This window comes from Rhizobium sp. CFBP 8752 (assembly GCF_014842035.1).
GTDB lineage: Bacteria > Pseudomonadota > Alphaproteobacteria > Rhizobiales > Rhizobiaceae > Neorhizobium > Neorhizobium soli.
Window position 1 is genome coordinate 1,468,730 of the sequence record NZ_JACYUZ010000001.1, and the last position, 225,373, is coordinate 1,694,102.

At 58.5% G+C, this 225,373-nt stretch carries 228 protein-coding genes, 3 tRNA genes and 2 riboswitches (2 of these 233 cut by a window edge); of the genes, 136 read left to right on the top strand and 95 right to left on the bottom strand.

Features of this window, described 5'->3' with window-relative positions; genetic code table 11:
* From IFT59_RS06970 to bcp, 3 genes are all read right to left on the bottom strand, one after another.
* Positions 1-471, bottom strand: partial view of a DEAD/DEAH box helicase gene (locus tag IFT59_RS06970; RefSeq protein WP_062456700.1) — the beginning only. Its footprint begins 1,083 nt before the window's first position; 471 of the gene's 1,554 nt are visible here — the first part of the coding sequence; its start codon is at positions 469-471; the stop codon falls past the left edge of the window.
* A gap of 228 nt (positions 472-699) precedes the next feature.
* A complete protein-coding gene (locus IFT59_RS06975; protein ID WP_192086438.1) occupies positions 700-2,007 on the bottom strand; it encodes a M23 family metallopeptidase in 1,308 nt (435 codons plus the stop codon).
* A gap of 158 nt (positions 2,008-2,165) precedes the next feature.
* The gene (gene bcp / locus IFT59_RS06980) at positions 2,166-2,633 is read right to left on the bottom strand and encodes a thioredoxin-dependent thiol peroxidase (RefSeq protein WP_192086439.1); all 468 of its coding nucleotides are present in this window, start codon (positions 2,631-2,633) and stop codon (positions 2,166-2,168) included.
* Positions 2,634-2,747: 114 nt separating this feature from the next.
* On the opposite strand from bcp, the gene IFT59_RS06985 reads away from it, so the two are divergent.
* The gene (locus tag IFT59_RS06985; RefSeq protein WP_192086440.1) at positions 2,748-6,155 is read left to right on the top strand and encodes a YhdP family protein; all 3,408 of its coding nucleotides are present in this window, start codon (positions 2,748-2,750) and stop codon (positions 6,153-6,155) included.
* Between the two features lie 51 nt (positions 6,156-6,206).
* On the opposite strand, the gene tyrS is transcribed toward IFT59_RS06985, so the two are convergent.
* On the bottom strand, positions 6,207-7,460 hold the full coding sequence (tyrS, locus tag IFT59_RS06990; protein WP_192086441.1) for a tyrosine--tRNA ligase: 1,254 nt from the start codon (positions 7,458-7,460) through the stop codon (positions 6,207-6,209).
* Between the two features lie 207 nt (positions 7,461-7,667).
* Between tyrS and IFT59_RS06995 the strand changes: the two genes are divergently transcribed.
* Entirely contained in the window at positions 7,668-8,870 is a 1,203-nt protein-coding gene (locus IFT59_RS06995; RefSeq protein ID WP_192086442.1) for a GGDEF domain-containing protein, read from the top strand.
* Between the two features lie 56 nt (positions 8,871-8,926).
* Here IFT59_RS06995 and IFT59_RS07000 read toward each other — a convergent pair whose 3' ends face one another.
* The gene (locus IFT59_RS07000; protein ID WP_062456717.1) at positions 8,927-9,604 is read right to left on the bottom strand and encodes an alpha/beta hydrolase; all 678 of its coding nucleotides are present in this window, start codon (positions 9,602-9,604) and stop codon (positions 8,927-8,929) included.
* A 255-nt stretch (positions 9,605-9,859) separates the two neighbouring features.
* Between IFT59_RS07000 and IFT59_RS07005 the strand changes: the two genes are divergently transcribed.
* From IFT59_RS07005 to sufA, 7 genes are all read left to right on the top strand, one after another.
* The gene (locus IFT59_RS07005) at positions 9,860-11,026 is read left to right on the top strand and encodes a cysteine desulfurase family protein (protein ID WP_192086443.1); all 1,167 of its coding nucleotides are present in this window, start codon (positions 9,860-9,862) and stop codon (positions 11,024-11,026) included.
* Positions 11,027-11,173: 147 nt separating this feature from the next.
* Complete coding sequence (gene sufB / locus IFT59_RS07010) at positions 11,174-12,643, top strand: Fe-S cluster assembly protein SufB (RefSeq protein WP_192086444.1); 1,470 nt, start codon at positions 11,174-11,176, stop codon at positions 12,641-12,643.
* 63 nt (positions 12,644-12,706) lie between these two features.
* Positions 12,707-13,462, top strand: coding sequence for a Fe-S cluster assembly ATPase SufC (sufC, locus tag IFT59_RS07015; protein WP_192086445.1), 756 nt, complete (start codon positions 12,707-12,709; stop codon positions 13,460-13,462).
* A 20-nt stretch (positions 13,463-13,482) separates the two neighbouring features.
* Positions 13,483-14,766, top strand: a complete 1,284-nt coding sequence (gene sufD / locus IFT59_RS07020; protein WP_192086446.1) for a Fe-S cluster assembly protein SufD — start codon at positions 13,483-13,485, stop codon at positions 14,764-14,766.
* Between the two features lie 34 nt (positions 14,767-14,800).
* A complete protein-coding gene (locus tag IFT59_RS07025; protein WP_192086447.1) occupies positions 14,801-16,045 on the top strand; it encodes a cysteine desulfurase in 1,245 nt (414 codons plus the stop codon).
* Positions 16,046-16,061: 16 nt separating this feature from the next.
* Positions 16,062-16,436, top strand: a complete 375-nt coding sequence (locus IFT59_RS07030; RefSeq protein WP_062456735.1) for an SUF system Fe-S cluster assembly protein — start codon at positions 16,062-16,064, stop codon at positions 16,434-16,436.
* A 104-nt stretch (positions 16,437-16,540) separates the two neighbouring features.
* Positions 16,541-16,933, top strand: coding sequence for a Fe-S cluster assembly scaffold SufA (sufA, locus tag IFT59_RS07035; protein WP_192086448.1), 393 nt, complete (start codon positions 16,541-16,543; stop codon positions 16,931-16,933).
* 57 nt (positions 16,934-16,990) lie between these two features.
* Here the strand turns inward: sufA and IFT59_RS07040 are convergent, their stop codons facing one another.
* From IFT59_RS07040 to IFT59_RS07050, 3 genes are read right to left on the bottom strand one after another with little or no spacing between them, the layout of a single operon-like run.
* Positions 16,991-18,196 carry an ABC transporter permease gene (locus IFT59_RS07040; protein ID WP_192086449.1) on the bottom strand — a complete coding sequence of 402 codons (1,206 nt, stop codon included), beginning with the start codon at positions 18,194-18,196 and terminating at the stop codon, positions 16,991-16,993.
* Entirely contained in the window at positions 18,177-18,914 is a 738-nt protein-coding gene (locus tag IFT59_RS07045; protein WP_192086450.1) for an ABC transporter ATP-binding protein, read from the bottom strand. The genes IFT59_RS07040 and IFT59_RS07045 overlap by 20 nt, the downstream gene beginning before the upstream one ends.
* Positions 18,914-20,200: an efflux RND transporter periplasmic adaptor subunit gene (locus IFT59_RS07050; RefSeq protein WP_192086451.1), complete on the bottom strand. Its 1,287-nt coding sequence runs from the start codon at positions 20,198-20,200 to the stop codon at positions 18,914-18,916. Before IFT59_RS07050 ends, IFT59_RS07045 begins: the two co-directional genes overlap by 1 nt.
* Positions 20,201-20,403: 203 nt before the next feature.
* Here IFT59_RS07050 and IFT59_RS07055 point away from each other — a divergent pair, with 203 nt between their 5' ends.
* On the top strand, positions 20,404-20,664 hold the full coding sequence (locus IFT59_RS07055; RefSeq protein WP_062456750.1) for a DUF2171 domain-containing protein: 261 nt from the start codon (positions 20,404-20,406) through the stop codon (positions 20,662-20,664).
* A 67-nt stretch (positions 20,665-20,731) separates the two neighbouring features.
* Here IFT59_RS07055 and IFT59_RS07060 read toward each other — a convergent pair whose 3' ends face one another.
* Together IFT59_RS07060 and IFT59_RS23270 are read right to left on the bottom strand one after the other, a co-directional pair.
* On the bottom strand, positions 20,732-20,911 hold the full coding sequence (locus IFT59_RS07060) for a hypothetical protein (protein WP_156461849.1): 180 nt from the start codon (positions 20,909-20,911) through the stop codon (positions 20,732-20,734).
* 77 nt (positions 20,912-20,988) lie between these two features.
* Positions 20,989-21,114, bottom strand: coding sequence for a hypothetical protein (locus tag IFT59_RS23270; RefSeq protein WP_256413796.1), 126 nt, complete (start codon positions 21,112-21,114; stop codon positions 20,989-20,991).
* 237 nt (positions 21,115-21,351) lie between these two features.
* On the opposite strand from IFT59_RS23270, the gene IFT59_RS07065 reads away from it, so the two are divergent.
* Complete coding sequence (locus IFT59_RS07065; RefSeq protein ID WP_192086452.1) at positions 21,352-23,127, top strand: type I secretion system permease/ATPase; 1,776 nt, start codon at positions 21,352-21,354, stop codon at positions 23,125-23,127.
* Between the two features lie 8 nt (positions 23,128-23,135).
* Complete coding sequence (locus IFT59_RS07070; protein ID WP_062580782.1) at positions 23,136-24,431, top strand: HlyD family type I secretion periplasmic adaptor subunit; 1,296 nt, start codon at positions 23,136-23,138, stop codon at positions 24,429-24,431.
* A 31-nt stretch (positions 24,432-24,462) separates the two neighbouring features.
* Here the strand turns inward: IFT59_RS07070 and IFT59_RS07075 are convergent, their stop codons facing one another.
* Positions 24,463-24,708, bottom strand: coding sequence for a DUF982 domain-containing protein (locus IFT59_RS07075; RefSeq protein WP_062458038.1), 246 nt, complete (start codon positions 24,706-24,708; stop codon positions 24,463-24,465).
* A 355-nt stretch (positions 24,709-25,063) separates the two neighbouring features.
* Between IFT59_RS07075 and IFT59_RS07080 the strand changes: the two genes are divergently transcribed.
* The 7 genes from IFT59_RS07080 to IFT59_RS07115 all read left to right on the top strand — a co-directional run bounded on the left by IFT59_RS07080 (position 25,064) and on the right by IFT59_RS07115 (position 32,361).
* A complete protein-coding gene (locus tag IFT59_RS07080; RefSeq protein WP_192086453.1) occupies positions 25,064-26,608 on the top strand; it encodes a hypothetical protein in 1,545 nt (514 codons plus the stop codon).
* A 360-nt stretch (positions 26,609-26,968) separates the two neighbouring features.
* Entirely contained in the window at positions 26,969-27,664 is a 696-nt protein-coding gene (locus IFT59_RS07085) for a hypothetical protein (protein WP_192086454.1), read from the top strand.
* Between the two features lie 553 nt (positions 27,665-28,217).
* Positions 28,218-29,384, top strand: a complete 1,167-nt coding sequence (locus IFT59_RS07095) for a DNA cytosine methyltransferase (protein WP_192086456.1) — start codon at positions 28,218-28,220, stop codon at positions 29,382-29,384.
* Positions 29,381-30,247: a hypothetical protein gene (locus IFT59_RS07100; protein WP_192086457.1), complete on the top strand. Its 867-nt coding sequence runs from the start codon at positions 29,381-29,383 to the stop codon at positions 30,245-30,247. Before IFT59_RS07095 ends, IFT59_RS07100 begins: the two co-directional genes overlap by 4 nt.
* A gap of 18 nt (positions 30,248-30,265) precedes the next feature.
* Complete coding sequence (locus IFT59_RS07105; RefSeq protein WP_192086458.1) at positions 30,266-31,054, top strand: hypothetical protein; 789 nt, start codon at positions 30,266-30,268, stop codon at positions 31,052-31,054.
* 74 nt (positions 31,055-31,128) lie between these two features.
* Entirely contained in the window at positions 31,129-31,362 is a 234-nt protein-coding gene (locus tag IFT59_RS07110) for a hypothetical protein (RefSeq protein WP_192086459.1), read from the top strand.
* A gap of 741 nt (positions 31,363-32,103) precedes the next feature.
* On the top strand, positions 32,104-32,361 hold the full coding sequence (locus IFT59_RS07115; RefSeq protein WP_249407511.1) for a hypothetical protein: 258 nt from the start codon (positions 32,104-32,106) through the stop codon (positions 32,359-32,361).
* 14 nt (positions 32,362-32,375) lie between these two features.
* Here IFT59_RS07115 and IFT59_RS07120 read toward each other — a convergent pair whose 3' ends face one another.
* Together IFT59_RS07120 and IFT59_RS07125 are read right to left on the bottom strand one after the other, a co-directional pair.
* Positions 32,376-32,531, bottom strand: coding sequence for a hypothetical protein (locus tag IFT59_RS07120; RefSeq protein ID WP_192086461.1), 156 nt, complete (start codon positions 32,529-32,531; stop codon positions 32,376-32,378).
* Positions 32,531-33,112 carry a hypothetical protein gene (locus IFT59_RS07125; RefSeq protein ID WP_192086462.1) on the bottom strand — a complete coding sequence of 194 codons (582 nt, stop codon included), beginning with the start codon at positions 33,110-33,112 and terminating at the stop codon, positions 32,531-32,533. Before IFT59_RS07125 ends, IFT59_RS07120 begins: the two co-directional genes overlap by 1 nt.
* A gap of 1,497 nt (positions 33,113-34,609) precedes the next feature.
* Here IFT59_RS07125 and IFT59_RS07130 point away from each other — a divergent pair.
* The 4 genes from IFT59_RS07130 (at position 34,610) to IFT59_RS07145 (ending at position 38,012) form a co-directional block, all read left to right on the top strand.
* Positions 34,610-36,148 carry an AAA family ATPase gene (locus tag IFT59_RS07130; RefSeq protein WP_197978032.1) on the top strand — a complete coding sequence of 513 codons (1,539 nt, stop codon included), beginning with the start codon at positions 34,610-34,612 and terminating at the stop codon, positions 36,146-36,148.
* A gap of 4 nt (positions 36,149-36,152) precedes the next feature.
* Positions 36,153-37,016, top strand: a complete 864-nt coding sequence (locus IFT59_RS07135; protein ID WP_192086463.1) for an HNH endonuclease — start codon at positions 36,153-36,155, stop codon at positions 37,014-37,016.
* A gap of 49 nt (positions 37,017-37,065) precedes the next feature.
* Positions 37,066-37,623 carry a hypothetical protein gene (locus IFT59_RS07140; RefSeq protein ID WP_192086464.1) on the top strand — a complete coding sequence of 186 codons (558 nt, stop codon included), beginning with the start codon at positions 37,066-37,068 and terminating at the stop codon, positions 37,621-37,623.
* A 128-nt stretch (positions 37,624-37,751) separates the two neighbouring features.
* Entirely contained in the window at positions 37,752-38,012 is a 261-nt protein-coding gene (locus IFT59_RS07145; RefSeq protein ID WP_192086465.1) for a DUF4113 domain-containing protein, read from the top strand.
* Here IFT59_RS07145 and IFT59_RS07150 read toward each other — a convergent pair.
* Positions 37,973-38,527: a hypothetical protein gene (locus IFT59_RS07150; RefSeq protein WP_192086466.1), complete on the bottom strand. Its 555-nt coding sequence runs from the start codon at positions 38,525-38,527 to the stop codon at positions 37,973-37,975. The genes IFT59_RS07145 and IFT59_RS07150 overlap by 40 nt on opposite strands.
* 710 nt (positions 38,528-39,237) lie before the next feature.
* Here IFT59_RS07150 and IFT59_RS07155 point away from each other — a divergent pair.
* The 4 genes from IFT59_RS07155 to lhpI all read left to right on the top strand — a co-directional run bounded on the left by IFT59_RS07155 (position 39,238) and on the right by lhpI (position 45,570).
* A complete protein-coding gene (locus IFT59_RS07155) occupies positions 39,238-40,551 on the top strand; it encodes an SIR2 family protein (protein ID WP_192086467.1) in 1,314 nt (437 codons plus the stop codon).
* Positions 40,509-41,087, top strand: a complete 579-nt coding sequence (locus IFT59_RS07160; RefSeq protein WP_192086468.1) for a hypothetical protein — start codon at positions 40,509-40,511, stop codon at positions 41,085-41,087. The genes IFT59_RS07155 and IFT59_RS07160 overlap by 43 nt, the downstream gene beginning before the upstream one ends.
* Complete coding sequence (locus IFT59_RS07165; protein ID WP_192086469.1) at positions 41,084-43,129, top strand: ATP-binding protein; 2,046 nt, start codon at positions 41,084-41,086, stop codon at positions 43,127-43,129. The genes IFT59_RS07160 and IFT59_RS07165 overlap by 4 nt, the downstream gene beginning before the upstream one ends.
* A 725-nt stretch (positions 43,130-43,854) precedes the next feature.
* Positions 43,855-45,570: a cis-3-hydroxy-L-proline dehydratase gene (gene lhpI / locus IFT59_RS07170; RefSeq protein ID WP_192086470.1), complete on the top strand. Its 1,716-nt coding sequence runs from the start codon at positions 43,855-43,857 to the stop codon at positions 45,568-45,570.
* Between the two features lie 124 nt (positions 45,571-45,694).
* On the opposite strand, the gene IFT59_RS07175 is transcribed toward lhpI, so the two are convergent.
* The 3 genes from IFT59_RS07175 to ku (IFT59_RS07185) are packed head-to-tail and all read right to left on the bottom strand — an operon-like array spanning position 45,695 to position 47,748.
* Entirely contained in the window at positions 45,695-46,018 is a 324-nt protein-coding gene (locus tag IFT59_RS07175; protein ID WP_192086471.1) for a hypothetical protein, read from the bottom strand.
* A gap of 1 nt (position 46,019) precedes the next feature.
* Positions 46,020-46,832 (bottom strand): non-homologous end joining protein Ku, encoded by an 813-nt coding sequence (gene ku / locus IFT59_RS07180; protein ID WP_192086472.1) that lies wholly within the window; start codon positions 46,830-46,832, stop codon positions 46,020-46,022.
* Between the two features lie 10 nt (positions 46,833-46,842).
* Positions 46,843-47,748, bottom strand: coding sequence for a non-homologous end joining protein Ku (gene ku / locus IFT59_RS07185; protein WP_192086473.1), 906 nt, complete (start codon positions 47,746-47,748; stop codon positions 46,843-46,845).
* Between the two features lie 23 nt (positions 47,749-47,771).
* Between ku (IFT59_RS07185) and IFT59_RS07190 the strand changes: the two genes are divergently transcribed.
* Entirely contained in the window at positions 47,772-48,155 is a 384-nt protein-coding gene (locus IFT59_RS07190; RefSeq protein WP_206758573.1) for a hypothetical protein, read from the top strand.
* Positions 48,156-48,887: 732 nt separating this feature from the next.
* Here the strand turns inward: IFT59_RS07190 and IFT59_RS07195 are convergent.
* The gene (locus IFT59_RS07195) at positions 48,888-49,592 is read right to left on the bottom strand and encodes an SOS response-associated peptidase (RefSeq protein ID WP_192086475.1); all 705 of its coding nucleotides are present in this window, start codon (positions 49,590-49,592) and stop codon (positions 48,888-48,890) included.
* A gap of 300 nt (positions 49,593-49,892) precedes the next feature.
* Between IFT59_RS07195 and IFT59_RS07200 the strand changes: the two genes are divergently transcribed.
* From IFT59_RS07200 to IFT59_RS07215, 4 genes are all read left to right on the top strand, one after another.
* Entirely contained in the window at positions 49,893-50,606 is a 714-nt protein-coding gene (locus IFT59_RS07200; RefSeq protein WP_192086476.1) for a GAF domain-containing protein, read from the top strand.
* Entirely contained in the window at positions 50,534-50,941 is a 408-nt protein-coding gene (locus tag IFT59_RS07205) for a PAS domain-containing protein (RefSeq protein ID WP_206758574.1), read from the top strand. Before IFT59_RS07200 ends, IFT59_RS07205 begins: the two co-directional genes overlap by 73 nt.
* Before the next feature lie 853 nt (positions 50,942-51,794).
* Positions 51,795-52,466 (top strand): hypothetical protein, encoded by a 672-nt coding sequence (locus IFT59_RS07210; RefSeq protein WP_192086478.1) that lies wholly within the window; start codon positions 51,795-51,797, stop codon positions 52,464-52,466.
* Between the two features lie 2 nt (positions 52,467-52,468).
* Complete coding sequence (locus IFT59_RS07215) at positions 52,469-52,738, top strand: hypothetical protein (protein WP_192086479.1); 270 nt, start codon at positions 52,469-52,471, stop codon at positions 52,736-52,738.
* 24 nt (positions 52,739-52,762) lie between these two features.
* Here the strand turns inward: IFT59_RS07215 and IFT59_RS07220 are convergent, their stop codons facing one another.
* The gene (locus tag IFT59_RS07220; protein WP_192086480.1) at positions 52,763-53,029 is read right to left on the bottom strand and encodes a hypothetical protein; all 267 of its coding nucleotides are present in this window, start codon (positions 53,027-53,029) and stop codon (positions 52,763-52,765) included.
* A gap of 59 nt (positions 53,030-53,088) precedes the next feature.
* A complete protein-coding gene (locus IFT59_RS07225) occupies positions 53,089-53,370 on the bottom strand; it encodes a hypothetical protein (RefSeq protein ID WP_192086481.1) in 282 nt (93 codons plus the stop codon).
* A gap of 284 nt (positions 53,371-53,654) precedes the next feature.
* Between IFT59_RS07225 and IFT59_RS07230 the strand changes: the two genes are divergently transcribed.
* Positions 53,655-54,308: a hypothetical protein gene (locus IFT59_RS07230; protein WP_192086482.1), complete on the top strand. Its 654-nt coding sequence runs from the start codon at positions 53,655-53,657 to the stop codon at positions 54,306-54,308.
* On the opposite strand, the gene IFT59_RS07235 is transcribed toward IFT59_RS07230, so the two are convergent.
* The 8 genes from IFT59_RS07235 to IFT59_RS07270 form a co-directional block, all read right to left on the bottom strand.
* On the bottom strand, positions 54,305-54,478 hold the full coding sequence (locus IFT59_RS07235) for a hypothetical protein (RefSeq protein WP_192086483.1): 174 nt from the start codon (positions 54,476-54,478) through the stop codon (positions 54,305-54,307). The two genes, IFT59_RS07230 and IFT59_RS07235, sit on opposite strands and share 4 nt — an antisense overlap.
* Entirely contained in the window at positions 54,459-54,788 is a 330-nt protein-coding gene (locus IFT59_RS07240; protein WP_192086484.1) for a hypothetical protein, read from the bottom strand. Before IFT59_RS07240 ends, IFT59_RS07235 begins: the two co-directional genes overlap by 20 nt.
* A gap of 59 nt (positions 54,789-54,847) precedes the next feature.
* Positions 54,848-55,711 (bottom strand): hypothetical protein, encoded by an 864-nt coding sequence (locus IFT59_RS07245; protein ID WP_192086485.1) that lies wholly within the window; start codon positions 55,709-55,711, stop codon positions 54,848-54,850.
* A 114-nt stretch (positions 55,712-55,825) separates the two neighbouring features.
* Positions 55,826-56,362 carry a DNA N-6-adenine-methyltransferase gene (locus IFT59_RS07250; RefSeq protein ID WP_197978033.1) on the bottom strand — a complete coding sequence of 179 codons (537 nt, stop codon included), beginning with the start codon at positions 56,360-56,362 and terminating at the stop codon, positions 55,826-55,828.
* Positions 56,359-56,748 carry a hypothetical protein gene (locus IFT59_RS07255; RefSeq protein WP_192086486.1) on the bottom strand — a complete coding sequence of 130 codons (390 nt, stop codon included), beginning with the start codon at positions 56,746-56,748 and terminating at the stop codon, positions 56,359-56,361. The genes IFT59_RS07250 and IFT59_RS07255 overlap by 4 nt, the downstream gene beginning before the upstream one ends.
* 125 nt (positions 56,749-56,873) lie before the next feature.
* Positions 56,874-57,836 (bottom strand): nucleotidyl transferase AbiEii/AbiGii toxin family protein, encoded by a 963-nt coding sequence (locus IFT59_RS07260; protein WP_192086487.1) that lies wholly within the window; start codon positions 57,834-57,836, stop codon positions 56,874-56,876.
* 163 nt (positions 57,837-57,999) lie between these two features.
* Positions 58,000-58,281 carry a hypothetical protein gene (locus IFT59_RS07265; protein WP_192086488.1) on the bottom strand — a complete coding sequence of 94 codons (282 nt, stop codon included), beginning with the start codon at positions 58,279-58,281 and terminating at the stop codon, positions 58,000-58,002.
* Between the two features lie 242 nt (positions 58,282-58,523).
* Positions 58,524-58,958, bottom strand: coding sequence for a hypothetical protein (locus IFT59_RS07270; RefSeq protein WP_192086489.1), 435 nt, complete (start codon positions 58,956-58,958; stop codon positions 58,524-58,526).
* A 646-nt stretch (positions 58,959-59,604) separates the two neighbouring features.
* Between IFT59_RS07270 and IFT59_RS07275 the strand changes: the two genes are divergently transcribed.
* From IFT59_RS07275 to IFT59_RS07305, 7 genes are all read left to right on the top strand, one after another.
* Complete coding sequence (locus tag IFT59_RS07275) at positions 59,605-61,167, top strand: RepB family plasmid replication initiator protein (RefSeq protein WP_192086490.1); 1,563 nt, start codon at positions 59,605-59,607, stop codon at positions 61,165-61,167.
* A 190-nt stretch (positions 61,168-61,357) separates the two neighbouring features.
* Entirely contained in the window at positions 61,358-61,912 is a 555-nt protein-coding gene (locus tag IFT59_RS07280) for a metallophosphoesterase (protein WP_192086491.1), read from the top strand.
* The gene (locus IFT59_RS07285; protein WP_192086492.1) at positions 61,909-62,202 is read left to right on the top strand and encodes a hypothetical protein; all 294 of its coding nucleotides are present in this window, start codon (positions 61,909-61,911) and stop codon (positions 62,200-62,202) included. Before IFT59_RS07280 ends, IFT59_RS07285 begins: the two co-directional genes overlap by 4 nt.
* Before the next feature lie 11 nt (positions 62,203-62,213).
* Positions 62,214-62,591 carry a hypothetical protein gene (locus IFT59_RS07290; protein WP_192086493.1) on the top strand — a complete coding sequence of 126 codons (378 nt, stop codon included), beginning with the start codon at positions 62,214-62,216 and terminating at the stop codon, positions 62,589-62,591.
* Positions 62,581-63,165 (top strand): hypothetical protein, encoded by a 585-nt coding sequence (locus IFT59_RS07295; RefSeq protein WP_192086494.1) that lies wholly within the window; start codon positions 62,581-62,583, stop codon positions 63,163-63,165. Before IFT59_RS07290 ends, IFT59_RS07295 begins: the two co-directional genes overlap by 11 nt.
* A 2-nt stretch (positions 63,166-63,167) precedes the next feature.
* On the top strand, positions 63,168-63,665 hold the full coding sequence (locus IFT59_RS07300; protein ID WP_192086495.1) for a hypothetical protein: 498 nt from the start codon (positions 63,168-63,170) through the stop codon (positions 63,663-63,665).
* 62 nt (positions 63,666-63,727) lie between these two features.
* A complete protein-coding gene (locus IFT59_RS07305; RefSeq protein WP_192086496.1) occupies positions 63,728-64,159 on the top strand; it encodes a hypothetical protein in 432 nt (143 codons plus the stop codon).
* Between the two features lie 209 nt (positions 64,160-64,368).
* On the opposite strand, the gene IFT59_RS07310 is transcribed toward IFT59_RS07305, so the two are convergent.
* Positions 64,369-64,444, bottom strand: a tRNA-Lys gene (locus IFT59_RS07310).
* A gap of 218 nt (positions 64,445-64,662) precedes the next feature.
* On the opposite strand from IFT59_RS07310, the gene IFT59_RS07315 reads away from it, so the two are divergent.
* Together IFT59_RS07315 and IFT59_RS07320 are read left to right on the top strand one after the other, a co-directional pair.
* Positions 64,663-65,415, top strand: coding sequence for a cytochrome c biogenesis CcdA family protein (locus IFT59_RS07315; protein WP_062456760.1), 753 nt, complete (start codon positions 64,663-64,665; stop codon positions 65,413-65,415).
* A gap of 43 nt (positions 65,416-65,458) precedes the next feature.
* Positions 65,459-66,421: an AEC family transporter gene (locus tag IFT59_RS07320; RefSeq protein ID WP_062456763.1), complete on the top strand. Its 963-nt coding sequence runs from the start codon at positions 65,459-65,461 to the stop codon at positions 66,419-66,421.
* Here IFT59_RS07320 and IFT59_RS07325 read toward each other — a convergent pair.
* Positions 66,398-67,600 (bottom strand): UbiH/UbiF family hydroxylase, encoded by a 1,203-nt coding sequence (locus IFT59_RS07325; RefSeq protein ID WP_192086497.1) that lies wholly within the window; start codon positions 67,598-67,600, stop codon positions 66,398-66,400. The genes IFT59_RS07320 and IFT59_RS07325 overlap by 24 nt on opposite strands.
* Positions 67,601-67,815: 215 nt before the next feature.
* Between IFT59_RS07325 and pcsA the strand changes: the two genes are divergently transcribed.
* The 8 genes from pcsA (at position 67,816) to IFT59_RS07365 (ending at position 77,748) form a co-directional block, all read left to right on the top strand.
* Positions 67,816-68,544, top strand: coding sequence for a phosphatidylcholine synthase (gene pcsA, locus IFT59_RS07330; RefSeq protein WP_062456769.1), 729 nt, complete (start codon positions 67,816-67,818; stop codon positions 68,542-68,544).
* Positions 68,545-68,710: 166 nt separating this feature from the next.
* Positions 68,711-70,306: an ATP-binding cassette domain-containing protein gene (locus IFT59_RS07335; RefSeq protein ID WP_192086498.1), complete on the top strand. Its 1,596-nt coding sequence runs from the start codon at positions 68,711-68,713 to the stop codon at positions 70,304-70,306.
* Complete coding sequence (locus IFT59_RS07340) at positions 70,296-71,381, top strand: ABC transporter permease (RefSeq protein WP_192086499.1); 1,086 nt, start codon at positions 70,296-70,298, stop codon at positions 71,379-71,381. Before IFT59_RS07335 ends, IFT59_RS07340 begins: the two co-directional genes overlap by 11 nt.
* The gene (locus tag IFT59_RS07345; protein WP_192086500.1) at positions 71,381-72,295 is read left to right on the top strand and encodes an ABC transporter permease; all 915 of its coding nucleotides are present in this window, start codon (positions 71,381-71,383) and stop codon (positions 72,293-72,295) included. Before IFT59_RS07340 ends, IFT59_RS07345 begins: the two co-directional genes overlap by 1 nt.
* 45 nt (positions 72,296-72,340) lie before the next feature.
* On the top strand, positions 72,341-73,414 hold the full coding sequence (locus IFT59_RS07350; RefSeq protein ID WP_092660893.1) for a BMP family ABC transporter substrate-binding protein: 1,074 nt from the start codon (positions 72,341-72,343) through the stop codon (positions 73,412-73,414).
* A gap of 132 nt (positions 73,415-73,546) precedes the next feature.
* Complete coding sequence (gene glmU / locus IFT59_RS07355; RefSeq protein WP_192086501.1) at positions 73,547-74,902, top strand: bifunctional UDP-N-acetylglucosamine diphosphorylase/glucosamine-1-phosphate N-acetyltransferase GlmU; 1,356 nt, start codon at positions 73,547-73,549, stop codon at positions 74,900-74,902.
* Between the two features lie 203 nt (positions 74,903-75,105).
* Positions 75,106-76,932, top strand: coding sequence for a glutamine--fructose-6-phosphate transaminase (isomerizing) (glmS, locus tag IFT59_RS07360; RefSeq protein ID WP_192086502.1), 1,827 nt, complete (start codon positions 75,106-75,108; stop codon positions 76,930-76,932).
* A gap of 96 nt (positions 76,933-77,028) precedes the next feature.
* Positions 77,029-77,748 (top strand): DUF502 domain-containing protein, encoded by a 720-nt coding sequence (locus IFT59_RS07365; RefSeq protein ID WP_092662398.1) that lies wholly within the window; start codon positions 77,029-77,031, stop codon positions 77,746-77,748.
* Here IFT59_RS07365 and recG read toward each other — a convergent pair.
* Positions 77,745-79,850, bottom strand: a complete 2,106-nt coding sequence (gene recG / locus IFT59_RS07370) for an ATP-dependent DNA helicase RecG (protein ID WP_192086503.1) — start codon at positions 79,848-79,850, stop codon at positions 77,745-77,747. The genes IFT59_RS07365 and recG overlap by 4 nt on opposite strands.
* Positions 79,851-79,941: 91 nt before the next feature.
* Here recG and IFT59_RS07375 point away from each other — a divergent pair, with 91 nt between their 5' ends.
* Positions 79,942-80,265, top strand: a complete 324-nt coding sequence (locus IFT59_RS07375) for an FAD assembly factor SdhE (protein ID WP_062456798.1) — start codon at positions 79,942-79,944, stop codon at positions 80,263-80,265.
* Positions 80,262-83,792 carry a transcription-repair coupling factor gene (gene mfd, locus IFT59_RS07380; protein WP_192086504.1) on the top strand — a complete coding sequence of 1,177 codons (3,531 nt, stop codon included), beginning with the start codon at positions 80,262-80,264 and terminating at the stop codon, positions 83,790-83,792. Before IFT59_RS07375 ends, mfd begins: the two co-directional genes overlap by 4 nt.
* Positions 83,793-83,874: 82 nt before the next feature.
* Here the strand turns inward: mfd and IFT59_RS07385 are convergent, their stop codons facing one another.
* From IFT59_RS07385 to IFT59_RS07395, 3 genes are read right to left on the bottom strand one after another with little or no spacing between them, the layout of a single operon-like run.
* Complete coding sequence (locus IFT59_RS07385; protein ID WP_062456805.1) at positions 83,875-84,816, bottom strand: DMT family transporter; 942 nt, start codon at positions 84,814-84,816, stop codon at positions 83,875-83,877.
* A 19-nt stretch (positions 84,817-84,835) separates the two neighbouring features.
* Complete coding sequence (locus IFT59_RS07390) at positions 84,836-85,507, bottom strand: DsbA family oxidoreductase (RefSeq protein WP_192086505.1); 672 nt, start codon at positions 85,505-85,507, stop codon at positions 84,836-84,838.
* A 53-nt stretch (positions 85,508-85,560) separates the two neighbouring features.
* Positions 85,561-87,330 (bottom strand): extracellular solute-binding protein, encoded by a 1,770-nt coding sequence (locus IFT59_RS07395; RefSeq protein ID WP_249407563.1) that lies wholly within the window; start codon positions 87,328-87,330, stop codon positions 85,561-85,563.
* Positions 87,331-87,663: 333 nt separating this feature from the next.
* Between IFT59_RS07395 and IFT59_RS07400 the strand changes: the two genes are divergently transcribed.
* Positions 87,664-88,320: an invasion associated locus B family protein gene (locus tag IFT59_RS07400; protein ID WP_192086507.1), complete on the top strand. Its 657-nt coding sequence runs from the start codon at positions 87,664-87,666 to the stop codon at positions 88,318-88,320.
* Between the two features lie 87 nt (positions 88,321-88,407).
* Here IFT59_RS07400 and hspQ read toward each other — a convergent pair whose 3' ends face one another.
* The 4 genes from hspQ to IFT59_RS07420 all read right to left on the bottom strand — a co-directional run bounded on the left by hspQ (position 88,408) and on the right by IFT59_RS07420 (position 91,705).
* Entirely contained in the window at positions 88,408-88,737 is a 330-nt protein-coding gene (hspQ, locus tag IFT59_RS07405; RefSeq protein ID WP_062456814.1) for a heat shock protein HspQ, read from the bottom strand.
* 92 nt (positions 88,738-88,829) lie between these two features.
* Positions 88,830-89,753: a DMT family transporter gene (locus IFT59_RS07410; RefSeq protein WP_192086508.1), complete on the bottom strand. Its 924-nt coding sequence runs from the start codon at positions 89,751-89,753 to the stop codon at positions 88,830-88,832.
* A 132-nt stretch (positions 89,754-89,885) separates the two neighbouring features.
* Entirely contained in the window at positions 89,886-91,295 is a 1,410-nt protein-coding gene (glnA, locus tag IFT59_RS07415) for a type I glutamate--ammonia ligase (protein ID WP_062456819.1), read from the bottom strand.
* 71 nt (positions 91,296-91,366) lie between these two features.
* Positions 91,367-91,705 carry a P-II family nitrogen regulator gene (locus tag IFT59_RS07420; RefSeq protein ID WP_007753933.1) on the bottom strand — a complete coding sequence of 113 codons (339 nt, stop codon included), beginning with the start codon at positions 91,703-91,705 and terminating at the stop codon, positions 91,367-91,369.
* A 331-nt stretch (positions 91,706-92,036) separates the two neighbouring features.
* Between IFT59_RS07420 and IFT59_RS07425 the strand changes: the two genes are divergently transcribed.
* Positions 92,037-93,524 carry an NAD(P)H-hydrate dehydratase gene (locus IFT59_RS07425; RefSeq protein ID WP_192086509.1) on the top strand — a complete coding sequence of 496 codons (1,488 nt, stop codon included), beginning with the start codon at positions 92,037-92,039 and terminating at the stop codon, positions 93,522-93,524.
* Here the strand turns inward: IFT59_RS07425 and IFT59_RS07430 are convergent.
* Together IFT59_RS07430 and uvrA are read right to left on the bottom strand one after the other, a co-directional pair.
* A complete protein-coding gene (locus IFT59_RS07430) occupies positions 93,521-94,330 on the bottom strand; it encodes a DUF72 domain-containing protein (protein ID WP_197978034.1) in 810 nt (269 codons plus the stop codon). The genes IFT59_RS07425 and IFT59_RS07430 overlap by 4 nt on opposite strands.
* Positions 94,331-94,369: 39 nt before the next feature.
* Positions 94,370-97,291: an excinuclease ABC subunit UvrA gene (gene uvrA / locus IFT59_RS07435; RefSeq protein WP_192086511.1), complete on the bottom strand. Its 2,922-nt coding sequence runs from the start codon at positions 97,289-97,291 to the stop codon at positions 94,370-94,372.
* Positions 97,292-97,536: 245 nt separating this feature from the next.
* On the opposite strand from uvrA, the gene IFT59_RS07440 reads away from it, so the two are divergent.
* On the top strand, positions 97,537-98,121 hold the full coding sequence (locus IFT59_RS07440; RefSeq protein WP_062456831.1) for a single-stranded DNA-binding protein: 585 nt from the start codon (positions 97,537-97,539) through the stop codon (positions 98,119-98,121).
* Between the two features lie 18 nt (positions 98,122-98,139).
* On the opposite strand, the gene IFT59_RS07445 is transcribed toward IFT59_RS07440, so the two are convergent.
* Together IFT59_RS07445 and IFT59_RS07450 are read right to left on the bottom strand one after the other, a co-directional pair.
* Positions 98,140-99,315 carry an HPP family protein gene (locus tag IFT59_RS07445; protein WP_192086512.1) on the bottom strand — a complete coding sequence of 392 codons (1,176 nt, stop codon included), beginning with the start codon at positions 99,313-99,315 and terminating at the stop codon, positions 98,140-98,142.
* A gap of 34 nt (positions 99,316-99,349) precedes the next feature.
* On the bottom strand, positions 99,350-99,982 hold the full coding sequence (locus IFT59_RS07450; protein WP_062456837.1) for a MarC family protein: 633 nt from the start codon (positions 99,980-99,982) through the stop codon (positions 99,350-99,352).
* A 228-nt stretch (positions 99,983-100,210) separates the two neighbouring features.
* On the opposite strand from IFT59_RS07450, the gene gyrA reads away from it, so the two are divergent.
* Positions 100,211-103,072 (top strand): DNA gyrase subunit A, encoded by a 2,862-nt coding sequence (gene gyrA / locus IFT59_RS07455; RefSeq protein ID WP_192086513.1) that lies wholly within the window; start codon positions 100,211-100,213, stop codon positions 103,070-103,072.
* Positions 103,073-103,523: 451 nt separating this feature from the next.
* Here the strand turns inward: gyrA and IFT59_RS07460 are convergent, their stop codons facing one another.
* Complete coding sequence (locus IFT59_RS07460; protein ID WP_062456843.1) at positions 103,524-103,706, bottom strand: hypothetical protein; 183 nt, start codon at positions 103,704-103,706, stop codon at positions 103,524-103,526.
* Positions 103,707-104,126: 420 nt separating this feature from the next.
* Between IFT59_RS07460 and coaD the strand changes: the two genes are divergently transcribed.
* The 5 genes from coaD (at position 104,127) to tgt (ending at position 108,084) form a co-directional block, all read left to right on the top strand.
* Positions 104,127-104,621 (top strand): pantetheine-phosphate adenylyltransferase, encoded by a 495-nt coding sequence (gene coaD / locus IFT59_RS07465; protein ID WP_062580735.1) that lies wholly within the window; start codon positions 104,127-104,129, stop codon positions 104,619-104,621.
* A 31-nt stretch (positions 104,622-104,652) separates the two neighbouring features.
* Positions 104,653-105,225, top strand: coding sequence for a peptidylprolyl isomerase (locus tag IFT59_RS07470; protein ID WP_062456848.1), 573 nt, complete (start codon positions 104,653-104,655; stop codon positions 105,223-105,225).
* Between the two features lie 77 nt (positions 105,226-105,302).
* On the top strand, positions 105,303-105,812 hold the full coding sequence (locus IFT59_RS07475) for a peptidylprolyl isomerase (protein WP_062456851.1): 510 nt from the start codon (positions 105,303-105,305) through the stop codon (positions 105,810-105,812).
* A gap of 74 nt (positions 105,813-105,886) precedes the next feature.
* Positions 105,887-106,954 carry a tRNA preQ1(34) S-adenosylmethionine ribosyltransferase-isomerase QueA gene (gene queA, locus IFT59_RS07480; RefSeq protein WP_192086514.1) on the top strand — a complete coding sequence of 356 codons (1,068 nt, stop codon included), beginning with the start codon at positions 105,887-105,889 and terminating at the stop codon, positions 106,952-106,954.
* Positions 106,951-108,084: a tRNA guanosine(34) transglycosylase Tgt gene (gene tgt / locus IFT59_RS07485; RefSeq protein WP_192086515.1), complete on the top strand. Its 1,134-nt coding sequence runs from the start codon at positions 106,951-106,953 to the stop codon at positions 108,082-108,084. Before queA ends, tgt begins: the two co-directional genes overlap by 4 nt.
* Before the next feature lie 47 nt (positions 108,085-108,131).
* On the opposite strand, the gene IFT59_RS07490 is transcribed toward tgt, so the two are convergent.
* Positions 108,132-108,557: a DUF4864 domain-containing protein gene (locus tag IFT59_RS07490; protein WP_192086516.1), complete on the bottom strand. Its 426-nt coding sequence runs from the start codon at positions 108,555-108,557 to the stop codon at positions 108,132-108,134.
* A 206-nt stretch (positions 108,558-108,763) separates the two neighbouring features.
* On the opposite strand from IFT59_RS07490, the gene IFT59_RS07495 reads away from it, so the two are divergent.
* The 3 genes from IFT59_RS07495 (at position 108,764) to IFT59_RS07505 (ending at position 111,207) form a co-directional block, all read left to right on the top strand.
* Entirely contained in the window at positions 108,764-109,909 is a 1,146-nt protein-coding gene (locus IFT59_RS07495; protein ID WP_174196646.1) for an MFS transporter, read from the top strand.
* 165 nt (positions 109,910-110,074) lie between these two features.
* Positions 110,075-110,659, top strand: coding sequence for a DnaJ domain-containing protein (locus IFT59_RS07500; RefSeq protein ID WP_192086517.1), 585 nt, complete (start codon positions 110,075-110,077; stop codon positions 110,657-110,659).
* A gap of 68 nt (positions 110,660-110,727) precedes the next feature.
* A complete protein-coding gene (locus IFT59_RS07505; protein ID WP_192086518.1) occupies positions 110,728-111,207 on the top strand; it encodes a GNAT family N-acetyltransferase in 480 nt (159 codons plus the stop codon).
* Between the two features lie 14 nt (positions 111,208-111,221).
* On the opposite strand, the gene IFT59_RS07510 is transcribed toward IFT59_RS07505, so the two are convergent.
* Positions 111,222-112,385, bottom strand: coding sequence for an MFS transporter (locus IFT59_RS07510; RefSeq protein ID WP_192086519.1), 1,164 nt, complete (start codon positions 112,383-112,385; stop codon positions 111,222-111,224).
* Positions 112,386-112,512: 127 nt separating this feature from the next.
* Here IFT59_RS07510 and IFT59_RS07515 point away from each other — a divergent pair, with 127 nt between their 5' ends.
* Together IFT59_RS07515 and IFT59_RS07520 are read left to right on the top strand one after the other, a co-directional pair.
* Positions 112,513-113,286, top strand: coding sequence for a DeoR family transcriptional regulator (locus IFT59_RS07515; RefSeq protein WP_192086520.1), 774 nt, complete (start codon positions 112,513-112,515; stop codon positions 113,284-113,286).
* Positions 113,287-113,355: 69 nt separating this feature from the next.
* Positions 113,356-113,736, top strand: a complete 381-nt coding sequence (locus IFT59_RS07520; protein ID WP_062580723.1) for a glyoxalase/bleomycin resistance/extradiol dioxygenase family protein — start codon at positions 113,356-113,358, stop codon at positions 113,734-113,736.
* Positions 113,737-114,040: 304 nt separating this feature from the next.
* Here IFT59_RS07520 and IFT59_RS07525 read toward each other — a convergent pair whose 3' ends face one another.
* From IFT59_RS07525 to IFT59_RS07555, 7 genes are all read right to left on the bottom strand, one after another.
* Positions 114,041-114,898 carry an MBL fold metallo-hydrolase gene (locus IFT59_RS07525; protein WP_062580721.1) on the bottom strand — a complete coding sequence of 286 codons (858 nt, stop codon included), beginning with the start codon at positions 114,896-114,898 and terminating at the stop codon, positions 114,041-114,043.
* 4 nt (positions 114,899-114,902) lie between these two features.
* On the bottom strand, positions 114,903-115,685 hold the full coding sequence (locus tag IFT59_RS07530) for a TatD family hydrolase (RefSeq protein WP_192086521.1): 783 nt from the start codon (positions 115,683-115,685) through the stop codon (positions 114,903-114,905).
* Positions 115,686-115,693: 8 nt separating this feature from the next.
* Entirely contained in the window at positions 115,694-117,250 is a 1,557-nt protein-coding gene (gene metG, locus IFT59_RS07535; RefSeq protein ID WP_192086522.1) for a methionine--tRNA ligase, read from the bottom strand.
* A gap of 94 nt (positions 117,251-117,344) precedes the next feature.
* A complete protein-coding gene (locus IFT59_RS07540) occupies positions 117,345-118,376 on the bottom strand; it encodes a DNA polymerase III subunit delta' (RefSeq protein WP_192086523.1) in 1,032 nt (343 codons plus the stop codon).
* Complete coding sequence (gene tmk / locus IFT59_RS07545; protein ID WP_192086524.1) at positions 118,373-119,053, bottom strand: dTMP kinase; 681 nt, start codon at positions 119,051-119,053, stop codon at positions 118,373-118,375. Before tmk ends, IFT59_RS07540 begins: the two co-directional genes overlap by 4 nt.
* A gap of 63 nt (positions 119,054-119,116) precedes the next feature.
* Positions 119,117-120,283 (bottom strand): D-alanyl-D-alanine carboxypeptidase family protein, encoded by a 1,167-nt coding sequence (locus IFT59_RS07550; RefSeq protein WP_192086525.1) that lies wholly within the window; start codon positions 120,281-120,283, stop codon positions 119,117-119,119.
* 158 nt (positions 120,284-120,441) lie between these two features.
* Complete coding sequence (locus tag IFT59_RS07555) at positions 120,442-121,530, bottom strand: septal ring lytic transglycosylase RlpA family protein (RefSeq protein ID WP_192086526.1); 1,089 nt, start codon at positions 121,528-121,530, stop codon at positions 120,442-120,444.
* 372 nt (positions 121,531-121,902) lie between these two features.
* Between IFT59_RS07555 and IFT59_RS07560 the strand changes: the two genes are divergently transcribed.
* A tRNA-Ser gene (locus IFT59_RS07560) sits at positions 121,903-121,989 on the top strand.
* Between the two features lie 376 nt (positions 121,990-122,365).
* Complete coding sequence (locus tag IFT59_RS07565) at positions 122,366-123,676, top strand: DUF6538 domain-containing protein (protein ID WP_192086527.1); 1,311 nt, start codon at positions 122,366-122,368, stop codon at positions 123,674-123,676.
* Positions 123,677-124,279: 603 nt separating this feature from the next.
* Here IFT59_RS07565 and IFT59_RS07570 read toward each other — a convergent pair.
* Positions 124,280-124,504 (bottom strand): hypothetical protein, encoded by a 225-nt coding sequence (locus IFT59_RS07570; RefSeq protein WP_192086528.1) that lies wholly within the window; start codon positions 124,502-124,504, stop codon positions 124,280-124,282.
* Between the two features lie 479 nt (positions 124,505-124,983).
* Here IFT59_RS07570 and IFT59_RS07575 point away from each other — a divergent pair, with 479 nt between their 5' ends.
* Complete coding sequence (locus IFT59_RS07575; protein WP_192086529.1) at positions 124,984-125,508, top strand: hypothetical protein; 525 nt, start codon at positions 124,984-124,986, stop codon at positions 125,506-125,508.
* A gap of 60 nt (positions 125,509-125,568) precedes the next feature.
* Positions 125,569-125,958, top strand: a complete 390-nt coding sequence (locus IFT59_RS07580; RefSeq protein ID WP_192086530.1) for a hypothetical protein — start codon at positions 125,569-125,571, stop codon at positions 125,956-125,958.
* 34 nt (positions 125,959-125,992) lie between these two features.
* On the opposite strand, the gene IFT59_RS07585 is transcribed toward IFT59_RS07580, so the two are convergent.
* The 4 genes from IFT59_RS07585 to IFT59_RS07600 all read right to left on the bottom strand — a co-directional run bounded on the left by IFT59_RS07585 (position 125,993) and on the right by IFT59_RS07600 (position 129,775).
* Positions 125,993-126,232: a hypothetical protein gene (locus IFT59_RS07585; protein ID WP_192086531.1), complete on the bottom strand. Its 240-nt coding sequence runs from the start codon at positions 126,230-126,232 to the stop codon at positions 125,993-125,995.
* Entirely contained in the window at positions 126,229-127,050 is an 822-nt protein-coding gene (locus tag IFT59_RS07590; protein ID WP_192086532.1) for a hypothetical protein, read from the bottom strand. The genes IFT59_RS07585 and IFT59_RS07590 overlap by 4 nt, the downstream gene beginning before the upstream one ends.
* 331 nt (positions 127,051-127,381) lie before the next feature.
* The gene (locus IFT59_RS07595) at positions 127,382-128,059 is read right to left on the bottom strand and encodes a GIY-YIG nuclease family protein (protein WP_192086533.1); all 678 of its coding nucleotides are present in this window, start codon (positions 128,057-128,059) and stop codon (positions 127,382-127,384) included.
* Positions 128,060-128,350: 291 nt separating this feature from the next.
* Positions 128,351-129,775 carry a hypothetical protein gene (locus IFT59_RS07600; RefSeq protein WP_192086534.1) on the bottom strand — a complete coding sequence of 475 codons (1,425 nt, stop codon included), beginning with the start codon at positions 129,773-129,775 and terminating at the stop codon, positions 128,351-128,353.
* Between the two features lie 1,226 nt (positions 129,776-131,001).
* Between IFT59_RS07600 and IFT59_RS07605 the strand changes: the two genes are divergently transcribed.
* A complete protein-coding gene (locus IFT59_RS07605) occupies positions 131,002-131,598 on the top strand; it encodes a GIY-YIG nuclease family protein (RefSeq protein ID WP_192086535.1) in 597 nt (198 codons plus the stop codon).
* Between the two features lie 471 nt (positions 131,599-132,069).
* Here IFT59_RS07605 and IFT59_RS07610 read toward each other — a convergent pair whose 3' ends face one another.
* A complete protein-coding gene (locus tag IFT59_RS07610) occupies positions 132,070-132,510 on the bottom strand; it encodes a hypothetical protein (protein WP_192086536.1) in 441 nt (146 codons plus the stop codon).
* 404 nt (positions 132,511-132,914) lie between these two features.
* Between IFT59_RS07610 and IFT59_RS07615 the strand changes: the two genes are divergently transcribed.
* Entirely contained in the window at positions 132,915-133,538 is a 624-nt protein-coding gene (locus IFT59_RS07615; protein WP_192086537.1) for a recombinase family protein, read from the top strand.
* Positions 133,539-133,643: 105 nt separating this feature from the next.
* Here the strand turns inward: IFT59_RS07615 and IFT59_RS07620 are convergent, their stop codons facing one another.
* Positions 133,644-134,015: a hypothetical protein gene (locus tag IFT59_RS07620; RefSeq protein ID WP_192086538.1), complete on the bottom strand. Its 372-nt coding sequence runs from the start codon at positions 134,013-134,015 to the stop codon at positions 133,644-133,646.
* A 605-nt stretch (positions 134,016-134,620) separates the two neighbouring features.
* On the bottom strand, positions 134,621-134,968 hold the full coding sequence (locus IFT59_RS07625; protein WP_192086539.1) for a hypothetical protein: 348 nt from the start codon (positions 134,966-134,968) through the stop codon (positions 134,621-134,623).
* Positions 134,969-135,032: 64 nt separating this feature from the next.
* Between IFT59_RS07625 and IFT59_RS07630 the strand changes: the two genes are divergently transcribed.
* The 11 genes from IFT59_RS07630 to IFT59_RS07680 all read left to right on the top strand — a co-directional run bounded on the left by IFT59_RS07630 (position 135,033) and on the right by IFT59_RS07680 (position 144,396).
* Entirely contained in the window at positions 135,033-135,266 is a 234-nt protein-coding gene (locus IFT59_RS07630; protein ID WP_192086540.1) for a hypothetical protein, read from the top strand.
* Positions 135,259-135,729, top strand: a complete 471-nt coding sequence (locus tag IFT59_RS07635) for a hypothetical protein (protein ID WP_192086541.1) — start codon at positions 135,259-135,261, stop codon at positions 135,727-135,729. Before IFT59_RS07630 ends, IFT59_RS07635 begins: the two co-directional genes overlap by 8 nt.
* Positions 135,729-136,091, top strand: a complete 363-nt coding sequence (locus tag IFT59_RS07640) for a hypothetical protein (protein ID WP_192086542.1) — start codon at positions 135,729-135,731, stop codon at positions 136,089-136,091. The genes IFT59_RS07635 and IFT59_RS07640 overlap by 1 nt, the downstream gene beginning before the upstream one ends.
* Before the next feature lie 28 nt (positions 136,092-136,119).
* Positions 136,120-137,541, top strand: coding sequence for a hypothetical protein (locus IFT59_RS07645; RefSeq protein ID WP_192086543.1), 1,422 nt, complete (start codon positions 136,120-136,122; stop codon positions 137,539-137,541).
* Between the two features lie 60 nt (positions 137,542-137,601).
* Positions 137,602-139,644 (top strand): portal protein, encoded by a 2,043-nt coding sequence (locus IFT59_RS07650; protein ID WP_192086544.1) that lies wholly within the window; start codon positions 137,602-137,604, stop codon positions 139,642-139,644.
* The gene (locus tag IFT59_RS07655) at positions 139,641-139,892 is read left to right on the top strand and encodes a hypothetical protein (RefSeq protein WP_192086545.1); all 252 of its coding nucleotides are present in this window, start codon (positions 139,641-139,643) and stop codon (positions 139,890-139,892) included. The genes IFT59_RS07650 and IFT59_RS07655 overlap by 4 nt, the downstream gene beginning before the upstream one ends.
* 68 nt (positions 139,893-139,960) lie before the next feature.
* Positions 139,961-140,872 carry a hypothetical protein gene (locus tag IFT59_RS07660; RefSeq protein WP_192086546.1) on the top strand — a complete coding sequence of 304 codons (912 nt, stop codon included), beginning with the start codon at positions 139,961-139,963 and terminating at the stop codon, positions 140,870-140,872.
* Positions 140,873-140,926: 54 nt separating this feature from the next.
* Entirely contained in the window at positions 140,927-141,856 is a 930-nt protein-coding gene (locus tag IFT59_RS07665; protein ID WP_192086547.1) for an SU10 major capsid protein, read from the top strand.
* A gap of 128 nt (positions 141,857-141,984) precedes the next feature.
* Complete coding sequence (locus IFT59_RS07670; protein ID WP_192086548.1) at positions 141,985-142,332, top strand: hypothetical protein; 348 nt, start codon at positions 141,985-141,987, stop codon at positions 142,330-142,332.
* Positions 142,286-142,897 carry a phage adaptor protein gene (locus IFT59_RS07675; protein ID WP_192086549.1) on the top strand — a complete coding sequence of 204 codons (612 nt, stop codon included), beginning with the start codon at positions 142,286-142,288 and terminating at the stop codon, positions 142,895-142,897. Before IFT59_RS07670 ends, IFT59_RS07675 begins: the two co-directional genes overlap by 47 nt.
* The gene (locus IFT59_RS07680) at positions 142,888-144,396 is read left to right on the top strand and encodes a hypothetical protein (RefSeq protein WP_192086550.1); all 1,509 of its coding nucleotides are present in this window, start codon (positions 142,888-142,890) and stop codon (positions 144,394-144,396) included. Before IFT59_RS07675 ends, IFT59_RS07680 begins: the two co-directional genes overlap by 10 nt.
* Before the next feature lie 66 nt (positions 144,397-144,462).
* Here the strand turns inward: IFT59_RS07680 and IFT59_RS07685 are convergent, their stop codons facing one another.
* Positions 144,463-144,636 (bottom strand): hypothetical protein, encoded by a 174-nt coding sequence (locus tag IFT59_RS07685; RefSeq protein WP_192086551.1) that lies wholly within the window; start codon positions 144,634-144,636, stop codon positions 144,463-144,465.
* Positions 144,637-144,786: 150 nt separating this feature from the next.
* Between IFT59_RS07685 and IFT59_RS07690 the strand changes: the two genes are divergently transcribed.
* The 8 genes from IFT59_RS07690 (at position 144,787) to IFT59_RS23275 (ending at position 155,432) form a co-directional block, all read left to right on the top strand.
* Positions 144,787-145,083: a hypothetical protein gene (locus IFT59_RS07690; protein ID WP_192086552.1), complete on the top strand. Its 297-nt coding sequence runs from the start codon at positions 144,787-144,789 to the stop codon at positions 145,081-145,083.
* Positions 145,084-147,156 (top strand): hypothetical protein, encoded by a 2,073-nt coding sequence (locus tag IFT59_RS07695; protein WP_192086553.1) that lies wholly within the window; start codon positions 145,084-145,086, stop codon positions 147,154-147,156.
* A gap of 2 nt (positions 147,157-147,158) precedes the next feature.
* Entirely contained in the window at positions 147,159-148,559 is a 1,401-nt protein-coding gene (locus IFT59_RS07700) for a hypothetical protein (RefSeq protein WP_192086554.1), read from the top strand.
* Positions 148,559-149,407 (top strand): hypothetical protein, encoded by an 849-nt coding sequence (locus IFT59_RS07705; protein WP_192086555.1) that lies wholly within the window; start codon positions 148,559-148,561, stop codon positions 149,405-149,407. Before IFT59_RS07700 ends, IFT59_RS07705 begins: the two co-directional genes overlap by 1 nt.
* A complete protein-coding gene (locus tag IFT59_RS07710) occupies positions 149,407-151,488 on the top strand; it encodes a hypothetical protein (RefSeq protein WP_192086556.1) in 2,082 nt (693 codons plus the stop codon). The genes IFT59_RS07705 and IFT59_RS07710 overlap by 1 nt, the downstream gene beginning before the upstream one ends.
* 20 nt (positions 151,489-151,508) lie before the next feature.
* The gene (locus IFT59_RS07715) at positions 151,509-153,566 is read left to right on the top strand and encodes a hypothetical protein (RefSeq protein WP_192086557.1); all 2,058 of its coding nucleotides are present in this window, start codon (positions 151,509-151,511) and stop codon (positions 153,564-153,566) included.
* Positions 153,567-153,577: 11 nt separating this feature from the next.
* Positions 153,578-154,054 carry a hypothetical protein gene (locus tag IFT59_RS07720; protein WP_192086558.1) on the top strand — a complete coding sequence of 159 codons (477 nt, stop codon included), beginning with the start codon at positions 153,578-153,580 and terminating at the stop codon, positions 154,052-154,054.
* A gap of 118 nt (positions 154,055-154,172) precedes the next feature.
* Positions 154,173-155,432 carry a calcium-binding protein gene (locus IFT59_RS23275; RefSeq protein WP_192086559.1) on the top strand — a complete coding sequence of 420 codons (1,260 nt, stop codon included), beginning with the start codon at positions 154,173-154,175 and terminating at the stop codon, positions 155,430-155,432.
* Between the two features lie 120 nt (positions 155,433-155,552).
* Here the strand turns inward: IFT59_RS23275 and IFT59_RS07730 are convergent, their stop codons facing one another.
* Positions 155,553-155,783: a hypothetical protein gene (locus IFT59_RS07730; protein WP_206758575.1), complete on the bottom strand. Its 231-nt coding sequence runs from the start codon at positions 155,781-155,783 to the stop codon at positions 155,553-155,555.
* Positions 155,784-156,081: 298 nt separating this feature from the next.
* Between IFT59_RS07730 and IFT59_RS07735 the strand changes: the two genes are divergently transcribed.
* Positions 156,082-156,546: a hypothetical protein gene (locus tag IFT59_RS07735; protein WP_192086561.1), complete on the top strand. Its 465-nt coding sequence runs from the start codon at positions 156,082-156,084 to the stop codon at positions 156,544-156,546.
* A gap of 45 nt (positions 156,547-156,591) precedes the next feature.
* On the opposite strand, the gene IFT59_RS07740 is transcribed toward IFT59_RS07735, so the two are convergent.
* On the bottom strand, positions 156,592-157,131 hold the full coding sequence (locus tag IFT59_RS07740) for a hypothetical protein (RefSeq protein WP_192087173.1): 540 nt from the start codon (positions 157,129-157,131) through the stop codon (positions 156,592-156,594).
* A 180-nt stretch (positions 157,132-157,311) separates the two neighbouring features.
* On the opposite strand from IFT59_RS07740, the gene IFT59_RS07745 reads away from it, so the two are divergent.
* Together IFT59_RS07745 and IFT59_RS07750 are read left to right on the top strand one after the other, a co-directional pair.
* The gene (locus IFT59_RS07745; RefSeq protein ID WP_192086562.1) at positions 157,312-157,638 is read left to right on the top strand and encodes a hypothetical protein; all 327 of its coding nucleotides are present in this window, start codon (positions 157,312-157,314) and stop codon (positions 157,636-157,638) included.
* A 242-nt stretch (positions 157,639-157,880) separates the two neighbouring features.
* Positions 157,881-158,300: a response regulator gene (locus IFT59_RS07750; protein WP_082476293.1), complete on the top strand. Its 420-nt coding sequence runs from the start codon at positions 157,881-157,883 to the stop codon at positions 158,298-158,300.
* Positions 158,301-158,382: 82 nt separating this feature from the next.
* Here the strand turns inward: IFT59_RS07750 and IFT59_RS07755 are convergent, their stop codons facing one another.
* From IFT59_RS07755 to IFT59_RS07765, 3 genes are read right to left on the bottom strand one after another with little or no spacing between them, the layout of a single operon-like run.
* Positions 158,383-159,390 (bottom strand): sensor histidine kinase, encoded by a 1,008-nt coding sequence (locus IFT59_RS07755; RefSeq protein ID WP_342366078.1) that lies wholly within the window; start codon positions 159,388-159,390, stop codon positions 158,383-158,385.
* A 4-nt stretch (positions 159,391-159,394) separates the two neighbouring features.
* Entirely contained in the window at positions 159,395-159,853 is a 459-nt protein-coding gene (locus tag IFT59_RS07760; RefSeq protein ID WP_062456905.1) for a response regulator, read from the bottom strand.
* Positions 159,846-162,041, bottom strand: a complete 2,196-nt coding sequence (locus IFT59_RS07765) for an ATP-binding protein (protein ID WP_192086563.1) — start codon at positions 162,039-162,041, stop codon at positions 159,846-159,848. Before IFT59_RS07765 ends, IFT59_RS07760 begins: the two co-directional genes overlap by 8 nt.
* Positions 162,042-162,392: 351 nt before the next feature.
* Here IFT59_RS07765 and IFT59_RS07770 point away from each other — a divergent pair, with 351 nt between their 5' ends.
* From IFT59_RS07770 to IFT59_RS07800, 7 genes are all read left to right on the top strand, one after another.
* Positions 162,393-162,554 carry a hypothetical protein gene (locus IFT59_RS07770; protein ID WP_092662350.1) on the top strand — a complete coding sequence of 54 codons (162 nt, stop codon included), beginning with the start codon at positions 162,393-162,395 and terminating at the stop codon, positions 162,552-162,554.
* Between the two features lie 326 nt (positions 162,555-162,880).
* The gene (locus IFT59_RS07775; protein WP_062456911.1) at positions 162,881-164,773 is read left to right on the top strand and encodes a peptidylprolyl isomerase; all 1,893 of its coding nucleotides are present in this window, start codon (positions 162,881-162,883) and stop codon (positions 164,771-164,773) included.
* A gap of 19 nt (positions 164,774-164,792) precedes the next feature.
* Positions 164,793-165,809 (top strand): anthranilate phosphoribosyltransferase, encoded by a 1,017-nt coding sequence (gene trpD, locus IFT59_RS07780; RefSeq protein WP_113110505.1) that lies wholly within the window; start codon positions 164,793-164,795, stop codon positions 165,807-165,809.
* A 4-nt stretch (positions 165,810-165,813) separates the two neighbouring features.
* Positions 165,814-166,629, top strand: coding sequence for an indole-3-glycerol phosphate synthase TrpC (gene trpC, locus IFT59_RS07785; protein WP_192086564.1), 816 nt, complete (start codon positions 165,814-165,816; stop codon positions 166,627-166,629).
* Positions 166,629-167,108 (top strand): cyclic pyranopterin monophosphate synthase MoaC, encoded by a 480-nt coding sequence (moaC, locus tag IFT59_RS07790; protein ID WP_192086565.1) that lies wholly within the window; start codon positions 166,629-166,631, stop codon positions 167,106-167,108. Before trpC ends, moaC begins: the two co-directional genes overlap by 1 nt.
* On the top strand, positions 167,108-168,325 hold the full coding sequence (locus tag IFT59_RS07795; protein WP_192076900.1) for a molybdopterin molybdotransferase MoeA: 1,218 nt from the start codon (positions 167,108-167,110) through the stop codon (positions 168,323-168,325). Before moaC ends, IFT59_RS07795 begins: the two co-directional genes overlap by 1 nt.
* Before the next feature lie 24 nt (positions 168,326-168,349).
* A complete protein-coding gene (locus tag IFT59_RS07800; RefSeq protein ID WP_192086566.1) occupies positions 168,350-169,816 on the top strand; it encodes a cryptochrome/photolyase family protein in 1,467 nt (488 codons plus the stop codon).
* Positions 169,817-169,862: 46 nt separating this feature from the next.
* Here IFT59_RS07800 and IFT59_RS07805 read toward each other — a convergent pair whose 3' ends face one another.
* From IFT59_RS07805 to IFT59_RS07820, 4 genes are all read right to left on the bottom strand, one after another.
* On the bottom strand, positions 169,863-171,491 hold the full coding sequence (locus IFT59_RS07805) for a CTP synthase (protein ID WP_062456928.1): 1,629 nt from the start codon (positions 171,489-171,491) through the stop codon (positions 169,863-169,865).
* A gap of 135 nt (positions 171,492-171,626) precedes the next feature.
* Entirely contained in the window at positions 171,627-172,100 is a 474-nt protein-coding gene (secG, locus tag IFT59_RS07810) for a preprotein translocase subunit SecG (protein WP_092662341.1), read from the bottom strand.
* Between the two features lie 94 nt (positions 172,101-172,194).
* The gene (gene tpiA, locus IFT59_RS07815) at positions 172,195-172,965 is read right to left on the bottom strand and encodes a triose-phosphate isomerase (protein WP_192086567.1); all 771 of its coding nucleotides are present in this window, start codon (positions 172,963-172,965) and stop codon (positions 172,195-172,197) included.
* 244 nt (positions 172,966-173,209) lie between these two features.
* The gene (locus tag IFT59_RS07820; protein WP_192086568.1) at positions 173,210-174,097 is read right to left on the bottom strand and encodes an alpha/beta hydrolase; all 888 of its coding nucleotides are present in this window, start codon (positions 174,095-174,097) and stop codon (positions 173,210-173,212) included.
* Positions 174,098-174,292: 195 nt separating this feature from the next.
* On the opposite strand from IFT59_RS07820, the gene parE reads away from it, so the two are divergent.
* Positions 174,293-176,344, top strand: a complete 2,052-nt coding sequence (gene parE / locus IFT59_RS07825; RefSeq protein ID WP_082471923.1) for a DNA topoisomerase IV subunit B — start codon at positions 174,293-174,295, stop codon at positions 176,342-176,344.
* A gap of 37 nt (positions 176,345-176,381) precedes the next feature.
* Here parE and IFT59_RS07830 read toward each other — a convergent pair whose 3' ends face one another.
* On the bottom strand, positions 176,382-178,928 hold the full coding sequence (locus tag IFT59_RS07830) for an HWE histidine kinase domain-containing protein (protein ID WP_430243510.1): 2,547 nt from the start codon (positions 178,926-178,928) through the stop codon (positions 176,382-176,384).
* Between the two features lie 265 nt (positions 178,929-179,193).
* Here IFT59_RS07830 and IFT59_RS07835 point away from each other — a divergent pair, with 265 nt between their 5' ends.
* Both IFT59_RS07835 and IFT59_RS07840 read left to right on the top strand, forming a co-directional pair.
* On the top strand, positions 179,194-180,402 hold the full coding sequence (locus IFT59_RS07835; protein ID WP_113110498.1) for an AI-2E family transporter: 1,209 nt from the start codon (positions 179,194-179,196) through the stop codon (positions 180,400-180,402).
* Positions 180,403-180,485: 83 nt separating this feature from the next.
* Positions 180,486-180,923 (top strand): hypothetical protein, encoded by a 438-nt coding sequence (locus IFT59_RS07840; protein ID WP_062456943.1) that lies wholly within the window; start codon positions 180,486-180,488, stop codon positions 180,921-180,923.
* A 2-nt stretch (positions 180,924-180,925) separates the two neighbouring features.
* Here IFT59_RS07840 and IFT59_RS07845 read toward each other — a convergent pair whose 3' ends face one another.
* The 3 genes from IFT59_RS07845 to IFT59_RS07855 form a co-directional block, all read right to left on the bottom strand.
* Entirely contained in the window at positions 180,926-182,053 is a 1,128-nt protein-coding gene (locus tag IFT59_RS07845; protein WP_062458049.1) for a DUF2336 domain-containing protein, read from the bottom strand.
* Between the two features lie 149 nt (positions 182,054-182,202).
* Complete coding sequence (locus tag IFT59_RS07850; RefSeq protein ID WP_192086569.1) at positions 182,203-182,805, bottom strand: flavin reductase family protein; 603 nt, start codon at positions 182,803-182,805, stop codon at positions 182,203-182,205.
* A gap of 4 nt (positions 182,806-182,809) precedes the next feature.
* Positions 182,810-183,385, bottom strand: coding sequence for a nitroreductase family protein (locus tag IFT59_RS07855; protein ID WP_192086570.1), 576 nt, complete (start codon positions 183,383-183,385; stop codon positions 182,810-182,812).
* A 108-nt stretch (positions 183,386-183,493) separates the two neighbouring features.
* Here IFT59_RS07855 and IFT59_RS07860 point away from each other — a divergent pair, with 108 nt between their 5' ends.
* Positions 183,494-184,483: a hypothetical protein gene (locus IFT59_RS07860; RefSeq protein WP_174196665.1), complete on the top strand. Its 990-nt coding sequence runs from the start codon at positions 183,494-183,496 to the stop codon at positions 184,481-184,483.
* Between the two features lie 15 nt (positions 184,484-184,498).
* On the opposite strand, the gene IFT59_RS07865 is transcribed toward IFT59_RS07860, so the two are convergent.
* The 4 genes from IFT59_RS07865 to IFT59_RS07880 form a co-directional block, all read right to left on the bottom strand.
* Positions 184,499-185,341 carry a lysophospholipid acyltransferase family protein gene (locus IFT59_RS07865; RefSeq protein WP_062580687.1) on the bottom strand — a complete coding sequence of 281 codons (843 nt, stop codon included), beginning with the start codon at positions 185,339-185,341 and terminating at the stop codon, positions 184,499-184,501.
* Between the two features lie 106 nt (positions 185,342-185,447).
* Entirely contained in the window at positions 185,448-187,448 is a 2,001-nt protein-coding gene (gene thrS / locus IFT59_RS07870) for a threonine--tRNA ligase (protein ID WP_092662330.1), read from the bottom strand.
* Positions 187,449-187,658: 210 nt separating this feature from the next.
* Positions 187,659-188,015, bottom strand: a complete 357-nt coding sequence (gene yidD, locus IFT59_RS07875; RefSeq protein ID WP_092662328.1) for a membrane protein insertion efficiency factor YidD — start codon at positions 188,013-188,015, stop codon at positions 187,659-187,661.
* Positions 188,015-188,464: an iron-sulfur cluster assembly scaffold protein gene (locus IFT59_RS07880; protein ID WP_062456964.1), complete on the bottom strand. Its 450-nt coding sequence runs from the start codon at positions 188,462-188,464 to the stop codon at positions 188,015-188,017. Before IFT59_RS07880 ends, yidD begins: the two co-directional genes overlap by 1 nt.
* Positions 188,465-188,753: 289 nt before the next feature.
* Between IFT59_RS07880 and folE the strand changes: the two genes are divergently transcribed.
* The 3 genes from folE (at position 188,754) to IFT59_RS07895 (ending at position 190,914) form a co-directional block, all read left to right on the top strand.
* On the top strand, positions 188,754-189,368 hold the full coding sequence (gene folE, locus IFT59_RS07885) for a GTP cyclohydrolase I FolE (protein WP_062458053.1): 615 nt from the start codon (positions 188,754-188,756) through the stop codon (positions 189,366-189,368).
* A gap of 8 nt (positions 189,369-189,376) precedes the next feature.
* The gene (gene hisI, locus IFT59_RS07890) at positions 189,377-189,847 is read left to right on the top strand and encodes a phosphoribosyl-AMP cyclohydrolase (RefSeq protein ID WP_192086571.1); all 471 of its coding nucleotides are present in this window, start codon (positions 189,377-189,379) and stop codon (positions 189,845-189,847) included.
* A 104-nt stretch (positions 189,848-189,951) separates the two neighbouring features.
* Complete coding sequence (locus tag IFT59_RS07895; protein ID WP_062458055.1) at positions 189,952-190,914, top strand: patatin-like phospholipase family protein; 963 nt, start codon at positions 189,952-189,954, stop codon at positions 190,912-190,914.
* A 33-nt stretch (positions 190,915-190,947) separates the two neighbouring features.
* Here IFT59_RS07895 and IFT59_RS07900 read toward each other — a convergent pair whose 3' ends face one another.
* Complete coding sequence (locus tag IFT59_RS07900) at positions 190,948-191,382, bottom strand: CBS domain-containing protein (protein ID WP_062456971.1); 435 nt, start codon at positions 191,380-191,382, stop codon at positions 190,948-190,950.
* Positions 191,383-191,482: 100 nt separating this feature from the next.
* Positions 191,483-192,256 carry a rhomboid family intramembrane serine protease gene (locus IFT59_RS07905; RefSeq protein WP_192086572.1) on the bottom strand — a complete coding sequence of 258 codons (774 nt, stop codon included), beginning with the start codon at positions 192,254-192,256 and terminating at the stop codon, positions 191,483-191,485.
* A 226-nt stretch (positions 192,257-192,482) separates the two neighbouring features.
* Between IFT59_RS07905 and IFT59_RS07910 the strand changes: the two genes are divergently transcribed.
* A complete protein-coding gene (locus IFT59_RS07910; protein ID WP_062456974.1) occupies positions 192,483-193,070 on the top strand; it encodes a PAS domain-containing protein in 588 nt (195 codons plus the stop codon).
* Between the two features lie 73 nt (positions 193,071-193,143).
* Positions 193,144-193,755 carry a PilZ domain-containing protein gene (locus IFT59_RS07915; RefSeq protein ID WP_192086573.1) on the top strand — a complete coding sequence of 204 codons (612 nt, stop codon included), beginning with the start codon at positions 193,144-193,146 and terminating at the stop codon, positions 193,753-193,755.
* Between the two features lie 90 nt (positions 193,756-193,845).
* Here IFT59_RS07915 and IFT59_RS07920 read toward each other — a convergent pair whose 3' ends face one another.
* On the bottom strand, positions 193,846-194,037 hold the full coding sequence (locus IFT59_RS07920; RefSeq protein WP_156461844.1) for a hypothetical protein: 192 nt from the start codon (positions 194,035-194,037) through the stop codon (positions 193,846-193,848).
* Positions 194,038-194,330: 293 nt separating this feature from the next.
* Between IFT59_RS07920 and IFT59_RS07925 the strand changes: the two genes are divergently transcribed.
* From IFT59_RS07925 to IFT59_RS07940, 4 genes are all read left to right on the top strand, one after another.
* On the top strand, positions 194,331-194,897 hold the full coding sequence (locus IFT59_RS07925) for a transglutaminase-like cysteine peptidase (RefSeq protein WP_092662577.1): 567 nt from the start codon (positions 194,331-194,333) through the stop codon (positions 194,895-194,897).
* Between the two features lie 226 nt (positions 194,898-195,123).
* Positions 195,124-195,879 (top strand): hypothetical protein, encoded by a 756-nt coding sequence (locus IFT59_RS07930; RefSeq protein WP_062456985.1) that lies wholly within the window; start codon positions 195,124-195,126, stop codon positions 195,877-195,879.
* A 118-nt stretch (positions 195,880-195,997) separates the two neighbouring features.
* Complete coding sequence (locus IFT59_RS07935) at positions 195,998-197,515, top strand: D-alanyl-D-alanine carboxypeptidase (RefSeq protein WP_062456988.1); 1,518 nt, start codon at positions 195,998-196,000, stop codon at positions 197,513-197,515.
* A 102-nt stretch (positions 197,516-197,617) separates the two neighbouring features.
* A complete protein-coding gene (locus tag IFT59_RS07940; RefSeq protein WP_062456991.1) occupies positions 197,618-197,902 on the top strand; it encodes a hypothetical protein in 285 nt (94 codons plus the stop codon).
* A gap of 19 nt (positions 197,903-197,921) precedes the next feature.
* Here IFT59_RS07940 and IFT59_RS07945 read toward each other — a convergent pair whose 3' ends face one another.
* A complete protein-coding gene (locus IFT59_RS07945) occupies positions 197,922-198,359 on the bottom strand; it encodes a DUF1489 family protein (protein ID WP_192086574.1) in 438 nt (145 codons plus the stop codon).
* Positions 198,360-198,434: 75 nt separating this feature from the next.
* Complete coding sequence (locus tag IFT59_RS07950; RefSeq protein WP_192086575.1) at positions 198,435-199,835, bottom strand: L-serine ammonia-lyase; 1,401 nt, start codon at positions 199,833-199,835, stop codon at positions 198,435-198,437.
* Between the two features lie 218 nt (positions 199,836-200,053).
* On the opposite strand from IFT59_RS07950, the gene IFT59_RS07955 reads away from it, so the two are divergent.
* Both IFT59_RS07955 and IFT59_RS07960 read left to right on the top strand, forming a co-directional pair.
* A complete protein-coding gene (locus IFT59_RS07955; protein ID WP_062457000.1) occupies positions 200,054-200,785 on the top strand; it encodes a DUF599 domain-containing protein in 732 nt (243 codons plus the stop codon).
* Complete coding sequence (locus tag IFT59_RS07960; protein WP_192086576.1) at positions 200,782-201,771, top strand: heparan-alpha-glucosaminide N-acetyltransferase domain-containing protein; 990 nt, start codon at positions 200,782-200,784, stop codon at positions 201,769-201,771. Before IFT59_RS07955 ends, IFT59_RS07960 begins: the two co-directional genes overlap by 4 nt.
* Positions 201,772-201,775: 4 nt before the next feature.
* Here the strand turns inward: IFT59_RS07960 and IFT59_RS07965 are convergent, their stop codons facing one another.
* Both IFT59_RS07965 and mgtE read right to left on the bottom strand, forming a co-directional pair.
* Positions 201,776-202,162 carry a MerR family transcriptional regulator gene (locus IFT59_RS07965; RefSeq protein WP_092662576.1) on the bottom strand — a complete coding sequence of 129 codons (387 nt, stop codon included), beginning with the start codon at positions 202,160-202,162 and terminating at the stop codon, positions 201,776-201,778.
* Positions 202,163-202,239: 77 nt separating this feature from the next.
* Positions 202,240-203,658 (bottom strand): magnesium transporter, encoded by a 1,419-nt coding sequence (gene mgtE / locus IFT59_RS07970; protein ID WP_192086577.1) that lies wholly within the window; start codon positions 203,656-203,658, stop codon positions 202,240-202,242.
* A gap of 214 nt (positions 203,659-203,872) precedes the next feature.
* Here mgtE and IFT59_RS07975 point away from each other — a divergent pair, with 214 nt between their 5' ends.
* Both IFT59_RS07975 and IFT59_RS07980 read left to right on the top strand, forming a co-directional pair.
* Complete coding sequence (locus IFT59_RS07975) at positions 203,873-204,364, top strand: peptide deformylase (RefSeq protein WP_192086578.1); 492 nt, start codon at positions 203,873-203,875, stop codon at positions 204,362-204,364.
* Between the two features lie 74 nt (positions 204,365-204,438).
* Entirely contained in the window at positions 204,439-204,936 is a 498-nt protein-coding gene (locus tag IFT59_RS07980; RefSeq protein ID WP_192086579.1) for a BON domain-containing protein, read from the top strand.
* A gap of 56 nt (positions 204,937-204,992) precedes the next feature.
* Here IFT59_RS07980 and lipB read toward each other — a convergent pair whose 3' ends face one another.
* Positions 204,993-205,730: a lipoyl(octanoyl) transferase LipB gene (gene lipB, locus IFT59_RS07985; protein WP_092662575.1), complete on the bottom strand. Its 738-nt coding sequence runs from the start codon at positions 205,728-205,730 to the stop codon at positions 204,993-204,995.
* A 175-nt stretch (positions 205,731-205,905) separates the two neighbouring features.
* Between lipB and IFT59_RS07990 the strand changes: the two genes are divergently transcribed.
* The 9 genes from IFT59_RS07990 to fghA all read left to right on the top strand — a co-directional run bounded on the left by IFT59_RS07990 (position 205,906) and on the right by fghA (position 211,802).
* Positions 205,906-205,990, top strand: a tRNA-Leu gene (locus tag IFT59_RS07990).
* A 145-nt stretch (positions 205,991-206,135) separates the two neighbouring features.
* Positions 206,136-206,372 (top strand): hypothetical protein, encoded by a 237-nt coding sequence (locus tag IFT59_RS07995; RefSeq protein WP_062457020.1) that lies wholly within the window; start codon positions 206,136-206,138, stop codon positions 206,370-206,372.
* Positions 206,373-206,513: 141 nt separating this feature from the next.
* A complete protein-coding gene (locus IFT59_RS08000) occupies positions 206,514-207,434 on the top strand; it encodes a DMT family transporter (RefSeq protein ID WP_062457023.1) in 921 nt (306 codons plus the stop codon).
* Between the two features lie 41 nt (positions 207,435-207,475).
* Entirely contained in the window at positions 207,476-208,105 is a 630-nt protein-coding gene (locus IFT59_RS08005; RefSeq protein ID WP_249407512.1) for a GNAT family N-acetyltransferase, read from the top strand.
* Between the two features lie 105 nt (positions 208,106-208,210).
* Positions 208,211-209,338, top strand: a complete 1,128-nt coding sequence (locus IFT59_RS08010) for an S-(hydroxymethyl)glutathione dehydrogenase/class III alcohol dehydrogenase (RefSeq protein ID WP_062580660.1) — start codon at positions 208,211-208,213, stop codon at positions 209,336-209,338.
* Positions 209,335-209,796: a GNAT family N-acetyltransferase gene (locus IFT59_RS08015; RefSeq protein WP_249407513.1), complete on the top strand. Its 462-nt coding sequence runs from the start codon at positions 209,335-209,337 to the stop codon at positions 209,794-209,796. Before IFT59_RS08010 ends, IFT59_RS08015 begins: the two co-directional genes overlap by 4 nt.
* Positions 209,793-210,239, top strand: a complete 447-nt coding sequence (locus tag IFT59_RS08020) for a YaiI/YqxD family protein (RefSeq protein WP_192086580.1) — start codon at positions 209,793-209,795, stop codon at positions 210,237-210,239. The genes IFT59_RS08015 and IFT59_RS08020 overlap by 4 nt, the downstream gene beginning before the upstream one ends.
* A 31-nt stretch (positions 210,240-210,270) precedes the next feature.
* Positions 210,271-210,942, top strand: coding sequence for a DUF1345 domain-containing protein (locus IFT59_RS08025; protein ID WP_113110483.1), 672 nt, complete (start codon positions 210,271-210,273; stop codon positions 210,940-210,942).
* A 26-nt stretch (positions 210,943-210,968) separates the two neighbouring features.
* On the top strand, positions 210,969-211,802 hold the full coding sequence (gene fghA / locus IFT59_RS08030; RefSeq protein WP_192086581.1) for an S-formylglutathione hydrolase: 834 nt from the start codon (positions 210,969-210,971) through the stop codon (positions 211,800-211,802).
* Between the two features lie 54 nt (positions 211,803-211,856).
* On the opposite strand, the gene IFT59_RS08035 is transcribed toward fghA, so the two are convergent.
* The 6 genes from IFT59_RS08035 to crcB form a co-directional block, all read right to left on the bottom strand.
* Complete coding sequence (locus IFT59_RS08035; RefSeq protein WP_192086582.1) at positions 211,857-212,240, bottom strand: DoxX family protein; 384 nt, start codon at positions 212,238-212,240, stop codon at positions 211,857-211,859.
* Positions 212,241-212,333: 93 nt separating this feature from the next.
* The gene (locus IFT59_RS08040; RefSeq protein ID WP_062457054.1) at positions 212,334-212,825 is read right to left on the bottom strand and encodes a hypothetical protein; all 492 of its coding nucleotides are present in this window, start codon (positions 212,823-212,825) and stop codon (positions 212,334-212,336) included.
* 56 nt (positions 212,826-212,881) lie between these two features.
* Positions 212,882-213,673 carry an ATP12 family chaperone protein gene (locus IFT59_RS08045; RefSeq protein WP_192086583.1) on the bottom strand — a complete coding sequence of 264 codons (792 nt, stop codon included), beginning with the start codon at positions 213,671-213,673 and terminating at the stop codon, positions 212,882-212,884.
* 9 nt (positions 213,674-213,682) lie between these two features.
* Entirely contained in the window at positions 213,683-214,336 is a 654-nt protein-coding gene (locus IFT59_RS08050) for an HAD-IA family hydrolase (RefSeq protein ID WP_062457059.1), read from the bottom strand.
* Entirely contained in the window at positions 214,333-215,325 is a 993-nt protein-coding gene (locus IFT59_RS08055; protein ID WP_062457061.1) for an RluA family pseudouridine synthase, read from the bottom strand. The genes IFT59_RS08050 and IFT59_RS08055 overlap by 4 nt, the downstream gene beginning before the upstream one ends.
* 38 nt (positions 215,326-215,363) lie before the next feature.
* Positions 215,364-215,741, bottom strand: a complete 378-nt coding sequence (gene crcB / locus IFT59_RS08060) for a fluoride efflux transporter CrcB (RefSeq protein ID WP_062457064.1) — start codon at positions 215,739-215,741, stop codon at positions 215,364-215,366.
* Between the two features lie 117 nt (positions 215,742-215,858).
* On the opposite strand from crcB, the gene IFT59_RS08065 reads away from it, so the two are divergent.
* Positions 215,859-216,140 carry a hypothetical protein gene (locus IFT59_RS08065; RefSeq protein WP_062580651.1) on the top strand — a complete coding sequence of 94 codons (282 nt, stop codon included), beginning with the start codon at positions 215,859-215,861 and terminating at the stop codon, positions 216,138-216,140.
* A 3-nt stretch (positions 216,141-216,143) separates the two neighbouring features.
* Here IFT59_RS08065 and IFT59_RS23080 read toward each other — a convergent pair whose 3' ends face one another.
* Positions 216,144-217,331 carry a GNAT family N-acetyltransferase gene (locus IFT59_RS23080; RefSeq protein ID WP_192086584.1) on the bottom strand — a complete coding sequence of 396 codons (1,188 nt, stop codon included), beginning with the start codon at positions 217,329-217,331 and terminating at the stop codon, positions 216,144-216,146.
* A gap of 87 nt (positions 217,332-217,418) precedes the next feature.
* Positions 217,419-217,964, bottom strand: coding sequence for a copper chaperone PCu(A)C (locus IFT59_RS08075; protein WP_113167436.1), 546 nt, complete (start codon positions 217,962-217,964; stop codon positions 217,419-217,421).
* 173 nt (positions 217,965-218,137) lie between these two features.
* Positions 218,138-218,224: riboswitch (glycine riboswitch) on the top strand.
* Positions 218,225-218,309: riboswitch (glycine riboswitch) on the top strand.
* A gap of 84 nt (positions 218,310-218,393) precedes the next feature.
* On the opposite strand from IFT59_RS08075, the gene gcvT reads away from it, so the two are divergent.
* The 7 genes from gcvT (at position 218,394) to IFT59_RS08110 (ending at position 224,556) form a co-directional block, all read left to right on the top strand.
* Positions 218,394-219,530, top strand: coding sequence for a glycine cleavage system aminomethyltransferase GcvT (gene gcvT, locus IFT59_RS08080; RefSeq protein WP_192086585.1), 1,137 nt, complete (start codon positions 218,394-218,396; stop codon positions 219,528-219,530).
* Positions 219,531-219,611: 81 nt separating this feature from the next.
* The gene (gene gcvH / locus IFT59_RS08085) at positions 219,612-219,974 is read left to right on the top strand and encodes a glycine cleavage system protein GcvH (protein WP_062580646.1); all 363 of its coding nucleotides are present in this window, start codon (positions 219,612-219,614) and stop codon (positions 219,972-219,974) included.
* Positions 219,971-222,844, top strand: coding sequence for an aminomethyl-transferring glycine dehydrogenase (gene gcvP / locus IFT59_RS08090; RefSeq protein WP_192086586.1), 2,874 nt, complete (start codon positions 219,971-219,973; stop codon positions 222,842-222,844). Before gcvH ends, gcvP begins: the two co-directional genes overlap by 4 nt.
* 227 nt (positions 222,845-223,071) lie before the next feature.
* Positions 223,072-223,281 (top strand): cold-shock protein, encoded by a 210-nt coding sequence (locus IFT59_RS08095; RefSeq protein ID WP_062457081.1) that lies wholly within the window; start codon positions 223,072-223,074, stop codon positions 223,279-223,281.
* Positions 223,282-223,514: 233 nt separating this feature from the next.
* A complete protein-coding gene (gene rpsU / locus IFT59_RS08100; protein WP_062457083.1) occupies positions 223,515-223,760 on the top strand; it encodes a 30S ribosomal protein S21 in 246 nt (81 codons plus the stop codon).
* A gap of 117 nt (positions 223,761-223,877) precedes the next feature.
* Positions 223,878-224,102 carry a hypothetical protein gene (locus IFT59_RS08105; RefSeq protein ID WP_062458069.1) on the top strand — a complete coding sequence of 75 codons (225 nt, stop codon included), beginning with the start codon at positions 223,878-223,880 and terminating at the stop codon, positions 224,100-224,102.
* Between the two features lie 196 nt (positions 224,103-224,298).
* Complete coding sequence (locus tag IFT59_RS08110) at positions 224,299-224,556, top strand: hypothetical protein (protein WP_062457086.1); 258 nt, start codon at positions 224,299-224,301, stop codon at positions 224,554-224,556.
* A gap of 41 nt (positions 224,557-224,597) precedes the next feature.
* Here IFT59_RS08110 and IFT59_RS08115 read toward each other — a convergent pair whose 3' ends face one another.
* Positions 224,598-224,987 (bottom strand): RidA family protein, encoded by a 390-nt coding sequence (locus IFT59_RS08115; protein WP_192086587.1) that lies wholly within the window; start codon positions 224,985-224,987, stop codon positions 224,598-224,600.
* 147 nt (positions 224,988-225,134) lie between these two features.
* On the opposite strand from IFT59_RS08115, the gene IFT59_RS08120 reads away from it, so the two are divergent.
* On the top strand, positions 225,135-225,373 hold the 5' end (the start) of the coding sequence (locus tag IFT59_RS08120; RefSeq protein WP_113112177.1) for a TetR/AcrR family transcriptional regulator. 364 nt of this gene lie beyond the right edge of the window; 239 of the gene's 603 nt are visible here — the first part of the coding sequence; it begins with the start codon at positions 225,135-225,137; its stop codon lies beyond the right edge, outside the window.

Below are 225,373 nucleotides of genomic sequence, written 5' to 3' on the forward strand. Positions count from 1 at the left end.
GTCGGCTTCGTCGATCACCAGGATCTCGACGCCGGTCATCAGCAACTTGCCGCGCTCGCAGTGGTCGAGCAGGCGGCCTGGCGTGCAGATCAGCACATCGGCGCCGCGCTCAAGCTTGCGATCCTGTTCGTCGAACGACACGCCGCCGATCAGGAGAGCGACGTTCAGCTTGTGATTCTTGCCGTATTTTTCGAAGTTCTCGGCGACCTGTGCCGCGAGTTCGCGGGTCGGCTCGAGGATCAGCGTCCGTGGCATGCGGGCGCGGGCACGGCCTTTTTCCAGAAGTGTCAGCATCGGCAGCACGAAGGATGCCGTCTTGCCTGTTCCCGTCTGCGCGATGCCGCAAATATCGCGGCGCTGCAGGGCAAAGGGGATGGCACCAGCCTGGATCGGTGTCGGGATGGTGTAGCCCGAGTCGGTGACTGCAGAGAGTACTTTCTGGCTAAGGCCAAGATCAGCGAATGTGGTCAAAGGGAAATCTGTTTCCGTTGCAATTCGGGGAAGTGATCCGGTGCCGACGGTAACTGGCGTACGACAACTGGCCCGCGACATAGGACCAAAATGCCGGAAAGTCAAGAAATCCCGGAATATTGCTGCCGGATGTGGTGAATAGAGGCGGCAAGGCTTCCAATGTGTTGTCGAACGCGCTCAGTTTCGCAACGCATGACCCATTCCGGACCTCTCGCGCATCTTTGCGGCCTAATTGAGATAATTGTCGAGCTTCATACCGGCGTTCAGGAAATGCACGGGGTCGACCGGCGAACCGTCGCGTCGCACTTCGTAATGAACATGCGGTCCCGTGGACCGTCCGGTGGAGCCTGCACGTCCGATCACCTCGCCGGGAGCCACGGTTTCTCCGGCTCTGACAAGGATGCGCGACATGTGGCCATAGCGCGTGGTGATGCCTTGGCCATGATCGATCTCGACCAGATTGCCATAGCCTGCTGAGGGACCGGCGACAACGACTTTGCCGGCGCCCGTACTCTTCACGTCGTCACCGGTCTCGGCTTGAAAATCGATGCCTGCATGCAGCGCGAGGCGTCCGACAAACGGGTCCATCCGGTTACCAAACCGGCTGGTGACGGAACGGCCGGGGGCCGGGTTTCCGAACGGCAGCTCGCGCGCCACGTCGCGGACGCTTTCGAGCCGGTTAAGCGCGGAATCGAGATCATCGAGCGATGTGTCGAACGTGTCCGAGAACAGCTGAGGCTGGACGTAGGGGCCACCAATACCCGGGTCCGGTTCGGTCGGAGGAGCGGCCGCGACCTGCACGCCCGTACGCCGGAGGATGGACGTGATGGCGTCTGCCGTCTGCGATGCGCCAGTGGTGAGATCGGCGATCTTGACGATCTGGCGCTTCTCGATGTCCTTCAAGGACAGAGTCACCTTGGAAAAGATGCGGTCGGCTCGATCCGCGAGATTTTCGCGAAGCGGGGTGTAGGCCAATGGGTTGGCGACGCCGAGATCCGCCGGAGCGGAATGGTTCGACAACAGGCCTTCGATCGCGTCCAGTCCATGACTGACGGATGCCTGCTTGTCCTTGCCTTCTGCCTGATAGGCTGAAGCTGGTGACGACGAGGTGCCGGCGGACGGGACGATGCCCGATTCTTCCGCGCGGTCTAGAAGCGAACCAAGCTTGCCGTGCCGCGAAAAGAGGGCGTTTTGCTGTTCAAGCAGTTTCTCGACCTTTTGCTCCACGACCTGCTGATCGAGCAACTGGCGGGATGTGATGCGGTCGAGCTGGGCGCGCAGGGCAGAGATCCGGTCTTCGTAATCATGCTGCATGCGCGCCTGGCGCGCCATCGTTGCGCCGATCAGATCGTCGCGGATCACGAGATAGCTGGTGGCGCCGAGATATCCGATCGCCAACGCGCCGACGACGCAGACGGAGACTGCCGCCATCCAGGGGCGGATCGTCATGTGGCGGATCTTTTCGCCGCTTGCGAGAATGAGAACGTGCTCGGGAGCACGATTTCCAAAAACGCGGCTTTGAGTTCCGTTTGCCACCTTCTGCTCCTGAAGATGCGCATGAGACGAGTCGTGCGCGGTGATCCTTCCTCCGCACTAGACCGCTTTATAGTTAACAAACCGTTGTTTTCCGTGCCGCAGAGCAGGAGGCGTGACACCTCCCTGTCGCATCAACATGCGACAGGGAGGTGTCTGGCTTACAGGGCCTGTACGGCTTTCAGCACCTCTTCGGCGTGACCGGCAACCTTTACCTTCGGCCAGACATTTGCGATCCGGCCATGGGCATCGATCAGGAACGTGGTGCGGTCGATTCCCATGTACTTGCGCCCGTACATGCTCTTTTCCTTCCAGACGCTGTAGAGGTTTGCGACGGCGGTATCCTCGTCCGATCCGAGGATCACTGCGAGCGCATGCTTCTCGACGAACTTGTCGTGCTTCTTCACCGTGTCCGGGGACACGCCGATGACGGCGGCGCCGGCTTTTTCGAACTCGGGGAGGAGGGCGGTGAACGCCAGCGCTTCGGTGGTGCAGCCGCTCGTATCGTCCTTTGGATAGAAGTAGAGAACGACCGGCTTGCCGGCGAACGTCTGCAGCGAGACGGCACCACCGCCGTCGCGGGGAATATCGAACTGTGGGGCGATGTCGCCAATGGCCAATTCAGACATGAATTTCCTTTCTTTCGCCGGGATCTTGAGCAATTGTCGGCCCATCGGTAGTCTATTGGTGCCCGTTGCGTCTAGTCAGGCTGCAGCGGGTCTTGAGAAGGTAATGTCAGCCTGATGGCGGAAATTCGCGGCGAAAAGGTCAGCTTCAACCGCAAGGATATGGTTCCGCTGCACGAACTTCCCTCTGCACAGGCGGAAGATCCCATAATCGTACACTGCCCACCGCGCCGATCGCGCATGCGCCGCGTGGGCAAGACCTTTTTGTTGTTTACAATGCTGATTCTGGCTGCTGCCGGAACTGCGATTGTCGCCATCGAGAGCGGCGTCGTCGACGGCGCGCTGACGGCGCGGGCCCAGTCGGCCCTCAACAACGCGATCGGGCCCCGTTATGTCGCTTCGGTCGGTTCGACGGCGATCCGGTTTGATTCGGTGATGCGGATCGCGATCGAGGCGCGCGACGTGGATATCGTCGAGCAAGCGAGCGGTCAGCGGCTGAGCCGTGCCGAAGCGCTGCGGATGGCGATCGATCCGATGAAGCTTCTCGGTGGTCGCGTTTCCATCAACAACATTTCCGCGCAAGGCATTCGGCTGGAGACGGCGCAGTTGCCGGCAGGCGATCCTATGGCGCTGTCGCAGGTTCGCGTCGATGCGATGCCGAAGCTGCTCGAGCAGGCGTTCCAGCGCCTTGATGAAGTGCGCGGCCTGATCGAGCGTACCGGCACCGCTTTCGTCCGGATTGCCGGCATCGAAATCGTGCTGCCGTCTGCCCCTGGCCAGAAGCCGCTGATGTTCGTCGTCAACGAACTGAACATGCAGCGCAACATCGAGGGCGAGATCGATATCAGGGGGATCGTCAGCCTTAACGACCGCCAGGCAACGCTGGTGGCAGGATCCCAGACTATCGAAGGCGTGACGACCGGACTTTCCGCAAAGCTCATGGGGCTGGACGTGACGTCCTTCCTGTTGCATCGGGATGCAGCCGGGATGCCGCGCGAAGGGCTGGACAGTGCCGTCGATCTTGAACTTGCTGCAACCCGTTCGCGCGAGACCACTGTTCCGGTCATCACCGCAAAGCTCAAGCAGTCGCCCGGACGGTTCTATTTCGACAGTATCGAGCAGCCCTTCAGCGGCGCGGATATCGATGTCGCCTATGATTTCACCAAGGACGCGATCGAAATCCAGAGATCGGAAGCGCGTTTTGGCCCGACTGTCCTTCCATTCACCGGCGCGGTCGTCGATCTCAACAGGGTCGATCCGGCAGACCACCGGCCGGGGTTCGGCCTCGATCTCCTTGTCAGCGGAGGAACAGCAGCCGGCGCGTCGAACGCCGAAGAACCGGCACAGTTCGATCTGAAAGCCGTTGGACGCTATCTCTCGGCCGATCGCGAGTTGCAGTTCGACGAGATGGCGATGTCCAGTCCGCTTGGGCGGATGGCCGCTGCGCTGAAAGTGCGCTTCGGCACGCAGTCTCCGGAAATCAGCTTCGGCGGTCAGTTGCCACAGATGCAGGTGACTGCAATCAAGCAGCTCTGGCCCTTCTGGATGGCCCGCAAGGCACGCGACTGGGTGATGGGAAACATGTTCGGGGGAACGCTGAGCAACGGCTCCATCGCCGTCTTCATTCCGGCAGGACGGATGAAGGGACCGGGCGTTCCGCTCGATCTCAACCGCAACGAACTGCAGATCAGTTTCGACCTTGCCGACGGGCGCGTCAACCTGCCCGCCGACATCCCGCCGCTTCGCGACATCTACGGCCGTTTCGACCTGAAGGGTGAAGCGATGCAGGTCGACATCACGCAGGCGGGTTCGTTTTTTCCGTCGGGGCGCGCGGTCAAGGTTGAGGGAGGGCGTTTCTCGATCCCATCGACCTACGCGAAGCCGCTGATGGCCGATATCGCGCTGAAACTGAGCGGGCCGGCGGATGCCATCGCGGAACTCACGAGTTTTAAGCCCATCAACGGTCTCAAAAACACAGAGTTCAAGCCATCGGATTTTTCCGGCACTGCCAAGGTGGATGTGAAGGCGCAGTTTGGTCTGGTCAATGACCAGAACCCGCCGAAGCCGGTCTGGAATGCGCATGCGGACCTGCGCGACGTTGCGCTGGCGACGCCGGTGTCCGGTCGCAAGATTTCCAATATCGACGGCACGCTCGAGATCGATCCGCAGGCCGCCAGACTGAGCGCGAAGGCTGCGATCGACGAGGTGCCTGCAGACGTCACCCTCGTGCAGCCGATCGACAGCGCGTCGACTGTCAAGCGTGAACAGGTCATCAAGGCAGTCCTCAGCGACAGCCAGCGGGACAAACTGGTGCCCGGTCTCTCGGAGATCGTCCAGGGTACGATCAGCGTGGAACTGACCAGGCTCGATGATACCAGGCAAGGCGTCAGCCTCGATCTGACGCGCTCTGCGCTCTCCATCCCGGGCATCGGCTGGACGAAGGGCAACGGCGTCGGTGCCAAGGCGCAGTTCGAGATTGCCGGGGAGGGCCTCCAGCGGACAGAGCTCAAGAACTTCGAACTGGTGGGCGACGGGTTTGGCGCGCAGGGCAATATCGTCCTCACAAATGGTAGCCTCGCGTCGGCGGAGTTTTCGAGCGCCCGCCTGTCGCCGTCCGATAATTTCAGCGTTGCGGTGAAGCAGTCGAAGGGTGTCTTCGATGTGTCGATCGGCGGATCCTCTGCCGATATAAGGCCTATCATCACCAAACTTCGCTCGGCTACGCCTAGTGCAAGTGGGTCGGGTTCCTCTGCCAAAAGCAGCGGTGGCGCGACGATCCGTGCCAAGCTCGATCGCATGGTCGGCTTCAACGACGAGGCCCTGTCAAACGTCACTCTGTTGTTTGCGATACGCGATGGCGACATCGCCTCGGCCGACCTTTCCGCCGTAACGGAAAGCGGGCAGGCCGTTGTCAGCGACATAACGAAGGGCAACACGATCTCGATGACCAGCGGAGACGCCGGCGCCATCGTGCGGTTTGCCAATATCTACAACAACATGCGGGGCGGTCTTCTCAATTTGCGGCTGCGATCGCAAGGGTCCGACTGGGCCGGCAATGTCGACATCCGAAGCTTCGCTTTGGTAGACGAGCAGCGCCTGCAATCGCTGGTATCGACCCCTGTGGGCCGGGATGGGGAAAGCCTCAGCAAGGCGGTCAAGAAGGAAATCGATCTCAACGCCGCGCGCTTCCAGCGCGGTTTTGCCTCGCTCGTTTACCGGAACGGTGCGCTCTCTGTTGCCAACGGCATCGTTCGCGGCGAGCAGATCGGCGCGACATTCCAGGGCATGCTGCGCGACGCCCGCGGCAGCATGGACATGACCGGCACCTTCATGCCGGCCTATGGAATCAACCGGCTTTTCGGCGAGCTTCCGCTGATCGGTGCCATTCTCGGCAACGGACGAGACCGCGGACTGATCGGCATCACCTTCAAGCTCGAAGGCGTCTTCGACAAGCCGAAGCTGACGATCAATCCGCTGTCGATCATCGCGCCCGGGGTGTTCCGACAGATCTTCGAGTTCCAATAAAAAAAGGCCTCGCGAACGAGGCCTTTTCATTGTTCTGCAGACCGCTGGCACTCAGGCCGGGCGGACGAGGATATGCTTCTTCTTGCCGAGAGACAGCTTGATCACGCCATCGGCCGTGACGTCGCCGGTGCCGATGACGGCGCGTTCGTCCGAGACTGCCGTATCGTTGATGCGCACGGCGCCACCCTGGATATGCCGGCGAGCTTCGCCGTTGGAGGCTGCAAGGCCTGCCTTGACGATCAGTGCCAGGAGGCCAAGACCAGCCTCCAGTTCCGACGATGCGACGTCGATCGACGGCAGGTTGTCGGCGAGCGCACCTTCCTCGAACGTCTTGCGGGCGGTTTCAGCCGCTTGCTCGGCATTGTCGCGGCCGTGCAGCATGGCGGTGACTTCCGTCGCGAGGATCTTCTTGACCTCGTTGATCTCCGAACCAGCAAGTGCTGAGAGGCGGGCAATCTCGTCCATCGGCAGCGTGGTGTAGAGCTTCAGGAAGCGCGAGACGTCCGCGTCCTCGGTGTTGCGCCAGTACTGCCAGAAGTCATAGGCCGACAGCATGTCCGGGTTGAGCCAGACCGCGCCGTTCATGGACTTGCCCATCTTGGCACCCGACGATGTCGTCAGAAGCGGCGAGGTGAGGGCGTAGAGCTGCGGTGTCCCCATGCGGTGACCAAGGTCGATCCCGTTGACGATATTGCCCCACTGGTCGGAGCCGCCCATCTGCAGGCGGCAACCGTATCGCTGGTTGAGCTCCACGAAATCATAGGCCTGAAGGATCATGTAGTTGAATTCGAGGAAGGACAGCGACTGCTCGCGGTCGAGGCGCGTCTTGACGCTGTCGAAGGACAGCATGCGGTTGACCGAGAAATGACGGCCGACATCGCGCAGGAATTCGAGGTAGTTGAGATCACGCAGCCAGTCGCCGTTGTTGATCATCAGCGCATCCTTCAGACCTTCGCCGTAGCTCAGGTAGTTGGAAAAGACGCGCTTGATGGAGGCTATATTGCTTTCGATCGTGTCGATCGTCATCAACTGGCGCGCGTCATCCTTGAAGGATGGATCGCCGACCATGCCGGTGCCGCCGCCCATCAGGGAGATCGGCCGGTGGCCGGTCTGCTGCATCCAGTGCAGCATCATGATCTGGATGAGGCCGCCCGCATGAAGGCTCGGGGCCGTCGGATCAAAGCCGATATAGGCCGTCACGGTTTCCTTGGCGAACAGTTCGTCGAGACCCGATTCGTCGGAAATCTGGTGAATGAAGCCACGCTCATCGAGCGTGTGGAGGAAATCGGACTTGAACCTGGACATCTTACTTCTCTGTGGATGCGTTTTTTGTCTTGAGAGCCGGCGTCTAGCACTGTTTTGGTGGTTTATCACTCCAAAAATGCAGCGAAATGCGCTTGCACTTATCTGTGACTCGCCGTCATGGTTCATTAATCTTTTGTTTTCTGCCAAGCCACTAAGGTGAAGGCAGGACTGCGGCATTCCTTATTTTCTAAATGCATTGTTGGGTTGATGAACGGGGCAGTTTTTTTCCTGGGGGTGAATTTCGTCGTCGCGATATGTTTCTGTATCGTGTTTGCGGTTGTTTCCACCCGCAGTCGGTCGCGCGTTGCCGCGCTTTGGTTCGGGGCCGGTTTCGGCGTCGCTTCACTGGCCGCTGTTTGCGAGATTGCCGTCGCCTATCTGCCCTGGCCGCGTCCCTGGGCGATCGGAGCTTTTGCAACCGTTCTCGGTGGCATGATTTTCCTGCTTTTCGGTATTGGCAGTCTCTATGACGTTCGCATCAACCGTCGACTTGCCGGATTGATGTTCGCCGTCAGCTCGTTCGGAAACGTCTTCGTCTATGATCTGCGGCCCGGCACGCCGCTTCACGCATTTTCCTACCAGACTCCATTTGCCCTGGTTATCCTCGCAAGCGCCGGCGTGGTTCTGCAGGCTTTGTTGCGCTCGAACCGGCAACTGCTGATCGATAAGGTCGTGTGCGCGCTTCTTGCGGTCACAGGGGTTCATTTCATTGCGAAGGCCGCACTTGCGATCGCCGTTGGTGCCGGGTCCGTCGCGACAGATTATATCCGCACCGACTATGCGCTGATCTCCCAGAGCCTGACGGCTGTTCTGATGGTCGCGGTCGGCCTGACCCTGCTGTCGGTGCTGGTGCTCGAAATCATGGCCGATGAACGCAGCGTGTCGGAAAGCGACGCTCTGTCGGGTCTTGCAAACCGGCGCGGCTTCGAGCGCCGGGTAAGATCCGCAATCGCGACGTTTCCAAACGGACCGCATGCGGTGGTTTTATGCGATCTCGACAGGTTCAAGACCATCAATGACACCTATGGGCATCATGCCGGGGATATGGTGATCCAGAGTTTCGGGACCTTGCTTTCCTCGTGCGCGCCAAAAGAAGCAATCGTCGGCCGGATGGGCGGCGAAGAGTTCTCCGTGTTCCTTCCCAACACGCCGATGGACGTTGCGCTGATGGTGGCTCAGGCTCTGAGGGGCGGCACGATGGCGATGTCGGTGGCGGGTCTGCCACCCACCTCAAGGATCACGGCGAGTTTCGGCGTCGCCAATCTCACCAGCCCCGACGCGCTCGACGAAATGTTCCGGCAGGCGGATGTGGCGCTCTATGCCGCGAAGCGGGCTGGCCGTAACCGGGTTCATGAAGCGACGTCAGACGATGGGCGTCCGCGTGCGGCACATGTGCGACCGGTCAACTGAAGATACGAAAATGGCCGCAAACGCGGCCATTTTTGTTTCTTCGATGCACAGTAGCCTTAGCGGATGCGCTTGGCAGCCGGCTCGGGGACGAGTTCGCCATTGAGGCGGCGATCGAGGTAATCCTCGCATTCGCCCATCAGCGTTTCGGTCTGACCGTTGAAGAAGTGGTTCGCGCCCTCGATGATCTTGTGCGTGATGAGGATGCCCTTCTGGGTCTTCAGCTTTTCGACGAGGCCGTTGACGTCCTTTTCAGGCGCAACCCTATCCGCATCGCCGTTGATGATCAGGCCGGAGGAGGGGCAGGGCGCCAGGAACGAGAAGTCGTAGATGTTCGGCTGCGGCGCAACGGAGATGAAGCCTTCGATTTCCGGGCGGCGCATCAGAAGCTGCATGCCGATCCAGGCGCCGAAGGAATATCCGCCGACCCAACAGCTCTTGGAATCCGGATGCAGGCTCTGGACCCAGTCGAGTGCCGAGGCTGCGTCGGACAATTCACCGGCGCCGTGGTCGAACTCGCCCTGGCTGCGTCCGATCGAACGGAAGTTGAAGCGGAGCGTCGTGAAACCGCGCTTCTGGAACATATAGAAGAGCTGGTATACGATCTGGTTGTTCATCGTGCCGCCGAACTGCGGGTGCGGATGCAGGATGATGGCGATCGGCGCGCTCTTTTCCTTGGAAGGCTGATAGCGGCCCTCCAGGCGGCCTGCAGGGCCGTTGAAAATCACTTCGGGCATCGGTACTCCGGTCGGTCAAACGTGATCTGATGCCAGACTGGGTTGCTATCCACGGTTCATCCGTCGAGTTTGACTTGACGAAGCCGCTCAGCTTTTCTAAAACCCAGTTTAGAACCATTCGAAATTGGGGCCGCCTTGGCAGCGCCCGATGCGATGTCTCTTAAGGCAAGCGTGGCCGGAATTTCAAGAAAAATGCGGCCTGCGGCAACCCTAGATGAGACCCAACGGTAATTAGGGACGGAATCTGATCAGGCAATGGCGTTGAACCGCACCTATCTCGACTGGAACGCGACCGCGCCTTTGAGCGCGCCGGCGCGTGCCGCGATGCTGGAGGCCCTTCAGCTTCCCGGCAACGCATCGTCGGTGCATGGTGAGGGCCGGTTGTCGCGCGCGGCCGTCGACAAGGCGCGGCGCCAGGTTGCGGCCTTGGTCGGTGCAGATCCAGCGCTTGTGACCTTTACCAGCGGTGCGACGGAGGCCTCGAACCACGTTCTGACCCCTGACTACCGGATGGGCCGTTCGCCCCTCGCGATCGGCGCTCTCTACGTTTCGGCGATCGAGCATCCCGCGATCCGGGAAGGTGGCAGGTTTGATCCTGTCCAGGTGATCGAGATACCGGTGATGCCCACAGGCATCGCGGATCTTTCGGCGCTGGAAACCCTGATGGCGGCGCATGACCATTCTCTTGGCCTTCCGATGGTTGGGCTGATGCTGGTCAATAACGAGACCGGCGTGATCCAGCCGGTGGCGGAGGCTGCGGAGATCGTCCACAGGCATCGCGGGCTTCTGGTCGTCGATGCGGTGCAGGCCGTCGGTCGTATCCCGGTCGATATCACCAGGCTTGATGCCGACTTCATGGTGATCTCGTCGCACAAGATCGGCGGACCGAAGGGCGTCGGCGCCCTGATTTCGCGCGGCGAAGTTCTGATGCCGAAGCCGCTGATCCGGGGTGGCGGGCAGGAGAAGGGTCACCGTTCGGGGACCGAGAATTTTCACGCGATCGTCGGCTTCGGCGCGGCGGCTGCGGCGATGAGCGAAGACCTCGATGATCGCAATGCCGGTATCGGCGCTTTGCGGGATCGGCTTGAGGGCGAGATGCGCAAGGCTGCTGCCGATGTGATGATCCATGGCGCGGACGTTCCCCGCGTTGGCAATACCTGCTTCTTCACCCTGCCGGGGCTGAAAGCGGAAACGGGTCAGATCGCTTTCGATATCGAGGGGATCGCGCTGTCGGCCGGTTCGGCCTGCTCTTCGGGCAAGGTCGGCGAGAGCCATGTGCTGACGGCGATGGGCCGGGATCCGCAGCTGGGTGCCCTGCGTATCTCGCTCGGTCCCGACACGACAGACGAAGACATTACGCGAGCGGTCGCGGCTTTTGCCAAAATCGCAGCCCGTCGCAAGGCCCAAGGCGTTGCGGCGTGACAGCGCTCTAATTTGTGCGAGCGCAACTTTCTACTTGCCTAAAGGTGTGAAAACCGCCTTTTGGCGCCTACATACGGGAGGAACAGAACCTCCCGGAGACATGACAGAATTGCCGGAATTTGAGCCGGCAAGATTTGGAGAATGAACATGCCAGCTGTCCAGGAAACAATCGATCAGGTCCGTGGGATCGATATCGATCAGTACAAATACGGCTTCGAAACCATCATCGAAGTGGACAAGGCGCCCAAGGGCCTTTCGGAAGACATCATCCGCTTCATTTCAGACAAGAAGCAGGAGCCCGAATGGATGCTGGAATGGCGTCTCGACGCCTACAAGCGCTGGCTTACGATGGAAGAGCCGACCTGGGCGCGCGTCGATTACCCCAAGATCGACTTCAACGATCTCTATTACTATGCCGCACCGAAGACTACGTCCGGTCCGAAGTCGCTCGAGGAAGTTGATCCCGAGCTGCTGCGCGTTTATGAAAAGCTTGGCATTCCGCTGCGCGAGCAGGAAATCCTTGCGGGCGTCGACAAGCCGCGGGTTGCCGTCGATGCGGTGTTCGATTCCGTGTCTGTTGTCACGACCTTCAAGAAGGAACTTCAGAAGGCCGGCGTGATCTTCATGTCGATCTCGGAAGCCATTCGCGAGCATCCGGACCTGATCAAGCAGTATCTGGGCACCGTCGTTTCGGCCACCGACAACTATTACGCCACGCTGAATGCTGCGGTGTTTACCGATGGCTCGTTCGTGTTCGTGCCGAAGGGCGTTCGCTGCCCGATGGAGCTGTCGACCTACTTCCGTATCAACGAGAAGAACACCGGCCAGTTCGAACGCACGCTGATCATTGCCGAGGAAGGCGCTTACGTGTCCTATCTCGAAGGCTGCACGGCGCCGCAGCGCGACGAGAACCAGCTGCATGCCGCAGTGGTTGAGCTCGTTGCTCTCGACGATGCCGAGATCAAGTACTCGACGGTTCAGAACTGGTACCCGGGCGATGCCCAGGGCAAGGGCGGCATTTACAACTTCGTCACCAAGCGTGGCGATTGCCGCGGCCACCGTTCGAAGATTTCCTGGACCCAGGTCGAGACCGGTTCGGCGATCACCTGGAAATATCCGTCCTGCATCCTGCGTGGCGACGACAGCCGCGGCGAGTTCTACTCGATCGCCGTTTCGAACGGTCACCAGCAGATCGACAGTGGCACCAAGATGATCCACCTCGGCAAGAACACGTCGAGCCGCATCATCTCGAAGGGTATTTCTGCCGGCGTCTCGCAGAACACCTATCGCGGTCAGGTCTCCATCCACCGCAAGGCTGAAAACGCCCGCAACTTTACCAACTGCGATTCGCTTCTGATCGGCGACAAGTGCGGTGCGCATACCGTGCCCTACATCGACGTGAAGAATGCATCGGGCCAGATCGAGCACGAAGCGACGACCTCGAAGATTTCCGACGACCAGAAGTTCTACGTCATGCAGCGCGGCATTCCCGAAGAAGAAGCGATCGCCCTGATCGTCAACGGCTTCGTCAAGGATGTCATCCAGCAGCTGCCGATGGAATTTGCGGTCGAAGCGCAGAAGCTGATCGGGATTTCGCTCGAAGGCTCCGTCGGCTGATCGGCCTGTCATTTGAATAGCGCGCCTTGCGCGTCACTAAAGAGTATCCGGAAAGATAGACCTATGCTTGAAATCAGAAACCTGCATGCACGCATTGCCGAAGACGGCACCGAAATCATCCGTGGCCTGAACCTGACCGTGAAGGCTGGCGAAGTTGCCGCCATCATGGGGCCGAACGGTTCCGGCAAGTCGACGCTGTCCTACATCCTGTCCGGACGTCCGGACTATGAAGTCACCGAGGGCGAAGTCCTTCTGAACGGTGAGAGCATTCTGGAGCTCGATCCGGCGGAGCGTGCCTCCAAGGGCATCTTCCTCGCCTTCCAGTATCCGGTCGAAATCCCGGGCGTCGCTACCATGCAGTTTCTCAAGGTGGCCATGAACGAGCAGCGCAAGGCGCGCGGCGAAGCCGAACTGACGACGCCGGACTTTATCCGACGCGTCAAGGAAGCAGCTGCCGAGCTGAAGATCGACATGGACATGCTGAAGCGTCCGCTCAATGTCGGTTTTTCCGGTGGCGAGAAGAAGCGTGCGGAAATCCTGCAGATGGCGCTGCTCGAGCCTTTGCTCTGCGTGCTCGACGAGACCGACTCCGGCCTCGACATCGATGCGCTCAAGATCGTGGCGGATGGCGTCAACGCGCTGAAGTCGCCGGATCGTGCGACGATCGTCATTACCCACTACCAGCGCCTGCTCGACTATATCGTGCCGGATACGGTTCACGTCCTCTACAAGGGCCAGATCATCCGCACTGGTGACAAGGCGCTGGCGCTCGAACTCGAGGCAAATGGCTACGCGGACATCATCGGCAAAGCAGCCTGAGACGCGGGAAGGAATTTGGCATGAACATGCAAATTAATCAGCCCGTCCGGCTGACGGCCGCCGAAACCGCGCTCGTCGAGGCTTTTGCGGCCCAGGTTGGCGAACTGCCGGGCAACGGCGCCGTCACGGGAACCCGCGACCGTCTTCTCGACGATTTGAAGCGGTCGGGCCTGCCGACGCGACGTATCGAGTCATGGCATTATACGGATCTGAAGAACCTGCTGCGCTCGGTTCCTGAGCGTGTCGTCGGCGGCGTATCGGTTCAACCGGTCGCGCCGCTGGTCGAAGGGGCTAAGGTCCTGTCGATCGTTCAGGGCGTGGCGGACAGCCGCGTGACGATCGAGGGCGTCGAGCTTTCGGTCTTCAGGGACCAGCTCGCCGATGGTTCGGCCGTGGCGGGCCTTGCGGCTTTCGACAAGGACGACGCGATCGGCCGCATCAACGGCAGCTTCGTGCGTGACGGCTTTGCGCTTTCCGTACCGGCGGATGTCTCGGTCGAGCAGCCCATCGAGCTTCAGGCAGTTCACGGTGCCGGTCAGGTCCATACGCGGTTTCCGGCGGTGTTCGGAGCCCGGTCCAAGGCAATGATCATCGAGCGTCACTGCGCGGTGACTGATGATGCGGCACTCGTATCGTCGATCAGCGACCTGACGCTGCAGGACGGCGCTGAGATCACCTGGATCATCCTCCAGACTCAAGGGGCTGACGACACCCATCTCGGTCAGATCCGCATATCGCTCGGTACAGATACCAAGCTGCGACTGTTTATCGTCAACGCCGGCGGCAAGCTGGTGCGCCAGGAGCTTCGCGTCGACGTTCAGGGCGAGGGGTCGGAGTTCACGCTGCGCGCCGTCAACCTGCTCGGTGGCGATACCCATACGGACGTGACGATGGTACTCGGCCACAACGTTCCACATACGAGCTCCACGGAAATCATCCGCAACGTCCTGTTCGACAAGGCAAGCGGTGTGTTTCAGGGCATGATCAAGGTTGCCCCGGACGCGCAGAAGACCGATGCGAAGATGGCGTGCAATACGCTTCTGATGTCCGACGACGCCGATTTCTCGGTGAAGCCGGAGCTGGAAATCTTTGCCGACGACGTGATCTGCGGCCATGGCGCCACGGTTTCCGATATCGACCGCAACCATCTCTTCTACCTGATGGCGCGCGGCGTTCCGGAAAACAGGGCCCGTGCCATGCTGGTCAACGCCTTCGTGGCGGAGATTGTCGAGGAACTGGAAGAAGAAAAGCTCGTCGAAGCGCTGGAAGGCGTCATCTCCGACTGGCTCGAAAAGCACGCCTGATTTTAAAGGCGCGCGTCCGCAAATGAGGCATGACATGGACCAGATCACACCTGCGACAGCTTACGACGTCGAAGCGATCCGAAAGGATTTCCCGATCCTTTCGACCATGGTGCATGGCAACAAGCCGCTGGTCTATCTGGACAACGGGGCGTCTGCCCAGAAGCCGCAGGCCGTGATCGACGCGATCGCGCATTCCTATTCGAACGAGTATGCGAATGTGCATCGCGGCCTTCACTACCTCTCCAATGCGGCAACGGATGCCTATGAGGCGGCGCGCGAAAAGGTGCGCCGTTTCCTGAACGCCGGTTCCGTCGACGAAATCATCTTCACCAGCAACTCGACGGCGGCGATCAACACCGTCGCCTACGGTTACGGAATGCCGCATATCGGTGACGGCGACGAGATCGTCATCACCATCATGGAGCACCATTCCAACATCGTGCCATGGCACTTCATTCGCGAACGCCAGGGTGCGAAGATCGTCTGGATCCCCGTCGATGACGACGGCGCCTTTCATCTCGACGACTTCGAAAAGGCGCTGACGGACAAGACCAAGCTGGTCGCCATCACGCATATGTCGAATGCGCTCGGAACGGTGGTTCCGGTCAAGGAAGTCTGCCGCATCGCCCACGAGCGCGGCATTCCCGTTCTCGTCGATGGCAGCCAGAGCGCCGTCCACATGCCGATTGATGTCCGCGATATCGACTGCGACTGGTTCGTGATGACCGGTCACAAGCTATACGGCCCCTCGGGCATCGGCGTGCTCTATGGCAAGGCGGACCGTCTGAAAGAGATGCGGCCGTTCATGGGCGGTGGCGAAATGATCATCGACGTTGCCGAAGATTTCGTCACCTACAATGATCCACCGCACCGGTTTGAGGCCGGCACGCCGCCGATCGTTCAGGCGATCGGCCTCGGTCATGCGCTCGACTATATGGACAAGGTTGGTCGCGATGCGATTGCAAAGCACGAGGCCGATCTGACTGCCTATGCCACCCAGCGGCTGAGCGCGATCAATTCGCTGAGGATCATTGGCAACGCGCCGGGCAAGGGCGGGATCTTCTCGTTCGAGCTTGCCGGCATTCATGCGCATGACATCTCGATGGTCATCGACCGGCGCGGTGTGGCAGTCAGAGCCGGAACCCATTGCGCCATGCCGCTCTTGAAACGCTTCGGCGTTACCTCCACATGCCGTGCATCCTTCGGCATGTACAATACCCGGGCCGAAGTGGATGCGTTGGCAGATGTACTCGACTACGCCCGCGATTTCTTTTCCTGAAGGACTTTTGAAGGCCATGGACGACCAGATACCGAAATGGGATGCCCGCGAGGGGATCATCCAGTCCGCCATTCCCGAGGACGAGGTGGCGCGGCTTTCCGACGACATCGTCGCGGCTTTGAAAACCGTCTATGACCCGGAAATTCCGGCCGACATCTTCGAACTCGGATTGATCTACAAGGTCGATATCGAGGATGACCGGATGGTGAAGATCATGATGACGCTGACAGCGCCCGGTTGCCCGGTTGCCGGCGAAATGCCGGGCTGGGTGGAAAATGCCGTCGGCGCCGTCGAAGGTGTGTCCGGCGTCGAGGTCGAGATGACGTTCGATCCGCCGTGGACGCCGGAGCGGATGTCCGAAGAGGCGCAGGTTGCTGTCGGGTGGTATTGATCGGTTAAGGCACCGGTACTAAGTTGGAATCACGAGACGTACTCTCGAAACACCAGATCTAGAAACACCGGGCCTTGAACCCGGTCGTGGAAGGAAAGAATGCCATGGGCTTTGCTGTCATGACGATCACCGACGCTGCTGCACAGCGCGTCAACCAGATCACCTCGAACTCCGGTCCTGATGCGCTTGGCTTGCGCGTCGGTATCAAGAAGGGCGGTTGCGCCGGCATGGAGTACACGATCGATATCGTGACTGTGCCGAATGCAAAGGACGACCTGATCGAGCGGGACGGCGCCAAGGTGTGGATCGAGCCCTCGGCCGTTCTTTACCTGCTCGGCACCCAGATGGATTTCGAGACGACCAAGATGCGATCCGGCTTCACCTTCGTGAACCCGAACCAGACATCGGCCTGCGGTTGCGGCGAATCGGTCGAACTGAAACCTGCGGATCTGGCGGCGCTTGCCCAGCAGCGCACCGCGCAATCTCCGGCTGCCTGACGTCAACTTTTTAGACTTCAAGAAGAAGGGCCGCGAGGCCCTTTTTTATTGCGTGGATTATTCGTGGCGTAGCGCCTCGATGGGGTTGAGCTGGGCTGCCCGTCGGGCCGGGAAGTAGCCGAAGATCATGCCGATCGCGGCCGAAAAGGCGAAGGCCATAAGGATGATCGTCGGGCTGGCAACGAACGGCACCTGAAGAAAGCTGACGACGCCGTAGGCGAGTGCAAGGCCTGTTATGATGCCCGTCACGCCGCCGAAGACCGACAGCATCACGGCCTCCACTAGGAACTGCCGGAGAACCTGGCTTTCGAGCGCGCCGATCGCCAGCCGGATGCCGATCTCGCGGGTGCGCTCGGTGACCGAGACCAGCATGATATTCATGATGCCGATACCGCCGACCAAGAGGCTGACGGCAGCAACGGCGCCGAGAAGGCCTGTCAGGAGAACCGTCGTTCCCGTCATCGCCGCCGCGATTTGCGACATGTCGTTGACGGAGAAGTCGTCATCGCGTCCGATCGCGATGCGCCGCCGCTCGCGCAAGAGGCCTTCGACGTCCGACTGGACCTTGGCGGTCGAGACGCCGTCCTGGGCAGAGATAACGATGCTGGAGATCGTCGTCGTTCCCCCGATCCGCCGCTGGTGCAGTTGCAGCGGCATGATGACGGTATCGTCCTGGTCGTCGCCCATGCCGGACTGACCCTTGACGGCGAGAACGCCGACGACGGGACAAGCGATGTTGCTGACCCGGATCAACTGTCCAACCGGGTTGGCAGCGCCGAACAGCTGCTTGCGGACGGTCTCGCCGATGATGCAGGCGGCATGGCTGCCGCGATCCTCGTTCGGATTGAAATTGCGACCGAGCGCCATATCCCAATCCTGCACGATGAAATAGTCGTTGGTGGTGCCGACCGCGCTCGACGAATGGTTGGCGCCGCCGGCGATGACCGTGGCTGTCCCGCGATTGATCGGTGCGACGCCCCGAAGGCCGGAGATCTGTTCCTTGATCGCCAGCACATCCTTGTCGGAGAAGCGCTTGGCTTCCGTGCTCGCGCGTCCCGGTCCCCACTGACCGGGGCGGATGAACAGCGTGTTGGTGCCGAGACGCGAGAGTTCGTCGCGGACCTTCGCAGTCGTACCGTTGCCGATCGTCACCATGGCGATGACGGCGGCGACGCCGATCACGACGCCGAGGACCGTGAGGAAGGAGCGCAGCAGATTGCGGCTGATTGCCCGCCAGGCGAGCTTAGCGGCTTCCAGCAGCATGGCTTGCCCTTTCGAGATTGGGTTCGTCGGAGACGAGGTGACCATCGGTAAAGCGCAAGAGACGCGACCCGTAGGCTGCGATGTCTTCCTCATGGGTGACCATGATGACGGTAATGCCGTTGTCGCGGTTGAGCCGGGTGATCAGATCCATGATCTCGGTGCTGGTCTTGGTGTCGAGATTGCCGGTCGGCTCGTCGGCGAGAAGCACGGCCGGATCGGTGACAATGGCTCTGGCGATCGCGACGCGCTGCTGCTGACCACCTGACAGTTCCTGGGTGGTATGGCCTTCGCGTCCGGCGAGGCCGACCTGCGCCAGTGCTGCGGTTGCGCGCTCACGTCGCTCCTTATGGGCCATGCCACGATAGACGAGCGGCAGTTCCACATTCTCAACGGCCGATGTGCGGGCGAGAAGATTGAACCCCTGGAACACGAAGCCCAGCATGTGACGTCTTAGAAGTGTGCGCTGCTCGCGGCTGAAATCTGATGTCGGAACGCCCTGAAACAGAAACTCGCCGGATGAGGGGATATCTAGCCCCCCGATGATGTTCATAGCAGTCGATTTGCCGGAACCGGAGGGTCCCATGATCGACACGAATTCCCCGGCGGATATGGCAAGGTCGATCTGGTCCAGCGCCCGGATCGTCGCTTCGCCGCGCCCGTAGAACTTCGAGACCTTGTCGAATGCGATGAGGGGGGCAGGCGTGACGGCGAGGTCCATCACTGCGCCCTTGCGACGGCATCCGTCACCAGTTCATCGCCGTCGCGGATTTCGCCTGATTTCAGCACCGTGAACTGGCCATCGGTCGGCCCGGTTTCGACCGGCACGCGCTGGGCTTCACCGTTTCGAAGTACCCAGACAGTGCGCGTGTTGTTTGCTGCCTGTTCGCCACGATTGCGATTGCGCGAGGGGCGCGGCGGCGAGAACAGCCGGGAGAGGACGTTGCCGCGCTGCCGTGCGGTGGCGGCCGGCGAGTAGCGAAGCGCAGCGTTCGGGACAAGCAGCGCATCCTTGACCGACTGGACCGTGATGTCTGACGTGGCGGTCATGCCCGGCCGCAGCAGCAGATCGGCATTGTCTACGGTCAGGATCGCCTTGTAGGTGACGACGTTGGACACTGTCTCGGACGCGAACCGGACGGTCTCGATTGTGGCCGGAAAGCTCCGCTCTGGATAGGCGTCGACAGAGAAGCGCGCCGGCTGCCCATCCTTGACCTGACCGACATCCGCCTCGTCGACGGAGACCTGGAGTTCCATGCGCTTGAGGTCGCCGGCGATTGTGAAGAGGACCGGTGCATTGAGCGAAGAGGCGACCGTTGCGCCCGGATCGACTTCGCGGGTCAGCACGATCCCGTCGATCGGGGACACGATCGTCAGTTTCCCGAGATTGACCTCGGCGAGCCTCAGGCTTGCTTCGGCAGACAGGATCGCGGCCTGATTGATGTCCTTCGTCGCAACCGCCGATTCGTAGGCATAGCGCGCCGCATCCAGATCCTGCTGGCTGGAAATGCGATTGGCGACGAGTGCCGTCAGGCGGTCGAATGAAATCTTCGCGGAAGCCGCTTCTGCCTCGGCCTTCAGGACATTGGCCTTCGCCGATGCAAGTTGAGCGCGCGCGCTCTGCACGTCCGCTTCCTGCTTGCTTGTGTCGAGTTCGAGCAGAACATCGCCGGCCTTGACCGCGCTGTTATAGGTCACGTTGACTTTCCTGACCGTGCCGGAAAGCTCGCTCGATATGTCCACCTGATCGGTCGGCTGGACGGAGCCGGTGGCCGTGACAACCACTGCGAGATCGCCGCGCTTTGCTGCCTGCGTTGTGTAATCGTATCGCGGGGAGCTGCTGCCGAAATAGGAGTAAGCCAGCAGGGCTGCGGCGGCGATGAGGATGAGGAGAGGCCAGACAAACCAACGTCCACGCTTTTTCCGCTTGCCCGAAGACGCAAGGATTGCGGCGAGATCAGGCGCATCCTGTTTACGGCTGGCTGGGGGAGTGGACTGGACGTTCAATGGCTATCCTCGATGCGGTGGAAATAGCGCGAGCCGTTCCGGTCTAGCGAGGGATCGCGTCGAAACCGCGGCTTTGCAACTCTGGAACGAGGCATTCGCATGAAAGCAGCCGGTGGCCAACTTAAATGTCGGTAATGTATCGGAGGCACTGCATCGAACTTCGCGGTTGTGCGTTATGGCTGAACACACAAAGGAGAACTCAGATGATCGATGTCGCCCTTATCAAGGAACATGCGGAAGTGATCGGTGCGGACGGCGTCCACATCGGAACGGTTGACCGCGTTGAAGGAAACCGTATCAAGCTGACCAAGAAGGATAGCGGTGAGGGGAGCCATAAAGGCCATCACCATTTCATTTCGCTTGAACTCGTTGCCGATGTAGAAGGCGACAAGGTTCGTCTCTCTGCAGATGGTGACGTCGCAGTGACGTTCGAAGAAGAAGACGGCGGCAAGCCGATCCACTGAAGCAATTCAGCATGCAAAAAGGCCGGCGTTTCTGACGCCGGCCTTTTTTGTTTACGCATCAAAAATTTTAACGGGTTGGATGGGGGACCCCGAAGCGCTCGGGAAGAAAAGCCGTTTCAGTCGCGGCGCCACTCAAGCGAGCGGATTTCTCGTGCGCAACAGGCGTGCTTGGAATGCCAACAAGAATTACAAAGACGGCACCAACAGCAGCTGAACAACACACCAGCAAAATATTACGAATGGTCATGCTTGCACTTCCTCTCGTGATGCGATCGCTTGAGATCGCGATGAAGTAAGCCGGTCCTTGTCCTCCTTGGGATGATCCTAGTTGGCAGCCGACAGCTGGGTCGGAGACGCGAGTATTTCCGTATCGCCAAGCGAGTGATCAGAATACTTGAACACCAAAATACTGAGGACTGAACCGATAAGAGCGACGAAGACTATTCTCATGCTGAGACTCCTTTGCCGTCAGAACGGCGGTCCTGAAGTAAGGTTCCGTAAACCAATTCGTGATAGCCGCCGATTTAAGAACTTTGCGAATTGTTGATTGACAAATGGTTTGCCCCGGCACGTCCTTGGACGAGAGCGGGGCACTTGTGCCGGATAGATCTGTCTGCCGCGCGGCTTTATTGAACTTTAAACCCGTTACGGGTAATAGGTGTGATCCCTGCATCAGGATTGCGCATTATGGCCGAAACCGCTTCGGGATCCCCACGGCAAGCCTCCAAAGATCCGATGAGCGAAGCCATTGCGCGGAGCAGAACCGGTCTCGTTGCGGTCGCGGTCGCGAGCGGACTGGTCAACGTGCTCTATCTCACCAGCTCATTCTTCATGCTGCAGGTCTATGATCGCGTCATCCCAAGCCGCAGCATCCCGTCGCTGATCGCGCTCAGCTTGCTGGCATTGATGCTGTATCTATTTCAAGGCGCATTCGAGCTTACCCGCAGCCGCATGCTGACAAGGATTGCCGGCATCATCGATGATACGATGGGGTCGCGGGTTTTCAAGATGATGCTCAAGGCGCCGGTCAAGACGAAGGCGTCGATCGACGGTCTTTCGATCATGAAGGATTTCGACCAGGTCCGTTCGTTTGTCTCGAGCGCGGGGCCGCCGGCCTTTTTCGACCTGCCGTGGCTGCCGTTCTATGTCGCCATCTGTTTTCTGTTTCATCCGGTCATCGGCTATATGGCAGTCGGTGGGGCGCTCATCCTGATGGTGCTCACCTACCTCACCAACCGCAGCACGCAGGTTTCCGCCAAGAAAGTGCACGAACTGACCGGCCAGCGCAGCGCCTTTCTTTCGGCGGCACAACGCAATGCCGAAGTCATTGAGGCCATGGGCATGGCAAACGACTTCTCACGGCAATGGACTGCGACAAACGCCAACTATCGCAGCAGCTATCAGACCAATTCCGATACCTCGAACGGATACCTGTCCGTTACCAAGATTTTTCGCATAGCGCTGCAATCGGCAGTCCTTGCCGTCGGCGCGGTGCTCGTCATCGAAAACCAGGCATCCGGCGGCATCATCATCGCGTCGTCCATCCTTACCTCCCGCGCGCTTGCCCCGGTCGAGCAGGCGATTGCAAACTGGCGCGGCTTCGTTTCGGCCCAGCAGGCCTGGAAACGGTTGCGGCATATGCTGAACGCGCTGCCGGAGGCCGATATGCCTCTGTCGCTGCCCGCACCGAAGCAAAGTCTGGCGGTGGAGAGCCTTTCGAGCGGCCCGGCTGGGCTGCAGAAACTGGTGATTTCCAATGTATCGTTTACGCTTCAGGCCGGCAGCGCTCTCGGCGTGATCGGACCGAGTGCATCCGGCAAATCATCGCTCGTGCGGGCTCTGACGGCCGTCTGGCCAATCTATCGCGGCAGTGTCAGGCTGGATGGCGCAGCGCTCGACCAGTGGAGCGACGAGGACCGTGGTCGCCATCTCGGATATCTTCCGCAGGAGATCGAACTTTTTGCGGGCAGCGTTTCGGACAACATTTCGCGGTTTCGTGAAAACCCTGATGCGGCCGATGTCATTGAGGCGGCAAAGGCTGCGGGCGTCCACGACCTCATCCTGCGCCTGCCGAACGGCTATGATACCGATATTGGCTTGAGTGGTTCCATGCTTTCGGCCGGCCAACGCCAACGCATCGGGCTTGCGCGTGCGTTGTTCGGCAAGCCGCTTCTGGTTGTTCTGGACGAGCCCAATTCCAATCTCGATTCGGAAGGCGAGGTCGCGCTGACGGACGCGATCATCGGCATCCGCAAACGCGGGGGCATCGTGATTGTGGTCGCGCACCGCCCGAGTGCGCTCGCGGCCGTGGATTTCGTGCTGATGATGAAGGACGGTGGTCTTGCGGCCTTTGGTCCCAAGGACGAGGTGCTCTCGAAGGTGCTTCGGCGCGAGAACCAGCCGAACGAGAGAAGTTCGCCGCTCAAGGTCGTCGGGGAAAGCCCGGAACAGGGAAGGCAATAGGTCTCAACATGACAACAGCCGAGCGATCGCTGAAGCGCCATATCCTGCTCGTATCGACGTTGAGCGTGTTGCTTGTCGGCGGCATCGGCGGCTGGGCGCTCAGCACGACATTGTCGAATGCGGTGGTCGCCGAAGGCAGTGTCGTGATCGAGGACAATGCCAAGAAGGTGCAGCACCTGACCGGCGGTATTGTCTCCGAGCTGCTCGTCAAGGAAGGCGCGCATGTCAAAGCGGGGGACGTCCTGCTGCGGCTGGATGGTACGTCGCTCAAATCCAATCTCGGCATTACCAACAGCACGCTGGCACAGCTTTACGCGCGGCGCGCGCGGTTGCAGGCGGAACGCCGCGGTGAGGAGAACTTCACGGTCAAGGAAGCCGAGGCCGCAGGTATCAATTCCCAGACGAACCGCATCCTGATCGAAGGCGAACAGCAGTTCTTCCTCAGCCGTCGCGCCTCGCTCGAGGGTATGAAGAAGCAGCTCGCCGAGCGGAAGAGCCAGCTGGCCGAAGAAATTGAGGGCGCCACACTGCAGATCAAGTCGATCGACGATTCGATCGTGCTGATCGATGAGGAACACACGGCTATCAGCTCGCTCTACGAAAAGCAGCTCGTGACGATGCAGCGTGTCAACACGCTGAAGCGCCAGCGCGCCGAGCTTGACGGCAATCGCGGACGGATGATCGCGACGCGGGCGCAGGCGCATGGCCGCATCAACGAGATCAACCTGCAGATCCTGCAGCTCGACGAAGACAGACAGACGGAAAACGCGCGTGACCTGACCGATGTCGAGGCAAAGATCGCCGAATCAGAAGAACGCCGTATCGCCATACAGGACCAGCTCGACCGTCTCGACGTTCGCGCACCGCTTGACGGTTACATTTATCAGCTGGCGCTGCACACGGTGGGCGGCGTTGCCAATCCGGGCGAGGCGCTGATGCTTCTGTCGCCGGAGACGCGCAGCCTGACGGTCGAGGCGAAGGTCGCTTTGCGCAGCATCGACCAGTTGAGCGTGGGACAAAGTGTCGACATCCGCTTCAGCGCGTTCGACCAGAAGACCACGCCTGAAGTCCAAGGCAAGATTTCGTCGATCTCGCCCGATTCGGTTGTCGATCAGCGTAGCGGCGCTGCCTCCTATATCGTGCGGATTGCGCCTGATGCAGGCGATATCGCGCGGTTACAGGGCCTGTCGCTCTATCCAGGAATGCCCGCGGAGGTGTTTATCAAGGTCGCCGACCGGTCGGTCATCTCCTATCTGACCAAGCCGATGATGGATCAGATCAACCACACGTTCCGTGACGAGTGAGCGGAAAGCGACCAATAGGAAGCTATTGGTCTCAGGCGCTGACGAGAACGCCGGCTTCCTCGGCAGCAGCGACGAAGGCCGCACGGGCGTCTTCCGGCTTGCGTTTTCCACCATCCACTTCGGCGCACACGATCAGCGCACGGTCGATCAGCGGACCGTCTTCGACAGGCCAGTCCTCGATCATCGCCCAGGCCGCAGCCTGGGTCGTTTCGACTGTCGTTTCGACAGGCGGCTCGCCAATCAGGACGACGACAGGTTTTGACCAGGGGTTGTTCATCATCGGGGGAATTTCACATGATTTGATGCAGGTCGAAGACTACGGAACATCTGAAGTCCATCTTCGCCAGCGTCGAGTTTCACCACATTATCTGGATAAATGGTGAGAGCGCAGGGGTTCGAACCCTGGACCTACTGATTAAAAGTTAGTCGTTTCACCATTTCTCGCAACATAATCGAAGACTCCGGCCGCGTCAATCCGGAAACGAAGTCTTGTAAGCTGCTGATTTCCTTATTTGTTATACAATTGTTGACCAAAACGGGTGTCCTTGCAAGACCCAAAGTCAATGGGTTTGGCTTTCCCGTCGCCTGACCCTATGCTGACCCTCCGTTTCAAACGGGGTCAGGAGGGTCAATTGGTAGCGGTCAAGATCGACGGAAACACGATGCAGAGCGCCCAGAAGGCCGCCAAGCGCGGAGAGGCGATCGAGTACCGCGACAAGGAGGCTCCCGGCCTCGCGATCAGGGTGAAGTCGGGGACGGCCTATTTCTGGTGCGTGACCTCTACATTCAAAGTGTCTATCGCCCCCGTCGGGTATTTTCAGCCCGATCAACTCGACGGCATCCGTGCGCTCATCCCGCGCCTGAAGCATATCAAAAAGGAAGGCGGCGAACCCAAGCACCTTGTAGCCGAGTTCGTCGGCGGCGAGCGTGACGTGGAGAAGGCCGAGAACAAGGCAGGGCTTCGCGCTGGTGAATGGACATGGGAAGCCATGCGCGATGCGTTCCTCGAACACCTGAAGGACACAGGCGCGTCTAAGTCGTATTCCAACAACCTGTCGGCGCTCGGTACCGATCCGAACGGCGCGCTGCACGACGATTTCAAAACGCTGCATGGCATGCCCGTCAAATCGATCACACCGAACGAACTGGCGGCTGTCACCCGAAGCATCATTCAACGCGGGAAGCTGAAGGAAAAGGCCACCAAGCGGACGAACTACCCGCAAGCCAGGTTGACCCATGCCGCGATCCAGGCCGTGTTCGCGTGGGCGACGAACCCGGAGAATCAGGACGCATCGGGGCTGAAGCTGAACATCGCCCGTCTAGTGCGTATGCCGAAGGCGCCGAAAATGGAGGCCAAGGACCTTCGCCCTGAGGACATAGTCAAAGCACCTCTCGCGTCGCCGAAGCTCATCGCCAAGTTTGCGTTCCAGTGGTCCGTCCATGACCCGATCACGAAAGACTGCACACGGGCCGCGCTGGTCCTCCAACTGCTGACCGGTCAGCGGATTGCCACGGTCCTTAGAAGTTTCAAGGGCCAGTTCATCCGAACACCGGGTAAGCCGTGGGCTTTCGTCTGGGCGCTAGGACCGGACAAAACCGGATCATACCGCGCGCTGCCTTTGCCTGAGGTCGCTTCCTCGATCGTCTTCGACCAACTCAAACGCGCCCGGGACGACAACCGTTACCTTTTTCCACAGCTCAGAAAAGGCAAGGGCAGGCCCGACCGCGACGGCCACCTGTCGGACTCGACGACTGCCGACGTCACGGATCGCGCCCGTGCCGTAGGCGGCTCTCTGCCGCGGACATTCAAAGGTAGCCACGACTTCCGCCGGGCCTTCACGAGCCACCTCGGCGATTGGAAAGCGTTAGGGTTTGACGACAAGGAGTCCGTGGAATTGGTCACCCACCGCAACGAGGGAGCGGAGTCGGTCAGTCAAGCGGTCTATAACCTTAATCCGCTGCTCCGCGAAAAATATAAGGTGTTGCGGACGTATCAGGACCTTCTGATCAAGGCGGCCGATCCGAAGTTCGACGGCGACTATTCGATGTACGCGCTGGAAGACGCATTCGAATACGAACAGCTCATCGACCAGCATAATGAGGAATACTTCGACGACATCCGCGCCGAGATGGAGAGGAACTATGATCCGTCGGCGGACAAAGACCCCGACGACTGAAATGAAAAAGGCCCTCCGAAGAGAGCCTGCTCGCCTTGATCAGGGAACTTGATCTTGCGTGCGGGAGGTTCAACCTCCTCTTGCCCCACCCGCAGGTGGAGAAACGTTAGGGCCGAAGCCCGCCGCGACCGCAGCCGCATCGTGGTGGCAAGAAGGATTCGAACCATCGACATGCCGCACATCTGACCGTCTCACGCCTGCAGGTCGGGATCGGATCGTTTGGCGCTCTACCTCTCAGCTACTGCTACCACATGACGACTGTGCCGGACATCTACGCGCGATGAAATAGCCGACGGAAACTGGATTGCCGATACGTATGTCATGGTGCAAATGTACGCTGGGTGAACCGGGGGAATACTGATGACTGCCACTGACAAAGCGCAGAAAGCTTCGGCGGCGTTCGCGCTTCTGATCATCGCCGGGTTTGTCGTTCTTGTGATATACGGCAGCATCAAAAGCTTCAGCGACGCTCGCGCGAAGAGTGCCGAGGAAGCCAGCGTCATGTCCGAAATCGAACGCGTTGAAGCGTCGTCGGACGCCCCCGCGCTCAAGAGCAGGAAGGTCCTCGAGCTGGCATGGTCGTCATGGGATGTTGTGAGCGCGGTTGATGCCAAGTATTCCGAGAATTATTCTCTCAACCGAGTAGGGCTGCACGTGCAAGCCGGGTACAATCTCACCGAACCGCTGTCGCCGCCGATCTTCGACAAGGCAGCGGAACTGACTTGCATCATCCGCGTCCGTCAGCTGGACACGAAAAGTTCGACGTTCATCATCGACAACGACCGTGCCTATCGATCCGCGAAGAACGATATCGAGGTGTGGAGGCCATACCTTGCCGACTACGGCAGGACTTGGGGAAACTGCGCGTACCGTTTCAGGGTAATGCTTGAGCGTCACATGGCTCGTCTCGAGAATGAGAAGAGCGTCTCAGTCAAGGAGATTGGAGCCAAGGTCGGGCAAGCCACCAACGAGGTTGGCAAATGGTGGGACAGTGCCACCAAGCCGTTGTCAGATGCGGTGGATGAGTTCAAGTCCGGCTACAACTCCGGAAAATAAGAGTCTCAGGCTACACGTCGAGGCTTAACTTCGACCAACGTCGTTTCGGCGGACGGACTCTGCGTAGGCCTAATTTTGAGGAGATTCGGTGTCAGCCGATAACAAATTCTGGTTCCAGCTAGTCGTCCCGGAGGGAATCGATCTTTCGAAGCCCGGTATCTACCAGTGGACGCTCGCTGGTGTCGGGACATACATCGGACAGTCGCGAAACCTGCGGTCGAGGCTGCGGGAATACGACAACAACGTCAGGAAACAGACGTTAGGTTTGCCATACCGCAAAAGCAGGCCCGATGCCTTTCGCGCAGTTCATCGGCAGCTACACGCGGCCAAACTGGCGGGTATCGAAGTCACGGTGACTGTCCTAGAGAACTGCGCACTCGAAGATCTCAATGCGAGGGAGCGTTACTGGATAGCAAGCAGAGCCACATTGAACGGTCGACTTTTGAATACCATGGTTTGAAAAATTCCATGGAAATAGAACGCACAGTGAACAAAACTGGTTCACTTTTACCCAGGCTGTTGATAACCTGTGGACAAGCATACGGAGCGCCTGATGTCGAATCCCACATTTTACGAGTTTTTCGCGGGTGCCGGGATGGCGCGGGCCGGGCTCGGCAAGGACTGGACGTGCGCGTTCGCCAACGACTTCGATAAGAAGAAGTCAATGACCTATCAGCTGAATTGGGGTTTGGGCGGAGAGCTGGAAGTCGGCGACATCCGAAAGGTTACCATCGACAAGCTCCCAGGCATCGCGGATCTGGTATGGGGGTCGTTCCCCTGTCAAGACCTTTCCCTCGCAGGAGGCGGAGCAGGCCTCAGGGGCGAGCGTAGCGGCACCTTCTATCCGTTCTGGGACATCATCGCCGATCTCAAAAAGGACAACCGTGCGCCGCGTGTGATCGCTCTTGAGAACGTCAACGGCGCTCTGACGTCGCACGGCGGCAAGGACTTCGCGGCGATCTGCGAGACTTTCACCAAGCACGGCTATCGTTATGGCGCCCTTGTTATCGATGCAGCGGTCTTCGTGCCGCAGTCCCGTCCGCGTCTGTTCGTCGTCGGAGTTCGCGAGGACATCAAGATCGACGAGGCGTTGGTTGCTCCGGGGCCGACAATACCGTTCCACACGCGCGGGCTGCGCAACGCTGTAGAGCGTGTTCCGGCGATGGCGATGAAAAACTGGATTTGGTGGAACCTGTCGATGCCCGCAATGCGTACGACGACTTTCGCCGATATCATTGAAGAGAATCCTGTCTCGGTGCAGTGGCACACGCAGGACGAGACTACGAAGCTTCTGGATTCTATGTCGCCGCTTAACCGCGCCAAGGTGGAAGCCGCCAAGCGTGCGGGCCGTCGGATGGTCGGCGGGATCTACAAGCGTACGCGTGTGGACGCAGAGGGCCGTGGTGTGCGTGCGGAAGTTCGTTTCGACGACGTCGCAGGATGTCTTCGCACGCCTGCAGGTGGCTCGTCGCGCCAAACCATCATTGTGATCGACGGCAACACCGTGCGCAGCCGTCTTATCTCTTCTCGAGAGACCGCGCGTCTTATGGGCATGCCGGAGACCTATAAGCTTCCCAAGGCCTATAACGAGTCTTACCATCTCATGGGTGACGGCGTTGCCGTCCCGGTTGTGCGCTTCCTGGCTCGTCATTTGCTCGAGCCCCTCGCAGGTGTACTACTCTCATCGGAAGAATCATCCGATGAGATACACGCCGCATGACCGCCGAATCTCCGATACCCTGTGTTGCCAACGCCGAACTCCGTCGGCGCATCGAAGAGTACGCCGAGGTCCTGAAGACGGAAGCCCACAAGCTTGGCGATCATGGTCTCGATGAGAAGGAGTTTTATAACTCCGGCCTCTTCCGCGGCGCTGTGGAGCGAGTGCGAGGCCAGTATTCCGCCACCATGTCCGAGAAGCGCGAGTTCGTTCGGCACGTCCTCAATTACATGCAGGATCAGGGTGCCATCAACGAATGGACATCTGCGGGCGAGAACAACCGTCATGACTATGTGGTGGAACTGCTCGACGGCAAAAAGGCGGCTATCGAACTCAAGGGCTGCCTCGACGGTAACAACACCAATATTTTCGAGCGTCCTCCGCACGTCCAGGAATTCATCATCTGGTCGGTCTGCTCAAACCCTGGCGCATCGCCACCACATAACGCGTGGTCAGGCATCCATACGAGGCTTTCGGCGGAAATCATCTCACGCAGTCAGCGTGTCGATGGTCTGATAATCTGGGACTGGGCATGCGGTACCATCGGTCGCCCGTGTCCCAAGGTCAACGTGGGTGGTGCTCCGGTCACGACTATCGGTCCATACGAGTTGCCCCCGCCGTGCATCTACCTGTTCCCTGGAACCATTCCTGCTCCGCGGAACAACCCGGCGCCGCCACCGCAGGCCATTGAACAGGTGGGCATCCTCGAGGCATTCCATAGGTGCTTCGGCGGAAACGATCACCACTTGCATCAGGTCGGGTTCTCCGTCGAGTATCAGGGTGTAGAGACCGTCCGGACGACCACCATCACCCGTAATGGAAGCGTCGTGAAGCAGTCGGCGCCGTCGCCCATCAAGCGCACGTAGTAGAGGCGAGGGGCCATCGTGAAAGATCACCTTGTCAGAGTAACGTTCACAACTGATGAGCTTCGGAAGATGCCGAAGGTCCATTCGGGGTTCTTCGTTACCTCATGCCTTGCGATCAACGAGATCGGTCTCTCATTGCGGCTGTTTCTGATGTCCATGAACGCTCGATCAAAGGAACGGCCGATCAGCGATCCTGCGCTTGAGGAGTACGCCTTTGCTCAATATCAGATGGTCGAGCGTGGTCTGGGCTCGAAGATCGTCGAGTATCTGAACTTGCTCGGAGACTACCAGACCAGGTGCGACAGAGCCAATGACAAGACAATGTCGGAAATGGTCGATCCTGTGTTGGAGCATGTGCGCGACTTCATGAGGGTCGGTCCGGCGTACGATCTCGCCGTGTGGTACCGCAACCACGCGTCTTCGCACTACAACATCAGCAAGATCACAGACCTGGTGATGACGGGTGACATAGGCGACGAACACAACATCTATCTTCATGAGCAGGCGGGCAACGCCAACTATTTGCTCGGCGAGCAGATACTCCTGGCCAAGCTCTCCGAGGGTGGAAAGTCGCCAGAGGATACCGCCGCTACTTTGGCGGCTTACGGGAAGTGGGTCGAAGAAGCTGCTCGCTACGTTATTGACGTTCATCACAGCTTCAGCGTCGCGTTGTTTCGAAGCTTCTTCTCAGAGAAGATAGGTCAACGATTCGAGATAAGCCCCGAACCTCACCTCGTCGCCAAACCGACAGAGGCTATACTCCCAATCCTCTGGGACTTGTCAGATCTTCCGAAAAAGCGGCCTTGACTCTTCCAGCATTGAGAACAAAATAGGAACAAATTCGTTGACTCGGATTCTTTTCCTAACTCTTGAGATCGCCAATGCCAGTCCAGCTTTCTCTCGATGTCATCGCCGAAGAGGCGGTTGCGGCGCCACAGGACGTCGACCTCGCGCAATCGGTCCTGAATGCTTGTGGCGGCGATCCGCTGGTTGCAATCCGCGAACTTCTGGCTGACGCCGATTTCCTTCGCGATCAGCTCTACATAGCGGCCCGGGTCGTGTCGTCGGCCATGGCGAGGGGATGGAAGCCCAAATACGAGCGGCCGACGCTGTAAGTGCTATGAGGAGCAATCGCTTGATAGACCTTTCGCGAGGAGGTCGAGGTCAGCCCGTTTATCTCGGCGAGCTCGACGATGTCATGCGCGATATGCGGGACATGATGGACTGGGAATGCATAGGAGGACGGTGCGGCCAGTGCGAGCGTGAGGCGTGGCTTAATAGATGGGATCTACAACGAGGGAGGTCTTCGATCATCCTCAGCGAGGTCGCCAGGCGCCTTCGCTGCCGCGCGTGCGGAAATACCACGGGCAACCGAATCATTCTCGGCAGGCTGCCAAGAGATTGACTGACCGCAGCACTCGTATCTAGAACACGTCTGTTTTGGGAAGGACAAGCATGAAGACTCGACGGAAGCCGACGCAAGAGGAAATCGGGGCGATTTTCGGTTCCGACAAGATGAATTCATTAGCTCTCGTTGTGTACCCGATCTATTTTTGGTGGATGTCCTCCGAGGTCGAGAAAGCGAAGACCCCTCAGGACCTAGCACTCATCAACGCGACTCCGAGAGCTGAGGCGTTCTGGTTCTACTGCGGACTCGTCTTGAGCATACCCGTAGTACTTGTCATCATGTTCTTCATGTCGGGCTTCCGAGGCTCTTAACCCTCCGATCGCTATATCTCGATGGGCACCTTGCCGGAGTCGTGCGAGCCCGGCATAGCTGTCGGCCGAAACGACTGGAGGCTCGCATGTCTTATGGATCACCTGCACACACAGCAGCCTTGGGAAACTTGGGTGGAATGATGCTCATCGCGGGCGGCGCGATGTCGCTCGCACAGGGAATCTCCGCTGGCTTGGAGGCTGCGCGCGAGGCTCGCCGCGAACGGGCGTATTACGACGCTCTCAGTGCTGCGCGCCACCACGCCGCTGAGGTCGAGCAGATGGCGCTGACGGCAGTGCGACTGGTCGCGGAACTCGAAGAAGAAATCGCTCAACTGCGCGCAGCCTGCGGTCAGAGCCAGGATGTCATCGACGTCTTGATGAGCCGCCGTGCATGAAAATTCCAGACATCTCAGATAAAGAATGGCAACTGCTCCGCCGAGAGTACGGCGACTACGCATACGAGCATCCCGAGCGCCATCTTGAGATGCTGGCGCTTATCCGGCGCCCGAGGCTCGTCGTAGACAACACCAAGAAATAAGGCCGCCTCGTGGGCGGCCTTCGTCATCAGCGCTTGCGGATCGCGAAGGGCTCATATTCGTGCGCCTTCTCGAGCCTCGCCTTAACTTTCCACATGATGCGCTCGTGTTCGGTCATGCCTGCGGGCGCCTTTGGAAGTGACTGGGGCTTCACTTTAGCGAGCGAGGGAACCCCGTATATGTCATGCTCCCGGCCGTCGATGAACTTCCGGATCTTCGAGACCCCCGATGTCGCAAGCGCCCTCAGGGCGGCGTCGTCCATGGTGCGCAGCGCGACAAGCACGTCGCGGTCGAGGGTCTTCGGGAGGACGAACCTGGGGCGGTCTTCTCGGTGCGTGTTGCAGTATTGAATGACGGTGTCGATGCCTTCGCGATCAAGCGTGTGAACGGCCGCCGAGCGCTTCCGGGCCTCGAGGAATTCATCTAGGATATCCGCTTGCTTGACCTCAGGTTCGTAGGGAGCAGGAATGGGCTGACCGCCGCCGAGTAAGTCGAACGGCAGGCGGACGATGCCGCGAGCCATCTGAAATCCCCATTTCGTTACAGCAGCCATACCCGAGAACACCGCTGCAATACCTGCCGCCAAGGCGTTTACGATTGTCTTCAACACTGATCTTCTCCCTCTATCGTAAGTGAACACTGCGGCAACTCGAAGAAAGAACAAAATAATAATGTCTATTTTGGTGTCTATTTGCTTGTCTATTTCTTCGTCTAATCACACCATATTTAAACGAACACGGTGTCCGTCAGAGGGATATACGATGAAACATAAGACACGTCCTTCGTGTTTTTCACAAACTCTACGGGGAGATGCGAATAACATGTGAGAAGTGCGACATGCCGGGCCTGATCGCTTCTCAAGTCGGCAAATCGCGCCAGACTATCAGACAGTACGCATGCGACCCGGACAGCAAACAACACCGGGTCCCGCCGCTCGCGGTCCTCGACAAAATGCGGCAGCGCGTGATTCACGAAGACGTCCATCGCCCTGCAATACTGAAGAGCCTCTCTACAACGGACGTCTATAAGGTCGCCCAGATAACGCTTGCCGACTACGAAGCGGCTCTGGACCTAGCTGGTGCGATCCGTTTTGCAGTTGTCCGCAGGGCGCGGCGGTCATTCCGGCGCTCTCGGACGACGCGAGGCTGCGGCATCAGTGGCGACAGGTGTATTTCGGCGGGGATGTAGAGCGTGCCGACCTGGCGATCATAGCAAACGTGGATATCCATGACGTCGCGTGGGGAGATCGTGAGCACCCTACATTCGCGATCCAGCCGACCCAAGTTATGGTGGCTCAGGCGACTAAAGCGCTGTCCGGACGCGAAAGGACCGCGGCATGAACAGGGGGAATGCATTTTTCGAAACGAAGCTCACCGAGGGTAAGGAAGTTGAAGCAAACGTAGCGGTCACGCCGAAAGTTCCTGTCCCGCTCACTCGACCTGCGGTTACCAAAATCGCGTCGTCATCCTGCGCCCGAGGGACGACGGGACGATCGGGCAGAGGACCGCGGTGGCTGCGTTCCTTCGGCAGGACCCAAATGTCCTCGTCGAGCGGATCAACCTGCTTCAGGATTACTACTGGAGAGGCTCTCCATAGCATCTCGCACGGCGGGTTGAACTGGAAAAGGAAGAGTGCCGCTAGTAGGACAAGGCATAAAAAAGACCGGGGAAGGAAGGTGCTTAGCGCGGTCTTCTTGGCTGCGGTCCAGGTGTTTTCGGGCGTCCTGCAGTAGGCTGCGGACCGCCGATATACGAAACACCGATCGAGATCGCGCTATGTCCAACTACGGGAGCACCCGCCTTTTCGACGGGGCGGTCGAGGGAGACATGGCCGTCGCGATGATTGATGAAGAAATAGCCGATTTCGCCCCAGCGCAGAGCATAATGCCAGCCGCGGTTCGTAGCACGCTGAAGTCTTTTCCGTCGGACGCAGGCCCTCCGGTCCTTCGCAGGGTAACGAAAGTGAATTCAGAATGAACGCATCATTCATTTATTTTCTCGACGTTAGATCGGATGAAAGAGCGTGCGCTCGCCTGGCGCGAAGACTGTGTTTCCAACAACCGTCTTTACGAACTTCGTATCTAGCGGCATATCATCCGGAAAAGAGGATGAAATTCGTGATTCGATTTTTACCCGTTCCGCGAGGAGTGAGTTTGCCCTCAGAGGGAAGTAATACTGTATATCTACAGGTAGATCATTGGAATGACTTCGCGTTTGTCACCTTGATGTATGTGAGGATTTTCGACGAGCACGGCAGTATGCACGATCTTGGGACCGTGAAAATCGGCTTTCAGGGGCAGACTGAAGAGACCGATACATATACCACTCTCGCACCATCGTTCAACGACTTGGGAAGCACGTACTTCTCTGTCGGGACAGATCTAGAATACTATCAGAAGTTGATGAGTGACGTATCCGAGGCCTTTCGACAAGATTACCTATCGGCCTTGCGTGATGTTGCTTACAACGATGGGTCGCTAAAGATAGCTCGTGATGAAAAAGTATTTCGGACGTCTCTTCTGCGCACCTTGAGTATAAATACAATCACGGACCAGTTCCGACGTATTCTCGAGGGTGGCGTACCTCTGACCGACTACAGCTTTCGCTTCACGCAAGACGCAATGGAGCGCCTAGCGGGCTACCAACTAGACTTCAAGGTCAATGCTGGTTCAACTCCTCCGACTAACATACATGCTATCATTGGAAGAAACGGTGTTGGAAAGACCACTCTACTCAATAATATGACCCGTGCCGTAATGGACAAAGACTATAACGCGGGACGTTTCGAGGTGTTCGAACTTTGGGCACATCAGCCGATACGGAATGGCTACTTCAGCGGTATTGTTACGGTCTCGTTCAGCGCATTCGATCCTTTCAATCCACCGGAAGAGCAACCGGATCGTTCTAAAGGAACCTGCTATTTTTATGTCGGGCTCAAAAGTTTCGCGGACGAAAGCGGCGCTCTACTCAAGTCCCAGAATGATCTTGCAGATGAATTGGTCACGGCGTTGGGCATCTGCTTGAGTGAACGTTCCCGCGCAGCCCGGTGGTTAGAGGCGATTAAGCTTCTCGAGTCGGACGACAATTTCGCCGAGATGAACCTGAGTGTACTAGCAGATTTCCGCGATGTTGCTCTTGAGCAGCAGACGCGGGGCAAGTTGCGTCAAATGAGTTCGGGGCACACCATTGTGCTTTTGATAATCACAAAGCTAGTAGCCACAGTGGACGAGAAGACGCTCGTCTTGTTCGACGAGCCAGAAAGCCATCTCCATCCTCCACTTCTATCTGCATTGATCAGATGTCTGAGCATGCTCCTGTCTAGTCGCAACGCAGTCGCGATTATCGCCACACACTCTCCCGTGGTTTTGCAAGAAGTACCTAAATCTTGCGTATGGAAGATTACTCGAGCCGGACTATCATCGTCGTGTATCCGCCCTGAAAGTGAGACTTTCGCAGAGAACGTCGGAGTTCTGACCAAGGCCGTGTTCGGTCTTGAGGTATCCAAATCGGGGTTCAATGCACTTCTATCTGATGAAGCGGCGCGAGCACTTACATACGAGGATGTAGTCGAGGTCTTCGGCGGACAATTGGGATTAGAAGGTCGCGCAATCCTGCGCTCTATCATGCATCGGTCGCAGCAGCAGTAATCAGATGAAGAAACTTTTTGCCCCGACCGTTTCGTTTCGTACCGCAATAGATACCGCGGCATCCGGAATTGGTAGCGGTGCAGTAAGAAAGACATTTACCGATGCTTTATTGGGTGCAGTGCATATTGAACTCGCATATCGAGCCTCTGCTCAAGCGGCAACTCTTTTCAACGAACCTCGAATATCAGGCACAGGCGATCCCCAAGTCCACAACGGTCTACGTAAATCAGACTTAATGAAGTTGTATACTCAATACTTTGTTCCTGAAGACAAACCCGCACGACGACTCTACGACGCGATAAAGGTCACAGCGAACGGGAAATGTCCATTATGTGGTGGGATCGGTCATGTCAGAACACTCGACCACTATCTTCCGAAGGCGAATTTTCCCTTGTATTCAGTCATGCCCGGCAATCTTGTTCCGTGCTGTCGAGATTGCAATTCTGAAAAACTTAACTCTTTTGCGAGCGAGCACTGCCAGCAAACCTTGCATCCGTATTTTGACCACGACAGATTTTTCGCTGAAAAATGGGTTCATGCAAGAGTGGTTCCCACAATGCCACCTGTGCTGGAGTATTTCGTTAGTCCTCCTGACGGCTGGAGCGATGGTGATAAAGCGAGAGTGTTGCATCATTTTGCGGACTACGATCTTGCTGACAAATTCTCCGTCGAGGCAGGTGCTGATCTGCCGGAAACCATTTTGACAAGGCGGACGACAATGTCCGATAACAGTCCAGAAGAGTTCTCGGTTTATCTTGCAGAAAAAGGTGGAAATCCTGAGCTGCCTATAAACAATTGGCGGCGAGTCATGTTCGCAGCACTGTCGGTGGATGTTTGGTTTTGCAGTCAGACGTTCGCTGTCATTTGATATACGCTATTTCGCAAAACGATACCCATTGAGAGAAGGGCGTGACAATATGGAGACAGCAAAACGGGAGTCGGCGTTAGCTCGGTTGGACTTTGAGCGGCTAAGCTTTGACTACGAAGAGCTTCACGAAAGGCTCACCGCTTCAGAAGACTGGGGAAAATTGGTCGTTTGTCACATCTACCTCGATCATATTCTGACAACTTCTTTAAAAGACCACATGCCGAAAGCGGGCCTGTATCTCGATAATGGATACAAAACATTTGCGGACAAGGTTTCGCTTTGTCAGGCTCTGAACATCCTCGATGACGAACTGGCTAGAACGCTCAAGTCGATAAATTCGCAACGAAATAAATTCGCACATCGCCTAGTGTTTGATGTCCCGAACGAGACCAAACTAGCGCTCTTCAAAGAATTTTCTCCTACGCGCCCCGCCCAGGATGTTTTAGCTGAAAATGGCTTTTCGAGCTTTTTGATTACGGTCGTGATGCTTGTTGAAGCTGAGCGGATCTACACCCAGATCATCGCTGAGAAATCCAAGGAAATAGCGGTGCACCGTGAAAAGATGCTCGAGCTTGCGATAGACATGTTCAAAAAACGCAACGACTGACTGCCAGTCGCTTGGTTATGTCAATGCGTACTCTCCGATCTACTGATACGAACCGCGCCGGGTTTTTCGGAGACCTCAATTTTTTGAGGAGTAGTGTCTATGACACCCGAAGCGACCAGCCCGCTTGAATGGCGCGGTCGATTAGATCGCGGGCGGGAAGGTCTAAGACGTCCTCGCATGTCAGGCGGCTTTCAGCGGCCCGTGAGGCCGTTAATGATCGCTGGGGCAAGGAGGCCCTTATCCTCGCGTCAGAGGGTTTTAAACATCCCTTTGCGACTAAGGCTGACATGAGATCGCCGCGCTACACAACGAGGATGCGGACTTGCCCGTTGTTCGAGCGTGATCCGGTTCAGGGATCATCGCCTGTTTCATCGGTGACCGTCGGCTGACCAAAAAGCATTTCCCAACCCGAACGACTGATGCGTATGCCATCGTCGGCCAGTTCATCAGCGCGATCTTGCTCGCTCGGGTATCGGATCAAATAGCGGATTTCCCCTATACGTGCGTCCATTTCAATCAGATCGTTAATTGTGAAAGTCGCTCGTATTAGTTCTTTTTTTTTGGCCCGCACAGCAACAACTTCGTCAGGCTTGTTGGCATTCCATTCCCAACGAGAATGAACTACGGCTTGGCGAAAGTCGGTGAGCAACTGGATCATGTCGTATTGTGCCTTTAGGACGGCTCGCCTTTCATCGTCTTTCGGCTCGGCAACCCGCTCTAGCCATAAGTCTAGCACTAGACCGAAATTCGTATTGCTCATGGCTTTTGGCAGTGGGTCTAAGTCGGACATGGCAACAAGTGTCTGCTCGAAAATATCGGCTTCCAAATATCCCCACTGCGATACGATAGAGCCGATGAGATATGTTTCGCGCTTGGAAAGACTGGTTTGTAAAGCAATGCGCATAAGGAGAAATCCTCAGAATCTTGCTGCATTATGTCTTCGGGGCACCGTAGAAGAAGTGATAGTATGAACCGCGTCCATTCCGTGCGGCTCTTAGGCGTCCACTGAGCATTTTTGGCCTTGGCGATAGAGCAATTCTAGGGCATCGGCTGCCATCGTGTCTACAGGCTTGAAATACCGTTCTTTGAGCGACGGCTGGATCATGCCCCGTCATTTCATACAGCCGTTCTTGAAATCCTGTAGCTTCCGGCGCCTTTCCTTTAGAAACCTCCTTGCCGCCGTAGCCCTCGACAAACTCCGTTACCTTGCTCGAAACAGCCCAACGGCTAAGGTAAACGCAGGAATGTAATGGTGCTTTATGGGCGGATTGTCTGATTTCACGGAATCGATATAGCAGATCGCTAACACCTAAAAACAGTATGTTTCGCCGTCATCTAGGACGGCCAAACCCTCCTCATTTGCCGCCTCGATACAGTCAGTCCTAGCGTCTTCGGACCTGTCATCTTCGCTACTGCGAAAGACGGCCTTACAGACCATTGAAGACAACAATGCGGGGCGATTGGTTCCTTGGTGCTTAATCTGCCGTTGAAGCACGGAGCGGAGCGACCTGCTTAGTTCCTCGATGTGAAGAGCGGAGGTCGTGATGGCATTGACTTTTTTGTTACGAACTACGAGAAATCAGCTTTGATGGCTGCACTTATCACAGGAAATCGATGCCTCTTAGCGTTGAGATAGCTACTAAACTACTTGGCGCAATTGAGACTAATACTCTTGTGTTTTTGTGCGGAGCGGGACTGTCTATACCTTCGCCTAGTTATTTGCCGAGCGCGGCGCGGGTTTCCCAAATATGCTACGACAAGTGGCTCCCTAACGAGAACCTGGACGCGGCGCTGAAATACGACGTCGATGCACTTGCTGGGCATTTCCACGCGCGGGGAGACTTCGCCGCAGTCTTCATTCCATTGGTCCCCTGGAACGACCTAGCGGGCGAATTTAACCAAGGGCACGTCGCGATTTCGGATATGCTCGTAAGCCGCGCCGCTCATGGGGCTTTGTCTGCCAACTTCGACACAATGATCGAGACCTGGGCCGAAAAACATAAGGTCGCGATGCAGGGCGCTCTGACGGGGCAGGAAGCGACGACCTTCCAAAGCGTTTCAAATCCACTCTTGAAATTTCATGGGTGCATGCGCCGTGCGCGAAACGACACATTGTGGACGCAGGGTCAACTCGTCGAACCTGCGGTTGCGGATCGAGTCCAAAGCTGCTCGAACTGGATGAACCTGCATTTGCCAGGCAAACACCTAGTGGTCGTAGGCTTCTGGACCGATTGGGGTTATCTAAACGAGGTACTTGCTGCAGCGTTCAACGTAACCAACGCGTTGTCCGTCACCGTTATCGACCCCAACACCAGTGCCGAACTGCAGGGGAAGGCACCCGATCTTTGGGAAAAACTCAATGACCTAAGTGGCAGCTTTACCCACATGCAGGAGTCCGGCGCTGCCGTACTAGAGGAACTGCGACTCGCTTATTCCCGAGTGTGGGCGCGCAAGTTCTATGCGTTGGGCAAGCCCCTAGCCGATAGGGCAGGTGTCATACACAATCCCGACGCCGATGCTTTAAACTGCGACCAGATATTCGACCTGCGCCGCGACGCCCAAGGTGTGTCTTATGCCCACGCTGCCACTTTGAAAGAACCGCCAGCCGGTGCTGCTGAAGCAGCCTTCGCCCATATACAGCTCTTATCCTCGGGCGCAGTAGCCGATGGATCATGGCTGAATGTCGCAGGGAGATCGGTCAGAATCGTGAATGGGCAAGGTCAGGGCATCGATCAAATGCGCGAAGGTCATAAAGAACCCACGACACTTACACAGGCTGACATTGTCCTGTGCGCAGGTGCTGTTGATCTAGGCGTTCCTGCGAAACTGATCGCGAGTGGAAAAGGATCGAGCGTTGTCAGTCCGGCAGCGGGCGGCGGTGCGAGATGGCTGACAAGAGCCTCAGCGTTGGCGGAGCTTGGATTGTGATCGATCTTGTTTCTACAGCTCAGGTGTTGCTTCGTCGTGCGGACTATCATGTGCGTCTCTCGTCACTGCGGGACAGCCCGATGATCTGCTTTGAAGATCAGGCGCTGCTCGGCTTCTGCTGCGCCTTCCCATCGGCCGGGGAGTTGATCAGAAATTGGAAGTCTTACGAAACCGAAATTCTCATAAGATTCGCCCCGAACTTTAGGGCCGCAGGCGACAAGGCCTGGAATGTTTACAGCATATTCTTGTGCGACAACGTCGCGACTGACATTGAAAGGCGGGAAATTACTTGGGTGGAAGAGGACCTAGAAAGAACGCGAAAGATCGCCGCGGCGGGCATTGCGAACCGCGAGGACCTGGCTCGCGTCCTGCTGCCAATACTTCCAATACAATATCAGCCTCGGCTGCTGGAAGGTGACGCAGTCGAACGGCTTCACAAACGACTTCGCGACATCTCTGAAAAAGCTGCTGCCGTGGCACTTGATGATCAAACACCCGCAGCTGAAGTGGTTCGACTTCTTGGTGAACGATCATGAGAATATCGTTTGTCGAACTATCCGGATTTCGTGGGTTCAAGGAGACGACCCGTTTCGTTTTTCCCGCTGGGTTCGTCGTTCTAACAGGTCGTAATGGCGCAGGGAAAAGTACTGTCCTTGACGCAGTGGACTATGTTTTGACCGGGACGATAGACAAGTTCGCTGTAAAGGGTGCCAAGGGAGGCGGGCTTGATAGTCATATTTGGTGGGTCGGCGATGGTGCCCCGTCGCATCAATACGCTACAGTTGGCTTTGTTGATGATCTTGGCGACGTGTTCGAGATTTCGCGAAGCAGAGATCGCGGGCTTAGCCTCAGCCTTGACGAACTTGGCGCCCTGTTATGCAACGGAAGTGTCGGCACGGAATGGGCACGCACCCTCGTGCAGACTACGCTGATCCGGGACGAGACGCTGGCTAGTCTAAGTATGGACCTGCCCGAGCAGGCTCGCTTTGAAGCCGTTCGGGCCGCCATTGGAGGACTTTCCGGTCCAGATCATTCCGCCCGCACCGGAGAACTGGTCAAGGCGGCTCAGGCAGCGCGATTGGCCCAGGAAAACAGATTAGCACAAATGCAGGCCGAACTCGGACGTTCGCTTTTCGTGCTAACGGAAGCTCGAAGTGCAGCGGAGCTGCAGCTCGATGTGGCAGAGGCAGAGGCGTCCATACAACGCATAGCGCCCTCTCTCGATCGGGGGGCTTCGGACATTGCCGAGTGGGTCCGCCGCTTGATTGCTATGCGAAAGCAATCTGTCCAGACGATCGAAAGCGTAGTTTCTAGTGCCGTACGCCTCGCAGACGAGTTTGCCTATTTCAACTCCGAAGCGTCCGCGCAGGATATTGAGCGGACCGAGTTCCGGCTCGCGACGCTGCGTGATGAGTTTGGAACGGCAAACTCCGATGTCCGGGCTGCAGAAGCTGCTGTGGCGGTGGAGCGGTCGGCCGACTCATTCGCCTCTCATATGATCTCGCTGCTAGGACACGGAGAACAAATCGGCCTCCAGGACGGGCATTGTCCGCTTTGCGACGCGGCACGCAACGACGAGGAGTTCAAGGCAGCAATCAGCGCCATGAAGGCTCGCTTGAGCACCCGCGGTGAAAGTGCTGCTACCGCTCAAGCTAGGCTGGCTGCCGTGTTGAAGCTGAAAACCGACATCGCCGCTCAGATCGAAGCGTGCTCGGCGATGTTGACAATCCACAACCAGCGGCGCGCCAAAATGGCCGACGAGTCAAAGCGCATACAAGCCGCATACGCAACGTTTGGGATCGACAGTGAACCTTCGGATATCGATGGGGCACGCCGGGCTGCCTTGAAATGGCACGAGGACACTGCTGAATTGGAGCATGCGTTGTTCATTCTCGAGGCGTCAGCAGCGCACGACCGAGTATCCTCTCTGGAGGCTAGAGTGGACGCGCTTAGAGCTTCCATGGAAGAAGAAGAAGTTAAATTTGCCGCCGCGGACCGGGCGCTTGAAGCGGCAAAGCAAATCGAGAAGAGCGCTAAGTCCGTTGCCAACCAGGTCCTGACAGAGCAGTTCGACACAGTCATGCCGCTGCTAAAAGAACTCTATCAGCGGCTCAGGCCGCACACCGACTGGCGTGAGATAGAGACCGACTTCGGCGGCAACATCCGCGCATCCCTCAACTTCACCGTGGGTGATGGCAGAAACCCACAGTTCCTCTTTTCGAGCGGACAGCGCCGTGCGGCTGGCTTGGCGTTTCTGCTCGCTATTCACCTTTCGCGACCGTGGTCTAAACTTCGGTCGCTGCTGCTGGATGATCCGGTTCAGCACATCGACGATTACCGAGCCCTGAACCTTGTTGAAGTCCTGTCGTCGATCCGTCGGTCAGGTCAGCAGGTGATCGTCGCCGTTGAAGACCCGGCGTTGGCGGACCTGCTTTGCCGTCGGCTGCGCAGTAGCCCAGAAGAACGAGGCCGACGGTTTGAGCTTTCGATGAACTCGAAAGGCTCTGCTGCTATCGCGCGGTCGGAGGAGGTCCTGCCTATGCTTTCGCAGGTCCTCAATTTTGAGCGGGCATCTTAGAGGGCGCTGGAGATGCTTTTTTGCCTACGTCGATGGCGTCAAGCGGGCACCCCTGATAAGAGGTAAACGCACCTTGTGTGACTGCGGGGCGCGCTGACAGCAGTGCTACCGATACAGAATGTGCATCATGGGCGCGCCACCTGTTGGGCGACTGCGATCCATGGAGCGAGCCAGAAGGCCCGTGGCGTCGTTGGTGAAAGTCGCAATTTTCATTGCAAGAATGTGAGCTACCCATAACTGCCGATACGGGGAGCGGCATCGAGCGGATATTCTCGTCGATCGCACGGTCGAGGAGTTGCAGCACTCGTCAATTGGCGACGATGGACGTGCTGGCGAGTACGCTTTGGTCGCCCTGTCGGAAGTAGAATTTGTTGAGGCAGTACGGACCTAGCCGAGCCTTTCGGGCTAGGCTTTCGTGAGGGTCGTAGTTTGCCACTGGGAGCGGCCATCACTCCTGCCACTCCTCCGCCAGCTGCGCTCACCGCGTTGATAAAGAATAGTTGTCCGGCAGACGTGATGGCGTCTCGCGTGGAACCCCTGATACTTCATAGGCGGCAGCAGAACGATAGGAATCGATCTAGACGAACCATCGACAGATCCAGTGTTGTGGCTTCTGCACGCAATCGTAATGGCGGTCCTCGCGTCCGGATCAGCCTTGGATATAGTCTCTGATCAAAGGATGAGGATCCGAGTCTGAACATCCAATTCGGTCAAGAGGTAATAGCGTGGAAGTTGTTTGTGACGGCAAGAGATTGGTGGCGGGCAGTGGACAAGGCGAGTTGCTGAGTTCGCAGGTGGGTCTCAGCTTCTGGGGCGGAGTGGATCCCCTGACTGGTACTGTCATTGATCAGCACCATCCTTTGCGTAACCGGAGCCTTGCCGGGCGGGTGCTCGCAATCCCGAGCGGACGCGGATCGTGTTCCGGAAGCGGAGTGCTGCTTGAGCTGATTCTGAATGGCCATGCGCCCGCGGCCATCGTCATCTGTGAACGCGAGGAGATCCTCACCCTTGGAGCGCTGGTCGCCGAGGTCGTCTTCGAGCAGTCAATTCCGGTCCTGCGGGTGAAGCAGGAAGTGTTCGCCGATATAGGTAAGTACCAGTACGCAAGAGTGGCGGGATCCAGACTTCACCTCTCCAACGAACCGCTTGAGGCGGATTGGCAGCCCGAAACAGCGCGGCCTGCGAGCGACGAGGATGTGGGAGTCCGGCTGGACGTGATCGACGAAGCCTTCCTCTCGGGGCAGCAAGGCAAGGCGGCGCAAATCGCCATGCGCTTACTGCTCCGAATGGCCGCCATCCAGGAAGCCGAATCCCTCATGGATGTTTCGCAGGTGCACATCGACGGATGCATCTACACGGGTCCAGCAAGCCTGCGCTTCGCGCAGATGCTGGTCGGCTTGGGAGCACGGGTGCGTGTTCCAACAACCCTCAACGCTATCTCCGTGGACAAGCGCGGCTGGCGGGCTCAAGGAATAGCGGAAGACTTAGGCGTGCCCGCTAGCGCCCTTGCCGACGCCTACGTTGCCATGGGCGCCCAGCCCAGCTTCACCTGTGCACCGTATCTGCTCGATAGCGCTCCCCAGTTCGGCGAGCAGATCGGTTGGGCGGAGTCGAATGCGGTGGTCTATGCCAACAGCGTGATCGGTGCGCGGACGATGAAATACCCGGATTACCTGGACATCTGCATGGCGCTGACAGGAAGAGCGCCGCTTGCGGGCTGCCATCTCGATGCCGGGCGGCAGGCAACCGTCGCGCTGGAGGTCGAGATGCCGACGGGAGCCGACGATTCTTTCTGGCCGCTACTGGGCTATAGCTGCGGCTCCGTCTGCGGCAACGATATCCCGCTGATCCTCGGGCTTGAGAAGAGCGCCGCCGGACCGGATGAGTTGAAAGCATTCGGCGCAGCCTTCGCGACCGTTGCCGCCGCACCGATGTTCCACATCGCAGGAGTAACGCCGGAGGCGAATGAGCAGAGGCCAGAGCGCCGTGTGCGCGTTGGCCTGGGCGAAATGCGGCGGGCGTGGGATGAACTCAACACGGCCGCCACGATAGAGGTCGGGCTTGTCAGTTTTGGCAATCCGCACTTCTCCTTTAGCGAATGCGCACGCTTGGCTGCACTGGTACAGGAGCGGATCAAGTCAGCTGACGTCGAGATGATCGTGACCTGTGGACGAGCTGTGCACGAAGCTGCCCGTCAGGCTGGTTACGTGGAGGTGGCCGAAGCTTTCGGGGTTCGGTTTGTCACAGACACCTGCTGGTGCATGCTGGGTGAGCCAGTTATCCCCCTGGCGGTGCGCACCCTGATGACCAACTCCGGGAAGTATGCACATTACGCACCTGGCCTTGTAGGTCGTGGTGTTCGGTTCGGCAGCATGATCGCGTGCATAGACGCCGCGTGTAGCGGAAAGGCTAACGAACACGAACCTGCTTGGCTGTTATAGGTCCTCTCCGAGGCGAATACAGAATTCAGTCGATGGCTAAACGAAGACACGGCGACCTGAGTTCATGGCCGTTTCGCTCCGTGTCCGTCGACCGAGGGGTTAACGTAGGAGGGCCGTTACCTACTCAGAAGCCAGGCCGCCTTTGCGAGCCTTGCAGAACCTGCCTTTGGCTGACCGTGGCAGAAAGTACATCGCTCTCGCTGATGAACAACTTGCCCCCGATGTCCTCCCCGCGAGATATGGCGGCTGCAGCGAGGTCGGTGAAGAACTCGGCGTAAAGCGTCAGACGTCGCAACGACATCTCCGGCGGGTTGGCCGTCGCCCTGATTGCTTCGCACGTCACGATCACAAGCCACACTTGCGAGCCGTCAGTCACCGCGATCTGTCCGTTTTCGTGGTAGAGAAACGGTGCGGGTTCGCAGAGGGTGATTTCCACATGGTCGACCATATCAGCTTGCCTTCCTGCTTTTAAGGTCGTGCGCGACAGATTTGCGCAACGCGTCCATGATGTTGACCACGTTCGACGCGGGAGAAGGCGCTTCCTTTGTCTTCGAGGACTTCCTTGTGGGCTTCAGGGTTCTTTTCTTTTCCTCGATGAGCTTCAGCAAGCTCTCCTGGATAGGATCGCTCACCATCTCAGGCGACCATCTCGCGGACTTTTGCGTGATCAGCTTCTGCACGAGCGGGATGAGATCGGGTTCGGCTTCGTCGTCGATGTCTTCGAAATACGCCTCTTCCGGCCGCACCTCGTCCCCAAAGCGAAGAGACCAGAGGACAATGCCGTTGTCGCGTGGCTCCAGCACGACCGCCCGTTCGCGACGGCCGATAACCAGCTTGGATACACCGACGACGTTGTCAGCCTTCATCGCATCACGGATGACGGCGAAAGCCTCGTGCCCGACGGCATCGTCAGGCATTAAGTAGTGCGGTTTTTCGAGGTAGACCCACTCTATGCTTTGCGACGGTACGAACTTCTGGATGTCGATTGTCTTCACCGTGTCGAGCTGGACGGCGTCGAGGTCATCGTCGCTCAGGATAACGTAGTCGTTCTCACCACGGGCATACCCCTTCGCTTCGTTCTGGTCCTTCACGGGTTTCCCGGTGACAGAGTCGATGTACTGCGAGACGACACGGTTGCCCGTTTCGCGGTTAAGCGTATGAAACCGCACCTTCTCGCTCTCGCTGGTTGCCGGGGTCATGGAGACCGGGCAGGTGACGAGAGAAAGCTTGAGGTAGCCTTTCCAGTAAGGACGGATCGCCATCGTCTCTCTCCTAGCTTGCCTTGCGCTGCGGGGCGGTCTTCGAAGCGGCGGACTTCCCGACCGCCCCACGCGACGCACGTTTCCGACCCGTGCCAGCATTGGCATTTGCGGCCGTACGTTCAGGTCTGGTTTCGGAAGCCTCCAGCAGCCCGGCGCTCTCTCGAAGGGCGGCGAGCAGGTCGCTCGGCTGAGACACCTCTATCTTCTTGCGCTTGGGAAGTGCCTTGCCCTCGACCTTGGCCTTTACGAGTTCGGCGAGCGCCGCCTCATATCGGTCGTCGAAGGTTGCTGGATCGAATGTCCCCTTCTTCGTGCTGATGATATGCTTAGCGAGATCGAGCATCTCGCCTTCGATCTCCAGCGTCGGCATATCCTCGAACGCCTTCGCACTCGACCGGACTTCGTAGTCGTAGTTCAGTGTGGTGGCGATCAATCCCTTGCCGTGGGGACGGATGAGAACCGTGCGCATTCTCCGGAAGAGGACGGTCCTGGCGATGGCTGCGACCTTCGACTTCCTCATGCCGTCGCGCAGTGCGGCGAACGCGTCCGAGCCCATGCGATCCGGGGTGAGGTAGTAGGGCTTGTCGAAGTAGACGTCGTCGACGTCGGAGCAGGGGATGAACGCCTCGATTTCGAGCGTCTTGTCGCTCTCCGGGATCGTGGCGGCCACCTCATCTGGATCGATGACAAGATATTGCCCGTTTTCGATTTCGAAGCCCTTGGTCTGGGCTTCCTTAGGCACCAGCTTTTCTGTCTCGCTGTCGATGAAGACGCGGTTGACCCGGTTGCCTGTCGCCGAATTGATCGTGTTAAAGGTGATGCGGTCGGAGGTGGAGGCTGCTGTATAAAGCGCTACACCCGCTGTGACCTCTCCGAACTTCAGGAAGCCTTTCCACTGCGCTCGATGACCTGCCATACGCTTTACTCCGAATCACCTGGTTGGCGACTCCAATCGGATTCGAAGTGATTCGTTCCGAGTCAAAACGAATCATTTTTCAATGGCTTGAGCGGATATCTTGCGAGTTTGATTCAGCGTGGTTTCGTCATGCAGGCTTACCGTTTGATCTCAATCGGTTTCCAGATCACCTGGACGCTTCTGGGATCGGGATCGAACAACTCGCAAGTGACTTTCATCTCGGTCCCGTCGCAGGCGCTGCACCTGAACTTCAGTTTCCAAGGGTTGGCGTTCCAACCTTTGTACTGGGCGAGGTCACGCGCCAGAAACCTGCCTTCGCGACCGCATGGGCGGCATGCCGCAACGACGACCATGTTGTGCCTGACGGCTTCGGCAAGTGTTCTGAGATTCCCGACCATGACGAATAATTGGAACGGATGCAGAACGGCGTCAACCTACAAGCCAGCATCGCAGTCCGTTATACCTGACGGCCAACCCGGCTGTGGGAATCACGGCGGCCATTGCCGATGCGTCGACACGTGATCGTGTCGTTGACCTGTCTACCACCGACGTCCTATTCGGGCGTTGGAGGGACCTATGCCCGAATTGATACCGGACGAGATTGAAACGCTGCGCATGCTCGCTGGTCAGCTTCCGCGACGACTTGGGTCGAAGCATGTCCTCTGTATAGAAGAACTTGCGTCCTTCGGTCTGTGCGCTTCTGTCGAGCCTCACCGTCTGACGGACAGAGGCATTCTCTGCCTCGAGGCAAGCACAGGAACGGTTGACCTTCGATCCCGCCGGGTCGCCTAGCGTTCAGAGGGTCAGATATGGCCGTTGCGCACGTCTGGCGATCGGTCCAAAATGGCGATGCTGCGGTAGCCCGCCCCCGGGTCCTAGCCTGCAGCCGAGGCTCGCTGCGGACGGACCACGCTCTAAGCGGGTGGCGAGCCTCACTTCTCGTCGTTGAACACGTGCAGTTGCTCAATTGGTGTCGAGGGCTAAAGCGACCACAGCTTCGCTCGGACGGGATTAATCTTGGAGAGCGGATCACGCCACCACGAAGGTCCGCGATCGGTGATCCGCTGAGCCATGACCAAGACGTCAGCAGACATGCTTCTTCAACGTCTACCGCAACCATGCCATTCTTCAACGAGGGTTCAGCCGAACAGGTCTTTCGTCTGTGCCGGAAGTCCTCCGAGGCCTCCGACCGCCGTGTAACGGGGCAGCACCGTCATCCGTTCGGCGGGTAGGGGGCGTTGAAGAGCCTTTGCCTCGCTCCACGGCGCGGTCATCCAGATCTCGCATTCTTCTGTCGTCGTCAGGAGAACGGGCATGGCCTTCGGATGGATTGGCTTTACGATTTCGTTGGGGTCGGTCGTCAGGAAGGCGTAGAGGTCGTGTTCTCCCTCGCGCGGCGCCTTGATCGGTCCCCGTGCGCCAATCCACTTCGTATGAATGCCCGCGAGCATGAACAGCTGCTGGTCCTCGCCGACGACGAACCACCGAAGCGGCTTCTTTCCCGTGTCCGGATCGGCGGTTTGCTCGTACTCGCTGAATGCCGTTGCAGGAACAAGACAACGGTTCTCGACGCGGAGCCACTGCTGCCAGTGGGGAATGAACGTCTTGCGGACGTTGGTTACGCCCCTGTCTGGCTTGCCGTCGAGATGCACCTCAGGCGTCGGCATGCCCCAGGTCGACATCGTCAGCTCGCGCTCGCCTTCGGTGTCGACACGGATGATGGGTCCCTCGCGATCGGGGTGGACGTTGATCGACGGGGGCAGGTTTCCTTCCCTGAACCGCGTGATGCTGATGAAGTCCCTGATGGCCGCCTGGTTGGTCGTAATATTGTATAGATTGCACATGCCCGTCTCTCCGTGTCGCCAGGTAGATAAGGGACCGAGTGCGAGTATCAACTTCTCCCGACATGCTCTCGGACGGGAAAGAAGCCGGGGACGCGTCGTTTCCAACTAAGCCGATGCGGAGAAGAGGAGACGTGCCGATACCTTGTCGCGCGATGCATCCCGACCCGCCGATCTCGGGCATGTGATCACCTCGGATTGACGGCCGCGGATCCCTCTGGACAAAACGTTGGATTCCATCAGCGTTGTGATTATGTTCCAAACCGCGTCGGCGAGGGATCGGCTTGCTGTAACGGAACTCATATGCACGACGACCTTCACGACTTCCAATCCGACATAACCGCGATCTCGGAGATCCCGGCCGTGTCGTCGATCCTCGAGGTGATAAGCGAGACGACCGGGATGAGTTTTGTAGCAGTCGCTCGGGTGACCGAGGGCCGATGGGTGGCGTGCAAGGTCCTTGACTCGATCGACTTCGGCCTCAAGGAAGGCGGTGAAGTCGTCCTCGAAACCACGATCTGCCATGAGATACGGGCCTCGCACGAAGCCATCGCGATCGACGACATCGCCAGGAGTGCGTATTGCGACCACCGCACGCCGCTCCAATACGGCTTCCAAAGTTATATCTCCGTTCCGATCATCCATAAGGACGGCACGCTCTTCGGCACCCTGTGCGCGATCGACCCCAAGCCCGCTCTGGTCGACAATAAAAAGACCCTGACGATGTTTCGACTGTTCGCGGAGCTGATCGCCAGTCACCTGGATGCCAGACAGCTGCTGATCGAGACCGAAGAAAACCTCCGTCAGGAAAAGGAAGTCGCCAGCATCAGGGAGCAGTTCATAGCCGTGCTCGGTCACGACCTGCGCAACCCGCTGGCTTCGATGACGGGGTGCCGATTTAAATGCCCACGCGTACCACGAACTTCGCGGCCATCCTCAGCGGAATGCCACAGCCCTATCTCGTGCTCGATACCGATCTCACGATCGTCGGAGCGAGTGACGCGTATCTGGCGCTGACCGACCGCACCCTCCAGGATATCGTGGGTCAGAGCATTCTGGTGGCTTTCCCAGAGAACCCGGACGGCCAAGGAACGGTCGAGCAGGGGCCTCTCGAAGTTTCCCTGCGCCACGTCCTTAGAACGGGCGAGCCGCACGAGATGGCGGTCATCCAATACGACATTCCGCAGGCCGACGGCGGCTTCGCACAGAAGTTCTGGACTCCGATCCACACCCCGGTGGTCGGCGACGACGGCAAGATCGAGTACATCATTCAGAACCCGATGGACGTCACGGAAAGCGTCCTACGGGCTAAGGAGGCTGACGCTCGCCTGATGGAGCGTCCGCTGCCTTGAGGACCTCGTCCACCCGGACCTGCTCGTCTGCGATCTCTCGGGCCGCCCTTGGATAGACGCGTCCATACGCCGTGCGATGGCGGCAGGCAGCGTCATCAGGCGCTTCTTATCGCGGCGTTTCTTCGAGGCCGACAGGGAGATCGTGTCGTCGCCGTCGTCACCAATGCCACCGTGGCGTTTTTCACCGCGCGTTCCTGAAGCCAGCGTATGACGGACGCGAGATCAAGTTCCCAGTCGAGGCCACGGTCGCCCTGATGTCCCTGGCTGTGCGGGTGGACCAGTATGACAGGATATTGCCGATGGCGAGCTGTGCATGCGCGAGGGTCTTCCTGTGTCCCTGGCGGCGCAAACGGCGGTCACCGAACACCTCGAACTCAAAAAGGACGGCGGCACCGAGACTGCGCGTAGATAACGTTGTAGTCGATAACGGGGCGACGTGTCGATCGCCTGAAATTCATCCTTGCCCGCATTTGTCTATGCGATCGTCATGCCGCCAACTTCAGATACCAAACCACCACGAACCGATCGAACTGATCTTTATTCAGAGGCCAACAGGCCCAGGGACTGGTCCTATAGGCGCCCCAAAGGCTCCTTGATGCATTCGACCTCAATCATGGAGGCTCTGGCGGTCATCGCCGCCTCGGGTGACAACATCGCCGATCTAGTAGCGTGTCCCCGTCATCCAGAAGCGGGCCTGCATCTTGTTCTCGGACATCAAAACTTCCCTGTATTCTGTGTCAAAGGATGATTGTGCCACCGCCCGCGAGATCAAAATTTCCGCCGACGAGAATGTTGATGCTGGCAATCGTGGTGCGTGATAGCTCGTTGGATGACAACCAGGGAACGCCGACGCATGCGCGAGAATCCGTTTTGGCTGCCTGCCCACCAAAGAGCCGTCGGCAGATATGAGTTCGATGCTTTCGTCGAAACGGCGCGCGACGAGTTGAAGCGCTGCACCGAGGATTTCAAGCGTTTCAAACCGTTGGAAGACGCTTACGGCCTTACGACGAGCTTCAGCGACAAGGACCGTTTTCAGATCAATTTTGGGAAACGGAAATCCGATTTCCGCGACATGAACGGCAACATGATCATCGAAAAAGGGGCGACGTTACTTTACAGCTTAGGCATTCGTGGTGAGGTCGCAACGATGCTGTACGGGGCGAACTCCGATTCGGCAAAGATGCAAGAAAAGCTGATCTACCTAAGGATCGGCCACTTTTCGGCACACCAGCTGCGAAGCAAGATGCACCGCGATATCCGAGACCTAGTGGCATACGCTTACTGTTCAAGTGTCGACACGGAACCGACATTCGGCGAACGTGTAAGGGTCTGGTTCATAAGAAGATTTTGCCCGCGCTACGTAGACGATAAATTCACCACCGCCGAGGGATATGACTGGGTATTTTCCACGACTCGGGCCGCGATGATGGCGATCCTGAAGCCGTTGGCAACGGCGGCGCTAATCGCTCTGTTCACGCTTCTAGGGCTCGATTACTTCACCGACCTTTTCAATCTCAAGGGATGACGATGTTAAACGAGCTGCCAGTCCGTAACGAAAAGGGCCAGGTCATCGCAGGCCTCGTGGTTTTTGCGTTCGTCTTCTGGATCACGTACGGAATGTTCGCGAAATTAGGCGCCGAACTCGAGCGGGTCTGCCAAATAGTCGAGGCAGCGGGCGACAGGTGCAAGACCGGAGCGGACCCAAGCGCCCTGTTCTGGCTGGCCGTGTTCGGCTGCGTATTCCTGGGATATCTGGGTTTCCGCCTTAGCAACTTCATGTTCCAGCCGAAGAATTAAAGACCACCCGGACGAGGACGGGTTCTACATTTCTAGGTGATCCATAGGCATTTTCGCCCCGATGCTCGCACGGAACTGGTGCAGCGCCTGCTCAATGGAATTCTTGACCCCCATGATCACAAAAACCATTAACGAAAACAATACCATGTGCGGGATTGTACCGTAAGCCCAGAACGCCAAGCCCGCGCCGATGACGATGGAAACCAAGCTATTGATGACCTGATCGCGGGCTTTCACCTTCGTCTCGGCCTGGAGCTTTTTTATGTAGTCATCGAGTTGGGCTTGAGACATCGTGGAGGGTCCTGTTCGAGGGATCGGTGCCGGACACTCTCACGGCTGCGGTGCCTCGATCAAGCCTCGGGCGGCGGCGGGATCAGTTGAAACGGAAACGCTGCATGCAGCTCGAGGCCGCCTCCGTTGATCGGCTCGCGCGGCCAAAACTCTTCGCCCGATACAATGGCCTCTTCCTTCTCCTCGGCGGTGACATCAGGCACCAGCAGGAAACCCGGGATCGACAGGCTCGAGCCGTCGAGCGTGGACAGAATTGAGAACAGCAACCCGGTCAGGCGTTCGTGGACGACATCGCCTCCAGCATTGCCAGCCAGAAGCTGGGCCTCAGGGAGATCGCGCAAATATGCGACAAGTCCGCCGAGGTGAGCGAATAGTAGGACGCGACATTCTGCGGGAAGAAGTTGGCGGGCTGGCACTGGGTAGTCTCCTGTGGCTCAGGGCGATGTCGTAGCTCGCCCCGGGCGGGCTGTCCGGGCCCCAAATCAGGGTTGAGGGAAGAGTGTCGAGATCAGCACTGCGGCTGTAATTCCGAAATTGCTTGAGGCGGTAATCTGGATATTCGAAAGAGGCGTCATTGCTGGTTGAAATTCCAACTGCTACCAACTTTTGGAGGCAGGGGTAGACGATGCAGGTATTAAAAGAATTCTACGCGACGGGTTTCGGCTCTTTCGTGATCACCACCGCATTCGGTGTGATCGCCGCCGTCATCGGTTTCATCGCCAGTAGCGTCAAAGAGGTGTTCTTCGATGGCCGCAAGCGGAAGGCTGAAGCCCAGTATCTTGCTATACGCCTGGTGTTGCTTCTCGATGAGTTCGTCGGTCAGTGCTACAACGTCGCCCACGATCTTCCCGAGATCGATCTCCAGACTGGTGATCCTACAACCCGGTATGAAACTCCGTCTCTTGAATTTCCTGCTGATGCCGACTGGAGGGTGCTGGAGCCGCAAATGATGTATCGAATTCTGTCTCTCACGAGTTCGATCGCTGTTATCACTCGCGGTATACGGATGCTTGGGTATCAAGCAGGGCCGCCTAATTTCGGCGACAAGTACAAGTATCGGTGCGATGAGTTCGCAGGACTGGGATTGGTGACGCTGAAAATCATTGACGACCTCTGCGACAGGTACCGCATGCCCCATCCGGAGCGCTCCACGATGTACGTCCCGCAGCCCGTACTCGAAGATATTCGATCACGAAACAAGAAGTGGCGGGAGAAGCGCGAGTATGAGGACGAGAAGGTGATGCAGGCCAACTACGTGGAATGGAACACGATCACTTAACAGTGCATCTCGGAGAGCTGGGCTTCCAGCTTGGCGATGTCGGCGAGGGTGTCGGACCGCTCGTGACCGCCCTCGTAGCGCAGGCGGTCACGGAGGTCGGCGACCTGGGCTTCGAAGCGGTCCGCGAGGTGGCGGTCGTTGTAGCGTGGGTTAGTCGATGTCCTCGGCATAGATGCAGTCTCCCAACTCGTTGACACCATGCTGGAGCACGGTTCGGCCCTCGGCAAGCGCCGAACGGCGTTCGTGGGCGACGGTCTTTGACAAGCGCGCCTTGATCAGCGCCGTCTCGAAATCGACGACGTTGGTTCGACGCCGCGCTGCGGGTCGGCGCGCTTCGTATACGGTCAGGCCGCGCACGTACGGCATCAGAGCGTCACGCTGCGCGGGCGTGAAAAGAATCCAGTGGCCCTCGAGCGCCTTGAGAGTGAGGACCATGATGTCCAGTTCATCGTTGGCGCCGATCTGTGTTTCGTCGAGCATTTCAGTTCTCCCTGTGCCGTCTCCCAATGCGGCTAGACCATGTTGTTGTCGGAGGACGCCTAGCGCAAACGGCCGCCGACGACGAAAGCTCGAGCAAGGTCGTCGTCGGTTGCGACCTCATGCTTCGTCCTCGGTTTCTCGATCCACATCATGTCCGACATTACTCCGGCGACGAGAGCTGCGACGTGGGCTTCGGGCGGCTCGTTAGCAAAGCCCACGAACTGACGGATTTGTCCGTACATTCGATCGTCGATGAGTTTGGGGACGATCTGGAGCGTAGCGCGGCGCGCGGCGTCCTCGTCTCGGACGGAGTAGAACTCGTGGCCACCGACCAGGAGGTACTCGTCGTATGATCCCCGGCCGATGCAGTGCGACATCTCGGCGCCTTCGACGTCGAAGGCATCCAGCGAGAGCAGGCGCACGAGAGAATACCCGGCACCGAGGTCGATCACATGACGCTCGTCGGCGGATGTCAACGTCATGAAGTGCGGCAACGGGTTCCGCTGGAGAGGTCGCTCTGCCTTGTCAGCTTCGTGCAGCAGCCGCGACATCGATCCGCACTTCATGAGTTTCTTGGGGCGGCCTTCGTCGTCCAGGTCCTTGAGCCAGGCGTGGTACTCAACTGACGCAGACCAAAGCCAGTCGATGACGTGGATGATGGACTGACCGTAGCGGTTGACGTAGTCGTCCACGGCGGAGTGCCAGTAGAAAGACAACTTCTCGAACGTCTCGAAGCTGTTCGGACCAGGGTGGCCCGTCCGAGCGTCCCGAGTGCGGATGTCTTTCAGGAAGACGCGACCGACGGACAGGTTGAAAAGGTCGGCGATAGGGATGGCGTTGTTCGGAAAGTCGACGCGGCTACCGAGATCGATCCGGCGCGCGAGGACATGCATCCCCATCTTTTCCTTGTCCGTCATCCGCATGGCCGTTCTCCCGTTCGCCGTCGACATAGTTTCATGCGACTATGATGTCCGGGCCCGATGCATAGAAAAAGCCGCCTGGAGGCGGCTCATTGGATTTCCTGGTTAACGATGGGTTCAGGCAGGGAGATACCCGTCAAGTGAAGCGAGGCATGCGTCAGTGGCAGCAAGGGACTGCTCGACTTCCGCGGTGAACTCATCGCTACCAAGGTAACGCTGACGCTGGCACTTGCCGTCGAAATCTACGACGACAGATGGGAACGGAGCGCGTCCGGTGCCGTCGCCGAACGCGATTCGGCCCGAGACGAACCGGATGTCGTCGGACTTGGCGCAGTATCGGTGCCACCAGGATGTGTCGGTTCGGCTCGGGAGGAGACAGACGACGGTGTGGCCGCGCTGGGCTGTCTCGTACGCCTTCTTGATCCACTTCCCGATCGTGCGGCCGTAGGGCGAGTTCATCCAAACTGGTCCGAAACCGCACCAGTCCTGAACCAAGCCGTCCTCTACTACCGTGTAGTAGTCGTCGGCCTTAGCGTTGTCGTCGTCGGCGCACACGTCAAGCTTGAAGCCAAATTCAGCGTCGAGCTTGTCGAAGACGTGCTGGGGAGTAGCCCAGTCATCGGTCTTGGACGAGGTGTGAACGTCCATCCTCATGCCGCCACCTCAGTCGAGCCTTCCCAGATCACAATGTTGTTGTACTCGCTGACGATGCCTTTAGTCGGAAAGCGGACGCGGTTGGCAAGAAGCACACCGAACTGACCGGGCACACATGACTCCGAACTGTAGTTTTCCAGCCCACGCTGACGACGAGTGGCATTCAGTTTCGGGCCGTAATTCTGCGGAAATCCGGTGAGAACGAGAGTGAACCGATAGCAGATCGCCAGTTCTTCCAGCATCTCGGCGCTCGCGGCTCGGAAGTTAGGCTCAAGGCCTGGCGCGACGCGTAGGATTTCCTCGATGTCGTCCTGCTGCTTGCGGACGTGGGCGAGTATGATGTGGGGCCGGGTCTCGGCGGCGAGGATGTCGTGAAGTCTTTTCATGTCTTTTGCTCCCTGGAGACCGTTTCTGATATCCTCCTAACAACAATGGTTGCTCCAACGGCGGAATGGCGCAATCCCTTTGTATAAATTTATTTATATGACGATGTATATTTTCGCCGACCTAGTCAGAGCTTCGAGATGTACGTAGGTGCAGCGGATTGAGATGGCATTGTAAAACTGTCTGCTTGGCCTGGTGCCACCGACGGCCGTCGGAAATCGCGGTTGGCTTCGACCCGCAGTTCAGCATGCACGTTCGCCCATAGGGCGTGGATGTCCACGAACGCCTCGTCGAAACGGAGACCCGATCGGGCGGCGTTACGTGACACATTCCAGTCGGCTTCTAGCCTCTTGAGGTTCGTCCACTTGAGCGTCTCCGGAAACTCCGAGGCGACCGATGCCGGAATGCCGCGGTAGAGCATCGTCCGACGAAGCGAGCGGGCGACCGCGCGACAGTCGAGGTCGTCTGGCCAGAGGTGACCGTTGACCGCGTCAGAGAGATTTTTGCACCGCAGATCGGACGCAGGCTGCATGACGACCGCGAGCAGGCGTTCGGCGGCCGCATCGGCATAGCTCTGGACATGAACACGTAGCGCGGGGGCGCCCTTGATCAGCGAAGTGCGCTCAAGGAACCGTGGCGGCGGCGGATTGTGAGCCCATACGCTTTCGCGGCCGTTGGACCAAGTGAAGTCTATGGAAGTGTTCGCGCGGACCGTTCCGCAGAAGGCTTCGACTTTCCATCGGTCAACGGGGTTGGGAAGGCCGACATCAAGTTCGCGAGGCTCCCGGGATAAAGACTTTATCAGGATGCCTTCGCGCGCGAAAAACGGCGCCAGAATTTTGAAGGCGTTCTGCATCTCCCTGTTCGAAATCCGCCGTATGGACACGAAATCGACATCAGCGGTCTCGCGCAGCGTCTGAGGAAAGAGAAGGCCGCCCTTGACGTGGTACGGGATATTCGTCGGGAACTCTGTCGCGATGCGTTCCGCAACATGACGAGAAGCGAAGAGGTTCACCTCGAGGCCGAGGTTGCGCGCGGTGTTTTTGGTCTTGTCGCCGAGTGCGATGGCAGCGGCTGAGTGATTTCGCATGTCGTGTCTCCCCAGACTTGGTTGTGGAGAGACGATGCGTTTCGGCGATGCAAGGAACGAATGTCACTACGCGATCACTACGTAATTTCTTAATTCGATTCGCCGTTAAGAAGTAATGGGGGGAAACGGACCGATCGAACAATCCGAAACCATAGCCGTAAGGTTACGTGGATGGCGGGGCAGGGGTCATGGCGCCGTCGGACTTCGAAGCGGACTTGCCACCCAGTGCAGGCCCGTTGACCAGTGGAACGAGTAGGTCAGCGTCAAAACGACGGACACGCCGCAGAACACGGCGCTCGGCTTGCTCCCGGTTGTAGCCCTTGGACACCAGGTAGTTCACTGCCATAGCTTCAATGCCTTCCGCCTTGACGACATCGCGCTCGGACTTGGCCCGTTCAGCGCTGTATCTAAAAACAGTAACGGCTGCGGCAAGCGCGGTGTCCACGGCATCCGTCTCCGGGCGCCGTTGTGCCCTGATGGCCTCGCGCCATTCTCTTGTGGCCTCCGCTCCGGTCGCGTTTCCTGGGTCACCCTGTCTCGGCATATCTATCACTCCGTCGTCACTACGTAATCACTACCCAGATATTGAGAGGGGAGCATGCAAGCAACAAACAGGAACGGCGGCCGTACGAGGGCCGCCGTTAGTTCGAGAATTGAAGAATGGGACGTGGAGGTCCCATTCGCGATTTACGATGACTTCTCCGCAAATCCGATCAGTTTAGGACGGAGCTTGCCCGAACTGGCCTTAGCGCGGATCGCGATAGGAACGCCAACCTTGTCGCTGTAGACTTTCTCGAGATACGTCATGATCGCGTCCGCGCCTGCCGTGCCGGAACCCAAGATCATCAAGGCGGCATCAGCTAGGGCATCGCGGGCAGTCGCCTCGTCGATCGGGAGGGAGCCCTCAGCCTTCATGGCGGTCTTTCTTGCATAACGCTCGCGACGGAGTTCGGCGTTGTGGGCAAGCCGTTCCTCACGCGTCATGTTCGCGACATCGATCTTCACCTTAGGCCCGCGCTTGCCCGGCACTTTGTCCTCCTCGAGCAGACCCGCCAGCATAGCGGCCGCCGTCGCGCTGATCTCCGAAGCGTCCATGTCCATCTCTAGTGCCGTGTCGTTCATGTCTCTCTCCCTGTCGTTATAATAGAGAGTGCTTGTCGGCAGAACTGCAGTCAATAAAAACGACATGTCGTTTCTCAGTTTTATAACGACATGTCGTTTCGTGTTTTCGTTTCTAACCTGTCATCGGGGAATTAGAACAACATGTCGTTTTCAATTTCAAAAAGCCCGCTCTGAAACGCAGGCTTCGCCAATAGGGCCTGTCCCGAGGCTTCCAGGCGCTTCGCTAGGAAACCCCAGTGGCTTCGCTATCCAGAACCCGGAGCGGCTCCGCCATCCCGCTATCCCATGGCTGCGCCGCGTATCTTGCTGTCTCCAATGACGGCGCCGCTTGCTCGATGCTCCGCCGTCGGGCACTCTTACCCTGTCAAGCGAAGCGCCCCGTTCTTTTCGGCGAAGCCCCTGAGAAACCAATGCTCGGGAAGCAACAAGAACCCATAGGTATCATAGGCTATCGCAGGGCTTCGCAGACACCTTCTCTGGACGCTTAAAGAGAGATATAGAGAGATAATCTATAATACCACGTTGTCAGTGAGTAAAAATTCTCAATGAATACAATTTGAAGATCGGGGAAATCAAAATAATGACGTAACAATGCTTGCGCTAGGCGCGGCCCCGGACAACCATAATTGTAGCGTGGAGGATGCAGATGCCGAAGTCGACAGGGAATGCCATTGTTGGGACCGCCGAAATGTCGGAGATGGACGGCGTGCGCGTCCTTCGTGGCAACCGTATAGTCAGAGCCAAGACCCGGCCCGCTGTGAAGCGTGAGGCTAAGCGGGATGAGGAAGGCAACGTCTATACGAAGAAGCACCCCGATAGCGGCCAGCGCGGCCGTCTGCTGAAGCTAAACTTCCGCGACGGGTCCTCAGAGACATATCTTCGCAAACCTCTCGCCAGGGAGGCGCAGAGGGCCAGACAGCGTTCAGGCGTTCAGGCAAAAGACCTAGCCATCGAGGCCGTCTACACGAACCAGAAGACCTCGCCCCGCGTCGAGGTGCCTCGCGTACTCGTCGAGTCGCTAAGGCTGGACGTCAGGAAGCTGACGGCCAGCGATATCGCGATCTGGTGGAGACTATTCGCTGAAGCCCGTGATGACGGCATGACTGCTGACACGCATTTCATTCAGCTGTCGTCTATCGCGAAGTACGTCGGTATCCGTAGCCTGGACAGGATTAAGGCCAGCCTGAAGCGCCTATCGGCCGCAAGTCTGTCTTATCACGGCGGAGCCGGCCGTCAGACCGTACCTATGCTCGAATGCCCTGATGTTGCCGATCTCGATACGATGTCCGGCGCAGAATGGCTGCACTACAGCCTACCGCCAGGCCTGCGCCAGATCGTTCTCGAAAGCACCGGGTTCTGTCGTGTCGATTTGAATGCGTTGCCAAGGTTCAAGTCCAAGTTTTCAGCCGCCCTCTACATCCGTCTCTGCTACGAGGCAGGCAAGCTGAAGGCTTTTCACGACGAAGTCCATCTTTCCAAAGAAGACGTAAAGCGAATCGTAGGTCTGGAGGCTACGCAGGCCGAGGTCATAGACGACGCTATCGAACGCATCCGTGAGGACCTCATTACCATCGACGGACCGCGCAGGCGCTACCATCTCGAAATGTATGTGTCGAACAGTGGCAAGCTCGTGATCACGTTCGGCAGCGCGCAGAAGCGGCTCCTGGAAGCCAAACCCGCATACATGACGAACGACGGCATCAAGGCGCTTGCAGACCGTTCTCAGTTTCAACTGCTCCGCCACCAGTATCCGTCAGTAGTGCGTCTCAGGCAGGCAGAAACGACACTAGGAGTAGCCGCAGTTCGTATCTCTGAACTCTGGCGAGTTGACGTGCAGCGTGCGTCGTCGAAGCACCCTGAGGGCTGCATTGGCTACTCCGCAAAAACGTTCAAGTGGCGCATCCATAGATTTGGCGCCGACGCTGTTTTTGCGGAGTGGATCGAGAAGCGGGACTTCACGGGTCTCGGCGTAGAGCGTGAGGAACTGCCAGATGCACAGCCGTTCAAGCGTGTGCAGCGCGCAGAACGGCGGAAGAAAGCACACGAACCAGTCCTGTCCGTGCTCGCCGAAGCCAAGCCCAAGCTCGCGATCCTAGACGGCGAAGACCTGCGGCTCGGAGACGATTTCGGGGCCTTAGAATATGGCGATATCGATCCGACCATATCCGCACCTGCGGCAGACGTAGACGACATGGACATCCCGTTCTAATCGTCGATCGCATCTTGTTAACCGGAGACGCGGGCCACCGTTGACGTCAAATTCGGAGCCCGGCATACGTAGTTTCAGAACGGAGACGACCTGAGATGACCAGCACCTTGCGAATAGCCTGATAGCCCCCACGCCGCCGCCATTCCGGCACGGCGAAGCTATCCATGCATTCACAAGGGAGACATCTCACATGTCGCACTTCCGCAAGAAATTCTACACGTCAGACACGCATTTCGGCCACGCGCTGATGCTGACCTCGTGCAACCGTCCCTACAAGTCCGCGGACCAGATGGACGAGGCGCTCATCCGCGCCTGGAACGATTTCGTTCGTGCCGAGGACATCGTCTACCATCTCGGCGACTTCTCGATGAACCTCGGAGACGAGGACCGTGTGCGCTCAATCTTCGCCCGTCTCATGGGCTCGAAGGTCCTCGTCCTCGGAAATCACGATTACAAGCGACCAAACGTCATCCACCCGACGCTCGCCCGCCTCGATTGGATGACGAGCCCGACGACCTCGCTCGAGACGACAGATGAGGGGCGCCGTGTCTATCTGTCCCACTACTCCCATCGTGTCTGGCCCGGTTCTCACAAAGGATCGGTGCACTTCTATGGCCACTCGCACGGAAAGCTCCCCGCTGTCGGCTGCAGCCGCGACGTCGGCGTGGATGCGCTCGGGCGGGGCTATGCACCGCAAACCTTCAAGCAACTGACTGCCCAGATGGATCTGGAGGACGCGCGATGACCGGACCGGAGCTGAACAATCTCTACGGCGCGATGATCAGCGCAGACGCTCGCGTAGACGTTCCAGACGCGTGGATGCCAGCGGTACACGAAGCGATGCAAGCCCTGGTCGATCTGCCGACCGAGGTCCGGGCTTATATCATCGTCGTTGGGATCGATACTGACGCGGAAGGCTGCCTCCGTTTCTCGACCGTCGGCAGCACACAGGTCCTTACCCCTCGCAACCTCGCGATGATCCGCGAAATCACTGACCGTGCCGTCGTAGCCACGCGAAAAAGAAGCTTTCACTAATGGACGATCTCATGTCTCGCGTTTTCAAACGTCGCTTCGAAAATATGTTTGTGTCCGGTGCAGTCGTAGACCTCGCCGTTGGACACACGGCAGCTGCGGAGCGTGCTGTAGAAGCGCTCCGCGCACTGCATCCCGGGCTTCGCGTCGGCGGGCTCCACCGCGACCGCGGTCTTCTCTGGATCGAGGTGGGCTTTGAGACGGCAGTCTATCCAGAGGACATCCTCGAAAGCGTCATGACAATCGTCACGGACGCGAGAACTCTTTCTGCCTGGAGCTGCTCGAAGGACGGTCGCCCCGGTTGGCTTGTCCGCGGCCCCAAGGGGCCGACTGTCCTTTGCCCGGACTGCCAAAAAGCTGCGGGCTTGGAGGTCAAACGTCATGAAGCCTGAGCACATCAAATTGCTTCTGGAGGACTTCCCCGACCTCCTTGGACCTTCGACGGCGATCTCGCATGACATGCCTGATGCATGGCTACCGACGCTTCGCGTGCTGCTCACGCATTTGCGGGCGATCAAATACGGGCGCCGCCCTGGCACCGTCGCATGTGATATCGCGGTACGCGTCATCGGGACGCGTGTGAAGACGTATCCTACCCGGCCGCAGCATGACGAGCTCGACGTCGCGCTGACCGTCGTCGGGCAGTCGAGGACCGCAGTCCGGTCTGAAGTGCGCAACGCTATCGCGGGTTGCCGTATCGCAGACCTGACGCGGCTGCGCGATGTGCACGCACTGGATATCCTCGACGGCGCCGTCACGTATGTCCGCAGCACGATCCGAGCGGGCCACCAGGTGGATGCCAAGGACGTGGTCGTCACGTCTTCATATGAACCAGATGAAGTGCGCTATTTCATGCCGTTATGGGCATTGGAGGCGGTAAGCGGCTGGATCAAGGGCGAGCAGCTCGGCGATTTGACCGAAAGCGAAAAGGCCCGCTATCTCAAGATTTCCAAGTCTGAGGAGTAGCTATGACAGCTAAAGTACAAGACTCAGATATCGTGGAGGCGGCTGCCGAATACCTGTGGTCTGTCTGCGAGCCGGGTAAGCTCGCACCGCTCGCCGTCGTACGCCGAGCCGACCTCGGCGACGCGGACAACGGCGTACTGGTCACCGGGGTCAGGGACAGGCTTGCCAGATTTAGCAATGGCGCGCGCTTGACGTCACACGGGTCGGGCGACGGCTACGAAGCTTTCAGAGATCCGTACAGGGCACTGCTACGCGATCTGATAGACGGATGGCAGAGCGGCCAAATTCAGGGTGGTACAGCACGTTTGATGTCCGGCGCCCGATCGTACGGCGACCTGTACCGCCTCGCTCGTGACCTCGACGTCCAGATCCGGGTCAAGCCAGCCGATATCGCGGCGCGGATCGTCTCCGGAGACCTGACCCCAGCAGCGGGTCAGGCAATCCTGGGAATTGAAGACTCCGATGAAATGAAAGCATTCGTCGAAGCCTGGACCATGTAGGCGTTTCCGCCGGCTGAGTCGGCGACCGTATCATTGACCTCAGGACCCCAGGGGAGAGATCAATGGAACCGCGTTGGACGATGGAGATGGACGAGCAGCTCACGACGATGTGGATTGCCAACGCAAGCAACGACGAGATCAGTCGGGTTGTCGGAAAGCCTGCCTCGGCCGTGATGGCACGCGCTGCACGCCTGAGCCTTGGTCAGAGGGACAAGTCCGTCATCGGCAAGGCGACGGCCGACGGCAAGGTCTACTGGACCGCCGCAGAGGACCGTCAGCTTCTAGAAATGAGGCGGCAGGGCGTGTCGAGTACAAAGATCGGCAAAGCCATGGGACGGGCGAGGGGCGGTGTCCAAAGCCGTCTTCTCAAGCTCGACAACTCGAAACCAAAAGGTCATGCCGAGATAACGGGACTGCGGAACTGCATGCGGTGCAGGGCGAAATTGAGGTCTGAAGGTCGCAATGGTCCGAGGCTTTGCTATACGTGCAATTAGTACGCTGAGATCGCTCGCAGTCAGTATGACTCAAGGGAATCAGGTCTGCATTGGGGCCTTCAATTTTCCTGTGGACAGTGCCTGGATATTGAGCGGTTTTCCGACGCCTGACCCTATGCTGACCCTCGTGTTATTTCTTGATGAGAAGGCTGGTCTTCTCGGAGTTGCCCAAAACCCTTGCAGCGCAGGGCTTTCAGAGGTTTTTTGAATGGTGAGAGCGCAGGGGTTCGAACCCTGGACCTACTGATTAAAAGTCAGTTGCTCTACCAGCTGAGCTACGCTCTCCCTAAAGACTGCCGAGGCATCCTTTGAAAGTGCGCGGAACATATGCAGGTCACTCTTTGCGGTCAACCCCGCTAGCTGTGCAAAATTGCGTTCCTCAACGCTTTTCCCCGGCCGCTTCGCCTGCGCGCAAAAAGGTGACTGGCTTTCCGGGCGCGGCATGCTTAGGTGCAATCGATCCCACGGTGGGACACTGCCGATGAAAACCTGCGGACCAAAACGTGTCGATTGCTGATATCTCTCTTCTGAGTGCCTTGATTGCCGGCGCTCTATCGTTTCTTTCCCCGTGCGTCCTGCCGCTGGTGCCGCCCTACCTGTGCTACATGGCCGGGATTTCCGTCGACCAGTTTCGCGACGGGCATGCGGCCGTGTCGCGGTCAAAGGATACGCGCCGCGCGGTTCTTTTGGCCGCGTTCTTCTTCACGCTCGGTTTCGCGACCGTGTTCGTTGCGCTTGGCGCCGGTGCGTCGACGATCGGTGTTCTTCTCCGGCAGCATCTCGACCTGCTCTCCAAGATCGGCGGCGTGATCATCATCATCATGGGCCTGAATTTCCTCGGCGTGTTCCGCATTGGCCTGCTTGCGCGCGAGGCGCGGTTTCATGGCGGTGGACAGCCGGCGACGCTGTCTGGCGCCTACGTGATGGGGCTGGCTTTCGCGTTCGGCTGGACGCCGTGCATCGGTCCCGTTCTCGGCGCGATCCTCGGTGTCGCCGCGTCGCGCGATACGGTGGGCGAGGGCGCCATGCTGCTCGCAATCTATTCGCTCGGTCTCGCCGTGCCGTTCTGGATCGCTGCCGGGTTCTCCGGTGCCTTCATGCGGTTCCTCACCCGCTTTCGACGGCATCTCGGTCACGTCGAGAAGGCGATGGGCGTGTTGCTGATCCTGACGGGTCTTGCTTTCATCTTCGGTTTCGTGACGTCAGCCGCGATCTGGTTCCAGCAGACCTTTCCAATCCTGATGCAAATCGGCTAACGGAACGACCTCAAGGACAACCGCGGTAAGGATTAAAGGCGGCATGGGCGACATTATCGGCTTGCTGCTACCGTTTTTCGGACTGATCCTGATCGGCTACGTGGCCGCAAAGGTCACCAAACAACCTGCCGAGGCGCTTGGATGGATGAACACGTTCATCATCTATGCGGCACTTCCTGCGCTGTTCTTCAAGCTCGTCTCGCGCACGCCGATGGAGCAACTGGCGCGGGTCGACTTCATTCTTGGCGAGATCTTCGCGACCTATCTGATCTTCACGGTGGTGTTCCTGATCGGGTTCCTGATCCGCAAGACGTCATTCGAGGACTGCACGATCCAGGCGTTTGCCGGCGCTTACGGCAACATCGGATATATGGGGCCGGGGCTTGCACTGCTCGCTTTCGGCGAAGCTGCGGCCGTTCCGGTGGCGCTGATCGTCTGCTTCGAGAACGCCGCCCATTTCATCGTGGCACCCGCCATGATGGCGGCAGCCGGCGGCGACGGTCGATCACCGCTGGCGGTGGCGGGCGATATCGCCCGCAAGGTTCTGCTGCACCCGTTCATCATCTCGACAGCTGTCGGCTTTGCATTCGCCGCGATGGCGTGGCAGCCGGCCGAGCCGGTGCAGCGGCTTGTCGATTATCTGGCGCAAGCGGCAGCGCCCTGCGCGCTCTTTGCAATGGGGGTGACACTGGCGCTGCGGCCGGTGCGGCGTGTTCCGGCCGAGATCGGCTATATCGCCGTCTTCAAGCTGATCGTACTGCCACTGACGACGTTTTCGGTCCTGTCGCTGATCGGTGGTTTCGAACCGGTCTGGATCTACTCGGCGACGCTGCTGTCAGCCCTGCCGACAGCCACCAATGTCTTCGTCATCAGCCAGCAATATGGCGTCTGGCAGGAGCGCGCATCGGCGAGCATCCTGATTATCACGCTGGCGTCTGTCTTCACCCTGCCAGCGATCCTCTATCTCATCCATTCCGGTTTTCTATCTGCGGGCTTGCTTCCTTAGGCCCGAAAAGATTTCGCGTAGTCCGCGGCCCGGTTCGATCCCCTCCCGCATCATCAGATTGCGTAACGGCGGGGCGTTTTTCAAGACCTGCAGACCGCCCGCCCGCAGCATCTGGACGGGCAAGAAGTCCGACAGAAGGGAGCGGTTGAGGAGATCGACACCGAAGGTGCGGGTCATGATATCGGGGCGGCGGCTCCGGTTGAAACGATCGCCGATATCCGCGCCAATCGGTCTGTCCGGTTCGTCCGTCACCAGATCGCTCAGCGTGATGATGTCACGCAGCGAGAGGTTGAGGCCTTGGGCGCCGATCGGGGGGAAGGCATGCGCGGCTTCGCCGACAAGTGCGACACGGCCCTTGCCGAACCGGTCTGCCATCAGGCTCGAAAGCGGCCAGGCCTGCGGGCCGGCTTCGACGGTCACCTTTCCAAGCATCGACTGCATGCGGTCTTCGACGAGCTGCGACAGCTGGTCGAGATCGGTCGCCATCAACCGCTCGGCTTCTTCGGGCCTCACAACCCAGACGAGGCTGGAGCGGGAACCGGGTAGGGGAACCTGCGTGAACGGTCCGGTTTCGGTATGGAACTCCGTCGAAACGTTGTGATGCGGCACCGTATGGGCAAAGTTCATCACCAGGGCAGACTGCGGGTAGGACCAGCGGCGGACGTCTATTCCGGCGGCCTCGCGCGTGCTCGACTTTCGCCCATCCGAGCCGATGACCAGATCAACGGACATCGACGAGCCGTCCGACAAGGTGAGGCTGGCGCGATCACCGTAGAAATCAAACGCGTCGACCTGATGGGTGAACCGGGTCACGTTCGGCTCAAGGTCGATCGCCTTTTCCAGCGCCGGAGACAGAGCGTTGTTGGGAATGTTGTAGCCGAATGCGTAAAGGCCGACATCCTGTGCGCGAAACTGGGTGGTGGGCGCGCGCAGCAGCCGCGTCGTGCCGTCGATGATCTGCATGATCGACAGCGGTGCTGCCGAGGGTGCGATGATATCCCATAGGCCCAGTCGATCCAGCAGGCGGATGGATTGATCCATCAGCGCGGTCGTGCGCCCATCGTCTCGCTCGGATGCCGGCGAAATGAGCGCGACTTTGCGGCCGGCTCGACCAAAAGCCAGCGCCGCTACCGATCCTGTCAGGCCGCCGCCAACGACGGCAATTTCGAACTCGTGCATCTGTCACCTCCGGAGCCATTCGCTCTCACCGTATTTATAGAGTGCTGGCCGTAATTCCAGCCGTAGCAGCGTCAGATTCGGCACGCGCTGCCCACGAGGGATCGAGAGAAATCCTGGTTTTCCCGGTCATAATCAGGTGTGCGCCGGCATGCGCAGTTGCAAACGGGGACAATTGGCCGCATATCTCGCAGGCTTCACGGAAAGGCGGGGGACGCGTGTTCAGGCGACTATTCAATTATCGGAACGTCCCTTACGCGGAAATCCGGGCTTTCTCCGTGCATCTCCTGACGGCGTCAGGCTCCTTCCTGGCATTCCTCGGTGTCGTCGCTGCGGCAGAACATCGATTTGTCGACATGTTCTGGTGGCTCGGGCTGGCACTTCTGGTTGACGGGATCGACGGGCCGATCGCTCGCAAGGTGCATGTGAAGGAAGTCCTTCCGAACTGGTCGGGCGATACGCTCGACAATATCATTGATTACGTGACTTACGTTCTCCTGCCGGCCTTTGCGCTTTATCAAAGTGGAATGATCGGCGAACCCTGGTCATTCGTTGCGGCCGGCGCCATCGTCGTTTCGAGTGCGATCTATTATGCCGACATGGGCATGAAGACCGACGAGTATTTCTTCTCCGGTTTCCCGGTCGTCTGGAACATGGTGGTACTGACGCTGTTCGTCATCGATGCCAGTGCGACGACGGCCATGATCGTGGTCTCCGTATCCGTGGTTGCCACTTTCCTGCCGATCAATTTCCTCCATCCCGTCCGCGTCAAGCGCCTGCGGCCGCTCAATCTCGGGATCTGCCTGCTCTGGTGCGCGCTCGCCGGCTACTCGCTGCTCCTGCATTTCCAGTCGCCGGACTGGCTCGTCTGGGGCGTCGTGATCAGCAGTCTTTATCTGTATTGCATCGGCGGCATAATGCAGCTTTTTCCAGGTCTAGGAAAATAGCTGCGTTTTTTCGCAACGCGTCTCTTTGCTGTTGTGCAAGGCAACAAAAACGGTATCAATATCAACCCAGTATCCGGTCAGACCGGACGGGTTCAGCATTTGAAATAACTGCGACGCGGAAATACCGGCACTCAAGACCGGGCGCGCGGGTGAACGAGGGGACGTCGTGACTTTTTCCGAGAGCGAGCAGGCTGCTTCGCTTTTGTCGGTCCGTGGACTGACGAAGCTGTTCGGCGATTTTGCTGCGTGCAGTGGTATCGATCTCGATATCGCGCCGGGTGAAATCCATGCGCTGCTCGGCGAAAACGGTGCCGGCAAATCCACTCTCGTAAAAATGCTGTTCGGCGTGCTTCAGCCATCGGGCGGGCAGATTGTCTGGCAGGGGAACCCGGTGACGATTGGTTCGCCTGGGGAAGCCCGGCAGCTCGGCATCGGCATGGTGTTTCAGCACTTCTCGCTGTTCGAAGCGCTGACGGTTGCCGAAAACATTGCCTTGTCTCTCGATCCGAAAACGCCGCTTGCCAAGATCGCCGAAGAGGCTGCCTCGCTTTCCAAGGCGTACGGACTGCCGCTTGATCCTTATGCGCATGTGGCAGACCTTTCGGTCGGTGAACGCCAGCGGATCGAGATCGTGCGGGCTCTCCTCCAGAACCCGAAGCTGATCATTCTCGACGAGCCGACCTCCGTGCTCACGCCGCAGGAAGCGGACCGGTTGTTCGAGACGCTCTTCAAGCTGAAGGCCGAGGGCCGCTCGGTGCTTTATATCAGCCACCGGCTGGAAGAAGTGCGTCGCATCTGCGACCGCGCCACCGTGCTTCGCCACGGCAAGGTGACCGGCGCCTGCGATCCGAGGCAGGAGACGCCAGCGTCACTTGCCCGGATGATGGTGGGGACGGAAGTTGCCGCGGTGCATCGGGACGAGACGGTGGCGCTTGGCGACATTCAGCTCGATGTCACCGATTTGACAGTGAGGGCGCGCTCGCCATTCGCGGTCAGTCTCAAGAACATTTCTATGCGCGTTAGGGCGGGCGAAATCCTCGCGATTGCGGGCATTGCTGGCAATGGTCAGAGCGAGCTTTTTGATGCGCTGTCTGGCGAGTATCCGGTTGCCGATGACGACAGGATCAAGATCCGCGGCAAGGCGGTGGGGCGCACCGGCATCAACGGGCGGCGGTTGCTCGGGGCGAGTTTCGTGCCCGAGGAGCGGCATGGTCATGCTGCCGTACCCGGCATGTCGTTGACCGACAATCTGCTTCTGGCGCGCAGCCAGCCGGACCGCAAGGCATTTTTGTCGGGCGGTCTGGCGTCGATCGTGCGTTCCGGTGCGATCCGCTCTGCCACCAAACGCATCTGCCAGCAGATGGACGTGCGCAAGAGTGGAGAGGATCCGCTGGCCGGTTCGCTTTCGGGAGGCAATCTGCAGAAATTCGTCGTGGGGCGCGAACTCGATCGGCAGCCTTCGATCATGATCGTCAACCAGCCGACCTGGGGCGTCGATGCCGGTGCTGCGAGCCGCATCCGTCAGGCGCTGATCGATCTCGCGAAATCCGGCTCCGCCGTCGTCGTGATCAGCCAGGACCTTGATGAGATTTTCGAGGTGGCAACCAATATCGCTGTTATCTCGGAGGGCAAATTGTCGGAGCCGCATCCGGTCGGCAGCCTGTCGCTGGAGCGGATCGGGTTGATGATGGGTGGCATCCACGAGAGCCATTCGATCCCTGACGCCATGCCGTCCTCACCGGAGGCAGCGCATGCGCATTGAACTGCAAAAACGTGCCCGCGTCTCGACCCTGTTTTCGGTTCTCTCGCCGCTTCTGGCGCTGGTGCTGACACTGATCGGCGGGGCGATCCTGTTCTGGGCGCTCGGCAAGAACCCGGGCTCGGCGCTCTACAGCTTCTTCATCGAGCCGCTTCTCGAAGTCTGGTCGCTGCATGAACTGGCCGTCAAGGCCGCGCCGCTGATCCTGATCGCGGTCGGGCTTTCGATCTGTTACCGCTCGAACAACTGGAATATCGGCGCCGAGGGCCAGTTCACGATCGGGGCGATCACGGGCTCGATCCTGCCGGTTCTCTATCCCGAGTGGCATTCGCCGATGATCCTGCCGCTGATGCTTCTGATGGGCATTGCCGGCGGCGCGCTCTACGCGGGCATTCCCGCACTTTTGAAGACGCGTTTCAACACCAACGAAATCCTGACCAGCCTGATGCTGGTCTATATCGCGCAGCTGTTTCTCGACTGGCTGGTCCGCGGCCCTTGGCGTGACCCGCAGGGCTATAATTTTCCACAGACGAAGAGCTTCCAGATAGAAGCGGTGCTGCCGGAAATGCTGGCCTCCGGCCGGGCCCATTGGGGCTTTGCCTTCGCGATCATTGCCGCGGTGGCGCTCTGGTTCATGATGCGCTTCATGCTGAAGGGTTTCGAGGTTCAGGTGCTTGGGCAGTCGGAACGGGCAGGGCGTTTTGCCGGCTTTTCGGCACGGCGCATGGTGTGGTTCTCGATGCTCGTCTCCGGCGGACTTGCCGGGCTTGCGGGGATCTCGGAAGTATCCGGTTCGATCGGTCACGTGCAGCCGTCGATTTCGCCCGGATACGGTTTCACCGCGATCATCGTCGCGTTTCTGGGGCGTCTCAATCCGCTCGGAATCATCGCGTCGGGTCTGGTTCTGGCGCTCACCTATCTCGGTGGTGAGGCAGCCCAGCTTTCGATCGGGATTTCAGACAAGGTCAGCCGCGTCTTCCAGGGACTACTGCTGTTCTTCGTGCTGTCTTGCGATACGCTGATCCATTACCGCATCCGGCTGATTTTTGCCGGCGGCCAGGCGGAGGCGAAGGGCTGATGTTCGAGGCGATCCTTCTGACCGTTATCACTGCCGCAACACCGCTCGTCATCGCGGCTCTCGGCGAACTTGTCACCGAGCGTGCGGGCGTTCTCAACCTCGGCGTCGAAGGCATGATGATCATGGGCGCCGTCTGCGCCTTCGCGGCGACGCAGATAACCGGTTCGCCCTATATCGGCATCGTCGCCGGCATTGTCGGCGGCGGGCTGTTTTCGCTGCTGTTCGGGTTCCTGACGCTGACGTTGGTGGCAAACCAGGTGGCGACGGGGCTGGCGCTCACGATCCTCGGTCTCGGCATTTCCGGCCAGCTCGGCGAGAGCTTTGTCGGTCAGCCGGGCATCAAGCTGCAGCCGATCGTCATTCCGCTTCTGTCCGATATTCCCTTCGTCGGCCGCGTTCTCTTCGCGCAGGATCTGACCTTTTATCTGTCGATCGCGCTCGTCATCGGCATCAACTGGTTCCTGTTCAAGAGCCGTCGCGGCCTGAAGCTTCGCGCGATCGGCGACAACCACGGGTCGGCGCACGCGCTCGGCATCAACGTCATCCGCACACGCTATCTGGCGGTTATGTTCGGTGGCGCCTGTGCGGGTCTTGCCGGCGCGCAGCTGTCGCTTGTCTATACGCCGCAGTGGGTGGAAAACATGTCGGCCGGACGCGGCTGGATTGCGCTTGCGCTCGTCGTCTTTGCTTCATGGCGGCCGTGGCGGGTTCTGGCCGGCGGCTATCTCTTCGGGGCCGTCACGATCGGGCAGCTGCATGCGCAGGCGTTCGGTATCGGCATTCCGTCCCAGGTTCTGTCCGCACTTCCTTACGTGGCGACTATTGTCGTCCTCATCATCATCTCGCATAATCGTCGCACGACGCTCATCAATACGCCGGCTTCGCTCGGAAAGGCATTCGTCCCCGATCGGTGACCGCGGTAAGCACACCCCGTCTTCAAGCCAATAGAGGTTTAGGAAATGAAGAAACTGATTATCGCCCTAGCCGCGTCGGCCGCCCTTCTGGGTGGTTTCTCGACCGGCGCGCAGGCCCAGGAAAAGAAGAAGGTCTGCTTCATCTATGTCGGTTCCAAGACCGATGGCGGCTGGACCCAGGCACATGATCGCGGCCGTATCGAGCTAGAAAAGGCACTTGGCGACAAGATCGAGACGCCGTTCCTCGAAAGCGTGCCGGAAGGTCCGGATGCCGAACGTGCGATCGAGCGCATGGCCCGCTCCGGTTGCGCGATCGTCTACACGACATCGTTCGGCTTCATGGATGCGACCGTGAAGGTTGCCGCCAAGTTCCCGAACGTGAAGTTCGAACATGCGACCGGCTTCAAGGCTGGTCCGAACCTCGCGACCTACAATTCGCGCTTCTACGAAGGCCGCTACATCCAGGGCCAGATCGCTGCGAAGATGTCGAAGAAGGGCGTTGCCGGCTACATCGCATCCTTCCCGATCCCGGAAGTGGTGATGGGCATCAACGCTTTCGAACTCGGTGCAAAGTCGGTCAATCCTGACTTCAAGCTCAAGGTCGTATGGGCGAACACCTGGTTCGACCCGGGCAAGGAAGCCGATGCTGCCAAGGCTCTGGTCGACCAGGGCGTCGATATCCTGACCCAGCACACCGACACGACGGCACCGATGCAGGTTGCAGCCGAACGCGGCATTTTCGCATTCGGTCAGGCGTCCGACATGATCGCCGCCGGTCCGAAGACGCAGCTGACTGCGATCGTCGATACCTGGGGCGCCTATTACATCAAGCGCACCAAGGCACTTCTCGACGGCTCCTGGAAGTCCGAGCAGATCTGGGACGGCCTGAAGGACGGTATCCTGACGATGGCGCCCTACACCAATATGCCTGACGACGTGAAGGCGATGGCCGAAGAGACCGAAGCCAAGATCAAGTCCGGCGAACTGCATCCGTTCACCGGCCCGATCAACAAGCAGGACGGTTCCGAGTGGCTGAAGGCCGGCGAAAAGGCCGAGGACGGCGTTCTGCTCGGCATGAACTTCTACATCCAGGGCGTGGACGACAAGCTTCCGAAGTGAGCTCGTCTATAAGCTGAATTTCAAAGGGCGCCTTCATCGGCGCCCTTTTTGTTTCTGATGGACATATGCCGTTTATCGCCCTTCAAGACACTTGCTGCTACACAGGCGGCGATCGCCGAAGGAGATTCTGAAATGAGCCGTTCCTGCCTTGCCGTCATTCTTGCCGCTGGCGACAGTACGAGAATGAAATCGTCCATGTCGAAAGTGCTGCATCCGGTCGCCGGGCGGCCGATGATCGCGCATGTGATGGCAGCGGTCGCTTCGGCCGGCATGACGGACGCAGCACTTGTGGTCGGCCGCGACGCAGACAAGGTTGCCAAGGCAGGAGCAATCGGCGGGATATCGGTCAAAGCTTTCCTGCAGACGGAGCGGCTTGGCACCGGACACGCAGTTCTCGCGGCGCGTGACGCGATCGCGGAAGGTTTGGACGACGTTCTGGTGGCCTATGCCGACGTTCCGTTGATCACCGCTGCCCCGTTCATGGCCGCTCGGGCTGAGTTGCAGAATGGCGCCGATGTCGTGGTCATCGGCTTCCACACGGACAAGCCGACCGGCTACGGTCGTCTTCTGGTGGAGAATGGTGAGCTTGTCGCCATCCGCGAGGAGAAGGATGCGACTGACGAGGAACGCAAGGTCACCTGGTGCAATAGCGGCCTGATGGCAATCAACGGTGCCAAGGCTTTGGCCCTGCTCGAACAGATCGGCAATGCCAATGCCAAGGGCGAGTACTACCTGACGGATCTCGTGGAGATCGCCCGGGCGAACGGCGGCAAGGTCGTTGCCGTGGATGCGCCCGAAACGGAACTGACGGGCTGCAACAACCGGGCGGAACTGGCTTACATCGAGCGCCTGTGGCAGGAGCGTCGCCGACATGAACTGATGGTGTCCGGTGTCACCATGATTGCGCCGGAAACCGTTTTCCTGGCCTATGATACGCAGATCGGACAGGACGCGCTGATCGAGCCGAATGTGGTGTTCGGGCCGGGCGTGACGATCGATAGCGGTGCGGTCATCCACGCGTTTTCCCATATCGAAGGTGCGCATGTCAGTTCGGGTGCGACAGTCGGGCCATTCGCGCGTCTTCGCCCGGGTGCTGATCTCGCCGAGGGCTCGAAGGTCGGCAATTTCTGCGAGGTGAAGAACGGCAAGGTCGGCGAGGGCGCCAAGGTGAACCACCTCACCTATATCGGCGATGCGGTCATCGGCGCGCATGCCAATATCGGCGCCGGCACGATCACCTGCAACTATGACGGCGTCAACAAGCATGAGACCCGGATCGGCGCGAACAGCTTCATCGGGTCGAATTCGTCATTGGTTGCGCCGGTGTCGATCGGTGACGGGGCTTATGTCGCGTCAGGCAGTGTGATTACCGAGGATGTGCCTGATGATGCGCTGGCCCTTGGTCGCGCCCGGCAGGAAGTGAAGCCGGGCCGCGCGAAGGTCATTCGCGAGCGGGCGCTGGCGATAAAGGCATCGAAGGCGAAGTAGCCGTCCGGGGCTACATTGAAGACGGATGGATCCGTCGCTGCGGGAGGGGCAAGAACTGCTTCGAACAGGCCGCAGCGGCAGGTCCGACCCATTAAGGATTTCGCGTTACTGTTCGACATCGAAAGTGACCGCGCCGGTGATTGCACGGCGGGGGCAATCGGCTAGGACTTCGCGATCGAACGATAAGAATTGGAGAGGCCTATATGTGCGGGATTGTCGGGATCGTGGGCCATGAGCCGGTAGCGACGCGTCTGGTCGAGGCGTTGCGGCGGCTGGAATACCGCGGCTATGATTCCGCCGGCGTCGCCACCATCCACGAGGGCAAGCTCGATCGCCGCCGCGCCGAGGGCAAGCTGTTCAATCTCGAAAAGAAGCTCGATGGCGAGCCGCTGCCGGGCACGATCGGGATTGCCCATACCCGCTGGGCGACGCATGGCGTGCCGAACGAGACGAACGCGCATCCGCATTTCGTCGACGGAGTCGCGGTTGTTCATAACGGCATCATCGAGAATTTCTCCGAACTCAAGGACGCACTGATCGCCGACGGGGCTGTGTTCACCAGCCAGACGGATACGGAAGTCGTGGCGCATCTTCTGGCGCATTACACGCGCGAAGGCCTGGGGCACCGCGAAGCGATGCTTGCCATGCTCAACCGCGTTTCCGGCGCCTATGCGCTGGTCGTGATGTTCGAGGACGAGCCCGGCACGATCTTTTCGGCGCGATTCGGACCGCCGCTCGCCGTCGGTCATGGTCGGGGAGAGATGTTCTTAGGATCGGACGCAATTGCGCTTTCGCCCTTTACCAACGAGATCACCTATCTGGTCGATGGCGACTGCGCCATCATCACCCACGATCGTCTCGATGTCATCGACTACGAAGGCCGGCCGGTTACCCGCAAGAGCCAGATTTCGCAGGCCGCGACCTTCATGGTCGACAAGGGCAACCACCGCCACTTCATGGAGAAGGAGATCTACGAGCAGCCGGAGATCATCTCCCATGCGCTTGCCCATTACATCGACTTTGCCACCAACACGGTGAAGCCGACGGATACGGCGATTGATTTCTCGACGGTGTCCGGTCTCGCGATCTCCGCCTGCGGTACGGCCTATCTGTCCGGTCTTATCGGCAAATACTGGTTCGAGCGGTACGCTCGCCTTCCCGTCGAGATCGACGTCGCCTCGGAATTCCGCTACCGCGAACTGCCGCTGTCGCCCAGCCAGGCGGCGCTGTTCATCTCGCAGTCCGGCGAGACAGCCGATACACTCGCATCCCTGCGCTACTGCAAGGATCAGGGGCTCAAGATCGGGGCCATCGTCAATGTCCGCGAATCGACGATCGCGCGCGAATCGGATGCAGTGTTTCCAATTCTCGCAGGACCGGAGATAGGTGTCGCCTCGACCAAGGCGTTCACCTGCCAGCTCGCGGTTCTGGCGGCTCTTTCGATCGGCGCCGGTCGCGTCCGCGGGACAGTGACGGAGAGCGACGAGAAGGCGATGGTAAAGCACTTAGCCGAGATGCCGCGAATCATGAGCCGGGTATTGAACGATATCCAGCCGCAGATCGAGGCGCTTTCGCGTGAACTTTCGCGCTTCAAGGATGTGCTCTATCTCGGGCGCGGCACGAGCTATCCGCTCGCACTCGAAGGTGCTCTCAAACTGAAGGAAATTTCCTACATTCATGCGGAAGGCTACGCAGCCGGCGAGTTGAAGCACGGACCGATTGCTCTGATCGACGAGCACATGCCCGTCATCGTCATTGCGCCGCATGACCGGTTCTTCGAAAAGACCGTGTCGAACATGCAGGAAGTGGCGGCCCGCGGCGGCAAGATCATCTTCATTACCGACGAAAAGGGCGCTGCGGCCTCGAAGCTTCCGACGATGGCGACGATCGTGCTGCCGAACGTGGACGAAATCATTTCGCCGATGATTTTTTCGCTGCCGATCCAGCTGCTTGCCTACCACACGGCGGTGTTTATGGGCACCGATGTGGATCAGCCACGCAACCTTGCGAAATCCGTCACTGTGGAGTGATCGGGCAGGGGTCGCTTTCCCTTGCATCGCAGCAATCCATCTTGCATTGTCGCATTGTATGAATGCGGCAATCGACGTCTCACTTAAGGAATTTTCATGAGCGACAGTCCAGAGCGCCTATCGCTGGCCGGTCGGCTCAGAAACAACTTCCTCACCGGCCTGATCATATGCGCGCCATTGGCGATCACCATATGGCTGACCTTCACGTTTATCGACTGGGCAGATAGCTGGGTAACGCCCTACATTCCGCAGCGTTACGACCCCCAATATTACTTCGACGTAACGATTCCCGGCACTGGTCTGCTGCTGGCGATGGTGATGATCACCATCATCGGCTTTCTCGGCCGGAACCTGATCGGTCGCTCGATCGTCAGTTTCGGTGAGTCGATCCTCAACCAGATGCCGCTTATCCGGACCATCTACAAGAGCGTCAAACAGATCCTCGAGACGGTTCTGAAGGAACAGTCCACGTCGTTCAAGAAATGCGGCATGGTCGAATTTCCGACACCCGGCACCTGGGTGCTCGTGTTTATTGCCGGCGATGCACAGGGCGAGATTGCCGAGAAGCTCAACGCAGACGGCGAGGAGATGGTGGCGGTGTTCATGCCACCGACGCCTGTTCCGACGGCAGGTTTCCTGATGTTCGTGCGCAAAAGCCAGATCATCATGCTCGACATGACGCCGGAAGAAGGCGCTAAACTGTTGATCTCGGGCGGCCTCATTTCTCCGACCTATACGCCGAAGCCGGGCGAGGTTCCGATCCTGCCGGCACCGCAGGACATGCCCACCGTTACCACGCCTCCGACAGCACCTTAGCCGGCGCGTAGGAAGCGGATCGCTTCGTCGCGTCTATGCAGGTACAGCAGCGCGCGTACGGCCTCGCCGCGTTCACTTGTGAGGTCGGGATCGCGATCCAGGAGGTAGGTCGCGTCCTTGCGGGCGATCTCGAGAAGATCCGCGTGTGCTTCGAGGCTTGCGATCTTGAACCCTGGCGTGCCTGACTGGCGGGTGCCGAGGAGCTCTCCCTCGCCACGCAGTTTCAGGTCTTCCTCGGCGATCAGAAATCCGTCCTCGCTGTCGCGAAGAATCGACAGGCGGGCATGGCCTGTCTCGCTGAGTGGTCCCTTGTAGAGAAGAATGCAGGTTGAGGCTTCGTCTCCACGCCCTACACGTCCGCGCAACTGGTGGAGCTGCGCTAGACCAAACCGCTCTGCATGTTCGATCACCATGATCGTTGCATCGGGCACATCGACGCCGACCTCGACAACCGTGGTTGCCACAAGCAGGCGGATCTCGCCGTTCTTGAAAGCGCTCATGACGGCGTCTTTTTCCGGTCCGGCCATTCGGCCATGCACGAGGCCGACATTACCGGCACCGAGTTCGCGGGCCAGCACCGCATAGCGCTCCTCGGCCGACATCAGTTCGGAGACATCCGATTCCTCGACGAGCGGGCAGATCCAGTAGGCCTTCTTGCCCTCAGCGACGGCGCTTCGCAGGCGGCCTACGACGTCGCCGATCCGTTCGGTCGGGATCGTCACGGTCTGGATTGGCTTTCTGCCAGCCGGCTTTTCGGTCAGCTTGGACACATCCATATCGCCGAAGGCTGCCAGCACCAGTGTGCGCGGGATGGGCGTCGCGGTCATGACAAGCATATGCGGGGAGATGCCCTTGGCGGTCAGACGCAGACGCTGATGAACGCCGAACCGATGCTGCTCGTCGACGACCGCGAGCATCAGGCTGTGATAGCTGACGGTGTCCTGGAACAGCGCGTGGGTGCCGATGACGATCTGGGCCTCGCCCGAGGCGATCCGCTCGACGATGGCTTCGCGTTCGCGACCCTTGGTGCGGCCGGTCAGAAGTTCGACCGTGACGCCGGCGGCACCGGCCAGTTTCGAGATGGTCGAGAAATGCTGGCGGGCGAGGATTTCGGTCGGTGCCATCAGCACGGCCTGGCCGCCGGCTTCGACGGCGGCGGCCATCGCCAGCAGGGCCACCAGCGTCTTGCCGGCACCGACATCGCCCTGCAACAGCCGCAGCATGCGGTCTTCGCCTGCCATATCCTTGGTGATATCCTCGACGGAGGATTTCTGGCTCGGCGTCAGCGAAAACGGCAGTGCGGCGACGAGCCGGGCGGCAAGCTCGCCCTTTACCCGGATCGGCTGTCCCGGCACTTTGCGGATCTTCTGGCGCACCAGTGCCAGCGACACCTGGCCTGCAAGGAACTCGTCATAGGCCAAGCGGCGGCGTGCCTTGGACTGGGGATCGATATCCGTTTCGTCCCGCGGATCGTGCAGTTCCTGAAAGGCTTCCGTTACGGTAGGAAAGCCCTCACGCTGCGTGAGGCTCAAATCCGCCCATTCCGGGAACTGGGGCAGGCGCGCGATTGCAGCTTCAATCGTCCGGCGGAATGTCTTCGAAGAGAGGCCCGCGGTCATAGGATAGACTGGTTCCACAAGCGGCAGGTTTTCGGCTTCCGATACCTTCACCATGAAATCCGGATGGATCATCGAGGCGCGGCCGTTGAACCAGTCGACCTTGCCGCTGACCATGACCTGTTCGTCGACCGGAAGCGTCTTGTGCAGCCAGTCTCCCTTTGCGCGGAAAAAGGTGAGGGCGAGTTCGCCCGTCTCGTCGTGCAGAAAAACCCGGTAGGGCTGGTTGGTTCTGGCCGGTGGAGGTTGATGCCGGTCGACGCGTCCCTCGATGGTGACGATCGCCCCTTGCGGCGCGAGCGCAATGCCCGGACGGTTGCGGCGGTCGATCAGCGAATAGGGCGCGTGGAACAGGATATCGACGACCCGGCAGTCTTCCGCATCCTCACGTCCGGCGACACGCGCGATCAGGTCGGCGATCTTCGGGCCAACGCCGGGCAGCGATGAGACGGAGGCAAACAGCGGATCGAGTATGGCAGGACGCATGGTTGGCTAAATGGCGCAAGTTTTGCCCATTTGGCAAGGTGACGCGAGCCGAAAACAATCCTATATGAACCGCAAAACAGGGACTTGGCTTATGACTGGATTGGCACGCACCAGCGCGGATCTCGACCCCCGTCGCCGACGTATTCTCTATCGCTGCTGGCATCGCGGTATTCGCGAGATGGATCTCGTGTTCGGCAGCTTCGCCGAGGCGGAGATTTCCAACCTCTCCGATACGGAACTGGACGAGTTTGAAGTGATCATGGATGAGCAGGACCACGACCTGCACGCCTGGATCACCGGCGCTATGGCGCTGCCCGAGGAGCGCAATACGCCTCTCTTTGCGCGTATCGCCGCCTACAAGCCGGATTTTGATCCCGTGACCAGAGAGTCGTTGCAAGAGAAACTCGGCCAATGATTTCTGGATTCAACGCGAAAAAGATCGCGGCCTCATCGACGCCGTTGACCATCGGCAGCGTGCCGCCCGGCACCGAAGCGCTTGTTTTGGCGGAACTGGCGCGGGCCGGACAGTCGGTTGCCTATGTTCTTTCGGACGGTCAGCGGATGCCGGATCTGGAGCAGATCTTGTCCTTCGTCGCGCCAGAAATTCCGGTTCTCTCGCTGCCGGCCTGGGACTGTCTGCCATATGACCGCGTTTCGCCGAGTGCCGATGTCTCCGCGCGGAGACTGACGGCCCTGTCCGGGCTGATCGCGCATGCCAAGAAGCCGCATCCGGCGATCGTGCTCGTGACCGTCAATGCGATGTTGCAGAAGATCGCGCCTGCGTCGGTGATCGAAAGCCTCGCGTTTTCGGCCAAGCCCGGCAACGTGATCCGCATGGATGACATCGCGGCGCGGCTTGAGCGCAACGGCTTCGACCGCGTCTCCACGGTGCGCGAAGTCGGCGAATTTGCGGTGCGCGGCGGTATTCTCGATGTGTTCGTTCCCGGAACGGAAGAGCCGGTGCGGCTCGATTTCTTCGGCGATACGCTGGAAACGATCCGGTCGTTCGATCCGGCAAGCCAGCGCACGACAGGTCAGGCCCGCTCGCTCGATCTCAACCCGATGAGCGAAGTGACGCTGACGCCCGACACGATCAGCCGCTTCCGCACGAATTACCTTTCGCTGTTCGGCGCTGCCAACCGTGACGACGCGCTCTATCAGGCCGTGTCCGAGGGTCGTCGTTATGCGGGCATGGAACACTGGTTGCCGCTGTTTTACGAGAAGCTCGAGACCGCGTTCGACTATCTGAGCGGCTTCCGCATTGTCACCGATCACAATGCGCGCGAGGCGGCAACGGAACGCGCGAAGCTGGTCACCGACTATTTCGAGGCACGCCGCGATCAAGCGAGCCTGGGCAAGGGAGCGACCGCGCAGGCAACGCCCTACAAGCCGGTCTCGCCCGGCCAGCTTTATCTCGACGGCAAGTCGTTTGCGGAAACGCTCGATGAGGTCGCGGCCATCAGGCTTACGCCCTTCAACGAGATGGATTCGGCTGGCCGGCCTGTTCTGACGCTGGATGCCCATACAGGACCGCGCTGGGCGAAAAGCCAGGCGGAGACCGGGTCCGAGACCCAGGAGCACGATTCCGATAGTGACGTTCGCGTCAATATTTTCGATCTTGTCGTCAAGCACATCGCCGACAAGCGCGCTGAAGGCACGAAGGTTCTGATCACGGGCTGGTCTGCCGGCTCGCTCGACCGCCTGCTGCAGGTGCTGGACGAACGCGGCCTGAAGCGCATCAAGCCGATTGAAAAGCTGTCGGACCTTCAGAAGCTTGAAAAAGGCGAGGCGGCGTCCGCCGTGATGAGCCTGGAGGCGGGGTTCGAGACCGGCGATATCGCCGTGATCGGCGAGCAGGATATTCTTGGCGACCGCATGGTTCGTCGCGGCAAGCGCCGCAAGCGTGGAGCCGATTTCCTCACCGAAGTTGCGGGTCTCGACGAAGGGTCGCTTGTCGTCCACGCCGAACACGGTATCGGCAAGTTTGTCGGCCTGATCACGATCGAGGCCGCCGGCGCGCCGCGTGCCTGCCTGGAACTGCATTACGCGGATCAGGCGAAGCTTTTCCTGCCGGTCGAAAACATCGACCTTCTCTCCCGCTACGGGTCGGATGCAGCGGAAGCCAATCTCGACAAGCTCGGTGGCGGTGCCTGGCAGGCCCGCAAGGCCAAGCTCAAGAAGCGCCTGCTCGACATGGCGGGCGACCTCATCCGCATCGCTGCCACACGCATGGTGCGCCGTGCACCGGTTCTGGCAACGCCGGAAGGGCTCTACGACGAGTTCGCCGCCCGTTTCCCCTATGACGAGACGGAAGACCAAGCAACGGCGATCGAGGCCGTGCGGGACGATCTGGCCGCGGGACGGCCGATGGATCGCCTCGTCTGCGGCGACGTTGGTTTCGGCAAGACAGAAGTGGCGTTGCGCGCAGCCTTCTTTGCCGCGATGAACGGCGCCCAGGTTGCGGTTGTCGTTCCGACGACCCTGCTGGCACGCCAGCATTTCAAGACGTTTACCAACCGCTTCCGCGGGCTGCCGATCCGGATTGCACAGGCCTCGCGTCTTGTGCCGGCAAAGGAACTGGCGCTGACGAAGAAGGAATTGTCCGAGGGCAAGGTCGATATCGTCGTCGGCACCCATGCGCTGCTCGGCAACAGCATCCAGTTCGCGAACTTGAGCCTGCTGATCATCGACGAGGAGCAGCATTTCGGGGTCAAGCACAAGGAACGGCTTAAGGACATGAAGACCGACGTGCATGTGCTGACGCTGTCTGCGACGCCGATCCCGCGGACGCTGCAGTTGGCCATGACGGGCGTTCGCGAACTGTCGCTGATCACCACGCCGCCGGTCGACCGCATGGCGGTGCGGACATTTATCTCGCCGTTTGATCCGCTCGTCATCCGCGAGACACTGATGCGAGAGCATTACCGCGGCGGCCAGAGTTTCTACGTCTGCCCGCGCCTGGCGGATCTTGCCGATATCCAGGCATTCCTGCAGTCGGACGTGCCGGAACTCAAGGTCGCGGTTGCGCATGGCCAGATGGCTGCCGGCGAGCTGGAGGACATCATGAATGCCTTCTACGACGGCAAGTATGATGTGCTTCTCTCGACCACGATCGTCGAATCCGGTCTCGACGTGCCGACTGCGAATACACTGATCGTGCACCGGGCCGACATGTTCGGACTGGCGCAGCTCTATCAGCTGCGTGGCCGCGTTGGGCGCTCGAAGGTTCGGGCGTTCGCGCTGTTCACGCTGCCAGTCAACAAGACGCTCACCCAGATGGCGGACCGTCGCCTCAAGGTGCTGCAGTCGCTCGATACGTTGGGCGCCGGTTTCCAGCTGGCAAGCCACGACCTCGACATCCGCGGCGCCGGCAATCTTCTCGGCGAGGAGCAGTCTGGTCACATCAAGGAAGTCGGTTTCGAGCTTTACCAGCAGATGCTGGAAGAGGCGGTTGCGGAGGTGAAGGGTGAGGACGACGTCGTCGATACGGGCTGGTCGCCACAGATCTCCGTCGGCATCACCACGATGATCCCGGAGAACTACGTGCCGGATCTGCATCTGCGCATGGGTCTCTATCGCCGCCTTGGCGAAGTCCAGGAACTGTCGGAGATCGACGGGTTCGGCGCGGAAATGATCGATCGGTTCGGGCCGATGCCGCCCGAAGTGCAGAACCTGCTCAAGGTCGTCTATATCAAGACACTGTGCCGCAAGGCGAATGTCGAGAAGGTCGATGCCGGTCCGAAGGGCGTGGTCATCGTCTTCCGCGACAAGCAGTTCCCCAACCCGGCGGCGCTGGTCGGCTATATCGCCAAGCAGGGATCGCTTGCGAAGATCAGGCCGGACCAGAGCATCTTCCTCAACCGCGACCTGCCGACGCCGACGAAGCGTCTGACGGCTGCAGCCCAGGTGATGACGCAGTTTGCGGAACTGGCGAAGACCTGAAGCGTCTCGTCGCTCCGACGACAAACAAAAGGCCGGTGAGCAGAGTTCACCGGCCTTTTTCGTTCAATCGATACTGTGGCTTTCAGGGCTTCGTGTCTGGCGCCTCCGGCGCCATCACCGCTGCGGCTTGCGTATCCGAGCCAAGGGCCGGCGGGAGTGGCGTGCCGCGGACGCGTTCGCGAATAAGGGTCAGCATGCCCGAGCCGATGATCAGGATGATGCCGATCACCATCGGCAGGTCGATATGGTCGCCGAAGACCAGGTAGCCGAACAGCACTGCCCAGATCATTTGGCTATATTGCGTCGGACCGATCAGGGTCGCGGGTGCATAGGCGGCTGCATACATGACCAGGATCGCGCCGAGTGCTGCCAGAAGCCCGTAGCCGGCCAGCCAGAGCCACTGGATTGCCGTCGGTGCCTGGAAGCCGGGCAGGGCAAGCGCGCCGCACACGACGAGCGTTCCGAGCACGCCGGCCCCGTAGAGCGATATGTTCTTCTCTGATGGTCCCATGGCCCTGAACACGACGATCGAGATGGCTCCGCTCAAGCCGCCGAAGACGGCGCCGAGATGGCCGATCGAGAGTTCGCGAAATCCGGGGCGGAGCACGATCATGACGCCGACAAAGCCGATGACGACCGCGGCCCAGCGCCTGTATCCGACCTGTTCCTTGAGGAAGATGACCGACATGATGGTGACGAAGGACGGAAGAAGAAAGATCAGCGCGAACGCTTCGGCCATCGACAGATGGGTGAAGGCAGTGACGCTGCCGATCGTGCCGCCGGCCTGCGCCACAAATCGCAGGATCCAGAGCGATCTGTTGGTGGTGTTGAAGATATCCGTCCAGCGGTCGCCCTTCTTCATGAGGAAGGGAAGACCGACGAGGCAGAAGACCGCGCCGAGGAACGAGGATTGATAGGGGCTCAGCTGGCCCTCGATCAATTTGACGCTGGCGTCGCTCCATGCATAGGCGGCGAAGGCCGCAAAGGCGATGAGGACACCCTTGAGGGTCTGGTCTTTCTGCACAAAGATGACTTTCAGAGAGCTAGATCATGCCCTTGCGAGCTTCGGCTTTGAGCTGGGCGATTTCGCGTAAAGCGTTGGCGAGAACATCCGGCATCTGGGCACCGCTCACCGCATACTGTCCATCGATGATGAAGAACGGCACGCCGTTGACGCCCATCTTCTGCGCAGCGTCGATCTCGGCAAGGACCGTGTCCTTATCGGCGTCACCTGCCAGAAGGTTCTCGACGACCGTGCGATCCATACCGGCTTCGACGGCGATGTCTGCGAGAACCGCGTGGTCCCCGACAACGCGCCCCTGCTCGAAATTCGCCTTGAACAGCGCGGTCACAACGCGATCCTGAACCTCGCGGCCTTCCACCATCGCCCACTGAAGTAGACGGTGGGCATCGAGCGTGTTCGAGCCGACCGTGATCGCGTCGAAATTGAATGCGATGCCGACTTCCTGGCCCAGCTGAGTGAGCGCCCCGTGCGCGCGGGCGACCGTTTCGCTGCCGCCGAGCTTTGCTTCGAGAAAGGCCTTGTGGTCCACACCCTCAGGCGGAATGTCCGGGTTGAGGCGATAGGGGCGCCAGTTCAGGTCGACGCCGATCTCGTCCTGAACTTCGGCGATTGCCAGCTCGAGCCGCGCCTTGCCCAGATAGCACCAGGGGCACACGACGTCGGAGACAATATCTACGGTGATGCGCTCCATCGGCGTTCTCTTTCCAATCAGGTTTGGCTTGCGATCGGCAGGTGGCGAGCTGTCTACTGCGCCCGCTCATCCCACCAGGTGTTGAGCTGATAGCCGTATAGCGGCAAGGTTTCCGGATAGCGTATCTGCTTGCGCCGCGCCACCCACTGGTCGGCAATATGGTAGAGCGGAACCATGTAGTGGCCTGAAATCAGCAGGCGGTCATAGGCGCGAACCGTTGCTTCGAAATCTTCCTTGCTACGGACGGCTGTCATGGTGCCGATCAGCCGGTCGATATCGGGATCCGCCGTTCCTGCAAAATTGAAGCTGCCGGGCGTGTCGCGGGAGGTGGAGCCCCAGCGTCCCATCTGTTCGATTCCGGGAGACAGCGACGACGGGTAGGATTTGACGATCATGTCGTAGTCGAAGCTACCCGACCGCGCCTGGTACTGCGAATCGTCGACCGTGCGGATCGCCATCTCGACGCCGATCATCCGAAGGGCTCGCTGGTAGGCGATGGCGAGCTTTTCCTGATCGACGGTCTGGGTCATGACCTCGAACGAGAACTGGCGCCCGCCGGCATTTGTCATGCGGCCGTTCTTGATCGTGTAACCACCCTTGTTCAGAAGGTCGACGGCCTTTCGCAACACTCTGCGGTCGGCACCGGACGCGTTGGTCTTTTCGATACGGTAGGTACCATCGAGTACGTCAGGCTCGATTCGGTTCTTGATGTCACCGAGGATTTCTAGCTCGCGCTGGTCCGCCGGTTTACCGAGAGAGGTCAGCGGCGAGCCCTGCCAGAAACTTTCGGTGCGGGTATAGGCGTTCTCGAACAGGTTCCGGTTGGCCCACTCGAAATCGAAGGCCAGCGAAAGGCCGGCGCGCACGTTGACGTCTGCAAAGATCGACCGGCGCGTGTTGAACACGAAGCCCAGCATGCCGGTCGGCAGTTGCGGCGTGAAGGCTTCCTTGACCGCGTCTCCAGTCCGGATGGCCGGGAAATTATACGCACGCGCCCAGTGTGTCGGGCTGCCATCGGGATAGATGTCGATCTCGCCCTTCTTGAACGCCTCGAACAGGGTGTTGTCTTCCAAAAAGTATTCGACGCTGATTCGGTCGTAATTGTCGAAACCGACTTTGGCCGGAATATCCTTGCCCCAGTACTTGTCATCGCGCTCATAGACGATGCGCTGGCCGGGTGAGACGGATTTGATAAGATAGGGTCCCGAGCCCAGCGGCACCTTCAGGGTCGACTGATCGAATGTCTCTGGGTCGATCGCGTGTTTCGGCAGGATCGGGGTGGAGGCGGCGATGATCAGTGGGAATTCCCGGTCGACCGTGTCGTTGAAGGTGAAGCGGACACTGCGCTCGCCGACCTTTTCCATCTTCTCCACGGGGGCGAGACGCCTGGAGAACGGTACCCGACCCTTGTCGCGCAGCACCTCGAAGGAGAAGATCACGTCCTCAGGCGTCACCGGCTGGCCGTCGGACCATTTTGCCTTGGGATTGATGTTGAACTGTATGAATGTGCGCTCATCATTCCACTCGACGCTTTCGGCCAGAAGACCATAGAGCGTGAAGGGCTCGTCGGCGGAGCGGGTCATCAGCGTTTCATAGATCAGGTTGCCGAAGGCCGGATCCCAGACGCCGCGGGCGGTGGTGCGGATGCTCTTCAGATTGAACGGGTTGAGGCTGTCGAACGTGCCGACGACGCCGTAGCGGACGCTGCCCCCCTTCTTCACTTGCGGATTGACGTAGCTCAGATGCTGGTAATCGGCAGGCAGGGCAGGTTCGCCATGCATGGAGATCGCGTGCACAGGCTGCGCCCGCGCCCCGGATGCCATGACAGGCACAAACAGCGTCGCTGCGATCAAGAAGGATATACTGCGCTTCATGAAAGCATTCCGTTTCTCTCAATACTGCTGATTCGGGCGGAAAATAGCGGATAGGTGACAATGCACCAAGCACAGGCTCTTCAAACTTGCGTTGCAACGGTGAGGTTTGTCAAAATAGCAAAAGAAAGGCTGGATATCGCCGTCGCGTCGATGTAACAGATTGGCAACACCCGCCGAGTCATTCAATTGCCTCATTTGAGCGACAGGTGACAGGCAGTAGGACATCTCGACGGGGTGGACGGCGCATGCTGCGCCCGCGGATTTCAGGAGACGGATTTCGTTATGATGCTCAAGGCAACCAAAGTTATGCGGACGGCCATGTCTGCTCTTGCTGTTTCGGTCGGCGTAGCTGCGCTGCCGGTTGCAGCCTTCGCCCAGCAGGCAGCTCCCGTACAGGGCGGCGCCGGTGCCGGCGGTCCGCCGCTTGGCTGGTTCAAGACCTGCACCAAACAGGACGATGCTGATCTCTGCGTTGTGCAGAACATCATTCTGGCCCAGAACGGCCAGCTGATCACGGCAATCGGCCTAATCAGTGTCGAAGGCAAAGTGAACCGCAAGATCCTTCAGGTTTCGGTTCCGACCGCACGTATGGTGCAGCCTGGCATCATCATGCAGATCGACGGTGCCAAGGGTCAGAAGCTCGACTACGCCGTCTGCCTTCCCGACAAGTGCACAGCTGAAGTGCCCCTGACGGATGCGATGATCGCCAGCCTCAAGAAGGGCACCGACGTCGTCTTCACGTCGATGAACTTCCGTCGCGCGCCGAACCCGATCAAGGTTTCGCTGACCGGCTTTACCGGCGCCTATGACGGTGCCGCAATCACCCAGTCGCAGCTTGCCGAAAGCCAGCGTAGCCTAGAAGAAGGCATGCAGAAGAAGGCTGAGGAAGCGCGCAAGAAGCTTGAAGAAGCTCAGAACGCTGCCAAGCAGGGCCAGTAAGTTCAAATCTCAAAGCAACAAAAAAGCCCGGTCGAAAGACTGGGCTTTTTTCGTTTTGACGATTTATCTCGACAAGGCTGGCCCCCATCAATGGGCGAGGATGACCTTCGGCTTTAGATTGCCGGAGGGGCCGGCGTCGAAGATCTGGTAGACCTGCGGGTTGCGCAGGGGTTGGTCGCTCTCGTCATGGACCAGGTTCTGTTCCGAGACATAAGCGACGTATTCGGTTTCGTCGTTCTCGGCCAGAAGGTGGTAGAAGGGCTGATCCTTGCTTGGGCGGATCTCGGCCGGAATCGCGTTCCACCATTCCTCGGTATTGTCATATTCGGGGTCCACATCGAACACGACGCCGCGGAACGGGAACACCTTGTGGCGAACGACTTCCCCGATCGTAAACTTGGCATTTCGCTGTTTCATGGTGCGACATCCTTTCGCAACATAATGTGGGTGTAAATCCGTTGCTGCTCAAGTGGCAAATGCGGTGTGGTAAGGATAGTTCCACTTTGTTCTCATCCCGTTCCTGCTCGCCTTCCCTTCAACGTTGCAAGAATGACGCCTCCGAGGACGCACACGATGCCGACACCATGGTAGGCCTCGAAGGTTTCGCCGAGAAACGCCACGGCCATGACGATCGAAACCGGGGGCATGAGGTAGAGCGTGGTCCCGGCCGTGACCGAACCGAAGATCCGCACCACCTGCTGGAAGCAGAAGAAGGCGGCGAGCGAGGCGAAGAGAATGATGCCGGCAAGCTTCATCCAGGCGGACTGGCTGGTGGGAAGAAGACCGCCGTGAAACAGTTCCCAGATCGCCGGCACGATCAGGATGAGCGAGCCGGAGAAGGCAATCAGTCCGAACAGTGTGAGCGGACGAACGGCTTGAGCTGCCGGGCGCCGTAACAGAATTGAATAAAAGGCAAACGCGATCGCGGCGATCAGAATGCCGAGATCGCCGAGATTGAAGCGCATGTGAAGAACGGCAGCAAGGTCGCCGCGCAACACGATGACCGCGACGCCTGCGAAGGCGAGCGCCATGCCGCAGATTTCCTTGATGCTGATGCGTCGGCTGGCGAACAGCCATTCCAGCAGAATGATGAAGAGCGACGACGTGCTGTAGATCAGCGTGGCATTCGAGGCCGTCGTCATGGTGAGCGCCCAGTAGACGAAGCCGCCGCAGATTCCCATGCCGAGGAAGCCGAGCCAGAGCCACAACCACGTATGGGCCCGCACAAAGGCCGCAGCAGCGCGACGATCCATATAGAGCAGCGGTAGCATGATGAGCGTCGAGCCTGCCCAGCGGATAAACGCGGTCATATAGGGACCGATCTCGCCGACAATGCCGCGACCGAAAACGAGATTGCTGGAAAAGAAGACCGGGACAAAAAGGAAGATCAGCCAGTCGAGGGGACGGGGCGTGCTGCCGGTATCGGTGCGCATGAGGCAATCCAGGGGGCGGTGAAGCAGGCACGGGCCTGTGACCGCAGGTTAGGAGCCTGCTGCTCCGATGAAGCACGAATGAAAAACGGCGGGTAAGCCCCGCCGTTTCTGGTTTTCAGGTTGGTCCGCGGATCAGGCGGAATAGTACATGTCGAATTCGACTGGATGCGGCGTCATCTCGAAGCGCATGACTTCCACCATCTTCAGTTCGATATAGGCGTCGATCTGATCGTCGTCGAAGACGCCGCCGGCGGTGAGGAACTTGCGATCCTTGTCGAGGCTGTCGAGCGCTTCGCGCAAGCTACCGCAGACCGTCGGGATCTTGCGCAGTTCCTTCGGCGGCAGGTCGTAGAGATCCTTGTCCATCGCCTTGCCGGGATGGATCTTGTTCTTGATGCCGTCGAGGCCAGCCATCAGCATGGCGGCAAAACCGAGATAGGGGTTCTGGGCCGGATCGGGGAAGCGGACTTCGACGCGCTTTGCCTTCGGGTTCGACCCGAACGGAATGCGGCAGGAGGCAGAGCGGTTGCGGGCCGAGTAGGCAAGCAGAACCGGTGCTTCGTAACCCGGCACGAGACGCTTGTAGGAATTCGTCGTCGGGTTCGTGAAGGCGTTGATCGCCTTGGCGTGCTTGATGATGCCGCCGATGTAATAGAGGCAGCTTTCCGAAAGGCCGGCATACTCGTCGCCGGCAAAGGTCGGCTTGCCGTCCTTCCAGATCGACTGGTGAACGTGCATGCCCGAGCCGTTGTCGCCGAAGATCGGCTTCGGCATGAAGGTGGCCGTCTTGCCATAAGCATTGGCGACCTGATGCACGACGTATTTGTAGATCTGCATCTTGTCGGCGTTGCGCACCAGCGTATCGAACTTCACACCGAGTTCGTGCTGGGCAGCTGCGACTTCATGGTGATGCTTTTCGACGACCACGCCCATCTCGGTGAGGACGGTGAGCATTTCCGAGCGCATGTCCTGAAGGCTATCGACCGGCGGAACCGGGAAGTAGCCGCCCTTGACGCGCGGACGGTGGCCGAGGTTGCCGGTCTCGTAATCGGTGTCGTCGTTGGACGGCAGTTCCGAACTGTCCAGCTTGAAGCCCGTATTGTAGGGATCGGCCTTGTACTTGACGTCGTCGAAGACGAAGAATTCAGGCTCGGGGCCGACGAAAATCGTATCGCCGATGCCCGATGCCTTGAGATAGGCCTCGGCCTTCTTGGCCGTGCCGCGCGGATCGCGGTTGTAGGCTTCACCGGAAATCGGATCGAGAATGTCGCAAACGATGACCATCGTGGATTGCGCGAAAAACGGGTCCATGTGCACGGTCTGCGGATCGGGCATCAGCACCATGTCCGACTCGTTGATGGCCTTCCATCCGCCGATCGAGGAGCCGTCGAACATGACGCCATCGGCGAACATATCCTCATCGACGGCCGAGACGTCCATCGTCACGTGCTGCAGCTTGCCGCGCGGGTCCGTAAAGCGCAGGTCCACGAACTTGACGTCGTTTTCCTTGATCTGTTTCATGATTTCGCTTGCGCTCGTCATATGACCTTTTCCTCGCCTGTATGATTGTTATGAACTGTCCGCGCGGCTTCTTATCAGCCTTCAAAGTGCGGTCAGATAGCGTCCACACCCGTTTCGCCGGTGCGAATACGAATGACTTCCTCCACGTTGGAAACGAATATCTTGCCGTCTCCAATTCGTCCAGTCTGTGCCGCGTTGCGGATGGCCTCAATGACCGCGTCTGCATTCTCGTCAGCCAGCACAACTTCAACCTTCACCTTCGGGAGAAAGTCGACGACGTATTCCGCGCCACGATAAAGCTCGGTATGTCCTTTTTGGCGTCCAAAGCCCTTGGCCTCGGTCACCGTAATCCCTTGCAAGCCGACTTCCTGAAGGGCTTCCTTCACTTCATCCAGCTTGAACGGTTTAATGATCGCTTCGATCTTCTTCATGAGAAACCAACTCTCCGCTTCTCCCAGTCGCAGGCCCATGCCCGCCAAACAGGCCGATGCACTATTCGTGCCAAACTCTTTCACGTTTTTCAGAAAATAACACGGGTTTGCGTCAAAACTTTCCATTTTTCGGTGGATTGCCTGCTGAACGCGGTCGGCCACGTCCGGGTTTGTGCGCCTTACGCCGTATCCTTGCCGAAATCGCTTCCGCCCGCCGCACCGAGCGCATGCCTGTCCACCTACTAAATAAGCATGTTTTCTGTGCATTTGATGATGTTTTGATCACTAAGATCGCGCTTGTATTTCCCCTGTTTTGCCTTTGAATAGACAAATGACCAATTCATTCGCTCATTTGCTCCTGACGCCTAACGATATGGCAGCCGTCGACACGGCCGCGGCAGCATCAGGCATGTCCTCGATAGGGCTGATGGACCGCGCGGGCCGGGCTGTCGCGGCGTCGGCTCTTCGACACTTTCCCGGCGCGTTGCGCTTTGTCGTCCTGTGTGGACCCGGCAACAATGGCGGTGACGGCTATGTCGCGGCGGCGGCCTTGAAAGAGGCCGGCACACGCTGCGTGGTCTACAGTCTGGGGGATCCCGCACAACTGCGCGGCGATGCGCTTGAGGCCCGTTCACGCTGCCCGCTCGATACCCAGCCGTTGGACAATTATGTGCCATTGCCTGGTGATGTCGTCATCGATGCGCTCCTCGGGGCAGGGCTCTCCAGAAACGTCCCCGATAGCGTGGCGGCACTCGCTTATCGTCTGGCAGCAACCGATATACCCGTGCTTGCCGTCGATCTGCCGTCTGGACTATGCGGCCGGCGCGGCGTGGCGCTTGGCGCGGCGTTGCGTGCAGATCGGACGGTGACATTCGTTGCGCGCAAGCCGGGCCACGTCCTCATGCCGGGACGCGAGCTCTGCGGTGAACTTGAGGTTTTCGATATCGGCATCCCCCGACGAATCGTTTTGAGCAAGGCCGGCAGTCTTGCCGAGAACGCGCCGTCGATCTGGAGCTCAGCTGTGCCGTCACCGTTGAGTGACAGCCACAAGTATACGCGCGGCCATCTGGTCGTGTTCAGCGGTCCCGCGGACAAGACGGGCGCAGCCCGGCTTTCGGCGACGGCGGGTCTGAAGCGCGGGGCAGGGCTCGTTACCGTTGCAAGCCCGACGGACGCACTTCCCGTCAATGCCGCCTCGCTGACAGCGATCATGCTTCATGCAATCGACGATGTCGCAGACCTCGCCGAGTGGCTGGGTTCGGCAAAACTATCGGCCTTCGTGCTCGGCCCGGGGTTCGGCGTCGGGAAGAAAGCCCGCGAGTTCGTGGTGGCACTGAAGGGCAAGCGGCTAGTGCTGGACGCGGACGGCGTTTCCTCGTTCAAGGACGATCCTGATACGCTGTTTTCAGCCTTCTCGGAGGGCGAGACGCGCCTGGTACTGACCCCACATGAGGGGGAGTTTGCCCGGCTGTTTCCGGATTTGGCTGAGGGCAAAGAACTCAGCAAGCCGGAGAAGGCGCTGAAAGCCTCGGCGCGGGCCAACGCCGTCATCGTCTACAAGGGTGCAGACACGGTGATCGCTTCACCCGATGGCCGCGTCCTGATCAACACGAATGCGCCGCCCTGGCTTGCCACCGCAGGCTCCGGAGATGTGCTCGCCGGAATGATCGGAGCGCTGCTCGCCCAAGGCATGCCCGCCTTCGAGGCCGCGGCGGCAGGCGTCTACCTACACGGCGAAGCGGCCAATAGCCTGACCCCAGACATGACCGCGGAAGATCTGGCCAAAAGGGCAGGGATCATGCCGAACAGAGAGCCCTAGCTCTTGGCGTCGAGCATCTCCTGCATGGCCATTGCGCCGCCGGGGGCGTTGACCTTGCCCTCGTGAATGAAGAAGGCGTAGACGTCGCGCGCCGTCTTGGCGGGCTTACGCGTTTCGTCGATCAAAGGTAGATCGTCGGGGACGCTACCGGCAGACCAGGTTTTCAACCTTTTCGCCCAATCTTTCATATCCGGCTTCGTGTAACAGGTTTCGATCTCGTCCGACCCTTTTTGCAGCCGAGCATAGACGAAATCAGCGGTAACATCGGCGATCATCGGATAGTCGAAATGATCGGCGCAGACGGGGGCGACATTGTATTTCGCGAGAAGCTCGACGAATTCCGGAACCTTGAAGCTGTCGTGCCTGACCTCGACGACGTGGCGCAAAGGCAGCCCTTCCAGCACGTCCGGTAGCAGTTTCAGAAACGCTTCGAAATCGTCAGGCTCGAATTTCTTGGTGGGCGCGAACTGCCACAGCAACGGCCCAAGATGGTCGCCGAGTTCGACGAGCCCCTGCTGCAGAAAACGTTCGATCGATTCGCCCGCCTCGGCCAGGACCTTACGGTTGGTGGTGTAGCGGCTGGCTTTGAGCGAGAAGATGAATCCGTCAGGCACTTCGGAGGCCCATTTCGCAAAAGTCTCGGGCTTTTGCGACCCGTAATAGGTGCCGTTGACCTCGATGACCTTGAGCTTGGACGCCGCATATTCAAGCTGGCGTTTCTTCGCCAGCTTGTCCGGATAGAACGTGCCCTCCCAAGGCGCGAAGGTCCAGCCGCCGATACCTGTTCGAACTATGCCTGGTGTCATCACTCTTCTCCCCGAAACAGGTATTGGCGGCGGTAAAAACTATTCTGCCGCTTGGACTTTCTTGGCCGGACGCCGTTCCAGAAGCTCCTTAAGGAACTGGCCGGTATAGGAGCGCTTCTCCTTGACGACCTGTTCCGGCGTGCCGCAGGCAACAATCTCCCCACCACCCGTGCCGCCTTCGGGGCCAATGTCGATAACCCAATCGGCGGTCTTGATGACTTCGAGATTGTGCTCGATGACCACGACCGAATTGCCTTGGTTGACCAGCTCGTGCAGCATTTCCAGAAGTTTCGCGACGTCGTGGAAATGCAGGCCCGTGGTTGGCTCGTCCAGAATATACAGCGTGCGGCCGGTGGCACGCTTCGACAGCTCCTTGGCAAGCTTGACGCGCTGCGCTTCGCCGCCTGAGAGCGTGTTTGCCTGCTGGCCGACCTTGATATAGCCCAGACCGACATCGAACAGCGATTGCAGCTTGTCGCGCACGGCCGGAACCGCGGCAAAGAACTCGACACCTTCCTCGACCGTCATGTCCAGGACGTCGGCGATCGACTTGCCCTTGAAATGTACGTCGAGCGTTTCGCGGTTGTAGCGTTTGCCGTGGCAGACGTCGCAGGTGACATACACGTCCGGCAGGAAGTGCATCTCGATCTTGATGACGCCGTCGCCCTGGCAAGCCTCGCAACGGCCGCCCTTGACGTTGAAGGAGAAGCGGCCGGGCGCATAACCGCGTGCCTTGGCTTCCGGCAGGCCGGCAAACCAGTCGCGGATGGGGGTGAAGGCACCGGTATAGGTGGCCGGGTTGGAGCGCGGTGTGCGACCGATCGGCGACTGGTCGATATCGATCACCTTGTCGATATGCTCGAACCCGTCGATCCGGTCGTGCTCGGCCGGGATTTCTCTCGCGCCCATGACGCGGCGTGCGGCCGACTTGTAAAGCGTTTCGATCAGAAAGGTCGACTTGCCGCCACCCGATACGCCTGTCACGGCGGTAAAGACGCCGAGCGGTACCGCGGCGCTAACATTCTTGAGGTTGTTGCCGCGGGCTCCGAAAACCTTGAGTTCCTTGCCTTTTTTGACTTTGCGGCGCTCAGTGGGAACTGCGACGCCGAGTTCGCCCGACAGGTATTTACCGGTCAGTGACTTGGGGTTTGCCATGACCTGCTGCGGCGTGCCTTCGGCGACGACCGTGCCGCCGTGGATGCCGGCGGCAGGGCCGATATCGACGACGTAATCGGCGGTCATAATGGCGTCTTCGTCATGTTCCACGACGATGACAGTATTGCCGATGTCACGCAGATGCTTCAGCGTTTCGAGCAGGCGGGCATTGTCGCGCTGGTGGAGGCCGATAGATGGCTCGTCCAGCACGTAGAGCACGCCCGTGAGGCCGGAACCGATTTGCGATGCCAGACGGATGCGCTGGCTCTCGCCACCGGACAGCGTGCCGGAATTTCGCGAAAGGCTGAGATAGTCAAGCCCGACGTCGTTCAGAAACTGAAGGCGCTCGCGGATCTCCTTGAGGATACGGACAGCGATCTCGTTCTGCTTCGCGTTCAGGTGCTCGGGGAGCGCCGCAAACCAGTCGCGTGCCAGCCGGATCGACATTTCTGTCGTCTGGCCGATATGCAGCTTATTGATCTTGACCGCCAGCGCTTCCGGCTTCAGGCGATAGCCGGCACAGGACGGGCATGGAGCGGCCGACATGTAGCGCTCGATCTCCTCGCGCGCCCAGGCACTGTCGGTTTCCTTCCAGCGCCGTTCGAGATTGGGAACGATGCCTTCGAACGTCTTGGTCGTCTTGTAGGACCTGGCACCATCGGCGTAGTTGAACTCGATCTTTTCCTCGGTGCCCTCAAGGATCGCCGAGCGGGCGCTATCCGACAGCTTGTCCCAGCGGTCCGTCAGCTTGAAACCGAAGACCTTGCCGAGACCCTCGAGCGTCTGGTTGTAGTAGGGCGAGGTGGACTTCGCCCATGGCGCGATCGCGCCATCCTTCAGGGTCCGGCCGGGTTCCGGCACGATCATGTTCCGGTCCACCTTCTGCTGTGATCCGAGACCATCGCAGGTGGGGCAGGCACCGAAGGGATTGTTGAAGGAGAACAGCCGCGGCTCGATCTCCGGAATGGTGAATCCGGACACAGGGCAGGCGAATTTTTCCGAAAACAGAACCCGTTCATGGGTTTCGTTGAGCGACTTGTTGGCAGACCCACCTGCGGAGGTTTCCTTCTCCGGCAGAGGCTTGTCGGCAAACTCGGCAACGGCCAGGCCATCCGCCAGTTTCAGCGATGTCTCAAGGCTGTCGGCCAGACGCGCGGCAATGTCGGATCGCACCACAAGGCGGTCCACAACGACGTCGATGTCGTGTTTGTATTTCTTGTCGAGCGCTGGAACGTCGGAGATTTCGTAGAACTGGCCATCCACCTTGACGCGCTGAAAACCCTTTTTCATCAGCTCGGCGAGTTCCTTCTTGTACTCGCCTTTGCGCCCGCGGATCATTGGTGCGAGAATATAAAGACGGGTGCCTTCTTCGAAAGCAAGGACCCTGTCGACCATCTGGCTGACGGTCTGGCTTTCGATCGGAAGCCCGGTCGCTGGCGAATATGGAACGCCGACGCGCGCAAACAACAGGCGCATGTAGTCGTAGATTTCCGTGACCGTTCCGACCGTCGAGCGGGGATTTCGCGAGGTCGTCTTCTGCTCGATCGAGATCGCCGGAGACAGGCCTTCGATCTGGTCGACGTCAGGCTTCTGCATCATCTCCAGAAACTGGCGAGCATAGGCCGACAGGCTTTCGACATAGCGTCGCTGTCCCTCGGCATAGATCGTGTCGAACGCAAGCGACGACTTGCCGGAGCCGGACAGGCCGGTCATCACGATCAGCGAGTTGCGGGGCAGATCGAGATCGATACCCTTCAGATTGTGCTCGCGCGCACCACGGATGGAAATGGTTTTGAGTTCGCTCATCGTTATGCCTTCGGGGAGGATCGAAGGTCCTTATGTAGTTATCGAAAGCCGCCTGTCGAGACGAAACTGTTGCAATGCAACCCGGTTCCGAATGCTTGACAGAACTATACGGAGAAAATAGAACAAAGAAAGAACAAAATTCACTGTGGATTAAACCTCGGCATTGCCCAATCCGGGCGGTCGATGGTTTATGGTGGGGTAATTGGTTTTCAAAGCCGCGCTTGGCGGCAAACGAGGTGAATACGATGGCGGGCAGCGTGAACAAAGTCATTCTGGTGGGCAATGTCGGCGCCGACCCGGAAATCCGCCGGACGCAGGATGGCCGCCCGATCGCAAACCTGCGCATCGCCACGTCGGAAAGCTGGCGCGATCGTACGTCGGGCGAGCGTCGCGAAAAGACAGAATGGCATACGGTCGTCGTGTTCAACGAAGGCCTCTGCAAGGTCGTCGAGCAGTATGTCAAAAAGGGTGCCAAGCTTTATATCGAAGGCGCGCTGCAGACTCGCAAATGGCAGGACCAGACCGGCAACGATCGTTATTCAACCGAAATCGTGCTGCAGGGCTTCAACTCGACCCTGACAATGCTCGACGGTCGTGGCGAAGGCGGCGGTGAGCGCGGCGGCGCACGTGGTGGCGCAAGCGACTTCGGCGGCGGTGGCGGCGGTGATTTCGGCGGCAACTACGGTGGCGGCGGCGATGACTATGATCGTCCGCGTTCCGGGGGGGGAGCACCGGCAGGGCGCGGTGCTCAGGGCAGCCAGGGTGGCCAGTCCTCCGGTGGTGGCGGCGGGAACTTCTCCCGCGACCTCGACGACGACATCCCATTCTAATCAAAAAAAAGGCGCCGCTCAGGCGCCTTTTTCATGTTCGGTTGGAGCATGAGTGGCGCGGTCCGAAAGCATCGCTACAAGCACGTCGGACTGCGAGAGTATTCCGACGAGTTTGCCGTTCTCGCCGACGATCGGCAGGTAGTGCAGGCCTTCCTCGGCAAACATGACGACCGCGTCGTTGAGCGGTGCCGACGGCTCGATCGTCCGGACCGGCGCGGTCATGATATCCCTTACGATATGGTTTGGCGCTGTTGCGCCTTGCATCATCAGCCGCAAACGCTGGCGCGGGCCGATCGTCGGGCGACCGCCGGTCCAGATTGGCTTGTCCAGAAAATCCGTCTGCGTAACGATGCCAACCACCTCAGCCTTTTCGTTGGTGACGGGCAGGGCCTTCAGACGGTGGTTGCGCATGGACTGATGCGCCTTCCCCAGGGGATCATCCGGTGACACCGCGATCACGTCGCGGGACATAACGTCGGCGCAGGTGAGGTGGCTCGCGCGCTGGCGGTAGGAGCGCAGTTCGGTCAGGCGAATAATTGTTTCGAGGTCGCTGCGATCGATATCGAGGACCTGATCATAGTCCCTGAGGACGGCGTCGAGATCCTCCCGGCGGAACCCGATACGGCCGCTCGGCGGCGGATCCTTGGTGCCGTGCGAAGGGGCAGGCGTAGCGGGCGCATGCGGATAGCGCCGGCCTGCCAGATTGTTGAGAATGATCGCAAGCAGCAGCAAAGCCAGCGAGTTGCCCAGAACCGGCCAGAGGATGAATCCGTATCCCATAGCTTGAATGGACGGGCCGCCAAGCACTGCGGTCAGGGCAATCGCACCGCTTGGCGGGTGCAGGCAGCGCAGCGCCATCATCGCCGCGATCGCTATGCCAATGGCGAGGCCCGAGGCGAGGGCAGGGTCTGGCACGAGCGCAGCGACTGTGACGCCGACAGTGGCCGAGAGAATATTGCCGCCGAGGATGGACCAGGGTTGTGCGAGCGGGCTCGACGGGACGGCAAAAAGCAGCACGGCCGAGGCACCCATCGGGGCGATCAGTGCCGGCAATGACGGTTCGAAGCCGACGACGAGACTTCCGCCCAGTCCCGTCAGGGAAATGCCGAGCAAGGCGCCGCCCGCAGAGCGAAGCCGTTCCCTCATGCTGATCGGGTTCGGTGCCTGTCCGATGAGACGGTTTAGAATGTGCATGGATTGAGCTTTCGGCCGTCCGTCTCAGGAACGATCAGGGTATCGCGAATGCCGACCGGATGCCATCGACCACGAACTGAACGGACAAGGCAGCAAGGATGACCCCGAGAAGCCGGGTGAGGATCGCGCGCCCTGTCACACCCAGGAAACGGTCGAGCTTTTCCGCGATCAGAAGCGTTGCGTAGAGCACCACCATGATCAGCGCGAGGACCCCGATAAGGAGTGCGCGGTCGAGAGCGCTGGTGAATGTTCCGGACAAAAGGACGGTCGCGGAAATCGCTCCGGGGCCGGCGATCAGCGGCAGGGCGAGCGGAAACACGGCGATATCGTGGATATGGTCGATCGTGATCGCCTTTTGCGACGTCTTTTCCTTTCGCTCCTGACGCTTTTCGAAAACCATTTCGAACGAAATCCAGAACAGCAGCAGGCCGCCCGCGATGCGGAAGGCGCCGATCGAGATACCGAGCAGGCCGAGAACGCTCGATCCGAACAGCGCAAACACCGCGAGGATCCCGAACGCGATCAGCGCACCGCGAAAGGCGACAAAGCGCCGTTGTGCCGTCGTCATGCCGACCGTCAGGCCCAGAAAGACCGGCGCCAGACCCGGCGGGTCGAGCGTGACCAGCAAAGTGGTCAACGCGTTGATGAGAGCATCGGGTGAGGCCATGGATACTCCTAGAGGACGCTCGGCTTGCCGTTCAATGATAAGATTGTTAGGACAGCCGGGCGCTTTAGGGAAGTCTTGCAACGAATGTATCCAACGATCGTGGCAAACACCTTCCAAATGCCGCAAAACCTGTTCACAACTACAAAGCAAATTCAGTGGAAATTGGCGCCCGGAGCCGCTTTCCGCTATAAAAATTCAAATGATTCCGAACAGAGATCGTGATCCGATTTGACTGAGCAAAGCACACCCGGCGGCGGAAAGCTGCCTCCAGGCATTGAACCCATTTCCATTATGGAAGAGATGCAGCGGTCCTATCTCGATTATGCGATGAGCGTGATCGTCAGCCGCGCACTTCCCGACGTTCGTGACGGACTGAAGCCGGTTCACCGGCGCATCATGTTCGGCATGTCCGAGCTCGGGATCGACTGGAACAAGAAATACGTCAAGTGCGCCCGCGTAACCGGTGACGTGATGGGTAAATTCCATCCGCACGGCAACTCCGCGATCTATGATGCGCTGGCACGTATGGCGCAGGATTGGTCGCTGCGATTGCCGCTGATCGACGGACAGGGCAATTTCGGATCGATCGACGGGGATCCGCCGGCGGCCGAGCGCTATACAGAGTGCAGGCTTGAAAAGTCGGCCCATGCGCTGCTCGATGATCTCGACAAGGAAACCGTCGATTTCCGCGACAACTATGACGGCACCCTGTCGGAACCGGTGGTTCTGCCGGCGAAATTTCCGAACCTGCTCGTCAATGGCGCAGGCGGCATCGCCGTCGGCATGGCGACCAACATCCCGCCGCACAATCTGTCGGAAGTGATCGACGGCTGCATCGCGATGATGGACAATCCGGCGATCGAACTGCCCGAGCTGATGCAGATCATTCCCGGTCCGGACTTTCCGACAGGTGCAATGATCCTTGGCCGTGCCGGCATTCGGCTGGCTTACGAGACGGGCCGCGGCTCCGTCATGATGCGCGGTCGTGCGACGATCGAACCTCTGCGCGGCGACCGTGAGCAGATCATCATCACCGAAGTTCCCTACCAGGTGAACAAGGCCTCGATGGTCGAAAAGATTGGCGAACTCGTCCGCGAAAAGCGGATCGAAGGGATTTCCGATCTGCGCGACGAGTCCGACAGACAGGGTTACCGCGTCGTCGTCGAGCTGAAGCGCGATGCGAATGCCGACGTCATTTTGAACCAGCTCTACCGCTACACGCCGCTACAGACGTCGTTCGGCTGCAACATGGTGGCGCTCAATGGCGGCAAGCCGGAGCAGCTGGCGCTGATCGACATGCTGAAGGCCTTTGTGTCCTTCCGCGAGGAAGTCGTCAGCCGCCGCACGAAGTACCTGTTGCGCAAGGCGCGCGAGCGCGCTCACGTGTTGGTGGGTCTGGCGATCGCCGTTGCCAATATCGATGAAGTCATTGCGCTCATTCGCCGTGCACCGGATCCTGCGACGGCGCGCGAGCAGTTGATGACGCGCCGCTGGCCGGCCCATGACGTCGAGGCTCTTATCCGGCTCATCGACGATCCGCGTCACAAGATCAACGAGGATCTGACCTACAACCTTTCCGAGGAACAGGCCCGCGCGATCCTCGAACTGCGTCTTGCCCGCCTGACGGCGCTCGGCCGCGATGAAATTGGCGACGAGCTGAACAAGATCGGCGCCGAGATCTCCGACTATCTCGACATCCTGTCGTCACGGGTTCGCATCCAGCAGATCGTCAAGGACGAACTCATCGCCGTTCGCGACGAATTCGGTACACCACGCCGCACCGAGATCCTCGAAGGCGGTCTCGAGATGGACGACGAGGACCTGATTGCCCGCGAGGACATGGTCGTTACCGTTTCGCATCTCGGCTATATCAAGCGTGTTCCGCTGGCGACCTACCGCGCGCAGCGTCGTGGCGGCAAGGGTCGCTCCGGCATGGCCACACGTGACGAGGACTTCGTTACCCGGCTATTCGTGGTCAATACTCATACGCCGGTGCTGTTCTTCTCCTCGCGTGGCATCGTCTACAAGGAAAAGGTCTGGCGCCTGCCGATCGGCACGCCGCAATCGCGCGGCAAGGCCCTGATCAACATGCTGCCGCTGGAAGCCGGCGAGCGCATCACCACGATCATGCCGCTTCCCGAAGACGAAACCTCCTGGGATAACCTGGACGTGATGTTCTCTACGACCCGCGGCACGGTTCGCCGCAACAAGCTGTCGGACTTCGTGCAGGTCAACCGCAACGGCAAGATCGCCATGAAGCTCGAGGAGGAGGGTGACGAAATCCTCTCCGTCGAGACCTGCAGTGGTCCGAACCTCGATCTCAACGAACCTGGTGACGACGTGTTGCTGACGACGGCGCTGGGACAGGCGATCCGCTTCCCGGTCGAAGAGGTCCGCGTCTTTGCCGGCCGTAATTCCATCGGTGTCCGCGGTATCAATCTGGCCGAAGGCGACCGCATTATCTCAATGACGATCGTTGGGCATGTGGATGCCGAGCCGTGGGAACGTGCGGCTTACCTCAAGCGCTCGGCGATCGAGCGCCGTGCTGCCGGGGTGGACGAAGAAGACATCGCTCTGGTTGGTGAGGAAGTCACCGAAGAGGGACAGCTCTCCGATGAGCGCTACGAATACCTGAAGCAGCACGAACAGTTCGTGCTGACGGTTTCGGAAAAAGGCTACGGCAAGCGCTCGTCTTCCTATGACTTCCGCACATCGGGCCGTGGCGGCAAGGGTATCCGTGCCACCGATACCTCGAAGACTGCGGAAATCGGCGAACTCGTGGCCGCCTTCCCGATCGACGAGGGTGACCAGATCATGCTCGTTTCGAATGGCGGTGTTCTGATCCGTGTTCCGGTTGGCGGCATTCGCATTGCCAGCCGTGCGACGAAGGGCGTCACGATCTTCTCGACCCACAAGGATGAGAAGGTGGTCTCCGTCGAGCGCATCAGCGAGCCTGAGAACGAAGACGAGAACGGCGAGCTCCCGGGTGAGATCTCGGCCGAAACCGGTGACCTCGGGATTGCTCCCGATACCGACACCGATGCGACCGAAACCGATACGCCTGATGCTGACGGGGATGCGACCGAATAGGTCGCGTCCACCCGGACGGCAAAAGACGAGAAAAACGAAAAAAGCCGGAGGATGGGAAACCATCCTCCGGCTTCTGTTTGAGTAGCTTCAAGGGGTTGGGCATCTCACCAGTATTTGGCACCGGCGATCAAACTAGTGGCGCGGTGTTCGATCATTGGATTGGGATGCGATTGAATAGGTCGCGTCCTTCCGGAGGGCAGAGGACATCAACAACGAGAAAACCGGAGGATGGGAAACCATCCTCCGGCTTTGTTTGAGCCGCTTGGCGCGGAAAGGGCATCGCGCCCTGTTAGCTACCGTTCACGAAAATAATGGTGTGGCTTGTCGCTCTAGATCTTCCCGACAACGTGCCCAAAGAGCAGGGGGCACGATTGCGGTTTCTGTGATCGCGGATGTTTCAGAGGAGCGGCAAAAGGGATGAGGTCCCAGTCCAGCTCCTCGCGGCAGGCGATCAATAGTAGGAGATGTCGCTGTAACGACCGGTAACCTGCGGGTAGTTGGAGCCGTCGACATCCGAGCGGTCCTGGTAGAGAGTGACCGTCGCCGTCAACATGACAGCAATCATGGCGCTCCATACGAGGTTAATCATGGTGATCTTGTCGGGCATAGCCATCTTTTTGTTTGCGATCATCATATCCGATTATCCTTTTAATTGCCTGAGCGCGTGAACTGCGCGCAGCGACACCACATTATGGGAGTGACCTATCTGAACGGCTCTGAAGCATGCTTGAATGGCGTGTTCATCTGGCGTTCAGATTCCGGATCGCGTTTCCACTTCTCAGAGGTCTGCCGATCCGAATACGTAAATCGCGGCGTCCAATAAAAGCGCTGCAACGATTGCAGCGAAAATCATCAAAGCCAGCATTTCCATGTCTCTCAACTCAGCGGGACGATGATCTCGCCCCGTCATGTTTGTCAGTTAAACATGAGCCGGCTGAAACGGCCTTGAACGACGCATTCATCTTTCGTTCAGTTTTTGGGAAAGCCTTGCAGCGGGCGGCCTTCCATGACAAAAGGCCGTTGAAATTCAGCTGGAACAGGCTCCGACTTCGGTATGACGATCGCTCTTTATCCCGGCTCATTCGACCCGATGACAAACGGCCATCTCGATATTCTCGTGCAGGCGCTGAACATCGCTGAACGGGTCGTCGTGGCAATCGGCGTTCATCCGGGCAAGGTGCCGGTATTCAGCTTCGAGGAGCGCGCGGCATTGATCGCAGCAGCACTTTCGGAGGCTCTGCCCGAGCGCGAGGACAGTCTTTCGGTGGTTTCATTTGAAGGATTGGTGATCGACGCTGCCCGGGAGCAGGGGGCGACAATCCTTGTGCGCGGCCTGCGCGACGGGACCGATTTTGATTACGAGATGCAGATGGCCAGCATGAACCGGACAATGGCGCCAGACCTTCAGACGGTATTCCTGCCGTCGGCGGCGGCCTCCCGGCCCATAACGGCCACATTGGTCCGCCAGATCGCTGCCATGGGCGGCAATGTCGGCGAATTCGTGCCGGCTGTGGTACTGCGCGCCCTGAACGAAAAGCACAAACGCTGATTCTGCGACAAAAGATAACAGGAGTCTTCTGATGAAACTGCTTCGCCTCGCCATAGCCGGCGCCCTCGCGCTCGCTGCCACGGTCGGAACAGCCGTTGCGGCGGCAGACGATTTTCTGACCATCCAGTTGAAGGATGGTCCGGTCGTAATCCAGCTGATGCCTGAGTCGGCACCGAAGCACGTTGCGCAGGTGAAGGCACTGGCTGCGAAGGGTGCCTATGACAACGTCATATTCCACCGCGTCATCGATGGCTTCATGGCCCAGACCGGCGACGTCAAGTTCGGCAAGCAGGGCGGCCCGAGCTTCAACGCTTCGCGCGCCGGCACCGGCGGCTCGGATCTTGCCGATCTTCCTGCAGAATTTTCCAAGACGCCATTCGAGCGCGGCACTGTCGGCATGGCCCGTTCGCAGAGCCCGAATTCTGCCAACTCGCAGTTCTTCATCATGTTCGATGAAGGCCCGTTCCTGAACGGTCAGTACACCGTAATCGGCAAGGTCGTGTCCGGCATGGAAGCCGTGGACAAGATCAAGCGCGGCGATGGCAGCAATGGCGAAGTCACCAATCCCGACAAGATGGTCAAGGTGACCGTCGGCAAGAAATAATCGGCTCACAGTCGATTGAAACGGCAATGGCCCACCGGGCTGATGTCCTGAGACAGAGATAATCAAGGAGAAATACCATGGCCGAGATCAAGGATCCCGAAAACACCCTCATCATGGAAACCACCAAGGGCAAGGTCGTCATCTCGCTCCTGCCGGACCTGGCACCTGAGCACGTTGCGCGCATCAAGGAACTTGCCCGCGAGACGGCCTATGACGGCGTTGTTTTCCACCGCGTCATTCCGGATTTCATGGCGCAGACCGGCGACGTCAAGTTCGGCAAGCAGGGTGGAGCGGACTTCAACCCTTCGCGCGCCGGCATGGGCGGCTCCGATAAGCCGGACCTGAAGGCTGAATTCTCGGCCGTATCGCATATCCGCGGCACATGCTCGATGGCCCGTTCGCAGAGCCCGAACTCCGCCAACTCGCAGTTCTTCATCTGCTTTACCGATGCTCCTTGGCTGAACAAGCAGTACACGGTCTGGGGCCAGGTCATCGAAGGCATGGACATCATCGACCTGATCAAGAAGGGCGAGCCGGTCAAGGATCCGGACTCGATCGTTTCCGTCCGCGTCGCCGCAGACGTCTGATCTGATCCGCCATTTCTGGCCCGCTCCGTCTTCTCGACGGGGCGGGCCTTGCCTATTCTGGAAGCTCATCCATCATGCGTGTCGATCTATTCGATTTCGATCTGCCCGAGGAAAACATTGCGCTGCGGCCGGCAAACCCGCGCGACAGCGCCCGGCTGCTTGTCGTCGACGCCGGCGCCGATCCTGTCCTCTCCGACCAGCGGGTCAGTGATCTGGTGGCATTCCTGAAGCCGGGCGATGCGCTGGTCTTCAACGACACGAAAGTCATTCCCGCGCAGCTCGAAGGCATCCGTCATCGTGAAGGCGCCGGCGGTCAGCAGGTTTCGGCGACGCTGCATATGCGCACCGAACCGGATGTCTGGAAGGCGTTTGCCAGGCCCGGCAAGCGGATCAAGGTCGGCGACCGGATCGAATTTGGCGATTTGGGATCGCTGAGCGCGACAGTCGAGGATAAAGGCGAGGGCGGCGAGGTGACGCTGCGCTTTGATCTTTCAGGCCCTGCGTTGGACGAAGCGATCCTGTCGGTCGGCCATATTCCGCTGCCGCCCTATATCGCCGCCAAGCGGCCCGAGGATGCGCAGGACGCGAAGGATTACCAGACGATCTATGCCCGCGAGCAGGGCGCCGTTGCTGCGCCCACAGCGGGTCTGCATTTCACGCCCGACCTGTTTGCCAGGCTGGACGCTGCAGGCGTCGAGCGGCATTTCGTGACGCTGCATGTGGGGGCAGGGACATTTCTGCCGATGAAGGTGGACGATACCGAAGACCACAAGATGCATCAGGAAATCGGTTACGTGAGTGCCGAGACCGCGCAGCATCTCAACGCCGTCAGGGCGAGGGGCGGGCGCATCGTCTGCGTCGGCACGACCTCGCTGCGGCTGATTGAAAGTGCTGCGGCTGACGACGGCACCATACTGCCCTGGAGCGGTGCGACCGGCATCTTCATCACGCCCGGCTATCGGTTCAAGGCAGTCGACATGCTGATGACCAATTTTCACCTGCCGAAATCGACGCTGTTCATGCTGGTCTCGGCTTTTTGCGGCCTGGAGACCATGCGCGCAGCCTACGACCATGCCATCTCGTCCGGCTATCGCTTTTACTCCTACGGCGACTCAAGCCTGCTTTTCAGGAACGACCGATGACCACCGAAAATTTCCAGTTCACCCTGAAGGCAACGGACGGCGGCGCCCGTCTCGGCGAAGTCTCCATGCCGCGCGGAACGATCCGCACGCCGGCCTTCATGCCGGTCGGCACCGTCGGGACCGTCAAGGCGATGTATCTTGATCAGGTGCGCGAAACGGGCGCCGATATCATTCTCGGCAATACCTATCACTTGATGCTGCGGCCGGGCGCCGAACGGGTTGCGCGGCTCGGTGGACTGCACAAGCTGATCCGCTGGGATCATCCGATCCTCACCGATTCGGGCGGCTTTCAGGTCATGTCGCTTTCGGCGCTCAGAAAGCTCGACGAGAAGGGCGTGACCTTCAAGAGCCATATCGACGGCTCCAAGCACCATATGTCGCCGGAGCGTTCGATCGAGATCCAGGGCCTGCTTGGCTCGGATATCCAGATGCAGCTCGACGAATGCGTGGCGCTTCCGGCCGAGGCCAAGGAAATCGAGCGCGCGATGGAGTTGTCGCTTCGCTGGGCCGAGCGCTGCCGGGTGGCCTTCGGGGAACAGCCAGGCAAGGCGATGTTCGGCATCGTCCAGGGTGGCGACATTCCGGCGCTTCGCGTGCGGTCTGCCGAAGGGCTGAAACAGCTCGACCTCAAGGGATATGCGGTGGGTGGCCTTGCGGTCGGCGAGCCGCAGGACGTGATGCTGCGCATGCTGGAGGAAACGCTCCCGGTTCTGCCGTCCGAAAAGCCGCGCTATCTGATGGGCGTCGGAACGCCTGATGATATCCTCAAATCGGTGGCGCGCGGTATCGACATGTTCGACTGCGTGATGCCGACGCGGGCCGGCCGTCACGGTCTCGCCTTCACCCGTCGCGGCAAGGTGAACCTTCGCAACGCACGCCATGCCGAGGATATGCGACCGCTCGACGACGAGTCCGGCTGCCCGGCGACACACGATTACTCCCGCGCCTATCTGCACCATCTGATCCGCGCAGACGAATCGCTGGGCGGGATGCTGCTCTCGTGGAACAACCTCAATTACTACCAGGATCTGATGAAGGGCATTCGCGAGGCGATCGCGAATGGTCGTTTCGAGGATTTCTGTGCAGAGACCCAGGCGGAATGGGCCAAGGGCGATATCGACCCGGTCTGACAATATTCGAGCGGGCAGGGGCGGTGCCCCTGCCGACCATATTTTGGCTAGATGCCCTGGCTGGCCGTGTTGCGGATCATCCGGACGCCGTTGACCTTGTAGGATCCGTCGTCCATCAGCCGCATGTCGTAGATTGCGGTCCAGTCCTTGCCCTGCTTGGCACTGATCATCACCTCCTGCAGCACGACTTCGCCGCCGCCCACCAGTTTGGAGCGGCCGAAGGCATAGGTTCCGGCCTGATAGACAGCCTCATAGTTGTCGCGGACCATGGCGAAGAACACTTTTTTATCCGGATAAAGACTGCGGATGCCCGGCGAGGCCAGAGAATAGGCCTTGTCGGCATCATCATTCATCAACGCGGAAATCTGAGCGGAGATGACTGCGCGAGCATCCGCAACAGGATCTTCAGCGTAGACGACACCTGCGGGTGACAGGAAGAGGAATGCGGCAAGAGAGGCTATTCGAAAGCGCATCTGACATTCTCCAGCATAGGCTGACATGAAGTTTAGCGCATACTCACCAAAGGGAAAGGTGGAGTTGCGGATTTTTTCAGCATTGCCATGATCTGCCCAACCGGACGGCAATGCGAAACGCAGGGCAGGGTCCCACGTTCATGTCTTGTCGTCGTCAAAGTCGCGGTGCACCAGTGTGTCTGATGTGATTGCTTCGGAATTCCGTAATGACCCTACTTGCGCCGGCTCTGCTCTATTTCAGCAATGCTCTTCTGTTCGTTTCCCTGTTCACGCGGCTTCCGGCCATTCAGGAATCGATGGGCATCGACAAGGCGGTGCTCGGGATGGCGCTCTTGAGCGCCCCGGTTGGCACGTTTCTGGCGCTACCTCTGGCCGGACGGATCACCGATAGGCTTACGCCACGGCTGACCGCGGTCATCACGCTGCCCATTGTCGCGCTTCTGAGCCCGATCCTGGCGGCCGCGCCGCTCCCTTTATTTGTCCTCGGTTTCTTCCTGTTCGGCTTTTTTCGCACGATCTTCGATGTGTCCGCCAACATGATCTCCGCCGGTATCGAGCAGCGGACCGGCACAAAGGTTCTGGCGAGAAGCCACGGGTTCTGGTCGGTCGGGCTTCTGTTCGGATCGCTTGCGTCCGGTTTCCTCGCAGCGCAGGGCGTATCGCCCTTTGTGCAGCAGAGCGTGGCGGCGCTACTTGTCCTCGTAGCCTGCTTTGCCGTCTTCCGGGTGACGGCCGCCGACCCGGCGCCAGCTGCGCCGACGACGAAAAGAAAATCCGCATACGTCATGCCGGACAAGACCATCATCCTCATCTGCATCATGGTGTTCGGGCTCTGCATCGTGGAAGGCGCGGTCTACGACTGGGCGATCTTCTTTCTGCGCGAGGAAATGGGGGCGGATCCGGCGATGGCCGGCGTCCTCTACGCCGTCTTCACCGTCGGCATGGGACTGACGCGGCTGTCGGGCGACAAGCTGCGGGAAGTCGCAGGACCGATCTCGCTGATCCGGGGATCCGCTATCGCCGTCGCGTTCGGTATCGTGCTGCTGGTGACCGCCGCAAACCTCGTCGTTGCCGGCGTGGCGCTGTTTCTGATCGGCTGCGGGATCGCGCTGGCCTTTCCCCTGGCAGTCTCGACCACGATTGCCCGTGGCAAGGGACAGCCCTCCGACAATCTTGCAGCCCTCGCGCTGACCCTGATGCTTTCCACGATCGGGGTGCCGCCGCTTCTGGGCTTCATTGCAGAGCATGTGAGCCTGGTTGCCACCTTCGTCGTTTTGCTTCCGACCGTTCTCATCAGCTTCCTGATGGCGCCGGTGGCCGATGGGCGCCGGCCGTTTCGTCTCAGGCGTTGATCGCTTGCATGTGGAAAACCGGTCGGTTTTGGGGCAGGGGCAAGACTTGCCGGCTGATGGCCCCTAATTGGCCACATGAATGGATAATGGCTTGAGCCGACTGGACTTCGTCGCTACGACTGGATTGGCGTTTTCTGATATGACTTTCCGAAAACAGGTGGCACTGTGATCGATCCCTATGAAATTCTTGGTGTTTCGCGCGAGGCGGATGTGACGGCGATCAAGCTTGCCTACCGCAAACGGGTGAAATCCGCCCATCCCGATACCGGCGGCGATGCGGAAACGTTCGGACAGCTGAAGGCATCCTTCGAGCTCCTGAACGACCCGATCCGCCGAAAAGTCTATGACGACACCGGTTACGATCCCGAGCTTGCCGACAAGAAGGACCTGCAGGGTCTCGTCATTTTGGAGATGCTCGTCAACGAGATGATCCTCGATGAGCGCGAGCCTGGCAGCTTTGATCCGGTTTCCTCGATGCGGCGCAAGCTCACGGACCGGATCGTCAATGCGCGCTTCCATATTCTCGAGATGGAGCGCCACCGCGCCCGGATCCGCAATCACATCAACCGGATCGGCCGCAAGCCGGAAACGGATGTTCTGGGTCGCATGCTGAAATCCCGCTGCGAAACGATTGCCTATGCGATCAGCAAGGCCGATTCCGAGATCCAGACCATCGAGCAGGCCTATGGCATGCTGGACGGATACAGTTACGAGATCGAAATCGCCGAGGTAAAGGACGCGGCCGAATAGGCCGCGGACCCTCACTCGGCCATCGGGCGATCACATTTGGCGTTGCCGAAACTTCACGGATCATTTCCATGACACTTGCCATCCGAGACGCCACCCGTGCCGATGCCGGAACGCTCCTGTCTTTCATCCGCGAACTCGCGATCTTCGAAAAGGCCGAGCATGAGGTTGCGGCGACCGTCGAGACGATTGAGACATCGATGTTCGGCCCGACATCTGTCACGCGCGGCCTGATCTGCGAAAGCAATGGCAAACCGGTCGGCATGGCCATCTGGTTCTTCAATTATTCGACATGGCAGGCACGGAACGGACTTTATCTCGAGGATCTCTACGTGACGCCGAACGCTCGCGGGCTCGGGGCCGGGAAGGCGCTGTTGCGGCATCTCGCGAAGATCGCTGTCGAGAGCGGGTGCGGACGGTTCGAGTGGAGCGTGCTCGACTGGAACGAACCGGCGATCGGTGTCTACGATGCGATCGGTGCCGAACCGCAGAAGGAGTGGATCCGCTACCGGATGGCGGGTGACAAGCTCAGGGACTTTGCTGACGGCTAGGCCGGGTCAGCGCGTTACCATCGCGCCGTCAAAGGCCAGGTGAGCGCGACGAACGCCATGCCGCCAGCAACCAGAACGAAGGCCACACCCAGACTATAGTGATGGGCGACGAAACCGATGGCTGCCGGACCCATGAGAATTCCGGCGTAGCCCATCGTCGTGATGGCAGCGATCGCATTGCTGGGTGGCATTTGGGTCTGCTTGCCGGCGGCTGTGAACAGAACCGGCACGATATTGGAAGCGCCGAGCCCTACCAGAAGGAAGCCCGCAAACGCCAGGGGCTGGTTGGGAGCCAGGACTGTCAGCAGGAAACCCAGTGCTGCGAGCGTGCCGCCACCGACCACGACTTTCATGCCGCCGAGCGTTTTGACGATCCAGTCGCCCGTCACCCGACCGACGGTCATCGCGATGGCGAACATCGTGTAGCCAAAGCCTGCCTGAGTCGGATCGACCAGGTGTGCGCCGATGAGGAACAGAGCGCTCCAGTCGAGGACCGCGCCCTCGCCAAGAAAAACCAGAAAGCACAGCAAGCCGATGAAGGCCACGATGCCGCGCGGAATGGTGAACAACGGCGCATCCCCGGTCTCCTGGTTTCCGTAGGGCAGGAGGCCCCGAAAGGATTGCGCCAGCAGGCCAAGCAGCAGCGCACTGAACATCAAGGTCGCGGTCAGGGGTGAAACGCCGGCGCCGAGCAAAAGGCTCATGCCGCCCGCGCCGACAATGCCGCCAACGCTGAACAGCCCATGGAAGCCGGACATCATGTTGCGGTCACTATCCTTCTCGACCATGACGGCCTGAATATTGATCGCGACGTCAACCGCGCCAACACTTGCCCCGAACAGCGCCAGCGAGATCGCCATGCCGGGAAGCGAATCGGCGACCGCCAACATCGGGAGCACGAGGGCCAGCGCCAGGGTGCTTGCCACGATGACGGCCCGGCATCCGAATCGGCTCGCGAGAATGCCGACCATTGGCATGGTCACGATAGAGCCCAGGCCAAGGCACAGGAGCAACAGGCCAAGCGTGCCGTCATCTACGCCGATTCGAGCCTTGGCGACAGGAACCAGCGGCGCCCAGGCCGCCATGGCCGAGCCGGCAATGAGAAAGCTGGAGCGCGTGGCCCATTGGTGTCGGCCTCCGGTGCGGGGGCGTCCTGTGAGGATCTGGGCGTTCGGCATCTCGGTAGCTCCTGGATTACAGCGTTGGACCTCGGCAGAGATCGTCGCCGTCCTTGATGGTGCCCTGTTTACAGAATGCGTAAGAATGTGCAAGATCGTGCAGAAACTTTGATGAGGGACCCGGCACGTGCTGACAGAAGAGAGGCTCGACCGCATCCGCGAGCAGTTGACCATCCGCGGCAAGGTTGTTGCGAGCGAACTGGCGACGCAGTTTGACGTGTCCGAAGACACGGTTCGCAGAGACCTGCGCGAACTCGCCAAGCTGGGTTTCTGCCGTCGAGTCTATGGTGGCGCGCTGCTGCCGACGCCGGATTTCGGCACGTTGGCTGCCAGAACCGCATTGGACGCGGATCGAAAGTCGAGCCTTGCACGGGCGGCGGCGAGGCTTGTCGAAGACGGCCAGACCGTGTTCATCGACGCCGGATCCACCAATCTTGCGGTCGCGAACGCGCTCGATCCGAGCCAGACGCTGACGATCGTCACGAACGCGCCGGTGATTGCCACGGCGCTATCAGACCGACCGAACTTTACGGTCATTGTTCTCGGCGGTCTGTACGATCAGGCGAAGGGCGCGTGCCTCGGGCCGCAGGCGATACGTGAAGCCATGCAGGTCTATGCGGACATGTTCATCATCGGCGTATGCGGCGTGGACAGCATCGCCGGCGTCACTGCGCTCGATCCGGGCGAGGCCGAACTCAAGCGGACCATGGTGAACCAGAGCAGCATTCTCGTCGTCGCCGCGACGGCCGAGAAGCTCGGCACAGTCGCGCCGTTCAAGGTCGCGGATACGTCGATGATCGATCATCTCATCGTGGAGGATGGCGAATTCGACCGCGGAGACTTCGCGCGGTGCGATGTCCAGGTGCATGTCGCACTAGATGGCGGTTCTCCGTCGATGTGAAGCATGTGGCGGCAACGTCCGCATCTTTCGTAGCTTCGCATGTTCGTCAAACAAGGAATTCAACGACCCATGCGCATCGCCCACACAGCACTTTGGACCCGCGACCTCGACGCCGCTGCCGGATTTTTCGAGACCTATTTCGGCGCAACGGTGGGAGAACCTTACCACAGCAAGAACAGGGTAGGGTTCACATCGAGGTTCGCCAACCTGCCCGGTGCAGAGGACCAGATCGAGCTCATGTCCGTGCCATGGGTGACGGACGCCAGAGGAGAAAGCGTTGGCTGGGACCATATCGCCATTGCCCTGGGGAGCGAGAGTGCAGTCGATGCTTTGGCGGAACGCTGCCGGCTTGCCGGCTGCCTGCGATCAGGACCCAGATGGACCGGTGACGGGTTCTACGAGGCCGTCATCGTGATGCCGGATGGTAGCGCCGTCGAGATCACCGTTTGAACGCGATGCCGACGGCGCGCAAAGTTGTTGCGTTCGATGATCAATGTTCTGGGTACTGAAACGTATGGGATGTGATCCGGCGGATCCGGCGCTCGCTCAGGTCAAGACCATGCGCCAGTGACACTATTGTCATCAAGCACGATCCGGCCTTGGACGAAACTTCGATCCGCCGCAGATCGCGCACGCTATTCACATGCGGGGAGTGTGACAGTCTACCTTTTTTGAAGCTATATCCAAAGATCAGATAAGATAGATTATGGAACTACAGGATGTGGCTGGAAGCGCAAGATCTTGGCCTTCTCCCTTAGAGCTGCAGATCATCCGCCGTCACATCGACTTCGAACGCCAAGCCGTCATAGGTCGGTTCGACATGGCCCGGCGTTTCAGCCATGACGCGATCGTAGTCCAGTGGAATGTGCATGTGGGTCAGTAGCGCGCGCTTTGGCGCCAGATGGCTGATCCAGTCGAGTGCCTGCTCAAGTGACAGATGGCTCGGATGCGTGCGGTACTGGAGCGCGTCGATGATGAGCGTATCAAGTCCGATGAGCTTCGGCACCGTTTCCGGCGGAAAGTCGCTGACATCGCTGCAGTACGCGACGTTGCCGATCCGGAAGCCCAGCGAATGGATATCGCCGTGGACCTGCCTGTGCGGCTGGAACCGGATGGCGCCGCCCGGACCGTCGATGACGATCGGCGCGTCCATCGTCTCGATCAGCACCGGCTTGACGATTGGCGGATAGCTGCCACCGGCCGGTGTTTCCAGGCAATAGCCGAAGCCCTGGCGGATGCGGTCCATCGTGGACGGATCGGCATGTATCGGAATGCGGTGCTTCTGGAGGATGAAATAGCCGCGTAGATCGTCGATGCCGTGCAGATGATCGGCGTGTGGATGGGTGTACAGGACGGCATCGATGCGCTGGACGCTTGCGGCGATCATCTGCTCGCGAAAGTCCGGGCCGGTATCGATCACGACAACAGTTTTGCCGCCATCCGGCGCGATCTGCTCCACCATGAACGAGGCGCGCGTGCGCCGGTTCTTCGGGTTTTCCGGGTCACAATCGCCCCAGTCGCCGTTCAGCCGCGGTACGCCCGGCGAAGACGCGCAGCCGAGAACGGTAAAGCGCCGCCGATATCCGGTGCTCGTTCCGACCCGGGCCGCCATCACCTCAAAGCCTCGGCATCTTGGAGAAGCAGCGGAACGCGTTTTCCGTCGTGATCGCAGCCATCTCTTCGTAAGTCAGGCCGTGAACATCGGCCAGCACCTCTGCGGTATTGACCACGTAGGACGGTTCGTTGCGCTTTCCGCGCCAGCGTTTTGGCGCCAGATAAGGTGCATCGGTCTCGACCAGCAGTCGGTCCGTCGGCAGCGTTTTCGCGATGGACCGGATATCTTCGGATTTCGGGAAGGTCAGGATGCCCGAGAAGGATACATAGCCACCAAGCTCGATACCGGCACGGGCAAGGTCGGGTCCGGCCGAAAAGCAATGCAGAATGAAGGGGAAAGCCCCCTTCCCGCTTTCAGCTGTCAGGATCTCGATCATGTCTTCGTCGGCACTGCGACTATGGATCACGAGCGGCAACCCGGTCTCGCGTGCAGCTTCGATATGTCTGATAAAACCGGTCTTCTGGTCGGCCGGCGTCTGCGTGTCGTAGAAATAATCGAGACCCGCTTCGCCGATCGCGACGATCTTGTCATGCAAATTGGCGAGACGAATGAGGTTTTCCGCCTGGATATCCAGCTCTTCGCTGGCATTGTTGGGATGCGTGCCGACGGAGCAGAATACCGATGGGTATTTGTCCGTGATCGCCAGCAGGCTGTCCAGCTTCCTGACGCGTGTCGAGATCGTCACCATCTGCCGGACACCGGCTTCGTGGGCGCGCTCGATCAGTTCGTCGCGTTCGGAGTCGAAATCCGCAAAATCCAGATGGCAATGGGTATCGATCAGCATGACTTGCCCTATGCCGCGGGCTGCGGCGCAACGTAGCGCGGGAAGACCGGGCTTGGAGCTTCCAGCACCGTGCCGGGTGTCAGGCGGCCAACTTCGCCGAGTGCTGCGAAATCACGCGATCCGGCAGGTGCAGCCACCAGATCGAGAAGCTTTGACGACGAGTCCGGCATGAACGGCTGCAGCAGGATGGCGATCTGGCGAACCACTTCGGCGGCCACGTAAAGGACCGTCTCCATCCGGGCGGGATCAGTTTTCTTCAGAACCCACGGCGCCTGGGCTGCGAAATAGCGGTCGGTTTCGGACACGACGGCTATGATTGCCGCCAGCGCGCGGTGAACGAGTTGCTTTTCCATGTCGTCGCGGCAGATCGGCAGGAGCGCATCGACGGAGGCCAGCATCTGCCGGTCTGCGTCGGTCAATTCGCCGGGTGCCGGGATCTTCGCGTCGCAATTCTTGACGATCATCGACAGCGAGCGGCTGGCAAGATTGCCAATACCGTTTGCGAGATCGGCGTTGATGCGCGTGCCGATCGCGTCTTCGCTGCAGGTGCCGTCCTGGCCGAAGGAGATCTCCCGCAGCAGGTAATAGCGGATCGCATCAAGGCCGAAATGGCCGATCAGTTCGAACGGATCGAGCACGTTGCCGAGCGACTTCGACATTTTCTCGCCGCCCTTGGCCAGAACGAAGCCGTGGGCATAGACGCGCTTGGGCAGCGGCAGACCTGCCGACATCAGGAAGGCTGGCCAATAGACGGCGTGGAAGCGGATGATGTCCTTGCCGATGATATGCGCATCAGCCGGCCAGTATTTCGCCCGTGGACCGTTCGGGTCGTCGAGATAGCCGGTTGCGGTCAGGTAGTTCGTGAGCGCGTCGACCCAGACATACATGACGTGCGCCGGATCGTCGGGAACCTTGATGCCCCAGTCGAATGTGGTGCGGGATACGGAGAGATCGCGCAGACCGGATTTGACGAAGGAGATCACTTCGTTGCGGCGCTCGGCCGGACCGATGAAATCCGGATGATCCTCGTAGTGCTTCAGCAGCTTGTCGCCGTATTCGGACAGCTTGAAGAAGTAGCTGGACTCTTCGACCCACTCGACCGGCGTGCCCTGCGGGCCATAACGGGTGCCGTCACGCAGCTGCGTTTCGTCCTCGGCGTAGTAGGCCTCGTCGCGGACCGAATACCAGCCCGCATAGGTATCCTTGTAGATATCGCCGGCGGCCGACATCCGGTTCCAGATGTCCTTGCTTGCCTGATGGTGGCGCTGTTCCGTCGTGCGGATGAAATCGTCGTTCGAGGCGTTGAGCAGCTTGCCCATTTCCCGGAACTGCTCGGTATTGCGCTCGGCCAGCTCTTCCGGCGAAATGCCTTCGTTGCGGGCCGTCTGCTGCATCTTCTGGCCGTGCTCGTCGGTGCCCGTCAGGAAGAAGACGTCCTTGCCGTCGAGGCGCTGGAAGCGCGCCATCGCATCCGTCGCGATCAGTTCGTAGGCATGGCCGATATGCGGCTTGCCGTTCGGATAGGAGATCGCTGTGGTGATGTAGAAAGGTGTCTTGTTCGGCATGGGCTGTACTCGGACAGATGTTAAGTCACGCCGCTCTTAGCGCATGTTGCAGACAAGCGAAACCCAAACTTCCCGCCATGGTCCGGATCGACGATCAGGCAAGCCTGGCGGTCTCGAGAATGGACATCAGCGTCTGCTTGCGATCGAGGTTATAGGCCTGGGCGATCTTCAACTTCTCGGTCATGTCGGAAACAAGCTTTGCCCTTCGGTCCGCGGTGGCGAGATCGCCTGACAATGCGGCCTCCCTCGCCCGTTTGACGAGATGGTCGGACAGATGCTCGAGAAAGAAGCCGAAGATGACGTCGCTGTCCTTGCCGGAGAGAACGTCGGCGAGCCGGTGCATCGCCTTGCGCGCGGCCGGTCCGTCGGCGGAGACGGCATCGTCGAATGCCGAGATGATATCGGCGCCGCCGTAATTCAAAAGTTTCAGTGCCTGCGCGACGCTTCCCTTGGATTGAGTCAGCACCATCTCCTCGGTCTTGCCGCCATCGAGTGGGCTGCCGAGGGTTGCGAGCGCGCTTGCAAGATCCGTATCACTGAGCGATGACAGCCTGAGCGGCTGGCATCTGGACCGGATGGTCGGCAAGAGCCGTCCGGGGGCATGCGACAGGACGAGGAAAAGCGCACGCCGCGGCGGTTCTTCGAGGATCTTGAGGATCGCGTTGGCTGCGTTGCGGTTGAGGTCGTCGGCCGCATCGATAATGACGATGCGCCAGTTTCCGGTCCCGGATGTCTGGGAAAAGAAGTGCCCGGCTTTCCGCACTTCGTCGACGGTGATGGCCGTCTTCATCTTTCCGGTCTTGTCGTCGACCGGTCGAGAGAGATGCAGAAGATTGTGCGAGGCGCCCGAGGCGATCTGGCGGCTGACGGCGCTGTCTGGATCCGGATCGGCAATGTGATCAGGCGCGCTTTCCGGTTCCGGATGGGAGAGGACATGATTGGCGAAACGGAAGGCCAGCGTCGCCTTGCCGATCCCTTCCGGCCCCTCGATCAGGATGGCGTGATGGCCCTTGCCCGTTTTGTAGCTGGCACTCAGAAAATCCTCCGCGGCACGATGGCCGAACAGGTGCGGATTTCTGGCGGGCGAAATGGCGCCGTCCAGAATATGCGGATCCTGGTCGCTCATTCCGATGAACCCGTGACGCCGGCCTGATCAGCGCCGAGGCTCAAAGCCATGGGCTCGATCAGCGCTGCAATCTCCTTGGCGATGATCTCCTCGTCGCGGTCGGCATCGATGACGTGACAGCGGCCGGGATCGGCGGTGGCAATCGCGAGATAAGCCTGGCGGCGCGTTTCGTGGGTCTCGATCTCTTCCCGCTCGAAACGGTCGGGGGCTTCGTCCGGCGCGCGTTTGCGGGCACGGCCAAGGCCGATTTCGGCGGGCAGATCGAGGATCACGGTACAATCCGGTTTGACGCCGTCGATCGCGACACGCTGCAATGCCTCGATGAGATCGGACTCCAGATTGCCGGTGGCGCCCTGGTAGACGCGGGAGGAATCGATGAAGCGGTCGCAGAGAACGATTGCGCCGCTTGCGAGCGCCGGCCGGATGACCTCCTCGACGTGGTCGTTGCGGGCAGCCGCAAACAGGACCGCTTCGAGCCTGGTCCCGAACTCCTGCGCTGCACCCGAAAGCAGGACGTGGCGAACCGCTTCGGCGCCCGGCGAACCGCCCGGCTCCCGCGTCATCAGAACGTCGTATCCCCGCCTGCGCAGGAGATCGGCAAGCCTGCGGATCTGGGTGGATTTCCCCGCCCCTTCCCCGCCTTCGAATGTCACGAATAGCCCGGATTGTTGTGTCACACCTAGTTCCGTATTGCGCCTGTCAGACGGTTCATAGCCGATATCCACGCGTCACGGAACATGTCAAAGCCAGAAGAACATCAGTTCCAGAGCCGCATCGGTCGCCTTGTTGAAGAGTGTCCCGTCTTCGATGGCATCCGCCGTCATCAGCGGCACTTCCCGGACCAGACGGTCTCCGGATGAGATCTGCAGAACGCCGATTTCCTGCCCTTTCGTGACGGGTGCACGGAGCGGCCAGCGGTAGACGATCCGACCCGAAAGGCGATCGGGGCTATTGGTCGGCAGGTAGAGATCGACCGGCTCCTGCGCGACGAGATCGACGTGGCGGCTGGTGCCGCCATAGACGCTTGCCTGACCGATCACCTCGCCTTGCGCGAAGATCACCTTGGTCTGAAACGAGGAGAGCCCCCACTCCATCACCCGGCGCGCCTCTTCCACCCGTTCCTTGTCACTGGCAAGTCCCCCCATGGCGAGGAAAAGCCGCGTTCCTTCGCGCTGTGCGGAAGCGACGAACGAGAAACCTGCGCCTTCCGCATAGCCGGCTCCAAGCCCGTCTATGCCGAGATTGAGCGCGAGCAGCGGGTTTTTGTTGCGCTGAAAGATCTTGTTCCAGGTGAAGTCCGGCTGGGCGTAGAGCGGGTAGTATTGCGGATATGTCTTCTGAAGGTGCCGCGCGAGTTCCACCATGTCACGGGTGGTGGTCCGGCTTTCGGCAGACGGAAGGCCCGTGGAATTGCCGAATGCAGAGCGCGTAAGCCCCAGATCCTTGGCGCGCGCGTTCATGCGCGTCGCGAATTCGGCCTCGGAGCGGGACAGTCCTTCTGCCAGAATGATGCAGGCGTCGTTGGCATTCTGGATGATCACGCCCCGGATCAGGTCGTCGACCTTCATCTGCGATTTCAGCGCCGCAAACATGGTCGTGGTGCCCGATGGCGCGCCACCGGTGCGCCAGGCAAACTCGGTTACGGGATAGCTGGTTTCGGGTGTGATCTCGCCGCGCTGGAGCGCGCTGAACACCACTTCCATGGTCATCAGCTTGGCGAGCGAGGCTGCCGGAAGAGACTGGTTTTCGTTTGCCGAAAGCAGCACCGTGCCGGTCTTTTCCTCGACCATATAGACCTGTCTGGCCTTGGTCGCGAAGGCTGGTGCGGCGTCCTGCGCAGACACGGTCTGTGTCGCGGAAAAGGCTGCCGTGACGCACAGGCAGGCCGAAAACAGAAAGCGTCGCATCATGCCCCCAGAAACGTTTCGACCTATGCCTACAGCATCGATCCGCGAACCGGAATCAATTTTCGGAGATAGGATGCTTTGCGGAAGACAGCGCGAACAACGCGCTGCCGATCGGGACGTCAGACGCGTCGCCTCAGGGTCGGGCCGTGCCGGGCCGCTTAGTCCTGCAGCAGGACGTTGCCGAACATGACCTGCTGCTTGTGGCCCTTAGGCGGCTCGACATAGGCAGTTTCGGAGGTCCAGGCCTGCTGCGCCCGATTTGCGACCGGGCGGATCTGCTGTTCTGCCCGCGCCGGAGCGACTGGCTGAACGTAACGCTGCTGGCTTGCAACCTGCTGCTGAGCCGGAGCTGCGATCGCCTTCTGGGTCGGAGCCTGAACTGGTGCCGGCTTTGGCGCAACTGCCGCGACCTGTCGCTGCGGTGCCTGGGCACGAACCGTCTCAGCCGTCGAACGCTCGACCGGGCGCGGCGACGCCGCATACTGCTCGGCCCGCTGGAAGCCCCTCTTCGAGGATGCGTTGCTCTGCGCACGGCTCGGATAGGCGGCAGGCGTCGGTACGGACGAACCGAAGCTCTGCATCTGGTCACGCAATGGCTGGTTCGACGCGACCATCACGCCGCTCGAACTCTGACCGCCACCCGGATTGAAGGACGGCAGTCGATCGCCCTTGCGGATGTAGGACGCCATCAGGAACGGAGTATCTTCGCCGTCCATGCGTGCGCGGCCGACATACTGGACATTGACCTTGGCAGTGCCCGAACGCTTCATATCGAGGAGCTCGGCCGTCTTGCTGGACACGTCGAGGATGCGGCCGGCGTGATACGGGCCGCGGTCGTTGACGCGCACGATGACCGACGAGCCGTTTTCGACATTGGTGACGCGGGCATAGCTTGGCAGCGGAAACGTCGGATGGGCTGCCGTGAGGCTGGCCGAATCATAGACCTCACCATTGGCGGTATAACGGCCGTGGAAGGCCGAACCATACCACGATGCGAGACCACTCTTGTTATACTGCGGATCTTCCTTGGGAACGTAGGTCTTGCCCCTCACCTGGTAAGGCTGGCCGACCATAAAGCGTCCGCCGCCTTTCGGCACCGGCTGTCCGTCCTTGACGACGCGCGGACTGGCTTTGACGCCATATTCCTTCTCGGAGAAGTATTCCTTGCTGCGCACCTGCTTCTGCGCAGGTTCATGCGTCGGCTTTGTCGTGGCACAGGATGCCATCGCCGCGAAAACCACCGTCATGCCAAGCCACTTCGCACTTAGCGAAACAATACCGCCACTCAAACGCAAAACCTGTCCGCCCCATAATTTCTTGCCACAACGAGCGCTTGAGCCTCGAAGATCGATTCGTCGTTCCGATCAATGAACCAAGCGAGACCCGTCCGGCCCCGTCTTTGATGGATGCCTAGATTTGCTTTTTTCGTGGCTAAAATGCGAACGAAAACTGTTGAGTAATTAAAATTGTATCCAGTATGGTTAACGGATACTAAAAGTAATACTCTATTAATACTTTGATTGCCGCCTTCTCCCGCAAAGACTAGGGTACCAGTGCAGCAATCGAAGCGCATCTCCAGTTGACGACGGCAGTTCTGCGATTATAAAGCCTGACAGCGAGGAAGAGTGTCCGAGTGGTTTAAGGAACCGGTCTTGAAAACCGGCGTGCGGGAGACCGTACCGTGGGTTCGAATCCCACCTCTTCCGCCGCCATGCTATTGTTTTCATTGAAAAATAAGCCTTATTGGCCATTCTGCTACATCGCTTGCTACATCGAGCGACCGTTGTGCCGTGCCGATTCCCGCTGGTCCCGGTCAAAGTACAAAATACCCTGTTTCGCGAAATTTGAAGCAAAATGGAATTCGAAATCAATTCGAATTAAGCATCTATCAATCGCTTGTAGCATTGATATTGACAAGCACGTTGCGTCTGGCTTATATTCACCACTTGCGCGCCATGGATGCGGGTTTTCCACTCCGGTTTCAGCGCGACCAATCTTAAGACACTTAATCATTTTGACCGCAATCCGATGTTGATCATCAGATTTTGCCTTCGGTCGCAATTTCTATTGACGGATATGACTATGGACCCGAATTACATCGTTGAACGCGCTTCCGGCTACCACTTCCGAATCGCCGTCCCCCCAAATCTCCGGGCTAAACTGGGAAAGCGGGAGGTTTGGCGGTCGTTGAAAACTAAAGACCGGAAGACTGCTCGGTTCGCTGTTGCTCCACTCTATGAGAAATGGTCGCATATCTTCGCGACGGGAATTATTCCGGACGAAATCGAGATTGTTCCCGAAACCATCACCGACAACGCAAAGCGTTCTGGCCTGACTTATCGATCTGATGAAGACTACCTGTATGCCCCAATCGAGAAATCGATCGAAGCGATATTTGAACTCAAGTCAGCGACGAGTGGGACAGGGCGGCGTAACAAACTCGAAACGGCAACCCATGGCGGAGTTGTCGCCGCGCCCGGTATGACGATGACCCAAGCTCTTGAGCGATACAAAGAGCTTAGCCCAGACAAGTTCATGGCGTACTCTGACGAACGGGACCGCTACAAACGATGGCGTCCGTTCGTACAAGCTGCTCAAGCCTTCACGGATGTCATGGGGAAAGTTGACGTGTTGAAGCTGAAGCCGAAAGATTGCTTCATCTTCAAGAACGCCCTTGTTGAACAAGTTCGGGCTGGCAAGCTTAAGGTTGAAACCGCTCGCAAGAAAATCATGTGGCTTCGCTTAATCCATACGAAGGTTCTCGAATGCGATGCCCCGGAACTACTCCCCTGCCCTTGGGACCGGATTACAATCGACAGCAACGGCGCTGAGAAGGGCAAGCGAAAGCCGTTCACTGAAAATGAGATCAGGATTGTCCGGGACAAACTTATCAACAGTGAAGCCAGCAAGCAGGTAATCGCGCTCAACCTCATTTCGATGAATACCGGTGCGACATGTAAGGAACTGACTCACCTCGATAGCTCAGACATATTTCTCGATGCTCCGGTCCCATACATCGCCGTGCGCCCCAACGCTCACCGCAATCGCGTAAAAGGAAACGGTAGCAGAATCCGTGAGATTCCGCTGATCGGTTTGGCACTCGACGAAATGAAAAAGTTTCCGGACGGCTTTGACGAATTCCGAAAAAACAACGGTTCCGAAGAACTATCCCGTATCTCCAACGTACTAATCAAGTCAGCGGTGAAGGATCGCACATTCTACAGCTACCGCCACACAATGGCCGACAGGCTTCGACAAAGCGGCTGTAACGACACTCTCAAAGACGCCTTGCTTGGCCATACGACCAAGGGGTTCTCCATGTACTACGGAGTTGGCTACACACTCCAAAACAAGCTTGAGGCACTACAGAAAGCGTTGCCTGAAGACGCGTGAACACGCGATATCTCTAACCAGTAACTTATGACTGCGCGACGGCGAAAGCCACTTTTATATGATGAAAAGGTCATATTCCAAAACTCGGAATATGCGAAATGCCCGACACTAATGCCTTTGAGGAACTTGTACTCAACCCGAAAGCCAGAGCAGAGTTCTTCGCGTTCTACGATGAACTTATAGCGGACTGTAAACGGTACGGTTTCACGAAAGCCGCCCTCACCCATGCCAAAAACCGAAAGCGGATTTGGGATGAGGTGACACTACTCGATTGATGCGGTTTAGCCGGAACCAGATGACCAGATCCGCGTTCTGGCAGGAGCAGACACCGTTGGCTCTCCGGTTGTGCGGTGTCTGCTACTTGGTGATGGAAAAAAAGCTCGTGCGGTGGTGGCTCCTTCCGCACGAGCTTTTGTCGTTGGCCCCCACAGAGCGTGGACAGCCTTCCCAACGTCCGGTTCCGTACAGACAAATTTCCATGACGCTGGATCGGGAACTGCCGTGCCCTGTTCAGGTTAGACGATTGCTGCCGTAGTTGAGCTTAGCGACGGCACCTTCGACGCCCATGCGAGCAGCCCCCAACACTGTTCGCGTGGGCGTTTTCTATTTGGTTGTGGACGTTGTTATCGCTTTCAGCAGCGAGATACGATTACCATTCATAATCTCGATCACTTGTTGAGCTTCCAACGAATACAGCCCGTTCACGATCGAGTCCTGATCGAACCAGGCGTCGATGAGCGGTTCCCCTATCGAAAATATGTTCACTGGCTCACCCGGCTTGGCATCGAGCTTGCGAAGGCAATCGCGGATCGCTTCAATTGCGTCCAATGCTCACTCCCGGACAAACTTTGGCCGCCAACCCCTCGCCGCTCCGTAAGAAATGAACGTCGATGCTATCAGTAGCTGTTGATGTAGGAAGCACGCGTCGGCAATGACGTCCCTTAGCGCGGCGACAGCATCGCCTTCGTGCGCTGCCAACACGGCTTCGGCAAGATCGATCGCAATGTCATTGGGGGTTGCGGCGTGGATAATTGCTGACATTGCGGCACCTGATCTCGTTGATGAACGTTCTCGTTGTGTTCTCATCAGGAACGGGAGTCAATAAGGTGGCGATTGAATGACGGGCTTCTTGCTTGGCGATCCCCAACTTCGCATATTCAGTTAACCCACATCCTGATGGAGACAAAGGCGTTCGAGGATGGCTTCTGCGGCAAGACCAGCCCTCTATGCTTGCTCTGTAAGTGCGGCTGTATCAATATCACCCACGACAGGTAGGCACGATCCAGTCCAACACTCAGGGGGTTCGAGTGAAAGTTTCCGCATTCGCATTAGTCTTGCTAACAATTCCGTTTCAAGCGAAAGCTCAGGATTCGGCAATATTTGACAGAAACGGCAGTTTCACTAATTCTTACGTTTGTGAAACGACAGTCTTGAACAAAGTGGCGTCCGATACCTCGACTAAAAAATGGAACGGGTCCATCAGCCAAGAGAAGAGATCGTACAATATCGATGTGGTTTCTGCCTACAGCGACAACGAAAAGCATAACGCGAAGGCGACACAATATCAGCTAAAACGATTGGCAAAAGGCAAAGAGATCAGCCTGTGCTTTCAGCGCGACCATGCCTCATTTCATGCCTCTGGAGATGTCGTCATCACAATTAGCGGCACACTTGAATGCGAGATGGATGGAGACAGAGGCGCTACCGATAGGTGGTCATTCCACTTCGAAACTGGTCGGTTTCTTCGTGTAAGATCGGAAGGCTACGTCAACGGAGAAGACGGTTACGTGCCGGGACCGGAAATGGAACTTGGCACATGTAGGCCTCAATAGTTGGTGACAAGCTCGCGGCTAACACAAAGCCCGTCGATGACTTACGCCACTAAATAGCCGATGTTCGCACAAATCAATCTCTACCTCATGATCGGGCTTGCCATTATCTGTCTGCTTCTTGGAGGCGGCTGGTACTGGCAATCTGGTCGTGATGCCGCGACAATCGACACCCTGAAGGGCAACAATACCAAGCTCGCGCTGTCGGTCGAACTAAACGAGCGGACTATCCAACAGATGGTCAAAGACACGCAAGTTCTTGCCGCCGCCAACAAGACCCTTACCACTCGAATCGTTACGACCGAAATGGAATTCGTTGACGAATGGGCTGCTATCAACGCGCTTGATCTGGAGAGTGATGAGGCTGTTGCCGATGTCACCGGGCTTGAAGCCACGGTCAACAGCAACTTCGCGAATTCGGTCAATGAACTGAGATCGGCCACCAGCCGGTAAAGAAAAACCCGCCGAAGCGGGTCTCTTACGGTGATCATTTGGCGTGCTGCGGTCGGCCAAGGTCGTAAAAGTAATGGTCTACGCTCGCCAGATGTACGATTTTTTCTGCCTGGGATGCGTATTCCATGGCATCTTCCAATGTCAGAAACCGTTGTTCCGCCACCACCGCACCGTCAGCGCGACAAATGGTAACGACGAACCCCATCAAAGTTTCAGGCTTAAATTCCTCATAGTCGGCGTGGACAAATGCTGTTGTCGCAAGATCGCTCATCATGCTGCGACACCAAAGCCAGCAGGATTTGGCGTCAAACGCAGAACGGGTCTGCTTTCTTCAAGATAGTCATCGACGCTTGATGACTGCCAGACGGTCTCAGCATGGAAGAAGGCGAACGATCGGGCTTCCTCTAATGTCGTGAAGTGGCGCTGCTCGCTATCAACCCGCACATAAAAGCTCTTCAACGTCTGAGGGTTTCCTTGGATGTAATCCGCGAAGATTGCTACCTTCGGGTATGGTTCGTCGCGATGAATGAACTTCTCGATATTCTCTTCCCAACCAAACTGACAACAGTTATCGCAGGCAGCGTCATAAGCCTTGTTAGCAAGCCGAATGTATCGATCACACCGCCGCTTCATTTTAGCGAGTACGGGTCCTTCAGCCAGTTTGTGGAAATCGGTCATCTGAACCGCGTATTCTACCATTTCATTCAACGAGTCAGACGCTTTCTCTGCGGCTCTCCACGCTACCAGCACCGGTCGATCAACGCTGTCGCCACAATGGAATTTCCCTTCTAAATGGGAAAGGACGCGGCGGTAAAAAACACCTGAAATACAACGCCTGAATTCGTCGTCGTATATTGCGTCAAAGATAAGTTGATCGATCTTCTCGATGAGACCTTCAACACCGTCGCAGAAGTCCGGGTCGAAATCATTCCAGTTCAGCAAGAACTGTCGTTCTTTCCCATCCGCTTCACATTCTTCAATCCATGGTCCGCAATTAACGGGATCGAGAACACCCGCTTTCAAGGCGTCATGTGTTCTGAATGCTGTCCCTAAAAAATCCCAAACGGGTGCGGTCTGCTGCTTCGCTCGCATCAGTATAACTCTCCATATTATCGCTACGTTAGTCTATCTTCGCATCTCACGCCGTGTCGATGTGACCGCTGCTTGACAGTGATGTCGATATACATACCGCAAACGAAGTTGCCAACATAAAATTTTCTTCGTTGCGAACTCCGAAGTAAAATCGAAATGATTTTAAGTTTTCTACTTCCGTCTTTACTCTCATCAGGACGGTATAAAATTCGCTCGTACCGATAAAGAAACTTGGTGAGAGATATTTGCCATCGTCCATGCTTCGCGATTGCTGTCGAAGCTTCTAAAATCGGCCGGCGAAAAAATGTTTCCGAGACCGACAAATACGCACTCATGCTGGGTCGAAACCGAACCCCATCGCGCGTGGGGTCATACCGATCACGCTTTCACCGAACGACTGGAGATAGGCGCACCGCTTATAAGAGTGGATTGTGAACTCGGTGTCTGGCTTCTGGCACCAACGGCGGAGTGTCACGAAATGTAAAACATCGCCCATGGCAGATGCGGCCAAGGGAGCACTCGCGAAACTTCCGTTTGGTGTGATGAAATAACCGGAGAAAGATCCATTCTGCTCCGGGCGACGGTTCCGGATTTTCTCGATGGTGGCGGCATCATGCCGTTTACCGGTGTGAGACTTGCTTAGCTTGCGACGTGTCTCAGCCGTCTTCGGCGGTCCACCGCCTGTCGCCTTCTTGGCGAGATTGTATCGCGACTGTGGGGCTGTCTGGTCTATGTAACGCTGCTCGACCTTCCGGAGGTCTTGGTTTGCGACTGCTTGGATCAATTCGAACTCAAAAGACTCGGCACCATATTGGTCGAAGTCTGCCTGAAGCAGATAATTCTTATGCCGCTGAGAACGCATCTGCCAGAAGTGGGACGCCTTGCGGTTGGAAACGTCCTTACCACTGCCATAGTAGGTTTTCCCGGTGATGTGGTTGTGGATGGCGTAAACGCCGCTGATTGGAGATGGCATTCCTTTCTCTGGGTTAGGGGGAAGACTGTCGCTCATGGGCGGTCTTCGTGTTGGTGATTAGTGGGTTGGGTTGTTTGGGTTAGAGAAGCGTGGATGGCTTTGTGATGCCCAGAAGGCTTGCGCAGATCTCTGATGCGCGTCGATCGTGGCAGAAGAGTCTTATCGGCTCATCATCCTTGGCACGTCGCAACCCTTTATCGAGAGCTTCAGCGTAGTAGCTCCGTTCAAGATCTTCGCGGGATAAGTTCGCGAACGTGTTCCACATAGCTAAATCGTTTTGGTCTGAGTGAAATTGTTCGATGACTATGATCATTGGATCTGTTCTCTTCAAAATGATGCGTTGATTTCGGTGATACGTTTCTTCTTGCGCTGCTCCGCCTTACGAAGTCGCTCTTTCTCCCGGCGCTCTTCGATCGATAGAACAGCCGCCTTGGGACCACGCTTTTTGGGCGCACCGTCAACAGTCTCAAGTCCGATGTTCAGCACGGTTGGCGTGGCGCATCCGATTTTTTCCTGAAGGAAAAGTGCGGAACCAAGGTCGCTAACGAATATCAGGATTGGTTCTTCCGCATCTTTCGATCGAATGCTGACTCGGCCAATGAACTGGTAGATTCGCTCCCAACTTGTCGCGGTCTTTACCTGATCCGGGCGCACGCCAAAGACCCGATCCAGAAAGCCAAACGTGTCGGGGTGTTCATTCAGTGCCGCCATGTGGACGGCAACGTTGATGCCTTTGAACGCGTTTGAGCCCCTCGGATCTGGTGAAAGTCGAACCGCGTTTGGGATCGACCAGCGATGGCGCTCACCGCGTTTTTCGTTGTTCATACAGAAGATTGAGGCTTGGCCAGCGATCAGCGGTGCGGCAGCGTCTGAACAAGCATCGTAATAGGTCTGTCGTCCAGCTCCAGCCAGAAGCGTCGATGAGTGATCCTTCTCGTGAAAGGCGTATATGCGGACGAGATCAGCCTTGCTTCGAATGTCGTGATAATTCGCGACGATCTCGGGATGTGGGACAAAATCGACAATATCGCGCAAAAGCAGGAACAGGAGGCTGTCTTTGACATTAGCGCCGATAAAAGTCACAGACCGATAGTGAGCAAATCGCGTAGGCATTGTGATCGCATGAAGTGCCAGCCAACCGCGTAATTCCCACTTGAAGTTTTGGAGGTCTTTGCGATTAACAAGTACCGCAAAGTCAGGATCAGATAGACGAGCGAATACCCTCTTGATGCTCTCATCAGCACCGCGAAGCATCTTATCCTGCCAGCCGTCTTCCGCCGCATCCATCACCTTCTTAGTCCTACGAAGACGGACGAATTCGCTATCACTATCATCGATTGGCTCAAGAAATTCAGCTACCATTTTTTGAAGAATTGGAAGACCGTCGATCTGTACCCGTTCGTAGACTGAGGTGATTTCGTCATTGAAAAGATCGCGGGAGTCGGTGTGATCCTTACAGTTCGCGGCGACTTCTTGATTGACGATGAGGATCGGGAATTTTGCCGCGCAACCCTCTTTGTAACGCTTCGAAGAACTTTCGATTTCAGCGTCTTCATTCTCAGTGTCGGGGCGGAAGATTGCTTTTGCTGATAGCCAATGCTCACTCAAATCTGCTTCATATTGGACAGAGAGAGCGTTGGTCTGTGTCCCGATTGTTGTCGGGTTCTGCGTGGTCTTGAGGTACTGAACAAGGGCGTGCGACTTGCCTGAGCCGATTGGGGCGTCCACGTAATAGAAGGTTGGCTTCGTCATTATTCCTTTCTGCTTTTGAGTTCTACAAACGAAAATGGTCTTCAGCGACCGGTCGCAATTGCGCTGAAGACCTTTGACGTTTCGTTTTTGTCAGAAAGGAGAAAGCGGAACCAAACCGATAGATGACCTCTGGAATGAAGCCATGCGACCGGTTTCGATTCCTATGAGACTATGTAGGGATTTTGAATTTCTGGGAGACGTATAAAGTAGCAGATACAGTGACATAACGCAAGCGTTTAATTCAACGTTGTCCCTTCGCGCCACCCAATATGTCCCAATAGTTTCCCTATAGGTATAAGGGAATTAGACGGGACACTTTTCATATGACTCCATGGATCGGTAATGAAATCTCATATCAAAAACCATTGGCTTCTGATGGCTACGAGTGAGCTTGCGAACGAGAAGACAGCAGGTAACAAGCGTAGCGAAGTTACCCATTCAATCACATGAGATTCGATAGACGACATGGTTACATGGGATTCAAATGAATCTGGTGTCGATCAATCTCTCTGTGGAAATCCAATGATCATAAACCATTACCAATGAAATCCATAGGATCTAACCGACAAGAAGGGTTCAACCAGTCCCTACCAATTCACTCGCCAAGAGGCTCGCGAATATGTCCTGCTACGCAGTCCATATCTCGTGGTAATATCAAGTTTCATAATGGATAGAATTATCACCACTATCCGATGGCTATCCTGAAGGTAACTGCTGACCCTGTAGCGACCTGTTGAACCCTGCCGGATTCAATTCACACCAATGGATACGACTGCCAATCTCTGCGATCCGCTGTTTGGATCTGGATGGCGCGACGGGACAAAACCACACCGAACAGAGTGATCCCGTACCGAACCGTATTTCCAGGGTCTGAAGTGGTGCCCGTCGTCAACCGACCATCCGAAATTTCGTCAATCTGAAGTTTGAAAAAGGCTTGATTCTCAGGGGGTCTGAGAGGCTATAAATTCGTTTTATCGCGAGATGCGGCAATCGTACCTGTCGCTGAAATATAAATGCTCTCAGATTGATTAAATCAAAAAGCCCGGCGATCTCATCTGGAGCTTTGCCAACGCACCATAAATACCAGCAGAACGAAAGCCGGTAGCATGGCAGTTCTATAGCCATTACAACATCGGTTTCTCGTTCGATCTCCTAAGCATAACTGAGACTCAGAAGCCCTTTGCTACCGGCGCTTCTGGGTCTTTTTCATTTTAGAGGTAGCAAACATGAAAGTCGAAATCGAATCGAAACTGAAAGGTCAGGGCGGCGTCTACGAACTCCGGCATATTGGAACCGGGACCGCTTATGTCGGAAGCACTAAAGACCTCGCGTCTCGTAAAGCGGATCATTACACCAAACTCGCCAAGGGAAAGCATTCCAACCATCGCATCCAGCGAGATTACGACCTCTGCCCGTGTGGCAATACAGAGTTTGCTTTCACAGTCCTGAGCTTCATTGAGGACAGAGGCGATAGATTTACCGCTGAACAAGAAATGATCGACACCGGAACGTTCACCTATAACATATCGAAGAAAGCACAGGGTGGTGGCAACACTGTCGGAGCGATGCGGAAAGAAGTCAGGCGTTATATCACACCGTGGGGTGAATTCCGCACCATTGCGGCGGCATGCGAAGCTGGACATATGAAAACTACTACGCTCAGCAAGATCATGGAAAATTTAGATAGGAAGGTGGACCGTAAAACTTTTCGTCGCATTGCTTACCTTCGGGCACACTATACAGTTGATGCTCTCAACCGAACGTGGAGACGTCTTGGCTTCGGATTCACCCGCGACCAAACAGCGTCCGAAGAAATTTTCTGATATCTCAATATTATGAGAAGCCGATATCAACGGTGTGACGCAAAGCCTGACCGGGTGCTGTTGTCTCTCACGACACCCGGTCAGGTGCCATGGCAGAGGCGGTCTACCAAGGCAGTCACCGGCGTATCAAACAATGATTAAGATGTTGCTGTGGCATCAACCGACAATGGTCTGATGCCAGCCAGCAGGACAAGGCTGTGATCGGATACCTTGCCATGCTGTAACTGGAGGGCGGAAGTAGGGTCTTCCACTGCCGGTCATAGCCAGTCCGGAACGCGGGAGCAAGGTGATTGGGTTCAGACAGTGAATCAAGGGTAGCGAGTAGACTGCCATCACTCCACATGACGACAGCCTGCTCAAGCCAGTGCGCAAACATCCCTAAATGCGCGAAGGTTGTATGCCATGCGGATGGTTAAGCAAGAGTTTTTGGTAAATGAAGCCGTGGCAACAAGTCAGCACCACGTCATAAGATCACTCACTTTCATTGCGCGATTGTAAGCTCGGACGGCGTACGGCCCACGAGGTAAACATGGCAACAAGCCATAAGCCGAATATAACGCCGTACCAGCGATCTCCGGCCTGAGTGAAGTAGACCGCTATCACGAGAAGCCCAACAACGGCGGTACCAACAGCAGCCGCGATGATTCTTTCCGGTTTGGTAGGTTCTGGTCGCGGCTGAAGACCAAATTTTTCGGCAATCCTTTTTGCCGCCCATTCGCCAAACTTCGCCGCTCGTTCATCACCTCTTCGAGCTTCAGTCCCAGTGAGGCGCCTGATCATAATGGCGATACAAAGTGCGAATGGAACAGCATAGACGACCTCCACTGGAGTGGCCGTCTTGACCAATACGAATGGAATGACAAAAACCGAAAGGACAACGAGTACGGCTAAAGCCAAGATTAGGCGGATCATCAAGCTGCTCCAAACAAGCGAAGACCATTCCATCTTGCCTCGCTCTTCACTGTCGGTCCACCGTGTTAGTCCATCGTGGTTCATCAGATATTACACGGTGTATAGTGACATGACCGCTGACATACGGATGCGATGACCAGCTTTTGATGGGGTGCTTCTCGTCGTTCTAACGCGGACTACGTAATGCGCCCGGCCCGCATGGCGCTGCCAAAACTCGCTGCCGAACCATGTAATACTATTACATCCGATCGTTTGCTACGCATCGGCTGATTTCTGGCGTTTTTGCCGGTCCATTTTGGTTACGCTCAAATTAGACGATCAGAACAATCTCTGAACGCCATCAGTTGACCATTCTAAATAGACCGATTAAGATAGACCATCTTAATTAGACCTATGGGGAACTGATGGACTGCCGCCTCTACCTTCGCGCATCGACTGATGAACAGGATGCCAATCGCGCTCGTACCGACCTTGAAGGTTTTGCCAAAGAGCATGGCTTGAAGATCGTTGGGCGTTACATTGAGAACGAGTCCGGGGCTAAGCTCAACCGCCCTCAACTTTTCAAGCTGCTGGACGATGCCAACCCCGGCGACATCCTCTTGGTGGAGCAGGTAGACCGTCTGTCGCGCCTGACGGCTGCTGACTGGAATAAGCTCCGTGCCGAAATTACAGCGAGAGAGGTTAGCGTTGTCGCCCTTGATCTGCCAACATCGCATGACCTTGCCAAGGATCGGAATAGCTTCACTGGTCGGACGCTCGACGCAATCAACGGAATGCTGCTCGACGTCTTGGCGGCAGTCGCAAGGAAGGACTATGAAGATCGCCGCAGGAGAGTGGCGCAAGGTCAGGCTAAGGCAAGGGCAGAAGGTCGTTATCGTGGCCGTGGTGAAGACACCAAGCGCAACGCCCTGATCGGGTCGATGCTCGAACGCGGTGTCTCGTGGTCGCAGATCATGGAGGCGACTGGCGTGGCTCGTGGCACCGTTGCGAAGATCGCCAAGCGACAGAAGGAAGCGGCGGCAGAGTAAGTGCCACCGCACTGCCGGGCAGCGCACCCGGCCCTACCCCCGCACAGTTTCCCGTATCAGTAATAGGTCGTCCGAGAAATTTTTGGGATTTTCGGAAAACTCGGTCTAAGCCGCGATAGGTTGCGCACTCGCCTCATCTCTCATTTGATTGACAAGCACGGCAAACCGACGATCTGCTTTTGCCAGGACGGAAGCTTCTGCGATCGGCAAATCGATCACGTCCCGTAAGCATTTTACGACCTTGCGAGCAGCCTTACGGATCTCCGGTGAAGAGTTGCCAGCTTCACGGATCTCCTTGGCAAGACCGTAGATCTCGCGATGCGTCTTCGCGTTCACGGCTGTTTCCAGCCAAATTGTCAGTTGATCTTGTGTCATGTCGCAAGAACGCACGAAAATCGAACTTGGTGCTAATTCTTGCCACTCGTAGTTAAGCTCGGATTTACCAATGCGGCGGTCGGAAGGCAGCGACAATTTCATCGCCTCCGACGCAACAATCACGTGCCAGTCAGCTTACATCCATGCTTCGTAGAGGCATTTTTGACCGGTTCCGGTACAATCCGATGGCTTCATCCTTGCCTGAGATCGCGCAAACCGAAACGTAGCCGACTGGCGCTCACCGATTCGGACAAAAACATCCCAGAATTCGACACGACAGGGCGCGCATAAGCCGTAACCATTTTGCGAAAAATGGAGATCCGTAGAGAATGTCAACGGTTATTTTTCTATCCGGCGAACGAACACGAAAATAACGCAGGATAAGTCATCATTCCGCGTGCCTCATGCCGACTACGATGTCGATGTATGTCAAAAATGCGTGTTGCTAAAAAACACAAAGGAAACGCGTATGGACTTCTTTGGGATCACCCAATACGGGACTTTTTCACTCTCGATAGATCATCACTTCGCTACGCTTCTGATCGTATCCATAGTTCAGATTAGCGCATCGCGAAGAACAAAGCGCAAGCCCCGCTAAATGCGCGGACTGTCTACTCATAACGATGTAGAATGCGGTGAAACGGACTGGCATAGATGTCCTGATTTTCACCGCCTTCCTCCATTCCCGTGACGGTCACAGTCGGGCTTTAAGCGCCCTTTGGCTTACGACCACGCTTCTTTGGAGCGGTCTCAACCGGTGCCGATCCATAGTGGTTTTCGATGTTGGTCCGGAATTCCTGATCGTTCTCGTCATACGCGGCAGATCGAAGATCGTCCAAATAGCCGATGGCTTCATCCTTACCGGCAATGCTGATGGTCTCACCGAGCAGTGCGAACTTATAGAACGTTTCGCCTTCCAACTTTACCGGTGAACGACCACGAACACGGTCCTTTTCAATCGCCTTTTTGATGCGATCTGTCTCCGCAATGAAAGCATCAACGGCTTCATTACGCTTCTCAACGTACTTGCGAAAAAGTTCCATCCCATTCGACATCTATTCGTCTCCAAGCTTCCATTACCGATAAATAGGTAAAAGCCCAATTGCGAGACGATTTCAAGTGAAAGTTCAATTCAATCTACCGAACGGCTATTCCGCCGACATCACAGCAGCGAAGGAAAGCGGGACATTCAATCAGTGGATTGACGGCAAATTTTCGCACCGAGTCAGGCTGCTCATCACTGACGATTTCACTCTTGATGTCCGGGACGATCACTTCGTCGTTGATTTCACAGATGATGACGATGGTGTCGCGTTCATTGCCCTAATTGGTGGGAGAAAGATCGATGAGTGACACCGAAGACGCCCTTGGTCCCCTGCCGCAACCGAGACGCAAAAAGGGAGCGCCAAGACGACGCGCTGTGTCTGCTGAAGAGCTTGCGAAAAAGAAGTCGCCAGAGTTTCAGGAACATCTTCGTAACATCGGTTTCAAAGCTGGTCGGACCAAGACAGGCGGCACCGTTGCCACGCCAAAAGAGGCGAAGGAATGGGCCGCAACACGATCACTCGACGTCATGAAATTCATGTTCGATGTGATGACTGACGAAGACCAGCCGACCAAAGAGCGCATTCGGGCCGCCCAGTGGCTTGGTGAGATGAGCATGAGCAAAGCACCCGTCGAACAGAAGGTCGAAGTGAACCACACGCACGATATCGGGGCAATGCTGCTGGAGGCTCAGCGGATGGTTTCAAAATCGCTGGTTGATGTCACACCGCTTATCGACGTCACACCACAGAAAGGCGGCGAAAACGACTGATGGAACCCCTATTCGCAGCTTTTATTTGCTTCATCAAAGCACATTCATCGATCCTGTTTGGCGGATTTTTCGGCGGCATAATTCGAGCGATTTTGTCGAAGACAGGCACGAAAGGTGAAAAGCTTATGGGCGGCTTTATGGCTTGCCTTGTTAGCTACTACATGACGCCGATTGTAGTGTTCATCGTGGGAGCAACCATTCCCGTAAGCTCGATTTCGTTCATCATTGGTATTCTGTCGATGTCGCTGGTCGAAGCTTTGATCAGCATTGGCCGGGACTACCAGAAGCATCCGGGTAAGCTGAAGGCGGATATCCGGACAATCATCCTCCGAGTGTTGGCAGCAAAAGACGACACGAAGTAAGCGGAACAAGCGTTTTCCTAAATACAGGATGACCGATCCCAAGACTGACGACATTGTCCAATTTCAAGCCCTTATTGCGACCTTTCGTGAAAGCATCCCTGCCTTCACGAAAATGGTCTTCAACATCGATCTCAGCCCCAAGCAGGTAGAGCTTTGCGAAGCTTTCCGCCTGAAGCGTATGATTACGTGTGCCGGTGGCATCGGGTGGGGCAAAACTCTGTCGATGTCTGTCCTGACATGGTGGGCCTTGATCACATTCGATGAGGTTCAAGTCAGCCTTTTTGGTCCGAACGAAGGCAACCTTCGTAACGGCTTAATGAAGGAGATAGCTCAGCTTCACGGCAAGATGATCGAACCGTTCAAAGGCATGTATGAGGTCGGCGCAACCCGTATCAGCCGCAAGATCAATCCGGCATCCTGTTATGCGGAAATGCGCCTTGCCCGTGCTGAGAACCCGGATACAGCCCGTGGTATCCACCAGAAGAACAACTTCGTTATGGTTGATGAGTCGTCTGGTGTCGAAGACGAGATCCTACAGATCCTCTTGAACATCATGACGGACCCTAATCCGAAGCTGATGCTTGTATCCAACCCGTCACGGGCTTCAGGCTTCTTCTTCAAAACCCATCGTGACACTGACATGGCTGCTGAGTGGACCCAAGTCCACGGAACGCTTCAAGATTCCCCGAACTATGACCCAGAACGCTTCCGGCAGCTTGTGGCCAACTACGGTGGTCCTACGACCAAGCAGTACCGGGTGATGGTGAATGGCGAATTTCCGCTGGACGATTCCGATGGGATTATCGCTCGGTCCCATATCGATACCGCCGTTCTCAATGCCGATGTGGTCCCCTCACCCACGATTCCTGTCATCTACGGCTTAGATCCTGCCGGTCCCGGTGCCGATAGCTCGGTTCTGTGTATCCGCCATGACAACCGCGTCTTGGCCTTTCACGACTGGAATGGGCTGGACGGCACGCAACTCGCCTACAAGGTCCGGGAGATTTACGAAAAGACCCCGAAACCAGATCGACCAGCCGTTATCGCAGTCGATGCGACAGGCATCGGTCACGGTGTCTACTCCGTCCTAAAGGATTGGGGACTTCCGGTCTATTCCTGTATTTTCGCCGGTACTCCGACCCGAAACCCGGAGAAATACTCCCGCGTTCGCGACCAGCTTTGGTGGGAAATGCGGGAGTGGTTCGAAAGCGAAAACGTCTACATCCCGAACATGCCGAAACTGATCGAAGAGCTTGCTATCCCGACCTACGAGGATGGCAGCGGTAAGATCAAGCTTCAGGAAAAGAAGGGCATCAAGAAGCGGCTTGGTCGGAGCCCGGATTTCGCGGATTCCTTGGCCATTACGTTCGCCGTTTCGAAGACCCGATACGCAAGCAAATACAACTGGTCGAAGCCAATTCAGTACGATCATCTCGCCACTTTGGAGTGACGAACGCCCACGTCGAAGATCTTCTAAATATGGGAAACAATCACGAGATTTCCCAGAAAGATGACTGATGACGACGAAGCAATTCTCAACTCGATTACCCCTCAACTCAAGCAGGCGGTGACATGGTCGAACAGCAATATTGCGGCCAAAAGCGAGGCGGCGCTCCGGCACTACAAGCGCGAACCATTCACTAACGATTCAAAACTGAAGGGTCGTTCAAAGTGGGTGTCTCCAAAGGTCCAACAGGCGACGGACTGGTGTTCCGCGCAACTGTTTCGAATCTTCGACTCGCCGCAGTCGGTTGTAGAATTTTGTGGCGTCGGTAGCGAAGACGAAGCCGTAGCAAAACAAATGAATATGACGGTGAACTGGATTCTTCGAACTCGCAACAGTTCCGCAGCCTACCTCACACCCGTATTCCAAGATTCGCTACTTACTGGATTAGGCGTCCTGACCGCAGAGTTCAGTGTTGAAGAGGAAGAGAGCCTTCCGAGAATGCTGAAGAGCGTTCCGAATGAGATGCTGGTCGCCCTGAATGAGCAGGAAGAAGCCGGACAGATAATTATCGAGGAAGTTGGGAAAGCTCAGACGGTCCCCGGTCCGCTCGGTCCAGTTCAAACCCGCGACTTGAAAATTCGGACCATAAGGCGTGTCCCAAAATTCACAGTTTTGCCCGTACCGCCAGAAGACCTGATCATATCGGCTGATGCCACGTTTGATCCAGAGACCGGTGGAGTGCGCGCAAAATTTCAGGGACACAGAAAGAACATGTCCCGTTCGGAACTTTCCGAGATGGGCTTCGACCGTGGGAAGGTCGATGAACTACCAGCCGCAACGGATAAAACAGACGGGATTGCGTTGGAGCGGAGTAAAGACGTCGCTGGCGAGCAAGGCGTCGGTCCAGATGATGTCACCGTGTACACAGTCTACACGAAACTTAAAATTCCCGGCGATCGAAAAACACGTCTTTGGCGTCTCACGATTGGTGGCGATCTCGAAAATCGGCCGGTTCTCTTGGATCACACAGAAGTAACGCTGGCACCTTATGCCGCCTTCTGTTGCTTTCCAATCAGCCACCATCTCCATGGACTTGGTGCCGCTGATCGCCTTCTTGACGATCACACGCTTATTTCATCGCTTTATCGCGGCGTCCTGGACTCACTCAGCCAATCCGTGAATCCTATCAAAATTGTGAACCCTGACACCACGAACGTTGATGACCTGCTCAACTCAAACCACGCGGGTGCTATTGTCCGTTCTACCGATCCAACAGGCGGCATCAGCTACAATAAGGCTCCATTTGCCGGTGCCGACGCTATACCCGTAATCGATCAACTCTCCCGGTCCCTCGACATGTCTACAGGCACCGGCGAGTCTCTCATGGCGATTGATGCTTCCGACCTACAGCGAACATCAGCGACGGCGGCGAACTTACGGTCGAATGCTTCTCAGCTACTTCTGGAAGGTATCTCACGCCATCTGGCGGACACGGGATATCGGATGCTCGTACGCGTGGTGATTTCCTTGCTAATGGACAATCCAGACGAGGCAGCGGAGCTTTTCACCCGTTTAACAAATCAGTCGATCGCTCTTGATCAGTGGAGCATGGACTTTGATCTCGCCACATCGGTGGTGTTCGGGACAATGTCACGTGACCAGTCGCAAGGGCAGCTTACAAACCTTCTAAATCAGCAATACCAAGCCCTTCAAGCTGGCCTTCCGATCGTAAATGCTCAGTCGATTTACGCGACCCTGTCGAAGCTGATCGAGGGTCAGGGACTTAAGAACACATCACCATTCTTGGTCGATCCTTCCTCATTGCCGCCTGCCCCGCCACCTCCGCCACCTGTCGATCCTAACGCCGGTCTTATCGAAGTCGAGACGGCCAATGCTCAGTTGAAGGCTCAGAGCGATGAGGCCGATCGCCAATTCCAGATGGCCAAAGCCCGAATGGATGACGACCGCCTTCGCGACCAGATGGCCCAAGACTTCGAACTGAAGCGGGCTGAGATCGAAGCCAAGTACGCTGCTCAGGTTCAGATCGAACGGCTGAAGCTTGAACAGTCCGCACCACGCGATCCCATGGGAACCATTATCCAATGAATGAAGTCACAGTCTCACGCGCAAATGCGGCCAAGCGCCTGAAGGGCAACGCCGACTTTCTCGAAATTACTGCCGCGATCGAAGCCGATATCTTCGCGTCATTCCGTTCAGTCAGTATCAACGATAGCGAGAGGTTGGCGACAGTTCACGCGCTATCACACGGCTTCAAACTGCTAAATGACCGGATTGCTAAATATATCGAAGCCGCGAACTACGAAGCCAGTGCCGAACAATTATTTGACGAATAACGTCTGAAACTCGGCTTTTGAGCGTCGAAGTTCGCTATATACAACAACAGATTTGGATGACAAATTAAATGGAAGACGAAGCAACAATCCCGGAAATGGGAACTGCGATTGATGATGTAGACGCGGTTGATCGTATCGCCGCACTTTTGGACGTGCCGGAAGCCTCTAACGAAGTTTCAGAACAAGCAGACGAACACGTTGAAGAACCAGTAACCGATGAGGTTGCTGAAACACCAGATACCGAAGAAACGTATCTCGATATTGATGGCAATCAAGTCAGCCTTACCGAAGTCCGCGCTTCATATCTGCGTCAAGCCGATTACACGAAAAAGACTCAGGAACTTGCTGAACAGCGTAAGGTGTATCAGGAAGCTCAGTTCGATAAAAACCAACTGCGAATGGAAGCCCTTCAGGGGATCGAAGTCCTTAAGCAACAGCTCGCTGCGGAATTCTCCGTTATCGAACAGCCTAACTGGGACGAATTGCTCCGTGATGATCCTCACCAGTTCCTTTTGGAACAGCAACGGTGGGCAAAACGCGAAGCTTCTGTCAAGCAGATGTTTGATGCCGAACAGGCCCTTCGTACCAAACAAAAAGAGTACGAGGACGAACAGCATCAGAACCAGTTGCGCGAAAGCCAGACCCAGTTTTTGACGAAGTATCCTGAGATGAAGGATGCGAGTAAATCGGCGGAAGCCCTTGGCGAAATCACGCAATTGCTGATCGACAACGGCTTTTCAAAGGAAGAGATCCAAGGCGTTTCTGACTACCGTATCGTCGGTATTCTCTATGAGCTTAGCAAAGCAATGAAGGCTCATAAGGCAATTCCCGGTGTGGTTCAGAAGATGGAGCAAAAGCCTGTTATTTCGCAGAAGCAGAATTCTGCCAAGGCAAGCGATGCTTATACCCGCGATCTCTCACGGTTCAACAAATCCCGGAAAGGCGACGACGCAATCGCGCTCATTTCCCGACTGCTTTAACAACTGAATTGGCGGACGGAAAGCCGCCCAAAACTAAGAGGTTTAACACCCAAAATGCCTACTCTCATTACTCAGAATGCTGCTCACGTTCGCGAAGATCTTGGCGATATCATCTCGATGATCAGCCCGGAAGAGACCCCGTTCACTTCGGCTATTGGCAAATCGAAAGCGACACAGAAGACGCACGAATGGCTTCGCGATGAGCTGGCTGCTGTCAACAAGGACAACGCCGCTGCTGAAGGTGCTGATGCTGCTGACTCAACGCTGATCACCCCTACCCGTCTGTCGAACCAGACTCAGATTTTCACCAAGACCGTTGCTGTCTCGAATACGTTCGAAGCTACCAACACGGCTGGTGGTAAGTCGGAAATCGCCAAGCAGATCATGAAGGCTGGTAAGGAACTCAAGCGAGATCAGGAAGCTGCTTTCCTTTCGGCCAACCCTTCCGTCGCCACTGGTGCTCGCAAGCTCGGTGGTGCTGAAGCTTGGATCAAGACCAACGCACTTCACGGTACTGGCGGCGCAACCGCTGGCTTCTCTAATGGGGTTGTTGGTGCTGTCACTGCTGGTACGGCTCGTGCTTTCACCGAAGCAATGCTGATCACGAGTCTTCAGAATGCCTATATCGCTGGCGGTAACGTCACGACCATCATGGCTTCCCCTCTCATCAAGGCCAAGATCGGCGCGTTCACCGGAGGTAGTGTGAAGCAGGCGATTGCGGATGGTAAGAAGACCCTCAACGTTGGCGTAGACATCTACAACGGTGACTTCGGTCGTCAGGACGTTGTCGCATCGCGCTTCATGTCCACATCGACCGTGATCGCATTTGATGAAGACCTTTGGAAGGTTGCCGTCCTTCGTGGCGTCACCAAGAACGAACTGGCCAAGACCGGCGATGCTACCAAGTATCAGCTTGTCACGGAAGTTACGCTCGAAAGTTTGAACGAGTCGGGAAATGCCAAGATCGCTGACCTGAACGGCTAATAAGACCAATACATTCAGGACCAAACTTGAGGCTCGGCAGTCAATCGCCGGGCCTTTTCTTTGCCCGCCACTCAGCCGGTCGCGTCTCCGATTCCACTAAATATTCCCATAAAACCAATGGGGATTACATGTCCGACCTCAACCTTTTTGCCGGTGATCTGATCACGCACGGCACCTTCCTTTTCGAAGAAACGCCCGAATACAAAGTCTGGATCACCCGCGATGGCGACAAGCTCGTCATCACGACTGAATATAACGACGACCTTATCAAAGCACTGCTCGACCAGAACCAGAAAGAAGCGAATGCCTTCAGCGCCACCGGATCTCATGGTGATCTGGTCAAGGTCGCGAGCATTCCAACCGGCTTGTACTACGACTGGCAGCGACAGGGCATCACGCAAGATCCCGTCGCGATGGCTCGCCGTCTGAATGACAGCGACTATTCGAAGTTCCGTACCAACTCGTGGAGTCTTTGATTTGACCTACGATGAATTGCTTTCCACCATTACCAGCTACACCATTCGCGATGATGCGCCGATTGAAAGCTTTATTCGCCGTGCTGAAACGTATCTCCGGACGGTGACAAAGCACTATCTGGCGGAGAAGTCCGTGCTCCTGCCGGTCGTTTCAGGCACCGTTCTGTTGCCGCTCGACTTCATTGAGATCCGTGTCATCACCGGCAAGAAGCTTTACAAGCCAGTCGCCGTTCAAGCGGCCACCCTATTCGACGGTGAGATCGGTTATTACCGCGAAGGCAACAAGCTGGTGCTGGTCGGTGACAAGCCCGACACAACAGTCTCGCTTCTGTATTGGGCTGCTTTCCCGGACCTGACATCCAGCCAGACAAATTGGCTGTTCGATAGACATCCGAGTGTCTATGTCGCCGCGATCCTAAAGGAATTCCACCGTTGGCAGACCAATGCCGAAGGTGTCCAGATTGAAGGACAAGCTCTTCAGGAAGCTCTCTCCATTGTAGCTGAAGACGATCGTCGCGGACGACAGACCGGCCCGATCATCATGGGTGCCGCAACATGGCAGTGATCGACATTCCGCTGACAGGGTTCGCGCCCGATCTGCCGCCGCTTGGTTCGTCCGCTTTCACCCGCATCCATAACGCCACGGCTGGTCGCGGTGCTACGCAAGGTACGATCTCGCTCAACTCGATGAAGGCGGCAAGCCTGTATTCGAACACGTCCATGGACTCGCGCCCGATCGGATCTGCCGTTGGACAGAATCGGACCGGTGATGCGAAAGTATATGCCGGGAACGCGACCAAGCTCTACAAGCTCGCGCCCGATACACGGGCATGGACCAACATCAGTCGATCAGGCGGATACACCACGTCCGGTACTGAAAAGTGGAAATCGATCGAGTTCGGTTCGCTGTCGATCTTCACCAACTGGGACAACGAACCCCAATACATCGACCGCAATGTCGATACCCAATTCGCCAACCTCACGACGCTGGTGAAGGGCAGACATATCGCCACATTCAAGGGGTTCACCCTTCTTGGCTGGACATGGGACTCGCTCGACGGCGCTGTTCCCTATCGCGTCCGCTGGTCTGGCATCGAGAACCCGGCAGACTGGACCTATTCAGCAGCCACTCAGGCCGACTTTCAGGATATCCAAGGCTACGGCGGTGTAACAGGCATCGTGACAGACGACTCCTGCTATGTGCTTCTCCAGCGTGGTATCGTCCAGATGACATACATCGGCGCACCGTACGTTTTCCAGTTCACCGAACGATCTTCGAAAGGCTGTTCGGTTCCAGAGTCGGTCATTACCGTCCAAGGCGTGTCGTACTTTCTCTCGGACGATGGATGGTATTCATTGGCCGGTGGACAGCTTCAGCCGATTGGCACCGGTATCGATCAATGGTTCCTCGACAACTTCGATGCCAGCCAAGCGCATCTGATGACGGTTGCCGCCGATCCACGCGAAACGCTTATCTACTGGCAGGTTTGTTCGAAGGACAGCATCGGCGGGAAGCCAGATCTGATGCTGATCTACAACTACGCAACCGGTGCTTGGACCACAGCCGACGCTACCACGAACCATATTTGCAATGCGATCTCGCTGCCTTGGACGGTTGATCAGTTAGATCAGTTCTTATCCATCGACAAAGTACCATCGTCATTCGACGACCCGATTTGGTCGGGCGGAAAATCTATGCTTTGGGGCATGAGCGATACCGGCGCTGTCTATTCGTTCGGTGGCGACACACTCGAAATGGCCATCGAGAGCGCCGACTACCAACTGTCGAAGATCGTCCCCAATGAGACCGGCGCTGATATCGCCCGCGTTGATGCCGTCCGCCCACTCTTCGAAGGCGATGGCCAAGCCCGAGTCCAGGTCGCGACCAGATCCCTACCCAATGCCGATCTGAACTGGTCCGAAGCGAAAGACACGAGTTCCATTACCGGTTTTGCCTACCATCGAAGCCAGTCCAGATATCAACGGTTCCGGGTCACGATCGACGGTGAATGGCGTCGTTGTTCGGGCTTACAGGTTGATGCTCGCTCAGTGGGGCGGCGCTGATATGGTCCAGTCGGTCTATAATCACAACGATGCCCGACAGGTTGCCAGCGTATTGAACCAAGTCGTTCAGATGCTCGACTCCGTCACCGGCTCGGTCACACTCACCAACTCGACAACCACGACAACGGTCGCCAATGCCAAGGTGACAGCATCATCGCGGATCTTTCTACAGCCGCGCAATGCCGCCGCTGCTGGAACGGGCATGTTCATCTCATCGATATCGAACGGTTCTTTCGTCATCGGCCATGCTTCCGCGACGACTGTCCGGACGTTCGACTATCTGATCTTTCCCGCATGAGAACCGGGTATTCGAACGAAGAGTACGCCCGTGTTCGGGAGTGGCTTCTATCGGCTCTGGTCATCGCTCCGGGGCCATTCGATGAAGCTGAAATGCTCGACAACTTGCGTTCCGGAAAGTGGCTTTTGGTCACTACTGAAAACGGGGCAAGTGTCCTCGAATTCTTTGTCGATGAGACCGGAAATAACGCCGCAAATGTGCTGGTTGTTGGCGGCAAAATTGGCGGCAGTTTGCGCGAATTGATGGCGCTTCAAGAAGCTGTTTGCGATGCGCTCCGGAGCATGAATTTCGCCTACATAGTAGGACAACCCCGTAAAGAATGGCACCGATTTCTCTCGAAATTCGGCTTCGAACAACACGGAAAGGATTTTATCAAGAGGCTTACCTAAGTGACTTCATCGCCAAAAGAAACTACGACAAAAGTCGAGCCATGGTCAGCGGCTAAGCCCTACCTTCAAGACGTCTATGCTCAGTTCGACCAGTTGCTGAAAGACGGTGCGCCACAAGCGTATCAAGGCAGCACGGTCGCGAACCAGTCTCAGGCAACCAAAGACTCGCTTGCCATGGGCGAACAGATCGCACGAGGCGGAAACACATCGGCCCTCACTAACGCGACCACTGCCGTCAATGGCGTCATGACCTCGACCGGTAACGGCCAAGCTCAGTCTACCCTGTCGCAGCTTCAGAACCAGACATCGCTTGGCACCAACCCGACGAACGCCATCGCATCGCAGATTGCGAAAGGTACGCCGTCCGCTGGCCAGTCGTGGACCAATGGTGCTGCCAGTAATGCCGCCGCCCTTCAAGGTTACGACAATTCGGCTATCTCGAAAGTATCTTCGATGGTTGGCCAGACTAACCCGGCATTGGCCGGTGCTGCTGGTCTTCAGGGTTACAACAACAGCGCGATCTCAAACATCCAATCGATGCTTGGTCAGAACAACCCGGCTCTGGCTGGTGCGGCTGGTTTCCAGAACTATACCAATGGTGCGACGGCTCAGGCCGCGAACATGAACGGCTATACGAATGCCGCGTCTGGTCTTCAGCAGTCTCAGGCTAATCAGCTTGCCAACGGCGCGAACCCGGCAGCATCCGATTATCTCAAGCAGACCGCATCCGGCGCAAATGTCGGCAACAATCCGTATCTAAACGCGAACATTGCGGCTCAGCAGTCCAGCATTGCCGACCAGCTTAAGAATGTGACCAATCCCGGCATCGACGGTCAGGCAGCTTCACTTGGTCGATTTGGCTCGGGCGCATATGCCAGCCAGCGCAATAGTGCCGATTCAACAGCCGCAAAGGCCATGTCTGATGTCGCCGTAAACGCCCTGACGTCACAGTACAACACCGATGTTGCGGCTCAACAGAACGCGGCCAACCTCTACGGCAACCTGTATAATCAGGACGTGTCGAACCAGATGAACGCCAATCAGGCGCTGTCGAACACATCGAATGCTCAGCAGTCGCAGCGTCTTGCCGGTACTCAGCTTTACGGTGCCCTAAACGATTCCACACAAGCTGCCCGACAGTCTGCCAATCAGGCTTACGGCTCGATGGCGAACGCTCAACAGGCGCAAAACCTCAATGCGGTAAACTCGCTTGCTGCTGCCAATGACAGCCAACAGGCCGCACGACAGTCTGCCAACCAGAACTACGGCTCGATGGCGAACGCCAATCAGGCTCAGAACCTTGCTGCCGCCAACTCGCTTGGCTCGATGAACGATAGCCAAGCAGGTATCCGACAGAACGCCAACGCGAACTATGCTGACATCCTGAATAGCCAGCAGTCGCAACAGCAGTCGGCTCTTCAGAACGATCGCAACTACCAGCTTGCCGGTATGTCGCAACTCGGCACGAACTACCAGAACAGCATCAGCAACATGCTTGGTCTAAATGATCAGCGCATGAACGCGGCCAATTCGCAGATCTCGGCAGACAACGCCCTTAACGGTCAAAAGCTCAATGCTGCTGGCATGGCCGGTCAGGCATATCAGAACCAGTACCTACCGTCGCAGATGTTGGGTCAGGTTGGTCAGTCGAAGGACGCCTACGCCGATCTGCTGAAACAGGCAGAAGTGAATGCGTGGGACCGTTCGCAGTCTCAGCCGCTCCAGAACTTGGCCAACTTCACCAACATCCTCAACGGTGGTGGCTACAGCAGCACGACGACCCCGGTCTACACCAATACAGGCGCTCAGGTTCTTGGTGGCTTGTCGTCCTTGGCTGGCTTGTTTGCCCTTTGCGATCTCCGCGAAAAGATCCTTCACGCCTTCGTCGGCTACATGCCGCTCACCAATGGCGACCGGATCGGGATCTACGAATTCTCTTACACCGATGATGAAACCGGCGAACGGTTCTTTGGCCCTGTCGCTCAGGAAGTCGAAGCCAAGACCGGCGCTGTCATCGACCACAACGGCAGAAAGCATATCGATGTTGCTGCCTTCATGAAGGAGGCCGCATAATCATGGCCGGTATTTTCGATTTTTTCCGCAAAAAGAAGACAGACGGCAACGATCTGGAAACTGTCATCTCCCCTGAGAAGCAACCGAACTTCCTACAACAGTTCATGCCTGAAGACCCGGACAAGCAGCGCGCCTTGGCTCAAAGTCTGATGATGGGCGGCGCGGCGATGATGGCTGGTGGCGGACCAAGCGCCAAACCACAGAACCTGCTTTCCGTTCTCGGTCAGGGTGTCGGGGCTGGTGTAGGCTCGTATAACGATAGTCTTACCAACGATCTGGAAGCCGCAAAGGTTGGAACAGCGAACCGCGCTACCAACGTCAAACTTCAGACCCTTCAGGACAGCCAGAACCGTGCCAACGGCTTCATCGAGAAATACGGCTCGCCATCTGCGAACGGCTATTCGATCGAAGCCCTGTTCGCTCTCCACCAGCTTCAGCTTGAAAATGGCGATGAAGAGTCGGCTCGCGCCACACAGAAGATGATCCAAGAGCTTCAGCAGACCGCTGCCGGTAATGGCATGGTCATGGGTGGAAACGGCTACGAACTCGCACCCGGATATGGCGACAGTCTCCGTGATACCGAACGACAGAAGTCGCTTGGTTCGGCTGTTGGCCAGAATGCTCAGATTACTGCTGAGCAGAAGGATTTCCTTGCTGGCCAGAACGATCCGGCATTCCGCCAATATGAGCTTGAACAGAAGAAGGCTGGTGTCGCCAATCCCGGCAGCGAGTTCAATAAGAAGTCTTCGCAACTTGCCGCAGAACGATACAACACTCTTGCCCAACAGGGTGTCGAAGCTCAACAGATGACCGGCAACGTGAACAACCTGACCGAACTTGGCCGGGCGATCGGTACTGGCAAATGGGCAACCATGAAGAAGGCTTGGGGACCATGGGCGCAATCGATCGGTATTGAAGTCGAAGGTCTTGATGAGGCTCAGGCATATGAAAGCCTGAAGTCCCGTATCGCTCCGGGTATGCGCGTTCCCGGTTCCGGCGCGTCGTCGGATACTGACGTCAACATGTTCATGAACTCGCTGCCAAGCCTTGGGAATACACCAGAGGGCAACGCCATCATCGGTGATACCATCAAAGGCGTACAGGATGTGAAGATCCAGGCAGCGTCGATCGCCAACCGAGTCATGTCGGGTGAAATTGAATGGACAGAGGGCGACAAGCTGATCGCTGCCCTGCCCGACCCGTATGCCAACTTCAAAGCTTACCGAAAGGGTGGCAAGGCAGGTCCGTCGCGTGAACCGAAGCCTACTTCAGGACCATCGGCCAAGACTGGTCGTGTCGCTGCTGGTCCTGTCGTCGTAGCGACCGAAGAGCAATTCAATGCGCTTCCAAAGGGCACGTCCTTCCGTTTCGATGACGATCCCACGGTGAGGGTCAAGCAGTAATGGCAAATTACCTTACCTACCGAAATCAGGGAGCAACCCGAAACCGTCCGCTCGATGAAGATCTGGTCAAACGCCTTCAGTATCTCGATGAGATGGGCATTACCGCTCACGTCATCAGCGGCGGTCAGCCCGGCAAAGAAGAAGGTGGCGCAAGAACCGGCAGCACACGGCATGATCACGGTCATTCCATGGATGCTGACTTCTACATGGGTGACAGGAAGCTCGACTGGAACAACCCGGACGATCTGCCCATCTTCAAGGACATCGTGTCGCGTGGCAAAGCTGCTGGTATCACCGGCATTGGTGGTGCTGATGACTACATGGGCGCTGGTCGTCTTCATATGGGAATGGGTGCGCCATCTGCGTGGGGCGCTGGTGGTAAGTCTGCCAATGCTCCGGATTGGCTGAAGGAAGCTTATTACGGCACCAAGTCCGATCCAAATACCCAAGTCGCGGCATCTGCCGTGGCTCGTCAGCCGTCACCAGCCGGTGAAAACTTGATGTCAGGTCTCCAACCGAAAGCCGTTGAAGAGCCAAAGGCACCGGAACAGCCGAAGTCGCACAACGGCGTGTTGATGGATGCCTACAACAAACTGACAGGTTCGAATGCTCAAATTCCATCGTCAATTCTCGGATCACCAACCGGTGACGTGATGAAGGGCATCGGTGGTATCGGGGATTTTGCCAAGGTCATGATGGCGGAGACTGAATCTCTAAATAAGCAAGTCGCACGAAATAACGGTGGTCAGCGATCTTCGGCACCCGTCGAGATCCAGCTTATGTCGAGCGAAATACCAAAGAAAAAACGCCGGGGCGGTCTCGGTGGGATTGGGGGTTATCTGGCGTAATGGCCGATTGGAAAACAAAAGCAATTGCTGGCAGCACGGTCGCATCAGATATGCCGGATTGGCGTAAGCGCGCCATTCAGGCCAGCCAGATCAGCCGCGACATCTTTGATGATGGTCCGTCCGAAACTGATATCGATTTCTCAGAAGACGCCCCTGCCCTTATCCGGGCTCAGGTTGGCGCACTCGATAAGCCGGAAGATCGTCTTGCTGCTTTGCGCAAGACCTATCCAGATGCCCGGCCAATGGGTGATGACAACTTCATCTACACCGATGAGACCGGCAAGGTCCGCCAATACAATCAGGAATCGTGGCTTCCGTCGCTCGGAGATTTTGCGTCGATCGGCCCGGAAATCGGTGAAACGATCGGTGGTGGCATCGGCAGTATCCTTGGCGCTGTTAGCGGTAGCATGATTCCAGGCCCCGGCACTTTAGCTGGTGGTATCGGCGGTGCTGGCCTTGGTTCAGTTGCCGGTCGTGAATCCGCGCAACGCGGTCTCAACTACATCTTCGGCAACGATGATACTCGCACTGGTGCCGAACAGGCCCGTGACATGGGTATCACTGCCGCCACTGGTATGGCCGGTGAAGGCATTGGCCGTGCCGTTGGTGCTGGCGTCAAAGCTGGCAAGAACGTGTGGCGTAATTTTGCCGTTGGCGGTGACGTCGATGATGTCGCGCAAGCTGCTCAGCGTGCGGCGGATCTTCAGGCTATCGGAGTTCAGCCGACACAAGGAATGATCTCTGGCAACCAACGTACCGCCATGATGGAACACGCTCTCATCCCGACGCGATCCGGTCGCGAGATTGATAGACGCATCACAGATGCTCACTCAGCCATGGGCAATGAGTTCGATCGCATCACCCAAGGCATGGGTCGCCCCCTGTCGATCGCGGAAGCCGGTGAAGCTCTCCAGAAGCAAGCACAAGCGGCCAAAGATGCCGGGTTTGCTCGTAGCTCGGATCTCTATGATGACGTCGCTGCCAAGATCACATCACCAGCAGTCGTATCCAATACCGGCAAATTCGCTCAAGAGCTTGCCACGGCTCGCCAATCGTATGGCGAATTCGATAGCCTGACCAAGGGTGCCACGACAGACCGCGTTCTCGAAACGACCGGCGCTTTGTTGTCGGACGCTCAGAACGGAATGAGCTTCGACCAGTTGAAACAGGCTCGTACCGTCATTGGCCAGCAAGCAGCCGACACCGATGACAAGGTTCTCAAGAACCATCTGAACGGTCTTTACGCCTCACTGACATCGGACATGGAAGCGACGGCGAAAGCCAGTGGTGACGATGCCCTTCAGGCTTTCCGAAAGGCCAACAATCAGTTCAAGCGCCTTGTGTCCCCGGAGACGGGTTTCGGTCCGAAGTCCGACGCATCGACTGTTCTCACCAAGAATTCCGATGATGTCCTGAATTGGGCAATCGGTGGCGCTCGTAACGGTGGTGATCGTATCGCGGCTGTCCGCCGACAGGTCCAGAAAGCCGAAGGTGGCCAGCAAGCTTGGAATGACGTGACGTCTGGCGTCATCGAACGTCTTGGCAAGAACGCCAACGATGAATTCGATCCGGGCAAATTCCGGAGAGAGTTCGCCAAGATCAGTCCCGAAGCCAAAAGCGCGATGTTCCAAGGAACCGGTAACAAGCAGTACGCCGACGATCTCGACCGTCTTTCCCGCATTGCTGAAAACTGGGGTAAATATCGTCAGACAGCCAACCATTCGAACACCGAAAATCATCGAGCCGTCAAAAACAGTCTGAACCCACTCGATGGCCAGAACGCCGTTGCCAGCCTGTTCGGTATGAACACGTTCGGAACATCGGGCATGTTACTCGGTGCTGCCAAGGGCGCTGCTGTCGGCACGGTGAACCGTCTGTCTCAGGGTAGCCGGGCCAAGCTGCTCCAGAACCCGGATGTCGTTCGGATCATGGCAGAGATGGCACCAGCCAAGATGAAGAAAGGCGGTGTTGCCGCTCAATTCGCCAAGCTGTCGGACCTTCGCAGATCCACACGAGATCAGGCTTTGAGTGCTGCTTTAGCAGATTTTCTCATCGACCAAAACTATGAACAAGACCAATAACGAGAGAGGGACAACCTCCTATGACTGACCTTATTTCTCCTGACTGGGTAGAAAACGACGCTGGCAATACCAATGCGGCACCAAACGGTGTTCAGGGCTCTTACAGCCCAAGCCAGATCGCGCCAATTCTGCGCGCAATGCGTGGTGCGACAAAACGTTTTTATAACCAGACCAACGGCATGTACACGAGTACCGGCACTGCCACGGCGCTGGTGCTGACTTTCGTTCAGGCTCCACCGGCCTATACCAAGGGCGTGATCTATCGCTTCTGGGCGCACATCACCAACACCGGCGCTGTCACCCTGAACGTGAATTCGCTTGGGGCAAAGGCCATTTTGTCGTCTCGTGGCGAAGCTCTTTCGGCGGGACAACTCGCCATCGGTGAACTGATCGAAGTCGTTTATGATGGCTCAAGCTTCCGGCTGCTCGGCAATGAGAAACACAATCCCAAGTTTACGGGCGCACTTACTGCCAACGTGGCGACGATCACGACCGGTGCTGTCACCACCCTGACAGGCAACACGGCTGCTTTCACGGGTGCCCTATCCGCGCTGTCCTTCTCCGGTGTCGGCACGTCTCTCACTGCCCTGAACGCATCTAACCTGACATCCGGAACGCTTGCGAATGAGCGGCTGGCTGGCAACTACAGCTTTGGCGCTCTTACTCTGTCCGGAACGCTTCAGTCCGAATATATCCAGATCCAAACGGCTGGCGTGTCACCTACTCTCCGTCTGCGAAGCAATACGGCTGTCGAGATTGGTCGCCTGTATGCCAACGCCAACGAACTGGTACTTCGTAAGTACAATGCGACGACTGGTGCCGGTGAAGGCTTCATCCGCATTGAAGACGGTAGCGCGACCGGCCTGAAGCACAACAACAGCACCGTATGGGACGCTGGCAACCATGGCGCAAGCTCCGGTCTCGATGCGGATCTGCTCGATGGCCAGCACGGGTCTTATTACCGTGATCTCGCCAACTCGACCGGTACGATCCCTAATGCTCGTATCGGCGGCTCGTATGACGGTATCGATACGCTTACGTCGAACCGTCTCCGACTTCTGGCAACGAACGATGCTTCGGCCACTTCCACGGCCCATGCCTTCCAGATTGGCCTTGACCCAAGCACGAACATGATCATCGACAACAACGAAATCATCTGCCGTGAAAATGGCGTTGGTATCGGTCTGTATATCCCGTTCGGTCTCAACGTAGACGCCGACTATTTTGTCAAAAAGGACGGTACTGAATACTGGCACGCGACGAACGATGGTTCGGGCTCTGGTCTCGACTCCGACTTGCTCGATGGCCAGCACGGCTCATATTACCGCGATCTGGCCAACTCGACGGGTACCATCCCGGATGCTCGTTTGGCGGCTTCGACCTATAATATGGCCGCTCTCAACCTGTCGAACCGCCTTCAGATTTCCGGTAGCTCACCTTACATCAGTTTCATCGACACCACGTCTGGTGAGTTGTCGGCTCGACTCCATGTGAACAGCAACAACGTGTACTTCAACGCGTCGTCGGATGACGTCACTTTCTCGGAAGTCTTCCGGTTCGAACTTGATGCGAAGCGTGGTTATGTCGCCGGTTCGATCATCCTCACCGATGCCAACCTTACGACCAATTACGTCTATGGCAAAATCGGTACGCTCCCAATCGCTAACGGCGGTACGGGCGCAACTACGGCGGCTGCTGCTCGTGGTACCTTGGGTCTCGGTAACGTCGCGACGGATGATGTTGTCCCGGTTTCCCGTGGTGGCTCTGGTGCGACGTCTGCTTCAGCCGCTCGTACCGCATTCGGTCTTGGCCAGTTGGCGACGGCGGACTTCAGCGATCTCGTCTATTCCGGTTCAAGCGCGTCCAACCTGTCGTTCCCAGTCGGAAGCTACATCTGGGTCTACCTACAGGGCGGTGCGGTGAACCGTGGCGCATCTGCCGCCATCTACCTTCGTGCCGGTGACAGCACGAAATACGTCAACGTCGCAAGCGGCAATGGCACTGCTCTCACTGGCACTTGGCGGGCACACGGCGCGCATGACGGCGACGGCTTCGGTCTGTTCCGTAGAACGGCATAAGGAGTCCGACCATGACAACCATCACCAAAGTAACGAAAATCGCTGAGAACTTCGACCGTGATGTTCTCAGCATCACCTATGACACCGTTGCCGAAACCGGTGTCGTATTCACCTATGCGCCCGCTGATCCGTACGCCGGATCGTTCCATGCGGTAGTCGGTCAATGGCTGATTGACAACGCGGGCTCGTACACGATCGAACCGTATGTCGATGTCGTCAAGACGCCGGACATGATCCGGGCTGAGATGCCAGCACTCACGTCCAGACAGTTTTGGATGGCGGCGGCGAACATCGATGTAGATAAGGACGTTATCGTCGCGGCTATCAAAGCTAACGTTCCTGACTTAATCGACCGCAAGATGACGATCGCAGAACTTGAGGCAGGTACCTTTGACCGTCTCAACCCAAGCGTTACTGAAATCATGGCCATGCTGGAGATTCCGGCTGAACAGGTCGATGCTCTGTGGATGTGGGCGGCTAAGCTGTAACGGCTTGGTACGAGCCTGTAATGGCAAGCGCTACCTGTGGAGACGAACGTTTTCCGTTGTATTTTTACACGCTAAAGGTTAGTAGCGATGACTAAATTATGGTGGGTGGTGAGACAAAATGCCGATTATCAAGGGAACTTCAAAAGACAACAAGTTGGTCGGAAACTCTGACCTTTGGGGCGTTACAAACGAGATGTATGGCTACGGCGGCAACGACACGCTTGAAGGCGGCTTCTATGCCACGAACTATATCTGGGGCGGTATAGGCAACGATACGATAACCGGTGGGACACAGGTCAATCGCTTATACGGTGAAGACGGCGACGATTACTTGAGCGTCTTTTGGAGCAATACAGACAGTCAACTCTACGGGGGTGCTGGAAACGACACGCTGGAAGCAGGTGGCGGCGGCGTTTACCTTGATGGCGGCACCGGAGCCGATCTGATGGTAGGCGGTAGTGGGGGTGACACGTTCATTGTCGATAACGGTAAGGACGTCATTTGGGAGACTTGGGTTCCATCGTTCGATAACGAGCCGAATCCCGTCGATGTGGTCAAAACCAGCGTTTCGTACGCGTTGGCCGTAGACGCCAAAATCGAAGTTTTAGAAACAACGAAAGTTACTGGAACCAAGGCAATTAAGTTGACGGGTAGTGATTCCGGCCAGACGATCGTTGGCAACGCCGGAAACAACGTCCTCGATGGGAAAGCCGGTAACGACATACTGATCGGCGGGTTGGGTGCCGATACGTTGATTGGTGGGGCCGGTAACGATACCGCTTCTTATGCCGGTTCTAAAACGGGTCTAACTGTTAGCCTTACGAAGCCTACACTCAACACCGGCGAAGCTGCTGGTGACACATTCAGCACCGTCGAGAACGTTGTCGGGTCGTCTTTTGCCGATAAGCTTCAGGGTGACAAAGCTGCCAACAAACTCACCGGTGGAGCGGGCAATGACCAGTTGTCTGGATTTGACGGGAAGGACAGCCTGTTAGGTGGCGCAGGTAATGATAAGTTGAATGGTGGCCTCCATAACGACACTCTTACAGGCGGCGCAGGGAACGACACGTTTGTTTTCTCTACAGCCATCGGAACGACCAACGTAGACAGCTTGGCCGATTTCAGCGTGAAAGATGACGTCATCCATCTGGAGAACGCGATATTCACAAAGCTGACTGGCACTGGAGTTCTCACCGCTGACCAGTTCACGGCCAACAAAACGGGTCTCGCAACCGACAAAGCTGATCGGATAATCTACGAGTCGGATTCAGGTAAGCTTTTTTATGATGCGGACGGAAGTGGCAAAGGCTTAGCCACCCAATTCGCTACGCTGAAGACGGGCCTCGCCCTACTATCTGACGACTTCTTTATCATCTGATACTGAAGGTCCAAAACTTCGCTATGTCACTTGGCATGGCCGTCAATGTTTGACCGGCCATGCCTTTAACTGCCCCTGAAACTATAATGAACATTTCGGAGGATCCCGGACGCCGTGGGGTTAAGAACCATCTCTGAGGCAGTGTTTGATGAAGTGCTTCACGCGCCGTTCTTTGTCACGTTCGTCCAACAGCCGTTGATAATGCTTCCGGAGTTCGGCAGCAGCGATTTTCCCGGCGATCCAATCCTCGACAGCGGCCAAGTAGGTCGGGTCGTCCTCAAATTTCAATCCAACAGTATGAGCCTTGTCGCGAACCGACTCAAAAATCTCGCGGCGTCTGTTACTCATCATGTAGCCCTGAACTCCAGCAACCTTCTTTGCGTAATGCCTCGACCGACACGCCCCGAAATAACCGCAGAGTATGACGTTGTTCCGCCCAATCGCAAGCCGCAGCCGATCGCTACAATTGCCACCGGCTTTGACCCCTGTCCAGTTCAGAGCCGTGTTTCCACCGCTATACCAGTGGACACAGATGGCAGCCCATGCTTACGGGGCCTACGCGGGTATAAACGAGGCAATCTCGTTATCGGAGGAAAAGTGGCCTTCGTCCGCGCATCTCGCGACTGAGTACAGACAGGAGCTTGTTCTGATGGCAGCCCTTAGATCCTTTGCGGTCATGGATGCTACGAGCCGTGTCTCATTCCAGTCTGTCTACCAGCTAATGAAGTATGCCGACCCATTAGGCTTTCTCCAGCAGCGGCTTCTGGAACAGGGCAACTACCACACGAACATGGTCAAGCGAGCATCTGATGACGCCCGTGACGCTTTCATCACGTCATACGAAGCCATCAACTGGTCAGAGGTCGGCGGACTCCAGCGGTTTCGTAACACCGCCCTCGCCCATGCGACCTTTGAAGACTTTAGCCAGAGCGTGACTTACGGCGCTCTTGAGCGTTTAGTCCACCTTCAGTGTGAAATGTGCCATCAACTGAATTTGCTTTACAAGGGATCAGCGGAACATCCGATTCAAAGACTGAATCACGCTCGTGCGGTATCAAGCAACTTCTGGCTCGCCGTAATCAAAGCTGACGCCGATAAATCGTTAGACTGGTAGAGTTCGAAACAGGTCTATTTCGGCTTTGCGTCGAACCCCTTTGCTTCAGTGTGTGGTCAGGTTCTTAGGCTTCGGACCCGGCTTTGTCGAGTACGGCCTACGGTTATTTGCTTGCGTCTTACGAGTTGCCCATCGGCAGTTTTCAGGGCTGTAATTGGCGTCATTATCGCGCCGATCAATCGTGTAACTGGGGTCTGGCTTGTATCCCATCGTACGGATGAAATGCTCCAGTGAATCAAATTCACACTGGATACCACGACCGCCATAGTCCTTGTATTGCGGAAGGTTTTCGTCGTTACAACGTTGAACGATGTTACGATAAGCTACAAACAGTGTCCGTCTTTCAGGGTCGATAGCGTTACTGAATTTCGTGTAAGTACCGCAGTTCTTGCGAACTTCATCCATGTCGGCATTGGCGCGGCGAATGTTGGCCGAATTGTCGATCTCATCGAGTTCATTTTTGTAAGACGATTTAGAGATCGTTACCGCAAGATCATCGGCAACTCGTTCGAGCCGTTCGATGCTGGCAATGAGGCTGTTTGCGCAAAGAGATGTAGTAGTGAAAATGGTGTTTGAAGTGGTCATCGAATAAATCTCCTTAAAAATCGGTGGCAGCTGTGTTTCTGCCATACGCAAATATTTAGAGATTTTCGAATTTCTGAATTCGGTAATTCGAGCTATATCGACCAACTATTTTCCAGAAACAGCGATTTATTTTAGCCGTTCGAATTTCGATAGATATCTCCAAACAAAGGAGATAATCGCATGGCAATCAAAGTCATTTGGTTTGGGAAAAACGATCCAAACACCACACTCAACATCATCCAAAGGAACGGCAAGAAGGTTGCTCTGGTCACGGTGATGAACATCGAAACGATCAGCAAAAATGTCGCGAAGATCGACAGCGAGACAGCCGTGTCATTCGCTATTGAGGAAGTGCCGTTGGCCGCTGCTCGAAAAATGCTCGCGGATGTCGAGCCCGGCGAGCCTGCTTTCATCGTACTTGAGTACGGTAAGCCGGTCGACGATGCGGTAGCTCAGGTGGTTGGGGAATTTGTCAGGCGGTGTGTTAATTCAGTTCAGGCGGCATAACGCAAGTTAAGGGGCTTGATAGCCGCCCCAACGTTTGCTACATTACCTTAACGCAAGTTACTGTATTTGCTTGCTAATTTTTACCCGGTTAATCCCACCTCTTCCGCCATCAGCCGATCGCATCGAAAAGAGTGGCAGCGTTCCATACACGTCATGTCTGTGATGCCTGCGGGCTTTTTGCCCTTGAAAAAAGCGTACCGCTCGCCATTTCGCAACTTCCTGTTTTAACCATGCGTGAAATGATGTCCGATAGCACAGCCTATACCGAATCCGCGAAAATCCTCCTGCTGGAGGATGATCTCCTTCTTGCCATGGACATGGAGGATTACCTCCTCGACCGTGGACACGAAGTCGTCGGACCGTTTGGACGTCTGGTCGATGCGCTCGATGCCATCCCTCGCAACGAGCTTGCCGGCGCGGTGGTCGATCTCAACCTGCACGGCGAGTTGTCCTTTCCGGTGATCGAGGAACTGCAGGCACGTTCTGTCCCCATCATCGTCTGCACCGGTTACGCCGAGCTGCCGGAAGTCAAGACGAGGCTGAAGGGATTGCCGCTGCTTCCCAAGCCCTGGACGGCCCACAAGCTTTCCTCGCTGATGGAAGAGACATTCGGGGCCACTCAGGAACCACGTGACGCGCCTTCGTCGAAGATCCGGAACTAGGCGCTCGGGCGCTCATCACAGTTCGTTCTGACACAGTTTCGACGCGGCGCCTAAAGGGGCAGCCGCGCCGGAGTTCCGAACTTCAGTCGAATGACGGTATCGGGAAGGTGATCCGGCAAACGAGGCCAGTCTCGGCATAGTCTATTTCGACGTTCCCTCGGAGTTCATACTGGATGCTTCGCTCCACCAGCGTCGTACCAAAACCCTGTTGCTCGGGTGGCGTGACGGTCGGGCCGCCAATCTCCTGCCAGGTGAGCGTAATGGTTGCCTTTCCCTCCTTCACGGCGTCGCGCACCCAGCTGATCGCGATATGACCGCCATCCTGTGACAGTCCGCCGTATTTCACCGCATTGGTCGTCAGTTCGTTGAAGACCAGGCTGAGCGCCAGCGCGGACTTCGGGTCGAGATGAACGGTCGGACCGGGATCGATCACGAACCGGTTGCCGCGGCCCTCCATATACGGTGCCAGGGTTCGACGTACGACGTCGGCAAGCTCCGCCTTGCTCCAGTTCGTTTCGAACAGGAGCGCATGTGCGTCAGCCATCGCCCGAAGCCTGCCAAGCAGGTTCGACGCGTAGTCATCGACCGTGTGACTGCTCTTTGCAGTCCGGCGTACGAGCGACATGACCATGGCCATGGTATTTTTCACCCGATGGCTCAGTTCGCGGACGAGCAGTTCCTTCTGGTTCTGCGCACGCCGGTGCTCGGCTTTCTCGTGAGCCTCCGCCAGTGCCCGCTCGACGGCAGCGGGCAAGCGTATCAACCGTTGCTTCAGAACGTAGTCCGTCGCGCCACGCCGAAACGATTCGATTGCGGCCTCCTCCCCGAGGATACCGGAGACAAAGATGAATGGTATCTCCGGCACCTCGCGGCTTGCCATGTCCAGCGCCGCCATACCGTCGAAATCGGGCAGCGAAAAATCCGAAAGGATGAGGTCGAAATCGCGCGCTTCCAGCGCTTTCACAAATTCACCGCGGTTGCTGACGAGACGGATCTCCGGCTTTTTCGTCAACAGTTCAAGCTGCTCGCGGATCAATTCGGCATCGAGCGGGCTGTCCTCCAGCATGAGTAGGCGTGGATTGTGCTGCACTCTGTTAGCCTCCGTCTTTGGCGCGGTATCCAGGAGGTGGTTCATTCAAGAGAGCCCAAAATACCCCGAGATCCTGAATGGCCTTGAAGAACTGCTTGAACTCGACAGGCTTCACGACGAAGGCGTTGACGCCGAGCTCGTAGCTTCGCACCAGATCCTGCTCTTCCCTCGACGACGTCAGCATGACGATCGGAATGTGGTGCAGTCTCTCGTCTTTCTTGACACGCTCGAGGACTTCGAGACCATCGATCTTGGGCAGTTTCAGATCAAGCAGCACGACGGTCGGATCGCCGGACGGGCGACCTTCATGAATCCCGGTTCCGAAGAGATAATCGATCGCCTCGGCGCCATCGCGAGCAACGACAATCTCGTTGGCAAGCTGGCACTTTTCCAACGCGGCGAGCGTGAGTTCCAGGTCGCGTGGGCTGTCTTCGACAAGCAGTATCGGGCGTAGTTCAGGCATGGGCGCGGCCTTTCTTCTCAGGGCCTGGCAGGGCAAAGACAAAGGTTGCGCCCTTGTCCACTTCCCCATGGGCGGTAATGCTTCCGTTATGGCGTTCGACGATCCTGCGCACAAGAGCAAGGCCGATACCGGTCCCCTCGAAGTCTTCGGCGCGCTGGAGCCGCTGGAAGACCCCGAACAGCTTGCCGACATAAGCCATGTCGAACCCGACGCCGTTGTCGCTGACGCTAAAGGTGGTCACATCGCCTTTGACGGAGCCCCGGACGCGGATTTCTGCGGGGTTGCGGTGCCTGCTGTACTTTACCGCGTTTTCGATAATGTTGAACCAGACCTGCCGCAACAGCGTGGCATCACCCCAGGCGGTCGGCAAAGGCTCGATCGACCACGAGATGGCTCGGTCGTCCTGGTTCAGAATCACGCTCTTCACAACCTCGGCGACAAGCTTGTTCATGTCGACATGCTTATGGGTGATCGAGGCACGCCCCAGCTGCGAAAAATTGAGCAGGCCATCCACGAGCCTGCCCGCTGCCAGTGCCGAATCGGAGATGGTCCGAAGGTAGTGGCGCGATTTTTCGTCGAGACTGTTTTCCCGGTCTGTCAGCAACTGAGCGAAGCCGACGATGTGCCGGAACGGCGCCCTCAGATCGTGCGACACCGAATAGGAGAAAGCTTCAAGCTCCTTGTTGGAGCGCTGCAGTTCGCTGGTGAGTTCACCCAGCTCTTCGGCCTTTCGCAAGACGATCCCGACGATCGCGTTGCGAAGGTCGCGTGCAGCAGAAAGTTCTGCTTCGCTCCAGGCCTGAGAATGGAGCCGGACATTTTCGCTCCAGGCCTGAAAGGATTTCCGCGGATGGATACGTCCTTTTTCCTGGACGATCTTATGCGGGTCTCCAGCCCACTGGACCGTGCGGATCACCTCGGGCCGGAACCAGATCAGCCAGTTCTCGTAAAGCTCGGACAAACGAATGGCGATGATGCCGCTTGCCTCGCCGGCAAACGCTTCAGCCGATGGAAAGTCCGCAGCAAGCGATGTGGTGGCGAAGATGTCGTCGTCCGCTCTGCCGGAAAGCCAGCCGACGATGGAGCGAACTTCGTCGTCCGTCGGGGTGATCCCCACCTTGTGGCACTCTCCCTGTGCAATAATGGCGGCTCCCGAGGCCCCAACCTGCGCGACCAGATCCTTCGGCAAGGTCTCCAATCCCTCGCTCCAGGACGAAGCAGATGTCATTGCCCGCAGAAGATCACCGGAGATGCGCGCCAGCTCGACGCGGCGGGTGGCGTCCTGGGAGTGAACTTGCGCTGCGATCCGCATGGCGAGCGACTGGACGACAAAGTCGCAGGCATCGCGCACCCTGACCGGAACCATGTGAGGCTCGGCGCTATGGCAAGCGACAAGCCCCCAAAGGCGTCCGTCGATAATGATCGACATGGACATGGATGCGGCCGTGCCCATGTTGTGCATGTATTCGAGATGCACCGGCGAAACGCTGCGCAGCTGCGAGAAGCTCAGATCAAGCGGACTGCCTGTGGTCCCGATCTCGCGACCAGCGTCTATCGGCACAGGTTCATAGGATGCGTCGGGAATGACCCGCAAGCGATTGGCGGCGTAGAGCGCACGTGCCTGTGCCGGTATGTCGCCCGCCGGGAAACGCAGGTCGAGATACGATGGCAACCTGCCATTGCCTGCTTCCGCGACAACGTGTCCGTTCCAGTCGTCGTCGAACTTGTAGACGAGGACGCGATCGAACCCTGTCAGGTCGTGAACAAAGCGAGCGGCCGCCGCAAGCGAACCCGCCACATCCGCCTGCGTCGACAGAACCTGCGCAAAACCGCGCAAGCGCGCAAACAGGCTGCCGAGTGTCTGCGTTCCCGAACGTTCGACTTCCAGGATGACAAGTCCACCAGATCGATGCGCCGTCAGTGTTGCATCGGAGATATCTGTCTGGAAAACGGCTTCGCTCGACTCATGCCAATTTTTAATGTCGTCATTCAGTGGATCAAGGATCGCCGGCGCCGGACCGCCGAGGCGCAGATCGGCACCAAAAAATGCGCCGGCATTGCGGCTTGCCTGCAGGACCGTGAGATCAGCCGGCCGCAGAACGATCAGCGCACCATGCGGCTGGATCGCACCCGGTATATGGATCGGCTCCTGCGCGCAGGATTCCAGGTTGATTTCCGATCGATCCAAAATGCTTTTTCTCCCTCATCTCCGCCCGCATTCCACCGCGGTTCAGAGCCAAACAGGCTTCTAAATTAGTCCTGTCGTTTCACAAGCCAAAATACAAACTGGACGATTCATGTAAACCGAGCCGCTACCCATCGGCTCGGAATCGAGGGAACTTCGCCGTCCCAACTTCATTATTCGCTGACAAACACGAGCAAGATTCGGATGAATGCCAATGGTCCTCAAACAGTGATTGCTCACCTTTACGATTGTCGGCGCCGCGTCTCTTCGCGCCAGAAGAACTCCAGTTCCACGCAAGCGCGATTATCTAGCCTGCCCTTGTCGGAATCAATCGCGACAGTTAGGGGACAATGAATGTCTAAAGAAACCGAACACACGAGCCAGCCATCCGAACAGGCCATTGGCCTTTTCCTGCAGGACGGCGATGGCGACAGCCTTACCGACGTGCTCGTCGAAGCGCTTTACGAAGCATTTCGCATCATGGACGACGACGTCTCTACCGAAACCTACCACTAACGCGCTAAAACGTACACTGGCGGCGAATGAGCGGACGCGACGCCGGGCCTGAGACGGCCCGCCCGTGGAGATGCTGAGTAGCGTTCGGCGAAACGGGTCGTTTCGATCAATAGCGGGGATAGAATGGCCACCGGGGCCGGCTGTCATGACTGTCGTGGTCATATAATCCCTGCCGTTACCTTCCACGAAATTGTCAGTGGGGCGGACATTGGTGGTGCCTGCGTGCTTTTGCGCGTCAACGCCTTCATTTCCGTTGCAGATTGTTCTAGAGACATTCGCTCAAACCGCCGGAAAGGCGGCACTACGACTGATAGGTAATATCGCCGATGCTCAATTCGCTCAGAAACGCAGCCCGCTCCTGGGTCGCAAAACTCCTGCTCCTGGTTCTTGCCGCATCCTTCGGCATCTGGGGCATTTCGCACTCCCTGATCGGATCGAACAGCAATACCGTCCTGACGGTGGGCGATCAGCAGATCTCGTCTGAAGAGTTCAGGCTGGCCTATCAGCGACAGGTCGCCAATATCGGTCGTCAGTTCGGCGCACCGCTGACCGCGGAACAGGCACGTGCATTCGGCGTCGAGAACGAGGTGTTCGCACAGCTCGCCGCAGGCGCTGCACTCGATCAGCTTTCCGACGACATGAATCTCGGTCTTTCAGAAGACAAGCTCGGTATCCTGATCAGCGAAGACCCTGCATTCCAGGGCGTCAACGGTCAGTTCGACCGTGCCTTGTTCACCTCCCGCCTGCGCAATGCCGGCCTTCGCGAGGACGATTACATCAAGGAGCGCAGCAAGGTTGCTGTCCGCAGCCAGATCGTCGAATCGGTGTCCGACGGGTTCAAACCGCCGCAGGTTCTGATCGATGCATTGAAGCAGTATCGGGACGAAAGCCGCACGGTCGAATATCTGCTTTTGTCGAACGCCAATATCGATCCCGTAAAAGCACCGACGGATGATATTCTGGCGCAATGGTTCGAAGGTGCGAAGAGCCGCTATCGTGCCCCGGAATACCGCACGTTTGCCTATGTGAAGCTGCAGCCATCCGACATCGCGGATGCGTCTTCGATCACCGACGAGCAGGCGCGGGCCGAATACGACAAGCGGATCGCCAGCTTCAAGACGAGCGAGACGCGCACCATCGAGCAGCTGCCCTTCCCCAACATGGAAATGGCAGAAGCTGCGGCGACGCAGTTGCGCGCCGGAACGACGACGTTCGACCAGGTCATGGCGGACCAGGGCAAAACCGCAGCCGACGTTCGCCTCGGCGACTTTACCCGCGACGCTGTTCCGGATGAGGCAATTGCAGAAGCGGCCTTCAAGCTTGGCGCGAATGGCGGCATCACGCCAGCCGTTCAAGGTACATTCGGTCCCGTCATTTTGCGGGTCTCCAACGTTCGCCCGGAAACCACCCGCGCCTTCGACGAGGTCAAGGGCGAGTTGCGCCAGCAGATGGCGGTCGCGGCCGCCTCGCAGGAACTCAACACGGCACATGACCGCTTCGAGGAGTTGCGCAGCAACGGGACGACGCTTGAAGACGCAGCAAAGGATCTGAACCTCAAGCTCGTCACGGTCACGGCCAATGCATCCGGTCTTGATCCGCAGGACAAGCGCATTGCGGATCTCCCGAGTGGTACCACGCTTTTGACCGACGTCTTCCGCACCGATCCCGGCGCCGATACGCTGCCGCTGACGGTTGGCACGGACGGCTTCGTCTGGTTCGAGGTCCGCAACGTCACGCCGGAACGGGAACGTCCGCTTAGCGAAGTCCGCGACCGGGCCGTTGCCGACTGGACGGCTGATCAGCAGCGTCAGGCGCTTTCGGCACGCACGGCCGACCTTAAGGGTCGCCTCGACAAGGGCGAGACGCTGGCAGTGATCGCTGAGGATCTCGGCGTCGCGATCGAAACGAAGTCCGGCCTGCGCCGCAACGGCGAGGACGCCATCTTCGGCAACGAGGCGATTGCGGCAGCCTTTGCCGGTCCGGTCGGCGTGACTGGAACAGCGCTCGGATCCGACGGCGAGAGCCGCCTTCTTCTGAAGGTGACGGCGGTCGATCAGGCCACGAGCGATGCGCTTGCCGGCGACGAGCAACTCCAGCGCATGGCCGATTCTGCCGGCGATGACATGCTCGATCAGATGGTCAACAGCCTCAAGAACACCTACGGTGTTTCGATCAACCAGGCCGCCGTCAATCAGTCGGCTGCGCCCGCGCAATACTAAGCGACTTGAGAGCCAAAGAATGCCTGAGCTGAAACCCTTCATCGCCAAAGTTGCTGCCGGGGAGAGCCTCACGCTGGATGAGGCGCGTCAGGCGTTCGACATTCTGATGTCCGGCGAAGCAACGCCCTCGCAGATCGGCGGGTTTCTGATTGCGCTGCGCGTACGAGGAGAAACGGTGGCGGAGATTTCCGGCGCCGTAACGACCATGCGCGAGAAGATGCTGCGGGTCGACGCACCAGCCGATGCCGTTGATATCGTCGGTACCGGTGGCGATGGTGCGGGCACCTACAACATCTCGACACTGGCGTCGATCATCGTGGCTGGTACGGGCGTTCCCGTCGCCAAGCATGGCAATCGGGCGCTGAGTTCCAAATCGGGCACGGCGGACGCTTTGTCAGCCCTCGGTGTCAACCTTGAAATTGGCCCGGAGCGTATTGCCCGCTGTATTCGCGAGGCCGGGATCGGTTTCATGTTCGCCTCGATGCACCACGCCGCGATGCGCCATGTGGGGCCTAGCCGCGTCGAACTGGGCACGCGGACGATCTTCAACATTCTGGGTCCTCTCTCGAACCCTGCAGGCGCCAAGCGTCAGTTGCTCGGCGTTTTCGATCCGAAATGGCTGCAGCCGATCGCAGAGGTGCTGCGCGGTCTCGGCTCCGAGACTGTCTGGGTCGTACATGGCCAGGGTCTGGACGAGATCACCACGACAGGCGTGACGCAGGTCTGCGCTCTGGAGGGCGGCAGTATCCGCTCCTTTGAACTGACCCCAGCCGATTTTGGCGTGCCGCAGGCAACGCTTGCCGACCTCAAGGGTGGTGACGGCATCCACAATGCGAAGGCGTTGCGGGCGGTTCTCGGCGGGGCGAAGAATGCATACCGTGACATTTCACTCTGCAACGCGGCGGCAGCCCTCGTCGTCGCCGGAAAGGCCGAAACGCTGAAGGATGGCATGACGATCGCCACGAACGCGCTCGAAAGCGGCAATGCCGCTGCAGCGCTTGACCGGCTTGTGGCCGTATCGAACGAGAAGGATTGAGCGAATGGCGGATATTCTCAAGAAGATCGAAGCCTATAAGCGCGAGGAAATCGCAGCGGCCAAGGCGAGTGTACCGCTCACTGAGCTGAAGGCTCGTTCCGCCGACCAGCCTGCTCCGCGGGGTTTTCTGCGTGCGTTGCAGGCGAAGAAGGATGCCGGCATTTTTGGTCTCATTGCCGAAATCAAGAAGGCGAGTCCTTCGAAAGGGTTGATCCGTCCAGATTTCGATCCGCCGTCGCTCGCCGCAGCCTATGAGGCCGGCGGTGCAGCCTGCCTGTCTGTTCTAACAGATACGCCGAGCTTTCAAGGTGCGCCGGAATTCATGGTCGCAGCAAAGGCTGCCTGCGCCCTGCCCGTTCTGCGCAAGGATTTCATGTTCGAGACCTACCAGGTGCACGAAGCGCGCGCCTGGGGAGCCGACTGCATCCTGATCATCATGGCGGCGCTGTCGGATGACGACGCGCTTGCGATCTACGAGGTCGCCGGCGAGCTTGGCATGGATGCGCTGATCGAAGTGCATGACGCGCCGGAAATGGAGCGGGCGCTGAAACTCTCCGCGCCGCTGGTGGGCATCAACAACCGCAATCTGCGCACGTTCGAGCTCGATCTCGCCATCAGTGAGATACTTGCACCGATGGTGCCAGCCGATCGACTCCTCGTCGGCGAAAGCGGCATCTTCAGCTATGCGGACTGCCAGCGGCTGCAGAAGGCTCATATCGAGACCTTCCTGGTCGGTGAAAGCTTGATGCGTCAGGACGACGTTGCTGCGGCGACGCGACTGCTGCTATCTGGTGAGACAAACGCACAGGCGGCCGAATAATGGCAACACTCACCCATATCGATGCGGCCGGCGAAGCGCATATGGTCGATGTCGGCGACAAGACCGAAACCGTTCGCTCGGCGACGGCCGAGGGTCATGTCAGAATGCTTCCAGAAACGCTCGCGCTGATTCTGGATGGCAATGCCAAGAAGGGTGACGTCATCGGCACGGCGCGGCTCGCCGGGATCATGGCGGCGAAGAAGACCAGCGATCTCATTCCTCTTTGCCATCCGCTGATGCTGACCAAAGTCTCGGTCGAGATTACCGAAGACGCCGCCCTGCCCGGCCTGCGCGTCATGGCGACCGCCAAGCTGACCGGTAAGACCGGGGTCGAGATGGAAGCGCTGACGGCTGTCTCCGTTGCCTGCCTGACGATCTACGATATGGCGAAAGCCGCAGACAAGGGCATGCAGATCGGCGGCATCCAGCTTCTCGAGAAGACCGGCGGCAAGTCCGGAACATACCGCCTGGAGGGCTGATGAAGGCACTACTCCCCGTGGCGGATGCCAGGAGCCGGCTGCTCTCTGCAGCGCGTCCGATCGACGATATCGTGAATGTCCCGCTCGGCGAGGCCGACGGTCGCGTGCTGGCTGCCGATCTGGCCGCGAGGCTGACACAGCCACCGTTCGACGCGTCCGCCATGGACGGCTACGCAGTACGGGCAGAGGACGCGTCTACGATCGGCACGGAACTGTCGGTCATCGGGACGGCGTCTGCGGGCCATGCCTTCGAGGGCATTGTCGGCCCGGGCGAGACGGTGCGGATCTTCACGGGTGCACCTCTGCCGCAGGGCGCTGATTCCGTCCTCATCCAGGAAGATGCCGAGCGAATCGCGGACGACCGGATCCGCACTGCATTTGCCGTCGTCGAAGGACGGCATGTGCGGCCCCGCGGCCAGGATTTCGCGGAGGGCGAGATCGTCCTCAAGCGCGGCACGGTGCTCGACTTCGCGCATCTAACCGTCGCCGCCGCGATGAACCATCCGACGCTTGGGATCTATCGGCGACCAAGGGTCGCGATCCTTGCGACCGGTGACGAGCTTGTCGTTCCTGGCGGTGTGCCGGCGACCGCGCAGATCATTGCCTCCAATACGTTCGGCGTCGCCGCACTGGTGCGGTCCAACGGCGGTGAGGTTCTCGACCTTGGCATCGTCAAGGACAACCAGGCGGATATCGCTGCAGCTGTCGCACGGGCGCAGCTCGAAAAGGCCGACGTGCTGGTCACGCTCGGTGGAGCTTCTGTCGGCGATCACGACCTCGTCCAGTCGACGCTGAAGGGCGCCGGTATGGAACTCGATTTCTGGCGGATCGCGATGCGTCCCGGCAAACCGCTGATGGTCGGTTCGCTCGACGGCATGCATGTGCTGGGCCTGCCCGGCAACCCGGTCGCAAGCCTTGTGACCAGTCTCCTGTTCCTCGAGCCGCTGCTGCGAAAGCTCGCGCATCTCAGCGAGAGGAACCGCGAGGTCATGGGTGTCACAGCGGAGCCTATCAAGGCGAACGACCAGCGGCAGGACTATGTTCGCGCGAGCGTGACGCGTGACGCGGCGGGAAATCTTGTTGCCAAGGCTTTCGGAAAGCAGGATTCGTCGATGATGAAGATATTTTCGCGATCCGACGGCCTTATCGTGCGTCCTCCGCACGCTCCGGAGCTGGCTGCCGGTGCACCCTGCCCTATATTGCTCATTCGTTCCTAAGGCGCTTTCCAGGCGTCCTTTGCGATGCCTCGAACGGAGAAGCGCGTGCCTGCCGATCATTCAACTGACAAAGACATTCCGACCATCCTATGGTTTCGCAAGGACCTCCGTCTCGATGACAATGCGGCGCTGAATGCCGCGATCGATGCCGGCGGCGCGGTCATCCCCGTCTATATCCGCGAACCCGACGAACTGAACATCGGGCCTCTCGGTGGCGCGCAGGAATGGTGGCTGCATCATTCGCTGACGGCACTCAAGGGCGCGCTGAAAGCGCTCGGCAGTGACCTCATCCTCGTTAGGGGAAAGGCCGAGGATGTTCTGTCCGACATCGCCCACAAGACCGGCGCCCGCTCCGTCTTCGTCAACCGCGCCTATGAACGCACGGACTACGACCGTGAAATCGCGGTCGCCCTGAAAGACAAGGGCATCGCCATCAGCGCCTTTTATGGCCAGCTTCTCCACGAGCCGGACCGGATCCGCACGGGGGCGGGCAAGCCATTCAAGGTTTTTACACCGTTCTGGAACGCGATGCAGAAGCTCGGCGAGCCGCACGAGCCGATGGATACCCTAAAGTCCATCCCTGCCCCGAAGCAATTTCCCCGTTCGGAAAGCCTGGACGGCTGGGACCTGCTGCCGACAAAGCCTGACTGGGCTTCGGGTTTTTCCGAAATGTGGACACCGGGCGAACAGGGTGCGCGGGAGAAGTTAAAGGACATCATCGACAGGGACCTGCACGACTACAAGCGCGGTCGAGACTTTCCGGCGATCGACGCCACGTCTTCGCTGTCTGCCCACCTCACCCATGGTGAGATTTCCCCTGCCCGCATCTGGTACGAGACGAGAGGCCTTCCGGCGAAGACATCGGAAGACGTGTCGCACTTCCGGCGTGAGCTTGCCTGGCGCGATTTCTGCTACGGTCTGCTCATCGAATTTCCCGGCCTCGATCGCGAAAACTGGGACGACAAGTTCGACGCATTCGAATGGAAATACGATGCCAAGCAATTCACGGCCTGGACCAAGGGGATGACGGGTTATCCGATCGTCGATGCCGGTATGCGGCAGTTGTGGAAACACGGCTATATGCACAACCGGGTGCGGATGATCACGGCGTCGTTCATGATCAAGGATCTGATGATCGACTGGCGCAAGGGCGAGCAGTGGTTCCGCGATACGCTTGTCGATGCGGATCCTGCCAACAATTCCGCCAACTGGCAGTGGGTGGCCGGCAGCGGCGCCGATGCCTCACCGTTCTTCCGGATCTTCAACCCTATCCTGCAGGGCGAGAAATTCGATCCAGACGGCGATTACGTTCGCGAGCATGTGCCCGAACTGGCGAAGCTCGACCGCAAATACATCCACAAGCCGTTCGAGGCGCCTGCGGCCGTGCTGGAGAAGGCAGGGATCGAGCTGGGCAAGACCTATCCAAAGCCCATCGTCGATCACGGCTTTGCCCGCGACCGGGCGCTCGCCGCATACAAGGCGCTCAAGTAGAAAAGCGGGCAAAGAAAAACCAGGCCGAAGCCGGGTTTTTCTTGTCTTAGACGAGACGGCTCTGTTCGAGCGCTGCCTCGACGAAACTCGCAAACAGCGGGTGCGGATCGAGCGGTCGGCTCTTCAGTTCCGGATGGTACTGAACGCCGATGAACCACGGATGGTCAGGGTATTCGACCGTTTCCGGCAGAAGGCCGTCCGGCGACATTCCCGAAAAAACGAGGCCGCAGTTTTCCAGGCGGTCCTTGTATTGGACGTTCACTTCGTAACGGTGACGATGGCGCTCGGAGATATCCGTCGATCCGTAGATCTCGGCGATCTTGGTGCCCTTCTTCAGAGCTGCCTGATAGGCGCCGAGACGCATCGTGCCGCCGAGGTTGCCGGCGGTAGACCGCTTCTCGAGCTCGTTGCCCTTCAGCCATTCCGTCATCAAACCGACGACCGGTTCCTTTGCAGGACCAAACTCGGTCGAGGATGCGTCTTCGATGCCGGCGAGATGACGGGCGGCTTCCACCACCGCCATCTGCATGCCGAAGCAGATGCCGAAATACGGAACCTTGCGCTCGCGGGCAAACTGGGCTGCGAGGATCTTGCCTTCGGAACCGCGCTCGCCGAACCCGCCGGGCACCAGAATGCCGTGAACCTTTTCAAGCCACGGAGCCGGGTCTTCCTTTTCGAAGACTTCCGATTCGATCCACTCAAGATTGACCTTGACGTGATTGGCGATGCCGCCGTGATGCAGGGCCTCGATCAACGACTTGTAGGCGTCCTTGAGGCCTGTGTACTTGCCAACGATCGCGATCGTCACTTCGCCTTCCGGTGTGTGGATGCGGTTGCAAACCTCTTCCCAGGCGTCCAGACGGGGCTTGGGAGCCGGTTCGATGCCGAACGCAGCCAGCACCTCCGAATCGAGGCCTTCCTTGTGGTAGGCCATCGGGACGTCGTAGATATTGGCGACGTCGAGCGCCTGGATGACCGCGGATGGGCGAACGTTGCAGAACAGCGAAAGCTTGCGGCGCTCGGCCTCCGGGATTTCCCGGTCTGCGCGCACCAGCAGGATGTCCGGCGCGATACCCAGCGCCTGCAGTTCCTTGACGGAATGCTGGGTCGGCTTGGTCTTCAACTCGCCGGCTGCAGCAATGAACGGCATCAGTGTCAGATGCAGATAGATCGTTGTTCCGCGGGGCAAGTCGTTCTTGACCTGGCGGATCGCCTCCATGAACGGCATCGCTTCGATATCGCCGACCGTACCGCCAACTTCGCAGAGGACGAAATCGTAGTCCTCATTGCCCTCGGTGACGAAATCCTTGATCTCGTTGGTGACATGCGGAATGACCTGAACGGTCGCGCCGAGGTAGTCGCCGCGGCGTTCCTTGTCGATGATGTTCTTGTAGATACGGCCGGTGGTGATGTTGTCGGTCTTGGTCGCCGAACGGCTGGTGAACCGCTCGTAGTGACCGAGATCCAGATCGGTCTCAGCGCCGTCGTCGGTCACAAAGACCTCGCCGTGCTGCGTCGGGCTCATAGTGCCCGGATCAACGTTGAGATAAGGATCGAGCTTCCTCAGCCGAACCCGGTAACCCCTCGCCTGGAGCAGAGCTCCGAGGGCCGCGGCCGCAATTCCTTTTCCGAGGGAAGAAACCACGCCGCCTGTGATGAATACATATCGCGCCATGGGAGCCACCGAATACCTTCTGATTTATGATTCCGCCAGCGGAATTTTCTTTTTCCGAAAAAAGTCTGTGGAATCTCCACAAACGAAAACCGGCAGGCTTTTGGCCCGCCGGAGTTTGTTGCCTTCAACCGTGCCTTACTGGCCGGTTGGAACGCTGTTCGTCGGAGCGGGCGTTGCCGGGGCCGGTGTCGCAGGCGCAGCAGGAGCCGGTGCGGAAGGCGCTGCTCCCGTTGCCGGTGCTGCCGGAGCAGGCGCTGAACTCGCGCCATCCGATGGGACGCCGTTGCTTGCCGGCGGAGCGGTCGGGGCCGGGCCGAGCTGGTTCAAGATACCATTGCCTGAACCCTGCTGGCTCTGCGGAATGCGGTCGAGAATATCCGTCGGACGCGATTCGTAGCGTGCCAGAATACCGAGCGCCAATGACGTGACGAAAAACAGCGTCGCCAGGATCGCCGTCGTGCGGGTCAGGGCGTTTGCCGTGCCGCGCGCCGACATGAAGCCGGAACCGCCGCCGATGCCAAGCCCTCCGCCTTCGGAGCGCTGGATCAGCACGACGCCGACAAGCGCCAGCACGATCATGAGATGAATGACGATCAGAACAGTCTGCATGAATAAGATCCCTGCCCCGTTGGCGAGGCAATAGAAGAAGTTTGGCGGCTCTTTACATGAGGCCCGCCCGCTTTCCAAGCCCCTATTGAATGGCTCAGGCGGTCAAGGCCTCATAGACGCCGTAGATGGCGAGAAAATCGTCGGCTTTCAAGCTGGCGCCACCGATCAATGCGCCATCGACATTTTCGATCGCCATCAGCTCCGCCGCATTGCCCGGCTTGACCGAGCCGCCGTAGAGGAGACGCATCCCCTTGCCTTCGTCGCCGAACCGCTTGGCGAGTTCTACGCGCATGAAAGCGTGCGCTGCTTCCACATCTGTCGCGGTCGGCGTCACGCCGGATCCGATCGCCCATACAGGCTCGTAGGCAATGACCGTGTTTGCGGCTGTGGCATGGTCAGGCAGGGAGCCAGCGAGCTGACGCTTCAAGATATCGAGTGTCTGGCCGGTGTCGCGTTCGTCCGCCGTTTCACCGACGCAGACGATCGCGATCAATCCGGCCGTGTGCGCAGCCTCGGCCTTCGCGCGAACGATCCGATCAGTTTCACGATGATCGACGCGCCTTTCGGAATGGCCGACGATCACATGCGTGCCGAAGCAGTCGGCGATCATGTCGGCGGAAATTTCGCCGGTATGCGCACCGCAATCCTTCTGATGGCAATCCTGGGCGCCGATCATCAGCGGGCTGTCCGTCGAAAGTGCCGTCGCCACATAGAGAAGCGTGGCCGGTGGACAGATCAGGGTTTCGACCTTGTCCGAGAGAGGTCCCATCACGCCCTGCGCGATTGCCTTGATCTCGGGAAGGCTGTCCCGTGTGCCGTTCATCTTCCAGTTTCCGGCAATAAGCGGGCGAATTTCTGGTGTCATGTCGATCCCTGGTCCTCTCCTCCAGCCGACGCCGTTGAGCGCCGCCACCTAAACGTGCCGGACATGCCTCCCGACATATCCTTTCACACTTCGTACGCTGAATAATGAACGTATTTCAAGTGCTTGCATGGATCATGGATGCCGGGACACCGGCCTAGAGCCCGCTCATCGCGCACCGCAAGCGATGCACGCCACGATTCAATCGGTTGAGATCCATTGAAACGCCCGATTGCGCTTAAACCGGTTATTTGTGGGCAATAAGCACGAAATTGAGGGCTTTGCGCCAGTCGATCATCCGGATCGGCGTTCCGTGCCCACCCGTGTTGAAAACGGACATACGGACCGGGTATCCGGCGCTCTGCAATTTCCGGTAGATCTCGGTCTGTCCGCTTGCTGCGTAGACGCTGTCGGCGCTGCCGTGAGCAATGTAGATCGGCAGTTTTGCCTTGGCGAACGGCGTTGACGGCAGACCCGGATCGGGTGGACCGCCCAGCAGCACCATGCCCTTCAAGGACCGGATCGTCGCGGCATCACGGCTCACGGCCTGACAGATGAAGCCACCCATGGAGGCGCAGGCGAGGATGACTGGACGTCCTGCCGATTTTTCCGACGCATAGCGGATAAGGGCAGCGATATCGGCTGTCCCTTTGTCGTCGAAAGATCTGACGCTCGGCGAATAGTAGGTCCCGCCTGACGCGGTGACGAGGTTCTTCAGCCGGTTGAAATTGCCGCCGAACGTGTAGTCGTTGACGCCGAGCCGCCTGTCGCCGCCCCTGCCGTGAACGAAGATCACCGTGAAGGCGCCACCTTGAGAAGGTCCCACCCTGGTGACATCAAGGGTCCGTCCGGAGAAGGCCAGGGTTTCATTTTCCTGGACCCGGCGCGGTCCAAGTGCCACATAGGCATTCTTGACCCGCCGCTCAGGCTCACTGTCACGACCGTTGATGTCGCGCAGTTCCTGGTAGTCTATCATCTCGTAAGCGCCGCCTTCCTTACTCTCCAGCACCTCGAACCTGGAGAAAAGCTCGTCCTTGAACGGCTTGATGGGGCCTTCCTGCGCGAGGCTTGCTGAAGCGGTGAGCGCGACCATGCCAGCAAGAAGCGTGCCGAAAAAGAAATGAACTGTGGACATGCGGGCTTTCATTCGGAACCTTCTGTCTTCCAACTTGCCATGCTAAAGCCGAGGCAGCATTGCTGGCAGAGCCGCCGTGTGCGTACGGCATCGCGAGAAAGCCGGTTTTCTGGCAAAATCGCATGTGATTCGAAACAGCACGAGATGGGTATGGCTATCTCCTCCGCACCCCGACAGGTAGTACCGACACCGCCAATGGATGACAATAACGACCTTTTTGCCGATACGCCCGCTCTCCCCAGATCAGCGCCAGCGGAACCTGTACCCGCTGTCAAGGCAGCGCCTTCGCCGCGACGTCCGGCTACAATCGCCGCCGACGGCGACGACTACGGCGCATCGTCGATCCGCGTGCTGGAGGGTCTTGAACCGGTGCGTATGCGCCCGGGCATGTATATCGGCGGCACGGACGAAAAGGCTCTCCACCATCTGTTTGCCGAAGTCATCGACAACTCGATGGACGAAGCCGTGGCCGGCCATGCCAATTTCATCGAGGTGTATCTGGATACCGAAGGTTGCCTGACTGTGACCGACAACGGTCGTGGCATTCCTGTGGAAAACCATCCGCAGGTGCCCGGCAAGTCGACACTCGAAGTTATCATGACCAAGCTTCATGCCGGCGGTAAGTTTGACGGAAAGGCTTACGAGACCTCGGGCGGTCTGCATGGGGTTGGCGTCTCCGTCGTCAATGCGTTGTCCGACATGCTGGAAGTCGAGGTTGCGCGCAACAAGAAGCTCTATCGCCAACGTTTTTCCCGCGGCGTTCCGCAAGGTGGGCTCGAAGAACTCGGTGACGTACACAATCGTCGCGGCACCCGCGTCCGCTTCCATCCGGATCCGCAGATCTTCGGCGATCACGCGAAGTTCGATGCCGGTCGCATTTTCCGCATGGCGCGCTCGAAGGCTTATCTGTTCGGCGGCGTCGAAATCCGTTGGAGCTGCGATCCGTCACTGGTTCAGGCCGGTGGCGATGTACCGGACAAGGCGGTCTTCCATTTTCCCGGCGGTCTGAAAGACTATCTTTCGGCCACGCTCGGCAAGGATTTCACCGTCACTCGCGAAATCTTCGCGGGCCGCACCGAAAAGACCGGTGGTCACGGCGCCATGGAATGGGCCATCACGTGGTATGGTGGCGACCCGCAGGTTCACTCCTACTGCAACACCATCCCGACGACCGAAGGCGGCACCCATGAAGCCGGGTTGCGCATTGCGCTGACCAAAGGCCTGAAGAATTACGCCGAACTGACCCAGAACAAACGTGCCCGCGAAATTACCACTGATGACGTGATGATCTCGGCCGTGGGCATGCTGTCTGTCTTTATCCGCGAGCCGGAATTTGTCGGTCAGACCAAGGACAAGCTTGCGACCGTGGAGGCTCAGCGGCTCGTCGAGAACGTTCTGCGCGACCCCTTCGATCATTACCTGACCGGAAATCCCAACGAGGCCGCGAAACTGCTCGACTGGGTGATTGAGCGCTCCGAAGAGCGGCTTCGTCGCCGCAAGGAAAAAGAGGTCAATCGCAAGACGGCCGTGCGCAAGCTGCGCCTTCCCGGCAAGCTCGCCGATTGCTCACAGAACACGGCCGAGGGCGCCGAACTGTTCATCGTCGAGGGTGACTCGGCTGGCGGCTCGGCGAAGCAGGGCCGTAACCGGTTGAACCAGGCCATTCTTCCGCTGCGGGGAAAAATCCTCAACGTCGGCTCGGCAAGCCGCGAGAAACTCTCGGCCAACCAGCAGATCGCAGATCTCGTGCAGGCGCTTGGCTGTGGCACGCGGACGAAATACCGCGAGGAGGATCTTCGCTACGAGCGGGTCATCATCATGACCGACGCCGACGTCGACGGCGCCCATATCGCATCGCTGCTGATCACGTTCTTCTATCAGGAAATGCCCGAACTCATCCGCGGCAGCCATCTTTATCTGGCCGTGCCACCGCTTTACGTCATCCGGCAGGGTGGAAAGACCGTCTATGCCCGCAACGACGCGCATCGGGCCGAATTGATGGAAACGGTGTTCAAGGGCAAGAAAGTCGAAATCGGTCGCTTCAAAGGCCTTGGCGAGATGATGGCTGCGCAGTTGAAGGAAACGACCATGGACCCCGCCAAGCGCACGTTGCTGCGCGTCGGGATCGACGAGGTGGATTTCGAAGGCACGCGCGAGGCGGTCGACAATCTGATGGGTACACGGCCCGAGGCGCGCTTCCGGTTCATCCAGGAACGCGCCGCCTTTGCCGATAACCTCGATATCTGACTGCTGCGACCGGAAGACTTCCGGTCGCATTTTGAAGCTATCGTTCCAGAACCTTGCTGACGGCGGCAATCAACGCCGTCGCTTCATAAGGCTTGCGCACAACCGGCGCTGAAAATGTCGCTGGAATGATCGAGCGATCGCTGTATCCCGTCGCAAACACGAAGGGCACGTGACGACGCAGAAGTTCTTCCGCGATTGGAAGCGACGTACCGGATCCCAGATTGACATCGAGGATCGCGACGTCCGGGGTGAAATCCTTGAGGCGGCGAAGCGCGTCCGAGACCGAAGGCGATGTCGTTACCTTGTCGATACCATTGTCCGCCAGCATCGCCTCGACATCTGCTGCGATCAGCATCTGATCTTCCACAAGAAGGAACTCCAGATTGCCGAGTGATCGCTCGCTCGCCGTCCGTCCGCCGAGCCCATCTAGGTGGAGATCGTCCTCGGATGCCGCGTCATCATCTGCGTGAACGTGCTTGGAGGGGATGACAAAGACCGCGTTGACGCCCTCGGGCGGATAGTCGACCGATGCCCGTCCATCCAGCTCGAAGGGCATGCTGCGGCTGATAAGGACACTGCCGAACCCACTGCGACTGGGCGCCTTTGTGACCGGACCACCGGTTTCTTTCCAGGTCAACTCGCAGTCGCCATCGGCGCTTCGGCCCCACTCGATGTCGAGCCGACCGTCAGATACCGAGAGCGAACCGTATTTCGCAGCATTGGTGGACATTTCGTGCAGGACGAGGGCCATGACGGAAAACGCACGGCTATCAAGCCAGAATCGCGGTCCGCTCATCGTCACGATGCGGCCGCTTCCCTTATAGGGCTGGAGTTCGGCTTCGAGAAGGTCGGCCAGATGTCCGCCATCGCCGCTGCGGACGACCTGATCGTGCGCATAGGCCAATGCCTGAATGCGTCCCTTCAGCGAGCCGACGTAATCGGACAGCGGTCTTGAGTCATCCACAGGATGCCCCACGAGCGCCTTGATCACAGACAGGATGTTCTTGACGCGGTGGTTGAGCTCCTCGTTGAGCATGCGCTGGCGCACGTCCGCCTTACCGCGCTCGTCCGCAAGCAGTTCGTTATGATGCAGTACGGTTTCGACAAGAACTGCCCTGATGGCGTCGGCAATCTCGAGATCCGTATCGGTCCAAGGTTGAGCCTTGAGGCGCACCTGTTCTTTCCAAATGGCGAAGCTCGACCTCGGCGTCAGTCGCTCCCCATGCGGTCCGCTGGTATACTGCTTGTCGGGATTGCCTGCCCAATCGAGGGTCTGCACGACTTCCTTGCGGAAGAAAAACAGATAGTCGCGAGGGCGCTGGGACAACGAAATGGCAAGAACGCCGCTCACGTCGTCCGGCGAGATCATCGACAACGGTAGCGACCGAGACAATTCGGCCGTCGACCAAATCCGTCCGCCCGCGACGCCGCCGACCAGTTCCGCCAGTTCGGCAACCAGATGCTCCTGTGGCACGAGCCCCTGCCCTGTCCAGATCCCGTCAAGCCACAGCCCGACCCCATCGCAGGGTAGCATGCCGCCGAAATCATCCAGTGAACTTCTCAACAACCCGCTGATATCGTTGTGGTTGGAAGCGATCTGAAGGAATCGGTCGAGCGAACGTCTGGCAAGATTTGCCGTTTCGACAAGTTGCTTCTGTTTCAGCGCGCTCAAATGCAGGGAGAAGAACTCGCCGAACGTTTCTGCCGCAACGCGCTGGGGCATCGACAAGGTCTTTGGCGAATAGTGGTGGCAGGCCATCAGCCCCCACAACTCCCCATCAACGATGATGGACACCGACATCGAGGCAGAGACGCCCATGTTGCGAAGATACTCGCAGTGGATCGGCGAAACACTCCTCAGATGCGCGAAGGACATATCGAGCGGCAGGCCGTCTTCGCCCAACTCAGGGACGATGGCCACACGCTCGTTGTCAGCGTTGGAGATGACGCGGATGGTGTTCTTGATGTAGAGAATGCGTGCCTGTTTCGGGATATCCGCTGCAGGAAAATACTGGCCCTTGAAGCTCTCGAGGTCGCGGCGTTTGTATTCGCTGACGACCTTGCCGGACCCTTCCTCCTCGAAACGATAGACCATCACGCGGTCATATCCGAGCATGGCGAACATCAGCCTTGCAGCGTTCTCGATAAGCCTGTCGATGCTCTTCATGTTGCGAATGCGGCTGATCAACATGCGCGCAACTTCGAGCGGCTGGTCGGCATCGTTGGAAGCCGGCTCGAACTCGATGATCACCTTGGAATCGAAACGATGCAACGAGATGTCGAAAGCTTTGCCTGACGGGAGTCGCAAGGCATGGCGTAGCGCCGGGCGTGCTGGATCATCAGAGGTCGCGAGCGCGTTGCGAAGCGAATGGGCCGCTTCGCCACCGACGACGTCTTCAAGACGCCGGCCGTTGATGTCACCTTCAACACCGAGCATTTCTCCGACATTCGCAGAGTGGTGAAGAATCTCAGCGCCAGTTAAGTCGCAGGCAAGAAGGCAACCATGCGGTTGAATGCTCCCTGGGATGTGAATTGGCTCGCGGTCGCAATTTGTAAGGTCGACCGCCTCCGCATTGAGCATCATTAAAGTCCTTGGATCTCGTCTCTTATAAAACACGCGTACGTTACGGTTATCTATTGTTCTGCTCTACCGAAACAAGGGGCGCTGACAAAGACGGCTTAGCCATCGCAATGCCCTAGATGAAGTTATGGTTCGGTGTTTTCACATTTGTATCGTATCTAAAGGATAGGCAGACGATGAAGGGCTAGGTTAAGAGGTCCATTGTAGGCTTGCAGCAAAATGGCCGAGACACCATATCGGCGACAGCAATCGGGAGTGGCAGTATATCGTGAGCGCGCAAAATGATCGGAACACCCCAAGAGAACCGCGTTGGCTGGGACCGGTCTCTCCCAATCGCATTGCTCTGATACCGGCCATATCGGCAGCTCGATGGCTTCTGGTTCTGATTGTTGCTGCGTCGATCTACTTCTTCTACGGCTTCCTTGTCCCGGTTCTGGCCGCCCTTGTCATCGGATTTGCCAGCTGGCCTCTCTATCGCAAGCTTTTGGCCCGCGTTGGCGGAAACACGACAATCGCCGCGACGCTTGCCATTCTGTTCATCCTCGCCTTTCTGATTGTGCCGATCGGCGTCGCGATCAGCTACACCACGGGTGAACTGCGCCAGTGGTTCAGCTGGGCGGTCGAAGTGAACAGGTTCGGGGCGCCGCCTCCAGCCTGGATCATCGGCCTTCCCTGGGCCGGTGATTGGCTCGGGTTGCAGTGGACAAAGCATGTTGGGTCACCCGGCGCTATCGGCGAGCTTGTACAGATCGTTAGCGGAGCCAATATCGGCAATATCTACCGCGCCGTGATTGCTGCCGGAGATGGCGTCTTCCATCTTGTTCTGACCATGCTGTTCATGATGATCGCGCTGTTTTTCGTTTATCGTGACGGCGCATCGTTTTCACGCCAGATTGATCTCGTTGGTGAGCGCATCCTGCCGTCGCGGTGGGAGCGGATTTCGCGTGTCGTACCGGCGACAATTAGTTCGACGGTGACCGGGATGACGTTGATTGCGATCGGCGAAGGCATCGTGCTTGGCGTGGCCTACTGGATTGCTGGCGTCCCCTCGCCTGTGACACTTGGGGTCATCACTGGCGTAATGGCGCTTATTCCGGGCGGCGCGCCGCTTTCGTTTACGCTGGTATCTGCCTATCTCGTTGCCAACGGCTCGTTCGTCGCAGGGATCGGGCTGTTCACGTGGGGTGCGGTGGAATTGTTTATCGTCGACAAGACGGTTCGTCCACGCCTGGTTGGCGGCCCCATCAAATTGCCATTCCTTCCCACATTCTTCGGCCTTGTCGGTGGTGTGAAAACCATGGGCTTTCTCGGACTGTTTATCGGTCCGGTTCTGATGGCGCTGATTGTGTCGATATGGCGGGAATGGATTCGCGAGGTCCGGATGGCAGAGACGACCGAAGTGCAATCGGCCGACCTTGCGGTGTCGCCGAGCGAAGCGGCGGAGCGGGCCTATAAGCGAAAGGCGCAAACGCCTTAAGCGTTCAGCCCCGCTGCGGTGACGCCTCGCTGGCGCCATCATTGAGCAATCTAACCCCAACAACCGCCATTGGGGAAAACAGCATGAATTCCGCGCTCATCGTCATGACTATTTTGGGCTGCAACGATTCGGCTACGGACTGCCGCTACATCTCGACGGTCGACCAGAGATGGCCAACGGTCGCCATGTGCGATGCCGTTTCCGAAGACAGGCTACCGTCCTATGCCAATCAGCCTTACCCGGTGATCATCGCCGTCTGCCAGAATCCGGACGATGCGATCGAGACAGCAACGCAGTCGCAAACCCCTCCCGTGCGGGATCAAGCGTCCGAGCCGATAGCGGCGGCTCCCGAGCCAAACAGCGACGTAAGCGAGAAGCAGAAGGAAGGTCTGGCCAGCCGTGCGATCCAGCGGGTTCGCAACGTTTTGCCAACGACCGAAGGCGTCAAGACGCTCGTGACGACGCCCGTAAGGCTTGTCGAAGGCGGTTATTCGTGGGTTGCCAAGCGTTTCGACCGCTAAGCTCAGGCAGCAAGCGCTAACTCGCTCGCATAGGCCCGTGCGGCGAACCGCATCTCCAGACGATGCCGTCTCTCGATCATCTGGATCATATCCGAGACTGCCGGATGCTGCCCTGCAGCCCCTGAAAACCTCTCGATCAAACGACCGCAGACATCAGCGGTGGAACGACCCGCCGACGCGTCGCGCCAGAGCAGGACAGCCTCGACGAAGACGGCGGCAATCTCTCTTGTCAGACCACAGGCTTCAAAAAGGGCGCGAACGGCATGAAGGCGGCCTGTCGCCAGGATAGGCCTCACGCGACGCTCTCCGAGCCCGGAAAGGGTCGATACCGCCTCTGCAACGAGGTCCGCTTTGCCAAGGCAAAGGGCGTGGATCAGGAAAGACGGTGTGAGGCGTCCCGATGCCCGGAGATGCTCGACGAGTGCCGGCACTTCCTGCTGGGACGTCGTTCCTGCAATTGCAACGGTTGCCGCTTCGTCGGCCTCGCGGCCCACATATTCGATACGGCCGCGAGCAAGCGTCGAGCGGACCAGACCGCAGTTGAGAAGCGTGTCCGCGATGTGGCTAACGAGCATGTGGCGCGCTTCTGAAGGAAGGTCTTCGCGCTCGAGCAGAAGGTTGCGAATGTCGTGGCGCTGTCCATGCCGCTCGGCGATCCGGCGCAGGGATATGCCTGTGATCAACGCAGTGCCACTTTCGAGCAGAATTAGAATTTCCGGCTCGTCGCCGATTTCTGCAAGTGCTGCACAGGCGCCGCGGGAAAGATTTGGCCGCGAGGCGATCAGACGCCGGGTCATTCCATCGCCTCGGCCGATCAGGTCGACAAGATCCGAGTCGCTGATCACGGGCGAGCGGGCAATCACCGTACAGGCGATCTCGACCTGATCTTCCGCAAGCGCGAGGATGATTGCACGAGGAGCCTGAGGCGAATCGGCGATCGATTCTGCCAATGCGAGACGTACGCGCGGCGAAGGGTCATCGAGAAGGTAAGTGATCGCCAATCCGGCAGCCTTGCGCTCTTCCGCCCCCATCGCCGCGTGGAGATATGCTCGACCAAGGGCATCCGCTGCGCGGGAACGGTCCCCAGCTCTTGCCGTCTCAGCCCAACGAAGAAATGCCTGTACGATCACGACCTGCCCCGGAAACACAACGCTGCTGCTCCGTCTGGAACAGCCTGGTGCCACGGTAGAGACAAAAAGTTTAAGATTGGTTCACCATGTTCCACACCCGGCGCAACGCACCTCGCGCGTAGCCTGAACTAGGCCGAGAGTATGGAATCTCACGTCGGACGGACCAGTTCGAACACGCCCTCGCCGGCATCGGAATAGTCACGGTAGCCCATGCGGCCGACCGGTCGGGCAAGCTGCATGTCGATTCGGCCATCCCGGATGATGTCTTCGGAGATATGGATTCCGACCACCTCACCAAACACCATGTAGGCGTCGGTGAGCTCGCCCTTGAGATCCTTCGGCTGGATCACTTCGGTAAGACGGCATTCCAGCGCGGAATAGGCCTCCGCAACGTAGGGCGCGTCGACGACCTCTCCCATTCTGGCGGTGAGGCCAGCCAGGTCGAACTCATTCACCCCGTAATCTACCGGAGCCGAGGAAGCGTTGACCTGTTCGGAAACATGGCGGCTAGCCATGCTTGCCGTGAAAAAACCCGTGTCCGACGCATTCTTCAGACTGTGCTTGCGTCCCGACGAGGAGAACATCACGATCTTGGGGTTATCGGACACGATGTTGAAGAAAGAATAGGGCGACAGGTTCAGCGAACCGTCGCGTCCTTTGGTACCGATCCAGCCGATCGGCCGCGGCGCCACGATGGCCTTGAAGGGATCATGGCGCATGCCGTGGGCGTTTGTGTCGGTGCGATAAAACATGCGTTCAACCTGCGTAGGTGACAATGTCGGCAAGAGCCGGCCGCGGCCGGTCCGGCGTCGCGAAATCGCTCGAGCCGATATGAATGAAACCCGCGACCTTTTCGCCCGGCCTTATGCCAAGAGCGGCGAGGGCTCGCTCGTCGTAGCACACCCACTCGGTGCGCCAGTTGGCAACATAGCCATGTGCATTTGCAGCCATCAGCATGTTGAGGCAGACAGCGCCAGCCGACAGGACCTGCTCCCATTCAGGGATTTTGACGTGGGGCTGCACGGTGCTGACAACGGCAACGACAAGCGGTGCACGTGTGAAACGCGTCAGTTCAGCCTGTTTGGCCGGTTCATTCATCTCCGGGTTACCGGCGAGCGCGAGTTCAAGGAACGTTTCGCCGAGCTTTGTGCAAACGTCACCCCGATAGACGACAAGGCGCCACGGCGCGATTTTGCCATGATCGGGAACGCGGACCGACATGCTCAAGATCGATTCGAGCTCTTCTTGCGATGGGCCCGGGCCTGTGATCTGGGCAACGGGCGTCGAGTGGCGCTCTTGCAGGTAATCGCTGAGCTTCAGGTTGTTTTCCATGTCGAAAGCTTCCGATCGATACGTGATATAGAGGTAGGCCTTGAAAATGCCCGGACGTTCGTCTTCAAGTGGCTTCTCGCAAAACAAGAGTCAACGGGTCATATCCTGATGCCAGGCCTATCGTTCGTTACCCGTATCGCTGCTGCAGGCCTGCTGCTGTTGACCGCTGCCGACCTGGGTTTCGCGCAAAGCGATGCGTTCGGAAGCTTCCGCCAGCTCGACAGCACGGGGAAGATGCCCAAGCTGAACGCCTTCTCGGCCACACCGGGCGAAAGCGCCGGCTCGATCGCGAAGGATGTGCGGTTTGATGCCAGGCTGACGGCTGACAGCGACGTGATGCAGGAAGGTCTTGCCTGGCGCGTGTTCAGCCCGATTGCCGGTGTGGACGGCAAGCTTCCGCTTGTTGCAAGCTCCGACGGCGGATCCGCCGCTTTCCAGCTGGCGCCGGGTGATTATTTCGTGAATGTCGCGTTCGGCCGCGCCGGCGTCACGAAAAAAGTAACTGTACCTTCTGAAGGCGACTTCCAGAAACAGACCCTCGTCCTTGATGCCGGCGGGTTCATCCTGAACGCGGTTGCCGGAGCGGACCAGACTATCCCACCGGCACAGCTGAGCTTCTCCGTCTATGCGGCCGAAGTCCGCGAAAACGGCGATCGGGCCCTCGTAATGTCGGAGGTGAAGCCCAACACCATCGTGCGGCTTGCGACAGGGACCTATCACGTGGTTTCTGAGTACGGTGACATCAACGCCGTCGTGCGTGCTGACATCCAGGTGGAAGCGGGCAAGCTGACGCAGGCTGTTTTGCAGCACAAGGCCGCGGAGGTGTCGCTGAAGCTCGTGTCTCAGCCGGGTGGCGAAGCCATCGCCGACACGGCCTGGTCGGTGCTGACGGCTGCGGGCGACGTGGTCAACGAAAGCGTCAGCGCCCTGCCCTCCATGGTGCTGGCCGAGGGCGACTATCTCGCCGTTGCCCGCAACAAGGACAAGATCTATCAGCGCGAATTCAAGGTGACGGCTGGTAACAACGTGGATGTCGAGGTGTTGATGCGCAACGCCAACCCGTCAGATGCCACGACCGCTGCCGTCGTGCCCGACTGACATCGGCTTTCTGGGTCAACTGGCCTTCTTGAGAAACCGCTGACGTCTGACGGGTCGCATGGAGAAGACGGCACTGTGGAGCAGACCGAGCAACTCCTTGCGGTCTGTGGTCCCAGCCATATCGTCCCAGCTCATCACCCTGCCCACCCGTGCCGTGATCGACGTTCCAGACAGGCGTTTAAACTCGCGGATGAGAAGCGACAGCCTGAATGTCATCGAGATCCGGCTGGCCAGATGAAAGAGCCGACCATTCTGCCCCTCGAAATAGACCGGAACCACGTTGGCCCTGGTAGCCTGAATGAGTTTTGCGGCGAAGATCTTCCACGGCAGGTCGTCGGCAATGCCGAAGCCCTTCTTCGCGGTTGCGACACCGCCGGCTGGAAAGATAATGATGGTCGTGCCGTCTTTCAGCAGCCGTATCGCTTCGTTCCGCGTGTGCATGTTCAGCACCAGCGCCTCCTTCGTCTCCTCGAAGGATACGGGCAGCGAATAGGGTTCCATCTCAGGAACCTTCAGGAGATCGTTGTGGATCAGCACGCGGAAAGGTCGGCCGAGCTGTTCGGCAAGTGCCAGCACGGCAATTCCGTCTCCGATGCCGAACGGATGGTTTGCAACGATGACCAGTGGAGACTGCAGCTGTTCTTCGGGAGGCCATGCGCCTTCGATCTCGAGACCCACGTCGATGATATCGAGCATCTTGCCGAAGACGCGGTCGCTCTTGCCGACGATGTCGGTGCGCCAGATATCATACAGCCGGGCGAAACGATCGCGTCCCGAGAGCCCCTCGATAGACCGGATGAACCAGCGCTTGAAGCGCGGATCCCTGTCATTGGCGTAGGAAAGTTCCCTGAACCGCAAATCAGTCTCCCAACGGAAAGGCGCATCCGATGAGAAGGCAATATTACAAAACGATTGCAGTTTTTTGACAGCACCCGCGGACATGGCCCGCGGGCGCTGGTCTTGATCAGGCCGGGCGCTTTCTCAGTGCTGCGCGGCGGCGAAGGTCCGGCGGCGTCGCTTCTTCCGCAAGCGACCGAATCGCCTCTTCAAGCGTCATCGACGTTTGCGCCTGCGACCCCAGACGACGGATGTTGACCGAGTTCTCCTCGGCTTCCTTCTTGCCGCAGACGATGATGACCGGAACCTTGGTCACCGAGTGCTCGCGGACCTTGTAGTTGATCTTCTCGTTGCGGAAGTCGGTCTCGACCTGAAGGCCTGCGTCACGCAACTGCTCGGCAACTTCACGGCCGTAATCGTCCGCATCCGACGTGATGGTCGCGACGACGACCTGCGTTGGCGCAAACCACAGCGGCATGTGACCGGCGAAGTTTTCGATCAGAATGCCGAGGAACCGTTCCATCGAGCCGCAGATGGCGCGGTGGATCATCACCGGCTGCTGCTTTTCCGAGTTGGCGTCGATGTAGAAGGCTCCAAAGCGCTCCGGCAGGTTAAAGTCGACCTGTGTCGTTCCGCACTGCCATTCGCGACCGATGGCGTCCTTCAGCGTATATTCGAACTTCGGGCCATAGAAGGCGCCCTCACCTGGAAGAATGCCGGTCTTGATGCGACCGCCGGACTGTTCTTCGATGGTTTTCAGAACGTCCGTCATGACGCTTTCGGCGCGATCCCAGAGGTCATCGGTGCCAACGCGCTTTTCGGGACGCGTCGAGAGCTTCACGACCACTTCCTCGAAGCCGAAATCCTCGTAGACGGAGAGGATGAGATCGTTGATGCGCAGGCACTCGGCTGCCATCTGCTCGTCCGTGCAGAACACATGGGCGTCGTCCTGCGTGAAGCCGCGCACGCGCATCAGGCCGTGGAGAGCACCGGATGCTTCGTAGCGGTGAACGAGACCGAACTCGGCAAGCCTGATCGGCAGTTCGCGGTAAGACTTGAGGCCGTGCTTGAAGATCTGCACGTGGCCGGGGCAGTTCATCGGCTTCAGTGCGAAGACGCGATTGTCCGCTCCCTCGTCCTTCGGATGCGTGAACGCGTAAGCGGATTTCACCGCGAACATGTTTTCCTGATACCAGCCCCAGTGACCTGACGTTTCCCAAAGAGACGCGTCGAGAACCTGCGGTGCGTTGACCTCTTCGTAGGTGCCGGCCAGACGGCGGCGCATGTAGGAGGTCAGGGTCTGGAACATGCGCCAGCCCTTGCCGTGCCAGAAGACGACGCCGGGGCCTTCTTCCTGGAAATGGAAGAGGTCCATTTCGCGGCCGAGCTTGCGGTGGTCGCGTTTTTCGGCTTCAGCCAGGATATGCAGGTAGTTATCGAGCTGCTCCTGCTCCGCAAAGGCCGTGCCGTAGATGCGCGTCAGCATGACATTGTTGCTGTCGCCGCGCCAATAGGCGCCAGCCACCTTCATCAGCTTGAAAGCCGTGCCGATCTGGCCCGTGGACGCCATGTGCGGTCCGCGGCAGAGGTCGAACCAGTCGCCCTGATAATAGATCTTCAGATCCTGGTCTTCGGGAATGGCATCGACCAGTTCAACCTTGTAGGCCTCGCCCTTGGCTGCAAACACCTCGCGCGCCTTGTTGCGCGGCCAGACTTCCTTGGTGAAGGGCTTGTTGCGCTGGATGATTTCCTTCATCCGCTTTTCGATCTTCGGCAGGTCGTCCGGCGTGAAGGGCTCGGCCTTGGCGAAATCGTAATAGAAGCCGTTCTCGATGACGGGACCGATGGTCACCTGCGTGCCGGGCCAGAGCTCCTGGACGGCTTCTGCCATCACGTGCGCTGCATCGTGGCGGATCAGTTCGAGTGCCCTGGGGTCCGTACGGGTAACGATCTCGATCTGACCGTCGACGACGGGGTCGGAGAGATCGCGCACGGTGCCGTCGATCGCGATCGCGACAGACTTTTTGGCAAGCGACTTCGAAATGGATTCGGCAACATCACGGCCGGTCGTGCCGGCATCATACGTGCGGACGGAGCCATCGGGAAATGTGAGGGAAACCTGGGACATGTTCTATCTCCTGTCCAGTCCCGCCAACGAATGCGGGTGGTGGTAAAATGGCCAGATCGACCGGCCGGCAACGGGCGCGGTGATAGTGTGTTTCGGGCCGTTAGTAAAGGTTTGGAACCCGCGAACGGATGGTCGGAAAGCCTTTAGCTTCCGAGCTCTGGCGAGCTGCAAGGACTGACGCCTTTTGAGATAGCTGGGCTGGTGTCACGCTTATCCATGACGCCAGTAGCGCCAGGGCATCCACCAGACCTGGCGTTGCCTCTGCAGGTCCGGAACCGGGTCCAGTCCGCCGGAGCCACCAGGACCGCAGCGCGCGACTCGGTACAGTGTCATCCAGAGACCGGGCCAGAGCCCGTGTCGGGCGATCGCCTCGTAGCCATACTCGGAACAGGTCGGAATATGGCGGCAGCCGTTTCCGACAAAGCCGGAAAGAGTGAGCTGATAGAACCGGATCAGTCCCATACCGGCGAGGCGTCCGGGCGTCTTTTTGAACGGGCCCTGCCAGTTGCGCGATCGATAGGGCCCGCCGCGTTTCGTGTCGTGGTCACAATCCGGCGAGCCGCACATCAGGCGGTCGCTTTGTCGGCCCGGTCGCGGACGTCGATCTGATCGAGCGCGTCAACGACCGCATCGAACGTCAGCATGGTAGACGGATGCCGGGCCTTGTAATCCTTCACAGGCTTCAGGTAGCGCATGTCTTCGAAGCGGCCGACCGGGCCTTCGCCGCCCTCTTTCAGCATCGACAGCATGTCGACCCTCGCCTGGCGCAGTTCGTCGACCGGCGCGCCGACGATATGCCGTGCCATGATCGACGACGACGCCTGACCAAGGGCGCAGGCCCTCACCTCGTGAGAGAAGTCGCTCACCACGCCGTCACTGACTTTCAGGTAAACACGAACTTTTGAACCACAGAGCTTGGAGTGCTTTTCGGACGTCGCATCCGCATCGTCCATTGCACCCGCGCGGCCAATGTTCCCCGCAAACTCAAGAATTTTCTGGTTATAGATCTCGTCCATGTCGCTCGCTCACGTCATCGTCCTCGACATCCGCTCGACCGATCGAACGCACCGTCTACCGGGATGACCTACCACAATCTGGATTAGGCCCTTATATGTTGTCCGCGACGGGAATTATCAAGGAAACACGTTTTCGAGAAACGCGCGAAAACGGCGATGGTATGCCTTGAAAATTCGGAACGCGCAGACGAAAAGTCAGGAAACTGGTATTCCGGCGTGATCCATGGCGATCAGCTTTTTTACCATAGTGAGATCGGATGTGGCCCTGGCCCGCATCGAGGGACACAAGATGGATGCTATTTTGAAGAATTTTCCGGCCTCCAGCCAGAAACAGCCTCGTCCGACCCAGCAGGAAGCTGAGGACGCCGTGCGCGTCTTGCTCCAGTGGTCCGGCGACGATCCGGAGCGCGAGGGTTTGCTCGATACGCCGAAGCGCGTTGCAAAAGCCTATCGCGAGCTCTTTTCGGGCTATGATCTGTCGGCCGAAGAGGTTCTCGGCCGGACCTTCGAGGAGGTCTCGGGTTATGACGATATGGTTCTCGTTCGCGATATACCATTCTTCTCCCATTGCGAGCACCACATGCTGCCCATCAAAGGCAAGGCGACCGTTGCCTATCTTCCGCAGGGCCGGGTTCTGGGGCTGTCCAAGATCGCGCGTGTGATCGAGATCTACGGTCGTCGCCTCCAGACACAGGAAAATTTGACGGCACAGATCGCCAGCGCGATCGACACGACATTGAAGCCGCGCGGTGTGGCCGTCCTGATCGAGGCGGAACACATGTGCATGGAAATGCGCGGTGTGGAGAAGCAGGGATCTCAGACGCTGACGACACGGTTTACCGGTGCGTTCAAGACCGACGCAGCCGAGCAGGCGCGTTTCTTTACCATGGCCCGCAACCGCTGAGCGCCGAAATGACAATGACTTTTCAAGCGCCGTCGTCGGATAAGGCCGAGCTCGAGGGTGACGGCGCCTTTACGCCGCGTTTCGATACCGACGGTCTTGTGACCGCTGTCGTGACCGACATTCGCGATGGCGAATTGCTCATGGTGGCGCATATGAACGCCGAGGCGCTCGCGCTGACGGTCGAGACGGGCGTCGCTCACTACTACAGCCGGTCGAGAGCGAAACTCTGGAAGAAGGGCGAGACCTCCGGCAATCTGCAAACTGTGCATGAGATCAGGACCGATTGCGATCAGGACGCCGTCTGGCTCAAGGTCTCGATGTCCGGCCATGACGCCGCTTGCCACACCGGGCGACGCTCCTGTTTCTATCGTGCGGTAAAGAAAAGTGACGGTGGCGCTGTCCTTGAAATACAGGATCAACAGCGTCACTTTGATCCAGAGCATGTGTATTCTGGTCATGATGAGACGGGAAAGCGGTAGGCGTCTGCACCGCTTTCATACCATCCCCACCTGAATAACGAATTGGCAACCAAACGATGCGTTAATTTGCGTACGTGGCTGTGTTCAGCTGAGAGGTGATGGCGATGATGAATTGGAGTTGGAGTCGCAACGAGCGGCAAGCCGCGCCAGCAGACGCTGTCACAAATCGGCTCCAGACGTCCCCTCCTCCCATTGTCATTGAGCAGCCACGCAAGGCAAAGCTGTCTTTAGCACTTGGTGGCGGCGCGGCCCGCGGATGGGCGCATATCGGCGTGTTGCGCGCGCTTGACGAAGCCGGCATCGAAGTCGGGATGATTGCCGGCACATCAATCGGCGCGCTGGTCGGAGGCTGTTATCTCGCAGGCAAGCTCGACGAACTCGAAAGCTTTGCCCGATCTCTGACCATGCGGCGGATCGCGGCGCTTCTCGACCTCACCATCGGTGGCGGCGGCCTGATCGGTGGCATGCGGTTGACGAAGCGAATGCAGGAACACCTGCAGGGCATCTCCATCGAAGATCTCGACCGCCCCTTCGTCGCAGTCGCGACGGAACTTCATACCGGGCACGAAGTGTGGATTTCGGCCGGCTCTCTGATCCGAGCCCTTCGGGCGTCCTACGCGCTGCCGGGGATTTTCGAACCTGTGAAATGCAGCGGCCGCACGCTGGTCGATGGCGCGCTGGTCAATCCGGTCCCGACCTCCGTCTGTCGCGCCTACGAGCAGCCGCTGGTCGTGGCCGTGAACCTCAACTACGATGTCTTCGGCCGGTCCGCGGTTGTCAAACACACTGCAGCCGATGCGCCGGACGATCACGAGCGTTCGCGCCATCAGGACGACCCCCGCGTCGGTGTCACCGGCACCATGGTGCAGGCGTTCAACATCATCCAGGAGCGCATATCGCGCGCCAGACTGGCCGGCGATCCGCCTGATCTGGCGCTGCATCCACGCCTCAACGATATCGGTCTGTCCGAATTCCACCGCGCCGGCGAGGCGATCGACCGGGGCTATGAGGCCACCATGTCGCAGATCGTGGCGCTTCAGCGCATGCAGGAAGTTTTCGCCCGCTGAGATGCGGGCGAAGATGCCGCTCTCCCAGCCGCCTTACCCGGCGATATAGGCCTTCATCTGTTCGGCTTCGATCTCCACTTCACGCAGCCGCGATTTCACGACGTCGCCGATCGAAATGATGCCGGAGAGCTTGCCGTCGGCTTCTACCGGGACATGGCGGAACCGTCCCGCCGTCATCATACCCATCACCTCGTCTGCCGTCTGATCCTCCCGACAGCGTTGCACGGAGGTTGTCATGACAGCCTTGACCGGCTGCTCCAGCGCATCGACGCCTTTGGTGGCGATGCAGTGGACGAGATCTCTCTCGGTGAAAATGCCGGCAATACGCCCCTCCATCCCGGCAATGATCACGGCACCGATGTTTCGGTCGTTCAAGATGCCCGCGATCTGCCGCAACGTCTCGTCCGGGCTGACGGTCACGACGTTACGGCCCTTCGAATCCAGCATGCTCTTTACGGTCGTCGACATGGCTCGCTCCTCCAAAACCATTCGAACCGAAACGTCTCCCCTCAAAGACATTTGCGGCACAGTCCCTCGACGCGAAGTTTAAGACGACAGCAACTGGAGATCAAGCGGGCGCCAATGGTTGGTCATCGGCGGCAATTCTGTCGAACAGGCCGAAAAACAAAAAGCCGAAGAGAAAGCCACCGATATGAGCATCCCAGGCGATCTCTCCGACATCGGATCCGATCAGCGGCAGGCCGATGGCGACAAGCACGTTTCCGAAGAACCACATCGCCGTGAAAATCACCACTGTCCGGTTCCGGAAAGAGCCGAGTATGGACTGACGTGGATGGAGATGGCCGAAACTGCGGTCGTATCCGCGGCCGTCCGGGAACGCGAACCGGCACGCGGCGCCCATCAAGCCTGAGACGACGCCTGAAGCGCCGACGAGTAGCGTCTGGTCGCCCCAATGCAGGCCGGCATGGAAGAAAGCTGCCGCCGCTGCCGAGGAAATCCAGAACAGCATGTAGCGGAGAGTTCCGATGCGGCGCACGACCGGCGCTCCAAAGGCGACCAGCCAGAGTGCGTTAAAGCCAATATGCTCGATACCGCCATGCAGGAAGGAATAGGTGACAGGCGTCCACAGCCATTCGAAATTCTGCTCCGCAAACGGAACGACGTAGCGTACGGGCGTGAAGGCGAACCACATCAGCACCGAGATCTGCGCCTCCTCGTCGAGCAAGTAAGCATCGACTAGATAGACGACGGCCAGGAACAGGACCGAGATCACCAGACTTCGGGGAAGATTGAAAACTGGCTGCGACGACTGGTCGTCGATGGCGTCCGCATCCCTGTCCGTATCGTTCGCGGCACCCGGCAGGTCTTGCCTGTCGCTCATCACAATTCCTTCCCTGTTGAAGCGTCAGACTTACAGGACGACCCGCCTGAAGAAAAGCTGCAGATAGCACCGGATACAAGCACTTAGTCGCCGGGTTCGACATTCTTTCTTCAAGGCTCACCGCTCTGGCATGGTTTTCGCAGCGTTAAGGCTGACCCTCGTGTTGTGCCTTAGAAAGCGGTTCAGCACGGGATGAAGCGTCTCGAAATGGATCACGGGAAAGCGAATGCGAAATCCGGCTACGACGGAAATCTTCGAATACTGGACAGGTCTGTGCGACGGGCGGTTGCCTCCCATGCGCAACGAGATCGATCCGGTCGCCCTGCGCAGATTTCTGCCTCATCTCTTCATCGTCGCAAACGAGGCAGACGACCAATTGACGTTTCGGCTTGCAGGCACGCGGTTATGCGAGTTGTTCGGTGGCGAGTTTCGCGGGATGCCGTTCCGCACGATCTGGGATCTCGAAGAAAACGATCGCGCCCAGGAGGTCGTCATGCAGATCCTCGTCCATGAGAAACCCGCGATTGCCGACGTAGTCCTGAACGTAGCTGGCACGTCAATCGAATGCGAAATGCTGATGATGCCGCTTCGCTCTTCCGAAACCGGAAGCGACCGGGTACTCGGAGCACTTCTGCCTGCCGACGGCCCTTTCCCGGTGGCGGCCAGACCGGCAAGTGGGCTGCATCTTCAAGATTGGGGCTTTGTCGAAAGCGATGAAACCGGCGGGTTGTCCGTCTGCGGGCATGACCAGCCGCAGTTGGTCCAGTCAGGACTTCTGCGCCGCTTCCTGCCGGCGAGCTTCTTCCCACAATGACGGCTTCGGGAACCATATATTAACGCCCTGTCACTAATGTAGGCTAGGACTCTAGCTGAAAAAGCGCTCATCCATGTTTTCCGGCACCTCGTCTCAGGCATCCGTTTCGCAAGCAACTGCAGCGCAGCGCTCATTCCAACGCGTCTCCGTGAACATCAGCGGCCGCTTGATGCTGGCCGACCATGAGGAATATGCCTGCACCGCGATCGAGATGTCCCCCGGGGACGTCAGCTTCCAGTGTGCCGGTCGTCCACGGACCAACGAGCGGGTCATCGCCTATCTCGATCACGTCGGCCGCCTTGAAGGGACAGTTCTCAGTGTTGCCGGCGGCGGCTTCCTGATGATGATCAACGCGACCGACCGCAAGCGCGAAAAACTTGCCGCACAGTTGACCTGGATCGCCAACAAGCATGAACTCGGGCTGCCGGAGGACCGTCGCCACGATCGTCTCACCCCGCGCAACACCCGTTCGGAGATTACTCTCGACGACGGGCGCCGCTATCCGTGCCGGCTGCTTGACCTTTCGCTTTCCGGTGCGGCTGTCGACATCGAGACCCGTCCGTCAATCGGGACCCCGCTACGCCTCGGAAACATGCGCGGACGCGTGGTGCGTCATTTCATGGAAGGCGTCGCGATCGAGTTTCACTCGGTCCAGTCCCGCGAAGCGCTGACCGAGTTCCTCTAAGCCTCATCATATCCATTTTCTAACCGGCCTGCCCGCAGCTGAGTTTGGCTGTGTCTGCTCCGGCGTGAATTATTACGATCACCGCCATCGTCAGCGGCGCTGGACTTGCTGGTCCGACACACCAAAATCCCGAAAAAACACGTGGCCAGAATTATTTTGTGCCTTTTCGGGATTTTTTTCGCGCAGTTTTAGGCGGCGAAACGGGCTGTTTTGGTCGCGATTTCGTCCCGGAACGCGGCGAAGCAAAGCAACAGGCACAGGCAGATCGAAGACTTCGCTCACCTTTCGATGATGTCACGTTTCATCAAAGCGATGCAGTATCAGGGAGATAGGAGCGGATAGGTCAAATTTACCTCGCATTTTATGCAAATACGCCGAAAAAGCAGTGCGTATTTTATGAAAAAGCACGTCGAATTCGACGCGTATTTTCGCCAAAGTTGATTAGAATAAGCATCTGATTTTACTGCGGTATTTTGCGGTCGATCAAAGGGTCTGAGGCATTGTTTCCCCACAACGGGGAGACAAGAAAAATGAACTGCCGTAAAGCTCTCGCATTCGCAATCGCCGCCGCTGCAATGATCGGCTCCATGACCGTCCAGTCCTTTGCGATGCCATCCGGCGCCATGCGCGTTATCGGCAAGGCAAACCCGCCGATCGGTCATTACGAATTCTGCAAGACCTACACGAGCGAATGCGTGGCATCCTACAAGGACGCCGGCCCCGTGGCACTCACCGAAGACACCTGGCGCACGATCCTCGACGTCAACTACACGGTCAACACCTCGATCACACCGATGACCGACCAGGAAATCTACGGCGTCGAAGAGCGCTGGGCATACCCGCGGACCGTCGGCGACTGCGAGGACTTCGTGCTCCTGAAGCGGAAGATGCTGACGCAGCAGGGCATTTCGCCTTCCAACCTGCTGATCACGGTCGTGCTGCAGCCGAATGGCGAAGGTCATGCAGTCCTGACCGTCCGCACCGATCGCGGCGACTTCGTCCTCGACAACATGCGCAACAAGGTCATGATCTGGACCGATACGGAATACACATACCTGAAGCGCCAGGCGACCGATGATCCGGCGCGTTGGGTCAAACTCCAGGACGGCCGGGCGACCGCAGTCGGCAGTGTCAGCCAGTAAGTCAAGATTACCCGACGAACGATCGACCATGTGATCATTCAGAACGCCGGCAGGGCCTCCGAGGAGGTACCCTGCCGGCGTTTCCGTTTATGGCGCTCACCGCTGTCGCGCGACTATGACTAACGATCCATTAACCACAAATCCGCAACAATGGCGGTATCGCTGCCGGCGCGGTCGCACCCCTCGTTCGGTCCGCCGGCCACTCCAGTGACGAGAGCCCGGCCGCATGCAACCCGACAGCCTTAGTGAAACGGACAGCCCGCTTCTATCCAGGCGAACCCTATACAAGATCACCGGCATCGTGGTTGCGCTTGGCATAGTGACCAGCGCCATCAGCGTTGGCGGCCGATGGCTCGGCGAGCGGATGATGCTGGGTGGCCATTCCGAGAGCACCGAGACATTCGACTTGGTGATCGGTCAGGATACGATCCAGCTTTCAGCCAACACGCTCCGTTTCAAAGAGCAGAGACGGAGCGGTGCAACTGAACGGGCGGATCTTTATCTGACCTGGCCGGAAATGACGGGCTACAGCGCAACCAATCGGGGGAGATTCGACACCGTCTCCCAGCCGGCATCTCTTATCTTCGTACAAATGTCGCAGAGCACCATGTCGCGCGACATGTCGGGGCGGCTTCAGCCGATCTACGAGGGACTTTTCGAAGGCCCGGCAGAACCGGCTGAGCATGGGCTGACACTGCATCGCCTCCGGGCGGACAGCGGTTACGGGAACGAAGTGATTCTGACGGGCGCACAGCCTGGTGCCGCCTCTCCCTACGCCGTGCGTTGCCTATTTCCATCGGCGGGAGAGCGCCCTACCAGCGGCGACTGCCAGCGCGATATCCGAGTCGGGCAGGATCTGACCGTGCTTTATCGATTCTCGAGCGTGCTTTTGCGCGACTGGCAGAAGATTGACGCCGGAGTTCGGACATTTGTCCAAACCCGCCTTTTGACCGAGCGCCCGGTAACGCAGGTCAATCGGTAAAATGGTCCTCTGCGAAGCAACCAAACGTTCATCATAAACCTCTTGGTAACGCTGTTCCCCTAGATTGCCTGACAACGGGCCCATCGGGGGCGCTGAGCCCGGACGTAATACAACCACCATGCAAGCGATGAGTGCGGCAGTGTCGAAGAGCATGTTTTCCACAATCCTCCCCAAGGGACGCGTGGCAGTGCCGGGAAAATTTCTCGGTTGTCTTTTTACGGTGATCTTGGCCTTTTCGAGCCTCGCCAGTCCGGCGCATGCCGATCCGAAATATGCAGGGATCGTCGTCGACGCCAAGTCTGGAAAGGTTCTTTACGGCGAGGATCCGGATGGTCTTCGCTATCCAGCTTCGCTCACGAAGATGATGACCCTTTACCTGACCTTCGAAGCGCTCGAGGCTGGTCGTATCACGCTTGACACCAAGGTTCCGGTTTCTGCGCATGCTGCGTCCGAGCCGCCTTCGAAACTGGGTGTGCGCCCCGGCGGCGCCATCAATGTCGATCAGGCGATCCGTGCACTCGTTACGCGGTCGGCCAATGATATGGCGACAGCACTCGGCGAGTTCGTCGGTGGATCCGAAGACCGCTTTGCGCAGATGATGACGAACAAGGCACGTGCCCTCGGCATGACGCGTACGACGTATCGGAACGCACACGGCCTGCCCAACACGGCGCAGATGACGACGGCACGTGATCAGGCGCGTCTCGGCATCGCTCTTCGCCAGCATTTTCCGCAGTATTACGGTTACTTCTCCATCCGCACTTTCAATTTCGGCAAGCAGACGATCGGCAACCACAACCGCCTGGTCGGGACTGTCCGCGGCGTCGACGGTATCAAGACCGGTTATACCCGCGCAGCCGGCAGCAATCTGGCAACGTCGGCACAGCTCGACGGTCGCTCGATCGTTGCAGTCGTGCTCGGTGGCCGCTCCAGCGCTGCTCGTGATGCAACGATGCGCAAGCTTGTTGCGGAATATCTTCCGAAAGCGTCCCGCGGCGGTCAGAGCAACCTGATCTCGCAGGCTCCGTCCGCTCCGGTTCCGACACCATCGCTTCCCGTCGCGAGCCAGCCGCGTGTCGCTGCTGCAGTATCCGATGCCCGTCAGGTTTCGGCTCTCGACCTTCCTAACAGTGGCCCCATGCCCGGCGCTCGCTATGACGAGACGGCAGCACCTGCTGCAACCGCCTATCTCGGCGAACCTTCGCAGAAGCGGACGGCTTCGGCAGCGATGAATTCCGCAATGCTCGGTTCTGGCGCTGTCCCGACCCCTGCCCCGGAATATGTTCCGAAGCGCAGTGGCGCCGGCGAGCGGACCGAAATGGCGGCAATCGATTCGGTCACCACGGCATCCACCCGCGATACGCCCAAAGTGTCTCTCAAGGGTGATGTGTCCGGTTGGGTCATCCAGATTGGCGTCTCGCCCAATCCTTCGATGGCAAACGAACTCCTGCAGGATGCGCAGGATAAAGGCGGCAAGGTATTGCGTTCCGCCAAACCCTTCACAGTCGCCTTCAGCACCAATGGCGGCCAGGTCTATCGGGCACGTTTCGGGGGCTTCGGCGACCAGAAGTCCGCGATCGATGCCTGCAATATCCTGAAGAAGAAAGGCGTGAACTGCTGGGCGTCGATACAGTAATCGGCCCATCAGACGACCACTGAAAAAAGCTGCGCCAGCCACCGTGTTTTGTATCCGCGGGCGCAGTGAAATCTCGATAGTAATGCGTAAACGGGGTTTCCTATGGGAATGAATGAAAACAGTATCGGCTTCGTCGCCAACGCGACGAAGTCCAAGGCCCGCGGCATTGCGCTCAATCCGCTGCACGAAGCGGCCATGCGGCTTGCGGGAATGGGAATGGCGGGAATGAACCTCTCTTCGCGTTCCCGCGAAAAGACCAAGGATCTCGTCACCCTGCTGCTCAGCCATGGAGCCCGTGCGTGGCGCCAGTCGCAGCCACCGGCTCAGATCCATCTGCATGTCGGGCTGCGTGCCGGACGCGCGTCGGTCCGTTTGAGACTTCGCTGACTGAGACTGGGCTGAATAGCTAGAGAAGACCGAGTTCGGCGAGGTGTCGCCGCAACTCTTCCGGCAGCTGGGTGACATCATCTCCCAGTCCGCCGAGGTCCTTCGGGATCTCGTTATCGAGGAGATAGCGCCAGCCCTGAAATGGCCGCTTCGGCATCGGCGCGGTTTCGATGACTTCGGGACCGAGCACCAGCTGGCAACGGCTGATACCATCCTCACCCTTAACTGTGCGAACCTCCAGAAGCTTCTGGCGAGCAGAGACCTGCCCCTTGATCACCCAGTAGAGCGACCCGCCATCGACGAGCTCTTCCACGCGCTTCGGCATCATTCGCGTCGTGTGGATGCTGTGGGGTTCAAGGCCGGCGGACATGGCGGTCAGAGAACGCTCGGCCACCCAGTCCCTCAGGTCCTGGATGGAGTCGGCGCCGACGCAGAGCTTGATCAGATGTAGAGCCATGTCCGTTCAAAGCCGCAAGGACTGCGCCGGGTCAAGTCGGATCTTTCAAAACGGAAAACGTCCCACAGGAAGCTCTCAGCACTCGACCACGTTCACGGCAAGCCCGCCGGTCGAGGTCTCCTTGTACTTCTCGTTCATGTCCATGCCAGTCTGGCGCATGGTTTCAATACAGGCGTCGAGCGGCACGAAATGGCTTCCGTCACCCTTCAGCGCCAGAGACGCCGCCGTCACGGCCTTTACGGCGCCAAGCGCATTGCGCTCTATACACGGCACCTGGACGAGGCCTGCAATGGGATCGCAGGTCATGCCGAGGTGATGCTCGAGCGCGATCTCCGCAGCATTTTCGATCTGCTCCGGCGAACCGCCCATAACGGCGGCGAGACCTGCAGCCGCCATGGCCGCAGCCGACCCGACTTCACCCTGGCAACCGACTTCGGCACCGGAAATCGAGGCATTGTGTTTGATGATGCCGCCGATCGCTGCCGCGGTCAGAAGAAAGGTACGGATGTCTTCCTGCGTCGCGTCGTCGTGAAAATGCAGATAATAGCGAACCGTGGCTGGAATGACCCCGGCGGCACCGTTGGTCGGCGCGGTCACGACACGGCCGCCACCGGCATTCTCTTCGTTGACCGCCATCGCGTAAACAGACAGCCAGTCATTGGCGAGAAGCGGGTTGAGCCGATTGCTGCGCCATTCCTCGTTCAGGCGGTCGTGGATCGCCCGCGCACGGCGCTTCACCTTGAGGCCACCCGGCATGATGCCGTCGACCTTCAGACCGCGATCAATGCAATTCCTCATCGCGTCCCAGATCCGGTCGACGCCTTCGTCGAGTTCGACCTCGGTCATCTTGGTCAGCTCGTTGGCGCGTTTCATCTGGGCAATCGTCAGGCCAGAACCGTGCGACATTTCGAGCATCTGTTTGGCGGACGAGAATGGATAGGGCACGCGCGCATCGCTTGCCGTCTTCTTGGACGCCCGCATCGCCTCCAGTTCGGTGTCGGTCACGACAAACCCGCCGCCGATCGAATAGTAGATGCGCTTCACGAGCAGTCGACCGTCCCGATCCAGCGCCGAAAAGCTCATGCCGTTGGCATGGCCGGGCAGCGGCTGCTTCTTGTCGAAGATCAGGTCCGTTGCCGGCTTGAACTCGTAGCTGGGGTGGCCCGGCGGGGTGACGCGACCGGTACGTTCGACGTCTGCAATGATCGCGTCCATCCGATCGGGATCCACGCTGTGCGGCTCTTCGCCGACAAGACCGAGGATAACCGCCCTGCCCGTTCCGTGCCCAATGCCGGTAAAGGCAAGCGAGCCGTGGAGGCTGACCTTCAGCGCCGCGACGGCAGCACCCGTCGGGCGTGGCCAGTCATTGGAAAGGAGGAGCTCCAGAAAACGATTGGCTGCCGACATCGGCCCCATCGTGTGCGAGCTGGAAGGACCGATACCGATTTTGAAAACGTCGAAAACTGAAAGAAACATGATTGTTCACGGGACCGTTCGTTTGGGCAGAGGCTACGCCAAACCTGAGTTCGGCTCAGGCGATCACCCGACATCCGCTTGGACACGAGCGACATGCATCACAGAGACACGCTCCACAGATAGGTGTTGCAAAATCCTATACCAGGCACACGCCTCTTGCCCGGACAGCCGAAACAAAGCAAGACGAAACGAGGCATACACGATTTGTGGCGAGACCCATGACGACTGCGGACTATATCGCGCTGGCACTGTTTCTCGCCCTCTGGGCCCTTTATTCCTGGCTCACAGCGGGGTCTGGCAGTCGCTTTTTCCCCCGCTTGAGCCTTAACCGGGCCATGGCGGAGCGGCGTCGGAACTGGATCTACAACTCGCTTCGGCGCGATCTCAAGATGATCGACACGCAAATCCTGGCCGGCCTGCAGAACGGGACGGCCTTTTTCGCCTCGACCTCGATCTTCGCGATTGGTGGCTGCTTTGCGCTGCTTGGCTCGACCGACAAGGTGGAGGACGTGTTCAGCAACCTGCCCTTCGTCTATTACGGCGGGCGCACCGCGTTCGAGCTCAAGGTTGCCGGTCTGACGGTGCTGTTCGGCTATTCCTTCTTCAAATTCGGCTGGGCCTACCGTCTGTTCAACTACTGCACCATCCTGTTCGGCGCCTTGCCGATGATGCACGACACGAATGCTGATCGTGCCAAAGCTGAGATCGCCGCAGACCAAGTCATCCAGATGAACACGATCGCCGCCGGCCACTTCAATGCCGGCCTTCGGGCGCTGTTTCTTTCCATCGGCTACCTGGGCTGGTTCGCCGGGCCCTACATGTTCATGGCGATGACCGCGATCGTGGTCTTCGTTCTGACACGCCGCCAGTATTTCTCCGACGCCCGTCTCGCGCTGATGGACCCGGTGAGCGACACCAAAGACAAACAAGAGCGGGACATGCGAACGTGACATCATCAGAGATCCAACCCAATGCCTCCCGCGTGCCGCGCATTGTCTTGATCGATACGCTGCGCGGCGTGGCACTGATCGCCATGGCGACCTATCATTTCACCTGGGATCTCGAATTCTTCGGCTATCTCGATCCGGGGACAGCGACGCAGGGTTTCTTCAAGATCTATGCGCGACTCATCGCCAGTTCGTTTCTGTTTCTCGCCGGCGTCAGTCTGGTCCTTGCACATACGCCGCAGATCCGCTGGCAGTCCTTTGCGAAACGGCTCGGCATCGTTGCCGGTGCAGCCCTTGCCATCAGCGTCGCGACATTCGTCGCCTTCCCGGGCGAATGGATCTATTTCGGCATTCTGCATAACATCGCCCTGTCGAGCCTTATCGGCCTGGCGTTCCTGCGGCTTCCTCCGGCGCTCACGGCTGCGGTCGCCGCGATGATCGCGGTTCTGTTGCTGGTCGATTACGTCGCTATGCCGGGAACTCTCGATTCGGCTCTGTTCGACACGCGCTGGCTCGCCTGGATGGGCTTCGCCGAAGCTCCGCCCCGTTCGAACGATTACGTGCCGTTGTTTCCCTGGGTTGCCGCTCTTCTCGCAGGCGTCGCCGCAACCAAGTTCCTGATGACACGAAACGTGCTGCCGCGCATTGCGGAGGTCCAGACAAGACAGAACCTACTCTCAAAGGCCGGGCAGCACAGCCTGCTGATCTATCTCGTGCATCAGCCGATCCTGATCGGTCTCGTCTATCTCTTCTCGCTGGTCCACCCCGCTCCGCCCCCGGATGTCCGCAAAGGTTACATCTTGAGCTGCGAGAGGGGCTGCATAGAGAGTGCCGACGCCAACATCTGCCGCGCGTTCTGCACCTGCACGGCCGATCGGCTGATTGCCCAGAACCTCATGACGCCCATGCAGTCAGGCGTGATCACACCACAGGACGACCGTATCCAGATGATCGCGCAGGAATGCGCCATCGCTTCGCCGCCTCCCTGAGAGTTCAGGTGCCGACGCCGATTTCGGCGAGACGGGTGAGGCAGGCCTCCTCGACATTGTCGAGTTCAAGCAGCGTTTCCTCGATGTCCTTGCGCTTCTGGCGCAGGTCATCGCGCTTCTCGTCGACCTTCTTCATCAGAAGCTTGAGCTGGCCCATTTCGCCCGGAGGCTCCTTGTAGATCTGTACGATCTCGCGGATCTCCGCGATGGAAAAGCCGATGCGACGTCCACGGAGAATTTCCATGATCAGACGGCGGTCTGCAGCCCTGAAAAGACGCGTACGTCCCCGGCGCTCCGGATGGATCAGGCCCTCATCTTCATAGAAGCGCAAGGTGCGCGTGGAAACGCCGAACTCGCGGGTCAACTCGGTGATGCTGTAATATTTGTTCACGGCCACATCCTGACATTTCTGCCTCAAATAATTGACTTTTACGTAACAGTCAATTTTTCGGATGTTTGCTGCTTTCGTTACCCGATCGCAAACCACCAAGTGGCGAGGCCCAGAAAAGAGAAGAACCCGGTCGTGTCGGTGATCGCAGTCACAAAGACCGCGGAGGAAACCGCGGGATCCGCCCCTGCCCGGTTGAGGAGAATCGGCACCATCAGACCGGCGCTGGCGGCCGCGACCATGTTGATGAGCATCGCCGTCGCAATCAGTCCGCCGATGTTCGGATCCTGAAACCAGAAGCCCGCCACCAGCCCGACGAGTGTGCCGATCAGACACCCATTGATCAGGCCGACGCAGATTTCACGCCGCGCGACGCGCCAGGCATTGTGGATATCGAGATCGCGGGTCGCGATGGCGCGCACCGTGACCGTCATCGTCTGCGACCCCGCATTGCCGCCCATGCCGGCGACGATCGGCATCAGGATCGCGAGTGCGACCACTTCTTCGATCGTAGCCTCGAACAGCGAGATCACCGACGCCGCCAGGAAAGCGGTCAGGAGGTTGACGAGCAGCCAGGGCACGCGCGATCGAGAGATATCGACGACGGTGTCGGACAGTTCTTCATCACCGACGCCGCCGAGGCGCATGATGTCTTCTTCCGCTTCCTCCTGCATCACGTCGACGATGTCGTCGATCGTCAGCACCCCGACCAGCCTGCCGTTTTCATCGACGACGGCGGCCGAGAGAAGGTCGTATTGCTCGAAGAGCTGTGCTGCCTCTTCCTGATCCATATCGGCGGGGATCGGATAGTTGGTCTCCCGCATGATCGTCTCGATCTTCACCTGCCGGTTGGTGCGCAGGATGCGGTCGAGATAGATGACGCCGAGCAGCTTGAAGGTCGGGTCGATGACGAAGACCTGCGTAAAGCTTTCCGGCAGGCCTTCATCTTCGCGCATGTAATCGATCGTCTGGCCCACCGTCCAGAACGGCGGCACGGCCACGAATTCGGTCTGCATGCGGCGTCCGGCCGAGCTTTCCGGATAGTCGAGTGCGCGTCTGAGGCGAACCCGCTCAGTGAATGGAAGCTGCGCGAGAATCTCCTCGCGATCGTCTTTGTCCAGATCTTCGAGAATGTAGACCGCGTCGTCCGAATCGAGACCGCCGATGCCCGCAGCGATCTCCGCGTTCGACATCTGCTCGACGATCTCCATACGGATCGCCTCGTCCACCTCCGTCAGGGCCGTCAGGTCGAAGTCGGTGCCGAGCAGCCGCACCATCGCTTGGCGCTGATCCGGAAGAATCGATTCGAGAAGGTCGCCAAGTTCGGATTCGTGCAGGCGCGCCACGTACTGGCGGAGATAGAGAACATCGCGATCGGCGACCGCCGCCCCGACACGGGCGAGGAAATCGGGGCGAACCGCGCCCTCTTCGGTATAGATGTCGTGAGCCGGATCGTTGGCCTTGCTGCGACCGCGGGTCTCTTCGCCGATATCGCTCATTGCCGCCCTCGCTATCCGCATCTCGCAGGTTGAAGATAACGGCAGAAACTGATTTTCAACAACCAGATAACCGTCTTAGATCGAACGCGTTTGCCGCTTCATTCCAGCTAGAGCAAATGGTCGGGATGGTCCAGTGCGCAATGGTCAAACATCTGTGGCGAAACGGTTCTCGCCATGCCAATGGGAACGCTTGAGAGACGAGGAAGGATAACGAATGGCACCCCTGACGATATTGCGATATCCGGATCCCGGCCTGTCAAAGCCGTGTCAGCCGATTACCGTGTTCGACGCAGCACTCGAGACGTTCGCGCAGGATCTGCTCGCCACCATGCGGGCTGCACCGGGCGTCGGAATCACCGCCGCGCATGTCGGGGTTCACATCCGGCTTGTCGTGCTCGAACTGTCGGAGGGAGACGGTCCGCGCTTTTATGCCAACCCGGTAATCCTTTCGTTCGGTGAACAGCCCATGCGCTACACCGAGGGAAGCGTATCCATGCCAGGTGCGACCGAAGAGGTCGAGCGTCCCGCCATGATCCGGTTCCGCTATCAGCGCCTGGACGGGACGCACGCAGAAGAGGACGCCACGGGCTTTTACTCCGTCTGCATGCAACATGAGATCGACCAGCTGGACGGCGTCTTCTGGCTGAAGCGTCTATCGAGGTTGAAACGCGACCGGTTGGTCCGCAAGTGGGAAAAAGGTCGGTAGAGGAACCAAGGCTGTTCCTGACGGTTATCGAGGCAACCCTCTACCGACTGACGAACCTTACGGAAGGAACCACAATGCCCGCCACCCGCAAGCCCGACGATATTTCCCGCGAAGAAGATTTCCGCGATTACGACGACCGCAACATCGACGAAGGCTGGCCTTATGACGATGCAGCCGGTGCCGGTTCGCGTCCGGTCGGCAACGCCGCCTATGGCGAGCCTGCTGCGAACTTCGAAAGCGATCGTAACGAAGGCTACCAGGTCGAAGGCATCGAGGCCGACGGGCAGCAGGAACGGCTTGTCGACAGCGATACGCCCGCAACGATCGGGGTCGAAGAATCAGACGATCTTGAAGAGCGCATCACGGACGCGATCGAATCGCTCGATATCGCCATGATGGATGCCATCGACGTGCATGTCGATGACGGAGAGGTCACGCTCGAAGGCCTGGTCGACGAGGCATCTGCCGTGCGCATCATCGCTGCCAAGGTAAAAAGCATTTCCGGCGTGAAATCCGTCGTCAACAACCTGCGCGCTGGCGGCGTCGATGGACGTATGCCCGACGAGGACTGAGGCTCGCACGCCGGTCGTTATGACCGTCGCCTCTAACCATCAGACGATTGAACAGGTCACCGTGAGGTGACCTGTTCTCGTTCGTTCACAGTTGGGCCGAAGATCTGCTCGAAAGCCTCACGAAGCCGGATATCGACATCCGTCATCATGACCGGCAGGCCGAGATCGACGAGGCTTGTGACGCCGTAGCCTGATATCCCGCAGGGCACGATGCCGGAGAAATGCGACAGGTCGGGCTCGACGTTGAGCGACAGGCCGTGGAAGCTCACCCAGCGGCGCAGGCGAATACCCAGTGCGGCGATTTTGTCCTCGGTGACCGACCCGTCGAGCATGGCGGGCTTGTCCGGCCGCTTTACCCAGACACCAACACGATCCTCGCGCCGCTCGCCGCGAACGTTCATCATGTCGAGCGTCTGGATGACCAGCTCCTCAAGGCCCGCCACATAGGCTCGAACGTCCTGACGCCGGCGCTTCAGGTCCAGCATGACGTAGGCAACGCGCTGGCCCGGGCCATGATAGGTGTATTCTCCGCCGCGACCCGTCGCAAATACGGGAAACCGATCCGGCTCGATGAGGTCGGCGGTCTGGGCGCTGGTACCCGCTGTATAAAGCGGCGGATGCTCCAGCAGCCAGACGAGTTCGTCGGCATGGCCGTCGGCAATGGCTGCAACCTCCGCCTCCATCGTGGCGATCGCCTCGTCGTAAGGCACGAGTTCGTCCGAAACCCGCCATCTTACGGGCGGACAGTCGGCTTGCGGCAGCATGGAGAGATTGAGATCGGTGCGTGTCAGCATGGTCAGTCTTCTGTCAAAAGCGAACAAGGGCGGCAAGAGCCTTGTTTCCGGGACTTTATATAAGGTTATCCCCAACCCGTTTAAATCCTTCAAAAATCTGTCACGACGCACTTGTGCACCCCAAATCCTTTTGCTACATGCTCGCTCGCCGGAGCAATTCGGCTCTACCACGGATGCGGTCGTGGCGGAATTGGTAGACGCGCAGCGTTGAGGTCGCTGTGGGGCAACCCGTGGAAGTTCGAGTCTTCTCGACCGCACCAAAAGAACCCGGCTTCGGCCGGGTTTTTTCGTTTCTGGCGTCAAGCGACGTTTCAAGCCTCGTCATGTCACCCAATTCACATCTTCACAAACGAATTGACTTCTTGCTCCCTCTGGAACATAAACAGAACAACACAGGAGCGTAACATGGCAACCGCAGAAAAATTCATCGTTCTCCAATTCAAGAAGAACCGCGGCCACATCGTCCCCGGTGAAATGCGCCAGGCCTCGAACGCAGCTTCGGCCGAGAAGATCGCGACGGCCATGTCGGTGCGCGTCATCGGTGTCGCAGCCTATTCTGTGATGGTGGACGAAGAGACGGGCGATATGACCTCCCCGCGCCTTCTCATCGAGCACGGCGAGACCACGGAACTCGCGGCCTAACATACCGCGACCTCGACTTCCGAGCATCGGATATGTTTTCCGGTGCTTGCAGCGTCAAGCGTTGCTGATGTGCCCGCACCTGCGGCTTGCCGACAAGGTCAGCCTGTGTTTGAACTCAGGTTCAATTGAAAGCGCAGGCCAATGCCCCCAAAGACTTCCGAAAACCCGCTCAAGGGCATGGCGATCATGGCCTCGTGTATGGCCATTCTGCCTGTCATGGATGCCATCGCCAAATACATGGCGAATTTCGAGCACATGTCGCCCGGACAGGTCACCTTCTATCGGTTCCTGTTCCAGTTCCTGAGCCTGCTGCCGCTGGCACTGCTTACCGCCCGGTCGCTCATCCATGCGAACCGCCCGTGGATGAACCTGTTGCGCGGCACGTTGCATGCGTCGGCAAGCCTGATGTTTTTTGCCGCCGTCAAATATATGCCGCTTGCCGATGTGTTCGCGATCTACTTCGTTGAACCCTTCATGCTGACGATGATGTCGGCCATTTTTCTCGGAGAGAGGGTCGGCTGGCGGCGCTGGCTTGCCATCGTCGTTGGATTCGGTGGTGCGATGATCGTGATCCAGCCGAGCTATTCGATATTCGGCTGGACGGCGCTTCTGCCGGTCGCCTGCGCCTTTCTCTTCACGCTCTATCTGTTTCTCAATCGCGCCATTGGTGAGAGTGATTCGCCGCTGGTGATGCAAACCATCGCCGGCCTCGGCGGCACCGTCTTCATGGGCCTCGCGATGACGGCCGGAAGCGGTTTCGGCGTGACCGACTTCGAGCCGTCCCTGCCCGCCTCCGCGCTCGGGTTGCTGCTGCTGGTCGTATTGGGGTCGATCTCGGGATACATGCACCTCCTCGTCGTCAAGGCGTTCAGGATGGCACCCCTGTCGCTGCTCGCACCCTTTCAGTATTTCGAGATCATTTCGGCGACCGTCCTTGGCTATGCGCTGTTTGGTGACTTTCCGACGGCATCGAAATGGTTTGGCATCCTCATCATCGTGGCCTCGGGCCTGTTCATCATCTGGCGCGAACATGCGCAGTCGAAACAGCTGGTGCCTGCGTGACCTTCGTTGACAACAACCATCAAACATCGTGAAAAGACCTCATGAGCCAAGACCCGATGTCCCCTGACAATCCCATGCTTCTGAGCGGATATTCCAATGTTCCGCCGGGAATGATCGCGACCGTGGTAACCTGTCTGGAGATGCAGGAACGACCGGAACCGGGTTCGATGCCGCCTGTAGGATCGCTTACCGTCGAGCACTGGCCGTCGCCGTCGATCGAGGATTATCGCGCGCTCTACAGGTCGGTCGGCGAACACTGGATGTGGACCTCGCGCCTCATCATGGATGACAGCGAGCTTTCCGCTATCCTTCAAGACCCATTGGTCGAAGTTCATGCCCTGATAGATGGCGATCGCGCGGTTGGGCTTCTGGAACTCGATTTTCGCAAGCAGGGTGAATGCGAGATTGGCTATTTCGGTCTCGCCGCCGGTACGATCGGCAAGGGTGCCGGCCGGTTCTTGATGAACGCTGCAATCGAGAAGGCGTGGTCTCGACCGATCTCGCGCCTATGGGTTCACACCTGCCATCTCGATTCGGCGCAGGCGCTGCCATTTTACCAGCGCTCCGGCTTCAAACCCTTCAAGATGATGGTCGAAGTCGTCGATGATGTGCGGCTGACGGGGTTGGTGCCGCGCAGCGCATCTCCGCAGGCGCCGATCATCGAGCCCTGACCGATCACCCGATTGCGACTATTCATACCGTCTTCCGGCTTGAGCCCGGACCACTTGCCGTGCAAAAGTCCCGGCAGAATCTTATAGATAAAATGGAGTGACACCATGGATGTCCGCGCCGCCGTTGCCGTTCAGGCTGGCAAACCGCTCGAAGTGATGACCGTACAGCTGGAAGGCCCTCGCGCCGGCGAAGTGCTGATCGAGATCAAGGCGACCGGCATCTGCCACACCGACGATTTCACCCTGTCGGGCGCCGATCCGGAAGGCCTCTTCCCTGCCATTCTCGGCCATGAGGGCGCCGGCATCGTCGTTGATGTCGGACCGGGCGTCACCTCGGTCAAGAAGGGCGACCACGTCATTCCGCTCTACACGCCGGAATGCCGCGAGTGCTATTCCTGCACATCGCGCAAGACCAACCTTTGCACCTCGATCCGCACCACGCAGGGCCAGGGCGTGATGCCTGACGGCACCAGCCGGTTTTCGATCGGCAAGGACAAGATCCACCACTATATGGGTTGTTCGACATTCTCGAACTTCACCGTTCTGCCCGAGATTGCCGTTGCCAAGGTCAATCCCGACGCGCCTTTCGACAAGATCTGCTACATCGGCTGCGGTGTCACGACGGGCATCGGCGCCGTCATCAATACGGCCAAGGTGGAAATCGGTTCGACCGCGATCGTCTTCGGTCTAGGCGGCATCGGCCTTAACGTCCTTCAGGGCCTGAGGCTTGCCGGTGCCGACATGATCATCGGCGTCGACATCAATCCCGACCGCAAGGAATGGGGCGAGAAGTTCGGCATGACACATTTCGTCAACCCGAAAGAGGTCGGCGAAGACATCGTGCCCTATCTCGTCAACATGACCAAGCGCAACGGCGACCTGATCGGCGGCGCCGACTACACGTTCGATTGCACCGGCAATACCAAGGTCATGCGCCAGGCGCTCGAATCGTCGCATCGCGGCTGGGGCAAGTCGGTCATCATCGGCGTTGCCGGCGCCGGTCAGGAGATCTCGACCCGTCCGTTCCAGCTGGTCACCGGCCGCAACTGGATGGGCACGGCCTTCGGCGGCGCCCGTGGACGCACCGACGTGCCGAAGATCGTCGACTGGTACATGGAAGGCAAGATCCAGATCGATCCAATGATCACCCACACGATGCCGCTCGAAGACATCAACAAGGGTTTCGAGCTGATGCATTCGGGCGAAAGCATCCGTGGCGTGGTGGTCTATTGACCACCGGGCCGTCCTACACGACCGACGTGCGGAGGCTCGAAGAGTTCTCCGCACTCGATCTCTATGCCATGCTGAAGATGCGCGTGGACGTGTTCGTCGTCGAGCAGGAATGCCCCTATCCGGAACTTGACGGCAACGATCCGGCCTGTCTGCATCTGCGTCTTCTCGACGGCCGCGATCTGCTTGCCTGCGCCCGCATCTGGCGGCCGGAGCCTTCGGACAATCCGCGTATCGGCCGCGTTGCCGTCTCGCCGGATCATCGGGGCAAGCGGCTCGGCGAAGCGTTGATGCGCGAATCGATCGCCGCCTGCGAACAGGCCTATCCCGGAGAAACGATCGAGATTTCCGCGCAGGCGCATCTTCAGAAATTCTATGCCTCGTTCGGCTTCTCGCCGATATCAGAGGAGTATCTGGAGGACGGTATTCCGCATGTGGACATGCTGAGGGCAAAGCCTTGATCTATGTCGATGCCGATGCCTGCCCCGTGAAGGCGGAAATCCTCAAAGTCGCGGAGCGTCACGCGTTTGAGGTGACGTTTGTTGCCAATTCTGGCTTGCGTCCGTCCCGCGATCCGATGGTGAAGAACGTCATCGTCTCGGCCGGTTTCGACGCCGCCGACGACTGGATCGCGGAGCGTGCCGGCCCTGCCGACATCGTCATCACGGCCGACGTGCCGCTTGCCGTGCGTTGTGTGGCCGCCAGTGCCTTTGTCACGGGACCGACCGGGCGCGTGTTCGACGAGACCAATATCGGCATGGCGAGCGCCATGCGCGATCTTGGGCAGCATCTGCGCGAGACGGGCGCAAGCAAGGGCTATAACGCAGCCTTCTCGCCACGCGACCGATCCAAATTCCTGGAGACGCTGGACAGGCTCTGCCGGCGCGCCAAATCAAACGGCTAGACTGCGCTATCGAGGCGGTACGGGAGGGCGGATGTCAACACAACAGGGCAAGGCATCGCTGTGGTACTGGCGCCGCCGCCGGCATGGGCCCTTCTTCGCGTCGGCGATCGTCGCAGTCGTCGCGTTGCCTGTGCTGATCTGGCAGCTGCCGGAGCTTGCCGCAGCGCTGACGGCGATCATCTTTTTCGTCGTCTATCTTGGATTGATGGCATTCCGAATCCCGCATCTGGACGCCGACCGCTTCGAGAAAAGCGGCCAGAACACCGACGAACCGGCACCGCTTATCCTGGCCGTCACGCTTGCAGCGGCGGCGATTTCGTTGGTGACGCTGTTTGAAGCGATGAACGACAAGCAGACGTCAGGTGCGTTGGATGTGATGGTCGGCTTCGCCGCCGTCATTCTCGGCTGGTTTTCGCTGCACATGATGTTTGCCCTACATTACGCCCATCTCTACTGGCGCCCCGGCGACGACAAGGTCGAGGGCCCGGTTGGCGGCCTCGACTTTCCCGGAACCGATCGTCCGGGCGGCTGGGAGTTTCTCTATTTCGGCTATATCATCGGCATGACCGCCCAGACGTCCGATGTCGCGATCACGGCGACCGACATGCGCAGGATCAATCTCCTCCACTCGGTCGTGTCTTTCTTTTTCAATACGGTGCTGGTAGCCGCTGCGGTCAACGCAGTCGTTTCGCTGGCCGGCTAAAGCCCCAACATCGAGGAACATGACCGATGAAGATCATCTCACAGAACACCGCATTCGGCGGCATGCAGGGCGTCTATTCGCATCGGTCGGATGCCTGCAAATGCGACATGACGTTTGCCGTGTTCGTGCCACCGCAGGCGGTGTCCGAGCCGTGCCCTGTCCTCTGGTTTCTATCGGGCCTCACCTGCACCCATCAGAACGTGATGGACAAGGGCGAGTATCGCCGGCTGGCTGCAGAGCTCGGTCTCGTCATCGTCTGCCCCGACACAAGCCCGCGCGGAGACGACGTCGCGGATGAGGCGACCAACTGGCAGATGGGCAAGGGTGCCGGATTTTACCTCGATGCCACGCAGCAGCCCTGGGCCGAGAACTACCAGATGTACACCTACATCACGCAGGAACTGCCCGCTCTCATCGGCGAGCACTTCCGTGTCGACATGAGCAGGCAGGGGATTTTCGGCCACTCCATGGGTGGCCATGGCGCCATGACGATTGCTCTCAAAAACCCCGACCGGTTCAAGAGCTGCTCGGCCTTTGCGCCCATCGTCGAGCCGACAACCGCTGACTGGTCTGCGCCGGCGCTCGAGAAGTATCTCGGTTCCGATCAGTCAACGTGGCGGCCATACGATGCCTGCGCGCTGGTGAAGGACGGGGCGCATTTTCCGGAATTCCTGCTCGATCAGGGCAAGGCCGACAACTTCCTCGACAGCGGCCTGCGGCCATGGCTGTTCGAACAGGCAATCGAGGGCAAGGATATTGCCCTGACGCTCAGACTGCATGAGCGCTACGACCATTCCTACTTCTTCATCTCGACATTCATGGACGACCATCTGCGCTGGCACGCCGAGCGTCTGGCCTAATCGCCCGTCCGAGGATCAGGACGCCCGCGCGCAATCGCTCGCGGGCGTAAAATCTCAATTCTTGTCGACTGCCCAGGCACCGGGGCCGGAGAAGACGAGATACAGGAAAATGAAGCAGAACAGGATGGCGCCTTCGCCGCCGTTCAGCGCCGGCCAGAAGCCCTTGCTGGCATGCGCCATGAAATAGGCGACGGCCATCTGGCCGGACAGCAGAAACGCGACCGGGCGGGTCATAAAGCCGACAACCAGCAAGGCGCCACCGACCACTTCAAGCAGCGCTGCGATCAGCAGAAGCGGCGGCAAAGCACCGTCGCCCATCGGTGCCGGAAAACCGAACAACTTCATAGTGCCGTGCTCGATGAAGAGCAGGGCTGCAACGATTCTTAGCACGGCCAGCGCCTGCGGACGGTATTGTCCCAGACTATTGAAAAACTGCATGTCAAATCCCTCTCGTAGCATTGCCGCGGCTGCGCGGCAGCAAACGAGTTAAGCTCGGTTTGCCTGCGGAAATCAAATGCATTTCATCAAGAATCAGGGCTCGAACAGGGCAGATGTGATGGTTGCGGAATGTCCGCTGCGCAGACGGAACTCGCTTGCCACCCGGTCGGCAATCTTTCTGGCAAGAGCTGCATCGGCATCCTTGTTGCCGAAAAGGAAGACCGACGTTTCGAAGGAGCCCGTCGCGACCGGTTCACCTGTCGAGACGGAGACGGCCTGAACCGTGACCCTCGCCTCCAGCCGCCGGCCGAAGACGACGGGAACGGGCGCTGCGCGGTCGATCCTGACGGAGATGATGGTTCGCGGCAGCATGCTCGGCCGCATCGTCGAGCGGACAGCCTCATCGATCAGCATGTCGGTGGCAATGACGAGGCCCTGTGGCACGTCGGGCCGTGCCGTCACGAAAGCTCCCCTGACGTCGTAAAGAAGCTTGTCGCGCACACCATCTTCCAACGGCATGCGAAACGCCATCAGCGATGGCGTCAGGGTCAAGATCAGGGCTAGGCGCAGGACACCGGAACGCATGGGGAAACTCGATACGCAGACTGTACCGATCTTCCCCCAACAGGGTTAGAGAAGGATTAAATCCGCCCTGTGGTTGCGTCGAAAACCGCAGCAGCAGCCTGCATCTCTTCGAACCGCTTTGCCCGGCGGTGTTCCGCCTCGGCATCGGATCCCCAATGTTCGATTGCCCAATCTTCCTCCAGATGCGCGATCCGCCATGTGTCATCGACGGAGAGTTCACCTTCGGCAAAAGCAATTGCCAGAATTGCGGAGCCCGTCAGCGATGTCACCGTATGGAGAGATGCGAGCTCGATCGGGGACGCATACTTGCGCAACACCCCGGAAAGGGCGGCGATCGCTTCCTTAGGCTGCTCCTTGGGCATGACACCCTCGATCACCTCGAAGCGCGCACCGATCGCGTTCGCTGCCCAGTCGAGGACGGGATCCCATTGCTCGGCCTGGCGAAGCGCAAGGTTTGCAGGTGTTTCTGCGCGGTAGCACAGCATGTCGCTCGACGAGAAGCGAAGGATGTCCTCGAACACGGCCTGCGGGTCGGCGGCAATGCCGTCGATCGCGGTGTTGACGAGCCGTGTCACCGGCATCGTGCGCGGATCGATCACATCCACCTGCGATGCCCATTCGTCACGAACGAGTTCGGCAACCCGTGTGGTCGGCATTCTCAAGGCGTTCTTGGCGGGTGTCTTCACCGGCCGCCCGTCGAGAAGGATAGCGAAGTCACCCTCGCCCGCCTCAACCGAGACTTCCTTGTAGAAGCGCTTCGGCAGAGGCTTGTGCATCTGGATCTGTGCCCGTCGGGTCGGGTCTTCGTGGCTCAAACCGGCGTTCGGGTCGGATAGTATGTCGCGCATGGAAAACCCTCAGCCGATCAACGGCAGCAATTCGCTTGGATGATGGACGATGTGGTCGGCTCCGGCCTTCTGAAGCTCGCCAACCGAGGCGTATCCCCAGGAAACACCGATTGCCGTTGCACCGGCCGCCTTTGCCATCTGCATGTCGTAGATCGCATCGCCAATGACAAGAGTGTCTTCGGGCGACACGCCCGTCGCGTCGCAGCATTCGGTGACCATCGCCGGATGGGGTTTGGACGGGCAATCATCTGCCGTGCGGCTGACGACGAAATGGTCTGCATAGCCGTGCGTGTTCATGATCATGTCGAGGCCGCGACGGGATTTGCCGGTGACAGCGCCGATCAACAGGTCGTCTCGCGGTCCGATCGTCTCGATCAGGTCCTTTATCCCATCGAACAAAGGCTCGCGGAAATCGAGATCCTGGCGCACCACGGAAAAGAGCGACTTGTAGTAGGCCATCATCTCGACGGCCTCCTCATCGGCATGCGGCTTGCCGTCGATGCGGGCGATCGCGATATCGAGCGTCAGGCCGATGATCGACTTGGTCTGCGCCAATGTGGGTTCAGCCTTGCCGAAGTGACGGAAGGTGCGCAGCATCGTCTCGTGGATCAGTTCGGCGCTGTCGACCAGCGTGCCGTCGCAATCGAACAGGACAAGCTTCATTCCTGGTCCTCCCGCCGACCGTTCTCCATGTCGAAGCCCAGAAGGTTCCAGGACTGCACCATGTGCGGCGGCAGCGGAGCCGTGACCCGCAGACGACCGCCATCCGGATGCGGGATGTCGATGTGGCGCGCGTGCAGATGCAGCTTTTTCTGGATGCCGCCCGGGAACGGCCAGTTGTGATCGTCGTCGAAATATTTCGGATCGCCGATGATCTGGTGACCGAGATGCAGCGCATGGACACGCAGCTGGTGCGTACGGCCGGTATAGGGCTCCATCTCCAGCCACGCCATCGTCTGCGCGGCGGTTTCCAGAACGCGGTAGTAGGAGACCGCGTGATCGGCGCCCTCCTCACCATGCCTGGCGATCCGCATGCGGTCGCCGTCGGGCGTCTGTTCCTTGACCAGCCAGTTGGAAATCTTGTCCTCGCGCTTGCGCGGCACGCCCTTGACCAGGGCCCAGTAGGTTTTTTTGGTATCGCGCTCGCGGAATGCCGCGGTCAGCTTCTGTGCAGCACCGCGGGTTCGGGCAACAACCAGGACGCCTGATGTGTCGCGGTCGATCCGGTGGACGAGACGCGGTTTTTCGCCTCTCTTGTTGGTGAAGGCATCCATCATCTGGTCGATATGGCGGGTCACGCCGGATCCGCCCTGTACAGCCAGACCCGCGGGCTTGTTGAGGACGAAGACCTTATCGTCTTCATGCAGCATCATCCGCTGCAAAAGCTCGTAGTCGCCGGCGTGCTTCAGATCCTTGCCCGCGATCGGCCCGCTGTTCTTCGCGTCGGTATCCATCGGAGGAATGCGGACCATCTGGCCGGGCTCGACGCGCGTGTCGCTTTTCACACGGCCACCGTCGATCCGCACCTGTCCGGAGCGCAGTAGTTTCTGTAGAGGGCCGAAGCCGAGACCCGGGAAATGGATCTTGAACCAACGGTCGAGGCGCATGCCTGCCTCGTCCGCCTCGACGCGGATATGCTCGATGCCTGCCATCAAAGCTCTTTCATCTTATCTGTGATCAGTCCTGCCCTTTAGAGCATTGCCCGCCCGAGCGCCAGCCCGGCAAAGACTGCACACAGCGACACGCCGACGCTGGCGATCACATAACTTGCTCCCGCCACGGTCGCACCGCGCTCGAAAAGCGAGATGACGTCCAGCGAAAAGGCCGAGAATGTCGTGAAGCCGCCGAGAAATCCAGTCACCAGCAGGAGACGCATCTCAGGCGAGGCGTTGAGGCGCCGAGCAATCACCTCGCTTAGCAAACCGATTGCGAAACAGCCGACGATGTTGACGGTCAGCGTTCCCCAGGGAAAGTTCGGCCCGAACCGGCGCAGCGTCCAGACGCCCACGAGGTAGCGGGCGACGGAACCGAATGCGCCGCCGAGTGCGACAAGTATGATATTGATCATCGAGATATCCAGAAAAGTCCTAAATCGTGCCTACCGTTAAAGTGCCGGGATTTCGGTTAAATCGCGGCAAACTCGGCGCATATTACATATGTGCCGAATGGGTTGAAGGCGGTTGCTATGGTTCAGTTGACGACAATTTCGGCAAGCATGGCAGCGCTCGCCATAGAGACGTTACGAACGCCGCCGCAACTGTCCGTCAAAGCGAGAATTGGTGAGGCCAAACGTGTCGCCGAACGCGCTTCTGCGCGTGATCAGAGTGCGACCGATCCGACGGTCACCGGGGCGATGACGCTTGCGACCAGCCTGTCTCTCGATTTCCTCGATGCCGGCCAGCAGCCTCCGCAGCAGCAGGCATCGCTGCAGATGGCCGAAGCCGCCTATCGTGACACGGAAGAGTGACCTTCAGACCCCGAGTACAAGAAGTCCGACACCCTGAATGCCGCTGAGGAAGCGGCGCCAGCTTTCGGGTATCGTGAAATACATCCGCTTGGCGAATGGACGGATGACCGGAAGCCAAGCCTGCGCGTAGAGGCGCCCTTTCCACGAGAAGGGCAGGCTATAGCCGTTCAGCACCAGTTTCTGGTTTGCCCAGGATTGTTTGTAGGCGCCATCGCCGCCGAGAAGATCGTAGGTCTTGATCCTGTTGTCGATCAGCCAGCAGACTGTCATTTCCATCTGCACCTTGCCGGCGGAGAGATGCCGCAGGCTCCAGTCGAAGCTTCCGAGATAGGCATAGTAGTGCCCTGCCCGCACGAAGCCGAGCTCCATCGCCACCGTGACATCGCCGGCCCGCAGGATCGAAAGGCACGCACCCTCTAGCAACGCGGCATCACCCGTCAGGCTCGCCAGGAAATCGTCCAGGCCATCGAAGGAAAAACCGCTGCTGCTTCTCCCGGTCTCGCGCAGCCAGACCCGCTTCATCGCCGCACATTCGCGAACGTATTCGGCAAACCTTTGATCGGAGGGCCAGATCATCTCGAAGGTGAGTTCGCCGAGCCGCGCCAGGTGGTTGCGCCGACGGTTGCGATTGCGCTTCTTCAATTTGCCGCCGTGCGAGCGGTATGCGTCCGAGCCCGCAAACTGCGTGAGATCGAGCACGGCGCTGCTTCCGCCGTAGCCGCGGATCTTCGGCTGTGAGCGAAGCAGAAGACCCAGCGAGGATTGATGCGGAACGGGGTGAAAGATCGCGACATCGCAATCGGGCATCATCTCGATACGGGTCAGCAACTTGCCCATCAGCAATCCGGCAAGATGGGCGTCGTCGCACAGGAGATTGCAGTATTGCGAGTGAGGGGCGCCGAGGTTTTCCAATACCCTTATGCCGCTGACGGTCTGAACCATCAGAGGCCAGACTGCGACGAGACTGCCGTTCCGCCACACAGTCTCGATCCGGAATTCGAACGCGGAGCCATCGCCGGCAAAGGCTGCGACCCAGCCGCGGCACCAATCGAAACTCTGAAAATAGGTCAGCCGGTCTTCGCACCGGCTTTCAAGGGCCCGCCAGGCGTCGGCAACCGTGTCGATTTCCGCGAGCGTGCTGAGGCGTCGGTAAATACCGGCGTCCGGTTCCGGTGCACTGGAAATATCCACGATCTTCGTCCCCACAAAGCCAACCCATCGGCAGAATAGATGGCGGAGCTAAACGAGATATTACGCCTGAGATCACATCCCGCGTGATCAGTTATGCTGGTTGACAGGACGGAAACCCTGGACCGGGAGCGTGAGATCGAGACTGCCGGACTTCTCGAAGGTCAGCTCCAGGGGCACGCTGTCGCCCTGCTTGAAAGGCGTCTCGACTTTGGTGAACATCAGATGCAGTCCACTGGGCTTCAACTCGACGGTCTGGCCGGCTGGGACCGCAATGCCGCCTTCGAGACGGCGCATCTTCATGATCTGGCCCTGCATCGACATTTCGTGGATCTCCACGGCAGGCGACAGAGGCGATGAGGCGGAGACGAGTCGATCGTTTTCGCTGCCCGTGTTGCGGATCACGAGATAGCCACCGCCGACCGGCTGGCCGGGTAGCATGGCGCGAACATAGCCGCCGGAAATCTCGAGCGTACCGACTTTGACTGTGGCGCCCGATGTGGCCGCCGGATCGGACGATCCGTGCATGTGCATGCCACCATTCCCGGAACCGGCATCTCCCGCCTGGGCATAGGATTGATCTGCCGCCGCACCAAGTGTCGCTGCAAACAGCGCCAGAGTCGCAAGAAATTTCATGACAACGCCTCCCATCGTCTTTCAAGACGACGGGTAGAGCAGATTCCTGAACGTGCGGAAAGCTTGAACCTTGGCACTCAGTCGCGATGCCTAAACCTATGGTGTACGACAAAAATCTTTGTCACGACGACATTCTCCCCTTGTCAAACCTGTCGCCTCCTCGATAATGAACCTCATACCCGTTGGGAGAAGCCGCTTCGATGCGGTGCCGAAGGAGCAACCGCCCCGGAAACTCTCAGGCAAAAGGACCACGGGCGACCAACCGGAACTCTGGAGAGTAGCAACCGTGATCGGGGGCTCGCCGAAGGGATAACAATCTCAGGCGAAAAGGACAGAGGGGGCTCGAAACAGGCGCGTAACCGCGCCCTGATCAGAGCCGGCGTGTGAGCTGATTTTACTCAGCGACCGCCAAAACCTGGAGGCGCCTTTTTGGACGATCACTCAGTTCTCAAGACCACACCGCTCAACGCGTTGCATCTCTCGCTTGGTGCGAAGATGGTGCCGTTCGCGGGCTACGACATGCCGGTGCAATATCCGCTCGGCGTGATGAAGGAGCACCTCCATACGCGTGCTGCCGCAGGCCTGTTCGATGTCTCCCACATGGGCCAGGTCATCGTCAGAGCGAAGTCCGGCGACTATGCAGATGCAGCACTTGCGCTGGAAAAGCTCGTTCCGGTCGATATCCTGTCGCTGAAGGAAGGCCGTCAGCGGTATGGGTTCTTTACCGACGACAATGGCTGCATTCTCGACGACCTCATGATCACCAATCGCGGCGACCATCTTCTCGTTGTCGTCAATGCCGCCTGCAAGGATGCCGACCTTGCGCACATGAAGGCGCACCTTCCGGACTGCGAGGTCACCCTGCTCGACGACCGCGCGCTGATCGCCCTCCAGGGGCCACGCGCCGAAGCTGTTCTGACTGAGCTTTGGGCTGGCGTCTCCTCAATGAAGTTCATGGATGTCCGCGAAGTGCCGCTGCACGACGTTGCTTGCATCATCTCGCGCTCCGGTTATTCCGGCGAGGACGGTTTCGAGATCTCGATCCCGCAAGACCATGCCGTGTCAGTTGCCAAGGCATTGCTCGAGCACCCAGACTGCGAAGCCATCGGCCTCGGCGCCCGTGATAGCCTGCGCCTTGAAGCCGGTCTGTGTCTTTATGGAAACGACATCGACACCACGACATCACCGATCGAAGCATCGCTCGAATGGGCGCTGCAAAAGGCTCGCAAGGCCGGCGGCGACCGCGAAGGCGGGTTCCCGGGTGCGGACCGCATCCTTGGCGAACTGGCAGACGGTACCAGCCGCCGCCGCGTCGGCCTGAAGCCGGAAGGCAAGGCGCCGGTGCGTTCGCATGCGAAACTGTTTGCCGATGCGGACGGGCTGCAGGAACTTGGCGAAGTCACCTCTGGTACGTTCGGCCCGACGGTCGAAGGTCCGGTTGCCATGGGTTACGTCCCCGTCAGTCATGCAGCAGCGGGTACGCAGGTCTTTGCCGAGGTCCGTGGAAAATACCTGCCGATGACGGTGGCCGCGCTGCCGTTCATCACGCCGACCTACAAGCGATAAACACGCGCGGGAGGCCTGGCCCCACCCCCGGCCTCCCCCCCACGTCATCCCCATTCACGCTTTCCTTAAGAGGACATTCCCATGCTGAAATTCACCGCCGAACACGAATGGCTGAAACTCGAAGACGGCGTTGCCACCGTCGGCATCACCACCCATGCTGCCGAGCAGCTAGGTGATCTCGTGTTTGTCGAACTGCCGGAAGTCGGTGCCGAGCTGGTGAAGGACGGCAATGCCGCAACCGTCGAAAGCGTCAAGGCAGCTTCCGACGTCTATTCGCCGCTCGACGGCGAAGTCACCGAAGTCAATCAGGCGATCGTCGACGACCCCTCGCTGGTCAATTCCGATCCGCAGGCTGCCGGCTGGTTTTTCAAGCTGAAGCTCAAGAATGTAGCCGACGCCGACGCGCTGATGGACGAAGCTGCCTATAAGGAACTGATCGGATGAGTGACTCGACCGACTTCCACTTCACCGACTACGATCCTTACGACTTTGCCAACCGTCGCCATATCGGTCCCTCCCCGACGGAGATGAGCGATATGCTAGCCGTGATCGGCTACAAGTCGCTCGACGCGCTGATCGATGCCACCGTCCCCCCCTCCATCCGCCAGCAGAACCCGCTGACCTGGGGTGCGGCGCTGACCGAACGAGAAGCGCTCGACAAGCTGCGCGAGACCGCCAACAAGAACCAGGTGCTGACCACGCTGATCGGACAGGGCTATTACGGCACCGTGACGCCGCCTGTCATCCAGCGCAACATTCTGGAGAACCCAGCCTGGTACACCGCATACACGCCCTACCAGCCGGAAATCTCTCAAGGCCGCCTCGAAGCGCTCCTGAACTTCCAGACGATGATCTGCGACCTGACCGGCCTCGACGTCGCCAATGCGTCGTTGCTCGATGAAGCAACGGCTGCTGCCGAAGCCATGGCGCTCTGCCAGCGTCAGGCGAAATCGAAGGCAACCGCCTTCTTCGTCGACCACGCCTGCCACCCGCAGACGATCGCGTTGATCGAGACACGTGCGGCCCCGCTCGGCTGGAGCGTGATCGTCGGTGACCCGATGACCGATCTCGACCCGGTCGATGTATTCGGCGCGATCTTCCAGTATCCCGGCACCAATGGCGAAGTCCGTGATTTCTCCGGCCTGATTTCCCGCCTGCACCAGACCGGTGCGGTTGCCGCCATGGCGGCCGATCTCTTGGCGCTGACGCTCCTGAAATCGCCCGGCGAAATGGGTGCGGATATCGCGATCGGCTCGTCGCAGCGGTTTGGCGTTCCGGTCGGTTACGGCGGTCCGCACGCGGCCTACATGTCGGTCAAGGATGCGCACAAGCGCGCCATGCCCGGCCGCCTCGTCGGCGTCTCCGTCGATGCCCGCGGCAACCGTGCCTACCGCCTGTCGCTGCAGACCCGCGAGCAGCATATCCGCCGCGAGAAGGCGACATCGAACATCTGCACCGCGCAGGTCCTGCTCGCCGTGATGGCCTCGATGTACGGCGTCTTCCACGGCCCGGAAGGTCTGAAGGCGATTGCCCAAGCGGTGCATAAGAAGGCCGTGCTGATGGCCAAGGGCCTCGAAAAGCTCGGTTACACGATTGAACCCGATACGTTCTTCGACACGTTCACCGTCGAAGTCGGCCACATGCAGGGTGTGATCATGCGGGCGGCCGTCGCCGAGGGCGTCAACCTGCGCAAGGTGGGTGAAACAAAGATCGGCATGTCGCTCGACGAACGCACCCGCCCGGTCACGCTCGAGGCCGTCTGGCGCGCATTCGGCGGTGACTTCAAGGTGTCGGACTTCCCGGTCGAATACCGCCTGCCCAACGCGCTTCTCAGAAAATCGGATTACATGACCCATCCGATCTTCCACATGAACCGCGCCGAAAGCGAGATGACCCGCTACATCCGCCGCCTGTCGGACCGCGACTTGGCGCTGGACCGCGCGATGATCCCGCTCGGTTCCTGCACGATGAAGCTGAACGCGACGGCTGAAATGCTGCCGATCACCTGGCCGGAGTTTTCCGACATCCACCCGTTCGTACCCGTCGACCAGGCGCTCGGCTACAAGGAGATGATCGACGATCTCTCGGCAAAGCTCTGCCAGATCACCGGTTACGATGCCTTCTCGATGCAGCCGAATTCCGGTGCTCAGGGCGAGTATGCGGGCCTGCTAACGATCCGCAACTATCACATCGCCAATGGCGATACGCATCGCGACGTCTGCCTCATCCCCACCTCCGCGCACGGCACCAATCCTGCCTCGGCCCAGATGGTCGGCATGAAGGTCGTGGTCGTGAAAGTGCTCGAGAACGGCGATATCGATCTCGAAGACTTCCGTGCCAAGGCACAGCAGCATGCGGCAAATCTGTCCTGCTGCATGATCACCTATCCTTCGACACACGGCGTGTTCGAGGAGACGGTGAAGGAGATTTGCGAGATCACCCATGCCAATGGCGGCCAGGTCTATCTCGACGGTGCCAATATGAACGCAATGGTCGGATTGTCCCGCCCGGGTGACATCGGTTCCGACGTTTCGCATCTCAACCTGCACAAGACGTTCTGCATTCCGCATGGCGGCGGCGGTCCCGGCATGGGGCCGATCGGCGTCAAGGCGCACCTGGCAAGCCACCTGCCCGGTCACCCGCAATGGGACGGAGAACTCGGGAGCGAAGGTGCGGTTTCGGCGGCGCCGTTCGGCTCTCCCTCGATCCTGCCGATCTCCTGGTCCTACTGCCTGATGATGGGCGGCGAAGGGCTCACGCAGGCGACGAAGGTTGCGATCCTCAACGCCAACTATATCGCAGCCCGGCTCAAGGGCGCCTACGATGTGCTCTACAAGTCCGCAAGCGGACGCGTCGCGCATGAGTGCATCATCGACACCCGCCCGCTCAACGCCTCGGCCGGCGTCTCTGTCGACGACGTTGCAAAACGCCTGATCGACTGCGGCTTCCACGCCCCGACCATGAGCTGGCCGGTTGCCGGTACGCTGATGATCGAACCGACGGAATCGGAAACGAAGGCCGAGATCGACCGGTTCTGCGATGCGATGCTGGCAGTCCGCGAAGAGGCTCGTGCGATCGAAGACGGTCGCATGGACAGGGTCAACAACCCGCTGAGGAACGCCCCGCACACGGTGGAAGACCTGGTCGGCGAATGGGATCGTCCTTATAGCCGCGAACAGGCCTGCTACCCGCCGGGCGCTTTCCGTGTCGACAAATACTGGTCGCCGGTCAACCGCGTCGACAATGTCTATGGCGACCGCAATCTGCTCTGCACCTGCCCGCCGCTTGAGGACTACGCGGAGGCCGCGGAGTAACACGAATAACGGAGAGGCCCGGGCTTTGGGCCTCTCCGGGATATATTTTCGCGCAGCCCTTGTTTAAGTGCAATTATTCTCTATTTTGAGTTTCATCGAACTTTGCTAGCGACTCGTCCGCAGCTCCCGGAAAACTTGGAGCTCTTTCTGATTTCCTCTCAACGTCGATCTACCCCCGACCCCGTATTTCAGGGTTGGCAACTTACTACGATTGAAAGGAAATCGTTATGGATACCGGCACTGTAAAGTGGTTTAACAGCACCAAGGGTTTTGGTTTCATTCAGCCTGACAACGGCAGCCAGGATGTGTTCGTTCACATTTCCGCTGTTGAGCGCGCTGGCATGAATGGCCTGAACGAAGGTCAGAAGATCAGCTACGAGATCGTCCAGGACAAGCGTTCGGGCAAAAGCTCCGCAGACAACCTGCGCGCTGCTTAAGGTTTTGTCATTGCCCCGCGTGACCACGGATGTACTGGCACGAAGGCGGCGATGATGGTGGAAGGTCGGGGTTCATCTCCCGGCCTTTTGTTTTTTCGTCCATTCTGAGGTTTTACTGTGCTAGACGGGTTAACTTCGAATGGGTGAAAAGAGAGCGGATGTGAGATCGCTTCCCGATCAACCCGCGTCCGACAAATTTCAAGAGATAGCGGTTCGCCGCGTAAGGAGATATTTTGCAGGTACTCGTCAGAGATAACAACGTTGATCAGGCTCTCCGCGTCCTGAAGAAGAAGATGCAGCGCGAAGGTATCTTCCGCGAAATGAAGGCTCGTAGCGCTTACGAAAAGCCTTCCGAGAAGCGTGCCCGTGAAAAAGCAGATGCGATCCGTCGCGCGCGCAAGCTTGCTCGCAAGCAGATGCAGCGCGAAGGCCTGCTTCCGGCTCCGAAGAAAAAAGTCATCGTAGCTCGCGCCCGCTAGGCTCCGACATGAGCGTGGTTTTGAGCACAAGCCAGAGCCACGCAACCAATCGCAGGATGGCAGTCTATGCCATTCTCGCGGTCCACGGCAGACATCGGCCGTTTCCAGGAGGAAAGCATGACAGCGACCAAGGACCAGTTCTTCAAGCCCGCGAAAATGTCGGCACAAGCCAAATCGGAGCAGACCAACTCCGTGGTGCGTGACATCCTGGACGCCGAAGTTATTGCTCGTGAAAAGAAGACAGAAAAACTACGTGCTCTGCGGCTCCAGCAGACCGCTGATGCCCCCGCCCCTGTAAAAAAAGCGGCGACGAAGACCAAGCGCGCGGTCAAGACTTCCTAATCTTTCGTTTTACTCCCGACTGCTTTTCCCGAATTGAACCAATTCGTTGGTTCTGCGTTAACTTGCACTGCGGGACGCATGCATACTCCGGGATGCAGCGCTGAGGTGTCGCCTTTTCAAAGACGCCCCGCAGTCTTTTCTGATCATCCGGCTATGCCGATATCAGGAGAGTGCCTGTCAAGTATGCGAGGGTAGAATGTGTCAGGACAACGCCTCATCGGCGATCGTGCTAGGTTCGGATGATCTCGAACTTCTTCAGAGATTCCTGGAAGCCTGGTGCGAAGAAAGACATGTGGACGTGTCGAGCGAGGAGGCTCAGACTGTCGCATCGGGTCTTTTCAACTGGTACCAGTTTGAACTCAATGATCGCAACAACCTCAAGTCGGAACCGCCCGAGCCTCTGCCGGAATCGGTCGAATTGAAGCGATTGCTACGGCAACTCGCCGTAGCCTGATATTGGGCCCTGACCGTGCTGCAATCGCGGCTCGCTCGGGATTACGGGATACGAGCGATCACTTTGATCTCGAAATCGAACCCCGCGAGCCAGTTTACCCCGACCGCTGTCCAATTCGGGTACGGCTTTTCCCCCATTGTGCCCAAGCGAACTGCCTGAATCGTCCCGAACTGATTTTCAGGGTCGGTGTGAAACGTGGTGACGTCGATGATGTCGTCGAACCCGCAGCCTGCCGCTGCGAGAACCGCACGCAGATTGTCGAACGCGAGTTGAACCTGTTTTTCAAAATTCGGTTCCGGCGTTCCGTCATCACGGCTGCCAACCTGTCCGGACACAAAGAGAAGATCACCCGACCTTATCGCGGCTGAGTATTTGTTGATCTCGTAAAGGGCCTGTCGGCCTGCGGGGAAAATTGCTTCTCGTTCGATCATAGCTCGTCTCCAATCGGTTGTTGAGTGCTCGCGTTGCAGGAGCCTTCCCTGCCCACGTCAATCTTGATATACGCTCCGTATGCAACTGCGTATCTCAGATACGCTGCGTATGTCAACTGCTGTAAGAATTCGATCCGGGGGTGAGCGATGGCGCCGAGCAAGCGTACAACAATGATGGAAGAAACGCGGGTCAAGCTGATCAGCGCGGCTCGCAAGTCCTTCGCCGAGAAAGGCTATGCCAGCTCGTCCATGGACGACTTCACGGCGTCCGCCGGCCTGACGCGGGGTGCGCTCTACCATAATTTCGGTGACAAGAAGGGTCTTTTACAAGCGGTGATCGATCAGATCGATTCCGAGATGCTGCGGCGGATGCGTGCTGCAGCAGA

Excerpts from the sequence above, each read along its gene's own strand:
- folE (WP_062458053.1), top strand. The coding sequence starts at position 188,754 with ATGGATGCTATTTTGAAGAATTTTCCGGCCTCCAGCCAGAAACAGCCT.
- IFT59_RS07395 (WP_249407563.1), bottom strand. The coding sequence starts at position 87,330 with ATGGCATCCGGGGCGCGGGCGCAGCCTGTGCACGCGATCTCCATGCAT.
- IFT59_RS07165 (WP_192086469.1), top strand. The coding sequence starts at position 41,084 with ATGAGAATATCGTTTGTCGAACTATCCGGATTTCGTGGGTTCAAGGAG.
- IFT59_RS07430 (WP_197978034.1), bottom strand. The coding sequence starts at position 94,330 with ATGACACCAGGCATAGTTCGAACAGGTATCGGCGGCTGGACCTTCGCG.
- sufC (WP_192086445.1), top strand. The coding sequence starts at position 12,707 with ATGCTTGAAATCAGAAACCTGCATGCACGCATTGCCGAAGACGGCACC.
- IFT59_RS07685 (WP_192086551.1), bottom strand. The coding sequence starts at position 144,636 with ATGACGAAAGAACCGTTCGATATCGATGAGATGAACATGCCCGTTCCA.
- sufB (WP_192086444.1), top strand. The coding sequence starts at position 11,174 with ATGCCAGCTGTCCAGGAAACAATCGATCAGGTCCGTGGGATCGATATC.
- IFT59_RS08050 (WP_062457059.1), bottom strand. The coding sequence starts at position 214,336 with ATGAAGCTTGTCCTGTTCGATTGCGACGGCACGCTGGTCGACAGCGCC.
- glmS (WP_192086502.1), top strand. The coding sequence starts at position 75,106 with ATGTGCGGGATTGTCGGGATCGTGGGCCATGAGCCGGTAGCGACGCGT.
- IFT59_RS07115 (WP_249407511.1), top strand. The coding sequence starts at position 32,104 with ATGATGCTCATCGCGGGCGGCGCGATGTCGCTCGCACAGGGAATCTCC.
- IFT59_RS07980 (WP_192086579.1), top strand. The coding sequence starts at position 204,439 with ATGCCCGCCACCCGCAAGCCCGACGATATTTCCCGCGAAGAAGATTTC.
- secG (WP_092662341.1), bottom strand. The coding sequence starts at position 172,100 with ATGCAGACTGTTCTGATCGTCATTCATCTCATGATCGTGCTGGCGCTT.
- IFT59_RS07925 (WP_092662577.1), top strand. The coding sequence starts at position 194,331 with ATGATCGGCTCCATGACCGTCCAGTCCTTTGCGATGCCATCCGGCGCC.
- IFT59_RS07840 (WP_062456943.1), top strand. The coding sequence starts at position 180,486 with ATGAATTCCGCGCTCATCGTCATGACTATTTTGGGCTGCAACGATTCG.
- IFT59_RS07600 (WP_192086534.1), bottom strand. The coding sequence starts at position 129,775 with ATGACGAAGCCAACCTTCTATTACGTGGACGCCCCAATCGGCTCAGGC.
- IFT59_RS08095 (WP_062457081.1), top strand. The coding sequence starts at position 223,072 with ATGGATACCGGCACTGTAAAGTGGTTTAACAGCACCAAGGGTTTTGGT.
- IFT59_RS07610 (WP_192086536.1), bottom strand. The coding sequence starts at position 132,510 with ATGATCCGCCTAATCTTGGCTTTAGCCGTACTCGTTGTCCTTTCGGTT.
- IFT59_RS07805 (WP_062456928.1), bottom strand. The coding sequence starts at position 171,491 with ATGGCGCGATATGTATTCATCACAGGCGGCGTGGTTTCTTCCCTCGGA.
- IFT59_RS07670 (WP_192086548.1), top strand. The coding sequence starts at position 141,985 with ATGTCCGACCTCAACCTTTTTGCCGGTGATCTGATCACGCACGGCACC.
- IFT59_RS07555 (WP_192086526.1), bottom strand. The coding sequence starts at position 121,530 with ATGACGGTGGTTTTCGCGGCGATGGCATCCTGTGCCACGACAAAGCCG.
- IFT59_RS07070 (WP_062580782.1), top strand. The coding sequence starts at position 23,136 with ATGACAACAGCCGAGCGATCGCTGAAGCGCCATATCCTGCTCGTATCG.
- IFT59_RS07850 (WP_192086569.1), bottom strand. The coding sequence starts at position 182,805 with ATGTTTTATCGCACCGACACAAACGCCCACGGCATGCGCCATGATCCC.
- IFT59_RS07130 (WP_197978032.1), top strand. The coding sequence starts at position 34,610 with ATGAAATTCGTGATTCGATTTTTACCCGTTCCGCGAGGAGTGAGTTTG.
- tgt (WP_192086515.1), top strand. The coding sequence starts at position 106,951 with ATGACCACCGAAAATTTCCAGTTCACCCTGAAGGCAACGGACGGCGGC.
- lipB (WP_092662575.1), bottom strand. The coding sequence starts at position 205,730 with ATGCTGACACGCACCGATCTCAATCTCTCCATGCTGCCGCAAGCCGAC.
- IFT59_RS07760 (WP_062456905.1), bottom strand. The coding sequence starts at position 159,853 with ATGCCTGAACTACGCCCGATACTGCTTGTCGAAGACAGCCCACGCGAC.
- IFT59_RS23270 (WP_256413796.1), bottom strand. The coding sequence starts at position 21,114 with ATGAGAATAGTCTTCGTCGCTCTTATCGGTTCAGTCCTCAGTATTTTG.
- IFT59_RS08075 (WP_113167436.1), bottom strand. The coding sequence starts at position 217,964 with ATGAAATTTCTTGCGACTCTGGCGCTGTTTGCAGCGACACTTGGTGCG.
- moaC (WP_192086565.1), top strand. The coding sequence starts at position 166,629 with ATGGCAACACTCACCCATATCGATGCGGCCGGCGAAGCGCATATGGTC.
- IFT59_RS07025 (WP_192086447.1), top strand. The coding sequence starts at position 14,801 with ATGGACCAGATCACACCTGCGACAGCTTACGACGTCGAAGCGATCCGA.
- IFT59_RS07470 (WP_062456848.1), top strand. The coding sequence starts at position 104,653 with ATGAAACTGCTTCGCCTCGCCATAGCCGGCGCCCTCGCGCTCGCTGCC.
- IFT59_RS07520 (WP_062580723.1), top strand. The coding sequence starts at position 113,356 with ATGCGCATCGCCCACACAGCACTTTGGACCCGCGACCTCGACGCCGCT.
- IFT59_RS07270 (WP_192086489.1), bottom strand. The coding sequence starts at position 58,958 with ATGAACGACACGGCACTAGAGATGGACATGGACGCTTCGGAGATCAGC.
- IFT59_RS07930 (WP_062456985.1), top strand. The coding sequence starts at position 195,124 with ATGCAACCCGACAGCCTTAGTGAAACGGACAGCCCGCTTCTATCCAGG.
- IFT59_RS07245 (WP_192086485.1), bottom strand. The coding sequence starts at position 55,711 with ATGCGGATGACGGACAAGGAAAAGATGGGGATGCATGTCCTCGCGCGC.
- IFT59_RS07240 (WP_192086484.1), bottom strand. The coding sequence starts at position 54,788 with ATGCTCGACGAAACACAGATCGGCGCCAACGATGAACTGGACATCATG.
- IFT59_RS07410 (WP_192086508.1), bottom strand. The coding sequence starts at position 89,753 with ATGCGCACCGATACCGGCAGCACGCCCCGTCCCCTCGACTGGCTGATC.
- IFT59_RS07325 (WP_192086497.1), bottom strand. The coding sequence starts at position 67,600 with ATGCACGAGTTCGAAATTGCCGTCGTTGGCGGCGGCCTGACAGGATCG.
- sufA (WP_192086448.1), top strand. The coding sequence starts at position 16,541 with ATGGGCTTTGCTGTCATGACGATCACCGACGCTGCTGCACAGCGCGTC.
- IFT59_RS07040 (WP_192086449.1), bottom strand. The coding sequence starts at position 18,196 with ATGCTGCTGGAAGCCGCTAAGCTCGCCTGGCGGGCAATCAGCCGCAAT.
- trpD (WP_113110505.1), top strand. The coding sequence starts at position 164,793 with ATGCCTGAGCTGAAACCCTTCATCGCCAAAGTTGCTGCCGGGGAGAGC.
- IFT59_RS07060 (WP_156461849.1), bottom strand. The coding sequence starts at position 20,911 with ATGACCATTCGTAATATTTTGCTGGTGTGTTGTTCAGCTGCTGTTGGT.
- IFT59_RS07895 (WP_062458055.1), top strand. The coding sequence starts at position 189,952 with ATGATGAATTGGAGTTGGAGTCGCAACGAGCGGCAAGCCGCGCCAGCA.
- IFT59_RS08000 (WP_062457023.1), top strand. The coding sequence starts at position 206,514 with ATGCCCCCAAAGACTTCCGAAAACCCGCTCAAGGGCATGGCGATCATG.
- IFT59_RS07490 (WP_192086516.1), bottom strand. The coding sequence starts at position 108,557 with ATGCGCTTTCGAATAGCCTCTCTTGCCGCATTCCTCTTCCTGTCACCC.
- IFT59_RS08105 (WP_062458069.1), top strand. The coding sequence starts at position 223,878 with ATGACAGCGACCAAGGACCAGTTCTTCAAGCCCGCGAAAATGTCGGCA.
- IFT59_RS07900 (WP_062456971.1), bottom strand. The coding sequence starts at position 191,382 with ATGTCGACGACCGTAAAGAGCATGCTGGATTCGAAGGGCCGTAACGTC.
- IFT59_RS07155 (WP_192086467.1), top strand. The coding sequence starts at position 39,238 with ATGCCTCTTAGCGTTGAGATAGCTACTAAACTACTTGGCGCAATTGAG.
- IFT59_RS07295 (WP_192086494.1), top strand. The coding sequence starts at position 62,581 with ATGAAGCCTGAGCACATCAAATTGCTTCTGGAGGACTTCCCCGACCTC.
- sufD (WP_192086446.1), top strand. The coding sequence starts at position 13,483 with ATGAACATGCAAATTAATCAGCCCGTCCGGCTGACGGCCGCCGAAACC.
- IFT59_RS07420 (WP_007753933.1), bottom strand. The coding sequence starts at position 91,705 with ATGAAGAAGATCGAAGCGATCATTAAACCGTTCAAGCTGGATGAAGTG.
- IFT59_RS08005 (WP_249407512.1), top strand. The coding sequence starts at position 207,476 with ATGAGCCAAGACCCGATGTCCCCTGACAATCCCATGCTTCTGAGCGGA.
- IFT59_RS07650 (WP_192086544.1), top strand. The coding sequence starts at position 137,602 with ATGACTGATGACGACGAAGCAATTCTCAACTCGATTACCCCTCAACTC.
- IFT59_RS07450 (WP_062456837.1), bottom strand. The coding sequence starts at position 99,982 with ATGGCCTCACCCGATGCTCTCATCAACGCGTTGACCACTTTGCTGGTC.
- hspQ (WP_062456814.1), bottom strand. The coding sequence starts at position 88,737 with ATGAAACAGCGAAATGCCAAGTTTACGATCGGGGAAGTCGTTCGCCAC.
- bcp (WP_192086439.1), bottom strand. The coding sequence starts at position 2,633 with ATGTCTGAATTGGCCATTGGCGACATCGCCCCACAGTTCGATATTCCC.
- IFT59_RS07595 (WP_192086533.1), bottom strand. The coding sequence starts at position 128,059 with ATGAGCGACAGTCTTCCCCCTAACCCAGAGAAAGGAATGCCATCTCCA.
- IFT59_RS07690 (WP_192086552.1), top strand. The coding sequence starts at position 144,787 with ATGCTCGACAACTTGCGTTCCGGAAAGTGGCTTTTGGTCACTACTGAA.
- IFT59_RS07665 (WP_192086547.1), top strand. The coding sequence starts at position 140,927 with ATGCCTACTCTCATTACTCAGAATGCTGCTCACGTTCGCGAAGATCTT.
- IFT59_RS07795 (WP_192076900.1), top strand. The coding sequence starts at position 167,108 with ATGAAGGCACTACTCCCCGTGGCGGATGCCAGGAGCCGGCTGCTCTCT.
- IFT59_RS07030 (WP_062456735.1), top strand. The coding sequence starts at position 16,062 with ATGGACGACCAGATACCGAAATGGGATGCCCGCGAGGGGATCATCCAG.
- glnA (WP_062456819.1), bottom strand. The coding sequence starts at position 91,295 with ATGACGAGCGCAAGCGAAATCATGAAACAGATCAAGGAAAACGACGTC.
- IFT59_RS07100 (WP_192086457.1), top strand. The coding sequence starts at position 29,381 with ATGACCGCCGAATCTCCGATACCCTGTGTTGCCAACGCCGAACTCCGT.
- IFT59_RS07200 (WP_192086476.1), top strand. The coding sequence starts at position 49,893 with ATGCACGACGACCTTCACGACTTCCAATCCGACATAACCGCGATCTCG.
- IFT59_RS07145 (WP_192086465.1), top strand. The coding sequence starts at position 37,752 with ATGGCGCGGTCGATTAGATCGCGGGCGGGAAGGTCTAAGACGTCCTCG.
- IFT59_RS07975 (WP_192086578.1), top strand. The coding sequence starts at position 203,873 with ATGGCACCCCTGACGATATTGCGATATCCGGATCCCGGCCTGTCAAAG.
- IFT59_RS07085 (WP_192086454.1), top strand. The coding sequence starts at position 26,969 with ATGACTGCCACTGACAAAGCGCAGAAAGCTTCGGCGGCGTTCGCGCTT.
- hisI (WP_192086571.1), top strand. The coding sequence starts at position 189,377 with ATGACAATGACTTTTCAAGCGCCGTCGTCGGATAAGGCCGAGCTCGAG.
- IFT59_RS07580 (WP_192086530.1), top strand. The coding sequence starts at position 125,569 with ATGTTCGCACAAATCAATCTCTACCTCATGATCGGGCTTGCCATTATC.
- IFT59_RS07645 (WP_192086543.1), top strand. The coding sequence starts at position 136,120 with ATGACCGATCCCAAGACTGACGACATTGTCCAATTTCAAGCCCTTATT.
- IFT59_RS08035 (WP_192086582.1), bottom strand. The coding sequence starts at position 212,240 with ATGCAGTTTTTCAATAGTCTGGGACAATACCGTCCGCAGGCGCTGGCC.
- IFT59_RS07730 (WP_206758575.1), bottom strand. The coding sequence starts at position 155,783 with ATGATGAGTAACAGACGCCGCGAGATTTTTGAGTCGGTTCGCGACAAG.
- IFT59_RS07800 (WP_192086566.1), top strand. The coding sequence starts at position 168,350 with ATGCCTCGAACGGAGAAGCGCGTGCCTGCCGATCATTCAACTGACAAA.
- IFT59_RS07640 (WP_192086542.1), top strand. The coding sequence starts at position 135,729 with ATGGAACCCCTATTCGCAGCTTTTATTTGCTTCATCAAAGCACATTCA.
- IFT59_RS07440 (WP_062456831.1), top strand. The coding sequence starts at position 97,537 with ATGGCGGGCAGCGTGAACAAAGTCATTCTGGTGGGCAATGTCGGCGCC.
- IFT59_RS07720 (WP_192086558.1), top strand. The coding sequence starts at position 153,578 with ATGACAACCATCACCAAAGTAACGAAAATCGCTGAGAACTTCGACCGT.
- IFT59_RS07615 (WP_192086537.1), top strand. The coding sequence starts at position 132,915 with ATGGACTGCCGCCTCTACCTTCGCGCATCGACTGATGAACAGGATGCC.
- IFT59_RS07745 (WP_192086562.1), top strand. The coding sequence starts at position 157,312 with ATGGCAATCAAAGTCATTTGGTTTGGGAAAAACGATCCAAACACCACA.
- IFT59_RS07120 (WP_192086461.1), bottom strand. The coding sequence starts at position 32,531 with ATGACGAAGGCCGCCCACGAGGCGGCCTTATTTCTTGGTGTTGTCTAC.
- IFT59_RS07045 (WP_192086450.1), bottom strand. The coding sequence starts at position 18,914 with ATGGACCTCGCCGTCACGCCTGCCCCCCTCATCGCATTCGACAAGGTC.
- IFT59_RS07400 (WP_192086507.1), top strand. The coding sequence starts at position 87,664 with ATGATGCTCAAGGCAACCAAAGTTATGCGGACGGCCATGTCTGCTCTT.
- IFT59_RS07550 (WP_192086525.1), bottom strand. The coding sequence starts at position 120,283 with ATGCGACGCTTTCTGTTTTCGGCCTGCCTGTGCGTCACGGCAGCCTTT.
- IFT59_RS07290 (WP_192086493.1), top strand. The coding sequence starts at position 62,214 with ATGTCTCGCGTTTTCAAACGTCGCTTCGAAAATATGTTTGTGTCCGGT.
- IFT59_RS07635 (WP_192086541.1), top strand. The coding sequence starts at position 135,259 with ATGAGTGACACCGAAGACGCCCTTGGTCCCCTGCCGCAACCGAGACGC.
- IFT59_RS08040 (WP_062457054.1), bottom strand. The coding sequence starts at position 212,825 with ATGCGTTCCGGTGTCCTGCGCCTAGCCCTGATCTTGACCCTGACGCCA.
- glmU (WP_192086501.1), top strand. The coding sequence starts at position 73,547 with ATGAGCCGTTCCTGCCTTGCCGTCATTCTTGCCGCTGGCGACAGTACG.
- gcvP (WP_192086586.1), top strand. The coding sequence starts at position 219,971 with ATGAGTGACTCGACCGACTTCCACTTCACCGACTACGATCCTTACGAC.
- IFT59_RS07000 (WP_062456717.1), bottom strand. The coding sequence starts at position 9,604 with ATGCCCGAAGTGATTTTCAACGGCCCTGCAGGCCGCCTGGAGGGCCGC.
- mgtE (WP_192086577.1), bottom strand. The coding sequence starts at position 203,658 with ATGAGCGATATCGGCGAAGAGACCCGCGGTCGCAGCAAGGCCAACGAT.
- IFT59_RS07710 (WP_192086556.1), top strand. The coding sequence starts at position 149,407 with ATGGCCGATTGGAAAACAAAAGCAATTGCTGGCAGCACGGTCGCATCA.
- thrS (WP_092662330.1), bottom strand. The coding sequence starts at position 187,448 with ATGTCCCAGGTTTCCCTCACATTTCCCGATGGCTCCGTCCGCACGTAT.
- IFT59_RS07750 (WP_082476293.1), top strand. The coding sequence starts at position 157,881 with ATGTCCGATAGCACAGCCTATACCGAATCCGCGAAAATCCTCCTGCTG.
- IFT59_RS08110 (WP_062457086.1), top strand. The coding sequence starts at position 224,299 with ATGTGTCAGGACAACGCCTCATCGGCGATCGTGCTAGGTTCGGATGAT.
- IFT59_RS07255 (WP_192086486.1), bottom strand. The coding sequence starts at position 56,748 with ATGAAAAGACTTCACGACATCCTCGCCGCCGAGACCCGGCCCCACATC.
- IFT59_RS07160 (WP_192086468.1), top strand. The coding sequence starts at position 40,509 with ATGGCTGACAAGAGCCTCAGCGTTGGCGGAGCTTGGATTGTGATCGAT.
- tpiA (WP_192086567.1), bottom strand. The coding sequence starts at position 172,965 with ATGACACCAGAAATTCGCCCGCTTATTGCCGGAAACTGGAAGATGAAC.
- IFT59_RS07495 (WP_174196646.1), top strand. The coding sequence starts at position 108,764 with ATGACCCTACTTGCGCCGGCTCTGCTCTATTTCAGCAATGCTCTTCTG.
- coaD (WP_062580735.1), top strand. The coding sequence starts at position 104,127 with ATGACGATCGCTCTTTATCCCGGCTCATTCGACCCGATGACAAACGGC.
- IFT59_RS07140 (WP_192086464.1), top strand. The coding sequence starts at position 37,066 with ATGGAGACAGCAAAACGGGAGTCGGCGTTAGCTCGGTTGGACTTTGAG.
- recG (WP_192086503.1), bottom strand. The coding sequence starts at position 79,850 with ATGCGTCCTGCCATACTCGATCCGCTGTTTGCCTCCGTCTCATCGCTG.
- IFT59_RS07530 (WP_192086521.1), bottom strand. The coding sequence starts at position 115,685 with ATGCTGATCGATACCCATTGCCATCTGGATTTTGCGGATTTCGACTCC.
- IFT59_RS07175 (WP_192086471.1), bottom strand. The coding sequence starts at position 46,018 with ATGGTCGACCATGTGGAAATCACCCTCTGCGAACCCGCACCGTTTCTC.
- IFT59_RS08055 (WP_062457061.1), bottom strand. The coding sequence starts at position 215,325 with ATGGCAGGCATCGAGCATATCCGCGTCGAGGCGGACGAGGCAGGCATG.
- IFT59_RS07625 (WP_192086539.1), bottom strand. The coding sequence starts at position 134,968 with ATGTCGAATGGGATGGAACTTTTTCGCAAGTACGTTGAGAAGCGTAAT.
- IFT59_RS07505 (WP_192086518.1), top strand. The coding sequence starts at position 110,728 with ATGACACTTGCCATCCGAGACGCCACCCGTGCCGATGCCGGAACGCTC.
- IFT59_RS07705 (WP_192086555.1), top strand. The coding sequence starts at position 148,559 with ATGGCAAATTACCTTACCTACCGAAATCAGGGAGCAACCCGAAACCGT.
- IFT59_RS07880 (WP_062456964.1), bottom strand. The coding sequence starts at position 188,464 with ATGGACGAGATCTATAACCAGAAAATTCTTGAGTTTGCGGGGAACATT.
- IFT59_RS07150 (WP_192086466.1), bottom strand. The coding sequence starts at position 38,527 with ATGCGCATTGCTTTACAAACCAGTCTTTCCAAGCGCGAAACATATCTC.
- IFT59_RS07460 (WP_062456843.1), bottom strand. The coding sequence starts at position 103,706 with ATGATGATCGCAAACAAAAAGATGGCTATGCCCGACAAGATCACCATG.
- IFT59_RS07250 (WP_197978033.1), bottom strand. The coding sequence starts at position 56,362 with ATGAGGATGGACGTTCACACCTCGTCCAAGACCGATGACTGGGCTACT.
- IFT59_RS07905 (WP_192086572.1), bottom strand. The coding sequence starts at position 192,256 with ATGAGCGACAGGCAAGACCTGCCGGGTGCCGCGAACGATACGGACAGG.
- parE (WP_082471923.1), top strand. The coding sequence starts at position 174,293 with ATGGATGACAATAACGACCTTTTTGCCGATACGCCCGCTCTCCCCAGA.
- IFT59_RS08010 (WP_062580660.1), top strand. The coding sequence starts at position 208,211 with ATGGATGTCCGCGCCGCCGTTGCCGTTCAGGCTGGCAAACCGCTCGAA.
- crcB (WP_062457064.1), bottom strand. The coding sequence starts at position 215,741 with ATGATCAATATCATACTTGTCGCACTCGGCGGCGCATTCGGTTCCGTC.
- IFT59_RS07445 (WP_192086512.1), bottom strand. The coding sequence starts at position 99,315 with ATGCACATTCTAAACCGTCTCATCGGACAGGCACCGAACCCGATCAGC.
- IFT59_RS07590 (WP_192086532.1), bottom strand. The coding sequence starts at position 127,050 with ATGCGAGCGAAGCAGCAGACCGCACCCGTTTGGGATTTTTTAGGGACA.
- IFT59_RS07005 (WP_192086443.1), top strand. The coding sequence starts at position 9,860 with ATGGCGTTGAACCGCACCTATCTCGACTGGAACGCGACCGCGCCTTTG.
- IFT59_RS08045 (WP_192086583.1), bottom strand. The coding sequence starts at position 213,673 with ATGCGCGACATACTATCCGACCCGAACGCCGGTTTGAGCCACGAAGAC.
- IFT59_RS07300 (WP_192086495.1), top strand. The coding sequence starts at position 63,168 with ATGACAGCTAAAGTACAAGACTCAGATATCGTGGAGGCGGCTGCCGAA.
- IFT59_RS07350 (WP_092660893.1), top strand. The coding sequence starts at position 72,341 with ATGAAGAAACTGATTATCGCCCTAGCCGCGTCGGCCGCCCTTCTGGGT.
- IFT59_RS08115 (WP_192086587.1), bottom strand. The coding sequence starts at position 224,987 with ATGATCGAACGAGAAGCAATTTTCCCCGCAGGCCGACAGGCCCTTTAC.
- uvrA (WP_192086511.1), bottom strand. The coding sequence starts at position 97,291 with ATGAGCGAACTCAAAACCATTTCCATCCGTGGTGCGCGCGAGCACAAT.
- IFT59_RS07620 (WP_192086538.1), bottom strand. The coding sequence starts at position 134,015 with ATGAAATTGTCGCTGCCTTCCGACCGCCGCATTGGTAAATCCGAGCTT.
- metG (WP_192086522.1), bottom strand. The coding sequence starts at position 117,250 with ATGCCGAACAAGACACCTTTCTACATCACCACAGCGATCTCCTATCCG.
- IFT59_RS06985 (WP_192086440.1), top strand. The coding sequence starts at position 2,748 with ATGGCGGAAATTCGCGGCGAAAAGGTCAGCTTCAACCGCAAGGATATG.
- IFT59_RS07855 (WP_192086570.1), bottom strand. The coding sequence starts at position 183,385 with ATGGAAAACAACCTGAAGCTCAGCGATTACCTGCAAGAGCGCCACTCG.
- IFT59_RS07700 (WP_192086554.1), top strand. The coding sequence starts at position 147,159 with ATGGCCGGTATTTTCGATTTTTTCCGCAAAAAGAAGACAGACGGCAAC.
- IFT59_RS07945 (WP_192086574.1), bottom strand. The coding sequence starts at position 198,359 with ATGGCTCTACATCTGATCAAGCTCTGCGTCGGCGCCGACTCCATCCAG.
- IFT59_RS07055 (WP_062456750.1), top strand. The coding sequence starts at position 20,404 with ATGATCGATGTCGCCCTTATCAAGGAACATGCGGAAGTGATCGGTGCG.
- IFT59_RS07605 (WP_192086535.1), top strand. The coding sequence starts at position 131,002 with ATGAAAGTCGAAATCGAATCGAAACTGAAAGGTCAGGGCGGCGTCTAC.
- ku (WP_192086473.1), bottom strand. The coding sequence starts at position 47,748 with ATGGCAGGTCATCGAGCGCAGTGGAAAGGCTTCCTGAAGTTCGGAGAG.
- IFT59_RS07065 (WP_192086452.1), top strand. The coding sequence starts at position 21,352 with ATGGCCGAAACCGCTTCGGGATCCCCACGGCAAGCCTCCAAAGATCCG.
- IFT59_RS07940 (WP_062456991.1), top strand. The coding sequence starts at position 197,618 with ATGGGAATGAATGAAAACAGTATCGGCTTCGTCGCCAACGCGACGAAG.
- IFT59_RS07775 (WP_062456911.1), top strand. The coding sequence starts at position 162,881 with ATGCTCAATTCGCTCAGAAACGCAGCCCGCTCCTGGGTCGCAAAACTC.
- IFT59_RS07320 (WP_062456763.1), top strand. The coding sequence starts at position 65,459 with ATGGGCGACATTATCGGCTTGCTGCTACCGTTTTTCGGACTGATCCTG.
- IFT59_RS07735 (WP_192086561.1), top strand. The coding sequence starts at position 156,082 with ATGGCAGCCCTTAGATCCTTTGCGGTCATGGATGCTACGAGCCGTGTC.
- IFT59_RS07915 (WP_192086573.1), top strand. The coding sequence starts at position 193,144 with ATGTTTTCCGGCACCTCGTCTCAGGCATCCGTTTCGCAAGCAACTGCA.
- IFT59_RS08065 (WP_062580651.1), top strand. The coding sequence starts at position 215,859 with ATGGTTCAGTTGACGACAATTTCGGCAAGCATGGCAGCGCTCGCCATA.
- IFT59_RS07510 (WP_192086519.1), bottom strand. The coding sequence starts at position 112,385 with ATGCCGAACGCCCAGATCCTCACAGGACGCCCCCGCACCGGAGGCCGA.
- IFT59_RS07215 (WP_192086479.1), top strand. The coding sequence starts at position 52,469 with ATGTTAAACGAGCTGCCAGTCCGTAACGAAAAGGGCCAGGTCATCGCA.
- IFT59_RS07365 (WP_092662398.1), top strand. The coding sequence starts at position 77,029 with ATGAGCGACAGTCCAGAGCGCCTATCGCTGGCCGGTCGGCTCAGAAAC.
- IFT59_RS07210 (WP_192086478.1), top strand. The coding sequence starts at position 51,795 with ATGCGCGAGAATCCGTTTTGGCTGCCTGCCCACCAAAGAGCCGTCGGC.
- IFT59_RS07820 (WP_192086568.1), bottom strand. The coding sequence starts at position 174,097 with ATGTCCACAGTTCATTTCTTTTTCGGCACGCTTCTTGCTGGCATGGTC.
- IFT59_RS07285 (WP_192086492.1), top strand. The coding sequence starts at position 61,909 with ATGACCGGACCGGAGCTGAACAATCTCTACGGCGCGATGATCAGCGCA.
- mfd (WP_192086504.1), top strand. The coding sequence starts at position 80,262 with ATGATTTCTGGATTCAACGCGAAAAAGATCGCGGCCTCATCGACGCCG.
- IFT59_RS07935 (WP_062456988.1), top strand. The coding sequence starts at position 195,998 with ATGCAAGCGATGAGTGCGGCAGTGTCGAAGAGCATGTTTTCCACAATC.
- tyrS (WP_192086441.1), bottom strand. The coding sequence starts at position 7,460 with ATGTCCAGGTTCAAGTCCGATTTCCTCCACACGCTCGATGAGCGTGGC.
- IFT59_RS07860 (WP_174196665.1), top strand. The coding sequence starts at position 183,494 with ATGCCAGGCCTATCGTTCGTTACCCGTATCGCTGCTGCAGGCCTGCTG.
- IFT59_RS07095 (WP_192086456.1), top strand. The coding sequence starts at position 28,218 with ATGTCGAATCCCACATTTTACGAGTTTTTCGCGGGTGCCGGGATGGCG.
- IFT59_RS08025 (WP_113110483.1), top strand. The coding sequence starts at position 210,271 with ATGTCAACACAACAGGGCAAGGCATCGCTGTGGTACTGGCGCCGCCGC.
- IFT59_RS07660 (WP_192086546.1), top strand. The coding sequence starts at position 139,961 with ATGGAAGACGAAGCAACAATCCCGGAAATGGGAACTGCGATTGATGAT.
- IFT59_RS07220 (WP_192086480.1), bottom strand. The coding sequence starts at position 53,029 with ATGTCTCAAGCCCAACTCGATGACTACATAAAAAAGCTCCAGGCCGAG.
- IFT59_RS07205 (WP_206758574.1), top strand. The coding sequence starts at position 50,534 with ATGCCACAGCCCTATCTCGTGCTCGATACCGATCTCACGATCGTCGGA.
- IFT59_RS07345 (WP_192086500.1), top strand. The coding sequence starts at position 71,381 with ATGTTCGAGGCGATCCTTCTGACCGTTATCACTGCCGCAACACCGCTC.
- IFT59_RS07715 (WP_192086557.1), top strand. The coding sequence starts at position 151,509 with ATGACTGACCTTATTTCTCCTGACTGGGTAGAAAACGACGCTGGCAAT.
- IFT59_RS07540 (WP_192086523.1), bottom strand. The coding sequence starts at position 118,376 with ATGAGCGACCAGGATCCGCATATTCTGGACGGCGCCATTTCGCCCGCC.
- IFT59_RS07770 (WP_092662350.1), top strand. The coding sequence starts at position 162,393 with ATGTCTAAAGAAACCGAACACACGAGCCAGCCATCCGAACAGGCCATT.
- gcvH (WP_062580646.1), top strand. The coding sequence starts at position 219,612 with ATGCTGAAATTCACCGCCGAACACGAATGGCTGAAACTCGAAGACGGC.
- IFT59_RS07280 (WP_192086491.1), top strand. The coding sequence starts at position 61,358 with ATGTCGCACTTCCGCAAGAAATTCTACACGTCAGACACGCATTTCGGC.
- IFT59_RS07275 (WP_192086490.1), top strand. The coding sequence starts at position 59,605 with ATGCCGAAGTCGACAGGGAATGCCATTGTTGGGACCGCCGAAATGTCG.
- IFT59_RS07475 (WP_062456851.1), top strand. The coding sequence starts at position 105,303 with ATGGCCGAGATCAAGGATCCCGAAAACACCCTCATCATGGAAACCACC.
- IFT59_RS07565 (WP_192086527.1), top strand. The coding sequence starts at position 122,366 with ATGGACCCGAATTACATCGTTGAACGCGCTTCCGGCTACCACTTCCGA.
- queA (WP_192086514.1), top strand. The coding sequence starts at position 105,887 with ATGCGTGTCGATCTATTCGATTTCGATCTGCCCGAGGAAAACATTGCG.
- IFT59_RS07955 (WP_062457000.1), top strand. The coding sequence starts at position 200,054 with ATGACGACTGCGGACTATATCGCGCTGGCACTGTTTCTCGCCCTCTGG.
- IFT59_RS07340 (WP_192086499.1), top strand. The coding sequence starts at position 70,296 with ATGCGCATTGAACTGCAAAAACGTGCCCGCGTCTCGACCCTGTTTTCG.
- IFT59_RS07390 (WP_192086505.1), bottom strand. The coding sequence starts at position 85,507 with ATGGAGCGCATCACCGTAGATATTGTCTCCGACGTCGTGTGCCCCTGG.
- IFT59_RS07260 (WP_192086487.1), bottom strand. The coding sequence starts at position 57,836 with ATGCGAAATCACTCAGCCGCTGCCATCGCACTCGGCGACAAGACCAAA.
- IFT59_RS06995 (WP_192086442.1), top strand. The coding sequence starts at position 7,668 with ATGAACGGGGCAGTTTTTTTCCTGGGGGTGAATTTCGTCGTCGCGATA.
- IFT59_RS07740 (WP_192087173.1), bottom strand. The coding sequence starts at position 157,131 with ATGACCACTTCAAACACCATTTTCACTACTACATCTCTTTGCGCAAAC.
- IFT59_RS07075 (WP_062458038.1), bottom strand. The coding sequence starts at position 24,708 with ATGAACAACCCCTGGTCAAAACCTGTCGTCGTCCTGATTGGCGAGCCG.
- IFT59_RS07995 (WP_062457020.1), top strand. The coding sequence starts at position 206,136 with ATGGCAACCGCAGAAAAATTCATCGTTCTCCAATTCAAGAAGAACCGC.
- IFT59_RS07950 (WP_192086575.1), bottom strand. The coding sequence starts at position 199,835 with ATGTTTCTTTCAGTTTTCGACGTTTTCAAAATCGGTATCGGTCCTTCC.
- IFT59_RS07675 (WP_192086549.1), top strand. The coding sequence starts at position 142,286 with ATGACAGCGACTATTCGAAGTTCCGTACCAACTCGTGGAGTCTTTGAT.
- IFT59_RS07195 (WP_192086475.1), bottom strand. The coding sequence starts at position 49,592 with ATGTGCAATCTATACAATATTACGACCAACCAGGCGGCCATCAGGGAC.
- trpC (WP_192086564.1), top strand. The coding sequence starts at position 165,814 with ATGGCGGATATTCTCAAGAAGATCGAAGCCTATAAGCGCGAGGAAATC.
- IFT59_RS07375 (WP_062456798.1), top strand. The coding sequence starts at position 79,942 with ATGACTGGATTGGCACGCACCAGCGCGGATCTCGACCCCCGTCGCCGA.
- IFT59_RS07830 (WP_430243510.1), bottom strand. The coding sequence starts at position 178,928 with ATGATGCTCAATGCGGAGGCGGTCGACCTTACAAATTGCGACCGCGAG.
- IFT59_RS07305 (WP_192086496.1), top strand. The coding sequence starts at position 63,728 with ATGGAACCGCGTTGGACGATGGAGATGGACGAGCAGCTCACGACGATG.
- IFT59_RS07135 (WP_192086463.1), top strand. The coding sequence starts at position 36,153 with ATGAAGAAACTTTTTGCCCCGACCGTTTCGTTTCGTACCGCAATAGAT.
- IFT59_RS07235 (WP_192086483.1), bottom strand. The coding sequence starts at position 54,478 with ATGCCGAGGACATCGACTAACCCACGCTACAACGACCGCCACCTCGCG.
- IFT59_RS07655 (WP_192086545.1), top strand. The coding sequence starts at position 139,641 with ATGAATGAAGTCACAGTCTCACGCGCAAATGCGGCCAAGCGCCTGAAG.
- fghA (WP_192086581.1), top strand. The coding sequence starts at position 210,969 with ATGAAGATCATCTCACAGAACACCGCATTCGGCGGCATGCAGGGCGTC.
- IFT59_RS07585 (WP_192086531.1), bottom strand. The coding sequence starts at position 126,232 with ATGATGAGCGATCTTGCGACAACAGCATTTGTCCACGCCGACTATGAG.
- IFT59_RS07680 (WP_192086550.1), top strand. The coding sequence starts at position 142,888 with ATGGCAGTGATCGACATTCCGCTGACAGGGTTCGCGCCCGATCTGCCG.
- IFT59_RS07110 (WP_192086459.1), top strand. The coding sequence starts at position 31,129 with ATGCCAGTCCAGCTTTCTCTCGATGTCATCGCCGAAGAGGCGGTTGCG.
- yidD (WP_092662328.1), bottom strand. The coding sequence starts at position 188,015 with ATGTGCGGCTCGCCGGATTGTGACCACGACACGAAACGCGGCGGGCCC.
- IFT59_RS07230 (WP_192086482.1), top strand. The coding sequence starts at position 53,655 with ATGCAGGTATTAAAAGAATTCTACGCGACGGGTTTCGGCTCTTTCGTG.
- IFT59_RS07525 (WP_062580721.1), bottom strand. The coding sequence starts at position 114,898 with ATGGCGGCCCGGGTCGGAACGAGCACCGGATATCGGCGGCGCTTTACC.
- ku (WP_192086472.1), bottom strand. The coding sequence starts at position 46,832 with ATGGCGATCCGTCCTTACTGGAAAGGCTACCTCAAGCTTTCTCTCGTC.
- IFT59_RS07910 (WP_062456974.1), top strand. The coding sequence starts at position 192,483 with ATGCGAAATCCGGCTACGACGGAAATCTTCGAATACTGGACAGGTCTG.
- IFT59_RS07425 (WP_192086509.1), top strand. The coding sequence starts at position 92,037 with ATGACCAATTCATTCGCTCATTTGCTCCTGACGCCTAACGATATGGCA.
- IFT59_RS23275 (WP_192086559.1), top strand. The coding sequence starts at position 154,173 with ATGCCGATTATCAAGGGAACTTCAAAAGACAACAAGTTGGTCGGAAAC.